This is a genomic window from Candidatus Schekmanbacteria bacterium (assembly GCA_016219965.1).
Taxonomy (GTDB): domain Bacteria; phylum Schekmanbacteria; class GWA2-38-11; order GWA2-38-11; family J061; genus JACRJM01.
Genome location: JACRJM010000003.1, coordinates 230179 through 460864 on the forward strand (window position 1 = coordinate 230179; position 230686 = coordinate 460864).

Consider the following 230686-nt stretch of genomic DNA (forward strand, 5'->3'; position numbering starts at 1 on the left):
AAAATCAGATGCCCAGAGATTGCTCACATCAATGTTTAGATGGTAATATTTTGAGCATTGCTGCTTATATAAATCATCTTTCTCTTCAATGCGTTTACCATTTGAAGATATTACGCAAATTACGACAAAGTATGCTTTAAATAAAAAAATATAAATTGTCAATAATTGGTAAAAACCTGTGGATTTTCTTGATTGTCTTTTAATAGCTGCAATCTGAATTGAAAAATGGAATAATATAGATATGAACCGTCAACAACACTGGAATAAAGTTTACGAATCCAAGGGCACGCAGGATGTGAGTTGGTATCAGAACCGACCCGACCTTTCGCTGGAGCTTATTGACACATCCGGGCTGAACAAGAACGGAGGAATAATTGATATTGGCGGCGGAGCATCCACGCTCGTTGATTATCTCCTGGATGCTGGTTACACGAAGCTCGGCGTGCTAGACCTGTCCGGGGTTGCACTTAGCTGCAGCCGCGCACGCCTCGGTACAAGAGCCAATGCAGTAGATTGGTTCGAGGCAGACGTAACCTCATTTACACCACCACATCATTTTGGACTTTGGCATGACAGGGCTGTATTTCACTTTCTTACAGATGCCGGTGATCGTCGTGGATATATTGATACGCTACGGCGCACTTTGGAACCTGGCGGCACAGTCATCATAGCCACTTTTGCACTGGACGGACCTGAACAGTGCAGCGGGCTTGATGTCGTACGCTACGACGAGCAGTCTATTCTTACCGAGTTAGGCGCAGAGTTCACTCTTTGCGAGTCCCGCCGCGAGACACACATCACACCCTGGGAGTCCGAGCAGCGTTTCATTTACTTTCGCCTTAAGTGGCAGCATGGCAAATGAATGGTGAGACACAGGACATATTTTTCCGGTTGATACATCCCTTGACACCCTGTTTTAGCAGGTGCTAATATTCAAAGCATTACTCATTATAAATAACAAACAAATTAAGGTGAACTATGGCAAAAAAAGTCCTCGTAACCGGCGGAGCAGGATTCATTGGCTCATTCATAACAGACCGGCTTGTAGAAAAAGGGTACAATGTCAGGATATTCGACTGTCTTGATCCGCAGGTTCATCCCGGAGGAAAGAAGCCTTCTCATTTAAACAAAGAGGCTGAGTTCATTCAGGGAGATGTGAGAAACAGTGATGAACTTGCCAAGGCTTTAAAAGGCGTAGAGATCGTATCCCATCATGCAGCCGCAGTCGGTGTTGGGCAATCACAGTATAAGATAAACTACTATGCGGGCACAAATGTCGGAGGCACAGCAACGCTATTGGAACTCATAGTAAACGGCAAATACAATGTCGAGAAGATTACCGTTGCCGCTTCCATGAGCAGTTACGGCGAGGGAAGATACAAATGCAAAGCATGCGGATCTGTGAATCCTCCTTTAAGAATAGAAGAAAAAATGGACGGAAAATCATGGGAACTTTTCTGTCCTAAATGCGGTTTGCCAATTTCCCCAATACCCACTGATGAAAACAAAGAGCAGCACTGCAACTCCATCTATGCATTCACAAAGAAGATGCAGGAGGACATGGTTTTAAACATAGGCAAGACTTATAATATCCCGGTAGTTGCGCTTAGATACTTTAATGTTTACGGACCACGCCAGTCCCTTTCAAATCCATATACCGGAGTCACAGCCATATTCATGAGCAGACTGAAGAACAACCAGCCTCCTGTGATTTATGAAGACGGTCTTCAGACCAGAGATTTCATTTCTGTCCGCGATATTGCTGAAGCTAATCTCACGGCAATTGAAAGCGACAAGGCAAATTATGATTTCTTTAATGTTGGTTCCGGAAACCCCATTACAATAAAGGGAGTAGCGGAGAAACTTGCAGCCATCTACGGAAAGGATATAAAACCGACTATCCTGAACAAGTTCCGCAAAGGGGATGTAAGACACTGCTACAGCGATACGTCAAAAATCAAAAACACTATTTCCTTCACACCAAAGGTTTCTTTTGAAGAGGGGATGAAAGAGCTTATAAACTGGGCTGAAACCGCATACTTTGAAGACAGATTTGAAGAGGCTGCAAAGGAGTTAAAAGAAAAGGGGTTGGTTTGACAGAAAAGCATCTTCGAACATGTTAAGCAATCTTGCAAAGCTATATTCTTATAAAGAACTCCTCTATAATCTCGCCTTAAGAGAGATTAAATCAAAATACAAGCAGACCATGATAGGAATCGGCTGGGTAGTCTTTCAACCTCTTGTGATGATGTTTGTATTCACTGCCGTTTTTTCATATTTTGCAAAAGTAAGAACCGGTGATGTCCCTTATCCGCTCTTTTCTTATTGCGGTCTTGTTGTGTGGGCTTTTTTCTCAAATTCTGTTTTAAAAGGGATGAGCAGCATAATATCCAATATCAACCTTGTGACGAAAACATATTTTCCAAGAGAGATACTTCCCCTTTCTGCCATAATTTCAAGTTTCGTTGATTTTCTTGTAGCGTGCCTTCTCTTTCTTTTGCTGGTCATATTTTATGGGATTCCATTTACCGGCTATATATTAATGGTCCCTCTTATTCTTATCATCCAGATTATTCTCGTAACCGGTTTTTCCCTTTTCCTTTCTGCCTTCAATGTATTTAAAAGGGATGCTGGTTATGTGGTCCCCATAGCCCTTCAGGTATGGATGTTCTTAAGTCCCATAGTATATCCGGTAAATCTTGTTCCGGAAAACTACAGAGCGCTTTATATGTTAAATCCCGTTGCCTGTATCGTTGAAGGATACAGAAGCAGCATATTATATGGACAAATGCCTTCTTTAAGGGAATTGGGGTGGGCTGCTGTTGTTTCACTTGTAATACTTGTGGCTGCATATATTTATTTTAAAAAAGCTGAAATGAAGTTTGCTGATATTATCTGAGAGTTCATATGTCTGATATAGCCATAAGATTTAACAGTGTTTCAAAGAAATATGAAAAACATGCATCTTCCATGAGGGAGTCTTTTGTAAATCTTTTCAGGAAGGCCGAATCCCGGAATGGCTCTAACTCCTTCTGGGCATTAAAGGATGTGAGCTTTGATGTAAGGAGAGGGGAAACTATTGGAATAATAGGTCCTAACGGGGCAGGGAAAAGCACAATACTTAAACTTCTCGCAGGCATTACATCCCCTACATCCGGAACTGTTTCCATTAATGGAAGAATCGGAGCCCTCCTTGAGCTTGGGGCGGGATTCCATCCGGAATTTACCGGACGCGAGAACATCTATCTAAACGGCGCCATACTCGGGATGAAGAGAAGCGAGATCGATGAGAAATTTAACTCAATAGTCGATTTTGCAGAGATCCGAGAATTTATTGATTCGCCTGTCAAACATTACAGCTCAGGTATGTACGTAAGACTTGGCTTTGCCATAGCAGCCCACAGTAACCCGGATATATTGCTGGTAGATGAAGTGCTTGCAGTGGGCGATGCAAGATTTGTTCAGAAATGCATCAGGAAGTTTGAAGAGTTTCAAAAGTATGGGACTACCATTGTTTTTGTATCCCATGACATGAATTCAATCAAAAGAAACTGCCATAAGGTTATGCTCCTTGACCATGGAGAGATTAAAGAAATTGGAGACCCCAAGGAGATAGTTGATGCCTATAATGCCATTATTTTTAAATCGCCTTCAGCCGGTAAAAGTCAGGAAGAGCAAAGAGCAGGCAGAAGTCAGCAATATGGCTCAGGACAGGCTGAGATTACAAATGTAGCTCTTCTTAATAATGATAGAACAATGTGCAATGTAATAAAATCAATGGAAAACACTGAAATAAAAATCGAGGCGCTTTTTCATGAAGATATTGCAGAAGTACTGGTAGGAATGACTATCCGCAACAGGATAGGCGTTGATGTATATATGACAAACACTGAATGGAAAGGGTTTGATATCCCCAAGGTTTTAAAAAATACCTCCCTTGAAGTCTCCTTTGCGCAGAAGATGCATCTTGCCCCGGGAGAATATACGGTAAATGTTGCTGTAAGTCAGAAGACAACAGAGGGTATCAAACGGCTTGACTGGATTTCAGATTATCTTACCTTTGAAGTCGTGGCTTCTGAAAAAATGGGAGGAATCTGTAATTTCGATTCCTCAGTAAGCATAAAGCAAAAAACATGCAAGTCCTTTTGATAAATCCTCCGCTTAATACTTCTCTTCCTGCCGCGGGTGTATATCCGATGGGGCTCGGATATATAGGAGCCATGCTCAGGAAAGCTGACTGCGAAATAGATGTCCTGGACATAAGGCTTAATAAATATGAGAGCTCTGCAGTAAGCGATTTCCTAAAAAAAAATCAGGGGAAATACTCTCTTGTTGGTATTGGAGCTATGGTTACTGCATATAATTACTGTAAATGGCTCTCCGGTGAAATCAGAAAATACAACCCGTCATCAGTCATAATAGCCGGAGGCTCTATATGCACAGAAGGAGGACTGTTATTAAATAAATCTGATATAGATGCTGTCTGCATTGGGGAGGGAGAAAAAGTTGTTACTGCTTTGGCCAATGCAATCCGTTCTGGGAAAGATTTTTCTACAGTACCCAATATTATGGTAAAAAATAATGGAAAAATTATTACTACTCCCATTGAACCTCCTATGGATATTGATTCAATACCTTCCCCTGCATGGGACCTTTTTGATATGGAGAATTATACCAGAACCCCTTATTTTGTGAACACCGGAAAACCAAGCATCACTATGATAACTGAGAGGGGTTGTCCCTTTGAATGTACTTTCTGTTACCGTAACTTCGGCAGGAGAACGCGTTACCGCAGCTCGGATAAAGTGATAGAGGAGATAAAGACTGTAGTTGACCGCTTTGCTGTGGGGCATATCGATTTCCTCGACGAAATATTCAATATAGATGCAAAGTATGTCAGGGAACTTTGCAGCAAGATAATCAGAGAAAAAATAAATATCACTTGGAGATGCATAGGAAGGACTGACCTCGCCGACAGCGAGACTCTTGAGATTATGTATGAAGCGGGATGCAGATGGATTGGATACGGCATAGAGTCAGGAAGCCAGGAAATGCTGGACAGGATGCAAAAGCGCCAGAAAGTGGAAAACATAGAAAAATCTATTAAGCTCAGCCGCGATGCAGGTATAATAGTGACAGGTACTTTCATTATTGGAATGCCCGGGGAAACAGAGCAAACAGTCAATGAAACAAAAGATTTTTGCAGGAGAAACAGGATATTCAATATTCCTTTTTTCCCTGTCCCCTATCCTGGCACTCTTTTATATGATGAATGCAAAGAGAAAGGCTTGATTGGAGATGAGGAAGAGTACGTGGCAGGGCTCGAAAAGGATGTAACGGAGCTTATCATTAATCTTACAGAGATTCCTGATGAAAGATTGATAAAGATTAAAGATGATATGATAAGTGAATTTAAGGAATTAATCCCTTCCATGGAGCTTGATGAAAAGAAGAAAAAAGGCATTTTAGACCATGCATGGGACAGTATTGCGAAGAACTTCAGAAATACATAAGCAAAATAATTTTAAGGGGTAAGGTTAATAAACATTGGGAATTTATACAGTTTTAACCAACAAAGAAGTTGATGACCATGTTAATAAGGACCTGCAACATATAGTAGAGAGGATAAGGCAGGTTTCTTCTGCGCGCGAGATAATATTAGGAGGAGGATTCGGACGCGGAGAAGGAAGTGTAATCATAGAGCAGAATGAAATCAAACCTGTTAATGACTACGATCTTTTTGTAATTGTCCCTGACGATGACAATAATGATTTTCGTTCCCTGGGGAAAATTATTGCCCCTGAGATAAAGATCAGGCTTCTTGATATCATACCTGTAAAAGATTCTACCTTATCAACTCTGCCTCCCACGCAGTTTTACTATGACATGAAATACGGGGGAAGACATCTCTGGGGAGAAAACCTCCTTGAAATGGTCCCCATGTACAAGGAAGGCCATATTGACCATGATGCAGGGAGGACGATCCTGATCAACAGGCTTATTTGCGCCATAGAGGCCTTTTCAGAGGACTTTGAGTCACGATCAATTTTGGAGGAGGAGGAGTTTTTCCTCATTAATCAGACCGGGAAAGTTGTATCATCATGCATCGAGGCGCAACTTATATTTAAGAACAGATATCATCACAGCATAAGGGAAAGGCAGAAAATTTTTGAATCACTCTTCCCCGGAAACGAAAGGCTTATAAAACTTAACAGAAGAGCGACTGAATTTAAACTCAGGCCTTCGAGGTCTCCCGGATTTGACGGAGTCGTATACTGGAAAGAAGCCGTCTCCGAATATATAAAAGTAATTTCAGACTCCCTTGCACCCGGATTTATGTCTCCTGTAAGAAGGCTATGGAGAAAGCTAAAGAAAAAAAACTGGGAAAATAAAATCACCAATACAGATGTTGAAAGGGTAGAGCTTATGCTTCTGCTTTACAGGGAAGCTCCTTCACTCATAAAGAAAGATATATTGATTAAGGCAAAAAATGAACTCGAGAAGGTATCAAAGACCTCAATAGAAAATGACGGGTGGGAAAATCTTAGAAAAACTACAACCGATTTGTGGCACAGTTTTTATCATTAAAGGGATATGAATAAAAAACTCGTACTTCTAATATTAGTTGATGGATTCAGACATGATTACATCAACCCTGTTGACTCCCCTTTCCTTTATTCGCTTGGAGAATTAAATATTGAAGGGAGAGTGCGCGAAACATTTGCCTTTGAGCTCAGGCCTGCTTTCTTCGCCGGACTTCAGCCGGATGAGTGCCAAGTTGCAAATATGTTTTACTATGACCCGGAAGGTTCACCGTTTCGCTCAATAGATACAAGCGATGGAGACAGGGGGAGGATTTCCAGCGAACTCAGGAAAGAAGCTGAAAGGCTCGGGTATTCGCTGGTTAAACATAATGGCGGATGCGCTGAGATACCGTTACAGCTTCTAAAGTATTTTAATTTTTCTGAGAAATACCATACAGCCGAGTCTTCAGCGCTTCCCGGACATAATACATTATTCGATTACTTAAAAAATGACGGGAAAAAATGGATATGGATAGGCTATCCTGATGGCCCTGGGACTACTAAAGAAGTGATGGAAATTTTCAGAAAAAGAGCATCTGAAGATGCAGATTTTATTTACCTCCATTTTTCAGAACTTGACTGGGCAGGACATGAATGCGGACCGCATTCGCAAAAACAAAAAGATGTATTAAAGGAAATAGATGAAGCCATAGGAGAAGTTTACCGCATACTTAACCAGAAAATTATTTCGCTTAGAGGAATTATCTTTGGCGACCATGGTCAGGTTGAAATCAGAAAGCATATTGATATTGAGAAAATGCTTACAGAAACCGGGCTCATTCTTGAAAAAGATTACATATATTTTCTTGATTCTACCCAGGCACGTTTCTGGTTTTTCAATGATAAGGCAAGAGAAATGGTTTCAGAGATGCTGAGCAAAATTCCTGAAGGGAGAATACTGACAGAGTCTGATTATAAGCAGCTTCACTTTTCTTTTCCTGATAACAGGTTCGGAGAGCTGATATTTGTCATGAATGAAGGGATCGGGATATTCCCCAACTTTTTCCAAAGCACAAACCGATGCAAAGGACTTCATGGATATCTGCCTGAGGTTGAGGGGAACTGGGCAAAGATCATAGTGACAGGATGCACAGTTAAAAAACGAATAGAAAAAATAATCGAGATGGTGGATATTTTTCCAACACTGCTTTATCTGCTGGGTTATAATATACTGGCAGATGTCAAGAGCCAGTCAGTTTTAAAAATATCGGGCGAATCACCTTTGCCTGAAAGATACCGGGTTTCAATAGTAATGCCGACCTATAACAGGGCTGAGATATTAAAGCAAAGTATCACGGCAATTGAGAGCCAGACATATCCGGCAGGTGATTTTGAGCTCATTATCGTTGATGACGGTTCTAATGACGGAACCAATGATTTTCTTTTAGACTATAAAAAAAGGACAAACCTTAATTTTAACCACATAAGGCAGGAAAACTCCGGACCTGCAGCTGCGCGAAACAGGGGGATAACGAGCTCTGAAGGTAACATAGTCATCCTTGTAGGGGATGATACGATATCAAAGCCTGATTTTATTGAAAACCATATGAAGTTCCATAATGATTGGCCGCAACTGAGCCATGCATGCCTTGGAATGGTTGAATGGCCAAAGGATTTTGATGTAGATCCGCTAATGGATTTTATAACCGGCGAAGGAGGACAGCAGTTCGGTTATGAAAAAGCTTTTAGCCGCGATCCTGATAATTTAGGTTTTGAATTTTTCTGGAGCAGCAATATATCGTTTAAAAGAGATTTTGTTTTAACGCACGGTCTTTTTAACAGCCATGTTTTCAAGCATGCCATGTGGGAAGACATAGAGCTTGGATTCCGTCTTCACAGTGCAGGGCTTATAATACATCTTCGCAAAGAATGTATGGAATTTCATAATCATAAAGTGAGTTTCAGGGAATTTTCTGAAAGGCAGAGAATGGTAGGCTGGTATAGCCATGAGGTAAACAAGCTCGGACTTCCACTTGGATATTCATGCGATACCTATGAAAAAGCTAAATGGTATTCAAGAGAAGCGCTGAGAGATATTGAAAATTCAATTGAAGAATACAATAAGAATGCTGACGCCAAAAAGCTTCCTGAACTTAAAATGATTTATAACACAGCTCTCTATTATGCCGCCATGGTTGGCTATAATGAGCGGTGCAATAATGTGCAGAAAAAAACAGGAGGAATAGTTGCACTGTTGTATAACCTTTCTCTTGCAGAAAAAAAGCTCGCAGAAAATGCGGAGAAATTAGAACAAAAAGATATGCAGCTTGAAGCAAAAAAGCGTGAGCTTAATGCTGTTTTAAACTCATACAGGTGGAAAATAACTTCTCCGATGGGATGGCTGCTGGATAATCTGGAAAAGTGGAAAATTATAAAATAAAATTTTTATCATGGTTCAAAGGTGTTTGATACTATCAGGGAAAAAATAAAGGATGCTGGGATAGATGACAGTAGTAATATCTACAAGTTTCTTCGCCTGTTAGCCAGAGCATTACGTTACTCCTATAAAATCTTCATATGGTTGATCAGGGGATTTATCTTCATGATAATGCTGATATTTGTTGGAGTTTTCTGGCTGGTTTTCCTGGCACTAATGTTTTTGTAGGGAAAGTTATAGGGGAATTAAATGAGCGGGAACAGAAGTGACGTTTCTCTAACGATTGTCAACTGGAACAGCATGAAATATATAGACCAGTGCCTTAGCTCGATTGAGCGGCAGACTCATAGGCCTTTGGAGATAATCATAGTAGATAACTGTTCAACTGACGGTTCCCGGGAACATATAAAAAAAGTTTATCCCCATATACGTTTAATAGAAAATAAAGATAACTCAGGGTTCAGCAGGGCCCATAACCAGGCTTTCAGGATAGCACGTGGTGATTTTATAATCCCGCTTAATTACGACATTGTTCTCGAACCCACATTCATAGAAGAGATGGTGAATGCTGCAAATGGGAGTGATGATATAGGCATGGTCTCTGGAAAGCTTTTCAAGAAAATTGAAGAAGACAAGACTTCAATACTGGATTCTACAGGAATAACCATGAACAATATGTTCTCCGCAGACCGGGGAGAAAACGAAAACGACAATGGGCGCTTTAACAAATGCGAATTCTTATTTGGCGCTTCAGGGGCGGCTCCATTATTAAAAAAAGAAATGCTTGAAGACATAAGAATAGGGGATGAATATTTTGACGAGGATATGTTCATATATGTAGAGGATGTTGACCTTTGCTGGCGAGCACAGCTCTCTGGATGGAAATGCATATTTACCCCTTATGCGGTAGCATACCATGAAAGAGGCGCCACGAGAAAAGACAGCGAAAAGATAAAGAGGGAGTATCTTACCATTGGCTACAGGAACAGATATCTTGCTATCTTTAAGAACAGTTTTGCGGGGACAATTATCAGGTATTTTCCCAGAATCCTTTTTCGTGAGACATATTTTTTTACAGCGCATTTATTGAATGGAAACTTTTTTATATTCAATGTTCCTTTTTCTACTCTTGCAATGATTCCAAAAATGGTAAAAAAGAGAAGGGAAATCAGGAAGAAAAGAAAAGTCACGGCAGACTATATGGAAAAGTTCTTTTTTCAGTAATACCAGCAATAAAGGAGAGCCATAAACTTGAAAGTCACTTTTGTATTCCCGGCAATTTCCGGAGTCGGTTTTGACAGCTACGGAAAAGGGATGGAGGAGTCCTGGATAAGCCATGGATTGTGCCTGATAAGCGCTTGCGTAAAGAAGGCCGGCTTCGATGTAAGCTTCATAGATTTAAGAAGACTCAAAGGATGGGATAATTTCGAAGACGAAATTAAAAAGAGCAAACCCGATGTTGTTGGCATAACAATGATGAGCGTTGATTATAACCCTGCCTTGAAGTGCATTGATATTATCAAGAAGATAAATCCGGCTGTCAAAATAATAGTCGGAGGCGCACACCCCTCGATTGCACCTGATGAAATGTCTGCAATTGATAAGATAGATCACGTGATCAAAGGAGAAGGAGAAATCAGCTTTGTAAAACTTCTTCAGAAGATTGAAAAAAATGAAACCCAGGAACGGCTGATAGAAGGTGAAAAGCCTGACATTGACGAGATGCCTTTTGCAGACAGGGAGCTCTTCGGGAATCTTGAATATCCTCTGCCGGTTGAAGGATTCTCTCCTCCCTTTGTAACTATAATAGCCGGGAGAGGATGTCTTTACAATTGCAGTTTCTGTCAGCCTGCTGAAAGGGCGATTTTCGGGAAAAAAGTCAGGAGGCGCAGTGTTGACAATGTGATAAAGGAGCTTATTGAGCTTAGAGAAAAATATAACTTTAAAAGCATGATGATACACGATGACTGCATTACCGAGGACAGGGACTGGGTTTACGATTTTTGCAAAAAATACCGCGCAGAGTTCAATATCCCCTTTGCATGTCAGAGCCGGGCAGACATAGTGTGCAGGAATGAAGATATGATAAAGGAGATGGTGCAGTCAGGATTAAAGCTCTTCTTCATAGGGTTTGAAAGCGGCAATCAGAGGATACTTAATTTCCTTAGAAAAGGGACAAAGGTTGAGCATAACTATAAAGCAGCTGAGATGTGCAGGAAATACGGGATACAGATATGGGCAAATTATATGATGGGTGTGCCGACTGAAACAAAGGAAGAGGTAATGGATACTGTCCGCATGATACAGAAGATAAAACCAGACCATTACAGCCCTGCATTTTTTACCCCTCATCCCGGAAGCGATCTTTTCACTTATTGCGAGGAACACGGGCTTTCCCTCATTAAAAATCACGACAGCTTCAGGAGAAACGCGACAGAGTGCAAGATAAAAGGAATAGATTACGAGTTTCTGTTCAATGCATTGAACGAATCTATGGGAATACATGTACCGTTAATCAAAGCCAGCACTGTGAGCAAGATAAAGGCGAAGGTAAGGCCATTTTTTAATGAACATCCCAAGCTTAAAAGCATTATAAAAACTATGTTAGGTCAGGGCTAAACGCACCTGATCATGCCAATGGCTCAAATCATTTACTTTTCCAAAACAGATGCAACAGGCCCCAGCAGCCGTTACCGCATCTATCAGTTCCTGCCCTTACTTGAAAAAAAAGGGATAAGCGTAAAGGTAAGCCCTCTGTTCGGAGAGACATACTTTAAAATACTGGCCGTAAAAAACAGCGCATTAAGGTTCTTTCTTAAATCTTTATATACCGGCTTCAGATTCTTTTTAAGGCTTATTGAGCTTTTTAATATCAGCAATTACGGGGGCGTCATAGTTGAGCACCAGATATTCCCTTATCTCCCAGCTTTTATGGAGTCTTTCTTTCTAAAAGGGAAAAAAAATATTTATCTTGAGTTTGATGATGCCATATATCTTACACCCTTTCATGGCAGGAAGATGATGAAACTTCTGCCGCTTTACAGTGGTATCATTACGGGAAACAGTAATCTGGCAGAATATGCAAATCAATACAACAAGCGTGTCCTTGTGCATCCCACATTAATTGATCTGTCGAAATACAGACTGAAGGAAGATTACAGCGCTAAAGATAAAATAGTCATCGGATGGATCGGGCTTGATTGGAATCTCAAATATCTAAAATCCATAGAACCTGCATTGAGGAATATTGCATTAAAACATAATGTCTTGTTGCGGATTATTGCGGCTAAGAGAATCAAAATAGAGGGAGTAGAAATTGATTTTAAAACATGGGATTTAGAGAATGAGACAGATGACATAAGGGCGTTTGATATAGGAATAATGCCTCTTAATGATGATGAGTGGTGCAGGGGAAAGTGCGGGCTAAAACTTCTCCAGTACATGGCTGCAGGAGTACCATCTGTCTGCTCACCCGTTGGTGTAAACACTGAAATAGTGATTGATGGCGAAAACGGTTATCTTGCCCACGGCAATTCTGAATGGGAAGATAAAATTTCGGCTTTGATAGTTTCTGAGGTACTAAGAGAAAAGATCGGGAGAAATGGACGCAAAACTGTTGAAGCGGATTATTCATTGGATAAACGCGGCACAGAGGTTTTGTCTTTCTATGATTCAGTCTCTTCCGGTAAAGTCATCTTCCCTTCTATTTGAAATCCCTTTTCCCAAATATAAGAAGTGTCAATGTCGTTATAACCGCTGAGTAGAGTATGGAATAAACAGTCACCCACCATATATATGAAGGTTCTATGGGTTTTGAGTAAACAACCTGAAGCTTTATATCAAAATTGTCCAGATTAGGGAGGATGTAATAAAGTAAATCCGTTAACAGCTTTGCAGCAGGAGATGCTTTCAGACCGAGGTTCCTTATGTCAGTTGTTGCCGTACCTATGATAAATATGGCAAGGCTGAATAGCGTACTCAAGAAAGGGGTTGAAAAGCTTGAAAACAATATAGCTATGGAAGTAATAATTACCATTTCAAGGAATATCAGGAATGAAGCCATTAACAGCCCCAGATGAATATCTCCGGAGATTATCCACGACATTAAAAGAAGTACTATGCTCATAATCGCGATGTTTGTAAAAACTATCAGAATAAGTCCTGTAAGTTTTCCAAGGATAAACTCATGCCGCGAAACAGGCTTTGAAATTATCGTATAAATGGTTTTTTTGTCTATTTCCTTGTGTACCAGAGATATTCCGACAAAAATCGAGATAAGGACTCCGAAAAGTTCAATGGCGCTTAACCCCATATCTTCCACTATCTTAAGATGTTCCCCTATTGAGAGTTTCCCGAGGAGTACGGTACTGCAAATTATTATTACTGCAAATATGAGGATGTTATAAAGTATCCTGTCCCTTATAATTTCCCTGAAAGTATTTGATGCTATAACAGTTATCTTCATCAGGAGTCATTACCTATTTTGCTGAAAAATATCTGTTCAAGCGATTTCCTTACAGGAGTTATTGATATGATCTTCCCTCCCTTTGTCACAATGTTCCTGATTATTTCATCTCTATCTTTCTCGCCTGCGGAAAAGTAAACACAGTTACCTCTTATTGAGATTGTTTCTGAGATATTTCTTATTGCGTTTAATGTTTCGCTTGATGGAGATTCTACACATATGTCATATTTTGGATCTTCTGTTCCGGTAAGCGAGCTTATATCTCCAGTTTCTATGAGCTTTCCCCTGTTTATTATGGCAACCCTGTCACAGATCATTTCCAGGTCTGTCAATATATGAGTGCTGAAGAATATTGTTTTCCCCTTTTTTTTGAGCCCAGTGATTATCTCTCTTATTTCCCTCCTTCCTATAGGGTCTATGCCGGACATCGGCTCATCAAGGATTACAAAATCAGGATCATTTATGAGAGCCTGTGCAATGCCTATTCTCTGAAGCATTCCTTTTGAGTATTTCCTTAATTGGGTGTTCCCGGCTCTTTCCAGTCCAACTTCTTCAAGAAGAGAATTTACATTCTTTTTCAAATTTCCTCTTTCAATACCAAAGAGCTTCCCATAAAAATTAAGAAACTCAATTCCTGTAAGGTAGTCATAGAAATAAGGCTGCTCAGGAAGAAACCCTATCTTAGCTTTCGCTCTGATATCTTGAGGTGAGTTCCCGTAGATAGTGATATTGCCTGACGTGGGGGTAATAATGCCGAGGATTGCTTTTATTGTAGTTGTTTTCCCGGCGCCATTAGGCCCCAGGAATCCCAGTATCTCATTTTCCTCAATGCTGAGATTAAGGCCGTTTACTGCAACAGTTTTTTTGAGCAGAAACCCTACCCTGTACTCTTTTGTGAAATTTTTTATTTCGACGAGGCTCATTTTCTATAAAAAAAATAATGAATTTAATAATTATATTATATTGGGTTCAATCTTATAATGGAAGACAGATTGTGGCTGGGAATAAGCTTATTAATAATCAAGCAGCTTTTTTGCCGAATTCTTTAAGATTGTTTATGTAATAATCTATATCAATATTGTGATCTGAAGGCTCAAGAACCTTTTCCACCATACACTCTTCTTCTTTGCGGAAAATCTCCGAGGGTTTATCTACTTCGCTTTCTTCAAATATCTCTTCTATTGTCCATTCATTGGATTCAATTCTTTGAGGAGGATTAATATTAGCAATGCCGGGTTCCGGAAGCATATTATTTTTGTCGTCTGCTATGATCAATACCCGCGGATAAAGCAAATTCCTTCTGTTAACAGAAATAACTATTCCCATCTGTTGGTTTTTCAGGCGCACAATACTGCCTATCGGGAAAAGACCCATTGCAAGTATGAAGTGCTCAACTATATTTGGATGAAAATGTTGCCCTCTTCCTATATATATCATTTTCAACCCTTTAAATGGTGTTAATGCTTTTTTATAAACCCTTTCACTTGTCAGAGCGTCATAAACATCTGCAATAGTTGTCATCATTCCAAATGTACTTATTCTATTTCCAGGAAGTCCCGTAGGGTATCCACCTCCAGAATATTTTTCATGGTGCTGTAAGACCATAAGTATGGATTTACGATCCAACGTTCCATATGGCTCAAGCATTTCCGCACCATACGAAGGATGATTTTTCATTATTTCAAATTCATCTTCAGTGAGTCTTCCCTCTTTATTAAGTATTTTATTTGGAATTTTCATTTTTCCGCAGTCGTGAAGGATTCCACCGGTACCAAGAACATGAAGTTCCTTTTTAGGGTAATTTAAATATTTCCCTAACGCTATTGTAAGAATCGCAACATTTATAGAATGTTTGAATGTATATTCGTCGAACTTTTTTACCCTAGCCAGAGTTATCATGGTGTCAGTATGGGTTAAAACATTTTCAACAAGTGAATTTGAAAGATCCTGCACTTTATCAATATTAATTGCCTTACCATTTCTTACATCATTTAAAACATCAGTTACTATTGATACTTTTTCTTCATAAACAACTCTTGTTTTTTCGGTTCCTTCAATGAATGATTTTTTTTCATGGGTATCATTATAATTATTTACAGAAGATGGGGTTTTAGCTTCCGGTTCAGCTGTTATAGAGCTATTGGAAATTTCTGAAGAAGTACTTTCATCTATTTCATTTATTGCTTCATTAGATTTGATATCTTCAGTTTTTATTACTTTTTTCATATTAAATTAAAGAGGTTATTGAAGTAGTATTATTGTCGTAATGAAAGTAGAAATAATTAATATATAAATAACATTTAGTGCTAATTACTTATAATAGATGTTTAAAATTATTTAAGATAGCAAATTGGATATTTGAAAATCTTATTGATAAATAAAATAAATTAAACGTGAAATGCGGACTATGAGGGTATTAGTTATTTTTGCTTAGATATCTTTATTTAATTTCGTGACTGGATTTTATTGTATATGACATTGTTTGCAAAGATCTCGTATGCTTGATCCATCCCCACTTTCTGTTGGCGAAGACGAGCCAGTCATATAAATTAGTGGTGGTCTAATATAATATTTGCCACAACATTTCCGCTATGCATTGCTGTTGCATAACCTCCAATGATAAGCTGTGAGAATGCCTGGTATCCGGCCATATATAGATTGGGAACCGGTGTTCTGATCAAGCTTTTAAAAGCAGTACCCATTTCATCGCTTCTGTCCCATGACCAACCTGCGCAAGCGCCCTCGCTTCCTCCTCCCCAGGTCTGATAAGTAAGAGGAGTTGATGCATCCATGACCTCTACTGCGGAAGAAAGGCCAGGTAGAAGATTTTCTGCTGCCTGGATAAAATACTTTGAAACCCTGTTCTTGTACTCATAATAACCTTTTGTTCTTCCTCCGTCCGGAGCTCTCCATTTTTCAAAAAAATTATATGGAGCATTAGCTCTGAGCAGTAAAGCGTCTTTCTCATGCGGCGCATTATGAATATCTTTTCCGGACCACAAACAGATTTCATATTCCCTGTCAGAAAAGAAATATTTCGAAGAGATATTTTCATGCCAGGGTTGTGCTTCACCCATTGAATCACGATAAAAAATATGATCAGCTTTAAACGCCTTTAAATTGACATTTGAAGTATTGATTCCAAGGTATACGCAGAAAATAGAGCCGCTGTCCTGGAGGCTCTTTACCCATTTAGCAAAATCATTGGGGACAAACTCTTCTCCAATCATATTGAAAAATGTCAGTTTATGGTCAACAGTTGACACAATCGTATCTGCAGCAATATGCTCTCCGGATTTAAGAATTATTCCGTTGGCAAGTCCATTACTCATTCTGATTTTAGAAACAGGAGAAGAAAAGCGCAATTCTCCGCCTGCATCAATGATAGTTTTCACAAGCAGATTATTAATCCCGTCAAAACCAATGTCCGGATACCAAATTCCAGTTTTCGCGATCATATCCCACATCCTTGCTGCAAGCAGTGCAGACATATTACTTTCCTCGAAACTCTGGCTTGACAGGAGCACTCTCAGAAGATCATTTTTTATAAGCTTCTCTGCCAGTTCTTTTGCAGAAATTGTCCGGTATTTTTTTAAAATCCTGCTTCTTTCTTCTTTTGTAAAATCTGTATTTAAACTTTCTTGGCTTTGAATTTTTTGAAATTCCCTGCTTTCTGCAAGTATTTCCATTTGTGCTTTTGAGAGATCCAGCATTATTTCAAAAAAAGCGCTTATACCAGATTCATCCTCAGGGAAAAATTGACCAAGTTCTTTTGTTAGTTCCTTGAACGGAAGGGATATAATTACATCTATGTTTTTTGATTTAAACTGAAAATGAGATCTTTTGAAATTAATTTTTTCCTTGATACCCAATTCTTTCAATGTATTTCCAACATATGACGGGAAACTAAAGGAAAGTGGACCAGTCGGGAATTTATACCCATTCCGGTGAAAAACTGAAGCTGTGCCGCCTGCATGGCTGAATTTTTCGCATAGAAGAACCTTTATCCCTTTTCTTGCAAGACCGGCAGCACATGTTAATCCTCCTATGCCAGCGCCAATTATAATACAGTCATATTTCATTCTGTTAATCTTAATAAAGTTGTACAATATTGGTAATTGATATTGACATTCTGAGTCAAGATAATAGAGAAAGAAGACATGCTTGTAAAACAAAAGAATGGATTTACCTTTTTAGAGATAATGGTCGTCGTTGCGATTGTGGGAATAGTCGCCGGATTGGGGATATACAATCTCTTGAGTATGCTCCCTCAGATCAGGGCTAACAGCGCGGCAAGACAGGTGTCATCTGACATGCAGTGGGCACGGTTAAAGTCTGTGTCTGAAAACAATGATGTTATAATAACTTTTTATTCGCCTGATGGTACCGGAGCTTACCGGTATGAAATCCATGATGATGATAATAACAACGGGGCAAGAGATTCAGGCGAAGCATTATTTGCCGGAGATAAATATACTTTACCTGCAACCATAAGATTTGGTCGTGCTACTTCAGGGATAGAAAGGACTACCTGCGGAGGAGAAATCGGTTCAACTGGAATCCATTTCACAGGAAATAAAATAACATTTCAGCCTTCAGGAAGACCTAATAAGAATGGTTCAGTATATATCATCCCAATTAAAGAGGATGAGAATAATGAGAAAAAAACGATTAACTGGAGAGCTATAAGCGTTACAACTAACGGACGTATAAAAACCTGGATTTATGATGCTTCGGTTGAAAATTGCGCAAGCGGCCTCGGCCCATGGCGGTAATATTTATTATTCACATTTAGATTCTCCCATAGGAATTATCCACTTAGCTGTTTATGACAAGTGCCTATGCAAGGTCTCGTTAGGTTTTTCGGCTGCTTCAGATTTTAAAAATTATTTTTCATTCCTCCATTCTTTTAAGCTTATTGATTCGCACCCTGGTACCAAACCATTTAAAGAAATGATCCTCAGTTATCTCGAAAAGGGGGTTCCTTTGAATGACGCTGAAGTGGCAATATTGAGAGGAACAGAGTTCCAGAAATCTGTCTGGCGGGCTGCGCTTAATATTCCATACGGGAAAACCCGTTCCTATGGCTGGATAGCAGAGAAAATAAAAATTCCGGATGCAAGCCGTGCAGTTGGCAATGCTCTTGGAGAGAATCCTGTACCTCTTTTTATTCCCTGTCACAGGGTTGTACGTTCTGACGGATCAATGGGAGGGTTTACCGGAGGTTGCAATATAAAAGAGAGGCTTCTTTCAATTGAAGCTCGCGGTATATATTCAGACAATGGCATTTGAAGAGATCAACTTTGTCGCAGCCATTTATACTATCAATCATACAGTTTGGCGTTGCCTTTGCTCTTAGCTCGGTAATTGTCTCGCTCCCATTCTATGTCAGCACCATCAGCACCTACAGCCCGGAAAAAACATTGCTCTGGATAGGTTTAATAGTTGCTTCCTCTAATATCGGAGCTGCCATATTCTCCCCTCTTTGGGGAAAGCTTTCCTCTAAATTCAGCCATAAGATGCTTTACCAGAGAGGGATACTTTCTCATGCAGTACTTCTTTTTGCCATGGGGTTCACCCATAATTTGCCGTTATTGCTGCTCCTTAGGACTCTTCAGGGAGTATTCGGCGGGATATCAACAATAGGTCTTATAATGCTCAAACAAATACTGCCCGAGGAAATGCTTTCATCGGGAATTGGAAAGTTCCAATCATCCATAACTATCGGTCAGTTATGCGGACCGGCAGTAGGTGCTTATGTGGCATCAGTTTATGGTTTCAGGATATTTTTTATTTTTGCATCAACTGTTATTTTTCTTATCTTCATTGTTACTGTTTTTTTCCTTGAGAACACAAAAGCTGAACTCAGTCCTGAAACTTCAGTTCAAAGAAGTAATAAACGTTTTTTCGTCCTTTGGTTTCTTTCTATGTCGGCTACTGTTCAGGCAGTGTTTTTCCCTGCCATACTTCCCGATATCCTGAGATACTTTAGCGTTGAATCGAATGCTGCTGTAATGACGGCAGGATGGATTGTTTTTGGTTATGGTATTTCCTCCGCACTTGGCGCTTATTTCCTGCCTCCATTTTTGTCACGGTTAAACAGCTACTCTGCTATTATGTTCCTTGGTCTGCTATCAGCTTTTTTTCAGCTTATGCATATAGAGGCAGGGTCAATACCATTACTTGTCCTGTTCAGAATCCTACAGACATTTTTCGCTGCTGCTATCATGCCGTTATGCATCAGCGTTGTTGCTTCAAGGGGTTCCGGAACATCCATAGGAATAATAAACACTGCACGGTTTACAGGCAATGCATGCGGTCCTTTGATAGCTACCGGGATTCTTTCGTTAGCAAATGAACAGACTGTTTATTTAACTGTAACCTTGCTTTCAATTATCCCTCTTTTCTTCCTGAAAGACAGGGCACGTCACGAGAAGTCTGTTTGAAGTTTCTTCCGGCAGGAGCCAGAAGATTATCCATATGTAATGTTATTATGATTATTATATCGTGCGTTCCATGGCAGCTACAAAAGGTTTGAGCTCTTCCATAAGCTCCACAAACTGAGATGGCTTTAGCGACTGCTGTCCGTCAGAATATGCCTCTTCAGGTTTTGGATGCACTTCAATTATAAGCCCATCTGCACCTGCGGCGATTGAAGCTTTCGCCATGGGATTCACGTAATCCCTGAACCCCACTCCATGGCTTGGATCAACCAAAATCGGAAGATGGGATTTCTTCTTTATTACCGGGACACAGCTCAAATCAAGTGTGTTGCGGGTTTCTGTTTCAAATGTTCGTATACCTCTTTCACATAAAACAACATTTTTATTCCCTTCAGAGAGAATGTACTCAGCAGACATGAGAAACTCAGTGATAGTTGTCATCATTCCTCTTTTTAGAAGAATTGGTTTGTTGATTTTACCGAGCTTTTTAAGAAGCGCAAAGTTCTGGACATTCCTTGCGCCTACCTGCAGCATGTCGGAATAGTCTGCCACCATATCAACTTCGGTCGTGTCCATTATCTCTGTCACAAAGGGAAGCCCTGTTTTATCTCTGACGTTTGCAAGTATTTTCAGCCCTTCCTCTTCAAGCCCCTGAAAGCTGTACGGAGAAGTGCGGGGTTTAAAAGCACCGCCACGCAGAATCTTTGCACCTGCATTTTTCACTGCAAATGCAGATTCAAGCATCTGTTCCATTGATTCAACGGAGCATGGGCCTGCTATTATGGCTATTTCTTCCCCCCCGATAATTACTCCTCCAACATTAACCTGAGTGTTCACCGGGTTGAATTCCCGGCTTGCGAGTTTATAGGGTTTGAGAATAGGCATTATTTTCTCAACCCCTGCCATAGATTCAAGGGACTGAAGTCTTGCCTTTCCTCTTTCGTCTCCAACTGCCCCTATTACAGTCCTCTCAACTCCCTCGATTACATTAGGTTTATAGCCAAGATCTTTTATTTTATTGATGACATCTTCTATGTCTTTTTTTGCAGCTTTTGTTTGCATTACAATAATCATTATCTTTTCCCTCTATGATAAGAGACTGATAGTGCCGGACTAATAGAACTTGAGGGTAGATTTGTCAAGCCATGAAAATAAATTAAGCATTACGAGTATTTTATATTGATTTTCAATGTACATATTTTTAGTATGCCTGTGCTGAAATAAATTATCATAATCGAAGGGAGCAATTGTGAAGGCATTAGTTACAGGGACAGCAGGATTTGTCGGTTCTCATTTGGCTGAAAAACTCATTGCAGAAAAACATACAGTAATAGGTGTAGACTCATTTCTTGACTATTATCCTAGAACCCAAAAGGAAAATAATATCAAAAAACTCCGTTCCAATCCTTCATTTACTCTTATTGAGAATTGCCTTACGAAGCTTGATTTAAATCCCATTTTAAAAGATGTAGACGTGATTTTTCACCTTGCTGCTCAGGCTGGCGTAAGAAGCAGCTGGGGCGAGCAGTTCGTCATATATACCACAAACAACATCAACGCTACGCAACGTCTTCTTGAGGCTGCAAAGGATTCGAAAATAAAAAGATTTGTCTATGCCTCTTCATCATCTGTTTACGGTGATACTGACAAGCTACCCATGCAGGAGACAGATATTCCCTGTCCTGTTTCTCCATATGGTGTTTCAAAGCTTGCGGGAGAACACCTTTGCAACCTTTATTACAAGAATTACGGTGTCCCGACCGTTTCTTTGAGATACTTTACTGTCTATGGACCAAGACAAAGACCAGATATGGCGTTCCACAAGTTTTTCAGGAATGCTATTAACGGGAAGACCCTTGAAATATACGGAAATGGAGAACAGACAAGAGACTTTACCTTTATTTCTGACATCGTTGCTGCAACTTTTAATGCTGCCTCAGCTCAAAACGCCGTAGGAAAAATTTTTAACCTTGGAGGAGGGAGCAGAACAAGTCTTAAGGCCGTACTTGATACAATCAATGAATTGACTCACGGAACCCTTAAAATAGAATACAAGGAAACACAGAAGGGAGATGTAAGGCATACCTACGCTGATACAGAGCTTGCAAAAAATATCCTGAAATTCAATCCGCAGGTAGGAGTGAAAGAAGGGTTGTCTCGGGAATACCAGTGGATAAAAGATTTTTATAAACAAAGTTAAAACAACTTATACTTTCTCAAGTGCAAGATTTGTGTAATAGACGAGGAACCCGTCAGTGAAAAAAGCGGAGCATACTTTTCCTGTATGTGAGCATTTTTAAGATGGTGGTTGACAAAGTATAGTACCAAATATTGTACTTGAGGCTCAGTCGAATAAGGTATAGCGGATAATACACCAGATGGCCACAAATCCATCTTTCCACGTAATTTTTTTTCCTTCAGTATAATCGCGGCCATAATAAGATATAGGAACTTCATAAATCCTGTATCTTCTCTTTGCTACCTTTGCTGTAAATTCCGGTTCAAACCCGAACCTGTCAGATTTCAGGTTCAAGCCATGAAGCACTTTTGCCCTGAATACTTTATAACAGGTTTCCATGTCGCTTAAATTGAGGTTGGTCATAATGTTGGAGAAAGTAGTTAAACCCTTATTCCCCACATAATGCCAGAAGAGAAGGACCCTATGAGGCCCTGAAAGAAACCTTGATCCGTAAACCACATCAGCTTTGTCGTCAATTATAGGTGCTATAAGTTTGTCGTATTCTCCGGGATCGTATTCAAGGTCTGCATCCTGTATGATTACGATATCCCCTGTTACATGCTCAAATCCTGTCCTCAAGGCAGCACCCTTACCCATGTTCTTCTCATGGTAAAATATTCTGTATTTTTTAGTGTCCAGCTCTTTTAATATTTCCCTTGTGCCATCAGTGGAAAAATCATCAACCAGGATTATTTCCTTGTCGTGTTTCACGGCATTCTCGACCTTTTGTAACAGTTTCAGGACAAGGTCGCACTCATTGTAAACAGGTATTACTATTGAGAGTTTCACGTCTTTCACGGTATTCTTCTCACTTTATTTTAAAAAATATATTATATACACACATGCTGATCCCCACAGCAAAATATTTATGATAAGAGGAACATCCGTGAGAAGTATCATCTCAGGGCTTCCTCCTTTTCCCTTCTGGTGAACGAGATAAAGATATCTGAATATTCCGTACATTACAAATGGAACGGTATATTCAAGATTGCGGCTTATGGCATCCTGGGATAGCGTGTAGATAGTATACGCAATCATCGTCGAAGGGGTTACAACTGATATCATCTGGTCCAGAAAATAAGGGCTGTACTCCTCAAGTATACGCCGATGCGCAGTAGCATTCTCATTAAGAAGCAATAATTCATGCCTTCTTTTTGCAAGTGCAAGAAAGAGAGAAAGAAGAAATGTACAGATAATGAACCATGGAGAATACCTTACATCTATTACTACTGCCCCTGCTATTGCTCTCATAACAAAACCACATGAGATAACGAGAACATCAAGTATAACTATGTGTTTTAGAAACAGGGAGTAGAGTATGAATGTAATAAAATAAATCAGGCATATGTTGAAAAAAGTCTTATGAAGCATATATGACAAAACCAGAACAGAGACAGCGATGCAGACTCCAAATATAGCGGCATTTGTTACAGATATGAGCCCTGCAGGGAGAGGTCTTTCCTTTTTAAGCGGATGATTGCGGTCGTTCTCAAGATCAAGAAGATCATTGAATATATATATGCTTGAAGAGAGAAAACAGAATAATATAAAAGCTAAAATGCTTTTTTCAATAAGCAGAGGGTTAAAGAGATTTTCAGAAAAAACAAGACCTGAAAATATAATAAGGTTTTTTGTCCACTGCTTGACTCTAAGTAATTGAATGTAGTGAGATATCATAAAAAGAGGGATTAGACTCTATCCTTTCATATTGCTATTATTAGGTCGTCACAATCGTCAAGCTCCTGCCAACTCTTTAAAATTGAGAATAAATCATTTTCCCGTTTACCATGGAAAAATTCACTTCCTGTGATTCCATTAGAACATACTCACAGGCATCTTTCAATTTTATAGTGCTATTTACCGGTACGCTTATCATGTCCGCAAGGTAGCCAGGTGCAACCCTGCCAAGTTTTCCGCTTAAGCCAAAACATTGAGCGCCATTCAACGTGGCAATCTTTATTGCCTCATCAGCGCTAATAGAAGGCAATAATTTACGAAGCATCTTAAGTTCATTGAACATATTAATTCCTGAATTGCTCGCACAACTGTCTGTGCCTAAAGCAATATTAACTCCTGCCTCGAGGGCATCTGCAAGCGGACTTTTATCTCTTCCAAACCAATTATTGTTGGAACAGGGGCATATGACGACAGATGACCCTCCTCTTGCCAGGAACTCTATATCAGATGAAGAATAATTGTTTAAATGCACAAAAGAAACATTTTGTCTCAACAGTCCGAGTTTCTTCATATACTCAACAGGACCAACCTCAGGAGGGGACCACTCTTCAGGGATCTGACCGAAAAAAGATAGGAGAGAAAAAAAAGGACCTCTTCCGCTTTTTAAAAATTCAGTTTCATTTTCTGACTCAGCCAGATGAATTTGCATGGAAAGCTTTTTATCGATAGCTGTAGAGTTACAATTTTTAAAAAGAATTTCTGAAACAGAATATGGAGAATGAGGGCTTATTCCCGCCGCTACATTTTCAGAGTTAAATTTTTTATGCTCATCAAGCATTTCTTCTATTCTTCGGCAGACGCTGTCGGTGTTTTTGTCGCCAAATCCTATAGCTTCATAAAAAATAACACCTCTTGCCCCTGACTGTATGAAAGGATTAAGACTCTCAAAGGAATTAGATATGTCTGCAAAGAAAGTGCATCCGCCTTTAATCCCTTCCCGCAATCCTTCGCTTACAGAAGTTCTATAGCTTTCTCTGGAGGTCGCTGCTTTTAAGGATACAATATCCTCTATCCATCTTGGGAAACTACTGCGCTGCCTTATTTTTCCCCTGTATCCTGTAAGTTCAAGATGAGTGTGCGCGTTGATTAAGCCGGGAATAAGGATGGAATTACCTATGTCGATATCAGCAGTTGAACTGGTTCCCTTCATTCGTTCAACACTGGCAATGATATTGCCTTCTATAAGAAGAAGGAAATCTTCTATTAATTCTGTCTCAGGGGAATAAAGGTATTTCCCCTTAATCCGGGTTTGCTTCAAATCAGAACAACTCTTCTGATTATTTTTCCGGTTGCTGTTGTTGTTGACCCTGCGGTTCTATATTTTTCAATACTCCTAAGACTTGGGCAGAGACAGCAGAATATTTGGGATTGTCCGTCTGAAATTCTATTTGTCCTTTGAATTTTCCTTCAGCAACTTTAGACGAGAGAGTTACCGATATTTTTACAGAATCTCCCGGTTTGATTGATAAAGGAAATTTGGCGTCTGTTTCAATGAGATTACTGTCGTATTTGGCTCCCAGTATTTTAAGATCTTTTTCTCCCCTGTTCTCAATAGTGATTATTTTAGCCGGAGTTTCTCCTTTTTTTACCACATTAAAACTCAGATTCTTTGGTTTAAGCTGTACTTCACCAACAATCTGTAAGCTGAATGGGATCAAGACCTTTTCGTTGCTCCCTTTAATCTGTATCGTTATGCTTCCTGCAACTCCCGGCCTTTCAGGTTTGAGAGAAGAAGTGTATGTAACGGGTACTGTAACTTCTAAACCGGGATTAAGGTCTTTATCGTACTTCCCAATAGTAATTTCTTTATTCTCGCAAGTTATGCTATCTAATGTCATAACTTCATTAGTCATATTTTTCAGTTTCACATCCATTGTCTGAGATTTTGATTCTGTTATCCTCCCAAAATTCAGGTAAGCCGGGTTAACCTCAAGAAGCGCCTTAACTAAGGCTTTAATCTTTATCACTGAGGTTTCATTTGCCGGATCATTTGTAACAAGGCTAATCTGCCTTGTTACTTCCCCCTGAAACCTTTTGGAAGAAAAAATCACATTGAGGTCGCCTGTTTCGCCGGGACGGATTATGTTCTTAGAAGCCATTGCCGCAGTGCAGCCGCAGGAGGTTTTAATGTCTTTTATTTCAAGGTCTGCATCACCTGTATTTTTTATCTTGAAAATATGAGTGGATTTGGTCTCCTGATGCATCTCTCCAAAATTAAAAAGTGTTTCTTCTAAAACAATCTTTGGTGCTTTACCCTTTTGTTCAGTCCCTTGGGAAGGAGCGGGAGCAGCTTCCCCGGTTTTTTGAGGTGGTTGCGGCGTTACAGGAACTTCTAATGCTTTTTGAGGTTGCGGTGAAGTAGCAGCAGGTTTTGCTTCTTCAGCACAGGTTTTAAGGGTTGATACAGTTAGTAATGAAAATACAGTAATCAGCAGGATCAATGCGATCAGAGAAAAACGAGGTCTTAACATTTTTATTTCCTCCATTTTATTTTTATTTGCCCGGTGATAGAATATATACAAGTTTTTTAACTATTCAAATGTTATTTTTTCTGTTAATATTTTATATATATAAACATTTTACAGGTCACATCAATGGGAAAAATTGCAGTTGAAATAGTAATGGGAAGCGAATCCGACTTGCAGACAATGCAGGAATGCGGAAATATTCTCGAACAATTCGGTCTTTCATATCGTTATAATATCATATCAGCCCACAGGACCCCTGATGAGGCAGCTCTATTCAGCAAATCTGCGGCAGGAAGAGGAGTAAAAATCATAATAGCAGGGGCAGGGTGTGCAGCACATCTTGCAGGTGTTATCGCATCGCACACAACTCTTCCCGTAATAGGAATTCCTATAAGCAGTCCCCCTTTAAATGGTCTTGATTCACTTTTTTCAACTGTGCAGATGCCAGGAGGCATTCCTGTTGCAACTATGGCAATAGGAAGTGCAGGGGCGAAAAATGCCGCGCTTTTCGCCATAAGGATGCTATCCGTTGATGACGGAAAACTTAGAAAAAAGCTTGAAGGCTACATCAGCAACATGAAGGAAAATGTAAAAAAACAGAATGAAAAGGTTTCTGCCAAGCACGCCTGAGTTTTTTATTCTCTCATCTGTCACTGATTAGTCTTTCCTATACGGGTCCAGTACATCCCTTAGTCCCTCACCAATTAAGTTAAAGGCAGTTATGCTTATGAATATCACCGCCGCAGGAAAAAGTATGAGATGGGGATAAAACCTCAATGATGCCCAGCCTTCATTGGCAAGCGTTCCCCAGCTTGAAAATGGCGGCGGCACTCCAAGCCCCAGAAAACTTAGTGAAGATTCTGCAAGTATTACCTGCGGTATCCTGAATGTAGCGGTTATTATGAGAGATGTTAAGGCACAAGGAAAGATGTGAAGGAATATTATTCGTGTCTTACCTGCGCCTATTGTCTTTGCAGCTTCTACGAAGTCCTGCACTTTAATCCTGATGACCTCGCCGCGCATAACCCTTGCCACAGTTACCCAGCTAACAAGGGAAAGACTCAGTGTGATCCCTGTTATACCCCTGCCAATCATTATTGATATCAGGATTATGATAAGAAGGTCAGGGATACAATATACTACATCAACAAAGCGCATCATGGCACTCTCCGTCTTCCCGGCTATGAATCCTGCGCATGCCCCATAAACTGCGCCGAACAGAACTGCAATGGCCGAAGAAATTATAGCTACAGTAAGCGATATCCTCGCACCATAGATTATGCGGCTTAAGATATCTCTGCCAAGCCTGTCTGTCCCAAAGTAATGTGACGCGGAAGGAGCTTGAAGCAAAGCTTTGGTATCCTGATATTCATAGGGAAAAGGCGCGATAAAATCAGCAAAAAGCGCTGTGAACGAAAGAATGGCTATGAAAAAAACTGCAACAGCCGCGAGCTTATTTTTTTTAAGCATTTTTAACATTCCTTATGCGCGGGTCAAGAAAGGCGTATGAAATATCAACGGCAAAATTCGCAAGTACAAGTATTACAGAGTAAACTATGGTAATTCCCATGATCATCGGATAATCCCTGTCCGTGACCGCCAGGACAAAAAACTTCCCCATACCGGGAATAGAGAATATATGTTCCACGACAAAAGAGCCTGTCACAAGTGCGGCAAAGAGCGGTCCCAAAACAGTTACAACCGGTATAAGGGAGTTAAAAAGAACATGTTTTATGAAGATTCTCTGTCTGCTTAAACCCTTGGCTTGTGCGGAAGAAACGAAGTTAGCATTGAAAGTGTCGAGTATGCTTCCCCGCAGTAACCTTGCAAGATATGCGGCAGGCCCCATGGCAAGCGCAATAGATGGAAGAATTATGTAGCTTGCCCCTTCCCATAATGCCGGAGGAAAAATCCCGAACATGATGGAAAACACTGATATCAGCAATGCAGAAAGCACAAAGCTTGGCAATGATATTCCGCATATTGAAGCAAACTGCACAAAATAATCAGCTGTCTTATCCGCTCTTAAGGCTGAAATTATTCCGCCTGCAAATCCGAGCAAAAGGCAAAATAAAAATGACACCATTCCGAGCAGTGCTGATACAGGGAATGCGTCTCCAATAATATCAGAGACAGATCTTCCTGTGTATTTGTATGACGGACCAAAATCACCGTAACAAATCCCTTCAACATAGTTAATAAACTGCTGTTCTAATGGCAGGTCGAGCTTGAATTTCTTCTCTACGTTTGCCTTAACAAGCTCCGGAAGTTTCTTTTCCCTGTCAAATGGCCCGCCCGGAACGGAGTGCATTATAAGAAACGAGATAAGTATGACTGCGAGGATTACAGCGATATTGAGAATTGTTCTTTTAACAACAAACTGCAGCATGCTGATTTATTCTCCTCTATTTATTTTTTTCTTCTGAACATATTGTAGTAGTAGGTATCAAGGGGGCTAAAGCTTGTTCCGGTTATATACGGCTTTACAAGTATATTCTTACTGCCCACAAAAAGCGGGATTATGGGCACATCCTCCTCGCAGAGAATCTTCTGGGCTTTGTTGTAAATTTCCAATCTTTTCCCGTTATCCCCTGTCTCAGCACCTTCTGTTATCAGCCGGTCATATTCTTCATTTCCCCAGCCTGTGTTGTTGTTGCCGCTTGAGCTTGTAAATATGCGCATGAAATTATCCGGGTCAGGAAAATCTGCGCCCCATCCTAATCTAAATATATCCGGACAGTCATTTTTAAGCTTCGTGAGATAGACCTTCCATTCAAGGTTATCAAGGTTAGCGTGTATTCCAAGGTTTCTTGAAAGCTGTGACTGGATGTTCTCCGCTACAATGCGGTTTTCCTCTGATGAGTTAAAAGCAATCGTTAATTCCGGAAACTTTTTCCCTCCGGCGTAGCCCGCCTCGGCAAGTAATTTCCTGCCTTTCTCCGGGTTAAAACTTATTCCTATGGCATTGTTTTCTGCGAACATCCCCTGCGGTATCCATGATGTCACCGGAATATCGCCGCTGTTTAAGGAGTTCACTATCTCGTTTCTGTCAATTGCGCTGACTAAAGCCCTTCTCACAATGCTGTTGTTGAAAGGAGCTTTTTTTGTGTTAAAGCCATAATAGTATCCGCGAAGTATGGAGTATCTTTTGTATTCAGGGTTTGTCTTAAGCTTTGACACTGCTATGGAAGGAAGTTCAACTATATCCAGCGCGCCTGTTTCATAAAGAAGAAGTGCAGTATTAGGCTCGCTTACCATGAAGATATCCACTTCTTTAAAGTCAGGCTTTGCTCCTTTATAGTGGGGATTTTCGCTTAGCTCTATCTTGTAGTCATGCTCCCATTTCTTAAGATGATAAGGTCCGTTTCCTATCATATTGTCCGGCTCAGTCCAGCGCTCGCCGTATTTTTCCACGATGTCCTGTCTTAACGGGAATGTTACCATAAAAGCCGTTAACGCCGGGAAAAACACAAGCGGCCTCTCAAGTGTCACTTCAAGCACTGTGTCAGAGATGGCTTTCACTCCAACGCTGTCAGAGTTTTTGAGTTTCCCTGCATTATAGAGATAGGCGTTTTTTATATCATAAAGAAAATAAGCATATTCAGCGGCTGTTTCAGGGGCAAGGAGTCTTTTCCACGAATATTCAAAGTCTCTTGCGGTTACAGGCCTGCCATCGCTCCACCGGCTTTTCTCATTTATATAGAATCTGTATCTTGTGAATGAGCTAAAGCTTTCCCATCTTGATGCTACCGATGGAATGACATTCATCTTCTCGTCAAAGCGCGTAAGGCCTTCCATAATATTGTTTATCACAGTGAATGAAACATTGTCTGTCGCAAGGTTCCAGTCAAGGGTTGGAGGCTCAGAGGATATGGCGACGCGAAGTCTCGCCATGTCATTTTTTTCAACATCTGCTTTGCAGCCATAAAGAAAAAGAATGCACAAACATAATACAATTCTTATATGTAATTTATTTTTTTTCATTGTAAGCTATTATAACTTTTCTCTTAACAACTGAACAGCGGAAGGATAATTTATGTTTTTCAATCTTCCCCGCGACGGTAGACTTTTATTCGTTACCCGTGCCGCAAGACTTTTTTCCTATGGATTCATCTCTGTTATACTTGTCCTCTATCTCGTTGAACTTCATTTCAGCCAGGCAGAGATTGGGCTTCTCCTCACGCTGACTTTAATAGGCGACACTGTCATCTCGCTCTGGCTTACAACAAGGGCTGACCGTATTGGGAGGAAGAAGATTCTGATAGCAGGTGCATTTCTTATGATTTTCGGCGGTGTCATGTTCGCATTGACGGACAACATCCTGCTCCTTCTGATTGCCGCAACAATCGGGGTTATAAGCCCAAGCGGAAATGAGGTGGGACCATTTCTTTCGGTTGAGCAGGCAGCGCTTTCACAGGTAGTTTCCAATGAAGAGAGAACTAAGACCTTTGCATGGTACTCCCTCGCAGGCTCATTTGCGACTGCCACCGGGGCATTGAGTGTGGGTGCACTTGTTAATTTTTTAGTTCAGTCAGGTGTAAGCGCAGTTTCAAGCTACCGTATTGTTGTTATCTGCTATGCTTGCGGAGGTGCGATTCTTGCTATTATTTTCAGTCGTCTTACTTCGTCTGTTGAAGTAGAGGTTGATCATGAAAAATCATCTAATTCCCCCGGCATATTGCAAAACATTACCGGGTTAAGCAGTTCAAGAAAAATGGTGTTAAAGCTTTCAGCTCTTTTTACCATAGACTCATTTGCCGGCGGCTTTGTAATACAGAGTCTCATGGCTTACTGGCTTCATCTTCGTTTCGGAGCTGAACCTGTAGCACTTGGAGGGATCTTCTTTGGTGCCAATGTTCTTGCAGGACTTTCAGCCCTGCTCGCAGCACGCATTGCTGAACGGATAGGGCTTATTAACACCATGGTGTTTACACACCTTCCGTCTAACATACTTCTCATACTTGTACCGCTTATGCCAAATCTTGAGCTTGCAGTAGTCATGCTGTTCTTACGGTTCAGCATATCGCAGATGGATGTTCCAACACGGCAGTCCTATACAATGGCTGTAGTTAAACCCGAGGAACGTTCCGCAGCAGCAGGTGTTACTGGTGTGGCGAGAACAACAGGTGCAGCTATCTCGCCATCAATTGCTTCAATAATGCTGGGGAGCACCGCTCTTCTGAGCATGCCGTTTTTCATAGCAGGGGGGTTAAAGATTATCTATGATCTGATGTTGTACTATAGTTTCATAACTCAGAAGCCGCCGGAAGAGGTGTAACTGTAGCGAATTCAATTTTTGGCGTGATACTTCGTCAGTGACCAGCTCGCAAATCCTCATGTACAGAAAAGTACACTCCGGTATTGCTCGCTACCCACTTCCTCGTCTTCCATCCAAAACTTGAATCCGCAGGAAAAAATCATTCCTTGCTTGATTGAAGATGATTTTTTTATTGTCATAGCGAACGCCGATCAGGAGTGCGGCAATCTCATTAATTCAATTAACTAATTATTTTTCACACCAGAGGTTTTGTAAATAATGAAGATCTGACCCTTTTTACTTTTTAAATTATGAAACGTAGCGTAATTGTCACATCTGAGTTGATGTGGTTGTTAGGGTGCCTTTACTGTTCCCTTCTTCACCTGATCCTTATGCTCTGCAACCTCCTTGATTCGCAGAAGGCGTGACTTCCGTTCTTCACGGACAACGTACCAATCACGAATCAGAGTTTCGATTAGACCAATAAGAAGCTCTGCTTCATTCGGATCTACATCGATAATCATATTAATGTCTTTCTCCATGTGAGCACCGATGTTGCCTACCTTACGAACAGAGTCAATAGCCTCCCAAGTCAGGGGATCTGTCTTGTCCTTAATCTGTTTAATTTCATCAACGAGCAGACTAGGTTTGACCTTCCAGAAGTCTCGGATAATCCCTTGGAGGCAACGTCGAGAAAGTGTAGCCGAAGCTTTGGGACTCGTGTCACGGATGAGGCAAGCCTCGTTATAATCGTTGATGATAGACTGTGGAACATAGTCAGGAAACGCTAAGGCGAGAGATGCAGGGATGAGATTCCATTGATTCAAGCATTTATCGGCGAAGGGTTTGTTCCATTGATCTTTTGACAGGATGTGTAAAGAAACAGAGAGCGTAATTTTTTTACATTTCGGATTAGGGCAAATAATGAACAGCAGCTGCAACCGCCTTGATCCATCAGCATTTGGAATAATAAGATCTGTAAAGTCAGAATGGAAGCTTTCTTTCGTAATGGTAGTATCGCGGTTGCAGAAAGAACACGTCCAATGAAATACCTCACTCACTTAGTCTCTCACCTTTCCTTAATATACATTTTTATATTGTTTCTATGCTTTAATGTCTTGTACTGTCCCAGAAAGTAGTTGTCAATAATATCTTATGTAAATGTAGAATTATGCTTGAAATGTCTTCTTCAAATAGAAATGTAGGTTTTGAATAATGTAAATAGAAGGGTATTAAGCTTTTCCGCAGACGCAAGATTTGAGTATCAGGCGAGGAAGCGGAGGATTAGCATACCGGAGCATACTTTTCTGTATGTGAGGATTGCTAACCGGACGCTGACGAAGCATCATGCCAAATATTGAGTCTGCTACTTTCTCCCCCCTATCAAAGCGGCTTCACATCACAAAAGAAACATACTTCCTGTCTTCCTCGAGAATGTGATTGAGGAACCAGTCCCTTAGAAATGATAGAACACCATTAAACTTTTCAGCGTGTTGCTGAACCTGCGCATCCTCTAACTCCAAAATACGCGACTCAAAATATTTGTGCTGTTTCTGGTGTGGTTCCAATTCCTTGTAACTAATAAGCTGGAGCATGCTCTCTTCATATTTGAAGTGTGTTGCAACATATGTTTTAAGTTTCCCAATCAGTTCCTCGTTGACAATAGCTTTCTTGTCTTTAGATATAAGGTTGTAGTACGCGTTTAAAGTTTCCAGGAATGACCTGTGCTGTTGGTCTATCTCATCGATGCCAGTATTGAAGCTGTCTTTCCATATAAAAAATCCCATTGTTTTCTCCTTGGTTAAGGATTTTATTTTATACCGATTTTTCAGCAGACGCAAGATTTGTGTATCAGGCAAGGAAGCGGTTTTTTTATTGGCGAATTCAAGTTTTAGATGTTAGACAAGGAAGTGGATGACAAGCAATACCGGAGCATACTTTTCTGTATGTGAGCATTTGCGAGCTGGCAGATGACGCAGTATAACTCTAAAAATTGCATTCGCCCTATAGTGTTCCTTCTATTCCAATACTGATCATGGGCCTTAAGGTTAAACACCCCTTGGGTTTCTCCCACTGGTAAATCTCTATGGATTTTAAAAGCAGGTATTTTTTCTTTCCCCCTTCAAAATCTTCTTCTCTTGTCCCAATAACTTCGCCAAAGACAGAGATTGGGGTACCTCCTGAATATTCAGAACCTGTATCAATGAGAAAGTAGCCGTTTCCTGGCAAATAAGTCTGCGGTTTTCCAGTTATGTCCAAAGGCTTTTCAGACACTATAAGCAGTTTATCAGAAGATGCCCCTCCGGCAAGACCACCGAGAAGTATTCTCTTCCCTGTAAATCTATCAACATCCTTCATTACTGTAGAAAGGTTCTGTATCTGCATGATATTGCCTGCCGGTATTTTTGTGGCTGCACAGGAAAGTAGAATAACTGAAGATATAGAGATTAAAAAATATGGAATATAATTTTTTTTGCGCATGAGAGGCATTGCCCCTGCAATCACTGCTATTGGTTTTTTGGCTGTGGTGAAGCTTCGCCGCCGACTACTATGCTTTTTATCCTGAGAGTCGGCTGTGCGTCTGAAACAGGAACTCCCTGGCTGTCTTTGCCGCATGTTCCTATTCCAAAGCCAAGGTCATTTCCAACCATATCTATTTCAAGGAGAACTTTCGGCCCGTTTCCGGCAAGCGTTGCACCTCTCACAGGTGTGGTGATTTTTCCGCCTGATATAAGATATCCTTCGCTTACCTCGAATATGAAATCTCCGTTTACCGGGTTCACCTGTCCTCCCCCCATTTTTCTTACGAACAGCCCTGAGTCTGTTGAAGATAAAATTTCCTTTGGATCGTGAGTGCCGGACTTGATAAACGTGTTGCTCATGCGGGGAATTGGTTTGCACTTGTATGATTCTCTTCTGCCGTTTCCTGTTGAATGTACATTATCTTTCCATGATGAGAGCCTGTCGTAGAGATAGTTCTTTAGAACTCCCTTTTCAATGAGGACATTATGCCCCGGCTTTGTCCCCTCGTCGTCTACCCTGTAAGTTCCTCTTTTACCGGGGAGTGTCGGGTCATCTGCAACTGTGACTAACGGTGATGCTATTAGCTCCCCTTTTTTATGCGAATAAACTGAAAGCCCCTCCTGTGCATAATCAGCCTCGAATCCATGCCCCACTGCTTCGTGTATCATCGTGCCTCCCGCCTCGCTTGAAAGCACAACAGGCATTGTTCCTCCCGGAGCTTTGGGAGCTTTAAGTATGAGCATTGCCCTTTCATAGGCTTTCCCTACAACATCGCGAAGGCTGATAGAGCTAAACATCGCGAACCCTTCGCTTCCGCCCACCGGTTCATAGCCTGTCTGGATAAGCTCGCCGTCAGATACGACAAGGTGAACGAGAAAAATCGAGTTGATCCTTTTATCTGTTGCTTCCCCGTCAAGAGAGTTTATTATTGCCACGTCCTGAACTGAATCTGAAAATACGAGCCTGTAATGGCGCAGAGACTTGTCTCCCAGAGGCAGGAATGATTCAGCTTCTTTTAATTTTTCCACCTTCGCATCAAGGGATGCCTTTATAAAATCAGGCATAAGGGATTTGGCATGTTCCTCTTTTTTGATTGCATAAAGCTCTGTAAGGTCCCTGCCATAGCGGTCGCTTGAGATAGCACTGGAAATCCCTGAAGCAAGTTCTATAAGATTTTTATTTTCAAATGAGTTGGTATGGGCAAAGAAGGTCTTGCCATCGTTTATAACACGCAAGCCTATGCCGCGGTCAATCCCTCCGACTATTTCCTCGATTTTACCATCCTCAAGGACCACTGATGAGAATGACTTATTTTCAAAGAAAAGCTCTGAGAACTGCCCGCCCCCGGAAAGAGATAGTTTCAGGATTTCATCTATCTCTATATTCCCAAGGAGATCTTTAATGTCTTTTATTTCAGCCATGACTTATCGCATTGTCAATGAATTCGATTTCCTCGCCAAGGGAGGTAATCACTTCGAAAAATTCCTTTTCAAAAAATGGAGACACCATGAATTCTACCAGTCCGCTCTTAGCATCGATAGTCCTCATTATTCCCATTCCCTCATGAGATTCTATTATCCAGCTGAACAAAACAATATTTTCTTTTTTGATTCTGGCTTTTACTATTAGTGTCTGAAGCTGCAAGTCGGCTGTCTAGTTATCTCTGTTTACAATGAACTGAGAAAGATTACTAAGGGCATTTTTTTCCGGACTGTCAGGCAGGGATTTAAGGTTTTCCCTTCCCATGGCAGCATATTTGCCTGCCGTCGCGATGGTGTGTTCTATGGAGTCATGCTTTGATACAAGTCCCATGATGAAACCGACCTCATCCTGATCAAGCTCATGTTTCCGGAGTATATCTTCTATCTTGCCGCGGGCTCCGTTCTTTTCAGCTTCAAGGACATGGAGAAGCGGCATGGTGATCTTCCCTTCCCGTATGTCGTTGCAGATCGGTTTGCCGAGTTTCTTCCTGTCGGCAATGAAATCAAGTGTGTCGTCTATAAGCTGGAATGCAATTCCTATATTCTTTCCGTAAGAGTGCATTGCCTTTATCTGTTCCTCGGAAGCGCCCCCTATTATGGCACCTACTTCACAGCAGGATGCGATTAGCTCTGCGGTTTTCTTGGTGACAATGTCTATGTAGCTCTCATTGCTCAGGTTGATGTCATACCTGCTCATCAACTGCTGGACTTCTCCTTCTGCCATCTTCATGGAAGCATTGGCAAGGGATGCCATAATGCGGTTGTCATTTTCGTTTACCATTATGGAAAAAGATTTTGAAAACAGATAATCCCCGACAAGTATGCTTGCCTCATTTCCCCATCTGCAGTTTGCTGACGGCGACCCCCGCCTCATGTCGGCTCCGTCTATCACATCATCATGAAGAAGTGTCGCGATGTGAATGAATTCAACTGCACATGCAAGATTTATGCTTTTTTCACCTGTATATCCGAAAGCCCTGGAAGTGAGCAATACAAGGGCAGGTCTCAATCTTTTCCCGCCGTTCTTGGCAATATACGAACCTATACTGGTAACGAGTGCTGCATCGCTTACAAGATTGTTAATTGCGGCATTTTCAACATGTTCAAGTTCTTTTTGAATTGGCTCAAACAAATCAAGCATCTTTTAGTTCCTATTTTCAACATCCTGTTTCAGTTAGTTATCTTCTAATCATCATCGGGCACTTAGCCAAGCTTAAGCTTAGAAGGAGGAATCTATTTAAAAGATACACCTCTGTCAAGGGAATTTATCCCCGACCTTTCTTCTCCAGTAATTAAGTATATCGAGCAGGGTTTGCTTCAAAGGGATTTCCGGTTTCCATCCGGTGGCTTTGCAGAACTTTGAGTTATCTCCGCAAAGCACAGGAAGGTCTGACGGTCTTAGCCTTTGTGGGTCTGTCTTTATGGAAACTTTGATGTCTGTATAAGAAAGAAGGATTTCAAGTATCTCTCTTATACTGTAATCAGCACCTGTGCAGATGTTATACACCTCGCCCGGCTCGCACTTTTCAAGGGCTACCCAGTAGGCACGCACCATATCCCTTACATCAGTAAAGTCCCTGCGTGCATCAAGATTTCCGGTATATATCACAGGAGGGTTTTTACCTCTCTCTATTTCTGCGATCTGTTTTGCAAAATTGGATGATACGAAGACATCGCCCCGCCTTGGCCCGGTGTGGTTAAAAGCCCGTGTCCTTACTACATTAATCCCGTAGCTCTTAAAATACTGGTAGCTTAGCATATCCTGCCCGACCTTGCTTACTGCATAGGGGCTTAAAGGTCTTAGAGGATTTTCTTCTTTCACGGGGATTTCGCCTGCGTTTACAATACCATATTCCTCACTCGAACATGCTGTGAGAATAAATGGATTTATTCCAAGAGTCTTTACAGATTCTAAGATGTTGAGGTTGCCAATAATGTTTGTTGATAAAGTCTCCTCAGGCATATTCCATGAGGTAGGGACAAAACTTTGCGCTGCAAGATGGAATATCCTGTCCGGTTTGATAGAGCCTATGGCATTTGTGACTGAGTAAGAATCTCTGATATCGCATTCTACAAGATGGATTTCCGACGCAGTATGATGTTCGATGTTTTCCATCCTGCTGCGCCATCTGTAGAAGCCGTAAAGCTCTGAATCTTTTTTATTGGCAAGGATGAAATCTGCAAGATGGCTTCCGGCAAAACCGGTTATTCCTGTAATTAATATTTTCATCTTAACCCTTTTGTACATCAATAATATTGAAAAGGCTTGGCAGTCCCTGCAGAAGGCACCTGCTGTTTAGTGTCATCTTGTAACATTAAACAGAGCAGGACTGGCAAGCCTTTAAAACACTCTTTGCACGCATCGTGTTTTACCTGTTCTTCAGGCTCCAGTCATACGGAATGTCAGGCGATGAAATATCAATTCTGTGTTCATCAGGTGATGTGTAGTTATAAAGCTCTGTAGGGCAGTTCACCACCAGGGCTTCCGATTCGCTTATGCATTTAAATCCATGAATTACCATTGCAGGTATCTGAAGGAGAATTGGATTATGCTCCCCCATGAAAAACTCGTTTATCTCCCCCTTTGTTGGTGAACCTTCCCTGCTGTCGTAAAGAACTACCTTCATCATCCCTCTGACCACAACAAAATTATCAATCTGTTTCTTGTGGTAATGCCATCCTTTCACTACTCCGGGATAGGCTGTTGTAAGGTAAGACTGACCGAATTTGATAAACATCTCATCATCGTTCCGTATCATTTCCATTAGCCTGCCGCGCTCATCAGGGATAACACGAAGTTTCTTTGTCTTTACATCAGCTATCATCTTATTTCCTCCAGCATTTCAAATGCGATTTGTTTGTATTATACTTTGTCATCTATCAGTTCGCAAATACTCATATAGAAAAAATTATTAGTGCATCACCTTCGGGACAAACTCTTCAAATATGAATTTCGGGTCCTTGTCGGTTGTGTGGCAGACGACACAGACGTTTTCAGTTATTTCTGCTTCAGAGCTTTTGCTTTGAGGATGGTTATCTGTGACTTTGTGGCAAGCAGTGCAGCCTACGTTAATCATCTCCGGGGTTTTTGTGAAATTGATATAACCTCCTTTTCTTCCGTAGCCTATAGTGTGACAATAGAGGCATTCAGGGTCAAAATCGCGTCCATCTTTTATGAGAGTTTGAAAGGCTTCTGCATGTTTTGTGTTTGACCACTGATCATATTGTTCGCTGTGGCACTCTGCGCATTTTTCATTGGGCATATAAATATTTCCCATCCCTGCCCTGTACGCCTCATACTCCGGTATCGTTTCCCCCTCTGAGGAAGTTTTTTTGACTTCATCAAGATATTGGAGAAAAAGCTTTTCTACTTTTTTATCCGCAGGGAGAACTTTTGAAAGGGGAATGAATTCATCGTCTATTTTTTCAATCCTGTTTTTATCATCGAGACTGATTTTGAGCTTGCCAAGATATTCCCCGTCTTTTCTGGCATTAAAAATCGGCACTGACTTATGAACCGTTTTATGAGGATAATCTTTGTCCCAGTGTCCTTCTATTATAAGAGAAACTTGCGGATATTTTTCAATTAAGATTTTGTCTGTAGCCAAGTCCGCGTGCGAGACAATTATGATAATATCAGTTTTTGATTTTAAATAATCGAGATAAGCTTTTATGCGGCTTGTTTGCGAGCTAACTGTGACAGATTCAATATTTCTATCTGTCCCATCTGTCAATGAAAGGACTCCAATCTTTACTCCATCAATATCTTTTATTGTGTAGGGAGAGAAAAGGAGTGAAGTGCTTTCATGTGAGAAGAGCGATGCTGATATAAAAGGAAGTAAGTTCTGCCCGGTTTCATCCATAAGATACTTAAGCCCCAAGTTAAAATCCATCTCTCCGGGAGCAATGGCATCGTAGTGCATTACGGAATAGGCTTTAAGGATATACTGGAGTTTCCTTTTCTCAAAATCTGATTTACCGGCCGGAAATATATCTCCCCCGTCAAGGAGAAGTAAATCTTTGCTCTGGTTTCTCAAAGTTTCTATCATGTAAGCCCTCTGCGATATCCCGCCAAATGGATTTCCCGGACATCCGCAGGCAAGAAAAACATTGCGCGTGCTTCCCGTAAATAGGATTGTGAAGTCTTTTGCGTCTATGACAAAGGGGAACAGAAACAGAATTATAATAATTAATGCCGGGCTTTTTTTCATATTTTTATAATAATTCATTTAAAAAATAAAAACTACTAAACAGGTTACCTGATTTAGCAAATTTTAAAACCATATTCTTCAGGGCTAAAGCTTTTGAACAGGCAGACATTGAAAAAAATGAATTTATTGAGCATACTTTAATTAAGAAGGATTTAAGCAATTGAGGTGAAAAATATGTTTACCTTGCATCCTGAATTTATGACAAAAGAGGGGAACAAAAAGTTTGTTGTCCTCCCTTATGAAGAATTTACCGCCCTACAGGAATTGATAAGAAAATATGAGGCTGAGAGTGAGTTTACTGTTCAGCCTTCGTTGATATTTGACAATGTAGAACGGGATCTTGGCCTTTAAATGAGTAATTGAGTCCAACCTGTATAGAAATGACGGAGAAAAATTGCATTTTTAGCTTGATAAAAATGCTTTTTAGCGGTTACTTGTTGCTGATAAAATGCAAAATGTATCCGTTTATACTGTCTCCGATATTACAAGGCTCATCAAGGGTAAGCTTGAAAGAGAATTTCCTGAACTCTGGATAGAGGGGGAAATATCCAATCTCAGCAAGCCTGTCTCAGGCCACATCTATTTTACCTTAAAAGATGATAAAGCCCAGTTGCAGGTTGCCATGTTCCGTCCAAAACCTTCTTTCATTAAGTTCAACCTTGAAGACGGGATGAAAGTCCTTGTAAACGGAAGGATCACAGTCTATGAGGCAAGGGGAAATTACCAGCTCATAGCAAACCAGATTGAACCCCGCGGCATAGGCGCCCTCCAGCTTGCCTTTGAGAAACTCAAAAAAAAACTTGCAGCCGAAGGACTTTTCTCAGAAGAACATAAAAAAGAGCTCCCATCATTCCCTGAGACAATCGGCGTGATAACATCTTCTACAGGTGCTGCAATAAGGGATATTTTGAACATCCTCAAAAGACGTGCTCCGCGGATCCGCGTAATAATATATCCTGTGCGGGTGCAAGGGGAGGAATCAGCCGGCGAGATAGAGGCAGGGCTTAAAACTTTAAACACTATCGATGAGATAGATGTCATAATCCTTGCCAGAGGCGGAGGTTCCCTCGAAGACCTCTGGTCATTTAATGAAGAGATTGTCGCAAGGGCAATCTTTGCATCCGAAAAACCGGTCATCTCAGCAGTCGGACATGAAATAGACTACACTATCTCAGATTTTGTAGCTGATCTTCGCGCTCCCACGCCATCTGCGGCGGCAGAGCTTGTGATCCCGTCAAAGGATGAGCTTAAAAACAGACTTATTTCAAACTGCAAACACATTGTAAACGCGATGCGTTCATGTATCTCACAGCAAAAGCAGGAGCTTGAAAGCGCTTCTTCAAAGTTAGCACATCTTTCTCCTCAAAACAAAATTGAGTCCCTTCAGCAGCTTGTTGATGACATGCTTCACAGGATAGAGGTAAGAGCAAGGGAAATGATTTCAAAGGGAAGGTTAAGGACAAATCATAATTATATTGAAATCCTGCGCCATGATCCCAAACATCTCCTTTCAGAGAAAAAAGGAGAACTTTCATCCCTGCTTCTTAAAATGAGAAGGATAATTGAGATAAAACTCTTTAGAATAAACACATCTCTTAAGGAGAAGGAAGGGGTGCTCGGCATATTGTCCCCTTATTCACAGATTGAGAGGGGTTACATGATAGCAAGGAAAATGCCCGGAATGTCACTTGTTAAAAGCATAACAGATGTAACAGCGGGTGAACGGCTAAGCCTCCTTGCCAGGGGAGGAGAGATAAACTGCACTATTAATGAAATAACAGAAAAAATATGGAGTAAATAAAATGAAAAAAAACAGCTTTGAAGAATCATTCAGTAAACTTGAAGAAATAGTAAAAAAGCTTGAAGAAGGAAACATCTCTCTTGAAGAATCTGTCGCACTCTTCCAGGAAGGGATAAAACTTAACAAGATTTGCAATGCCAAGCTTGAGGAAGCAGAGAAAAAAATAGAAATCCTGCTAAAAGATGCTGATGGGAATATCACCTATGCGCCTTTTGAGGTTAAGGAAGATGATAAAGAAGAAGACGAATAAATAAAATGGAAACAAAAGAATATCTGAAATCCAGACAAAAAATACTGGATGTTGAGCTTAAACGCCTTCTTCCAAAAACAACTGTTTATCCTCAGACAATCAGAAAATCCATGAGATACAGTACATTTGCCGGAGGTAAAAGACTTCGTCCCATGCTCTGTATGGCAGCATGCGAGTCTTTTGGCGGAAGCTATAAAAAAGCACTCCCTTTTGCCTGTGCGCTTGAAATAATACATACTTATTCTCTCATCCATGACGACCTTCCGGCCATTGACAATGATGACTTGCGCCGGGGAATGCCAACTAACCATAAGATATTCGGCGAGGCAATGGCAATTCTTGCCGGAGATGCCCTTCTTACGCTGGCTTTCAAAATATCTTCTGGAAAAGAGGCTGTAAAGGCCGTGGGGACAGAGAGCGCATTGCGGATAACCCATGAGATTGCCAATTATGCAGGGGTAGACGGAATGGTTGGCGGACAGGTTGCAGACATTGAATCGGAGCATAGGAAGGTACCGGCAAATAGGGTGACTTTCATACATATGAACAAAACAGCAGCCCTTATCACCGCCTCTGTAAGGGCAGGCGCCATTGCCGCAGGCTGCCAGGAGAAGATTATTCAAAAATTAACTGTTTTCAGTGAAAAAATTGGTTTGGCTTTTCAGATTACTGATGATATTTTAAATGTTGAGGGTGATGAGCAGATTATAGGCAAGAGTGTTGGCAGCGATGCTAAGCTCGGAAAAGCAACTTATCCTGCTGTATTTGGACTTGAAAAATCAAGGCAAATAGCATTAAAGCTTGTACGGGATTCTATGGATATGATTGATTCAGTTAAACCAAAAACCTTTTATCTGAAAGAGATAGCAGGTCTCATTGTTGCCCGCAGAAGATAACTGATGGTCTTACAAGAAAGTTAAATGGCTAAAATACTTGATAAAATAAATTTTCCCTCTGATATAAAATCCCTTCCTCTTGAGGAACTTGATGAGCTTGCAGGGGATGTAAGGGAACTGATAATAGATGTAATATCGAGAAACGGTGGACATCTTGCATCTAGCCTCGGAGTCGTTGAACTGACGATTGCGCTACATTATGTCTTTGATACCCCGGTGGACAAGATAATCTGGGATGTGGGTCACCAGGCATATGCCCATAAGATACTGACTGGAAGAAAAGACAGGTTCAATACGATCCGGAAATACGGTGGATTGAGCGGCTTTCCCCATCCGGAGGAAAGCGAGTATGATTCCTTTGTGGCAGGACATGCAAGCACTGCCATCTCAGTTGCACTCGGGATACTCGAGGGGATCGAAAAGAACGAAAAACCGGGCAAGGTTGTGGCGGTTGTCGGAGACGGTTCCCTTACAGGGGGAATGGCTTTTGAAGGCCTTAATCAGGCAGGTCATATAAAGAATAATTTTACTGTCATACTCAATGACAACAAGATGTCTATCTCGCCTAATGTGGGTGCTCTTGCTGCTTATTTGTCTAAGGTCACGACAGGCACAAAATACATGAAATTCAGAAAAGATGTTGAAGCGCTTCTTGCAAGCTTTCCTAAAATCGGCTCTCAGTTAGTAAAGAAAGTAAAACAGGTTGAAGAGGCTTTAAAAAGCCTCATAGTCCCCGGGATACTTTTTGAAGAACTTGGATTTAAATATGTGGGACCCATAGATGGACATAATATCAACCATCTCATTGAAACGCTGAAGAATGTAAAAAAACTTGAAGGTCCTGTTCTTGTCCATGTAATCACTATGAAGGGAAAGGGGTACCATCATGCGGAAGATGATCCGTCCACATTTCACGGCGTAGCGCCCTTTGACATAGTGAGCGGTGAGTTTGACGGTAACGGAGGAGCAGTTTCCTATACCCAGATATTCTCAGAAACACTTATAAAGATTGCGGAAAAAGATAAAAGAATTGTGGCAGTTACTGCTGCCATGGCCGAGGGAACGGGGCTTTGTATCTTCAGGGAAAAATTCCCTGAACGTTTTTATGATGTTGGAATTGCGGAACAACATGCTGTGACATTTTCTGCCGGCCTTGCATCGCAGGGAATGAAGCCGGTTGTTGCTATATATTCAACATTTTTACAAAGAGCCTATGACCAGATCATACACGATACATGCATCCCGCATCTTCCGGTTGTCTTCGCTGTTGACAGGGCAGGCATAGTCGGGGCTGACGGCGTCACGCATCAGGGGACACTCGATATTTCGTACCTCAGGCTTATACCCGGCATTACCTTAATGGCCCCGAAGGATGAGAATGAGCTCCAGCATATGCTGTTTACTGCTTTTACAATCAACGGACCTGTGGTCTTACGATATCCGCGCAGTGTTTGCGAAGGTGTGGTTATGGATGAGGAGTTAAAGCTCATTCCTGTCGGGAAAGCGGAGATAATGACTGAAGGAAATGACATACTTATCATCGCCTCCGGTAATATGGTGCATCCTGCTTTGTGTGCAGGAGAAAAACTTAAAAAAGAAGGGATAAGCTCGACGGTTTTGAATTTAAGATTCATAAAGCCCTTGGACAGCGAAACAATTTTGAAATTAGCCGGAAAAATTACTACTATTTTAACAGTAGAAGAAAACACTATCCCGGGAGGAATGGGAAGCGCTATTATAGAAATGCTCGCAGAGAAGGGAATAACAAACCTTAATATAAAGCTGATGGGGATACCGGACGAATTTGTCCCGCACGGTTCTCAAAAACAGCTCCGTGAGAGATACGGTCTTACCATAGAAGGAATTGTATCAGCAGCAAAGAGCATGATAGAAAATAAAAAAGTTTCAGAACTCTCAATTAAGAGAAAAATAAAGGAGGTTGGCATAATTGGCAAAAACTAAAGTAGCTGTAATAAAAACCAAACCTGAATCCGCAGTGGAAGACTATGGCAAACTTCTTGAGATGGCAGAGTTCGAAAAATTTCTCACTAAGGGGAAACCTGTCATTCTTAAGGAGAATATCTCATGGCATTTCCCTTATCCTGGGGCCAATACTACGCCGTGGCAGCTTGAAGGAACAATCAAGAAACTTAGAGAAAAAGGATACGGCGATCTTGTGGCTGTTTCGAATGAGACAGTTGTCACAAATGCATTTAAAGGTGAGAAGCTTAACAAGTTCACCCCTGTCTTTGAAAAATACAACATCCCAGTGAAATATAATTTCCTCCCAAAAGATATAAAATGGGTTCGCTATGAGCCAAAGGCAAAGATGATGGTGCTTGATAAGATTTTCCCGGATGGCATCTATCTGCCGGACTTCTTCTTCGACAAAAATATAGTTCATCTGCCGACTGTGAAATGCCATATATATACTACGACTACGGGAGCTATGAAAAATGCCTTCGGCGGACTGCTCAACACACGCAGGCATTATACGCATAGCGACATCCACAGAACATTGGTTGACCTCCTGAAGATCCAGAAAGAGATTCACTCAGGGATTTTTGCGGTAATGGACGGCACTACCTGCGGCAACGGCCCGGGACCCCGCACTATGATTCCTGTAGAAAAAGATTACATCCTTGCAAGCGGTGATTGTGTTGCGATCGATGCTGTGGCAAGCAAGATGATGGGGTTTGATCCGATGAAGCTCGACTATATCAGGGTTGCACACGAAGAAGGCCTGGGAACAGGAAGATTGGACGAAATAGAAATAGTAGGGGAAGATATATCAAAGGTGGATTTCAAATTCTATGTAGGCGACAACCTGGCGAGCCATGTGGGCGACCTTCTCTGGTTCAGCCCGCTAAAGATTATGCAAAAGCTGTTTTTCCATACGCCGCTTGTTTATCTCTTTGTTTTCGGTTCCTTCTTCTACCATGACTATCTCTGGTATCCGGTCTTTGGAAGGAAAGCTGTAAACAATTTCCTGAAAACCAAGTGGGGAAAGCTTTTCGCCAGCTATTGATTAGTTAAAGAAAATTCAACCACAGAGGTCACAGATTACAAAACAATCTGCAGCTTCTGTGGTTTTTTATATTCCAGCCCATAGTCAAAAGTAGACCGAGGCGACAAGGAGGAAGCGACGCAGGCGTACTGTTTTGTACGTCGAGGAGCTGACGACGCAGGCAACGAAGGGATACAAATGAATATTGGCTGGAATTGCGAATGCAAGATTTGTGCGTCAGGCGAGGAAGCGGAGGATTAGCATACCGGAGCATATTTCTGGATATGTGAGGATTGCTAACCGGACGCTGACAAAGCATCACGCCAAAGCTTGCGTTCGCCCTTAGTCACGCGGGATTTCGAGCATGCGTTTGAGAGATAAATACGCCCTCCCCCTCACCGGCTCCTCAACCTTAATGACAGGCTCAAGGCGTTCAAGGGCAAGGACAATATCCACAAGCCTTGTGAGCTTCATGTTAGGGCAGATCATCCGTGTCCTTGATGGATGAATAAATTCCTTTTCCGGGTTATCTTTTTTAAGCCTGTAAAAAATCCCCTCCTCGGTACCTATTATAAATTTTTTTGCAGGACTCTCTTTTACATACGTTAGCATTCCTGATGTGCTGCATATGTGGTCTGCAAACTCAAGGACTTCAGGCGGACATTCCGGATGAGCTACAAAAAGCGCGTCAGGATTTTCTTTTTTTACCCTTTCAACATCATTAACGCGCAGGAGATGATGCGTGGGGCAGAACCCCTCCCAGGGGATGACTTTTTTTGCTGTATGTTTTGCAGTATAAAGGGCAAGATTTTTATCAGGCACCATGAGCACAGTGTCTTCTTTAACGGAATTTACCACGTTTACCGCATTGGCAGATGTACAGCAGATATCACTTATGGATTTTACAAGAGCTGAAGAATTTACATAGCAGACTGTTGGCACGCCCGGAAGTTCAGCCTGTTTTTTTTTAAGTTCTTCTTCTGTTACCATGTCAGCCATCGGGCATCCGGCATCGATTCTGGGAAGTATTACTTTTTTTCCGGGTGAAAGTATACTTGCGCTTTCAGCCATGAAATGCACGCCGCAGAATATTATTATCTCTGCACTGCTCTTTGATGCCTCGATGCTTAAGCCAAGGGAGTCTCCGCAAATATCTGCGATTTCCTGAACCTCATCGCGCTGGTAGTTATGGGCAAGGATTATTGCATTTTTAGATTTTCTGAGTTTATTAATACGATCGGCAAGAATTGTATCGCTCAGGGTGTTCAGCATTCCCTCTATATTGCCATCAGCTTTGTTATTTATAGCCAATTAATAAACCTTAATCAAAATCTGCATTATTATATTTGAATAAATACCCGCAACAACATCATCAAGCATAACCCCTGTGCCGCCGCTCAGCTTTTCCATCCTTCTTCCGGGAAAAGGTTTTATAATGTCCATAATCCTGAAAATCACGAAGGCCGCTATCATATATTTCCACTTAAATGGAATAAGAAAGAGGCTTATCAGCATTCCCGCCACTTCATCTATGACTATTTCCGAGCTGTCTTTCGTGCCGAAATACTTTTCGCTGTATGAGGCTGCGAATATTCCGGCAATGGTTATGAAAACTATGGAAGCCGCAACAGAGTAGTTAGAAAGCCCTTCCGGAGAAAATCTTTCTATAAAATAATAAATTATTAAACCGCCAAGGCTTCCTGCAGTTCCCGGGACAATAGGAGAATAGCCGAGATAGCATGCCGTGGAAAAAAATATTATTAATTTTTTCATCTTGTGGAATATATTAGATATCAATGACTGTTGTCAAATTCAGGGATTCAAAAAAATGTAGATTCCTTACGCCTTTATAAGGAATCTACAATCAAGCGTGCAATTTATTCATCTTAACTACTTATTCTTTTTCCCTTTCTGAATAATCACTACAGGGGAACGATAATAGTCATAACCCCAATATGGATATCCTCCCCAATAAGGATAATACCATGATGGATACATCGGAGTTGCGTAATTTGTGTTTTCAACCTTCTCTTCCCAGGCATATATCTCTTCTATTGAGAAAACAGGATAACTGTATTCCATCTCTTCTATTTTGTTTTTTCTCACTTCAATGAATCTTCCCGCAAGAGTTACCTCTTTCCCCTGACGGTATATGAGAGGATCAATCAACCCTTTGTCTTTGGAAAGTACCGCAAGGAACCTGGTATTAGTAGGTTTTGAGCTTGAAAAATTACCCCTCTCATCTACAGGAACATAGGCAGCTTCTATTACTGATCCTTCCTCTGAAAATTTTGTGTTGGCTACTATACCGCCTAGAATAAAGAGCTTCCCTTTGTAAAAGTCAGGATTTTCTTTTATGGCTTGAAGAGGCAATTCTCTTGTGCCCGCCAGCATAAGCTCTTTTTTCAGGACTGAAGTGCAAGACAAAAGAACCAGAGGAATGATAAGGAAAATAAGTGTCTTTTTCATCTTCTATTCCCCCTTTCATCACTACCCCACGCTTTATTAATATGCTCTATTTTATTAATTGTCAATGCTTCCGGCAGTTCATTATTATTTAGACATAGCGCAGAAAATACTTTTTACTTTTGCTTATTTTTTCATATGTAATATAAGAATTTTAATATGTATAAAAAGGTAAATGACAAGCTTTTAGACAGGCTTGAAAAAGAAACAGGGAATGATGTTGTCTTTTCTTCGGAAGAATCATTAGAGCCTTATTCGCGTGATCAGACCAAAGGATTGGAGTTTTACCCTGATATCGTAGTAAAGGCGAGAACTGTTGCTCATATCCGGTCAGCCCTTCAGCTTGCAAATGAATATAAGATTCCTGTTACCCCCAGAGGCCTTGGCTATGGATTGAGCGGAGGTTGTGTCCCGGTTTACGGCGGGATAGTTATTTCCATGGAAAGAATGGACAAGTTCCTTGAGCTTGACGAGGATAATCTCATGGCAGTTGTTGAGCCCGGGATAATCACTGGAAATTTTCACAGAGAAATAGAATCCGCAGGGCTTTTCTATCCGCCTGATCCTGCAAGCCTTGACAGCTGCAGCCTCGGAGGGAATATTGCCGAGGGTGCCGGAGGTCCCCAGGCTGTAAAATACGGGACCACAAAGGATTATGTCTGCGGACTCGAGGTTGTACTTGCCGGCGGCGAACTGATAAAAACCGGAGGTAAGGTAGTAAAAGACGCGACCGGATATAACTTCACACAGCTTTTTGTCGGCTCTGAAGGGACTCTTGGAATTCTTACAAAAGCAATTCTAAGACTGCTCCCGCTACCACCTGCAAGGGCTGACCTTTTAGTTGCATATTCATCTGTTGATAATGCCTCAAAGACTGTTTCAGCTTTAATAAAGAAAAGGATAATCCCCTCTGCCCTTGAACTTATGGATGCAGCCGCTTTGAAGCTTGGCGAGAATTTCTTGGGACAGGAACCTCCATTCCCTGACGCAAAGGCACATCTTCTTATCACGCTTCATGGAATGGAGAAAAGTGAACTTGACAGGGACATTGCAGTCATAGGAGAAGTGTGCGACGAAAACGGTGCAGTAGATGTTCTGCTGTCTCAGGGGAGCGAAAGCAGGGAAAGGCTCTGGAAATTCAGGCGCTGTTTATTTGAGGCTGCCGGAGCAAAAAGCCTGCTTTGCAGGAGTCTTGATCCTGTAGTGCCGCGTTCTTCAATACCTGAACTGATATCATATATGAAAGGATTATCAGAAAGAGAAGGTTTCGAGGCTTCATGCTTTGGCCATGCAGGGGACGGGAATATCCATGTGACATTATTTCCCGGAAAATATGAGGAAGCGCTATGGCTAAAAAAATATCCTGATTTCTGCAGGCAGATATATGAAAAGACCATAAGCCTTGGCGGAAAGATAGCCGCCGAACATGGCATAGGGATGATAAGAAAAGCCTATCTCCCCATGGCAATAGAACCTGCCCAGATGGACCTTCTTAAGAATACCAAGAGAGCATTCGACCCTCTGTGCATAATGAATCCCGGAAAGATTTTTGACTTGTAGGATATTGTTAATAAATACCGCACCTGATTTTATCAATCCCGTATTCTCATTGACATTCATGTTATTACCGATAAAAGTCATACAATTTTTTGAAAAATAAAGAGGCGAAATATGGTAATAACCGGTGTAAAGAAGTTATTGTTCTTTTTTTCAGCTCTTATTTTTTTAGTATATCCATTGCATTCACGTGCTGAAAGACCCCATGTAACAGAAGACCTTGGAACTACCGAGCCGGGGAAGTTTGAACTCGAGATAGGAACACAATTTGAAAACCTTGGCGGCAGCGAAGAAAAAGCTGTAATAAACGAATATGCCCTGATTACAGGAATCTACAATCGGGTAGAATTGAATGTGATAGTGCCTTTTCAGCTACATAACTCTGAGAATGATCATGAGGGATTAGGTGATATGCATTTTCTTCTTAAAAGCAGGTTTTTGGATGAGGGAGATTATACTCCGGCCATAGGTGCGCTTTTTGAAGTTTTTGTCCCGTCGGGAGATGAAGAGAAGGATTTAGGCTCAGGGCATACTGATTACGTGGCTAAAGTTCTTTTTGAAAAAAATATTGGGAAGCTTATGCTTGATATAAATGGCGGATATTCTTTCATCAAGGAAGGCGTTGATAAATTCTTCTATGCTGCATCTGCTCACTATGCGCTTTTTGACAGATTTCACATTGTTTCTGAGCTTGTAGGCGAAGCAGACCACAAGGCTAAAAACGAAGACCCTCTTTTCATAATGGGTGGATTTCAGGCTCATTTTACATGTGAAACATTTATGGATATAGGAATGAGGTTTGGACTGACAAAGGACTCCCCAGATTATACTCTGGCTATTGGTATCACGATTCCTCTGAATTAAATCCAACTGCAACTCTAAGACGAATAGTTTTTTTAACAAACCATTTAGGAAAAAAGAAAAAGATTTGGAGTCAGGATATACAAGCTATGAGGCAAAGCTTCTTCTTGAGAAACACATCGGGAAACTGAGGCTATATTTTTCTCTCAATTTTTTTTGATAAAAAACCTCGCAACAGCGCTTAATAAAAGTGTGATACCGAAGGCTGAAACCAGGGCTGCCCCTGTCGGAAAATCATACTTTCCTGATAAACCAAGCCCGATAGCGGACGCAACAATGGCTATCCCCCATGCGATTATCATTCCCTTAACAAATTTGTTCACAAAAAAAAGCGAGCAGACGGCAGGGATGACAAGGAAACTGAATACAAGAAGAACTCCTGCAACTCTCACTGACCTTGTTACCATAACTCCGAAGATGCAATAAAAAATAAAATCCCAGAGCCTTCTTCCTTTGTCTGTTTTTACAATCTTTCCGGAAAGAGTTGATATATCCCAGAACTTTTTATGAAAAATCAGACAGAAGACCCCGAGAACAACATATAGGGCAAGAAGTTCAAATACATCCTGCCAGTTGACAAAGAGGATGTTTCCGACAAGCATTGTCTTCATCTCATCAAGTCCATGAGGAGACTTATCGAGTACAAGGACAGTAAGCGCCGTAGATACCACATAAACTATCCCGATAATCGCCTCATGCGGTACAGCCTCATCTTTAAAACGCCCGATAGCAAAAAGGGCAGCTCCAAAAAAAGTAAATGCCAGAGAAAGAGCATAGGCGCTTAAACTTTCTTCATCATATCCTTTGAGAAGACCTATACTTGCTCCAAGAGCTGCACATTGAGCAAGGGCAATGTCAACGAAAATTACCCCTCTCCTGACAATGTGCATCCCCATGTAACAGTGAATTGCCGCAATCAAAAGACATGCAAAAAAAGGTATTATCAGCAACTGAATATTTTCCATTATTCATCTCCGCCAGATTGTAATAAGTTAATTCTTCATAGCCGCAACAATACTTTGCAGGATAGCATCAATAAGAGAAACGTAATCCTTCGCTTTGTCGCTTCCTCCCACCGAGTTTGGCGCCACGACAATTTTTGCACCCGTCTTTTCAGCGACAAGTTTTGCCGGTTTATCAGCATAAAAAGGCTCCATAAGTATCACCTTTACATTCCCGGATTTCATCTGTTCAATGACTTCATTTATATGTGTTGGACCCGGAGGTATTCCCGGTTTGGGCTCGAGCTGATCTATGATATGTAACCCAAACCTTGAAGCGAAATATGGCCAGGAATTGTGATAGGTAACGATCTTTGCATTCTGGAATGGCATCACCTCGGCCATCCAGCCGCCAAGTTCTCCCTGAAGATTATTTGACTTGATAAACTCATAGAATTTTCCCCCTGCAAGAAGATCTGACAATTTTTCACCACCAACCTTATCAGTTAGTTTTTTCCCAAAAAGAGCTTCATCAATACGACTGTTAAAAAGCGAAAGATTCTTCTGAAAGTATGGTGCGTCAGAAGGATAAATAGAGCACAGACGGTTCGTTATATTCTTTGCAATGATTTTACCGTTAAGCGGATCAGTCCAGTAATGAGGATTCCCGCAAGGATGGATATCTCCCATTGAGCGGTCAATCTTGCCAGTCGGCACTTGTAGCCTCATAACTCCCTCAGACACGTCAAGATTGCCCTGAGCCCCCGGCTGTATCTTAGGATTCCTTGAACCTTCAATAATCAGTGACTCCCAGCCAATCTCAAGCTCAAGACCTACCTTGATAAACAAATCAGCGCGCTTTGCCTTGATCATATAGCTTGGCTTTGCATCAATGAAATGAGGGTCCTGGTAACCTGTGGAAATGCTCGTTACACTAACTTTATCACCGCCGATATATTCTGTTATAGACTTAAGATCAGGCGTAGTTGTCACAACCTCAATAGAGGCTGAATGTGCAGGTTGAAAAGACATCAAAAAAATAACAGCGCTTGAAAGCAAAACAATTATCATTAATCTTATTTTCATTTTTTATCTCCTAATATTTATGAGCCCTGTGAGGACCCATACCGAAATCGAGCTGCAGCCAGACTTCATCAGAGTCATTGTCAAAATTCCTGTCTGTATGTTTGTATTCAAGCCTCCAGAAGGCAAACTCACTCTGCGCAAAAGTAAGATTTGCCGTATAACCATTGTCATATTTTGAGCTGTCGTGCGGATATTCTGAGTAATCATAACGCACGCCGGCAGTCCATCTTCTCTCGAACTGATATTGCAGTGACGAATACATCCCGAAACTGTTTTCTTCAATCCTGTCATGTTTATTGTTCTGGGATGCGAGAAACTCAGTCTGCCATGTAAAAGATTTATAAAGCCCTTCCCTTTCCGGCCTCCATTTATAGGTAAGGTCGATTCCTTCAAGGTTAGTCCTTTGCCTGCCGTGCCCATTGTCATTAGGTCCTGTGGCTCCGCTCAAACCCAGCTCAAGAGTGGAACTTTGAGACAGATCAAAGAAATTTTTAAGGTGCCCCAGATAAACTAGATCATTGGATTTTTTCCCGCCGAAACTTTTCTCATTGCCGTTATTGAAGGCTTCAACAGTAAGCTCGATATATTTATCCCAGGGGTTAGGAATAAGATAGTTTGCCGACACTCCGGCTTCTGCCATCTGGTCAGGTCCGAAATAGTGATTTATGAAATCAGGGTTTGTAACCCATGGTCTCCGATGGGTATGATATGTATTTGCCTTGCCAAAGGCTGCCTTGAATTTTCCGAGCCTTGCCTGCAAATCTGCAGGAAGATTGAGAAATGTTACATAACCTTCTTCAACATCAATTTCATAGCTTCCTCTATCCTCTTCGATGGCAAGAAATATATCTCCCCTTGCATATGGGTCGATGGCAGCGGAAAAGGCAACCTCTACCTCTCTAAGTGAAAACCTGTCTTCATTTTGCTCTCTAAATCCTTTGTTGCTGATATGACCTGTAAGGTCGCCTATGACAGACATGTCCGGATTAAAACTCTGCACAGCCCTTACCAAATCTGTAGTGACTGCCGGAGTCTGCATAGACTGAGCAGTTTCAGCAATTGCAGGAGATTTTTCCTCTTTAACCTTCTGCTCTTCAGCAACAATATCTTTCCTCTGTTCCTGAACAGGTTCTGTCGTAGTTAATTTTTCATCATTTTGTTTTTGAAGTTTCAGAAGGACAGCCTGCTGGTTCTCTATTATCTCCTGCATTTTTTTCATTGTTTCCTTCAACTGCGACATCTCATCTTTTAACGTCTTTATCTCTTCATCGCGATTTTTCATCTCTCCAGCTCCTGCCGCGCCGGTCATCAGTATGAGATTGAAAAATACTAAAACAATAGTACAAATAAAAAGTTTATATTTCATGCCCTCCCTCCATAAAAAAACAAGTTCTTTCGCTGATAATAAATTGCCACAGCGCACAGAAGAAATATATTAACCCTGAAATCAAAAAATATGAGTAAGTACTGGCCTATCAGAAAGTGTATGCTTGGACAGGAGGGGAGCGAAGCTTTGGCAAGAAAAAGAGATTACTGAGGCATGTTATCCTGCTGATCATAATTTGAATAAAATCGCAGGCAAAATGGCAGTAGAGGACTGGAGAAATTAGAATCACTCCAATTAGAACCTGAATCAATTTGCAGTTCATACAATCTGTGTGGAAAATGTCTGATTCAATATAATGGATGTGCGTGGTTGCAATAAAAAGAGCTGTAACAAAAAATATTAGGCACAGAACCAGCAGGAAAGGATAATATTTGGAGATGATTTTTGCTCTTGGTTCTTTCATAGATTTAGTTAATAATAAATAAAAAATTTGTGCAAGAATTTTTAAACACAGACTTTTAGGAGAAACAAAAATGGTTGAAGAAGTAAGAACTAATGACCTTTGGATGGTATTTAAGATAATGGGAGAGTTTGTTGAAGGATTTGAAACTCTTTCTAAAATCGGCCCTGCTGTTTCAGTCTTCGGAGGTGCGCGCATAAAAAAGGGAACGAAATATTACAAGCTTGCTGTTGCAGTTTCTGAGGCGATATCAAAGACAGGATTTTCCGTAATTTCCGGCGGCGGCGGCGGCATCATGGAAGCGTGCAATCTTGGTGCAAAAAAGGGAAACGGAAAATCAATAGGATTAAATATAAAGCTCCCCTTTGAGCAAAAACCAAATAAATATTCAGAAGTTAAAATGAATTTTGATTACTTTTTTGTCCGTAAGGTGATGTTTGTAAAGTATGCAACCGGGTATGTAATTTTCCCCGGAGGATTCGGGACATTAGATGAAGCCTTTGAGGCTCTTACGTTAATACAGACAGGGAAAATATCAAATTTCCCTGTTATATTCGTTGGGAAAAAATATTGGAGCGGGCTTATAAGATGGATAAAAAATAATATGATAAGAGAAGGCACTATCTCTGAGTCTGACCTTGATCTTATTCACATGACTGATGACCCGGAAGAGGTAGTGCAAATTATAGGCAATTATTTCTATGAGAAAAACGGCAAAGCGGTAGAAAGTCGCCGCACCGTAATGATAATCTGATTTAGCTGCTAACCCACAAATTTAAAAGAGACATCCTCTCCTTGTTACAAGAAGAGGATGTCTCTCATTATCTCAATTGGCTTCTTACACTAACCCGTGGGCAACCATTGCCTTTGCAACTTTTGTGAACCCGGCAATGTTGGCTCCATTGACATAATTTCCGGGAGTCCCATATTCATCTGATGCCTCATAGCAGATTTTGTGGATATTGGTCATGATGTCATTAAGCTTTCTTTCGGCTTTTTCAAATGTCCAGAAATCGCGTGACGCATTCTGCTGCATTTCGAGAGCTGATGTAGCAACACCGCCTGCATTTGCAGCTTTGCCGGGCCCATATGCAATCTTGGAATCGAGAAATACTTTTACTCCTTCCGGTGTGGTAGGCATATTGGCGCCTTCTCCTACTGCAATACATCCGTTCTTGACGAGAATCTTGGCATCTTTCCCATTGATTTCGTTTTGAGTGGCTGAGGGCATTGCGACCTGACATGGGATTTCCCATATATTGCCCCCTTCTTTGTAAATCGCGTCTTTGTGGTACTGCTTATAGTCTTTGATCCTGCGCCTATCAACTTCTTTCAATTGTTTAACAAGCTCTACATCAATTCCTTTTTTATGGACTATAACTCCATTAGAATCTGAGCAGGCTATAACCTTTCCTCCAAGCTGATGGATCTTTTCAATTGTATATATTGCAACATTCCCGGAGCCTGAAACAAGACAGGTTTTTCCTTCGAGAGAATTCTTGCGGACTTTTAACATTTCATGGACAAAGAAGGTTGCACCGTAACCTGTTGCCTCTGTGCGCACCATTGAACCGCCCCAGTCAAGCCCCTTCCCCGTAAGGACGCCTGATTCGTGGCGGTTAGTAATGCGTTTGTATTGCCCGAACATATATCCTATTTCCCTGCCGCCGACACCTATATCTCCGGCAGGCACATCTGTATATTCTCCAAGGAATCTGTAGAGTTCCGTAATAAAGCTCTGGCAAAAACGCATTATTTCATTATCAGACTTCCCCTTTGGATCAAAATCCGAGCCGCCCTTTCCTCCGCCGATTGGCATTCCGGTCAGTGCGTTCTTAAATATCTGTTCAAAGCCAAGAAACTTGATTATCCCGAGATACACTGAAGGATGGAAGCGCAAGCCGCCCTTGTATGGTCCAAGAGCGCTGTTAAACTCTACACGGAAACCGCGGTTAATATGAATTTGTCCCTTATCATCCTGCCAGGGAACCCTGAATATTATCTGTCTTTCCGGCTCGCATATCCTTTGAATAATCTTTTGATCTGCATATTCAGGATGTTTAACTACCACCGGACCAAGAGATCCAAGAACCTCCTGAACAGCCTGGTGAAACTCAGTTTCTCCCGGATTTCGTGCTATTACTTTTTGATAAATCGCTTCAATCTTCTCTTCCATCACAACCATAAATTTCCCCTCACACATTAGGTTTTATAATTACATTCCCTGAAGAAGAATATAAACAAAAGTATCTCTTAAAAGTTTGAAAAAATTGTCTCGTTATCTGTCTATTTGTAAGGAGATCTTTACATATTACGCAGGATGCAAAAGGGGTTTTATTATGAAGATAAAAATGATATTCACATCAATAGAAATTTGCTCTCCACCAGTCATAGGGAGCCTTAGTCCTGGCTTCTTCTTTGAAGGCATCATATTTTTGCTTTGCCATTTCATATTGCTGTTTTGCTATTTCAACTTTCTTTGCCGCAGCGTCACGGTCTGCATTGGTATATGTTTTCCTTGAATAGGAATTTACCGTTCTTGCTTTGAAAGCTTCAGCATCATCAAGTGCGCTTTTGGCAGCAGAGAGTTCTCCTTCCACTTTAGACTTAGTTTCTTCCCATTTTTTCAGCTCTTCACCCTTTTTCTCTTCTTCTGTTTTCCCTCCTGCCTCTCCTTCCGCAGCTTTAGGGGCAGTTGCTTTTTCAATAAGCTCTTTATATTCAGGCTGGGGTTCCTTAGCTTCACCTGTCTCTATCCTCTGCTCAATTTTCTCCTTGTATTCCTGCGGGATCTTGTCTGGAGTATCAACGAGGTGAATCACTCCATCCTTGTCTTTGTAGCGGAAAATAGTCTCAGGATTAACAATATCTAAAGTAAATGTAAAAAGAAAAACCGGAAATAAAAATATCATTATCCGCCATTTCATAACGCTATTCCCTCCCTGCGTATTTTAATATGGCTTCTGTATATGCTTTAAAATTATTTTCCATTTCCATCAAGCTGTCTCCGCCTAACTTTTCCATAAAGGCATTTGCCACTTCAAATGCCACAACAGCCTCTGCAACAACAGCGGCTGCCGGGACTGCGCAAACATCAGACCTTTCAATAGCTGCTTTAAAAGGCTTTCTTGTCTTAATATCAACTGACCGGAGCGGCTTCATAAGGGTAGGAATAGGTTTCATTACTGCTCTTATTATTATATTTTCTCCATTGGTTATTCCTCCCTCTATACCGCCTGCATTATTTGTCATCCGGTAAAAACCTCCTCCCCATGGGTTTCTTCCCTTGTGAGGCTGGTTAGGTTTTCTTAAGAATATCTCATCATGGTAAGCTGAACCTAACATATCAGCAGAGTTAAACCCTGCACCAATCTCGACCCCCTTTATTGCCTGAATGCTCATAACCGCATAGGCAAGCTTTGCATCAAGTTTTCTGTCCCAATGGAAAGTATTACCAAGCCCTGCCAGCGGGTTTTTTACTATTATTTCGAAAATCCCTCCAAGGGAATCACCATTCTCTTTTGCCTTGTCTATGGCAGCTTTCATTTTCTCGGAAGATTTCCTGTCTGCACAGCGCACTTCTGAATGTTCAGCCCTGCGGAAAAGCTCAACCGGATTACGGGACAGGTCCTTTGCCTCTACTCCGCCGATATTGGTGACGTGACTTATGACCATAACTCCAAAATGATTAAGCAGGCTTTTGGCTACTGCTCCTACTGCAACGCGGCATGCAGTCTCCCTCGCGCTTGAACGCTCAAGGATATTTCTTAAATCATGCTCAAGATATTTCAAGCCGCCTGCAAGATCAGCATGCCCGGGACGCGGATGGACAAGAAGCTGTACCTCCTCGTTGCGCGGCATAATAGACATCTTGGTTCGCCAGTTTTCCCAGTCCCGGTTTCTTATGAGAAGCGAGACCGGTGCTCCTGTTGTTTTCCCGAAACGCACGCCCGAGGTTATTTCAACTTCATCCCTCTCTATCTTCATACGGCCGCCTCTGCCATAGCCCATCTGGCGGCGGCGCAGTTCCAGGTTAATTTCCTCCCCTGTAATTGGAAGTCCCGAAGGAGCACCTTCGATTATTGCGTTTATAAGTTTCCCGTGCGATTCACCTGCAGTCAAGTATCTCAACATGATTGATCAGCTTCCTTCTCTTCTAAAAATTTATTTATATTATACATATAAAAGAGAGGGCTCTCAACATATTGAGAGCCCTCCATACTGCAAAGATTATGTGTAGCATTACGGCCATGTAATAAAAGTACTCTGATTGGTTATATTCTTTCCTTCATCAGAATCTCTTCGCGGAAGAACAAGATACTGACCATCGCTGTCGATAACTCCTCCGCTTTCGGCAGTAAGCCTTACCTGGAACCTTTCAACAAAGTTTACCCCATAACGAAGGTCGCCAACTGCCACTCCGTCAACTGTCTCGGATGATGTTGTAACTATCGAGGAAGCAGATATATTGACATCCAAACGTCCATTGCCGTTTATATCCTCATCAATGTCAAGGATACCATTTCCATTTACATCTTCTCCCGGATCAAGGACACCATTACTATTTGTGTCTTCATTAACATCGAGAACACCATTACCGTTAATATCTTCTATTGTATCTATCACCCTGTTGCCATTAAGGTCTTCGCCGGAGTTAAGTATTCCATTTGTGTTGACATCTTCAGAAGAAAGCAAAATCTTATCTAATTTATCGAGATCACCATTGATATCAACATCTATGTCAGCTTCGTTTGCCACAATCTGTGTTGTAGCAACTCCAAATGATACAAGCGTGCCGTCGGCCACCGGGTTTCCATGCACATCACTTACAAGTGCAGCCATGGGACAGGATAATGTACCGTCGCCATTTTCAGTAAGAGGTGTCCCAAAATCGTTAAAAACCAATGCCACATGGAAAGGCTCCCCTGAGATTGTAAGGAATGTAGAAGAAGTAACAGATGTATTTTTAGCAACATAAGCATTAATTTTAATCCCGTTAAAAAGCGGTGTAGTTAATTCTCCTGCTATAAAATTAACCGAAGCAATTCCATTGGCATCTGTAACTGCCATTGATGTGTCGAGGGTTTCTGTTCCGCCGGGTTTATTGTCGAGAGTGAAACCAACCTCAGTCCCGGCAACCGGATTGCCATCAGCATCCTTGACCAATGCTGTTATAACCGCCTGCCCTGAACCTGCACGTACATTATCAGGGGTTGCACTGACAGTAATTGATGCAGGTGTGTCTGAAGTTATTGTTACATTAATGCTTCCCTCAATCCTGCTATTTGTTATAGCATCGTAGTATGAGACTTTCACTACTGCAATGCCTGTAAGTTTTCCTGCTATGAGAGTTACAGAGGCTGTCCCGTCCGGGGCAATTGCAACATCATTTACCGAGACGTTGCCCAGCGATGTCGTGAATATGGCATTCCCTGATGTAATGTTTGAAAATGTAGCGGTAATTGCTGTAGAGCCGCCATTAACCAGAATGGAACTGCTGCCGGACACAAGTCCTACATTTTTTACCTCGCCGGCTGCAACTGCATTTACAGTAGTATTATTTATTGTCCCGCTGCTAGACGCCTCGACCACTATTGTACCGGTCACAATTGATGTCAGTGTCGTAGTAATCACTCCATCTTTGTCTGTAGTACCTGTAGTTGGAGACAGGCTTCCATAATCAAGAGTGTCACCTGCAGAAATTGTCCCGTCACCGTCATTGTCCAGAGCATTGCGGAAATCAACAGTTTCTCCGGCAACAGGGTTTCCGTTTGCATCAGTAATCGTAACGGTAATTGTTGAAGCATCAGCCCCATCTGCGGTTATATTGCCGGGAACCGCTGTCATTACAAGATTAATTACTCCTGCTGATACGAACTCTATCGTTACAGTTGCCGTTGTATCAATATATGTCGCTGTCACTACAACATTGCCGTTAAAGTTCTCGCTTATTAAATTCACCGAAGCCATTCCATTCGAATCTGTTGTCGCTGAAGCCGGTATTATTCCCTTTTCCGTTGCAAATTCTACGGTAGCATCAATTATTGGATTGTTTTTTTCATTTCTTAGAAGTGCGGTGATTTTTGCTGTGCTTGTACCATCAGCAGACAGTTTTGTCTTATCTGACGAAAGGACCAGGTTCGATGTCTGGACTGCCGTTACTGATATAGCTAATAATTTTTTCTTCTTTGGCAGAATATTTTTTGTTTTGACAAGCACCAGAACAGTCCCTTCGGTTGAGCTCGTAAGCTCAATTGTAGCCCTGCCGTTATTGTCGGTAGTTGCCGTATTGGCAGAAAGCGTTCCTTCTCCTGATGCTATGGTAAATCCTAATTTTATACCTTTGAGCGGTTTTCCTTTCTTGTTTTCCATGAGCACTGTAAGAGTTGCAGCTGTTTCACCATCGGCAGGGATGGAGTCACTGTCAGACACGAAATAGATTACAGAAGATATCCTTTTGCTTTTTTTAAAAAGTTCCTTGCTGTCATTTGACTTTGCTGTTTCTGCAAAAACTATTCCTGCAAAGAACATCAAGGAGAGGAACAAACCTATACAAAATAACCATGAGCGCGAAATTTTGAACTGTATGCTTTTTTTCTTTTTATTCATGCCTTATCTCCAGCATTTTTTATTGAGCTTAACCACATGTCCCAAATAGGGATTATTGTGTAATTTAATTCATAAACTTTTAAGATGAACAGTTATCAACATCTGCAAGAGTCACAGGAAGCTCTACCTCTGTATCGACTTTATTCCCATAAGGGATTTCTTTCCCTTTTACCTTTATTTTAATCTTGTACCTGAGGTAAGGACTGGGTACGGAAGTAGAGCCAAATTTTGAAAAATATTTTTGAGCATACCTGTTATAGATGATTTCTTTCTGTGATTTTGAAAAAATAGTTAAAGTAAGATCAAGCGACCCGTCCTGTGGAATTATTCCGCCGCTTGATATTTTGCTGAATTTTATTTTTGGGGTAAGGCTTTTCTTTGCAGCGCCGCCCATTTTTTTGGCTGTAACCTCAACACTCGTGATCTGCACATCATGGTTTGTTGGATCCGGATAATTGGGATGCCCTTGGTTTTTGATGGTCATGGTAACCTTAAAATCAGCGAATTGTTCTTTATCCGTAGTAGTGGTACTCCCGTCGCCGGTGCAGTCCAGGTTCCTTACAATATCAATACTTCCGGCACCATTGTCTCCCTGGTCTGTTGAGGTCATGTCGCTGACAATAAGATAAGTTAAAACTCCCTTATTACTGCGTTCAGACTGGGAATTGCTGTCTCCTGCAAATACAGGCTGAAAAAAACCAAACACAACTGCTGCAAGTATTATAGAAAATAAAAAGGGGATTTTTTTTAACTTCATCTTTTATCTCCAGTTAATTATGTGAAGATCGCGCTGTACTGTTTTATTGCATATACGCCTCAACTATGCGCGGTGTGAGGAATATAAGTATTTCAGAACTTGACTGCGATGTTGTCCTGTTTTTAAAGAAATTCCCTATAAGAGGAACCTTTGAGAGAAAAGGTGTCCTGCTGCTTGACGTATCATCTGTCTTTTCTGTGAGTCCGCCTATAACTGCTGTTTCACCGCTCTTTATTAAAACCTTTGTCTGCGATTCTGTCTTTACTATTGAATAATGCTGCCCGGTCTGTATCTGTACATTCGAACCCTGTCGGGACTTCTCAAGGCTTACATCCATGAATATAGAGCCGTCGGCAGTAATCTGCGGCGTTACCTCCAGGATTATTCCTATATCCTTCCACTCTATGCTCTGCTTTCCCTGTTCATCGATTATTACCGACGGGAGTTGGTTACCTACCTGAATTTTTGCTTTTTCATTATCAACAACAAGAAGCTTCGGGTTATTAAGAAGTTTTACCTTGTTCTGGCTTTCAAGGGCAGACAACTGAACCTCAAGGTTAAATGTGTTGTTCACATTGCCGAGTATGAGCCCAAGGCCGCTTGTCTTGTCCGCGATAGGCAGATTAACAAGAAAATCCTTGCCTGATTGGGAAGGATTATTCTCGTCGCCCACTATTCCGGAAAGATTGATGCTGTTCGGGAATTCATGTCCTGTAGCATTGCCGGTAGCCGGGCTCTTTACAAGATTTGCTCCCCACTGGATTCCAAGAGCTCTGTCAAAACCTTCATCTATTTCAACGATCTTAGCTAAGATCTCAACCTCAGGTGTGGGTCTGTCAAGCTGGCGAATTACATTTTCTATCTGCTCCACACTTGGAATTATATCCTTTATTATGAGGGAATTGGTCCTCTCGTCTGTTGTCAAAAGCGCATCAGTTTTAACCCTGCTGGACATGAAGTTTTTAACGACCGGCTCTATTGTTTTAGCCTTGGCATAGCTCAGCCTTATAGTCTTTGTAATAAGAGGCTGAACAGCTTCCTCAGCTTCCTTTTCCTCTTTGCGCACAACAGCTTCTTCAGCTTTCTCCTTCCTTATCCTTTTGCTTTTATCCAAAGTCATTACCCTGTAGATTCCCTCATCTTTAACGAGGACAAGCTGCGGTGTATTTATCTTAAGAACCAGATCAAGCGCCTGGTCCCAGGGTGTGTTGTCGAGCTTGATATTTATTTTTCCCCTTACTCCTTCTTCTATTACAAAATTCATACCGCTTATTTCCGCAATTAGCCTTATTACATCTTCAACATCTGCATTCTGCAGATCAAGCGATATCTTATCCCCTGAAAAACCGGCTGGTTTAGCTCTGGCATATTCTTTTTCACGGCTTATTTCAGTTGTAAGGGATTTTTTCCCCTCTTCATTTCCCATTAGAGCTTCTTTGATTTTCTTTACATCTGATTCAGATCCCGAAGCTTCAGCTTCCACTGCCTCATTTTCATCTCCCTGGGGATTTTTTATCGTTATGGTTATAAAGTTTCCGTTTGATTCTATTTTTCTTTCCGCATTCTTTAAAAGTTCTATTTCAGCCTTCACTATTTTTGTCATACCTTCTTCTTCTTTAAGCGTAACACCTGTAACAACCGCGCCATTTACAGATGTCATTTCAGGTACGCCCGGAGAAAGGCGTGAATCTGTAACTTCAAGAACTATACGGACAGGATCAGAAAGAAGATAGGAACTATACTCCACAGGTTTTGAAACTTTTAACGTTATAATTGTATCAGCTGTAGTGTTGATAAAATTAATACCTTCCACAAGAGTTTCTGACCTCAGTGGTTCAGCGGAAACACCGGGTTCCTGTTTGTTTATTTCATTTTTTGTCCCGGTACTACAACCAGATAAAACAATACAACCTATGAAAACAAATAAGAACAACCTTAAACATTTTATTTTTTTTAATCCCATTTATACAAACCCCCAAATAGTGTCAGGAATAACTCAGGATTTGCTTTCCCTTATAGTTAAATCAAACAAGATTTCTTTATGTGTTATGCAACGACATTACAATTTCCTTTTTCTCCTTTCTGGTTGTTACATTTCCGAAGTCATCACTCGCTTTCAATGTATATTCTTCCTCAATAATTACTTTTGACTTAAGTATTTTTTTTACAATCCCAGCAGGGCCAACCTTTGATTTCTCTCTCAATATATATATTCTCCCATCCGGCGCTTTAACCATAGCAACATGCTCTTTTCCTTTAATTATAATACCCGTCAACTGAAGTGCATTTGCCTTGAACTGCTGCAACCCTTCAAGTGTTATCTTTTCCTCTTCGCTTACAAGCTGAGTAGTTGTTTTTTCCTCCATATAAGGCGACCTGAAAGGGTCCCTTTTCCCGCGCGGGTCATAAAAATATGCTGCCTTTGATTTTTCAATTTGTTTTAAAGCCTCTTTACTTTGCTGTGCGATGTTGTCGGCAGACGAAGGAGACTGAGGCAAAGATGGATTAGAAGATTGGGCTGCTGCAGATTGAGCCGGTGATGCCGCTGCCGGCTCAGGCTTTGCCGGAGAAGGAGCCTTTGATGGTTCTGCGGCGCCAAGAATAAGAGGGAAAACAATAACTAATAGAAAACTACTCACTCCCCAAAGAGGCATACCAATGCTATCAGGATTTTTATTAAACATATCTTTTATTTTTGTGGTCATGACCTTGAAAATATCCTCAGGCTCATGGCTCCTTTTAATACAATAGTCCCTTCTTTTTGAACTGGCTCGGTAAGAGACAGATTCTCTATATTAACTATTCTCTTCATCTTCCTTATGGAATCAACAAAAAGGGAAATATCCTTATAAGCCCCTTCAACGTTAATAGCTATCTTCATCTCATTATAATACTGCCCCTGGGTAAGAGCCGCCGGAGTAAACGATTTAATCTTGATATTAAACTGTTTGGAGATATCAACAATAGAATTCAGAAGATTAGGCAGTTCTTCGGAAGGAGGCAATATCTCGGTCTGCGCCAAGTATTGCACCTGAAGCTGTGCATTTTCTTTTTTGAACTTCTCTATTTCACCTTTCATCCTGTCCAAGGTTGCAACCTTTGAAGAAAGGACATCTTTTTCTTTTGATGCTTTGTCAATGGCTTCACTTAATGGGAAATAAAACCACCATAAGTATGATATAAGAATAAGCAGTGCCGTTACTCCCAAAATGGTATATTTTTGCCATTTGGGAAGTGTAAACATGAAATCAAGTTTAAGCTCCAGAGCCATTATTTCTAACCTTTCTTCTGTTGAGTCTCATTCCCGGGAACCTGCTGGGGTACGCTTTGGGAAGGAGCTCCCTGCGGCTGAGCATTTACTTCCGCTTGTGTTCTATGAATTTTCAGATCCTTTGTTGTGCCGCTAATTTTGAATTTATAAGTAGGCCTTCCAGCCTCTGTTCCGGCCTCGGCTATAGAGGGAAAAGGTCCTATGGTAAAGAGACTTGACTCTTTCACTTTGTTGTAAAACTGTGACACATCGTAATATGACGCTGCATTGCAGCCAAAAGAGTACGATGTACCGGTAAAATCCAAAGTATCCAGCCATATCCCGCCAGGAATCAGCAAAGACAACTCATCGAGATGTTTTATAAATGTCGTTTCTGACTCAGTCACCATCAAAACAGAGTCAAGTTTTGTGGTAAGCTTTGCCTTTTCATCCTGTATGCTCGTATGAAGAGCCTCTACATCCTTCATTGAATTAACCTTCTGGGTAAGATTTTCTACCTCAGCGGTTAAGGAAGAAAGAGTCGATTGCCTTACTACATTTAGAATAAAGAGAAGAATCACCAACACAAAAACTGTGGCTAAATATATTGATAATTCAATTGTCGCCCGAGCCTGCTTTATCTCCCTCTCTATAGGGAGAAGATTTATTTTTATCACTTAACTGTCTCCCACTCTTCTCATCGCAAGTCCGATACCAACAGCGGCAAGAGGTGCAATATCAGTAAGCTTAGCTATATCTATAGCTTTGCTTATTTTTATGTTTTTGAAAGGATTAAGTATAGTGACATCAACACTTGCCCTTTCTTTTATTAACTCATCAAGACCCTTTACTTTTGCACATCCGCCGCTTAGATAGATCTTGTCAATCTGGCCTTCTCTGGCAGTATTACGGAAAAAATCCATAGACCTTATCACTTCCTGGCACAACTCCTCGGAAACAGAACTTATTATTGTCTTGATATCTTCGTAACTATAACCGTCAACAGCTTCACCTTTTTTAAGCCTTTCAGCTTCTTCAAAGTTTATCTGGAGATCTTTTTGGATTGCTTCGGTATAATTTTTCCCGCCCAGGTTTATATCGCGTACAAAGACAGGTATTTTATCCTTCATGATATTTATATTTATGCGTGACGAACCTATGTTCACCATGGCTATTATCTTGTTAGGTTCATCCTCGTAGTTTAAGAGGTAGCAGTTCTCAAGGGCAAAAGAATCAATATCAACCATTACAGGATTCAATCCTGAATTTCTAAGGATATTTGCATACTCATCTACCTGCTCTTTCTTTGCTGCTACCAGAAGAACATTCATGAGTGTCTCATCTTTTGGATCAGGACCTATTATATGGAAGTCTATATAGACTTCTTCAACATCGAAGGGGATATACTGCTCAGCTTCAACCATTATGGTTTCTTTAAGTTCCTCTTTAGTCATCATATTCGTAGTTATGGTCTTCACTATGACAGAGTGGCCGGAGATGGAGGTTGCTACATTGTTCCCTTTTATCTTCATCTCTGCCACAACTTCCTTTATCGCCTCCTGCACTGAAAGCGAATCCATTATGGAACCGTCAACAATGGAATCAGGAACTACGGGCTTTAAAGTGAACTTTTCAAGGATGAAGCCTTTGGAACTATCCTTGAGCATAAAAGCCTTTATCGAACTTGAACCAAGATCAAGACCGACAAGCGATTTAGAGAGACTAATCATGTATTCGAATTACACCCCCTTCTTTTATGTTAATAGTGAGATTATATTTCCTGCAATAAATCAGTGTCAAGCCTTTTGACATTTTAAGTGATATTTTAAATGTTGTAACAAAACTCACACGCTTAATTATTTTTGAACTTTATCGGGTTGACTCATCGTTAATAGTCAGATAGGAAATGAGCAAAGGAGATTTTATATTAATGGCTCAAAGCTATAAAGAAATAATGGCATATCTTAAGAGCTTCAAGCCTAAGGGTATGGTTCTTGGGCTTGACAGGATAAGAAGGCTGGCATCTGATTTAGGCAATCCTCAGAATGATTATCCGTCAATAATAGTGGGAGGAACAAACGGGAAAGGGTCTACCTCGGCTATGATTGCTTCCATTCTCAAAGAGGCGGGATTCACTGCCGGCCTATACACATCACCTCACCTTATAGATATAAGGGAAAGAATAAGAATAAGCGGCAAAATGGTAAAAAAGGAAGATTTCTGTAAGGCAGTCTCTGATGTTAAAAGAGCCGGAACTGATGAGATCACTTTTTTTGAACTCCTAACGGTTGTCGCATTTCTCATTTTTAAAAGAGCAAAAGCAGATGCCTCTGTTCTGGAAGTAGGACTTGGTGGAAGGCTTGATGCCACCATCATTGCCCCTTCAAAGACATCCGTAATCACCAACATAGGATTTGATCATGTTGAAATCCTGGGCAACACTCTTGAAAAAATAGCCTTTGAGAAAGCAGGAATAATATCAGATAACAGCGCTGTTTTTACCTGTGAAAGAAAGCCTTCTGCATTCAATGTAATAAAAGATAAATGTAAAAATACAGGTTCCAGACTTTTTGGTTATGGAAAGGACTTTTCAGCCTCAAACATATCTCCCGTGAGAGGAGGTATCAATTTTGACTTCGAATCTGAAAATTTCCATATAAAAAATATTCATGTCCCCCTTGAAGGAGAGTTCCAGATATACAACGCATCCATAGCCATAGCAGCAACCCTTGAATTTGCAAAAGACAAAAAAACCATCTCTGAAGATATTTTAAGAAAGGGACTGGCAAATGTCAGATGGCGGGGAAGGATGGAACATATCAACATTGGCAGAGAAGTCCTTTTTGACTGTGCACACAACAGTCATGCGGCCAGGTATCTCGCAGACTATCTCAACAAAGAGTGCCATAAAAGGGAAATAGTGCTGGTTTATGGTACTGTTGAAGAGAAAGATTACAGGGAAACACTTTCGATGCTTGCCACTAAAGGGAGAAAAATAATACTGACACGTCCCGTAAATCCCCGTGCAAAGAATCCGGAATCTATAAAAAATGAACTTTTCAGAGATGAAAAAGACATTGAAGTAGAAGATGACCCGCTTGCTGCATTAAAGCTTGCCTGCCAAAAATGCCCTACGGATGGCATTATCTGTGTTACAGGGTCGATATTTCTGGTTGCTCCGTTAATTGAATACGCAGATAAAGTGCTTGAACATGCAGATAAGCAACAAAAGAAAAAAATTGATATTATTTGATCTTCCATATAAAACTTTCCTTCCTATGAAAAATTGTTCAGCCTTTATAATTGTAATGATTGCTCTATGCTTTCTGCTTTCCATGCCAGAATTATGTCATTCGGCAGACAAGGGAATGGATAGCGGAGAACGTTTTGAAGAAAGATTTAAAAGCATAGAAATCGAAAAAGGGGAAAACGTCAATTTCTACGGAGAAACGCTTGATTATCTCCGCGACGACAACCTGCTCATAGGCCGCGGGGCTGTTGACATAGAATATGAAGGAATGAACCTGCAGGCAGATTATGTTGAGTACAATCTTGAAACCGCAGACGTTAAGGCAAGAGGGAATGTTGTAGTTGAAGATGGCTCAAGCGTGCTTTTCTGTGAAGAGATAAACTTCAATATCAAAACAAAAATAGGGGTGATCTACAATGGTGAAGTTTTTCTCGAACCAACCTATTACCTCACAGGCGTTGAGATAAGAAGGCTTGGCCTTGAACGCTACAAGGTGATCAAAGGTTACTATACGGCTTGCCAGGCAGAGGTCCCTGCATGGTCAATAAAAACCAGCGAAGCAGATGCCAAAGTTAACGGACTCTTAAAAGCAAAAGACTCCTCCTTCCAGATAAAACATATACCCGTGCTTTATTCCCCTCTGCTTTATTTTCCTCTGAAAAAAGACCGTTCTTCTGGATTTCTTCTTCCCAAGGTCGGTTACAGCCAGAGAAAAGGAGCGAGATGGAAACAGCCATTTTTCTGGGCCTTTAATGATTATTCTGATGCCACTTTCACAGCCGACCTGCAAGGAAAAAATGGCTTGGCCGGAGAATTGAATTTTAATTACCTGATAGATAAAGACAGCTCAGGTGCAGCCAATGCTTATTATATATCCCAAAAGAATTCATCTAACAATAACAACGGAGGAAATAGCGGAGGAAGAGAAGACAGATGGAATATCTTTCTTTTCCACAAGCAGGAGCTTGGCAATGGCATGCGGATTGTAGGGAAGATAGATGCAAAGAGCGACCAAAACTTTAATCAGGATTTTGGCGAAAGTGAGGAAGACAGGTCCCGAGGTTCTGATACAAAGCTTGACACTTATGTAACTTTGAGCAAGTCGTGGGACAGGTATTTCTATGAATTTGGTGCGGCAAGGCACGATGAAAGAATAAAATCATTCCCCGGATTATGGGATAATAAGAAAAATGATATCAGCTTTCATGATGTAATCACAAAAAAAACATACCAGTATCTCCCCAATGTTCAATTCATAGCTCTTGAACAGCCGGTTTTTGGCAGCGACGGTTTGATAAAAGGTCTTGATAAGCTAAACGATTATTTGCCCTTAAAATTCAGGCTCGACTCATCATTCGCTTCAATGAGAAGCAAGATTAAGAGCAAAGACTATACCTCTGATACAAGGGGCGTTGAAAATTTCGACCAGATGAGACTTGATTTTCATCCGCAGGTAATATTGCCTGTAAACATAAAGGATATTCTCACAGTTACCACCAAGCTTGGCATAAGGGAAACATTCTATACAAATAGGGACACAGGGAACAGCAAAGACAAAGCTTTTTCTAATGATGGCACATTGAAGAAAGTCAACCTTTCAGACAACTCCGATGCTACGAGGGAACTTTTTGACATAAACATAAGGGCAGACGGCCCGGCAGCCTATGCTGTCATGAAAACCGGAACAGGGGACCTGCAGAAAATAAAGCATGTCATACAACCCTCAATTGAATATTCGTATATCCCCAATGTAAGACAGAGAAATAAAATACTTCAGGGGGATGACCTCGACTTTATCAGGGGGAGAGAGTATCTCAAGTGGATCCTTTCCAACACCTTTTACGGAAATTTTGCCGGCACCTCGGGAGGAGAAGACACGAACCGAGAAATAGCAAGACTTTCGCTAAGCCAGTTTTATGACTTTGAAAAGGACAATGGGAAATACAGAAGATTGATTGAAAGCAAACAACGTTTCAGAAGACAGGTAAACAATACGCGTGCACTCTCAGATATGAATATTGATTTAGATCTCTTCCCCTATCAGGGGACGCAATTCTCATTTTCAGGATATGTAGACCCTGTTAACAGTGACCTTGACAGGGCAATTGCATCCATGCGCGTTTCAAGAGACATGCTTGGAGCCAAAACAACCTTCTCCCTCTCCACAAGATGGACATCACCTCTTGTTAACCAGGCATTGGACTGGGATGAACCGGATTTCAATCCTCTGTTTGATTTCGAAAAGCCCTATGAAAATGTTTTCACCACATTCAAACTTGATGTGGCATTCCCTGCAGGATGGGAGTTTGGATATTTAGCGAGGTTCTACAATACCCAGAAGGGAACGAACAATTTCTTAGATACAGACCTTTTTGATCTGAAACAGAGAGAATATAACCTTAGGGTAAAATATATTGCCCAGTGCTGGAGTGTAGAAGGGACCTATGGGGTGAGGGAATATTTCAGAGAAGGACATACCCTTCTTTCAAAAGATAACAGCATGAGAGATGACCAGTTCTTCTGGCTTCTTGTAGAGCTTAAAACCCTCGGAGAAATTTCTTCACTCGGAATGTAGCAAAGCGCTCTACTTTCCTGCTTTACAAAAAAAAAATTGTCCTATAGAGAATCCATAATTTATTTACAAAAAAAAATTAGCCTTTCATACTAATGAAAGAGATAATGTAATTTATAAATAAGCGGAGGTGCAGTTTATGAAAAAAAGATTCAACATAATCCGGATAAAAAAATGGACATATTTGGCATTAGTTTTGATCGCGATTATATCTGTCTCCTTTGAATATACCGCAAGAGCTGAAGGCGAGGAAAAACCTGCTGGAAATTCCAAAGTTGAAATGACCATTAAGCAGGCAATAGAGATGGCAATTTCCAAAAACCTTGATATAAAAGTGGAAAAATTAAATCCTCTCTGGAAGCAGGAAGATGTAATAAACGAAAAGGCTCAGTTTGATCCGTCATATTATCTGAATTCAAGCTTTGACAAAAGCATAAAACCTACCGGGTCATCTCTTGCCGGTGCTCCGACAGTCGTTAATAAGAATTACAAATGGGATACGGGATTTAGAACTGATGCTGTTACAGGTGCAAACATGAGCCTTGATTTTACAAACACCCGCGCAAAAACCAATTCAACATTTTCAACACTGAATCCCAGCTACACATCGGAGTTAAAACTTAATGTTACCCAGCCAATCCTGAAAAACTTCGGCATAGGAGTAAACAAAACAAAAATAAGACTGGCTATAAATAACGAGAAGGTCTCAATTCAAAATCTTAAACAGAATGTCATTGATACTGTAACCAATGTTAAAAAATATTATTGGGATCTTGTTTTTTCCATAGACGACAAAAAGGTAAAGGATCTCTCCCTTAAAAGGGCCATTGATTTTCTTGAAAGGACCAGAAAACAGGTTGAAGTAGGGACCCTGGCCCCGATAGATATAGTCCAGTCTGAAGCCGAAGTAGCATCAAGACAGGAGGGAGTTATAGTAGCGGAAAACAATATAAAAAATGCTGATGACAAATTAAAACAGATAATAAACATCGTTGACGATCAGGGGTGGGATGTAGAGATAACACCGACTGACAAGCCGGATTACAATCCTGTGCCAATAGATGCAACATCAACAATCAGTGTTGCAATGGCAAAACGGCCTGACATAAACCAGGCAAAGCTTAGTTTTGACAACAGCGCCATATCGTTACAGTATGCAAAAAACCAGCTTCTTCCAAAACTCGATTTCGTAAGTTCTTTTGGCATCAATGGTTTGAGTGGACGGAAAAGGCCGTCTGCTTTCGGAAGCTCTTCCTCAAGCGCTCCATTCGAACGCCATGATAATCCTCTCGGAGAAAGCTACGAAGAAACCCTGAAGAGAATCGGCACAGGGAATTACTATTCATGGTCTGTTGGAATACAGCTCGAAATTCCGCTCGGAAACAGAGCTGCAAAAAGCAGTTTATCAAAGAGCACCATAGAAAACGAGCAGGCACAGCTTACCCTCAACAGCACAAAACAGAAAGCAATGGTTGATGTAAGGACAGCCATAAGAAATGTTGAGACAAATATAAAAAGAATAGATACCACAAAAAAGGCACGCCAGCTGGCAAAAGAAAAGCTCGATGCTGAAGAGAAGAAATATGAAGTCGGAATGTCAACAACTCATGACGTCCTCCAGTTTCAGGAAGACCTTGCAACTGCAGAAGCAAATGAACTCAATGCTATAATCGATTACAACAAATCTCTTGTTGATCTTGAAAAATCAACTGGTACAACACTAGAAAGCGAAAGTATAGAATTGCCTGAAGAAAAGATGCTGTAATTGTGAAAAAACTAATAACCGCTTTCTGCACCCAGGTCATCAAAGCTGTACAGGGCACCAGTGCTGCAACAGCCGGCGCAATATCTGCACTCTGGACATTCCCTTCCATACTTGCAGGTTCATTTGTAATTGCCTGGGCTGCTGAGGCAGGGCAGTTTCTTGTTTCTCAGGGAATGGCTCTGGCAATTCTTGCATGGCTCCAGACACTCCCTGAATTTGCAGTCGAAGCCGTCATTGCCTGGGAAGCTGGCAAAGACCCTGAAAAGATACACCTTGTCACGGCAAACTTTACCGGCTCGCTAAGATTACTCACCGGCCTCGGATGGCCAATGATTTACTTTGTCGCAGCCTTGTTCAACAGGAGAAAAAATGGCGGTATAAAACTAAAGAAGATTCGCCTCGAAGATGAACATTCAGTGGAGGTTGTAAGCCTCATCATTCCCATCCTCTATTTCTTTTACATCTATTATAAGGCAACCCTTACCATAGTTGACTCAATAATCCTCACTTGCCTGTATATTGCCTACATCTGGCTTTTAAACAAGATACCTCCTAAAGACGCGGAGTCGGAAGAGGAAATGGGATATATCCCGAGGAAGATCCTCGCTTTACCTGAAAAACAAAAGAAACTGTCTGTTGCAGGGCTTTTTATTTTAGGGGGTGTTATAATTTACCTTGTTGCCGAACCGTTTTTTCACAGCATGCTTGCGCTTTCAGTAACTTTGGGAATATCGAATTTCATTTTTATTCAGTGGGTAGCTCCTTTTCTGTCAGAGTTTCCGGAAAAGTTAAGCGCCTTTTACTGGGCCAAGAGGATCGTTCATGCCCCAATGGCCCTTATGAACATGGTATCTTCAAATATAAACCAGTGGACAGTTCTTGTTGCCATGATTCCCATTGTTTTTGGAATGAGCAGCGGATGGGAAGAGTCAATCCGTTTTGATCAGCATCAGCAGGCCGAGATTCTGCTTACAATCTCCCAGTCTCTTATGGGTTTTTGCTTTCTAGTAAATATGGTTTTCCACTGGTACGAAGCAGTGACAATATTTATATTGTGGTTAGCTCAATTTTTAATTCCAAATCTTCGGGAAGAGATAACAATAATAAATTTTGTAGCTTCTGTAGCTGCTTTGTTAATCGCCGGCAAAAGGGGGAATATGTTTAGTGCATTCTCTATTTTCCGTAAAGTTGCCAGAAAACATTTTAGAAAAAAGAGCACTGCTCATTAATTGAACAATTCACAGGTACTTTGATAAGAAAAAGAGCACTTCATGCATATTCAAAACAACTACTATCTTATTAATTTCAATGAGTTAGCGCAAACAGACAGATGGCATGAATATTGCGATAGCTGACAGGACACAGAACTAATTATTTATTTACCGGAGGATATTGTGATGAAGCCAAAAGAGGTTGTTGAGTTTGCTAAAAAAAATAATGTAAAAATGGTGGATCTGAGATTTATGGATTTCCCTGGCATGTGGCAGCATTTTTCAGTGCCGCTTGTCGAGCTCACAGAAGCTAGCTTTGAAGAAGGTTTCGGTTTTGATGGATCAAGCATCAGGGGATGGCAGCCCATTAATGCAAGCGATATGCTTGTAATTCCTGACCCTGAAACAGCAATCATGGATCCCATGCTTAAATACCCTACTCTGGCCATGATATGCAGCATAGTCGACCCCATCACAAAAGAAAAATATTCAAGGGATCCGCGCAACATCGCACAAAAAGCGGAAAGCTATGTGAAGGCCACAAAACTTGCAGACACTGCTTATTTTGGACCTGAGGCTGAGTTTTTTATTTTTGATGATGTCAGATTCGACCAGAACGAGCATCAGGGATTCTATTTTCTTGATTCATCTGAAGGAAGATGGAACTCCGGAAGAGATGAAAAACCAAACCTTGGCTATAAGCCGCGATACAAGGAAGGATATTTCCCTGTGCCGCCAACAGACAGCCAGCAGGATTTAAGGGCTGAAATGGTTCTCTACATGCAGCAGGTAGGAATTGAAATAGAATGTCAGCACCATGAAGTTGCAACAGCAGGGCAGGCTGAAATAGACATGAAGTATAATACTCTTGTAAAGTCTGCAGACAATCTTATGTGGTACAAGTATATCTGCAAGAATGTTGCAAGGGCAAACAACAAGACCGTAACTTTCATGCCAAAGCCTGTCTTCAGGGATAATGGCTCTGGTATGCACACCCATATGTCGCTCTGGAAAAATGGACAGCCGTTGTTCGCTGGAAATGAATATGGCGGAATAAGCGAAATGGCAATGTACTATATCGGCGGAGTCTTAAAACATGCTTCGTCTCTTTGTGCATTCGTTGCACCTACAACCAACTCATATAAACGCCTTGTCCCCGGATATGAAGCACCGGTTAACCTTGCATACTCAAGCAGGAACAGGAGCGCGAGCATAAGAATACCAATGTACTCGGTAAGCCCGAAATCAAAGAGAATCGAAGTGAGATTCCCTGATCCATCATGCAACGGCTACCTTGCTTTCTCGGCACTTCTTATGGCAGGTCTTGACGGCATTGAAAACAAGATCCACCCCGGCGACCCGCTTGACAAGGATATCTATGAGCTCGGACCAGAAGAACTTGCAGGTGTGCCTTCAGTTCCGGGCTCCCTTGAAGATGCACTTACCGCTCTTGAAGAAGACCATGACTATCTTCTAAAAGGTGATGTCTTCACGCAGGATGCAATAGATATGTGGATCGAGTACAAACGCAAGAACGAAGTAGATCCCATGAGACTGAGACCGCATCCATACGAGTTTGCACTTTACTTTGACATATAACTGAAAAAGTTCAAAGCCGCCGGAATGCAGAATATTTCCGGCGGTTTTTTTATTTGTTTTAATTGTTTGTCACTTGAATGCGACATGGGCTTGCCAGTCCCGCTCTGGCACTGAACAGCAGGTGCCTGCCGCGGGAGCAGTCAAGCCCATTGTTGATGGCAGTTTGTATGGAATTTTTAGGTAACAGTCAATTAATTATGAATTTGCTGGCAGGGCTTTATCTATGGCCTCGAGAAGGCTTGCCATTTTTACAGGTTTGCTGAAATACTGAAAAGCTCCGGCCCTGAGAGATTCCTCTTTAAACTTTTTATCTCCGAATGCAGTTGTAATTATAACAGGGATCTTGGGATAAGTTTCTTTGATCTTCAATATAACATCAACACCCCCAAGGCCGGGCATATTCTTATCTGTAATAACAAGGTTAACATTCTCTTTTTCGAGGAGTTTTATAGCATCGCTTCCGCTAAAAGATTTGCATACAACATACCCCTTCAGCCCCAGCACATCTTCCAGCATGGAACAGAATTCCCGGTCATCATCAACTATCAGTATCTTTATTTCTGCCATAGGAAGCCTGTAAATTGCATGTATCTCTACCATTTAATACTTTGAAAAGCAGGATTCATGCCAAAGGAAATAAAAAATGCAGAAATGGGATAGAATGCTGAATTTTAATGAATTTATTTATATCTAATTAGGGAGAGAATCTTAAATAAAGATGCCAAGTAGTCGTGGGCGATGACAATTTGTCTTTTTTTATTTACTCTTCTTCATCATCTTCTTCTGAAAACAATCTCTTCTCTTTCCTGTAAAGAGTTCTTGAGCTGATGCCAAGTATCTCCGCTGCCTTTTGTTTATTGCCGCCTACATCATTCAATATAGCGTTTATGTAATCCCTTTCAAAATCTTCAAGCGTTAGCTTCTTTTTAATCGCATCTGAAATATCCCGGGACGTAGTCTGATCATGCAAAGGCAGGTCAGGTATTTCAATTATATCTTTCTTGCAGAGCATTACAGTCCGTTCTATGAAATTCTCAAGTTCTCTCACATTCCCTTTCCATTCAAGGTTTGACAGCACCTCAACAGCTTCCTGTGTAATGGTTTTCTTTACTCCCTGCTCTTTAGAAATCTTATCAAGGAAATGTTCTATGAGCACCGGAATATCCTCTTTTCTCTCGCTTAAAGGAGGGATAGTAATTGGAATAACATTGAGTCTGTAAAAAAGATCTTCCCTGAAATTCTTATTTTCAATTTCTTCATGGAGATTTTTGTTGGTTGCTGCAATTATCCTGACATCTATAGTGATTGTTTCGACACTTCCTACGGGGCGTATCACCCTGTCCTGAAGCACGCGCAGAAGTTTTCCCTGAAGACCAAGACCCATATCTCCGATTTCGTCGAGGAAAAGAGTGCCTCCATTGGCTTTGACGAAGAGCCCCTGCTTTGCACCTACAGCACCTGTAAAAGCTCCCTTTACATGTCCGAAAAGCTCACTCTCAAGCAGTCCCTCAGGTATGGCAGTGCAGTTTATCGGGACAAATGGCTTGTTCCTTCGTTTGCCGTTATAGTGTATAGCCTTTGCAACAAGTTCTTTTCCTGTTCCGCTCTGGCCGTAAATAACAACATTGCTTGCATTCTCAGAAACAAGCTGTATGAGGTCAAAGACATTCTGTATCGCACTGCTTTTGCCAATGATGTTATGAAAATTATATTTTCTCTCTATTTCATTTCTGAGATAGGCATTCTCAAGCTGGAGTTTCTGTTTTTCGAGAGCTTTCCTGACAACCAGAAGGATTTCCTTAATCTTGAAAGGCTTTGTAATATAGTGATAGGCCCCTTTTTTTACGGCTTCAACTGCGGTTTCAATGGAGCCAAAGGCCGTAATCATTATGACTTCCACCTCAGGTTTTTCGCTCTTGATCTTCTTAAGGAGCTGCATTCCATTCATCTCCGGCATCTTCATGTCTGTAATTGCCAGAGCAAAATCCTCGTTTTCTATCAGTTCAATGGCTTCTTTCCCGTTTTTGGCTATAGCCACATCGAATCCTTCGGTCACAAGAAAATCCTTAAGGACTTCCGCCATCTCTATGTCATCATCAACAACAAGTACTCTGTCTTTTCTTTCATTGTTCATATGGCAACACTTTCTTTTTTCTCTTTCCTGCAGGGGAATGTAATATAAAAACTTGTTCCCGTATTTACTTTGCTTATAACATCAATTGTACCGCCATGGTCTTTAATAATTCCATATGTCACTGCAAGCCCCAGTCCTGTTCCCTTTCCAATCTCTTTTGTAGTAAAAAAAGGATCAAATATGCGTGAAATATTTTTTTCTTCTATCCCTGCTCCCGTATCAGAAACAACGATCTCTATGGTGCCTGATTTTCCGGATTCATTGTTCCACTTTGTTTTAATTTCAAGCTCGCCGCCTTCCGGCATTGCATGCAGAGCGTTTAAAAATAGATTTATAAAAACCTGTTGTATCTGGTTTTCATCGCCTTCCATAAGCGGGATATCTTCAGAAAAGATTTTGTTTACCATTACGCCTGACTTGTCAAGTTTAGTTTCAAGGAGCAAAAGCGTATCCTTGATCACCCGGTTTATATCCAGCTCCCTGCTTTCCCTTTTTTCCGAGCGGGTAAATTTAAGAAGCTGCTGGATGAGAAGCGTTATCCTGTCAATCTGCCTGATTATTGATTTAAGTCCGGAAGTTATCTTGGGTTCATCCTTTACAAGAGAGAGAAGATACTCTGCTCTTCCAGATATTATGTTTAACGGAGTACCTATCTCATGAGCAAGCCCTGCAGTAAGCTCCCCGACGGCAGAAAGTTTTTCAGACTGAATGAGCTGTTTTTCAAGGTTCTTCTTCTCCGTAATGTCCCTGACTATCGAAGAACAGCCTATTATATTTCCATCGCTGTCGCGAAGGACTGTTCTTGTCACTGCGACTTGTATTCTCTGCCCTGATTTTGTTATGCGCTCTGTCTCGTAGTTTTTTATAACTCCCTTTTTTTCAGTTTCCTTTACAAGCCATTCGAGTTCCCGCTTCTCGAGAAGGTCTGGTGGAATAAGGAATTCAAAATGTCTCCCCAGCACTTCATCCTTCCCGTATCCGAACATCTCTTCAGCGCCCCTGTTCCATGTGGTTATATAATTATTGTTATCCAGGCTTATTATGGCATCAACGGAGCTCTCGGTAATGTTGGTTATAAAACGTTCCCGGCTCAGCACCTTTTCTTCAAGCCTGTCCGCCATGATATTAAAAGCAAGGGCTGTGTCCCCTATCTCATCTCCGGGTTTAAATTTTACTCTTCTCGAAAAATCACCTTTCCCGATCTCGCGCGCAGCAACTGCAAGCTCCTGTATAGGTTTTGTTATCCCCTTTGTAATGTAATAGGCAACTCCAATAAGGATAAAGAACAGGAACACACCGAACGCGATTGCCTGGTTTCTTAGTATGATAAGTGGTTTAAAAGCTTCATCCTCATCAACCTCGCATGCCAAAACCCATCCAAGCCTTGATATCAGACGATACGCTGCGGCAACACGCTTTTCTTTGCTGGTTTCAAAATTTCCGGTCACACTCTTCTTCTGAAAAGCCTCATAGACTCCCTCAGATTTGACCGTATCCTCATTGCCTCCATCATATTCCTTAAGAACTGAAAACTCGGAATTTATAAAATAAAGACGGCTGCTCTGCCCCAGCCTTTCTCCTTCCTTTAAGAGCTCAAAGAGCTTTGAGATGTTCACCTTTTTTACAAGCACTCCGAGGAACTCTCCTTTTTCACTCTGGACCGGGGCGCATATACTTATTGTAGGAACAGATTTGCTATAAGAAATAGATGTGGAAAGTGATATGGAACCTTTCTTGAAATAATCTGATTTTGATCTGTCCATTCCCATTACAGCCGGATTAAGAGAGGCTAAAATCTTACCATCCTTTCCCAACACAATAATGTCATAGCTGTTCTCATCTTCCATTTCTTTTTTTGCAAGATGGTCTATAAGTCCTGTTGTTGCCTTTTCTTTCTGTTTTTGTGATGAAAGGGGATTTTCAATCGTCTTAACACAATCAATCATATATTCGTTGCCTGCAAGGATGGAGCTTAAGTTGAGTTCCCGCTCCTGTACGAAATAAGTTATGCTATTCTCTATATAACGGGAAACCGTTTCTATCTGGAGGAGTATGCGCTCCCTCATGGCATTTCGGCTGTTCGTATAGCCCTGATATATGGAAAGAGTAAGCGGCAGGAGCGAAAAAAGAAGGAACGCGGCAAAAAGCTTTCTTCCAATTCCGCTAAGTATCAGAAACCTTTCTGTTCTTCTGCTCATGTTTTTTTTATACAATAACTATGTCAAAATGTCATTTAGAGAGATGGTTAACCAACTTTTTAGTGACCATATTAATAGTTCTTTTTTCTTATTTTTTATACTTTACTCTTATCTTACTTGTCATCACCGCGAAAGCGGGGAGCCAGAAATCAACAGAGCAGTTCATTTTTTATGGTAACCGGATTCTTGACAAATAAATATGTTATATTTACAATGTAAATACAATGCATGTCACTATTGAATGGGATGAGAATAAAAACTCCATTAACAAAAGGAAACATGGAATTTCATTTGAGGAAGCCCAAACGGTCTTTGTTGATGAAAAAGCTTTATTGATACATGATCCGGATCATTCGGATAAAGAAGATCGGTTTATTCTTATGGGAGTAAGCGCAAAGCTAAGAATTTTAGTGGTTTGCCACTGTTATAGAACAACTAACGAAACAATAAGAATTATTTCTGCTCGTAAGGCAAACCGAACAGAGCAGAAGAAGTATTGGAAGGAGTGGAAAACATGAGAAAAGAATACGATTTTTCAAAGGCACAAAAAAACCCGTATGCTGCCAAACTAAAGCGTCAAGTTACTATCCGTATGGATGAGAATACAGTCAAATATTTCAAGGAACTGGCTCAAGATATTGGCATACCTTATCAGACGCTTATCAATCTGTATCTTCGAGATTGTGCTGCTGCGCATAAAAAACTATCCTTGCAGTGGAAGCACGCTTGATGATGGAACTACTATAACGGCTTAACCTTTATTCTTCTTTTTAAGAAACCCTATGAGCCCTAAGAATCCAACTGTAATCAGAAGAAACGTCGAAGGTTCCGGAACGGGATTTGTACTTCCGGAATCGTCCGGAGGTGGTGGTGGTGGCAGAATTTGTGAATCACCAAAATATGCATCTGAACCAAATTCAAAAATTGCTCCATTTTCTTTTAAATATGAGAGCAAGGAAGTTGTATCGCAGTTGTTAGTCAAGTCTATGCCAGAGATTGTAAGATAAGAAGTTATCGAATTGTATATTGCTCCAATCCCTTCTACAGGAAGAACTCCATTTGTCAATCCTCCCTCAGGTCCGCCAAGATTTACAGATTTGTCGAGATTTGTCCCCGGAGGAATACTGAGAAAAGGTGTAGTATGTGAAGTCATGGAAGAAATAAAATTCAAATGACTCTCAAAACCGGTATTTCCCAAGTTCCCATATCCCCATTCTGTAGACACATCAGCTCCGCTTCCAAGCTGAACCTGAACTTCGCTGAAGTTAACTGAATAACTCTCTTTACCTATGACGACTGATCCTCCTGATATCGCAGTTCCTGCCGGCAGTGAAAAAGCAAATGAGGTAAGAAGCTGGTCTGAATTACTGAACCCTGATGGTACTCCAAGCGATGTATTCATCAATTCAATAACAATCTGGTCATTTCCAACAGATACTTTTGCAGAAGCACCAAGGCCGGATGAATCTTTAAATGTGAATGTTACCGGAGAGGGCTTAGGGCAACATTGAGATGAGTCATCGTCTCCTTCATCATCATTTGAATCTCCATCATGGAGGTTGCCGGAATCACCTTCATGATTATCAGAATCATTATCTGAATTGCCGTTGCCACCCGAATGACTGTCGTCGCTGTCGCCTGAGTTATCATGGTCACTATTGCCGGAACTGCCATCATGACTATTTGAATCGCCCGAATGACTGTCATCATCGTTGTCCGAATTATCCTTGTACGTCTGTCCAGTTTCATCTGAAGAGTTACTTTTAGCATAGGCACAAAAACCCCAACCTAATATCAGAAGAACTGATAAACATGATATTACTTTTGTAATCTTTTTAGACATGGTCAAAGCTCTCTCTATAAGTTTTTTCCTTATTGATTTCGTCTCATTAGCTTGAACAACATAGCAATTTTAATACCAAGTGATTTGCCATTGAAAAAAATCTTTTTTTTCAATGAGATACACTTAAAAATAATTTAATTGATAAACTTGCATTTTGCGGTAGTGTCCAAAATATCGACTATAATCTTCTGTATTTTTTGCAACACATCAATTAAATCAAAATGTTACAATGTCCAAAAAACAGACATTATTCTTGTAATTCGTTAAATGTTAAACGGACAACTGTTTAACTGTTATTTAATGAAAAGATCTAAATGTTCATTTTTATAAATATTTTGAATTGATTTTGTAAGCTATTGTGCTATGTCTGGTATTGTTGTAATTTCTCATTCTAATTGTTGAGTGCTTATGCGGATGAAAAGATATTTTAAGACCTACAGAGGAGAACTAAAGACATGGCAAAGGAAAATGACTCTGAAAAAAAGGGCTCGTGGTTGACCTACCGTCCTGACATTAAGGTTATGGATTGCACAATCCGTGACGGCGGACTTATGACTAATTCGCGTTTTGATGATGAGTTTGTCCGCGCTGTCTATCAGACATGCGTTGATGCCGGCATCGATTACATGGAATTAGGCTACAAAGGAGACAAAAAGATTTATTCACCGCAGGAATATGGCTCCTGGAAGTTTTGCTCTGAAGAAGATATCCGCCGCATAGTCGAGGATAACCCGACATCACTTAAACTTGCAGCAATGGCAGATGTTGACCGTACAGATTATCATAATGATATCCTGCCGAAATCTCAGAGCATCCTCGACATGATCCGGGTCGCCGCATATATCCACCAGATACCGGCAGCCATGGATATGATAAAAGATGCGCATGATAAAGGATTTGAAACCACGATAAATCTTATGGCTACTTCAGTTGTAGCAGAATCAGAGCTTGACGAGGCATTGGGTCTCCTTTGTAAAACCGAGGTGGAGGTAATCTACCTTGTTGACAGCTACGGCTCACTTTATTCAGAGGAGATTCAGGCATTAACAAAAAAATATCTGAAATATGCAGAAGCGGCCGGAAAGAAAATTGGAATTCACACACACAACAACCAGCAGCTTGCCTATGCCAATACTATTGAATCCCTTATCTTAGGGGCAAGTTATCTTGATTCCACTATGGGCGGATTAGGACGCGGTGCAGGGAATTGCCCCACAGAACTGCTGCTGGGTTTCCTCAAAAATCCCAAGTTCCATCTGCGTCCTGTAGTGCAATGCCTTCAGGACTATATAGTACCGCTGAAACAGAAAGTGGAGTGGGGCTACGATATTCCATATATGCTTACCGGTCAGATGAATATGCACCCTCGCTCAGCCATGGCTTTTCTGGATAAACAGCGGAAAGACTACGTCGCATTCTATGATTCGCTGTCAGATGAAGAGTAAAAGTTAGAAGAAGAGTTTTTATTGAAAAGTTTAAAAAGTTTCTCCTTGAGAAGATTTTTTCCCTTCTCAATTATAGTCTTATTGACAGCTTTGCTTGAAAACCCGACGTTTGGCGAATCGGTAGTGCCTTTAAGCTTAAGCGGGACCGCTACCCATCCGGAATCATCCTGAAGAAGAGAAACAAAATCATTGTTTTTCAGAATCTTTGATGAAAGGGCAGGGGAAACTTTTAGCTCAATGCGACAGTCCAGCGATTTGTCGAAACCTACATCGCCGTCTGATTTGACTTTAATTGAATCCCCGGTAAGCTTAAGCTCATCATATTTTACTTCACCATCATCTATCTTAAATTTCACATCTCCGTCTTTAAATTGGATTTTCTTCAGTTCATCGAGTTTGAGAAAATCCGCTACCTTGTCAATCGCCTTTATGTTGCTTACCGTAATATTGCCAAATATAATTTTCCCCTCTCCCTGAAGCTTATCTTTTATCTTTTCCCACTTTGCCCCTGATCCGGAAACAGCTGCATTTCCTGTAATGGTTCCTTCAATACTTCCCTTGAAATCAGGAGAAAGAATCTTGATTATGTCCGCAACGCCTCCCTTTTCTATATCTGCCTTGCCTGTATAGGAAGGTTCATCATTCGAAAGGTCAACATCGGCACTCCCAGAAACAGTTCCATCGTTAAGCCTAAACTGCAACGCATCAACTAAAAGCCTGCCGCCTGTGTATTTCATATTAGATTTGAGGTCATTGAATTTAACATTATTATACTGGACCGAGCTTGCTTTCAAATTCGCCTCTATATTTAAAGGCTCTTTTCCTCCGGCAGAATCTTTCTTCCCTGCAGATTTTCCTTTATTCCCATTATGTTGCTTTCCCTTGTCTTTCCTCTTAACATCATTCTTAGCCATGCCTTTAATAATATTATCAATGTTCAGAAAAGGGGATTTAATATCTAAAATAATGTTTTGCATTCCTTTGTCTTGAGAAACAGAAGTTCCTTTAATCTCAAAATCCGAGCCCGCAAGCTTTAATGGGTTCGCAATAAATGTTATCCCTTTGCTGTTTATTAAAGCAGATCCCTCAATATCCAAAGGCAATCCGGGATAATCTGAAATAAGACCCTTAACTGCGCGAAGCTTAACATCACCATTATAAGATACTTTTGATTCTTCCTCGGATGAACCATTTACATTGAACACACCGTCAATGGTTCCTGATTTTATTTCAACGCCATCAAGCTTTTTTCTGGAATCTGCTGAAAGAAATGAAATCAATAAAGGGAGAGATGTATTCTTTACTGAAATATCCATCAGATAACGCGGCGTATTTTTAATATCCTTTAATGTTGCGGTGACGGAAGGAGTGAACGTACCTGAAGAGCCGGAAATCTTAGGAGCTGATGAAATTTTTATCTCTTTTTCATAATCGTCTGCCAGAGCTGTAAATGGAAAATCTGCGCTAATATCCTTAACCGAAATAAAATCAGTTAGAGAAGTGCCCACGTAATCGCTGAATGATGCAGGCTTTATCCCTTTAAGTTCTCCATCAAGGTGAAATCCCCTTGCTTTAAAATCAACATTCCCCTTTAGAGCTATGGGAATACCTTTCCCTCCGCCCTTTACATCTTCCAGCATACCCTGCATTAAAACATCAACTGGTTCAGAAAATGACTTTCCTCTAAGTGTTAGATTGATGTCTGCAAGTTCAGACTTCAGGCTACCGTCAGGTTTTGTTTTTTTATCAATAAATCTTACGAACCCGCCTTTAAAGATTATCTTGTTTATACTGAAATTGATGTTTTTGTTTTTTTCTCCTTCAGGCCCTTTTCCCTTACCTTTTGTTGATTTATCAGACTCTCCCTTCTTATCAATGCGCTCAATGATATCAGAGAAATTATAAGTTCCGTCGCTATTCCTGATTATATTTATCTTTGGTTGAGAAAAATATATGCTTTGAAGTACAAGCTCCCTTTTTAAGAGCTTCCACAGATTATATCTTATATCCACAGTGCCAAAGGTTATGAACTTCTCTCCCCCCGCGCTATTTTTCTCTCCAGCCTTCTCTGCAACAGAAACACCCTTTACAGTTATTCCCGAAAATATACTTATTTTTATATCCTCAACATTGATCTTTCTCCCAATGTATTCCTCGGCAACAGGGAGAAGATATTGCTTGATGGCATCAGAGCTAATAAGGCTTCTTAGCAGATAGGCAAAAACACCCATAGTGATTATGACTATTATAAGAACTGCGCCAATAATTTTGATGAGTTTATTAACTTTCATTTCCCTATGCAGAAACTCTCGAATATCCTGTCGAGAACCTCATCCGTAAAGGTTTTCCCGGTTATTTCTTCCAAAGCTCTTAAAGACGCCTTCAAATCATCTGCCGCAAATTCTTCAGAACCTCCGCCTTCAATAAGGTTTATGGCAGAACCGACCGCCTCAGAAACCCGCTGAAGGCAGTCCCTGTGCCTCATGTTTACGGTTATCTCCATATCGATTCCGGAAAGCTCATCTTCAATGGCTCTCGCAATCTCTTCTGTTAGCTTATCTATCCCTGTCCCATCTTTAGCTGAAACCCCGACAGTCCCAAGACTTTTAAACTCTTTGACAGCTCCATCAAAGTTTACCTTTTTCTCAAGATCAGTCTTGTTAAGCACAGTTATCATTCTTACTTCTTCAGACTCTTTCACAATCTCACTGTATATTTCGCGGTCTTCAATTGAAATACCTTCTGATGCATCAATTACAAAAAGCACAAGGTCTGCATTTTTCAGGATATCAAAGCTTCGCCTTATGCTTTCCTCCTCTGCCTTGTCTTTCCCTTCCATTATTCCGGCAGTATCAGCAAGCTTTACCGGGTAACCGTTAAGCTCAATCCCTTCAACAATAAAATCCCTTGTAGTGCCGGGAATCTCAGTCACTATGGCCCGCTCATAATCAAGTATCCTGTTAAAGAGACTTGATTTGCCGACATTAGCTCTTCCTGCTATGACGCATAAATACCCCTCTCTTAATATCCTTCCTGCGAGGGCTCCTTTTATGAGTCCTGCTATCTCTTTATTTATAACATCCAGTGCGCTTATTTTTTCCTTAAGACGGGGAAGCTCAATCTCTTCTTCCGGAAAATCAATTGAGGCCTCAAGTTCGCTTAGAATGTCTACAATTTTTAGCCTTATCCCTTCTATCTTTTCGTGCAATCCTCCTGAAAGCTGCCGCAGAGCGCACTCTCCGCTCTTCCTTGTCCCTGCGTTAATCAGTGATTGAACGGCTTCAGCCTCTGTTAGGTCCATTTTGCCGTTTAAAAAGGCGCGCTTTGTGAACTCACCGGGCTCAGCAATCCTTGCGCCGGATTTAATAACAGAAGAAAGAATCTCCCGTAAAACAAAGGGGGAGCCGTGGCATTGTATCTCAACCATCTCCTCTCCCGTGTAGCTTGAATGTTCATTCATATGGACTGCAAAAGCCTCGTCTATTACAGCGCCTGTGAGGCTGTTGCGGACAACTGAGAGATGCAATGTGCGTGTTGTAAGCTCTGAAAGTGGTTTGCCCTTTTTGGGGGCTATGAATTTTTCTGCAAGGCTAACACTCCCCGGACCGCTGAGCCTTATTATCCCGATGCCGCCTTTGCCCGGTGGTGTTGAAATTGCCGCGATTATATCATCCATTATCATCTAACATTTTAATGGAAGAGCTATTCGATATCTGATTCGAAGCCTGATATGAGAAACGTATCTGCACCCGTAAGATTAATGAGTTTTAAACTGCATTATCCCCGTTAAACAGTCTTTCCGTTCTCTGCCTTGTCTTCCCCGGCAGGTTTGATCAATATTTTTTTTATTTTCCCGTTCCCCCTGCTGTGGGCTGAAACTCCGGGATCACTTTTCAAATATCTGTAAACAAGCATCCTTCCGTGGGAATCCATCTGCGGCAGGAACATTGGTTTACCTGTTTTTTTAACCTTCTCGCAAGTATCTTTCACCATCTGTTTAAGGGAATTCTCCCTTTTCTTCTTGTAGGAATCTATATCAATCTCAACCCTGATAGCTCTTTCTTCATCCTTTGCCAGAGAAACACTGATAATATGTTCAAGCGCCATAAGGGTCTGCCCTCTTTTTCCTATAAGGAGGGAGGATTTTTCTGATGAAACTTTAAGCAGCACCCTTTGTCCGGTTTTTTCTACCGTAACTTCTGCAGAAAAACCCATTCTTTTTATTATTTCTTCAAAAAGTTGTTTTACTTTTTTCTCTACCGGCTGCTTTAATACCTCTATCTCAACCTTTGCCGGTTTTGCCCCTATTCCTAAAAAACCTTTTCTCCCCGCATCAATAACAGTTACTTTAACATCATCACGGGAAACATTATGCTTCTTAAGTGCGCTTTCTATTGCTTCCGGAGCAGTCTTTCCTTCTTCAACATATTTCATTTCTGGGTACCATCCTCCAACTTTTTCGTTTTACGCCTTTTTCTGCTGGACCTGCTTGCCCCTTCATCTTCTTTTGGCGTATCTTTTCTGTCGGTCATGAAGTACTGCTGTCCAATGGTAAGAAGGTTATTAACTGTCCAGTAAATAACAAGCCCTACCGGGAATGACATGAACATGAAGGTAAATATGACAGGCATTATCATCATAATCTGCTGCTGTCTCGGGTCTCCCGCTGACGGAGTCATCTTCTGCTGAACAAGCATGGTAACTCCCATTATTATTGGCGTAATATAGTATGGGTCTTTGTCAGAAAGATCCTTTATCCAGAGGAAGAATGTTGCGCCTCTTAGCTCTATGGCATTTAAAAGAACATTGTAAAAAGCAATGAACACAGGTATCTGCAGGAGCATGGGAAGACAGCCTCCAAGAGGATTTACGCCATGCTGTTTATAAAGGAGCATCATCTCCTGATTCATTTTCTGTGCATCTGATTTATATCTTTCCCTTATGGCCTTCATCTGGGGCTGTATGGTCTTCATCTTCTGCATCGAATTGAAGCTCTTCTGCGTGAGAGGTAGAAAAAGTATCTTTATGAAGATGGTTATAATAATTATGGAAAGTCCGTAGTTGCCAAGATATGTGTATATCCAGTTCAAAGCCACAAGAAGCGGTTTTCCCAGAACCCCGAACCACCCGAAATCAACAGCCTTTTCAAAACCCATTTTTTCAAGTGTCTTATATTCTTTTGGCCCAAGATAGAATGAGTACTTAATTGAGCGGGTCTCAAGGGGTTTCAATTTTATTGAGCCGCTGTCAATGCTTATGACAAAATCATCTATACCAGTTGGATATATGCCTACTGTCGCATTCCTGTCCGGAAGCTTGATACAGCCAAGGAAATACTTTGTCTCAAAGCCGCCCCACTCAACATCTGATGTATATATCTTCGGAGATTTAAGCTTGGCTGCTTCTTCAAGAACTACACCATCTTTTTTGGCAATGATTGGTCCTGAATGGCCGCTTGTCCTTCCAGCTGCAAGTCCATCTTTATAAAATCCCGGGCCTGTTAAAATCTGGGGATATATTTCCGCCCCTGCTTCAGAGCGGTTCCTGTATGTAAGAATCATGTCAACAGAGTAGCCTGCACCACTCACTATAAATTTCTTCTCTATATCCACTCCGCCAGCAGTCCCTTTAAAAAGAACTTCTCCGGTCCCGCCTTCTGCAATAACAGTATCAGGCCTTCCGATAAACTCGTATTTTTCAGGTACATTGATTGTACCAGTTTCTGCGTCAGCTTTTGCTCCAGAAAATATTAATGCTCCAAATTTAGATCCGCTTATCAGGGCAAGATCATTTCCGTCATCCCCTTTGAACTTTTTAAGCTTTGCTGAGGTTATATAGCCCTCGCTCTTAGAGAATTCGATATCAACTAGCTCTGTTCTTACTCTGCATTTGTCTTTACCTTCAGACTTATTAAGGTAGCTTATAGAATCTGCTATACTTCCCGAGGAAGGAGGAAGCGATGGCGTTACCCTTTCCGGTGATTGTTCTCCGGCTTTATTTCCAGCAGTACCCGGCAAAGGTGCTGTCTTGCCGCCTTCAACTACCTGTCCGGAAGCATCAGGTGCCGGAGGCTGGGGCATATAATAATACTGATACCCCAAAACCATCAGTGCGCTTAGAACTATGAAAAAAACCAATCTTAACTGCGTATTCATTTGTCTTCCTTAGAATATCCCGGAATACTCTTCCCTATGGCCCTATGGGAAAATTCATTCCACAGGATCATAGCCTTTTCCCCCGAAGGGATTGCATCTCAATAGCCTTTTTACTGCAAGAAAAGTCCCTTTAAAAATCCCGTACTTCATATAAGCCTCTTCTGCATAGCAGGAACAACTTGGCTCAAATCTGCAGGCTGGCAAAAAAAAGGGGGACAGTAATAGCTTGTATATTTTTATAAAAAAGACCGGCACTTTCCGTAATGCAAAAATCACTTGCTATCCTTTTATCCTTTCAGCAGATCTTTCTTTTTAAGGACATCCATAAACTCAGCTTCAAGAGATTGAAATCTGCTTTCTCCAATTTCATCCTTGCCTATTATAAGAAAATCTCTGCCGTCTTTGATTTTTTCCCTGTTTAACCTGAATATTTCCCTCATCAACCTTTTTGCCCTGTTTCTCGCAGGGGAGGAACCGATCTTCCGGCTGACTGAAATACATATACGGGTTACCTCAAGACCATTGTCCGCAAATTTCAGTTTGAAATGGGGAGCATCGACAGACTTGCCTGTTGCGATTATCCTTCTGATTTCTTTGGTTTTACTGAGCCTGAATTCACGTCCAAACCCGAATCGATTGGTCATAGCTCATGGAATAGTAAAGAGCTTCTCTGACGTCAGGCTGAGAGTACTGCCCGCCCTTTAGCTCTCCTTCTTTTTAAAACCCTTCTGCCGGCAGATGTACTCATTCTTGCGCGGAAGCCATGCACCCTCTTCCGTTTAAGATTGCTCGGTTTGCTATGTGTTATTGACATAAGCTTTCAATCCTCCTTCCTACAGCCAATGCTATGCTAGTTGCGCTGTCATATATATATGAAACGTAGTTACATAGCAAACATTCATTTTTTATGCAACTTTAAACTTAAAACAAATAAACGATTGAAAACTTTACAATCCTTCTATATAAATTTTTACTACATTAAACATCTTCCTTAAAGCGATTATGGATAACAATAAACTATTACATATCCTCACAGTTTTTATTGTAATCACCTTCCTCTCCTTCGGTAATACATCAGCCTTTGAGATTACGCTTGGGCCTTATCTTCAGAGCATACAGGAGAACTCGGCGATAATTGCCTTTGAAACGGACAGGGCAAAAAAGCTTACGTTAGACTATGGCGAGAACCCCGGCGCTTTTGAAAGTGTAACTGAAAAGACCAAAGCCAAGAAACACAAGATTGTAATAAAGAACCTCACGTCTTTTACAAAATATTATTACGAAATCCGAGCTGGGAACAAAGACTTAGCGCAGGGAGACTCCTATCATTTTTTTACGAGCAAATCCTCTGATGCAGAAGATATCACTTTTGCAGTTATTGGAGATTCAGGCGACAGGACATCAGGACAGAAGGATGTAATAAGGGAAATCAAAAGCGCAAACCCGGATTTTATTTTGCACACAGGAGACATAGCCTATCCTTCCGGATCTAACGATGATTTTAGAGATAATTACTTTGCTCCTTTCAGTACTCTTTTAAGGAACACCTGCATCTGGACTTCGCCGGGAAACCATGAATATAAGTCTAATGACGGCAGCCCATATTTTAAGTTCTTTTATCTTCCAAGAAATAACCCCGCAAAATCAGAAAGCTATTATTCTTTTGACAACAGCGACTCACACTTTGTTTCTATTGATACGACACTTTTTGAGGAAGACGCTGCATTTAGAAAGAAAATCATAAAATGGCTTAAAGAAGATCTTGCCTCAACTGATAAAATGTGGAAGTTCGTTTTCTTTCATTATCCCCCTTACAACTGCGGCTACCACAGTGCAAGTGATTTAGTTAAAGACAGGCTTGTCCCAATATTCGAAAAATACAATGTTGATATTGTTTTTTCCGGACATGACCATGATTACCAGAGAACCTATCCATTAATTAATGACAACAAGAAAAATGCTGGCGACAACCCGGACTATGTTGACCCGGCAGGACCCATTTACATAATCACAGGGGGCGGGGGAAGCGACAGGATAGATGATGTTGGCAATGACTGTAGTTTTTTAGCCTACGGGAAAGGGGCATATCATTTTGTGAAAGTAACAATCTCAGGGAATTTCCTTACACTCAAGGCAGTTGGAGCTAATGGAAATGCATTTGACACAATGACAATAACTAAAAACTAAATCCTGTAACCAATAGTCGCTTCTATTGCGTTCCTTCCTACAAGACCTTCCCTAAGTATTTTGAATCTCTCGCCTGTGCAGTCAACGATTGTTGATATTCCCGAAGGCTCACATTCCCCACCGTCAACTATTAAGTCAAGCCCTTCGGGAAGCCAGAGTTTCACTTCAGCAGCATTCCTTGCCTCGGCGCCCCCTGCTTGATTTGCGCTTGTTGAAGTTATAGGACATCCCGCAGAAAGAGAAATACCTGCCGCTATTTTGCAAGATGAAACCCTTATCCCCACTGATCCCCCGGCAGATGCTATGCCGGAAGCTAATCCCTTGCCGGCCTTTAACACAAGAGTCAGCGGGCCGGGCCAGAATTTTTGAATTAACATAATTGCAGCAGGTGTTACATCTTTTACATACTTCATCGCCATTTCAACTGAACCCGCAATCACAGACACAGGCTTCCCCTTATCCCTTTGCTTGATTTTTAAGAGCTTTTCCAAAGCGTCAGGATTTCCCGCATCTGAGCCCAGACCGTAGCAGGTCTCAGTTGGATAAGCTATGACCGAGCCTCGTTTTATATATTCTGCAGCCTCGTTTAGAAGTTCAGTCTCGGGGTGTTCAAAATTTATTTTCATTGTTTTCATTGTTTTTTCTTGAGATTTATCAAAATGAGTCTTTATCATCTTCTCTACTTATAGTAAAAAACAAAAGATATGGAAGAACATCTTTTAAAAGTTGAAAAGGTAAAAACATATTTCCCGGTGAGAGGCAACATTTTCTCGCGGAAGAACGGCACCGTCTATGCTGTAGATGATGTATCCTTCAGCCTTAAAAATGGCGAGATACTGGGGCTTGTCGGGGAAAGCGGATGCGGGAAGACCACTCTCGGAAGGACTATCCTGCGCCTGATTGAGCCTACAGGAGGGAAAATTAGTTTCAGGGACACCGATATTACAAAGCTCTCCAACAGGGCGATGAAGCCTGTACGCCGCAACATGCAGATGATATTTCAAGACCCTTACTCATCGTTAAATCCCAGAATGAAAGTGGGAAAGATAATCTCCGAGCCGCTCATAATACATAAGCTTGTGCCGGGAGATAAACTTAAAGAGAAATCTCTGGAACTTCTTGAGACAGTGGGACTTGCGCCAGAGCACTACGACAGATACCCTCATGAGTTCAGCGGCGGCCAGCGTCAGAGGATAGGGATTGCAAGGGCGCTCGCCCTTCAGCCTGAGCTTATAATTGCAGATGAGCCGGTCTCAGCCCTTGATGTTTCGATTCAGGCGCAGATAGTAAATCTTCTAATGGACCTGAAAGACAAGTTCAATCTCACCTACATATTTATTTCACATGACCTAAACCTTGTGCGTTTTATAAGCGACACTATGGCTGTGATGTACCTTGGAAAAATCGTGGAATATGGAAAAAGCAAAGACATCTACAACAATCCGAAACATCCATACACTAAAATACTTTTAAATTCCGTCCCGGTGGCAGACCCAAAGACAAAGAGAAAACGGATAATCATTGCAGGAGATATCCCAAGCCCCATCGACAGGCCGACAGGATGCCATTTCCATCCGCGCTGTCCGGAGAGGATGATGCCGAGGTGTCAGAATGAGGAGCCGAAGCTGCTGCCGTCAGGAGAGGTTCTGGTTTCCTGCCTTCTCTACCAATGACGATGCATTATTTTGTAGCATACTTCGTCATCTGCCAGCTTTAAAATACTCACATACAGGAAAAGTATGCTCCGTTTTTCTCGCTGTCAGCTTCCTCGTCTTCCGCAAAATACTGCATCATCAAAACAAAGATTTTAGCTTTATTTGTTCTTGAACCTTCTATATTTTTTTACTTTACTTCAAGTTCCTTAAGCACCACCTGATAATCTTTCAATCCAAGTTTTTCTGAAGCTTCAGCGGGTATGAGTCTTTCAATAAGTCTTATCTTAAAATTGTCTGCATCCGGGCCTGGCTCGAAAGCAAAAATCTTGGTTGTTCCTGTCGGGAGCCTTGAATCTCTCGCCACACTTTTCGCATCCCAGAAAAAATAGGTTTCCTTTCCATTGCCATCCAATAAGGTAATACCCATTTCCTCTGTCTTTTCAAATACGGTTTTGCCGCTTTTATCAAGGCCTTTAACTTCAAGAACAAGCCTTCTTAATCCATGGGCTGCACCCGGCAATTTATGTCCCACGCCATTGTTGGTTATACTGACCAGAATTCTTTTAAGCTCTTTATTTGCTTCAAGCTTCATACCTGAAGCAAGAAGTTTCATTGCAGTACCGTCGGTATCCATTCCAAACGCTACTTTTTCCGGTCCATCAAAAGTATTCCTGAAATAAACTACTACTTTCCCCTCGTCTTTGATTGCATAGGGGCGCATGTGGCACTCCTGGCACTGCTTTGCCTCAGATGGAAACCTGAGATTCGTCCATTCCTCATATGTATTATCCACATCAATAATATCGTTGAATTTGTACTGATGGCATCCGGAACAAAACTCGCTTATAGTGTGAAACTCAGAATATCTCCCCTCGTGAACATTTGTCTCCGGATCTTTTAGGTTTCCAAGCTTGCCAAATCCCGCTTCATGTGCATAGGTTGAAAAATTCTTTCCGGGAATAAGCTTAGTCGCCGTATGACAGAAGTCGCAGGGGATCTGCTCCTTCGATGTTTCAAGGTCAAAGTTCATGTCCTTTTCAAGCACTGCGGCAGGCGCATGGCAGTATAGGCATTCGGTTTTAAGAATTGCAGGTGCATTGTCATAGAACTTCTTGAAAACAACATCGTTTATTCCAAGTATCATAGCGGATGTGCTCCATTCATTATACCTGTTGGAATGACACGAACTGCACGCAACTGATGGCTGGAAACCGGTCTCAGAGAAAACAGGAGTTACAACAATAAAAATCTGCAGGGCAAACAGGAACATCATCAGAAAACTATATCTCTTCTTCATCATCCCCTCCAATTTTTCTTATGTCGCGTTTATTTCAATAACCTTAGCCTTTAATCTTTCATTGGATATCAATTGATTTGCCGTCATCTGGGCTTCTTCCGCGCTTCCATACAGCCCCACCCGAACAGAGAGATGTTTTTTTCTTTCAATCTTCACTTCATCAATCCTTGAGGCATATCCCTTGCGGATTAACATCTCCTTCTGGGTAAGAGCAAACTTCTCATTTTTAAATAGCCCGGTCTCTACTGAATATTTCACGGTAAATGTCCTCTTTATTTTTTAATCTATTTCAAATCTATTTTGGCTGAACATTGTTTTTCTGGATGATTGAAGGGAAACTTGTTAATTCTTTAAACAAAGCCTTTACCGTGTCGCCGATAAGAATCCCGAAAATCATCCCTGCGACAAATATCAATATACACCATCTGGCAGTGGAGCCGTCAAATTTTGATTCTGAAAACCTGCTTTCTTTTATGCGGTCTTCATCGATTATATTTGCCATTTACATTCTCTCAGGTGCAAGCACATTAAGAAGCTTAAGACCTCTGGCAATCACCATTTTGACTATAGTTACAAACAAAAGTCTTGCCCTCGTAAGTTCCCTGTCTTCGCCAACGATCGGATTGTCATAGTAATAAGAATGGAAAAGACTTACCAGCTCCTTTAAATAGAATGTCAGATGATGGGGCTCAAAAGATGAAGCCATAAGCTCTACAACATCCCGGAACGCGTTAATCTTCTTTAATATCTCAAGCTCTGCTCCGTTTTTAAGAAGCGAAAGGTCTGCGCTTTTCAAATCATTGAGATCAATCCCTGCCTCCTCCGCTTTTCTCAGCACGCTTGCAATCCTCGCATGTGCATACTGGACATAATAAACAGGGTTCTTGTTTGACTGCTCTCTTGCAAGGTCAAGATCGAAGTTAAGATGTGCATCGCTTTTCCGCTCAAGGAAAAAATACCTGCATGCATCTACGCCGACTTCATCTAAAACTTCCCGCATTGTCACGAACTCTCCCTCTCTTTTCCCCATAGCAACAGGTTTTCCCTGCCGCATGAGGTTCACCATCTGGATGAGGAGCACCCTGAATGTTGATGGATCATAGCCCATTGCTTCAATCACCGACTTCATCCTCGGTATATAGCCGTGGTGGTCTGCTCCCCAGATATCTATGACAAGATCATATTTGCGCTCATACTTGTCACGGTGATAGGATATATCAGAAGCAAGATAGGTAGGCAGGCCGTTCTGCCTTATGACTACGCGGTCTTTCTCATCTCCGTAATCAGTGGATTTTAACCAGAGCGCCCCGTCATTTTCATAAATTATCCCTTTGTTGCGAAGGAATGCGACGCACTCTGCGACCTCTCCGCCTTCATGAAGTTTAGTTTCGCTTGACCAAATATCAAATCCGACCCTGAATGTTTTAAGGTCATCTTGTATAATCTTAAGTATCCTGACTGAGGCAGTCTTTGAGAAAAAGGCATCATCTGAGGCCAGAAGGCTTTTCCCATTTTGAGCTTTGAGCTCCTCAGCGATTTCTTTTAAATAATCTCCCGGATAACCTCCTTCCGGAAACTCGCATTCCATACCGAGGGCTTCAAGGTAGCGGAATTTAAGGGACTTGCCGAGCTTATCCATCTGATTCCCGAAATCATTGACATAGTATTCGCGCGTTACATCAAAGCCGGCAAACTCCAGCACATTGGCAAGCACATCGCCCACAACTGCACCCCTGCCATGTCCTATGTGGAGAGGACCGGTGGGGTTTGCGCTCACAAACTCTATGTTGCAGCGCTTTCCTGCCCCAAGGTCAGAGCTTCCGAATTTTTCCCCTTCGCTTATTACATCTTTAATGACTGTGTGCCACGCAGCAGGGGTTAAAAAGAAATTTATAAAACCTGGGCCTGCAATCTCTGTTTTTTCAACAAGGTCACATTTAAATGTTTCAGTTATGGCGGCTGCAATCTCGCGGGGTTTCTTCTTTAATTTTCCGGCAAGAACCATCGCCGCATTCGACGCAAAATCCCCATGCCCTTTATCTTTTGGGTTTTCAAGGATTATGGCGGGCATCTCAAAATCGCCGTAAGTCCCGGAAAGTTTTTTTATTGCTTCAGAAAGCTTTTCCGCAAGCTCGTTTTTCAGTCCTTTACCTGCCATCTTTTAGCCTTTCTCCCTGTACATGTTTTTAATTCAGGCACAGCATAACAGGAGCATTTCAATATTTCAAGGGATGGCTATCAGATGTTTTCATCATGGAAAACATCTTGCCCTTAAGACTTAAATGAAATATTTAGTTCTTCATCTTATATTAAAAATATATTATTGGCATGGAAGACAAAGCAAAAACTTTATTATCAAAATCTTCATTAAAAACAAATTACATTTATATTTTAATAATCATAACTGCCTTTGCTGTTTATATAAACACCCTTTTCAATGAATTTGTCTTCGATGATGTTTCTTTAGTTGTAACAAATCCATGGATAAGAGATATCAAATACACTCCGGAAATTTTTTCTTCCGGGGCATGGTCTTTTGAAGGTAGAGATTCAAATTACTATCGCCCAATGATTCATGTCATTTATATGCTGATTTATTACACTGCAGGACTTAAATCATCAGCATTCCATCTCGCAAATATAATCTTCCATACAGCCGCATCTCTTCTTGTGTTTCTCATAGCTGCGAAGCTCTCAGGAAATAATCTACCCTTCAGATATCTGTCACTTCCGCTGGCAACCGCCATGATGTTCGCAACTCATCCGGTCCATACAGAAGCGGTCGCATGGGTAGTTGGCATGTTTGATCTGTCATTTACGTTTTTTTATCTTCTGTCTTTCTACCTTTATATACAATCCGAACAAAAATTTAACATGGCTTATATCATTTCCGTTGCATCATTCTTTCTTTCAGCCCTCTGCAAGGAGCCTGCATTGACACTTCCGGTAATTCTTGCCGCTTATGACTACTCAATGAGCGGGAAATCCTGGAAAACACGGAATATATGGGCAAGATATATTCCTTATGCTGCGGTAGTGGTGGTCTATCTTGTGCTGAGATACAATGCCCTCGGTGGCTTTTTTCCAATAGAAGCCTTAAGAGGAATGGGGCTTTATGATCGCCTTATAAATATAGTGGTTCTTTTCAGCGATTATATGGGAAAACTTTTTATCCCTATTAATCTTAATGCCTGGCATGTTTTTACCCGGGAAACATCTATGGCAACGGCAAGGGGGATAATATCCATTTCTATACTGGGAGCGTTTCTGTTTTTGTTGTGGTTGTCGGCAAAAAAAAACCGTCTGATTTTTCTTTCTCTGTTAATGATTGCTGTCCCTCTTTTGCCTGCGCTCTATATCTCTGCCCTGACACAGGGGAATGAAAATGTCTTTGCGGAAAGATATCTCTATCTTCCTTCTTTTGGTTTTACTCTTCTTGCCGGAATAATTATTGAGGCACTCGCTGAAAAGAAACAGAACCGCTTTACTCTCACAGCGACAATTCTTTCAGTCATAACTATTTTTTATTCAGCTGGTACCATAAGCAGGAATTTCGCATGGAAAGACAACTATACGCTTTGGTCAGATTCTGTCAAAAAATCGCCTAACAGCGCTAAAGCGCATGAACTTCTCGGATTCGCATTGCTTAAAAACGGAAAAACCGAAGACGGGAAACAGCATCTGCAAAGGGCATTGGAATTAAATCCTGACCTTCTGAACGAAACCATCAGCAAAGGAACCGGATATGCAAAGAAAGGATTTCTTAATAAAGCCGTCTTTGAATTTGTCGCTGCAATTGCTATAAAACCAGATTCAGCAGAGGCGCATTTCAATCTTGCCATTGCCTATGATTCGCTCGGGTGGAGTCAAATGGCAATAGACGAGTATAAAAAAACTTTAATTCTGTCACCCAAATTTGCTGAAGCACATAACAACTTAGGAATCCTGTATTCCATCGCAGGATCTCTTGATGAGGCGTTGAGCCATTTTCAGGAAGCGGTCAGGTTAGATCCCTATGATCCTTCCTTCCATTACAATCTTGCAAGGGCATACGATATGAAAGGGTTTTCAGACCTCGCAGATTCGGAGAGAAAACTGGCACAAAAACTTGAGAGGAAATAAAGACAGGTTTTTAGATTTTTCCGTTGCCTTAACTTTCTAATTTATAGGATAACGCTTACTGTCGCCTGCTGTTGCTTTGTTGGCCAAGTTTATCACCTTGTTCTGTTCCAGCAGATTTTCTTTTATGAAAACGAATTCATAGTACTTAAGGCCGGTAGTGTTGTTGTATTTTTTGACAAGTTTGAACTCTTTAAACCGTGGATCAGAAATAATGGCATTTGCTTCCGGTCCATGATTGACTTGATCCCATTCATATGTTGTAAACACCACAGCGCCCGGTTTCTTAGAAAAGAAGTAGTTCACGCGATCCTCAATTGATGCCTTTTTATTGTGTGCCAAGAACTCATCGTTCAGACCGCCAAAGTCAATGGTCTTAAGCTCCGAGTAATATGGAATCACTCCTGCATCATTATGAACAATCAGCCACTCTGAATCGGGTAATTGCTTTTTGATATACCGTCCCACTACATGATGCATCTCTGCCAAGCGTGTTTTGTAATTTAATGCAAAGGGCATTTCCTTACTGAACAACCAATTCATATGGAAAGCAACCTGTATTAATAACGTTACACAAAGTCCGAGTATAATAGCAATATGCAGCAATGGCTTGCTTTGGCGGGTCAGTCGTGCAGTTTCATAAGATGCTGATAAGATCCAACCAAAAAGCACAAGTGCAATCGGATAGAGAGGTGCATAGAAGCGATAGGAGTAGTCCATACCCAAGTTTGAACGCAAATATTGTACAACAATGATTATACCAAATAATATAAGAGAACCAAGCGTTAGAAGATCATCTGTTTTCAGGAACTGCTGTTTCTGTTGGTGCTTAGCTATTGTCTTATCACGGTAAACCATGCATGTAGAGACTACAAAGACCGCTGGAAGAAACAGATACTCTTTACAGAAAAACTTGAGGTCAGAAAAACTTCTGTAAACGAATGAAGCATCTTGTTTGGCATAGAAAGTGTTCGGCAATAGATAACCGTAGTATTGCCATCGCCATACAAAATAAAAGATTCCAGGAAGTATCAGAAGAAATAAGCTGGAAATAACAAATTTTCGCCGTGATGTGATACGAAGCAATGCTGTACCACTTAGAATGCACATTACAATAACAGTATATATTGCGCCCTCGGGACGACAAAGGGATAATGCAAACAATGATAATGCAATAGCTGAATAATGGACGAAGGAAGACGAGCGCAAACTAACTATAGTATGTAATTGAAGTGAAGATACTAAAAGTAAAGCGATAAAAGGTAATGTTTCTAGACCGCTAAAGACATGTGTGTAGATAAAAGGTGCTGTAACAAAAAGAAGAAGCATAGAAAGGTAAATGAAAAATCTTGAGCAAAAACGAGTCAGGATATTGTGGAGAGTGATAAGCACAACTAAGAAGGATAGAATACCTATTAAGTGGGACATCAGTTTCGGGGTAATGCCTAAATTCAGACCTAGTGCAATTCCCAGAGGCATGAGTATGCCGGTATATCCTTCAACCGGATTTTCTCCAATATTGTAGGTGAATTCTCCATAATTGATAAAATTGTATGCGTATCGAAAGGAGATAAAGGCATCATCAACTACCCACTTAGGGAATATCGACAGTATCAGTAGGACAATAATGGCGACAGTAACGTATACAACATGATGCTTCTTCATAAAGTACTCTTCCCCTATTTATTAAGCTACATTTAAAGAAGTGCGTTACTAATGGGTAAGCTGGAATTTATAATCTGCAACCCCTTCATGCATACCAGTTAGTTATTTCCATTCTGTAATCGTAAAGCCCCATAGGTACTTTCTGCTTAATAACCATTTGAAGTAAAAGCAAATCGTATGCCATATTTTTTAATATATGATTAACTTATTGATATTTAATTTCTTTTAATGATTTTCTTATATTGAAAGAAAATTTGGATCAGCAATAGTGTCTAATTTTTCGACATATTTATCTAATTGTTTTTATAACATATTGAAATATATAGATATAGGTATGTACATAAATCCGACATTGATTTATTTTGTTATTATTGGCTCTTTATATATTATTTTAGATAATAAAAATCTTAACTCTTTATTTAGTATTGCCATTACTGCTGGAGAGAAAACGATAATATAAATTTTCATAACATTAAAAATTTAAATCAATTCTAGAGACTGCTATTATTTTTGTTGAATTTTAACTTCATTTCAGGTTTATCATAGGAACATGAAATCTGATGAAAAAAAGGAAGAGTTTAAACTCATAGGAATAGTTTCAAAGCCCCTTAAAGATAAAAACATCTCTGTCTTAAATGCCCTGATAAAATGGCTTGAAGAAAAGGGGAAAAAAGTTTTCCTCGACAAGGACACCGCATCGTTTGCTGAGAATTTCAAGGGGACTGTATGCCGCAAGTCAGACCTGCCAAATCAAGTTGACTTAATCATCGTGCTTGGAGGTGACGGGACATTTCTCAGCGTTGCCCGCATAGTCATAAAAAAGAACATCCCGATTCTTGGAGTAAATCTCGGCAGTCTCGGATTCCTTACAGAGACTCCTCTTGAGAACATGTACAATTCCCTTGATGCGGTGTTTACCGGACAATACAAGACAGACCAGAGGTTGATGCTGCGCGCCCATGTCCACAGGCAGGGAGAGAGGATTGCAGAATATACAGCATTAAATGACATAGTCATCAACAAGGGAGCCATAGCCCGAATAATCACCATGTCAACCTATGTTGACCATAAATTCGTTACCACATACAGGGCTGACGGCCTGATAATATCAAGCCCCACAGGTTCAACCGCTTATTCCCTTGCCGCAGGCGGACCCATAATCTATCCTGACCTTGATGTTATAGTCGTATCACCAATATGTCCTCATTCACTGGGGAACCGAAGCATAGTCATTCCTGCTTCATGCTCGATTGAAGTAACCCTTGAATCACAGACTGAGGACGTATTTCTCACGCTTGACGGGCAGGTGGGCTTTACATTAAGGGCAAACGATGTGGTAGAAATAAAGAAGGCTGATACTACCATAAAGCTGATACAGAACCTTGACAGGAATTATTTTGAAATTTTAAGAACCAAACTCGGCTGGGGAGACTCATAAGAGCAGAGAGGGACTCATGCTTGCCGAACTCGCAATAAAGAATTTTGCCATAATCGAAGACCTTACTATTTCGTTTAAATCCGGTCTTAATATCCTTACAGGGGAAACAGGGGCCGGAAAATCCATAATAATTGATGCCCTCATGTTTGTTCTTGGGAGCCGCGCCTCGCAGGACTTCATCAGGACAGGAGCTGATTGCCTTACAGTGGAAGCCGCATTTGATATTGGCAGTGCGCATCCGTTGCTCTCAGTACTTTCTGAATCAGGCATTGAAAGCTCTCCGGCGGAACCGCTTTTTATAAAAAGGGATTTCTCGTCCAACGGGAAAAGCTCAATATTCATCAACAACCAGCGCTGTACTCTCTCTGTCCTCACAAAGATAGGGGAGTTGCTCGTTGACATACACGGCCAGAACACGCACCAGCAGATATTAAGGCAGGACCGCCAGCTTGAAGTGATTGATTCCTACGGTGCACTTCAAAATGAGCGGAGCGAAGTGGAAAAAACATACAGGGAACTTGCAAAAATTAAAAAAGAAATGGAAGAGCTGAAGACTGATCTTGCAGTAAGGAAAGAGAAGGAAGAGCTCTTAAGGTTTCAGGTTGACGAGATAGCAAAATCTGATTTAAAGCCCGGCGAAGAAGCGGAGCTTGAAGCTGAAAGGCTTATCCTCAAGAATGCTCTTTCCATAGTTGACGCTGCCTCAAAATCAGCGGCAGTCCTTTACGAAGTTGACGGCTCTGCATTCTCAAACATCGGGGAGTGCATAGCGATTTTAAAACAGCAGGCAGGATTTGACCAGAGGCTTTCCCCACTCATATCAAGGCTTTCCGGAGCTTCGGCTGAGATAGATGACATCGCCCGCGAGCTTAAAGGTTATGCCGAGTCAATAAACTTTGATGAAGCGCGGCTTGAAGAAATAGATGAAAGGATTGCAGCTCTCCAGAAGCTTAAAAGAAAATATAATGCCGGGATAGACGAGATACTTGCGATGAAGGATGCAAAGGAAAGTGAAATAGGGAAACTTGCATTTGATACTACGAAGCTTCACGAGCTTGTTGATGCTGAAAAAATTGCTGAGAAAAAGCTGAGAGAGCTTTCGCTTTCGCTTTCTAAAAAAAGGAAATCAGTCGCCTCAGGGATTGAAAAGAAGATATGTGAAGAGCTTTCCTTTCTCAAGATGAACAAGGCGCAGTTTAAGATTGCCTTTAACGGTGATGAAAGCTCATTTTCAGGGAAGGGGATTGATTCTGTAAATTTCCTCATCTCGCCAAATCAGGGGGAGGAATTAAAATCTCTCGCGAGCATTGCATCAGGAGGAGAGATTTCAAGGTTCATGCTTGCCGTGCGCTCCATACTTGCCAAATCCTATGACATACCTGTAGTCGTCTTTGACGAGATAGATGCAGGGATAGGCGGGGCAGTTGCAGAAAAAGTCGGGGAGAAATTAAAGAGTGTTGCAAAAGAGAGGCAGGTTCTCTGTATTACGCACTTTCCGCAGATTGCACGGTTTGCCGCAACACACTTCCACATCGAAAAGGTCGCAAAAAAAGGGAGGACTGCAACTACAGTTTCCGAACTCTCGCATAAAGAGCGCGTTGAAGAACTGGCAAAGATGCTTGGCGGCGAGAAAGTATCAGAGATTTCCCGAAAACATGCTGAAGAAATGCTGAGAGGGTAGGTTCGCAGGAATTGATTCTATGAGAAGCTGTTCACCTGTAGGGTTTGCTCCCCGAGCAAACCACTTATCTATTTAATTATCAGTTCGTTCGGGGAACGAACCCTACAAAAAGCACGCAAAAGAAGGAACAGATAAACCTTATCCCTTGTATATAACCGTCCCTACATTCTCACCTTCAAGTGCTCTGGTGATATTCCCCTTCTCAAGGCCGTTTATTACCTGAATTTTATTTATCACTTCGCTGTTATTTAATATTTCAAGACAGGGGCGCTCGACTATGAGGTCATCAAGATCTTTTGCCATAAGCTCAGACACTGTTATCTCGGAAATGAATTTCAACTTTTTATTCCCGGATTTTTTCTTAGGGTCATCAGTATAAAGACCTTTTTCATCCTTAACGTATATGCAGCTTTTGGCCCCGATAAGGTCGGCTATTATGATGGCACCCACGTCTGTGCGGTGTAAAGGTATTCTGCCTTTTGCGGGAGGTATGGCAAAGTAATCATAAGGGGGCATGGCATGCATGACAGGAATGCAGTCCTGTGTGAAATAATTAGGGAGCTTTACCACTTCATCATGATGAATCTTTATCCCGCCCCATGGAGAGAGAAGCGTTGCAAGTAGAAGTGCATTCTGCTCTGAAATGGAACTGCCAAACTTCGCAATTATGCCGGTCGGCATTCCAAGCTCAAGCCCAATGGAATAGATGTGACGGCTTCGGGTTCCCCCTCCTGTCATCAAAAGCATCCTGTGGTCATTCTTATTTGCGACAATCTCCCTTACAATTTGTGGAAGCGCCTGTGCGCCACGGTCACAAATAGACTGGCCGCCAATCTTTATGACATTAACATCAGGAAAGAATCTCTGCCGGGGTGCCATCTTAAGCCCATCAATTAATGATTTGCTTACAAGACTTTCTCCCATGAGCCTGCTTTTTACATGCAGCCTTTTGCCGTTCCTTTCACGTATCAGCGCCATCAAATCCCCTCATTTTGCTTTCTTTTTTGCCTTCTTCCCTGAAACTACGCTTTTAAGATAAACTACTTTCGCCCCAACTGTATCCGCAATCTGTTCAAGCTCCTGTTTGCGAAGATGTTCAGCATGAATTTTAAGATCAACACCTGAGACAGCAATGAGTTTGTATCGCGGATGTTTTTCTTTTTCGCCAACCTTAGTTCTTTCCCGGCAAAATATATTACCAGCCATGATCTGCCTCCTTTAAAAAAAAGCCTTCCTTCAGTTTCCACCTTTTATTTTTTGTGCTTCGATTTCTTTATATTATTTTACCCAATTACATTTGAAGTTTCCACATGAGCACTTCACTATATTTTCAACTACATCATAATGCTTCTTGGAGATAAACTTGTTACATTGCGGACATTTGAAAAGCCCCTCTAACTCAATAACATCATCATAAAACATCTTTAAATCCTCAATATGTTCAGAAAATGTACTGTCATGAGATGTTTTATTTGCAACAAACAGCGAGTCATTAAGCTTGTTAAAAACTGGGCGTTCTTTCAATTCACATTTTCTGTCCTTCAATTTGCATTTTAATTCAGACAGCAATTCATTGACCATTCTGTTTTCATTAAGCTCGTTGAAAAGAAACCTTACCTTGACCTCAAGATTAACACAGATATCCTTTAAAAGACGTTCAAGATATTTACGTATCATATTCCCTAATTCCGACGGTTCGGAGTTTTTAATTTTGATTTCAATCCTTGCTTTAATATCAGTTAAAGGCTCTTCAATACTTGCACCATCGATATGATCCCATTTCACTTTTTTAATCAGCCAGCTTTTTCCTTTGACCATATTTGAGACAAGCTCAAACCAATCTTTTTCATGAGTAAGCAAAAATATCTGGTAATCGCTGAATTTTTCCACCAAAAGACGTGCAAAACGAGCGCGATGGTTTGTATCAAAGCTGGAGATTACATCATCAAGAATGATAAATTTGTTGAGCTTATTAAATGTCTTTACAGATGCTAAAAACAAACAGATACCAAGACAATTTAAATGAGATTCACTCAGATATTTGTGTGGTGGCGATTCCTGTTTACCGTGAAATTTAAATTGAAGGGTTATTCCAGCAAACTCATCATCTTCATCCAGAGGAATAAGCTCTATTTCACTAACATTTTCAGAGTCATTCATAAACAGGTATAGATCGTTTATGTCTCTAGATATTGACTCTAAAAACGAGCAAAGACCTTCTCTTTGTTTTTTTGTAAATTCGTCATAAATAACTTCCATAGAGGTTTGTTGCTTAGTAAGAATCTCTGACTCTTTTTTCAGAAGTTTGATTTCATTATACGATTGCCGGACAGCGAATATTTTGCTATAGGCCGTAAATGAGAGATCATCTTTTTTTCCAGTAATTATCTTTGCCTTTTTATCTCCAAGTGCGGAAATTATGCTTTGAAGAGTAATGGCATCTAAGTTAATAAAACTCTCAGGACTGCTGATTTGATCAATTTCTAACAGGTCAGTCTTTCTAATTTTCTCTGAAGCAGTTGAAATTATTTTTTTTATCTGCTCAACTTTTTTTCGTAAATCAGAATTTTCCTCTAAATACAAACTCTTTTCTTTTAAAGCATTTTCTATCTCTGTTAAGGCTCCTTGAAATAATCTTTGCGTAGTATTTTTTTCATCTAATGCAGCATCTTTCTCTCTTTTTACAAGAGCTAATTCTTCAAGTCTCTTTCTTAACTCATCAATTAATTCTTCTCTACTTTTATCCTGCAAGCAAAGCGGGCAACTATCATTCTCATACAATCTCTTTTCAAGGATTGAAATTCCTTGTGTTAATAATGGCTCCAGATTTATTTTTTTAAGTTTATCTTGATCCTTTATAATCTGCTGACATTTTTCATAGAAAAATTTATAAGCCGAATAAATATTGTCAAAAAATGCCTTGAAATTAATTAAATTCTCAATAGCTTTCCCATATGAAAGTTGCAGTTCAAGCGCCTCTTTATCTTCTGGCTTCTCTAAAAGTGCCAATAGCTTATCTATGCTTACATCGTCTTTAATTTCAACTGACAGATTCAAAGGCGCAATTAAATTTTTTATTGCATTCAGGTATTGTTTGTCATCAATAATATTCTGTCCAATTTGTTCCAATATTTGAGCTTGTTTGATACTTATATGATTATAGTAATTTTTTATTTTTAGTTCTTTCTTCAAATCATTGACAGCTTTTCTTAAGACACCTTTTACCTTTGACACCTCTGAAAACCCTATTATTTGAGATATCTCTTCGAGTTTCTGTGCTTTGGTAGATAAAATAAAACTTAATAAATCTTTATATCTAAGGATAAGGTTTTCTTTTAATGACGCGTTCAGATAATCTTTAACATCCTGAGAACTATTAGATTGCTCGCTGGCTAGTTTTGATTTTTTATAAAATAAATTTTTCTTACAATCGTAACGCGAATCTGAGTAATTTAATGTAACACTGGCCTCTTCATTATCAGACAAAAATATATTCCTGAGAGCAGGCACTCCTTTTTGACCAATTTCTTCAGATGATAGATGTTCAATTTTGTCATTATAGAACCATTCAAAAGCATCAGCAACAGAGCTTTTCCCACAGCCATTATCACCATAAAGGAGAACTGACGAGTATGAACTCAAATCAATCCTAATGTTTTTTCTTATGCCTCTAAACCCGCTTATTTCAAAGCTTTTAATCTTCATTTTCTTTCCCTTAAACTGCTTAACTCATTAGACAGATTTATGTTTGTAAGCTTGCCTTCGTGATACAGCTTCAAAATAACTGAGGCAACTTCCTTATCCACACCATCGATACTTTCAAGCTGAGAAAAGAACTCATCAAGTATCGCTTGCCCACTTTTTATGTCGTTTGTCATAGTGAACCCCACCTTTCAAAATACTTCCAGTCAATTTCAAGACTTACCAACACATCATGCTTTTTAATCTCAAATCCGCTCTTGTTGTTGCAGATTGGGTAAACGCCGTATTTATCTAAAAAATCAAGAATAAAATAACTTTCTAAGTCTTCTACTCTGCGTTTCCATATCTGCTTCAGCATTTCAAAATTAAGATATGTAAAATAAAGTCCTTCTGTATTCTTATAATTAACAATACCTTCATTTCCAGATATACCCTCAAAGTGGTCAGAAAGTCTCTTCCCTATGCTATTTGTCTTTTTTTCGCTCATACCTATATAAATCAACCGTGATTTCTTGAAAGGATATGGAATTTCAGTCTCTCTCAAACAAATAAAATAAAGTCCGCATATCCCCATCAACGGCTTGATATTTCTCAATTCAAAATCTTGTTGCTTGTCAAAGTTGATTTTAAAAGTCTGCATACTATCTGATTTTTTTAAAACTATAACCACCCTTTTTAATATAACCATCAAAGTATTTACCGTGAGATTCTGCGCCCATTAATCCATTGAACTCGGATTCTGGAACATTGAAATATTGGTAAATGCCTCCATTATGAAACTCAATTTCTAAAATAAAGTTGACCGGATCATAACCTACGGATGCAAGATTTGAAGATGAAACTGGTGTTCTATTCATTTTTTACCTCCTCTGAAGCGATTCTTCCAATTTATGTATAACCATCCACTTTTTTTCTTCACGATAAAGTTTCTATCATCAGGAACTCATACAATGATGTATAAGCTTTTTCGCTATAGTTGATTTTATCTTCAACAGCTTTGATTTTCCAACATTATCAGAGTAGAAGAGTTAAAAAGCAATTTGTATAGTATAAGATATAAAACACAATACATAAACACTTATATCAATAAAATACTATTTTACTAGCCATGATAACAAATTGTTTAAAGTATATAATTGATTAAGCTACGTCTGTTTGCACGAAACTATATTTAGAATAATTTTTAAAGAGGTCTGTTTCGCTTTAATTCAAAGCACTAAAGACTTTTAAGTGGCCTTTATTTGATCAGCCGGTTTGCCTTTAATCTCTTAATGATCGGAGGGACAAGGGCAGAGCCTATGCCGCCGAAGAGTGCATGGGAAAATGCCATAATGGCGGCCTTCTGAAGCACTATCTCAGTTTCCATACCAACGGCATATTCAATACCGGTTGTTGTAAGGGAACGGCCTGCTGATAAAAGAAGCCCTACTATGATGCTTGCAAGATAGCTCGTAGGGAACTGTGGATAGATCATCCCGGCTATGTCAACTATGATGGCAGGAAACAGGAATTTCACCATTGTCAAAGGCCCGCTTTTCCCCATACCTATCAACACACTGACAATGCCTGATATTAATCCCACAAGCGTGGGTGCTCCGATTTTTGGAACGCATCCGCGTGCAAGTATCATGAAAAAAGCCATAAAAAGCATCACATGGCCGGGGATCTTTAAATTGAGCATCAGCCCTGCACGAGTAATAACAATAAAAGTGGCACAAAAGGCGAGGAGTATCCCTTCGCGGAGTGTAAACCTCTGCCAGAGTAAAAGCTTTTCTTCATTTGCCATATCACACCCTTGTCTTGTCAGGGCGCCATGTCTCCCCGTCGCGTATGACATAGAACACTATCTCACCGCCGTATAGTGATGGACGCACCCATCCGTCTGTTTCTATTATCTCATCATGGGGAAGAGACTTGCCATCAAGCGTAACAACCTTTTTTACATCGCTAGCACTGATTATATCTTTGACCGTTGCAGTACCTTCAATATCGCGTATGCCGTGAAGGTCTATGAAGCGGCCATCATCTCCTGTGCTTCTAAGTCCAACGCCTGCTATTGCCCCGATGCATCCCTGTCCTGTTTCCCCATACCACCAGAGATTAAGCCTCAGCTTCTCTGCAAGTGCCCTTGCCTCTTTAATGGTAAGCACCTCGCGCTTTGCACGGTAACCGAATGTGCGCAGTTCATCAGGAACAATCTTGTCCTCAATTACACATAAGCCGGGGTTTGCAGATTCATGGAAATTATTCACGAGAAACTCCTGTGATGTCTTGAAGATATCATCAAGGTTTGAATCTGTAAAAGCCGCAATGCAGGAACAGCTGTTATGCGAGGTATATGGTATGTCAGGGTGAACAAGAAACTGGTGCCGTGTCACACTCATATTCTTTATCATCCCGAGGCGTGAAAGCTCTTTGCCGAGGTTGCGCGAGAGTCTTCCCGTACCTATACTCTCAGTGTTGTCAGTGTCGTCAATGGCAATAAAAACGTTCATTGGTTGTTCTCCTTAATATAAAGTGCTGTATCAAAATAGGTTCTTTCTTTTTTCAGGCCAAAAGCCCTTGCCTCGGCGGAAAGCGCCGCCTCTTCTGCTGTTTTAAAGGCGCGGACCATGAGCGGTATCATAAGGCAATGGAATAAATCACTCCAGTTTCCGGGGTTAGTGAGGTCGCGGGCTGAGAGCTTTGCCCCCCTAAGCCTCTGCGCCATGGATATCTCGCGAAGCTCCTTTGCGAATAATGGAAGGAACCTCATGCTCGTAAAGATAAGAAATGAAAGCCGGTAAGGCATTACCTTCCGCAAAGACTGCATCATCTCTGAAACCCGCGTAGTCCTTAGGAAAACTATTGCTGGGATGAACATCAAGATTACAGTAAGCGAAGACCTCAGGGCAGGCCAGAGAGCTGCCGGCATTTCAAAACGCAAGCTGTAAAGCCAGACAACAATAATGACCTGTATGAAAAAATACTTGATATCCCTCCAAAGGTCATAGAGCGTAAGGCTTGCCAGGAAATAATAGAGCATGTTCAGCGCAAGCACAGCGGCAAATTGCCACGGCTCACGCGAGGAAATAGTAATTATGGATATAAGTGTGCCTATTAACAGTTTCCATCCTGCTCCGAGTCTGTGGATCGGGGAGTTTGCCTCCTTGTACTGGCATGCATAGTCGCTTGTCGTTTTTTTTCTATACAATTTTACCGTTCTCCACTTTAAGTATCCTCTGCGCCCACCCTTGCTGGGGCAACGGGTCATGGGATGCGATCACTATTGTCGTATTGTAAAGCGAAGATACTTCTGAAAGCACCCCTAAAAAGCGATGTCTCTGGCTAATGTCAAGCCCTGAAAAGGGTTCATCGAGCAATAGGACCTTTGGTTTGGGTGCAAGCACCGATGCAAGGGCAACCCTGTGCTGTTCACCGAAGCTCAGCATGAGAGGTGGCTTTTTAGCAAGATGGTCAACCTCGCAAACCGAGAGCACTTCTTCAACGCGTCTTTTAAGTTCTTCACCTGTCACCTTGAGTCTTTTGAGCGAAAAGGCAACCTCATCAAAAACAGTATTTTCAAAAAGCTGTCGTGTAGGATTCTGGAATAGAAAAGCGACTTTCCCGGGCAAATCCCTTGGTCTTGGATTATCAATGCCGGCAATGCTTATGCGGCCTGAATCGGGTTTTGCTATTCCTGCAAGACATTTCAGAAACGTTGATTTTCCTGCTCCGTTTCTTCCATAAAGATGCACACGTTTCCCTTCGTTTATTACCAGATTTACTCCATTAAGCACTTCATTCATACCCGGGTAAGAGAGAGATATGTCTTCCGCGACAATGCTATGAGATTGAACATCAGAATTCTTTGTCGCTGGATGTTTTTCAACATTATCCTTTGCTATCGCTATATGAGCCATACTGTGAATCCGGTCTGCAACTTCTTTAAGCGGTGCAAGGTCATGCTCGGTTATGAGAAGGGCATGTCCGTTTTTCTTAAGGTTTTTTATAATTTCAACAAGTTCCTTTTTTCCCTCTCCATCAAGCTGGGAAGTCGGTTCATCAAGAAGGAGAAGAGTGGGTTCCATTGCAAGCACTGATGCAATAGCAAGGCGCTGTTTCTGTCCTGCCGACATACGCTCCACGTTTCGCGATACAAATCCGGAAAGTCCTACAGAGCTAAGGGAAGAGTCAATCCTTCTTCCTATCTCATCAGAGGGAATGCAGAGATTCTCCGGTCCGAAGGCAACTTCTTCTGCAACCGTAGTGCAGAGTATCTGGGATTCTACATTCTGGAAGACAAGCCCTACAGAGCTATGAGATGTTCCATTATCGCACCCTTCGGCATTCACCCTTATGGTTCCTTTAGAAGTGCCGCCCCGAAGGAGTCCTTTAATGGCAAGGAGTAATGTAGTTTTACCGCATCCTGAAGGACCTGTAAGACATACACATTCGCCGCTCTTTACAGACAAAGACACGCCGTTGCATGCCCTGGTATTTTCCCCATCATATGAAAACTCGAAACAGTTTATATCAAGCATAGCTGATCCATTAAATGCTCACCTTTATTCCCCCATAGACAAATCTCCCTGCCTGAGGAATTCCATAACTCTCTACATAATTTTTGTCAAAGAGGTTGTCTGCACCAACATATATTGCCATTTTGCCGCCAAATACTTTTTGTGTGAGCTTCACATTTACCAAAGTGTAGTCGCTGATCTTCTTTTTCTTTACCGGAATGATGTTGGCCTTTGTAAGTGCGTGCTGGTTGGCAACATATAACAAAGAAACATAAGGTGTAAGTCCTATGGCCGAGCTATAGTTTCCTTCAAGTGTGAATTTATCCCTTGGACGATATTGAATCCTGTGCATTCCCAGCGGTTGTGGATGGGCAATATTTTCTGCGTTTAAATATGAGTATGTCCCTCTTAAGATGAGGCTCTCTACAGGCCGGGACTGTGCCACAAGCTCATATCCCATGAAACGGTATTTTTCCTTGTTTTCGAATCTCTGCGTGAACACCTTATCCTTTTCAATAAAACCTTTTGTGTCAGTGAGAAACCCTGTAATGCTTGCTGAGCTGTTTAAAGGAAGTTTCTGCTCTACACCGACTTCATACTGGTAAGCCCTCTCTGCCGTAAGTCCAAGGTTGCCTTTTGATGAATCGAAAAACTGACTTACCGAGGGAAAACGGATTTTTCTTGAGAATGATGCCTTAAGACGTGTCCCGCTGACCATATCATAATGAACTCCGGCAAGCATGCTGTAGTCATTGTCATTATCATCTCTTTTTACAGGCGGAATGTTTCTTCCAAATGAAAAGTCATACTTTGATTTAAACGATTTTCCATCCTTATTGAGCCAGTGACGTCCGTAACTTAACACAAAACCAAGATTTTCAAGCGGAGAGAATTCATATTCAAGAACTGCTGTATAGAGGTTTATGCCTCCTGTAAGCTCACCGGGCAAACCTCCTCCCCCTTCATCACCGCCACCCCCGAGAAGAAGTGTAGAATTAGCATGGGCTTTGTCTCTTTCAAAAGAAAGCCCAAGAGTTATAAGCCCTGCTTTTTCAAGGTCGTATTGTGTTTGAAGAGCTGCCCCCCATGACTTCATTCTGTTTACCGCATGATTTTCAGCTGGCGTGACAGACCTTGGATTAAGGTTGATACTTGTCCTTTTTTCATCAGCCTTGTTAAAGAAAACCCAGGACCTGAACTTAAGCGGTCCCGGGACATCATAATCTCCTGCCAGCTGAACAGAATAATCCCTTAAATTATTAACACGGTCTTTTTTAGGGCTTTCTGCAAAAGGGTCTGTTAGATTTAAATAATCTAAAATAGCGATGCCTGGGATGCCGTATCTGTTTTCAGTAAATGCGAAATTCAACCCAATGTTTAGTTCATTTGTTGGAGAGTAACCAATATTGGCGAAGAAATTATCAGTTTTCTTATCGCTATTTTCCCTTAACCCCCCATTTTCAATAGGTGATTCTTCAAAATCATCAGAAAGGGGGAAACCCCGTCTTTTATATGTACTCCCGCTGATAAAATAATAAAACTTGTCGCTCGCTCCTGATATGCTTCCGCGGGCAAGGTACATTCTTTCACTTCCCCGCTCTACCACAGCATCAGCATGGACTCCATGGGTTCCCTTTTTTGTAATAATGTTTATAGCTCCTCCTATTCCCCCCTGACCATAAAGCAAGGAACTGTTGCCTACTGAAACCTTTATCTTCGCAATGTTCTCAACCGGTATCGCGGAGGGGTCAAACATCTGGTCATAGGTTGAGTTAAAAGGGACACCATCAACGAGAAGCAGAACATGTCTTGTCCTGAATCCTCTTATATCTAAGCGCGGAACACCTTCTCCCCGGGTGCCAAGCATAATACCCGGAACAAGGTCTATTGCTTCGTCAAGTGACCTTGCATTGGACTGCTCTATCTCCTGTGCTGTAATTTCGTAGACTGTTCCTGTTGCCTCAACACCATGTCCTTCTCCAGTTACTATAACTTCACCGAGTTCGTAAATCTGTTCCGGTTCTTCAGCAAAGGAAGGAGCTGACAGCGCCTGAAAAAAAATAATCAGGAAAAATGATACTGCCAGTATAAAAAAATTTTTTAAATTCATATAAACACTTTCAGATTTATTTTTTTTATTTTTCATTGATCACCGAGGCAGATCACACCATAATTTCCGATGGCATTATTTTTAACAGCAAGATATATGGCTGTTATCTGTTTCTTCGTAAGATATCCCTTATAGGAAGGCATATCTATTCCATCCTGACCTTTTTTTCCTTTTAAAGTGCCTTTAATAAACTCGCTCTTTGTCAAATCATAGATAGGAATCCTGTTTCCACGTCCACCATGGCAGTCAAAACATACATACTGCTCACACTCATTCCCCGGCACTTTAAAAGACACATAATCTCTCCATCCCTGAGTGATTTTGCTGCTGCACCCTGTTGCAGCCTCTATTTTAGACGCACGCTTGGCAGCGAGCCTTCCGCCTCCGCCGCCTCCACCATTGCCGTCAGGAGGACCAATGCCGCAGATCTTTTCAGGATAGTGAAGAGCAAGGTAGATGTTTGTTATCTGTGTTTTGGTCAATGTCTTTTTGAACTTCGGCGAGGTGCCGTAACTGTCACTTTTCCCATTAACAGTGTATTTAACGAAGTCTTTTTTTGAAACTGAGATAAGCGCGGGGAATATCTTGTTTCCTGAACCGCCGTGGCAGGGAGTACAGTTAATCAGATAATTTTCCCAACCTTCTGTTATTGCCTTGCTGGTGCCTGCCTCAACGATATTCATGGCAACCACTTCACTAATCACACATACCAAACCAATCAATAAAAAGAACCGGATTGCTGATAATCTTTTCATTTCACTTTTCCTTTTAGTGTCTTAATGTTGCTCTTGCCGTATATGGTGCTGACTCTTAATGTAATCTTTTTCTTCTTCACCTTATCAAGGCTCAAAATAATGGTATCATCAGTCCAGACAACTATGCTCATCTTTGCGCCGGTCACTATAATATCCCCTTCAACCGGTCCAAAACTGCGGCCATAGAGAAGGATCTCACTTCCTTTTTTAACTGTTGATTTTGAAACTTTATTTATCTTTGACTTTAATGGTTTGTTATAGGTAAACGCAGCGCCATTTTCGGACTTGTCACCATCTGAAGTTGCAACATATATGAACACTGCACCCGGTGTAACTCCCCATGGAATTGCTATCTTTATTTCCGTATCGCTCCATGATGAAACATCGCATTCAGTTTCAACCTCACCAGACAATATTGTCACTTTCCCTATAACGCCTCCAAAACCGCTCCCGCTTATTGTAAGCTCATCCGCATATGTACCGGCATCACTGCTTAAAGACGTTATCTCAGGCAAGGCCCCTGTCTGTTCAACAACATAATCTTCCCCTGCAATGGTTATATGTCCTGTCCTCGGGTTCCTGTCTATATTGGCTGACAGCGAATAGCTTACTGTTCCGAAGCCGCTTCCATTTCCTCCAGACGTAATAGTTATCCATGAGGATGAGCTTTGCTCTACTTCAGTATTCCATGCGCAGCTTTCTTCTGCGGTTATATCAACTGAACCATCGCCGCCATGGGAGTCAAACTCATCTGCATCTTTTGAGAGAATAAAAATACATGCACTCCCTTCCTGCGTTACCGTAAAGACCTGACCAGCTATGGTCATAGTCCCAATACGCTGGTCAAAACTAATATTTGGAGATACCGTGAAACTCACAACCCCTTCGCCTGTGCCATTGTTCCCTGAGGCGATTGTTATCCAGCCAGCACCTTCTTCATCCACAGAAGAAGACCATGCGCACTCGCTGTAAGATGTAACAGTTACTGCTCCTTCTCCGCCGTTATAACTGAAAGATTCTTCATCTTGTGAAATGGTATAGGTACAGACAACCTGTCCGCTCTGAGTTACGGAATAGCTATGTCCTGCTATGGTTATAGTCCCGCTTCGCAGATTTGTTGTTTCATTTGCAAAAACTGTGTAGGTCACTACGCCATTACCTATTCCGCTCACTCCGGAACTTATGGTTATCCAGCCGATGCTGCCCTCATCTACCGCTGCCGTCCAGTCGCATTCGCTGTCAGCGGTGACATTGATCGAACCTGTGCCTCCGCTGTCATCAAAAGATTTGCCTTCAGGTAATATTGAATAGTTACATTCAAGTGTTGAAGTTAATGGTATCCCCCAGTCTGACACGAAATAATTGAAACCGTCATTCTTGGGGCTGATGGTCACTCTCCCTGAACCATCCGACACGCTTGAGAACATCTTTTTCTGGGTGTTATTTTTCCCGCTTCTTGTGAATGCAACCATTGATGTGTCCGGAGACCATTTTGGAAGTTCATTCTGCTGGGAAGGAAAATCGCCGTCAATCGATAAAGAATAAGTAATAGTGGTTTCCGGATCTATAGTTACTATATTGTGTCCTGAGCTGAATATTATAGTCTGCGAAGGAGCCCAGTCCGGCGCAGTCTTGTTGGTAGCCTCACTACAGCACGAGTCGGTAAGCTTAATATTTCCCGAACCATCAGCATTGATTATATAGAGCTCATTTGAATAGACTTCCTCTGTTTCCCTGTGACAGTAAACAATCTTTGCTCCGTCAGGCGAGAAGCTTGGATCATAGTTATATCCGCCGGTAGTAAGTTTGGTAAGAGTGCTTCCATTCAAATCCACTGTGTAAATGTCATATTGATTTGCTGTCCCCATGCTGAAAGCAAGCTTTGTCCCGTTGGGAGACCATGCCAAACCTCCCGGAGATGTATATCCCTCGGAAAAAGCATATATACTCCTCACATCGCTGCCGTCAGACTTCATGAGTTTCAGTGCATTAGCTACGTTGTCAATAAAAGCGATCTTAGCTCCCTTTGGAGAAAGAACCGGGGCGCTGTTGCTTGTACTGTTCGTGTTGTCATTTAGACTTATAAGCTCGGTACCGTCTTCGTTCATTTCCCATATCTCACCCCACTTGTCCTCAGGGTAAGAGAGAGTCTTGGGAGTTACGAGATCATCTATGTTGCGGACGTAAATGACTTTGCCTGCTGCATCTGAAGTTTCAGGATTTCCTGAAACCAGAAGAATCAGGATAAGCCATGTAAAGCATAACCCTAATGCCCGCCGCATGTTGATAGTTTTCATAATCATAGTTGCAGGTTTCTTTTTAGTCTGTCACCCAGAGCTCAGCCGGCGGAAGTGATATGCTGGTTACATTTTCACCTACACCCCAGTTTGATGCAGTTGTCCCAAGCGCTCCCCTTGAAAGTCCGCTAAAGCCCGGCTTGTCAATATTGTCGCCTGAAGAATGAGATGCGGATGAAGTCTTGTTATATCCTCTGAGCGGAGTCCTAAGCTCACTACCATTGACAATGGAATCATACATTATCTCCTCGTCGCCTATGAGGATTACATTTGGACCGGTTGTCTTTGACGAAGACAACTGGGATGTATCACCGGTAAGTACAATGCTGTATGTCACACCGCTTGAACCGTCTGCCGCAGCAGCCGGACGTGTTGTCCTGTAAATAGGAGTTCCTATATTATGGTTAATGGCTCCTACCCAGTCCGGAGAGCTCCCTGCTTTTCCCCTGAGCAGAGGTGTTAAAGTGCTTCCGCTGGACATGGTGTATTCAATTACCTCCCCGTCCATTACAATTGCTCCCGAGATAGGGTCAAGCCCGAGGTTGGCGGGCTCGTCACTTAAAACAAGATTGGATGCATTGGCAAAAAATGTCTTCCCAAGATAGCCGTTATTTGCAGGAAGACTTCCCCCAAGAGTAGCGCCTGTGTCTGTTACCCTGTTGTTAGTGTAACTGACTTTTTCATAATATATATCGCCTGCATTTACAGGATTTGAATGAGTGTTTGCTTCAAGGAGCAATGTTCCCGACTGCGGAAAAACAACAGACGGGACTGTAAATGTATTGGTGACCGGAGTATCGTAAAAAGCTGTGTCCGATGTGGCAATTCCCACCTTCTCTGTTGGTCTTGATTCAACAGCATCTGAAAATACCATCCTGCTTCCGCCGGCATATAACTTTCCCCCTGAGGAAACAAAGGTCCTGACAAAAAGATTATTGTCTCCAAAACCATCAGTAGTCACAGTCATCCAGTTTACGCCATCCGCAGTCCTGTAGATTCTGCATCCAGTATTAACCATACTTGAAGGGGCTGCTGCCACATAGAGCCAGCCATCATGTTGTCCGGGAAAAAGCGTAAGCTCATCTTTACCGTTGACATCAAGGGGATTTGCCGGGTCAATCCCTGTATCAAATCCTGCATAGGAAGGATTGGGCAATAAAATGGTCCCGCCTCTGTTCAGCCCGCCCGCTGATGTTGGAAAAGGAAAGCTTGTTCCTGCGCCACCTGCCTGATTGTAGGTAAAGCTGTCCATACGGCGGACCCAATCGCTGTCGCTTGTCTTGTTTGCTACTCCCTTGTCATTGGAAATATTTATCAGAGAAAGTATTTCTCCTCCTTCTCCCGGATACTGGGCAACTCCCGGAACCTTATTCGCTGCAAAGACCCAAAGCTGCTGTTGACTGCCAGCCGCGCCTTCGCTGGAAGGAGAAAAAACTGAAAAAGTAGCCGTAGAATTTCCGCTTTCACCAAGCCCTCTTTCGTTTGCGCCGCTTACGAGATAAACCTGGTCTGAAGTTGATGGAGTAAAGGCAGGCCCGCCATGAAATACTGTGACCAGGTCATTTGAAGCATTGCTGTCTATGATGCTGACATTTGTATATATTGCACTGCCATGCTTTATCTGCATATACCTATGGGCATACTGATGGGGAAGGAATGCGGTCCCGCTTCCGCGGATCTTGTAGCAATTGTCGCCATATGCTGAAACAGTTGTGACACTGCGCAGTGTGTCATCGCCAAATGCCGTTGTATCAACACTTCCTGCCGCAAGAACCCAGTCGCTTTCCAAGCGTCCACCGCCGCCGCCGACTTTTGTATCAGCTATGTAAAACGTTAATCCCAGTTTTACAGCATCGCCTATCTTTCCAACAAATCCATGAGTGGCGCTACCGATAACAAGACTTCCTCCGCCAAGGATCGTTGAACCAACTGGTTTTGAAACAGCGCTTGCATCGTTTATACCTGTATCCTTGAAGGCATCGGTCATAACCCAGGACCATGAACCTGAATCTCCGGTTATTGAATAAGCGAGATTACCGTCAGCTTTGCTCCCTGCATATGCTCTTCCGGCGCCGGACTCAAGGCTTCCTGCAAAAAGGCTTCCGTCAAATTCGAAAAGGTTGTTTATACCGTCTGAATCAGTGTCCTGAAATACGCTTGTCCATGAAGAGCCGTTATATCTCCATATCTCGCCGCCGCTGTTTATCGGTGTTTCAAGACCTGCAGCATTGTTGGATTTGCCTGTGCCAACATAAAGTTTGCTGTCATAAACAAACTGCTGGCCGCCCATGTTATTGAATATCTTATTATATGCTGCCTCCGAGCCGCCCCATCCGTCACTGTTTATCTGTGTGAATGAACCTGATGTCGGGTCATACTCCCAGTGCTCGGCGCCTTTTCTTGCATTAGAATTTTCATTGCGGTCTGTGTGGTCATTCTTTCCCAATACTGCGTAGATCTTTCCATTGAACGATGCCAGAGACGGGAAGAAAATATTATCAGCGTTGTCTGTGTTGTCCTCTCCATTGCTGTCCCAGTTGAATCCGGTTGGCGCCCCGGGGCCTGCTATCTGGTGCCAGTTGTCAGCATAAATAGAACCTCTGAAATTAAAACTTGTTGCATTGGGATCAGCAAACTGCCACTGTATTGGCGAACCTGTAGCGCCCGGGGCTATTTTTTCTCCGCCCGGGGCATGGTCAAAATATGCCAACCCAGAAGGATCGTAACCATACTCATTATAAACTGAAACATCAGACGGTGTAATAGTTTCTATCACAGCGTATGCTGCATACAAAGTATCTGTAGTATGGTTTGTTATGGTAACATTTCCTGAAAATATTAAATTAAGGCTGTCCCAGGTTGCCCCGGTGCTTGCTACTGTTACATGAGGGATCGAGTTATTTTCCGGGTATATTTTTGCATTGCGTCTTCTTGGGCGGGAATTATCATCTACTTTAAAAGTAATTGTTCCGGAAGACGGATCAACACTTCCTGTGAAAGTGGCAATAGGCGTTTGTTTGGTTGATTTGCCGGAGCTACTGGAAATCTTTGGAGTTCCAGAGGAATCACTGCTTCCGCTTCCACCGCCGCCGCATCCGGCAATTATAAAGGCAAACATGAAACAGAAAAAAAGCACATTCAGCTTAAATATTATTTTCCATTTATCCATTTACATCTCCTATTTATACTTAACTTTAAGCCCTGCATGTTTATAATGACAGCAGGCTAAAAGAAGGTTCCGCCAGTAACATTTGTTGTTGAAGAAAATAAGGTTATGTTGACGAATGAGTCATAAACATAAAGCTCAGGTTCAGAAAATTTTCTTTTTCTTTCCTGCTTAGATGGTAATTGTTGTCCTTCCTTATTTTCTTTATTCGCACTGTCATATTTCATAATCTGTTTTTATTATTTCTTACCCTTTATTCTCTCAATCCCCATGCCGCTAAAAGTTCCTGGCAGATCCGGTTCTGCAGGCGAAAAGCATTTTTTTGACGCTGTTAGCCACTCGAAGGGGGATGCAGAACCGGATACCAGCCAGAACTTATTATAAACAAAACGCTATCCTTGCTTTAAAAGCTGTTCACCGGAAAAGAGAATGTTTTTTTAAACAAACTCTTTGAAATTTTTATTATTTAACTATTAATTTCCTCACACCCGCGACGGCAAACCCTGCCAGTAAAAGAAGAAACGTTGAAGGTTCAGGAACCGCCGGAGCCTCAACGCCAGCAAATCTTGGATCAGTAATATTTATTCCATATTGAAAATATACATTGGATATAGAACTTAAATTGAATCCACCCGACAGACTGCCCAGGGTGAATATCGCTGAATTCTGTATTAGTGCATTGGCTCCTTTAACGTCTGTAGATCCGGTAAGAGGGTTGTCCAATAACGATGTTATACCATATTGCAATTTGCCAGGACCAGCTTCACCCTGCAAGTTGCCTGGAGTAAATAATGATGAAGTCCCACCGCCTGGCCATGTGCTAAACACTCCACCGTAGGCGGCGCTTAAAATAGCTTCATTTACAGTTGAAGTTGGACTTAGATATCCGGCAAGGCCATTTCTGTATCCCCATTCCTCGCCCACAGATCCAACCGGAGTTGGACCTGTTCCTGAGGGATTACCTGCCGGCGGGAACATAACAGTTGATCCCGGAGCAATGACGGCAGATGTTTTTGAAAAGAGCGGGTCTCCTGCAACTTCGAAAAACAACCCTGTTAACACACCAGCCTGTGATAAGACATCAGAGCTGGAAGTATTGGTCAGAGTCACCAGCAGATTTCCACCCGATATATTAAATGTCGCACTTGCACCAAGAGATCCTGAAGATCCATTGTAAATTAACGGGTTTGCTTCTGCCGGAATTGTAATCATGGCAAGCATGATTAACAGTCCGCATATTCCTGCAACTAATGATCCTCTAATCTTCATCTCATTCCTCCTGTCAAAGTTATATTTTTAAAATATTTAAATATAGTTGTTATTTTTTAATTTCAGGTTTTGCTCAGGTCCTCAAAGAAACGACATCCACGTTGATGCCATTAAAGCCTTCGAAGGGGGCTATGAGGACCGTGAGCTTACCTGAATTAAAATTTCAAAAGAAACCCGGGGGAATATAAAAAAGAAAAGCCGGTTCCCTTTCTAAGGTACCGGCTAAATTGATATGTCCATTTACTTTCTCCTTTCCGAGCACGGGAGGAAAAGCCGTTTCCAGCATCACCTATCGATTCTGCTCCATCGCGCTTTCACGCATTAGGCCGCAGAATTCGGAGTTTTAGTTAAATATTTTTTTGCAACAGGATTTTTAATAATGAATCTTACTATGGATGTCAAATATTTTTTTAGGAAGCTATAAACGGGAACCAAAGAGGGAAGAATTTTTTACTTTGTCCAACTCGCAAAATTCCTGTGCGCCGAATTTCATGTCTTTCAGGGTAAAACCGTTCTTCTTTTCTTCATCTCCTCCTACATAAACTACAAACTTTGCACCTGTGCTGTCGGCTCTCTTTGTGGCCTTAGAGCTGTGTCTGCCGGAAAAATCTATTTCAACTTTTGCGCCTTCATTTCTCAAGATGCCTGCAACCTTGATGGCATAAGGAAAATCAGATTCTGACATTGGAATTACATAGGCATCAAGATGGCCTTTTTCAAGGTTGCAGTCGCTTTGCGTTTTAGCATTTCTTTCACGCTCTGCAGCAAGGATCAGCCTTTCAAAACCAAAGGCAAAACCCACTGATTTCGCCTCCCCGTGTCCGCCGAGAATATTTAAGAGTTCGTCGTAGCGACCGCCTCCGCACACCTGATTGGCAGCGCCGAGAAGCGGGCTGTATATCTCAAAAACCGTGCCCGTGTAATATGCAAGCCCTCTTCCGAAGCCGAAATCAACGCGCGCCTTGTTCCAGTTGATTCCAAATGAAGTCAGGATGTCGCAGACCTTTTTAAGGGATGAAGTGTCGGGGAGAGGTTTTCCTGTATCTATAAAATGAGACATTGTAACTTGAAGTCGTTCGAATACCTCCGGCGGAGTGCCCCGCAGGTTAGAAAGTTGAAGTATGAGTTTTACAACCTTGCCATAAGGACCATGTTCTGCATTGATTTCAGACTCTGAGACTCCGCTCTCGGCGAGCCCTTTTTTTATTATGGGGATAAAATCATTCTTGTCAGGCACCTTGTTTAAATCCTCAAGGTAGCCAATGATGAGGCTCTTTTTTTCCTGCGGAAGCCCTATCGCGTCAAGGAGGGCAAAGAGTATGCTCACATCGCTTATCGCTATCTCGTAATTTTGAATGCCAAGGCTTTCCATGCACTCTGACGTCATCATTATCATCTCTGCATCGTATTCCAGCGCAGATGTTCCAATCACTTCAACACCTGTCTGTGTGAACTGGCGGTAACGGCCCTCCTGCGGTTTGTCGTAGCGGAACACTGCTCCGTGGTAATAAAGTTTTACAGGCCTTTTCTCGTTTGCAAGCCCTTCATTGAAAGCGCGGACAACAGATGCTGTTATCTCAGGGCGAAGACAGATGTCCCGGTCGCCGTAATCCTTGAAGTGATACATCCCTTTTAATATTTTATCGCCGGATTTCCTGAGATGAAGTTCTACCGGCTCAATAAGAGGCACATCGATGCCCTGATAGCCGTAACGCTCAAAAACATTGCGCAGCTTTTCAAAAGCTTCGAGTCTGCGGTAATATTGCTCAGGATATATATCCTGAGTACCGCGGACAGATTTTACCGGTGTATATTTTTTTTCCATATCTGAATATGCACACTAATTATCATTAGTTGTCAATAAGCCATGTTCAAACCTTTTTTTAAAAAGGTTGTCTGTATGAGAAAATTAATAATTTAGAAATTAAGTAAAGCGGCATCGAAATTCTCACAAAGATTTCTGAATAACTCTCTTGCTGGTTATCATAAATGATATAAAGGAGACCAAATAAAATACAAAGCCTAACCAGAAGGATATAGTTATCCCCAAGGTTAAAGAAATAATAACTGCCAAAACTGAAGCACAGACAGAGGTTGCTCCATTTATTCCCCAGAGCCATGGCATAAGCTTTGGAGATTCTGTCGATGAAAGTTTCATGCCAATTGGGAATGCCATTCCCATGAATACCCCTATTGGACAAAGCATTAAGATGGCAATAAATATCCTAACCGGTGTAGTTGAGCTGGAAAAGTTTCTTATAGCAAATGGTGTCAGTCCGCCAAAAATAACAAGTGCACAAAGTAAAAAAAGTATAAGGGTTTTAGCTTTTTTTACCATGTCAGGATTCCCTAATTTCCATGTAAAATAGCTTCCAATACCACTTGAGAGAAGCAGAGAGAAAAGAACTACGGAAAGGCTGTAGGCAGGATGGCCAAGAAAAATAATTAGCCTCTGCATCTGAGATATTTCAATATGCATAAACCCAAATCCTATGCTTCCAAAGTAGAAAAAAAGAGCGTGTGTACCTTTTAGGTTTTCTTTTTTTGACGTCAGGAAAAGAGGAACTATGATACATAAAGCAGATAAAATCAGAACTGCAATGAACAAGGTGCAGATGACAAATATAGGCCTATTCGTCTTCATACGCTTTAATACATTTTCAGGATTCCAGAATTTCATTGAAAATAAATCTTTGACTTTCATAACCTGAAAGAAAAAAGGGTTGTCATCAGTAGTAGCTGATATATTTTCCGGGAATTGGTTAATAAATGACTTATCTGCTGATGCAACTGCTGCAAAGTTTTGATTTAAAGAGAAAACAGGGCTTAGCACAACACCAAATTTCATACGAGCAGCTACATCTTCAATAATACTAATATCTTTTTTTGAAAATGGGGCTTTGCTCAAAATTAAAGTACCTATGCCAATACTATCATTAGTTCCGGATTCTATACCCTTGGATTTTATGATAATGATGTGATTTCTCGGATCATTAATTCCAAAATTTGTCAGTGCAGCAGAAGCAAGAGAAGTAAGCCTTAACATCTCAACAGGGTTTGACTGACGGTACCACCTTGAAAATGACAAAACACCATCAGGCGTAAGGTGTTCAAGGAAAACCTTCCATGCTTCAACAGTATAGAGAGAATTTTCTGTAAGAACAAATGCTCCGGCTCCTGTCGCTGCCCATGTGTCTATAAGAGAAACCTGTATAATATCAAATTTCTTATCCTGCCTCGTGATATAGCTTCTGGCTTCATCATTGATAAATGTAACTTTCGGGTTTCTGTCCAAATGACCGGTAAAATCTCCAAATTTCTGATTTACTGCCTTGATGATATCTCCGTTAATTTCGACACCAGTGACAGACTTCTGGTTAAATGCAAGCGCTGACAGTATATCTCTTCCTCCTCCTGTTCCAACAACGAGTATATTTGCATCGTTTTTCAAATAGTGAGCAATGTTTGTGACATCGTATTTAAGGTACTCAACGCTGTTGATGTCGTTATTATATTTGGTCAAAATCGTCGCAGCATTGGCATCAATATTAAGAAACAGCTGGTTTGCAGTACGAGTATTCGGATATACAGAGCTCAATCCCCAACCAAAAGGTTTTACCAATTCATCAGGCACGCCGGTTATCTTGATACGTGAAAATGAATTCCATTTCTCATAAATTGGAGTTTCTTCAATTGAGCCTTTTACATATTTTAATCTGATTAACTGACGCTGATCATTTACCATGACAGTATTTACGACAATAAATATAGCAAGCAACGCAATCAATATAGAAATTGAAAGTGATATTTTATAAGAACCTGAATCAGTAGCAAATAATAAGGCTCCAATGCTTGCCATAAGGGCTATCACAAAAATTGTAGTAGGTCCGTCAGTAAGTCCCAGTACGTATATAAGCAATAGGCATCCTATCGCTGCACCCGCAAGATCAGCGGCATAAAGCTTGCTTATCTGTCCAGGAAATTTTGTTAGAGCAAGACAGACACATATTCCGCTGAATATGAAGGATACAGTTATTGCAATACAGGTTAATGAAAGCGAGAGTATGTTAATAACAGACAGACTGAACTCAAAAGGAACACTGATATGAGTCATAAAACTTAGTATTATTGAAATTGAAAAAAGAAGAGCGCTTATAGCAAGATGTTTTTTTGAATTCTCCACAGTAAAGAACAATGGAAAAAGGTAGACGATTATAGCTCCTGTTGTCATTCCAAGCATAGCAATGGATATAGCCATGAAAGCAAAATGATACCATAGGGTAACACTGAAGATTCGTGTAAGTATTATTTCATACATAAGTGTAGCAAGAGTAACCATGAACAAACCTGCATAGGTTCGTTTGCTGACTATTGTTTTTCCATTCATCATTACATTATTCTTCCGCACAAAAACATTAAACTCCTATCCGGTGATAAAGTGGCTGTTCTAAGGACAAAAAGAAGCTTATATTTAAAGAATCCTCCAGTTCCTGTTGGGTAAGTTTTATTTGAATTTATCATATCAACAAAACCAAAAACAACAAAATAAAAAACAAGGGATTAGCATGTAGTAAGTTACACACATGCTTGTTGAATATGGACGCTTTTAAAAAATTCTTGCAGTTTTATTATTAGGACGTTTAACCACTTTTCTGATAAACTTTTTTTAAATATTATCTAAAACAAAACTCTATGTCAGAAAAAATGAATTTTAAAGTATTTCTTCTCTTACTGCTTTCTGCGGTGATCTTTTTTTCACCTGTGCTTTTCTCCAGCCAGACATTCTTTTATTCTGATACGACTTATCTTTTCCGCCCCTTCAAGTCATTCATTGCGGAAGAGCTGAAACATTTTTCTATACCTCAGTGGAATCCTTTCTTCGAGGGAGGTTTACCGCTTCTCTCGGACCCTGTGCAGCAGGTCTTCTATCCATTAAATTTGATTCTAATGGCTGGGCCTCTCTGGTTCACCTACAAGATTTTCATAATATTCCATTATGTCCTTGCCGGATTCTTCATGTATCTTCTTGCATCAAAGTTAGGATTAAAACAGGCATCTGCTCTCTTTTCAGCAGCAGCTTACATGTTTAGCGGTTATCTGATTTTCATCCATTACAATCTACCTTTCCTTGCAGGGGCAACATTCCTCCCGCTCTTTTTTTATTCTCTTATCACCGCAACTGAGAGCCTCCCGCTCATTATTCCCTGTTCAATACTTGCGTTCTCAATGTCCATGCAGTTGTTTGGAGGAGACGTTGAGATTGTTTATGTCGAGCTGATTATTGCCTTCCTTTATATGCTGATTACAGGCCTTAGAAGCAAAGGGAAAAGTTCAGTCGCTTCAACTTCATGGAATCTTTCAAAGTTTTTTATAGCTGCCCTGCTCCTTATCTGTTTTTCAGCAATAATTATTTTTCCGTTATTCTATCTTTATCCTCACACAAACCGCGCTACCGGAATGACGTTTGATGACATATACCTTTTTTCATTCCATCCATTACAGGTATGTGAACTCTTAATTCCATATTTCTATGGCAATATCACCGAAGGAACAAGATTCATTGGAGATTTCTTCCCTCTTGTCCTGTCAAAAGATAAGGCTGAGTGGGCTCCATACATTTACTGCGGAACAATCACTTTATTTTTCCTCTTCTTTGGACTCCTTACAGGTAAAAAGAAAAAGGAGGAATGGTTTTTCCTTTCTCTTTTTATTTTCTTTCTTGCCGCGTCATTCGGAAAAGATTTCATACTATATCCACTGCTTGTCCGCGTACTTCCTTTTTTTGCAGTCTTCAGGTATCCTGCAAAACTAATGGTCTTTGTAGTTTGCAGCGCGGCAGCCCTTGGAGGTATTGGATTTGATAAATGGGCGCAGCAAGGAGACTCTCCCGATAAAAATTTGCCTGACAAAAAATCTTTAAGCACCTCTGCTATCATCCTGCTACTAATCCCCATCCCTTTCATACTCAAAGTTGCATTCTCTTCTCTTGGCACCTTTGGCGGGGAAAGAATTAATTTGATCATCAATTCTTCTGTTATTTTCCTTTTCATGCTGGCCCTGACTTTTATTACAGGCAGTCTGGTCTTGCAGGGAAGGATAGAAAGAGAAAGGGCATCTTTTATATTCATCCTTATTCTCCTCATAGACCTCTGGATACCCGGACTAAAAAGCTTTTTTACAATAGATGAGGATTTTTACAGGCTTAAACCTCTGGCGCTAAGTAAAATAGAACTTCTCAGCAATAATGCAGATAAAAGCTCATACAGGATATTAAGGCCGGATACTTTCGTTGCGGGGATCAATTACACAGAGCTTAAAGATCTCACAATTGAAGAAAAAAGCATTATCTTTAAACGCAACACCTTAAAACCTGCCTGCGGGGTTGAATTCGGCGTTCAGTTTGCCGGAGCATACAGCTCATACTCTCTATCTGATATGTCAAGACTTGAAAAAGAACTAAGCGGCACTGACACAGGGATGAACCTTCTAAACATACGATATATCATTGCCCCGTCATCGAGTGTTGAAAAAAGCCCTTATCCATTAAGATACAGACATCCCTTCGGGGAGTTTGTTATTTTCGAGAACCCTGAATTTCTCCCGAGAGCTTTCCTTGCAAACCGCGCACATTATTTTGATGACAGGGAAAAGATGCTTGTCTATATGAAAAGCAGCGGGTTTTCTCCGCAAGATGAAGTTCTGCTGGAAGGAAAAGAAGAAGAACTTAAAGTCCTCTCTCAGAACTTGCACCAATCAGAGACAAGCGTAACTATAAACAAATATATGACGGACAGAATAGATATGATAACTACATCTGAAAATGCATCATTTCTTATGTTGAGCGACACATGGTTTCCCGGATGGTCTGCCGTAATTGATGGGAAAGAGGCTGAAATACTGCGCGCTGATTATTGTTTCAGAGCTCTGTCTCTTCCGGCAGGCAGACATGAAGTGACAATGAAATTTTCACATCCGGGTTTTAAATGGGGCGCAGTAATTACAGGAATATCTTTTTTGATATTTGTATTTTTTTTCATAATAAACCGGAAAGCTCTTAATTAAAAACCATGGCATCAAAACAAAAGAAAATAAGGCTCGATGAACTCCTGGTCCAAAAGGAGCTTGCCGAGTCAAGAAATGCTGCAAAATCACTTATCATGGCAGGCATGATATCTGTTGACGGAAAAAAAACAGATAAAGCCGGTACACAGGTAAGCATTGAATCAATCATAGAAATAAAAGGAAAAGCATGTCCCTACGTAAGCAGGGGCGGACTCAAACTTGAAGGCGCACTCGATTATTGCGGTGTGGCTCTGACCGGAGCTACTGCGCTCGACATCGGCGCCTCAACGGGTGGGTTTACCGACTGCCTTCTTCAGCATGGCGCAAAGCTTGTCTATGCGGTTGATGTCGGGCACGGACAGTTACACTGGAAGCTAAGAAACGACCCGCGCGTAATAAACATTGAAAGAGTCAATGCAAGAAACATCGGGGCTGATATTATCCCAGTAATGGTTGATGTCATCACTATAGATGTGTCGTTTATTTCAATTAAAAAAATAATTCCGCAGGCTATTAATCTGCTTAAGCAGGATGGAGTGATTATTGCGCTTATAAAACCGCAATTTGAAGTCGGGAAAGGAGAAGTTGGGAAGGGTGGAATAGTAAAATCTCCGGAAAAGCATCGTGCCTTGCTTTTCGATATGGCTGATTTTCTTTTAAAATCAGGGCTTCACATAAAGACGATTATTGCTTCTCCAATAAAGGGGCAGGATGGGAATATTGAGTTTTTCGGAGTTGCAGCAAAGGAAAAACCATTAACAGAAGCAGACATCAGTGAGATGATTGAAAAGGCAGCAGGTCTATGAGGAAAACCGGTAATTTCAGTTGATTCCTTCTTTTCTCATTTTTTCAAGAAGAGTAGTTCTGTTAAGGTGGAGTAAATCGGCAGCCCTGCTTCGTACTCCGTTGGATTTTTCCAATGCCTGTTTTATAAGGCTTTGCTCTATATTTTTAACGACCTTGTTAAGATCAATTCCCTGGTCTGGAAGCTCAACCGGGACATTGAGCCTTTTGGGTTCCTGTTCCAGAATACTTGGCGGCAGGTGCCTTGACGTTATAAGTTTACCATCTGCAAGTGCCACGGCTCTTTCAATTGCATTTTCAAGCTCTCTTACATTTCCGGTCCAGTTATAGGAGCAAAGAAGTTCCATTGCTTTTCTCGTAATTCGTTTTTCATCCTTCCCCATCTCCTTGCAAATCCTTTTCAGGAAAAAGCTGACAAGCAGAGGGATGTCGTCTCTCCTTTCGCGTAAAGGGGGAAGTGATATAGATATGACATTAAGCCTGTAATAAAGGTCTTCTCTGAAAAGCCCCTGCTTTACCCTCTCTTCAAGATTAGCATTGGTTGCAGAAATTACACGCACGTCTACCTTTATCTTTTTTGTATCACCAAGTTTCTCTATTTCTCTTTCCTGCAGCACCCGCAATATCTTTACCTGCAGGTCAAGATCCATACTGCCTATTTCGTCAAGGAATATAGTCCCTTTGTTTGCAAGCTCAAATTTTCCCATCCTGTCTGATGACGCCCCCGTGAAAGCCCCCCTTGTATGACCGAAAAATTCATTTTCGAGGAGTTCCCTTGGGATGGCTCCGCAGTTTACGGTTATAAAAGGAAATTCACGGCGCGAGCTGTTGAAATGTATTGCCCTTGCGACAAGTTCCTTGCCTGTCCCGCTGTCGCCGTTTATAAGCACTGTACTGTCTATGTCTGTTACTTTTTCTATCATCTTGTATATTAGCTGCATCTCCTGCGATGTCCCGATAAGTTCGTCAAACTTCATCTTCCCTCTCAACTGCCTTTTGAGTTCCCTGTTTTCATTCATCAGATTTTTTTCTCTGAGCGCCTTCTTTATTACAAGACGGACTTCATCGAGATTCAAAGGTTTAGAAAGGTAATCAAATGCTCCGGCTTTCATAGCCTGTATCGCTGACTCAACCGTGGCAAAGGCTGTGAGAAATATAACTATCACATCAGGGTAGAGTAATTTGGCTTTTTTCATAACTGCCAGTCCGTCAACATCAGGCATCTTAAGGTCAGTAAGTATGAGCGGGAACTTCTGTTCTTTAAGGATCTTTATAGCTTTTCTGCCGTTTTCTACGGCAGTAATCTGGTAGCCTTCATACTCGAGTATGGCAGAAAGCGAAATCCTGGATTCATCATCATCTTCTACAAGAAGGATTTTTTCTGCAACCATAGACCTGTTGTTATTTGGTATGTCCTGTTTCATCTGCAAGCTATTTGAATGGTGCATTATAAGAGAGAACAAAATTTAATCAACAGGAAATCCTTCCCCAACAATCTGAAGATGGAAAAATAGAGTTAGAAAAACAATAATTTCTTTATAATTTTATTATAATCTTATATAATGGTTGAAATTATATGATATCAGTTAAACTATTTTTAATAGATTAATTTAACTGGAGCTGAACCTGTGAAAAACCCAACCCGTGATACCTTTAAGAGAGAGACGAGAAAAATAGGCGAACTGCTTTGCGATGCCGGGCTTATTACAAAAGAACAGCTTGAAGCATCGCTTAGCAAACAGAAAGAAACCAAAAAAAAGCTGGGAGAAGTTTTTGTTTCATTGGGTTTTATAAAAGAAATAGATATAGCTCAGGTGTTATCTGTACAGTTAGGAATTAGTTATGTAGATTTTTCATCTGCAGTTGTTGAGCCGGAAGCTATTCAGCTCGTCACTGAAAAAATCTGCACCAAACATACTCTGATCCCCATAAGTGTTGAAAATAAAATAATTAAAGCTGCATTTGCTGACCCTCTGGATCTTACAGCTATCGATGAACTCAGGTTCATAACAGGAAAAACTGTACAACCCGCAGTTTCAACCGCCTCTCAGATAAAAGAAGCAATTAGTCATCATTTTCACCTTAGTGCCCCGCTCCAGGAACTTGTAAAAGATATAAGTGCTGACGGGCATATTGAGGTTATTTACGACGCCGATTCAGAAACTGAACTTTCAGAGATAGTTAAAAAAAGTGAAACGGCTCCGGTAATCTCAATGGTTAACGGAATATTTCAAAATGCCATAGAACATAAGGCAAGCGACATACATATCACACCGCAGCAAAAATCGCTTAAATTAAAGGAAAGGATTGACGGACTGCTAAGAGATGTAATGACTTTGCCAAAGTGGGTCCAGGGACTTGTAATCTCAAGGATAAAAATAATGGCTAAAATGGACATTGCTGAAAAGAGAATCCCCCAGGATGGAAGAATAAAGATAATGGTCAAAAAAAAGGAACTGGATCTCAGGGTTTCTACACTTCCCACACAATACGGAGAGAATGTTGTAATAAGAGTGCTCGATTCAAGGGCAAATATTTTTAACCTTGAGGAAATGGGATTTGTTGAGGAAGACTTAAACCTTATAAAATCGATGATTGAAAAACCGCAGGGTTTTATACTTGTAACAGGCCCCACAGGGAGCGGAAAGTCGTCAACTCTCTATGCAATGATCAATCACATCAAAAGAGAATCAATTAATGTTGTCACACTTGAAGACCCAATTGAATATGAACTCACAGGTTTAAGCCAGGTTGGAGTTAATGAAAAAGTCGGGCTCACATTTTCTTTCTGCCTGAGGTCTATTCTCCGTCAGGACCCTGATGTCATAATGATAGGAGAGATCAGGGACGGAGAAACAGCTGCAATAGCCACACAGGCTTCAGTAACAGGACATATTGTCTTAAGCTCCATACATACTAATAATGCAGTAGCCACTATCAGCCGCCTCAAGAACATGGGAATACCTGGTTATCTGATTGCATCATCCTTAAACGGCGTAATTTCTCAAAGGCTTGTAAGGCTTATATGCGAAAACTGCAAAACATCCTATAAACCTTCTCACGATGAATTCATAAAGATCGGGCTTAAGTCTGAAGATTTTTCAGATATGAGCTTTTTTAAAGGTACAGGATGCAGCAAGTGCGGAAATACGGGATACAAGGGAAGAATAGGGTTGTTTGAAGTACTTGCAGTTAACAGCCGTATCAGGGAACTAATATCCTCCGGCGCTTCTGAAGATGTTATCACTAAAGCCGCAATTACTTCAGGAATGAGTTTTATTGTCCAGGACGGATTAAGAAAAGTCGGCAAGGGCTTGACTACTCTGGCAGAGTTAAACAGGGTTATTGTATTTGAAGAAGAAACAAAAGGCACAATGATTTGTCCTATATGCAAAGCATCTATAAAGGATGAATTTGTGAATTGCCCCTATTGCGGTTATTCCATCAGCGATCAATGTGCCTCCTGCGGAAAGCAGAAACAACCGGACTGGCATTACTGTCCATATTGTAAGACTGAACTTCCTGTTCTAACTGAGGGTTAACCGGAACAAGAATGAAAGCAGACAAGGAACTGATAATAGTTTTCCTGCTGGTTTTAATAGTTGGAATAATTTACTTCTTTGTTGAAAACCAGATAGCTTTTCTCAATTTTTTCTACCTTCCCGTTGTTCTTGGGGCATTTTTTTCCGGGAAAAAACATGGGACCTACTCAGCTCTCCTCTCTGTGCTGATGATAGTCTGTCTCGCCTATTTCATACCAAATACTTTGTCATATGACAGCAAAACAGATAGCTCTGTTAATAAATGGCTTGATATTACTATATGGGGAAGTTTCCTTATAGTTACCGGCTATTCTATGGGTTATCTCTATGAAAAAAAAGAGTTATACAACAAGGAGCTTAATACGACTTACCACGGGATTATTACAATGCTCTCAATAGTGATAGACTCTGTTGATAAATACACTCAAAATCATGCTTACCGCGTTTCAATGTATGCAGAAAAAATTGCCAGGGCGGCAGGGCTTACCAACTCGGAAGTGCAGGACATTAAAACAGCATCATTGCTTCACGATATTGGTAAAATAGGTGTAAGCGCTGAAATCCTCAACAAGATCGGAAAACTCACTGAAGACGAAAAAAAAGAAATGATGAAACACACAGGAAAAGCTTCAGAATTCTTAGAGCCGGTAGGAGGTAGAATACTTAAGATTCTCCCCTTGATACTTGGTCATCATGAACGGTATGACGGAAAAGGTTACCAGGCACTTATAGGCGATTCCATACCGATAGGTGCAAGGATCATTGCTGTTGCAGATGTATATGATGCACTTACAACGGACCGGCCTTACAGAAAAGCGCTTTCTCCTTTAGATGGTAAAAATGAGATATTAAAAGGCTCTGGTTCTCATTTTGACCCTGAAATAGTGAAATACTTCGATAAAGTCTTTACATCTATTGATGAGTTTGAAACAAACCCTGCCTGAGAAGAGGCTTTCGTTTTTATTTGACAAACCATTCCTTACTGCTATAGATAAAAACCTTTTTATTTTAGAAACATGGACACTTACCTGTAAACAACCATGACTGAAAAAATTGCTTTGCTTTTTCCCGGTCAGGCTTCCCAGTATGTTGGGATGGGAAAAGAGCTGTATGAGAGTTTTAGCTCAGCGCGGGACATCTTTAAGCGTGCTGATGAAGCTTTAGGATTTGACATATCAAAGCTTTGCTTTGAAGGCCCTGAAGAAAAATTAAAACAAACAGAGTTTACCCAGCCTTCCATATTGCTTGTAAGCATTGCTGTGTGGGCTGTTGCCGCAGAGCATGGTGTGAAGCCATCAATGGCTGCCGGACATAGTCTTGGCGAATATTCAGCACTTGCTGCGGCAGGAGCGATACAGTTTGAAGATGCTATAAAACTTGTTAAGACACGCGGAAGATTTATGCAGGAAGCTGTCCCTGAAGGAGTCGGAGCAATGGCGGCAATACTTGGAATGGAAAAGGAAAAGATAGAGGAGGCTCTTTCTACAATAAGCGATGGTCTCGTATCTGTTGCAAATTACAATTCCTCGAAACAGATTGTCATATCAGGAAAAAAGGAGTCTGTTGAAAAAGCCGTTGAAACTTTAAAAAATGCAGGATTGAGAAAGGCTGTAATGCTCCCTGTAAGCGCTCCTTTTCACTGTGCCATGATGAAACCGGCAGAAGAAAGGCTTTCTCCGCTTCTTGATTCCACCAAATTTGCAGACCCTGCTTTTCCGGTATTTGCAAATGTTGATACATCAGAGATCAGAGCCGGGGCAGAGGCAAGAGAGAAACTCAAGTTGCAGGTTTCAAGACCGGTCATGTGGGAGCAATCAATATTAAAGATGCAGGATGCGGGAGTTCAGCTTTTTATAGAGGTAGGACCAGGCCGTGTTCTTTCAGGTCTTGTAAGGCAAATCCTCCCTGACGCAAAGATTTTTAACATCGAAGACAAAAAAAGTCTTGAAAAAACGCTCTCATCCCTTTAAAACAATTGAATATTTAATAAAGGACACTTTATCCAGAAAGATAATTAACAAATGGGACTTGAAAATAAGACAGCACTTATAACAGGGGCAGGAAGAGGTATCGGAAGGACCATTGCTCTTGAGCTTGCTTCTTCAGGATGTGATATACTGGCAGCAGATGTGATGGAAGCACCCCTGAATGAAACAGCAGGACTTATAAAGGAAAAAGGAAGAAAATGCATTATTTCCCTTTGCGATGTGAGCTCCGCAGAAAATGTAGCATCGACTGTCCAGAAAGCAATTGACGAATTCGGAAAGATTGATATCCTTGTAAACAACGCCGGCATAACAAGGGACAACCTGATAATGAGAATGACCGACGATGAATGGAACAAGGTATTAGATATAAACCTTAAAGGAACATTCAATTGCATCCGGGCTGCATCAAGACACATGATGAAAGCAAGGAGCGGATGCATTGTTAATATATCTTCCGTAGTAGGGGTGATGGGAAACGCCGGACAGGCTAATTATGTTGCGTCCAAAGCTGCGGTGATAGGTCTTACAAAGACTGTTGCCAGGGAGCTTGCTCCACGCAATGTAACAGTAAATGCCATAGCTCCGGGTTTTATAGACACTGATATGACCAAAGCGCTGCCTGATAAGGTTAAGGAAGAAATGCTGAAATCCATACCGATGAACCGTTTTGGTTCTCCTCAAGATATAGCGGGTGTAGTAAGTTTTCTGGCGTCAGAAAAAGCCGCGTATATTACAGGACAGGTTTTTCATGTAAATGGCGGCATGTACATGTAAAGTTTTTCATGATTTTCAAACGACAACAATAAAAGGAGGTTATAGTTTGATGACTGTAGAAGAAAGAGTAAAGAAAATAATAGCAGACAGCCTGCAAATCGGAGAAGATAAGATATCAGCGGAAAAATCATTCTTCGATGACTTAGGCGCTGATTCCCTCGACGTAGTAGAGCTTGTTATGGCTCTCGAGGAAGAATTCGACATGGAAATTTCAGACGAAGACGCGGAAAAGATAACTACCGTTAAAGACGCTATTAGTTACATATCAGAACGCATGCATTAAGAAGTGCTCCATTATCATTAAAATGGACATAGAAAATGCTATATTTTCTATGTCCATTTTGTTATTAAAAAAAGTGAATGGACTATTCTGCTTTTGAAAAAAGGATATCGTACAAATTCTCAAAGCCTGCTCTCCTTAAAAAGGCACTGACACACCTTTCCGGCAGAGTGAAGGCATCCAACAGGAAAAGCGCAATCCGGGAAAACCAGAAGCTTGAATTCATTGGGGATGCGGTTCTTGAGCTTACAATCAGAGAGCATGCTACAAAAAAACACAGGAATGCAACCCTTGGGGAAATATCCCGTTACAAAACACAGCTTGTTTCAGACCATACCCTTGCAAAGCTGGCACGCAGAATAAGGCTCGATGAATACATTACTGCAGGAAATGGAGCCGACCATCAATCAATAAAGAAAAGCGACACCATACTTGCCGCTTCCCTTGAGGCACTTATCGGAGGGATTTTTCTTGATTCAGGAATTCCTGAAGCAAAGAAATTCATAATATATAAAGTGATAATCCCGTTCGGTAAGCTCAGACATTCCCTCAATGAAGACTATAAATCAATTTTTCAGGAAAAATATCAGAAAATATACAAGAAACCCCCGGTTTATAAAATCATAAAGGAATCCGGACCTGCCCATGACAAAACCTTTGTCGCTGAGGTCAGATCGCCACATAGAATTTTGGGGAGGGGAAAAGGTAAAAACAAGAAAGAGGCACATCAGATGGCTGCAAAGGAAGCACTTGCCGCATTAAATGAAAAATGAAACCTCTTGTAATACCTCTCTTTATACCTAATGCCGGTTGTTCCAATACCTGTATTTTCTGCAACCAGAAAGTGATAGCCGGAAAATCAGAAATTCCTGACGAAGCTGAAGTTGACAGAGCAGTTGTCTCCCATCTGGAGACTAAAGCAAAAAAGAAAAAAACAAATAATAACTCTCCTCTTCCCTCTACTTGCAATTCTATTGCAAAAGACATTTCACAAATCAGGCTATCCCTTGGAATCCCCCAACATGATGATGACATAAGGGAAATTGCCTTTTATGGCGGAAGCTTTACAGGAATGGATTTGTCTATCCAGAAAAATCTCTTGAAAAGCGCCGGGAAATGGATTGAGAGAAAAGTCGTCAATGGAATAAGGATATCCACAAGACCGGACCTGATAAGCGAAGATATTTTAGGAATGCTTAAATCCTATGGTGTTACCACCATAGAACTTGGCACCCAATCTTTCTCTCCGTCAGTACTTGATGCATCGGGAAGAGGACATGGCCCGGAAAAAATCATAGAGGCGGCAAAACTCATAAAAAAAAATTGCTTCAAGCTTGGGATCCAGCTCATGATGGGGCTGCCGGGAGATACCCGGGAAACATTTCTTGAAAGCATAATAACTGCAATAAGCCTTGATCCTGATTTCGCAAGAATATATCCTGTCGTTATTCTTCCCAAAACGAAACTAATAGAACTCTATGAAAGAGGTGAATACATCCCTCTTTCTCTTGAAAAGACAATAGAATTAGGAACCCATGCCCTTCGGCGATTTTACAGTTCCGGGATCCCGGTAATTAGGTTTGGATTGCCGGAAGAACAGGGAAACAAGAACAATGGACTTTCTCGCATAGGGCCACAACATCCGGCTCTTAAACATCTGGTTGACTCAAGGCTTGCTTATGTTAGGATGTGCGCTGAAATTTCAAAGCTTGGAACAGAAGTAAAAGATGTTTTATTCATTGTTCCTCATCGCGAGTTATCGGTTTTCAGGGGATTAAAAAACGAAAACATAAGAAAAATAAAAACAGAATTCAGTTTAGAGTGCAAAATTATTCCGGAAGAATTTCATGACAGAAAAGATTGAGCGGGGGTTAGTACAGGTCTACACAGGCAACGGTAAGGGGAAAACCACGGCATCTCTTGGACTTGCCCTAAGGGCTGCAGGACATGGCCTAAAGACAATTATTATCCAGTTCATGAAGGGAGATGAAAGCTACGGAGAGATAAAAGCTCTAAAGACTCATCTTTCCAAATTTATAACTATAAAACAGACCGGACAATGTTCTTTTGTTGAAAAGGGAAATCCTTCGCTCGATGACATAAGACTTGCACGGGAAGGGATTGAGCTTGCACGGCAGGCCATATCCGGCAAAGATTATGACCTTGTAATACTGGATGAGATAAACTGCGCACTTGATTTCAGTCTAGTTAAACTTTCCGATGTTCTCGGACTTATCAGAAAGAAACCGGCTAATATGGAGCTTATCCTTACAGGAAGGGACGCCTGCAAGGAGATTATTGATGCGGCAGATCTTGTGACAGAGATGAAAGAAGTAAAACATTATTATACAAAACAAAAAATCCCTGCAAGAAAAGGGATAGAATGGTAAGCGGAGGAAAATAAAGAAAATGGATTACAAAGAGACATTGAACCTTCCAAAAACAACATTCCCGATGAAAGCAAGCCTTGCCCAGAAAGAGCCCCACGTAATCGCCGAGTGGGAAAAAAACGATCTTTACGGGAAGATAAGGGAAACATGCAAAGGAAGGAAGAAATATATACTTCATGACGGACCGCCCTATGCAAACGGACATATACACATGGGAACGGCTTTAAACAAGATACTGAAGGACATCATCGTAAAATCAAAAACAATGGCAGGCTTTGACGCCCCCTATGTGCCCGGATGGGACTGCCATGGACTTCCAATTGAACACGAAGTTGACAAAAGGCTAGGAAGCAAGAAAAAGGGAATGGCCATAAAGGAAATAAGAAGCCAATGCCTTGAATATGCAAACACATTCGTAGATATCCAGCGCTCCGAGTTCAAGCGCCTTGGTGTGCTAGGCGACTGGGACAGACCGTATCTTACCGTTAATCACAGTTATGAGGCAGCCATAGTCCGGGAATTGTCCAATTTTTTCCTTTCAGGAAGCGCATATAAGAGCAAAAAACCTATTTACTGGTGCTCAAGCTGCCGGACAGCACTTGCCGAAGCAGAAGTTGAATACGAAAACCACTCTTCTCTTTCAGTTTATGTCCGTTTCCCGCTGCTTGAAGGTCAGGAAAAAACAGAGAAAGCTCTCAACGGGAAAAAAGCATCGGTCCTCATCTGGACAACTACTCCATGGACCCTGCCGGCAAACCTCGCCATTGCACTGCATCCTGACCTGGTTTACAGCCTCATAGATATAGATGGCGATATCATGCTCATGGCAAAAGAGCTCATCCCCTCTGTACTTAAAAAGATGAACAAAATGTCTTTCAACACACTTGCCACATGGAAGGGAAGTGAACTCACAGGACTTAAATGTAAACATCCTCTTTATGACAGGGAATCTGTAATCATAAACGGAGACCATGTCACGCTTGAACAGGGAACTGGCTGCGTCCATACTGCTCCGGGACATGGAATTGAAGACTATGAGATGGGGCTCCGTTATGGTCTGGATGTATACAGCCCTGTCGATGACCAGGGAAAGTTCACCCCAGAAATACCCGATTTTGCAGGAATGAAAGTTTTTGAGGCAAACCCTCTGATACGTGACACTTTGAAGGAAATAAACGCTCTGCTATTTGAAGAAAAAATAACCCACTCATATCCGCACTGCTGGAGGTGCAAGAATCCGGTAATATTCAGGGCCACAGAGCAGTGGTTTATCTCCATGGAGAAAAATAATCTGAGGAAGAAAGCTCTTACAGAGATTAAAAATGTAAAATGGATACCGGCATGGGGAGAAAACAGGATTGGAGGAATGCTGGAACAGCGTCCTGACTGGTGCATATCAAGACAGCGCTGCTGGGGTGTCCCGATAACAGTGATATATTGTTCAAAATGCACTGAGCCAGTAAATGACAAAGGAATATTTGAAAAGATATCAAACCTCATAGAAGAAAAAGGCGCTGATATATGGTTCGAGCTTTCACCTTCTGACATTTTGCCTGCAGGGACTAAGTGTACCAAGTGCGGCTCAGAGGAATTCAGGAAAGAGACCGATATCCTTGATGTCTGGTTCGAATCAGGGGTAAGCCATGAAGCAGTACTTAACACTCGTTCTGAGCTTTCATGGCCTGCCGATCTTTACCTTGAAGGGAGCGACCAGCACAGAGGATGGTTCAACTCAAGCCTCATGGTTTCCCTTGAACACAGGGAAAAGGCACCTTACAGAAGCGTTCTTACGCACGGCTATGTTGTAGACGGTTCGGGAAAAAAGATGTCGAAGTCCCTTGGGAATGTCATAGCTCCCGAAGAAATAATAAAAAAACATGGCGCAGAGCTCCTTCGTCTCTGGGCTTCATCAGTGGATTACAGGGAAGACATAAGGATATCAAATGAGATAATCGAACGTCTTTCAGAAGCATACAGAAAAGTACGGAATACCTGCAAATATATACTTGGGAACATCTATGACTTTAACCCATCTAAAGATTCAATTTCCTTTGAAGAAATGGAAGAGATAGACAGATGGGCTCTTCAGAGATTGTCAAAACTCACAACAAGACTTAAAAAGGCTTACGAGGATTTTGATTTTCATATTTTTTATCACAGCTTTCACAACTTCTGCACAGTTGACATGAGCGCCTTTTACCTTGATGTACTAAAAGACCGGCTCTACACTTCACGGCCTGATTCCAAAGAACGCCGCTCAGCCCAGACTGTCCTCTATAAAATAATAGACTCCCTCGTCAGGCTCATGGCGCCCATACTTTCATTCACGGCAGAAGAGGCCTGGGATCATCTAAAAACCATAGACCCCAACCGGGAGGAGAGTGTACACACTGCACTTTTCCCTAAAGGAGATGAATTCAGGATAGATGAGAAACTTGAGGAAAGCTGGGGGAAAATAATGGATCTTCGCAGCGAGGTCACAAAATCCCTTGAAATTGCGCGAAGAGACAAGCTGATAGGTCATTCTCTTGATGCCGAGGTTACAATAAAGGGAACAGGAAGTGACTTCGAATTTTTCAAGCGATATGAAAAGGATTTGACTCAGATATTCATAGTTTCGCAGGTAAAAATAACAGAAGACAAATCTGTAATAACAGAAAAATCCGGAGAGAGAAAATTCTCAGGTATCGAAATACTCGTTTCCGAAGCAAAAGGGGAAAAGTGCGAGCGATGCTGGATGATTTCAACTGATATAGGCAAAAACAGCGAGCATCCTGCTATCTGCGGACGCTGCGAACAAAACTTATAGCAAACGCAATATAAAATGGCTTGGCAGTTAACTCATACAGAACTGCCAAGCCATTTTATTTATTTCTATTTGTTATTTTCTGGTTGCTGCATCAAATCTTTTTGATACTGAAACCCAGTCAATGGCTTTCCAGAATGCTTCGATATAATCAGCACGCTTAAGGCCGTAATCGATCATGAAGGCATGCTCAAACACATCCATTATCAATAAAGGTGCTGCCCCGGCGAAATGCCCTACGTCATGCTCATTTACCCAGACATTTTGAAGCCTCGAAGCTTCAGCATCATAATAAGCTATAGCCCAGCCTATTCCGCGCATAGTACCGACCGCTTTTAGATTCTTCTCGAAGTTATCAAACGACCCATAGCTCTTTACTGTCTGTTTATAAAACTCTGAGTTAGTATCAATTGCTGAGCCGCCTTTTTTCATATTGCCAAAATAATATTCATGAAGACGCATCCCGTTAAACTCCCATCCCAACCTGCGCGTAAGTTCTGCATATTCCGGAGTCGCCGCCTTTCCTTCTTTTGCAAGTGCAGCAAGAGAGTCAATAACCTTGTTGGTGTTGGTTACATAACCTTGATAGAGTGTGAAATGATTTTTTAACAACTGGTCGCTAAATCCGGCTGTGCCTATTAGACTGTCGAAATTTTTCGCTTCATATGCCATAGTCTCGTCCTCCTTCTTAAGAATTAAGTTCTGCTTTTTTACCAGTTCTCATTTAATATCATATTTCAATTTAAAAAAATGCTTTTCTGAGTCAAACAAATACTTTTCAAACTGTTTAATCTTTTTAAGAGTTTGCAAATATTATACCAATTATCAATACTAAATAAAATTCAACCAATACAATAGGTTAATCTGATAAAAAAAGAAATAAGAACTGAGAGATGTTTCAATTTTTAAAAAATGTAATAAAATTGAAACCTAAAGCCAGGATATTTATTTCGAAAGTCACACATCAATAAAAGAAGTCCAATCCATTATCAATGTATTCTTCGTACTTTCCTACACCATAAAGGATAACAGATATTATGAGACTGGTAAGGCCGAAGTGCCTCAAAAACATGGTAAGAACATTTTCATTAGTAAGAATGAAGTAACCTATAGCTGTAAAAATAACTGCTACAGGAAAACAGATTTTACTTATAGTAAGTTTCCAATACCATCTTTTGTTAAAAAACCCGCTTAGTAATTTATTTTTCAGTTTGTTCATAATCAATTTTCCCTTATCATTCTCTTGCATGCTCTTTGTTTTATAAAAAAAATATTTAATACAAAGTATAATCTTTTTTAAATCATTTTTTTTAAAAACAATTGCAAGTTTTTTTTGCATACCATCGGAAATCTTTCTTGATGTCTGAAAATAGGTTTCATAAGATTAAGTGAACATTAAAAAATAATGAATTAAAATAAAATGACAGGGGGATTTAATATAATGGCTCAACAAAAAAGAAGCATGCAGTCCAAAGTGTTACGGGGAATTTTTTTTACACTATTGGGATTAACAATTGTTATAACATTTCTAAGCGCGGCAGGCACGATTTGCGCGGCCTTTAATACTGAAAAATACAAAGAGATGGCACCGCTAATTCCCTACAAGCCGCTCTATCAGGCATTTGTCGTTATAGGCTTTGCGACAGGAGCATGGGGAATCAGTGCAATGGTATCTTTAGTACGCGGCAATCCAACTGCATACCGAAACACTTTGTGGATGCTTCTGGTTGGCGCATTATCAGCAGGGGTACATATGGCAGTATCACAGGCAGTCCGAGGTAAAGCTGTTCCCATTAATATACGCTTCTATGTGACAGCAATTACTCTTCTTGCATTTCTTCTGCTCCGCATCCCTCCATTAAGGGAGAAAACAAACTTTTTAGATTCTTCCGGTAGTGCCGGATCGGGGGGTCCATCAGCGGGGATTGCCCTTATAATCTGCAGCATAATAACATTCACAACTAAATTCTGGGTTGGGACAACTCACTTTTCTTTAGATGGAGAAAACTGGGTGAGTGCTTTCAGCCTTCCTTTATACATTGCAGGAACCGGAATGCTGATTGCAGGGATCGCTTTGTTAATTCCTTTTAGGAAGCCATTTATAAAAGCAATTAAGATACAAATAGCAGATCATCTTTTACGGAAAGAAGCAGAAGTTAAGACTATTCTCTAATAGTCATCTGCAATTACCGGAGTATCTTTATTTCAGGTTTCTGGTGACGAGTCTGAATTATTTTAGCTCGTTAAATGTTAAAACTGTCCTGTGGAAAGATTGTCTTCTGGGCATGAAGCTTACTTGCAACTATAAAATATCTTATGGGCTTTACCCTTTCGAGAAATTCATTTGTATCACAGCCATTTTTTCTGACAATCTCTTTCATATCATTAAGAAGACTATGGTCATTGCTTAAAATAGTAAAAACTTCGTCAATGTTGAGATTAAGCTGCTTTAAAATCTCCATCAGTTCATAAATAGTTATTTCTGATGAAATGTTCTGGTCAGGGTTTCCCCATATTCCATATTGATGTGTTCCATCGACTGTTTCGAAAGGAGGTCTTGTTATATTGAAAAGAAGATAAGCTATTTTGGAAAAATGCATCTTATTGGGAAGGCTTATTACTATTTTTCCGTCATCTTTCAAATACTCTATATGTCTAAGGAGTAAAGATTTTACGTTTTTTTCTTTGCCCAACCGGTCATTATAGATTATGCAATCAAATTTATTTTCTGCTGACTGGGTACTCAGAAGACTTTTTTCATCAGTTAAAACCGCGTCTAAGCGTCTTGTAGCATCGATTACACTTTCACTATCCGGGTTCAATCCAATTATTTCAGTATGAGAATCTGATTTAATCGCTGCACCCAAAGTTCCATTTTCACACCACACATCAAGAACTCTTTTATTTTTTTCATCTTTGCTCTTTAATATCTGAACTGTTTTTTCCCTTAGATTTCTTAAACGAACTCTTCTGTCAATGAGGGAGCTGTCAAGGTCTATTATCATCTTATAAAGAGCAATGAATATGTCTTTATCAACAGGAGAAAGAATTTTTTTCTCTGCAATTGTTTGAGGGGTTACCGTCTTCATACAGTACAAGCTATCATCCCATTTATCCCCATCTATATACCCGGCTTTAACAGAATCATCCCACAACCTTGTTTCAGGATAGGGAGTTGCAATATTTACTCCGATTTCAGTAAGCCCAACATTTTTTATGAAATTATATGTCATAAGAATATCGTCTTTGCTCTCGCAGGGAACTCCTAAAACAAAAGAGCCTAACACCTCAAATCCTTTATCAATCCCAAGTTTTACTGCTTTTATTATTTTCTCATGGGTAACCTTCCCGCATTTGAGATAATTTAACACCTCCGGAGACCCTGATTCCATACCAAAACTTATCCTAAAAACATTCATCTTTCTTAAAGCATCAGCTATATCAGAAGTGAATAGATTTACATTTGCAAGGCACTCGAAGCGGACCTTCTTATTCAGTCCTTCAGCACATATCCGCTCGCTTATTTCTATAGTCCTCTTCTTGTCAGCAATAAACAAATCATCATATATGAGCATATAATCTCTATTGTATGTTTCAACTATATGTTTTATCTCGCTTACCACTCTTTCGGGAGAAAAAAATCGAGGATATTTCCAGAGCGCCGACGGAGAACAAAAAACACATTTGTAAGGACAGCCCCTTGATGTCATTATATGGCCGGGGCCCTCAGCGTTAATTGAAAGTAAATCCCAGTCAGGAAACGGGATTTTATCCATAGGTTCTATCAGATCACGTTCTTTTGTTGTAATCGGTTTGCCATCTTTCCAGAAGACGATTCCATTTATTCCTTCATCTGCAAGCTTTCCTTTTGTTATGAAATTGCTGATAAGCTCTAAAATTGTTTCCTCACCTTCGCCTATTACACCAATATCTATCCATTCAGGAAGTTCCTGCGGAAGAAGTGTTATATGGTTGCCTCCAATTATGAGCGGTTTATTGAATTTATCTTTTATAAACTTTGCTTTTTTCACAACCTTGTTAAAGGTTTCTGTGGTAGAGGTGAAACCTATAATATCAGGATCTAATCTTGTGATATCATCAACAATTCCATCTCCCCAAAAAGACAAGCTTATTTCTATTCCAGGAAGGTATTTTTTTAGAAAAGAAGAGATATATCCAAGCCCGAGCTTTGGTCTCGAATTATTCATTTTTTCATCATTAACCAAATGTAGCCTCATATATGCTCCCCTGATAATTAAAAATTAGTTATAATTAAATTAATGTGGAAAATGTCGTAATTTTGGACACTTTACTTTATATATTCTCACATTTTATTTTATAACCTTTGAAAAAGTCCATTACTATCAAAAATAGTTAAAATATTTCAGATAAATAGACGCCAGCAGAATGACAAAGAGCTTGAGGGTTCTTGTAACTTAATTTTTATTCTAAGATGCTATCTTGAGATTGATTATGGCCAAAAAGTCCCATAATGTCGGATTTTAAGACATTTTTTATTTTTATAATTCAAAGAGTTAGCAACAACTGACAAAAGTGTCGGAAATTTGAACGCTTTATAAGCTTTAATTTAAAAAATAGACGAGAACAACAATATTTATAAAATAAATTTATATCTTTAATATCAATTAGTTATATGCTTAAAATTCTTTTATTAAATACTTGGCATCTATCTTGCTATTTAGACAAATGGAATATAATAAAAGTTGAGTAATTGAGTTATCTATCTGATGAAGGGAGAACAAAATGAAGATAAAGAAATGGGTAAGATTAATGGTATTAGGTTTATGTGTAATGACTTTGTCAACATTTGGAGTCATTTCAGGAGCAAATGCAACCCTGTGGACACTTACCGATACTAATTCAACAGTTACAATTGATTCCCAATCACAAACTGGAATGTCTAATTGGGTTGTTGATGGTATAGACAATCTATTTCAGCAGTGGTTCTGGTATGGAATAGGGACAGGACCTGAATTTTCAATAGATACTTTGACACTAACAAGCGAAACACTTTATTCTCCAAGCATTTTAGATTTGGTATATCAGAATAATTTGATTTCTGTAGATGTCATCTATTTTCTTACAGGCGGCTCTATCGGAAGCGGGAACTCTGATGTTGGAGAAACAATTGTAATAAAAAATTTAACTGAAACATCCCTCAATCTTCGTTTCTTTCAATATACAGATTTTGATTTAGGCGGCACTCCAAATGATGATACTGCGTACAGGTCAAATGCCAACACCATGCACCAGACAGATGGAAGTGGCTATACTTTTAGTGAAGTAGTAGGCGCACCAGCTGCTTCACATTATCAGGTTGACATATTTCCAACAACTCTGAATGCGTTGAATGATTTATTGCCAACAACCCTTTTAGATAATCCAGGTCCTGTTACCGGTGATGTAACATTTGCATGGCAATGGAACACGGTTATAAATCCAAGGGGATCTTTCATAATAAGCAAAGACAAACTAATAGACGTAAACCCTGTACCTGAACCAGCAACAATATTGCTTATTGGCGCAGGCTTGATGGGAGTTTATGCAGTATCAAGAAAAAGAGGGTAAGTAGTTCAATTTTTTGATATCTTATAATTTTTTTGAACAGGTGGGTGGGGATAATGAAGAGGGTTTTATATAAAGGTCAATTAGGTTTTGTGATATTAGCACTATTGGTGATTCTTACCATCACTTCAACGTCTAATGCAACAGTATGGACATTAATGAACAACAATTCTACGGTTCAGATTGACTCACAATCACAAAGCGGGATGTTCAATTGGAATGTAGATGGCGTAGACCATATGTTCCAGCAATGGTTCTGGTACAGGATAGGAACAAATCCAGAGAGCTCTATTGACACATTGACGCTTGGTAGCCAGACATTAATAGCTCCTAATATTCTCAAACTTTCATACAGCAATGCTAAGGTAGCTATCGATGTAACATATGTATTATCAGGCGGAACAACTGGAAGCAAAACATCAGATGTTGGAGAATCAATAAGAATTAAAAATAAAACCACATCTGCTCTGGATATGCACTTTTTCCAGTATACTGATTTTGATTTAGGTGGCACTCCAAATGATGATACGGCAGTTCGCAGTAACGCTAATACTATTCTGCAAACTGATGCAAATGGAACTTACTTTAGTGAAGTTGTTGCTACCCCCCAGGCAAATCACTATGAGATTGCCGAGTATCCGACAATTAAGAACTTGTTGAATGACACATATCCTTCCACCCTTAGTGACAATGGTGGTCCTGTTACAGGAAATGTATCATTTGCATGGGAATGGGATAGAGTGCTGTCAGCAGGTGGAACTCTATTAATAAGCAAAGATAAAATTATAGATGTAAATCCTGTTCCTGAGCCAGCAACAATTTTATTGATTGGCATCGGTTTAGTAGGCACATTTGCAATATCAAGACGCAAGCATTAATAAATCAAAAGATTAATTTCAAAAGACAGTTTGGAAATTTCAGACTGTCTTTTTTTTAATGTTCTGATATGAGTTTCGCTGACAAATTATTATGACAACAATAAGTTATTATTAAATATTCATAAGAAAAAAATTATGCCTCTTCCAAAATGCACTGAGAGCTGCAGCAATAAGAGCCTGAATCAAATATGTTATAGGGGAACTAAAAACTTTCCACAAGATTGCCCTACTTGTCAGGAACCTGAAATAATGGAAGCAGCGCTCACCAAGTATAAAAATGACGCCAAAGTGGAAAAGATCTTTCAGGCTGCTGCAAAAGTTGAAAGCCAGGGGTATTGCAAGTGGACAAGAGTGCAAGAGTCATTGGAGTTTGCAAAACTATATGGAGCCAGAAAAATTGGGATAGCTTCATGCGTTGGACTTATGACTGAAACATCTCTGCTTGCAGGACTATTTGAAAAGAACGGTTTTGAAGTCTTAAGTGCCTGTTGTAAAACCGGTTCCTTCGACAAGACAGAAGCGGGAATAGCAGAAAAAGATAAAATCAGGCCTTCACAATTCGAAGCAACCTGCAATCCAATTGCTCAGGCAGAACTCTGTAATAAATTCGAGACCGATTTTAACTTTCTTATGGGGCTATGCATAGGACATGATTCCCTCTTCATAATGCATTCAAAAGCTCCTGTATCCTACATAGTCGTAAAAGACAGGGTAACAGGTCATAATCCGGCGGCAGTTTTTCTCACAGCCGGAACCTATTACAGAAAACTCTTTGAAGGAAAGTAATTTCCAACCATAAAAATACGGACTATCAGGAATTTTCAGAATTGAGAATCCAAGGAAATAATGTTCTTTTTTCTTTTATCATCGCAATAAAAACATCAATTACTTTTTCTGAGCAGTTTTCGCGGTAAATTTCATATTGAAAACGTTTATCTGATTTCTTGATAAACCTAATCCCAAAAATTTTCCGTTTTTTGAAAAAAAGATTTAAGAAGAAAACACCTACTTCATATTCATTCAATTTTTTTTCAGAGAAAAGATAAGGCCTATTAACCTCAGGATTAATTGCAGAAACTATTTTTTTTATATCAGTATTTTCTAAAAGCTTACTGAAATTCAATAACCTCGCAAGATAAAAGAGCGTAAAAATATCTTTTCTCGAAAATTCCTCAGTTTCAATTGGGAATGCCGGACTTCTAAGCCTTAATAAGTCGGTTGATGAGTCAAATAACCCTTTTTTTGAATATTCATTAAAAAGAGGAGTTCCTATTACCGGATAAAAGATACTGGCACCAATAAGACATGGTATCTCTGCAAGAAATAAAAGATCATCAATCATCCCTTTAATAGTCTGCCCGGGAACTCCAAGGAAAACATATGCAGTCACTTTTAAGTTTGATTTGTATGCAAGATTTAATGCATTTAAAAAATCTTTTACCTTATCAATCCTTCCAAGCTTGGTTCTTATTGTTTCATCCTTGCTTGCAAATGTTAGATTTATATTTTCAAATCCTGCACGTTTCATTTTTTTCAGAATTGGCTCGCTCAAGACAGATGGAAAAATTCCATTCATGGCATATAGTCTTAATTTTCTTTCACCAACATTCTCTGTTATGAGGTCAAGCACCTCTTCAAAAACTTCCTGGTCATAACCCAAATTATCATCTTCAAAATCAAAAGCCTCTATTCCAAGTTCTTTTCTACAGTACATGATCTCATCTATTATTTTTTGAGGAGACCTTGTCCTTAAACTGCATCCCATAGCAATTTTTACAGAGCAAAAAGTGCAGGGAAAGGGACATCCTCTGCTCGTAAAAATCTTAGTTGAACGAGTTCTCCCGATTTTATAAGATTCTGTGTGCAAAATTTCCCTGTCTGGAAAGGGAAGCAGGTCCAGGTTATCAATCCAATTTACCTTGGGATTTATTTTTATTTGCCCATCAACCTTGTACCCTATACCGTCAATATTAGATATGCTGGATGGTTTTTCATTTTTTATAGCCTCCAACAACAAAGGAAGACTTTCTTCACCTTCACCTATTATCACATAATCAACATAAGGGTTTTTGAGCAGTTCAAAAGGCATAGAGCTTGCGTGAACTCCCCCCATTATGACGATATTTTTTTTGTCAGCCTTCTTAATTATTCCGGCAACCTTTAACGCTTCACCATGATAGGTTGAAAACATCGTTGAAATTCCAAAGATATGTGCCCCGCATTTCTTTATTTCATTTTCTATCTCTTCAAAAGAACGGCCAAAATGATAAAAATGCCCGAATAGTTTGAAGGGACTTAAATTGCCAGGGATGTAAAATTCTTTAAGGTATTGGAGCGATGATGGCAGTTCTATAGCATATTTTTTTGAACCAGCCTGGCAGTCAAGAATCTTCGCAGAAAAACCATTTTCTTTAAGGCTTGCAGCAAGGTATGCAAGACCGATTGGCTCAGTTCGCTGACAGGTCTGATAAAAGTCTTCAACTGGAGGTTGAATCAAAAGAATTTCCAATATATTTACCTTCCCTTACTTTGCAAAAAAAATATCCAATATAAAAACTGTCCTGCAAAGTTATAACCAAAGGAATATTAAAATGGTGTAGCAGAAAAAACCAACAGAGCAATTTTATTGCCGGGCAACCCGGAATCCTATTAGGTATAGCCTGAAAGCGGGAGCAAATCTGTAACGGTAAGAACACCGGAGATACCATGCTCTACTTGACCAGGATCCTCCGCGAAGAACTTTAACGCTTCCTGAAGATGGTCCATTAGGTTTTTCTTTGATATCGTTCTTATAATAATCGCCATCATACCAGTCTGAACACCACTCCCACACATTACCGTTCATATCATATAATCCCAGACTATTGGGCGGATAAGACTTGGCCGGAGCAGTATTGATGTACCTATCATTATGATTCTTGTCTGCCCATGTAAAACTTGTATTCGAATCTGCATAGTTGCAATTAGAGCCATCAGGCTCGCTATTGCCCCATGAGTACTTAATTTTCTTCCCGCCTTCCCTTGCCGCAAACTCCCATTCAGCCTCTGAAGGCAATCGATATTTTAACCCGCTCCTCTTTGAAAGCCATTCAGTAAAAGCCACTGCATCATTCCAGGATACTCCCACAACAGGATAATCATCGGATTGAGAAAAACCGGGTTTGTCCCAATATAACCCTATTTGCGAAATCCATAGTGAGCCGTTCCAGGCATACATGCCTTCTCCATTTTCTGCTTCTGTCATATAGCCAGTGGCTTTCACAAACTCCCTGAACTGACCCACTGTAACTTCTGATTCAGATAAATAGAAATCATCAACGCTGACTCTATGCACAGGTTTCTCATCTTCATCACCTTCATCAAAGGTATCTCCAATATCAAATTTTCCTCCTTTGATGAATATCATCTTCATCCCTGCAGATAATGTTTTGTCCTCCATTATCTCAGTTGGTTGCAGAGATACACTTTCTTTTCCATTTTTTTGTGTGAACATAGAACATCCAGCTTGTACTGACATAATACTAATAATCAAAAGGAATAAAAAAATGTTATTTTTTAAAAAGTGTTTCATGGAAAAATCCCTTATTTAAAAAAATCTATTTTGTATTATTTAATATTAACCTTCTTTGATACTCCTATGTTGTTGGACTCGTTTGACTCAATCACCGTATAATCTTTATCGCAAAATACTTTAAAATAGTATTTCCCCGGAGCCTTATTTGCATTCCATTTATATGTCACGGTCTGGCTTCCATTCTTATTTAATTTATTGATTTTTTTTGCTCCGAGAATTTCGTCTCCATCTACAGAAGCGTTCTTATTCACTGATAAATAGAAATTTATTTTTGAAGCATTACTCTTCGCTTTACCTTTATTTTGAACAGCTGCCTTAACACTTATCATCATTCCTTTTTTTATATTAAGTGGAGTCGAGCTAACTGATTTAACTATAAGGTCTGGCAGTTTCTTTACAACAGTTCCTGTCTGTGTAACATTTTTGGTAATTCCTTCTACTGTAATAATAGCGCTTCGTGGATTCGTGTCTGAATTTGCTGCGACTGTATAACTAATTACTGCGCTGCCGCTGCCGCTCACAGTTGGGGTTATTACAAGCCAATCTGAGTCGCTTAGGGCTGTCCAGTCGCATCCATCAGATGTTGTTATGCTTATAGTTCCGCTACCTCCAGAAGAATCAAAAGAGCTGTTTGGCAATAAAACAGAATAATTGCACACATTCCCTGAATACACGAAATTGGCGACCGTGCTTTTTGTGTTATTTATCGTGAGCGCATTGTATGCTGAATCCGGTTCATTTACATCTTTTCCTATTGGATAGCTTTCGTAGGTTACGAGCGGAGTGGAAAAATATGATATTGTCGGACCATCATAACTCATGATGGTTCCAAATACTTCGGCAACATCATAACCATAAGAATAATCATAAGCTCCCTGCCCATTTGCATGGTTCCTGTCATGATTGCACCCCATATTGTGACCAAGCTCGTGTGCTAATGTAATATCCTGACAATAATGCAAATCCGGTAAACTTCCTACTTCAACAACGGAGAAAGCACTATCTGCAAAGGTGTTATCAACTGTCTGCATCTGCCAGGCTAGACCGCAATAATCGTCATTGACGGTAAAAACCCTCAACAGTGACACCATATCAGCTTTATAATTGTTCCGTAACTCTCCTATCTGAGCATCATTAGTTATGTAAGACAATGCATTGTTAATTAGTATGTTTTCATCTACATTGAGATTATCGTAAAGTTCGGTATGCACAAGCCGCAGTTGTGTGTTTACACCGCTGTTTGTGTATGCTGTATTTGCAATATCAACTAAGTTCTGGATTAATGCATCAAGCCCTGAGCCATATGTGGTCTGCATCTGGGAAGTATAAAGGATAAGAACATCAATTAATGAACCGTCATCCTGATTTCCAGATGCTGAATTTTTTAATTTTCCGTTTTTTATATCCGGAATCTTAGCATGGTCATCAAATGGCATCATCTTTTCTGTATCATGTCTGACTACCAGATAGTCATTATTGTCCGGCAATATTGAATAGTAAATTCCATCAATATTTATATTTCCACACATTTTACCTTTTACAACTGTAACAACCACAGTGCTCAGTTCTTTTCCTTCAACATTGCCAGACCATGTATAATTATCACTACCTCTTACATCAATTTTATTTCTTTTCAATATAACTTTCTTATCAGGAAGTGTTGCATATAATCTCATGGTTGCTAGTTTTAAAGCGTTTGACGGGTCGATCAGTGAAAAATCCACAGTAATTTTTATTCTATCTATCAAGGGTGCGTTAAGTTTTCCTGCGGATTCAGCAACTATATTTTTCTGCAGAAAAAGTGAAGGCAGAGGTTCTTCTTTTTCTATCCCTGACCAGCTTATTTTTGAAGTAAATATTGAAATGAGAGCAATAAAAAATATTAGTCGTTTCATAACAAACTTTTTATATTCTTTTTAACGTTTATTTTATTAGATTTAACACCTTTTTACCAACTTTAAAAAGGTATAATTTTTTTAGTCAGAATAAAGATGTATCGCTGAGATAATCATTTCTTAAGGAAGTTCATTTTAACGCATATTATGTAGCAGAAAATTGTAACAGCTTATGGATTAGTTTAACAAATAAAAAGCATCGGTTAAAAGTCTATTATCTTTCATACATAAAACATGGACTAATGAACCGATGCTAATCTGAATTAACATTGTTCTTAGAAATATTATTTTATTTTCCTCCTTCCAATTGCTAAAAGCCCCAATAGTCCAGCACCCAAAAGCATCATTGTTGAAGGCTCCGGAACAGGCGGAGCAACTGTAAGACTAGTCCAATAGTTCCAGGGTTTAATTCCTCCAATAATTGGAACAGGCGGAAAATTATTCCAATTATTAAATCCTACTGCCAGTTCATCTGCCTGCAGAGATACAGCAATTGCCGGGTTAAAACCTGCAAAGGCAAAAGAAGTTGAACCCGACTGCGGAGCAAAAACTGCCGGGTTGATTACAACATTGTAGGGTACGCCAGGAGTAACCGGTCCGGCGCCTCCCACATTCCAATCCCAGGAAATCCAGCCGCCTAAGCCATCGTTTATGGTTAACGAAACACTTTGAACCCCAGCCGGAGCAATAACTGTTGTTGAAATGAGAGACCCGATCAGATTTGGATCTTCTGGGAAAGTGTACTGCCATGTAGCTACCTGTGAAAGCTCGCTCTCACTATTTCCCCAATACATTAAGAGACCATCTCCCAAACCGGATTCACTTCCAGCCGCTAAAAGTTCTGGCGGTACCTGAATAAAATCTTCACCTATAACACCATAATGAGCACCAAGTGCATCATAGTAAGTTGTTACAGATGCAATCCTGCCGTCAGCTAGTGCATTTTGCCAATCGCTTTGTGTTTTAAGTGAAACGAAAGAATCACTTGGATTGGCTTGTAGATATTGGGGGAATATTAATAGAAACGTTGATAACGCAACGAGTAAAACTACTACTGCAAGAGGTTTTCTATCTACCATCTTTCTCACCTCCTCTCGTGCATATATTTCGCATTGTAGAATATGCAATTTATATACCATAACATACCAATGTAATTATCTTACTGATATTTATACTTATACAAGTTGCGTTAATTTTTTAACGACATTTATAAGTCTATTTAATTTTTAACAAAGTGTTCGATTCTCCGACAAGTTGTCAGATGTGACAGTGGTTGAATGATAATTATTTTCAACAGATGTTTTTCGTTAAAATAAAGATGTTTAAAAATAGTGAACTAAAGTGGAATTTTTATCTGGCAACGCGGAATCCTATGTTGCTGTATCCTATGCCAGGCCTGTGCATGCCTCGGTATATACAACGGATTAACTCCGGCTTATTGAACCATGACCCCCCTCGAAGTACTCGCGATTTCCCGGATAGCGGCCCCTTCGGGTTGTCTTTAGTGCTGTTTTTATAATATTGTCTGCCATACCAATCAGAACACCACTCCCATAAATTACCGCTCATTTCATAGAGACCAAGACTGTTTGGCTTGTACGATTTAACAGGAGCTGTTATTTTATACCTGTCATTATGCTTCTTGTCGCTCCAGTCAAAATCAGTATTCGAATCAGCATAGTTGCAATTAGTACCATCAGGTTCACTATTACCCCACGAATATTTTATCTTCTTTCCGCCTTCTCTTGCTGCATATTCCCATTCAGCCTCTGTAGGCAGCCGGTATTTTTTCCCGGTTTTCTTTGTCAGCCAATCAACATAGGCAACCGCATCATTCCATGATATTCCAGCAACAGGATGACTTTCCGACTGTGAAAATCCGAGATTGTCCCAGTATGTCCCGTTTTTTTGTTCCCATACTGAACCGCCCCAAAATAACACTCCTCCGGTCTTCTCTGCTTCTGTTTTGTATCCTGTAGCCTTAGCAAACTCCCTGTACTGTCCCACGGTAACTTCTGTCTCTGATAAATAGAATGAATCAACCTTGATTGTATGTGCAGGTTTCTCATCTTCCCCGCCATTACCAAAAGTATCCCCCATATCAAATGTTCCTCCCTTGATGAGAACCATCTTCATCCCTGAAGGGAGTTGCCTTTCATCTGTGGACTTTGTTGTAACCTTGGGCTGCACTTTATCTTTTACCGTTGGTTGCACTTCAGGCTCAGGGACTTTTTCCTGCTCTTTAACCGTTGGTTGCGCTTCAGGTTCAGGTATTTTTTTTGGAGTAAACAAGGAACATCCACTTTGTACCAGAAGGATTGTAAAGATTAAAAGGCTGATGGTAAAACGATATCTAAATAAGTATTTCATGAGAACCTCTCTGAACTTAACTTATTTAGTCCTATATTATAGAAAAAATGTAAATGAAAAAATTTTTTGTAGTAAATATCTTAAGATATAGCTGTTGAAATGACGCAGATGGTAGCTGCCCTCTATCATCCGGCGGGATTCCCCCGCCGGTTTTATATAGATTCGGTTTTCAACTGGTAGTAACAGGAATTTATTTTACGGTTATTTTCTTTGATACAGCTATATTATTATCTTCATTGATTTCTGTAACTGTATTTTCATTGTCACAGAACGCCTTTATATAATACTTACCGGCTTTACTTTTTACCTTCCATTTAAATGAAATAATGGATTGATCCTCTTCATTTATGTCATTAACATTTTTTGTACCAATTTCAGTATCTCCCTCAACTGACTTATTCTTGTTTTTTGAAACATAGTACTTAATATTTGAATTGCTGATTATTCCTTCGCCAACATTACTGACGGTAGCGCTTACCTTTATTTTTTCCCCTCGTTTTATTTTGCTTGGAAGGTTAACCTTTGTAGCTTCCGCATCATAATCAGTGCCATCCTGGCTGACAGTAATAGTATTGGTCATCGCGGTTATGTTGCCTTCGCGCGATTCCACGCTAACATTCGGCATAACTTTAAAAACAAATTTTCCTTCTCCGATGCCACTGCTTCCGGATTTAATTGTTATCCAATCCACTGTACTTGTAACCATCCATTCACAAGTAGGATCAGTTATAATTGTATTGTTGCCTTTGCCTCCGCTATAGGGGAAAGAGTAAGTCGCTGCCTTCGAAAGCTCATATGTGCATTCTGGGGTGTAATCAGTAAGAGAATACGATGTAGGAAGGTTCATCATCTTTTTTTCAGAAACAAAACTTTTTACTGAATCAGATTCAGAACCGGAATTATTGCTACTAACTCGCTTGGCATTTGAATGATTAGTTCTGCCAGTTTTTAGCGCACTGAAAGATGCCATGGAAAAAAGGGCAATTAGAAAGAATGTACAAATGGTGAATATTATTTTATTTTTCCTGTAATTCATTATTTGATCCTTTGTAAAAGGGTAGTCTGTTGTCAATATCTATCGGTGTTTATTATTTATATTTTAAACTTAACATTTAAATCAATGCAACAAATTTTGTTGCAGAAGAATTTGAAAAAAATATAAAGTTCTTTTACTCCTCAATTCGCGATATCTTTTTTAAAGATTTTAGTGTCTGCTATTTATTTGCGGCTTATCTCAAACAGCGGCCAGCTGTATATTACAGCTATCGTTTAATGCAATAATTATGTAATGGGCAGTTAAATAAAGACGGAGACGACTCTTGGATTTAATAATAAGCAATTTGCGAATACCCGTTGAAAAAGACAGGGTGGATGAATATGTAAAAGCCGCTTCGCAAAAGCTGAACATCAGCAATGATAATATTCAATTGACCAAAATACTGAGCAAGTCACTTGATGTGAGCAGCAAAGAACAATTCTACTACGAAATCACAATAGTTGTAAGTATAGCCGGCAACTTCGACAACACGGAAAACTTCCCTGTATACACTGAAAAACCAAAGGAAGACAAAAAATCAAAAAACATCAAGGAGAGACCTCTCATTATAGGTTTCGGTCCTGCCGGCATGTTCGCTGCCCTTGAGCTTATTGATCATGGGATCAAGCCTATAATATTTGAAAGAGGCAAAAAGATAGAAGAACGTTCCATTGATATCCAAAGATTTATTCAGGCAAGAACGCTGGACACTGAATCAAATATCCAATTTGGTGAAGGCGGTGCCGGTTCATACTCCGACGGAAAGCTGTTTTCCAGGATAAATAATTCGCAATATGCAGAGAGAGTGCTGGATACTTTCATTACATTTGGTGCACCTCATGAAATAGGGTACATCAGCAAACCCCATCTGGGAACGGACGTGTTGTGCAGTATAGTCAAAAATATAAGGGGCTATATCCTCGAAAGAGGAGGAGAGATACATTACAGTTCAAAAATGACGGATGTGCTTATATCAGACGGCAAGGCCGCAGGAGTAATAATAAATGGGAATATAGAATATCGTTCTTCAATTATCTATCTTGCGCCGGGAAATTCTGCGCGTGATACATTTGAGATGATCCGCAATAAAGGTATTGCTGTTGAGCAAAAATCGATCTTTGTCGGTGTGAGAATAGAGCATCCTGCCAAAACAATTAATCTTATTAGATATGGAGATAAATATAAGGACTTCCCAGGCATAGGGGCTGCCAATTATTCTCTCACCTATACTGATCGAAAAATAAGAAGGGGAGTCTATACCTTCTGCATGTGCCCCGGAGGTGAGGTAATAAATGCTTCATCTGAAGAAGGCCTGCTGGTTGTAAACGGCATGAGCTATTCGGGCAGGTCATCAGCATTCTCAAATTCAGCGATCGTCGTAACCTGCCATACGGATGATTATGGATCACCTGATCCATTGGCCGGCATTGAGTTCCAAAAGAAGATAGAGCGAAAGGCCTTTGATGGCGGTGGTGGAAGATGGAATGTCCCTGCGCAGAATCTGGTGGATTTTTTATCCGGGAGTGTCTCAATTGACTTAAACGAAAATTCTTACAAGATGGGAACCACATCTGTTAATATGTATGAGATTTTTCCACCATTTGTTTACAGGATGCTTTTGTCCGCGTTCAATAAATGGAAAGAGGATTATCCATTGTTTGTTTCAGATCATGCGATATTGTTAGGCGCAGAAACAAGAACTTCCTCTCCTGTAAGAATTATTCGCAATGAAAAATATGAGTCGGTAAATATTAAAAACCTGTATCCCATAGGCGAAGGTTCAGGCTATGCAGGCGGTATAACGAGTTCGGCCGCCGATGCAATAAAGGCTGTGGAGTGCAGTCTAAAATAAAATGAAGACATCTACGTTATTTGGTATTAAACTTAAATTTCATATTTAACTTAAAGGAGGAAAATCATGGCTAAAGGTCAAAATGCAAGAAAAGATGTAAAAAAGAAACCTGTAAAAACATTGAAAGAAAAACGGCTTGCCAAAAAAGCTAAAAAAGGAAGCAAATAATTTCATTTAACAATTCGGTCAGGCAAACCAGCTTTTGAGTCAACAGCACATGTCCCTGCCTCAGGAGCTTTATCTATTGCGCATGTACCTCCCGAGGATGGAATTTCCATTGCACAGGTACCTCCATCTGTCTGGGGAGATATGTCAAACCTGTTGTATGGGAGTTTTAATAAAAGTGCTGCCATACCGCATTTGTTTGTAATGCCTGCAAAGATAAGTCCGCCGCCGACAAAAAGGCTTCCAAGGGCCAACCATTGGTTGACGAACAAGGCTAACAAAGAAAAAATAAAAACCAGAGTCCCTGCAACAAAACGGACCTGTCTTTCAACTGACCATTTTACCTTGCTTTTGATTAGTGGATAGCCTGACTTTTCAAGTGCAGTGATTCCCCCCTCTATGAGAGAGACATTGCTGAAGCCTGCCTGTAAAAGGGCTTGTGCTGCTATTGTGGCACGGTTTCCTGTCTTGCAAAGCGTGGTTATTTCACCATCAATATTTTTTAATTCTGAAATGCGTGAAGGTAATTCATTCAGGGGAATGTGTACTGCGTTCGCAGTTTTCACCTCGCCAAGCTCCGAGTCACTGCGTACATCGAGTATGGTAATCTTCTCTTTGCCTTTTATTCTGTCTGTCAAATCTTTGGAAGTGATTTTTTTTAAAGGGCCGGCTGTGCCATCCTGATTGGCTTTAACAATGTAATCCATGTTTGCAGGCTTTGGAATATTCATGGCACGCATATCTGCTGTAAACTTGTTGCGGTCAGCATAATTCAGGAAAGAATTATTTTGTTTTTCAAAACCGATTGTGGATTTAAAGTTTCCCTTATAATCATGTCCAGGGTAAATCTCTGTTTCTTCAGAAAACGAAGCAAGTCTTTTAAGGCTGTCAAAAGCTAATCCCGGGTCGCCGTTCTGAAAATCCGTTCTGCCAATACTGTTTATAAGCAAAGTGTCAGCGGTCATGAGTTTTTTCTCATAAAGAAGACAGATTATTTCATCTGTATGCCCGGGAGTATATAATACCTTAACTATCACATCATCAAATCTAATCTCTGAGCCGTCCTTTAGACGTTCAGTTGCAACATCTGATACTGATTTTTCATGCATGAGAACAGGAATATTGAATCTCTTTTTTAATATTGCTGCAGCAGAGAGATGGTCAGCGTGAGTATGTGTATCGATGATATTCGAAAGCGATATATTGTTCTTTTTAAGATAATCGAGATAGGTGTCAACAAGTCCAAAATGTGGATCAATTAAAAGAGCTTTTCTTTCTTTAGAAATGATCAAATATGAAAAGCAACTTCCATGCTTAAATTGTTTAAAATTTTCCATAACCCTTTCTCCCTTCTTCTCTCAATTTATTTAAAAAAAACATAATTTCAACAAATAGCAGGAGTCTTGTCTTGAATTATCAGGTTTCCCACCATTAACAAAAACAAAAAAGCCGGCGAGCGGATTAAATAATCAATCTATTCCATTCATGGGAAGGCTGTATTCTTTTCCCAATTGATAATGCCATAAGAAAAAATAGTATTCACCACCGGGCCGGCTTCCTACTCGCCAGATTACCTTTATTTCGGACCTGCCAACACTATCTCTTTCCCAGTTCCGGTTTCATATTGTTTGAAATTATCTTTGAAGAGTTTGGCTAACTCTTGTGCCTTGGCATCGTAGTCGGATTTCTCTTTCCATGTATTGCGGGAATTCAAAATCTCTTTTGGAACTTCCGGGCACTCCGCAGGGACTTGCAGACCGAAGACGGGCTCACAGGAGTATGGGACATCATCAAGTTTCCCTTCAAGGGCAGCGTTTATCATGGCGCGGGTATAGGCAATTTGCATCCGTGAGCCAACACCGTAGGGTCCTCCTGTCCAACCTGTATTGACCAGCCAGACCTTTACCTTGTGCTTATTAATCTTCTCACCTAACAGTTCACTATAAACAGTGGGAGGCAAAGCCATAAAGGGCGCACCAAAGCACGCGCTGAAAGTGGCTTTGGGCTCTGTCCCCATTCCTGCTTCAGTACCGGCAATTTTAGCGGTATAACCGGAAATGAAGTGGTATCTTGCCTGTTCGGGAGTGAGACGGGAAATAGGGGGCATAACTCCGAAGGCATCGGCTGTGAGCATAATAATGTTTTCCGGGTGTCCTCCTGTTCCCTCTCGAATAATATTTGGAATATGAGTTACAGGGTAGGCAGCACGGGTATTTTCAGTGAGACTGTCATCGTCCAAATCAATTTTTCTGGAGTTTATATCAATGGCAACATTCTCAAGCACAGTGCCAAAACGGCGGGTTGTTTCGTAAATTTCAGGTTCTGACTTTGCTGAGAGACGAATGACTTTGGCGTAGCAACCGCCTTCGAAATTGAAGACTCCGTTATCAGACCAGCCGTGTTCATCGTCGCCTATAAGAGAGCGTTTAGGATCAGCAGAAAGCGTAGTTTTCCCGGTTCCTGAAAGACCAAAAAAGATGGCAACATCATCTGCAGGACCAACATTGGCACTGCAATGCATTGTCAGGACACGGTGCTGGGGGAGAAGGTAGTTCATGACTGTGAAAATGGATTTTTTGATTTCCCCTGCATAACTGGTGCCGCCGATCAGGACAAATTTTTTAGCAAAATTAACAATGATAAAGGCTTCGCTGTTAGTTCCATCCACTTCGGGAATAGCCTTAAAATGCGGCATATCTAGGACTGTAAATTGCGGGATATGTTCTCTCCGTTCGCCTGGGTCGTGAAGCTGACGAAACATATTGCGTGCAAAAAGAGAATGCCAGGCTGTTTCAGTAATAACGCGGATTGGCATACGAAAATCTTTGTCAGCGCCAGCATGGCAATCCTGGACAAAGACATCCCTTCCCTGCATATAGGCTTGCAGACGATGCAGGATACCTTCAAATCTGACCGCATCAAATGATTGGTTAGCTTTCCCCCACCAAACCTTGTCCTGGCTTGAAGGTTCTCTGACAATGAATTTGTCATTGGGGCTGCGCCCTGTGTGAGAACCGGTTCTAACTACAATAGGACCCAAATGGGCAAGGTAGCCTTCGCGGCGGCGAATAACCTCCTCGTAAAGCATCGGGGTATTAAGATTCCAATAAATATTGCAAAGGTTCGTTAAACCCTGAGCATCCAATCCGATTTTTGGTTTATTATTTTCATTCATAATCCCCTCCTTTATTTATATAAAATCTAATTTGAGATTACACTAGTTCAACAATGAAGCGCAACATTTCGAAAAGCGGGTGGGAAGGATATTGTAAAAACTTTAAAATTCTTGTGCCCCTCCACTCACTATATCTTCAAGAACATTGCACTCTAAAGCTGTGTCGGTTTTTCAGACATAGCATGTCTCAATATTTCAATGAGTTAGTTTAAACACAGATAAAATGTGTTGGATAATTTAGACACTTTTATCATATTAAGGTTACTGCAATAAAATAAAATCATTTAAATAACTCAATATATCAATAAGATAAGCAATATATTGGCAAAGTGGTATGTATATTGCTTGCGTTGTTTTACTTAACTTTTTGTTTATCAACATTTTTCAGTATAAGGGGAAAATATGCTGTCCAAGAACTACGTTACCAGACTATCAACAATCTTATTAGCTCTATTGCTAATTCCATTAGTTTCATGCTCAATTCAGAAACCACAGCAATCGCTTAATACCCCAACTAATCCTGACAAGAAGGCAATTACTGCAAAGATGGCAAAGCTTCAGATTCCCTTCATTGAGAACAGAGGGCAGTTGCCGGATGAGGTAAAGTATTATGCAAACACCTTTGCAGGAACTGTCTATGTCAAAAAGAATGGCGAGATTGTTTATAGCCTCAGCAGAAATCACGGAGTAGCCTCTAAACTTGCTAACAGGAAAGTAACAGTCCTCAGTGAGAACCTTGTTGGTGGAAAATCAATATCACCAGTTGGAATGGATAGCTCTCAAACTAAGGTCAACTATTTTACAGGCAATGACAAAAGCAAATGGCAAACCGGCATATCAACATTCAACGAGGTGAACCTCGGTGAGATTTATAATAATATAGAGCTTAAACTTAAAGCTTATGGGAATAATATTGAGAAGCTCTTTGTTATTAATGGGAATGGCAAAGTTGAGGATATAAAGCTCAATATAGAGGGCTCTAATGGATTAAAAATAAATGATAAGGGCGAGCTTGAAGTTGAAACAGAACTTGGTAATGTCGCATTCACAAAACCCTTTGCATATCAAGAGATAGATGGAAAAAGATTTGAGGTTAAGACTGAGTTTATAATTGATTCGTCACTCTCCTATGGTTTCCATGTTGCCTCATACAACCCAAACTATCCGCTCATCATTGACCCTCTTCTTGCCTCAACCTTTATTGGAGGAAGTGATGCTGATGGAGGCAATGCCATAGCCATAGACTACTCAGGCAATGTCTATATCACAGGACGGACTGCTTCATCCAACTTTCCCACAACAGGGACTTCTTATGATAGCTCCTTTAATGGTTCTCATATTGTTTATGGTGTCGGGGATGTCTTTGTCTCAAAGCTAAATAATTCATTAACCACACTTCTTGCCTCAACATTTATTGGAGGAAGCAGTGATGAAGAGAGCAATTCCATAGCCATAGACTCCTCAGGCAATGTCTTTGTCACAGGATACACTATGTCATCCAACTTTCCCACAACAGGGACTCCTTATGATAGCTCCTTTAATAGTGGACTAGATGTCTTTGTCTCAAAGCTAAATAATTCATTAACTACTCTTTCTGCCTCAACATTTATTGGAGGAAGCAGTAATGAATTCGGCAATTCCATAGTTATAGACTCCACAAGCAATATCTTTGTCACAGGGGAGACCAGTTCATCCAATTTTCCCACAGCGGGGGCTCCATATCTTTATGATAGTTCACTAAATGGTGGTTCTGATGTCTTTGTCTCAAAGCTAAATAATTCATTAACTACTCTTTCAGCTTCAACCTTTATTGGAGGAAGCGGTAATGATACCGGCAATTCCATAGCAAGAGACTCCTCAGGCAATATTTATGTCACAGGGGAGACTTACTCATCCAACTTTCCCACAACAGGGACTCCTTATGATAGCTCCCATAATGGCAATACTGATGTCTTTGTCTCAAAACTAAATAATATATTATCTACTCTTCCAGCCTCAACTTTTATTGGAGGAAGCGGCTATGATATTGGCAGAGCCATAGCCATAGACTCCTCTACGGGCAATGTTTATGTGGCAGGGGAGACTGGCTCATCCAACTTCCCCACAGCAGGGAGCCCTTATGATAGCTCCTATAATGGCAATACTGATGTCTTTGTCTCAAAGCTTAACAGTTCATTAAATACTCTTTCAGCTTCAACCTTTATTGGAGGAAGTGGTTCTGATTCAATGGGCGATTCCATAGCAAGAGACTCCTCAGGCAATATTTATGTCGCAGGTTCCACTGATTCATCCAATTTTCCCACAGCAGGGACTCCTTATGATAGCTCCCATAATGGCAATACTGATGTCTTTGTCTCAAAGCTTAACAGTTCATTAACTACTCTTTCAGCCTCAACCTTTATTGGAGGAAGTGATGTTGATGGAGGCACTTCCATAGCAAGAGACTCCTTAGGCAATATCTTTGCCACAGGGTGGACCGCTTCATCCAATTATCCCACAACAGCAGGGGCTTATGATACATCCAATAATGGAGGTAATTGGGCGGGTAGTTCTTTTGGAGATGTCTTTGTTTCAAAGCTTGATAATAATTTAAGCTCCGATGACCCTGATGGAGACGGGATTAGTTATCTAGTTGACAACTGTCCTAACACCTATAATCCTGACCAGACAGATACAGACGGTGACGGCATAGGTGATGCCTGCGATATGGACATAGATGGCGATGGAATATTAAATGGCTCTGACAACTGCCTAAATACATATAACCCTACTCAGGTTGATTCTGATAATGATGGAATCGGTGATGCCTGTGATACTGATAATGATAACGATGGAATATTAAATGGCTCTGACAACTGCCCAAATACTTATAACCCCACTCAGGCAGATTCTGATCATGATGGAATCGGTGATGCCTGCGATTCTGACAATGATGGCGATGGAATACCAGATGCCTCCGACAACTGTCCTTCTGTTTCAAACCCGGATCAGGCAGATGCTGACAATGATGGTACAGGTGATATCTGCGATACCTGTACAGATATAGACGGAGATGGTTACGGCAATCCTGGATTTTCAGCAAACACTTGTCCTGCGGATAACTGTCCTGATATTTCAAATCCAGATCAGGCAGATACGGACAATGATGGTATAGGTGATATCTGCGATGCTGACATAGATGATGATGGAATATTAAATGCCTCAGACAACTGTCCTTCTGTTTCAAATTCGGATCAGTCAGATATAGACAATGATGGCATAGGTGATGCCTGTGATACCTGTATAGATACAGATGGAGATGGATACGGCAATCCAGGATTTGTAAACACTTGTCCTATTGACAACTGCCCTAATGTTTCAAATCCAGATCAGGCAGATTACAACAATAATGGACAAGGTGATGCCTGTGACCCTATCCCGACACTAATCACTCTTTCCTCCTTTGAAGTAAAACAAACCGGCAGGAAAGTTGCGCTCAAATGGAAAACCGGAACTGAAATTGACAACATTGGATTCAACATCCTCCGCAGCGAATCAGAAGATGGCCAATATAAGAAGATAAACCAGAAGCTCATCAAGGCCAAAGGCACTGCGATAAAAGGGGCAAGCTATCAATTCAAAGACAATAACATTGAGGCAGGCAAGACATATTGGTATAAGCTTGAGGATATAGACAGCAACACAGGAGCTACTCAGCATGATGCGGTGAAGGTTGATGTTGCTGCAAAGAAATCCAAGACAAAGAAAAATTAAACAGGGAGTCAATTATGAATAATCCAAAAAAAGCTTACAGAAAACCAACTATCAAGCAAGTGAAACTTGTTCCGGAAGAAGCGGTCCTCGGCGTGTGCAAGAGTGATACCGGGGCAGGCCCTAATCAGTCAATATGCATAATCCCCCAGTGCTTTAATCCGGGGAGCTGAGGGGTAAATAAAATAGGGACAGCGCCCGTTTTTTCCGAAGCAGCGCTCGCTGTAGGATTTATGAACTTCACATTTACTACACAAAAATAGGCTCAGGTAAAAACTACATGCAGCCTAACTTTTTGATTTATTGAAAGCCGGCGAGCGGAATTGAACCGCTGACCTGCTGATTACGAATCAGCTGCTCTACCAACTGAGCTACGCCGGCCTGTTAAGCGTTCTTCTAACACCACTTTATTGCACTGTCAACCTCATGAAATTCTTATCAGTCAAATAAAAAATCCTTATGAAAATATTAATGGATTAATTCATTTTATATTATTAACCATAACAACAATATTATTAGGTGTGCCAAGAATTTTTTAAATTTTAGTTTTGGGGGGCAGTGATGAATGAACAATCAAATGGGGTTTTTCCTCAATTGACAGCATCTAACCTTGAAGGAAGACAATTCAACCTACCCGGCGATTTTGAAGGTGAAATCAATTTGCTATTCATAGCTTTTGTCCGTGAACAGCAGGATATTGTTGACAGATGGGTTAACGAAGCAAAAACATTGGCAAACTCCCATCCGAAGCTCTGCTATTATGAATTGCCAACCATATGCAAGGTCAATGTGGTTTACCGCAAATTCATAAACGGTGGAATACGGACAGAAATCCAAGATCTAAAAGCCCGTGAAAGCACCATAACATTATATCTGGACAAAATGGACTTCCGCTCCTCACTTGAAATTCCAGATGAGGAAACAATTTACGTCATGCTTGTTGACCGAAAGGGGAGTGTCCTGTGGAGGACTGAAGGTAAATTCACTGAAGAAAAATTAGAAGAGCTTAACAAAGCCTTAAGCCAGTAAATAATAATTCGCTATACGAGCGTATTAACCCGGACTACACTTATTTAATCTCCCCTGAGAATGTAACACCATCGAAAAAAATATTTGACATTTTTTTAAAAGAATCTATATACCCTACCAGGGTATAGCTTGGATATAGCTGGAGGTATGAATGTTAGACGATGTATCAAAAGAAAAGGCGTTGTCGCGGCTTAAGAAAATCGAAGGACAGATAAGAGGGATAAGCCGCATGGTTGATGACAAGCAGTACTGCATAGACATTCTTACGCAGATTTCGGCAGCAAGTGCCGCGCTTTCCAATGTGGCAAAACTTATATTGAAAGAACATGTTGAAACCTGCGTCACAGATGCTTTGAGAAGCGGCAAGGAAAAAAGAAAAATAGATGAACTCATGGACGTTATTTTCAAGTTCAAGAATACAACCTGAAACATAAGCAACAAACATCAAACCATATTATTTAAGGAGAATTAAAATGGCTGAAGCAAAACTTACAGTTGATGGTATGTCGTGTCAGATGTGCGTAAAGCATGTAAAAAAGGCTATCGAGGAATTCAAGAGCGCAAGGAACGTCAATGTTGACCTTGACAAGAAGGAAGCTACATTTGCATTTGATCCTTCAATTGACAATTTAACTGCAATAATAGGCGCCATAACTGAAGCTGGTTACGAAGCGGCACAGAAGTAATTTTTTTTGGGGAAAGTCCATGGAGAAAAGAACGGAAATACCTGTATTTGGAATGACCTGCAACCACTGCGTGCGCGCCGTAACAAAAGCGCTTAAGAAGCTCGACGGTGTCGGAGAATTAGAGGTATCCCTTGAAAAACAGCTTGCAACTGTGTCCTTTGACGACACTAAAGTCAGCGAAGGCACCTTAAAAGATGCCATAGTAAAAGAGGGGTATTTTTTAGATGCAGACAAGGCTGCTCTTGCGGCAGCTGCGGAGGCTTCTCCTGCACCTATAGAAGCAGAAAAACCTGCTTTAAAAACTATAACGTCGAACTTCAAAATAACCGGCATGTCATGTGTAAACTGTGCAAGGACAATTGAAAAGGGACTTTCCAAAGTTGAAGAGATAAAAGAAGCGGTAGTTAATTTTCCCATGGAATCTCTTAAGGTCGAGCATCTTGAAGCTTTAACATCTCAAGCAATTGCTTTAAAGGTTAAAGACCTGGGCTACGGAGCTATCCAGGCTGATGGAAACGGAGCAGGGAAGCTCAGCTTCACCATAGAAGGAATGAGCTGTGTTAACTGCTCAAAGACCATAGAAAAAGTTTTAGGGAAAGCAGAGGGGATAAAAAGCGTATCTGTAAATTTTTCAATCGAGCAGGGGACAGTGGAATATGACAACTCCATAATCACTGCCGAAGGGATTTATGAGCTTGTAAAACAGGCAGGCTACAAGGCAGTCCCAAGGGAAGATGATGGAGATAAAGAAAAGATCGCCCACAAGGAAAAAAGATCCTTTCTCCTTACTGTCTTCTTAACCATTCCCATAGCCCTGCTGGTACATCTTCCCCAGTTCGGAGTAAATTTTCATCCTTTTGGAACATATCAGGACTATGCTGTTTTCGGGCTTGCAACCATTATCCAGATAATCGGAGGCTTTCCATTTTACAGGGGCGCTTATTATTCGCTTAAAAACAAATCAACAAACATGGATGTCCTCGTATCTCTGGGAATTACAGCCGCATATTTTTACAGCACATTCATGCTCTTTTTCGGAAGCAGCATGGAAGGCATGGCGGCGTCTTCCGGAGCAGGCATTGACACTTCAGCCCTGAATGCAAATGACTCGATGGATATGAGCTCATTAAACATGGAAGGTGTTCCGCAGGCAGCCGGGCATATGATGCATCACCTGATGTTTGAAGTTGCTCCGGAGCTTTTAAGCTTTATTTTGCTTGGCAAACTGATGGAAGCACGCGCCAAAGGTAAAGCAGGACAGGCGCTCAAAAAACTCCTTGAACTCCAGGCTGACAAGGCAAGGCTCATCGTTGACGGAGTTGAAAAGGAAGTGCCGGCATCACAGATTTCAGTGGGCGATATCGTGCTGGTAAAGCCCGGAGAGAAAATACCTGTAGATGGAGAAATAATAGAAGGAAGCGCAAGCATTGACGAAGCTATGATATCCGGAGAATCCATTCCGGTTGAAAAGAAGCCGGGCGACAGTGTGACAGGCGCAACTATAAACAAGTCAGGTCTTTTAAAAATAAGGACCATGCGGATAGGAAAAGACACTGTGCTCTCTCAGATCATAAAGATGGTGCAGGAAGCGCAGGCTGACAAAGCACCAATACAGCGTTTTGCCGACACTGTTTCCAATTATTTTGTTCCCGCAGTTGTTTCGATCGCCCTTATAAGTTTTGCAGTATGGTTTTTCATGATAGGGGAGACATTCCTTTTTGCATTTACAATAATGATATCAGTCCTCGTTATAGCCTGTCCATGCGCACTTGGCCTTGCAACTCCCACTGCCATAATGGTTGGGAGCGGCATAGGATTGAACAGGGGAATCCTGTTTAAGAAAGCGAGCGTACTAGAAAACATATCAAGACTCAATATTGTGCTCTTTGATAAAACCGGGACAATCACAAAAGGCGAGCCCAAAGTTGTTGGTACTTCGTTTGCACCGGGTATCACGGACAACGAAGCATTAATGATAGCAGCAAGCGCTGAAGCGTCATCCACTCATCCTCTTGCTGAGGCTGTTGTAGATTACGCAAAAGAAAAAGGGATTACCCTCTCCGCTACAGACAACTTCCATGAAGAGAGCGGCATGGGGATAACATGCACAATTTCAGGAAGCCGGGTTATTGTCGGAAAAAGAGCCCTCCTTGAGAAAAATGGAACTGATATGTCGGGAATCAAAAGCGCAGCGGAACGGCTTGAATCAGAAGGCAACACGCTGGTCTTTGCGGCAAAGGATGGAAAGGCAATAGGCGTATTCGGGATTGCTGACGTAATAAAAGACAATGCGCCTCAGGCAATAAAGAGGCTTCATGCTCTGGGAATAAAAACATGCATGATTTCCGGAGACAATAAAAAAATTGCCTCGATTGTAGCAGGAAAAGTAGGGATAGACACATTTGAGGCTGAAGTCCTGCCTCAGGATAAAATAAATGCCGTAAGAAAATATCAGGATCAGGGGCTCAAGGTTGGAATGGTAGGGGACGGCATCAATGATGCACCTGCCCTTGCACAGGCAAACATAGGGATAGCCATTGGCTCGGGTACTGATGTGGCAAAAGAAACAGGTGATGTCGTTCTTGTTAAAAACGACCTGCTAGATGTGGACCGCGCAATACAGCTTGGAAGAAAAACACTCACCAAGATAAAACAGAATTTTTTCTGGGCACTTTTTTATAATGCAATAGGAATACCTATAGCTGCCGGGGTGTTTTATCCGTTTACTCTGCCGCCCCAGTGGTGTGCGCTTGCAATGGCATTCTCATCGGTATCGGTGGTGAGCAATTCGCTGCTACTACTAAGGTTTTCTAAGAAGTTATAATCCGGTCAGGACTTTTCGCCGCTAAGGGTTATTCCTTCGACTTTGATGCTTAGATTCGAAATAGGTCCGCTCAATTCTACAGGGACATTTTTCTTCCCCTTGATTCCCATTAAAGATATGGCTTTTCCTACTTCATGAGAGGTATCGTATTCACCAAAGAGTTTCATCTTGATATTTGTTTTATCCAGCGACTCTCCTACCTTAAATGTTCCGCCGCCGTTTATTTTTACTCCGCTTCCCTCAATAATAAAATTCTTCACATTGCCTCTGCCTCTTGTAGCTTCAAAAACAAAGCCTGCTTTATCAAGCTTGAGACTTTTTAGAAAAGGTGAAATATTTTCCAGCTGTCCACCGGCAATCTCAATCTGGCCGTTACCGGAAACCGTTCTTGCGCTGTCCTTCTGCATGACAATGTTAAAGTTGAACTTTGCAGGCCCCTTAAGCCTCATCTTCTTTTTATCGTTTCCGGACAGCAGCTTGCTGATTTCAACTTCTTTAGAGGTGTCAACTTTTAAACTTATGCGGTCTGTATCCAGGCGGATACTTCCATCCAGCTTGCCTTCAAAACCATCTGCACTGAAGTTAACCTCTTTTTTAAGGAAAAATATAGAGGATAAAGGAAGCGTAATTTTAAGCTTCTCAAGCTGATATGGTTTAGAATCAACCGCCGTATTTTGTATCTCTACTTCGGAGAAACTTACTCCAATCGGAAAAGTATAACCTGATTTCTGTTTTGTAATTTTATACTGGTAATCGGCCTCTATACCAGAAATAGCATTATCTACAACCTTGTCAAAAGGAAACTTGATAAGCAGAAAAACAATAAAGCAGCTTATCCCGTAGAGAGTGTAAAGAAATACTCTCAAAAAATTCTTCTTTATGTCACTTAGTATATTCATATAATTCTTCCATAACTTTCATTGATTTATAAGAAGTGAAGCTTATATTTGCAACAATTATCTTTATCTCTCCTTTTCAATCTGTTTTATGAGCGCTATTGCATTTTTATTCCCGGGATCAATGGCTATTGCTTTTTTGAGTTCAGCAGCAGCCTTTTCTTTCTCACCGGTACTGATATAGACTAACCCAAGATTGATATATGCCGGCACATAAGATGGATTTATCTTAAGGGCTAAATTAAACTCCCTTAAAGCCTGAGCTGTATCTCCTTTTTTCTGATAAATGGTACCAAGATTATTGTGAGCTTCAACATCATCAGGATCAGTTTTTATAACCGCTCTTGTTTCGTCCATTGCTTCATCCAGTCTTCCAAGACCAATATAAACTGCCCCCAAATTACTTTTTGCACTTAACAGACCGGGATTAATCCTAAGTGCTGCCTTGTAATTTTTCTCAGCATTCTCATAATCTCCGTCCATATGATAAAGAAGTCCTTTTAGATAAAGGGCATAGGAATCACTCCCATCCTGGGAAAGAAGCATATCGAGTATTTCAAGTGACTTTTTCTTTTCTCCTGTCATCATGTAGCTTTCTGCCAGATTAAGATAAATTTTCATGTAACCAGGCTCAAATTTTAGAGCACTCTGATACTGCTCAATCGCTTTCGCATAAAAACCACTTTTTTGATAAACACTCCCAATACCATAAAGCGCTTTAACGGAGGGATGATTTATAGGCGATTTTTTGAGGGCATTGGTCCACAAACTTATTGGATTTTCCCATGACAATGTAGCTTTTTTAGCAAGCGCACTATAAAGAAAGAGAATCATTGCAATAATTAAAATAAAACTTCTTTTGATTTTCTGCCTTTTATTGATGCTGCAGAAACCGGCAGATGAGGAAAGAAGTAAGGCAAACCCCATCACCGGCAGATATAGCCATCTCTCGGCCAAAACATCCTGTACCGGAAACACCAATGTTGGAAGCTGTGTTAACAATATCCACAATAAAGAAAAGAAAATAATTGGGGCTCTTCTTCTTGCAAAAAATCCAAACAAAATGACAAGCACTATCACTGCCGCAGAGCCTATGACTCTTAGATTAAAAAAAGAATCTGCAAAGGGTAAATAGTGGTCAACAGTCAAATTAAAAGGAAGAAAAAGAAGCTTCATCCCATAAACAAAAGAGCAGACCTGCGTTAATAACTGCACATGAATCGGTCTGGAAAAATCTTGGTTCCCTGCGGTTCCAAAAATAAAAATCCTCAAAAAGAAAATAATGACTGCTGCGATCCAATAGGCAAAATGGAAGGGGAAATATCTTTTTTTTATCCAATCTCTGAAGCCGTATTTTACCTCGTCCCTGCATCCGTTGGGATTTATAGATTCATTTATATATTCAATGGCAAGGAGAATTAGCGGGAGTGTAATTCCGTTTTCCTTGCTAAAACAGGACATAATAAAAAAAATGAGAGAAAACATTCTGAATGAAAAATCCGAACGACCTTTTGGTTTATTGTCAGCTTTCAGAAAAAAGAGAAGAGCCAGAAGGTAGAAAAAAGCGCAAAGCAATCCGGACCGGCTTGAAATATAAGTTACAGACTCAACATTAACCGGATGAGAAACAAAAAGGCTTGAGGCAAGCAGTGCAGTCAACACACATTCAGGATCTTTAGCAGGACCTTTAGTCAGGCGCTTGACCAGGAAAAAAAGAATTATCCCATTCAGCAAGTGCAATGCAATGTTAACAATATGATACCCGTAAGTGTTAAGTTTTCCAAAATAGTAATTTACGGCAAATGAATAATTAAGCAGGGCCCTCTGGGGGTTTGATGAAACTATGGACGTGAAATCAGAAATATTTTTTATTTTATAGTTATTCTGAATGACATCTGCATCATCATAATTAAATGGAAAATGCAATGTCCCGCTGTAAATAAAAAATACAATGAGTACGGGAGCAAGAATTAAAAGAAGGGTTTGCCGTTTTTCTTTATTCATTACGACTAAAAGATACTCCAAAAAAAATTCAGGATAAATGAAAACTCATACTTTGTACTTTATTCTCATTTATCCTGAACTATATTCTAACTGCTAACCGTTGTAACTTTAATCGTACCATTGAAGCTGTTCATATTCACTTGTCGTCGGGACCCACAAAATCAAGATACTCGCTTCCAAGGAAAACGTCAGGTGCTACATACCAGTCTCCTGTTACTGACTGTTTTGCTATCCTGGATGCACTGCTTGTGGCTTCACCTGCTGTAAATCCGAGAACCAGACCGCTTGTTACAGACCCAAGAGTAGCATAGACAAGCTTAAGCGGCGAATAGATTACAGATGACACTACGCTGGCAGTGACTAGTCCTGTCTTCCCCCATGGACCAAAATCTGAGAAGGTCTTAGCCTCTGCAGAAATGCCGGTTCCCAAAGCCAATAGAGTAAAAAGAGTTCCAACAGAAATAAGTTTTTTGTTTTTTTTCATATGTCATGCCTCCTTCTCAACAATTTCCAAGTTTTTTTACTTCTCTTCCTACATAGTCTTATATAAAAATTATAACCTCTAAAAAGCGTGACGTCAATTATTCCGGATCAAATTGAAATCTTTCACAGATATTTTGTTCTGTATTTCTCTTAACTTCAAAAAAATGATTTTGAGTATTTTTGATTTCAGAATAAAATCATAAAAAAATTTTTTCCTTAAAGGCAAAGTGAAGATATCCATACTTGCAAGCGGAAGCAGCGGAAACTGTATTTATATAGAAAATGGGGAAAGCTCAATTCTCGTTGATGCAGGGTTAAGCGGCAAAGAAACCGAAAAAAGGTTGTGCTCAATAGGCAGAAATATTAAAGACATCTCTGCCATAATCATAACCCACGACCATCAGGATCATGTAAAAGGAGCGGGTATAATAAGCCGCAGATTTCGCATACCTGTGATGATTGACGAGTCGGCTTATAATGCAGCCAGAGAAACAATCGGCGATATAGAGGATATAGCCTTTTTCGAGGCAGGTTCTACCATAGCTCTAGGGGGACTTAAAATAACCACAATCCCATCGCCCCATGATGCCGCAAGCCACGTTTGCCTTTTCATAGAAAATGGAGAAAGCTGTCTTGGCATATTTACCGACATAGGGTTTGTCACTGAAAAAATAGAAAGCATTTTTTCTTCGCTTGATGCAGCCGTGCTTGAATTCAACCACGACACAGATATGCTCGAAAATGGTCCATACCCTCCGCATCTGAAAAAAAGGATCCGCGGTGATCTGGGTCATCTTTCAAATCTTCAGGCGACAAATCTTGTACTTAACAAAATGAGCGACCGCTTACACACTCTTTTTCTGGCACATCTGAGCGAACACAACAATACACCTTCAATTGCGCAAAAAACTCTCAAATATGAAGCCCGGAGCCACTGCCGTTTCAGCAAAGTAAACCTCGTGATGACATCGCGCTTTATCCCCACACCTTTGACAGATGTTTAGGGTTGTCATCTAATCCCTCAATTTTCAGAAACAAAGGAGAATAATTTTTTTCGCAATTAAATGAATTTTTATATTGAAGAATTATAAGCGTTATATATATATCTACCCCATGCAATACACAAAACAATCTGAGAGATATGCCGGAACTGTTCTTAGAACAGTCATTCTTCTTTGCCTATTCCTGTTTATTTTGGCTTGTGACAGACCGCCTGAAGACAGAATATTCAAAGATTTTAATTCCATAGTGAAAATCCACCCTGTAACCAATCAACCCCGGCCTGAATGGGAAGTTAGCAAATCCGCCGGTTATAATCTCATCAGAATATACAGTGAAAAAAGCAGAACAGTAGTTGAGCTTGAGCTTAAAAAGCCCTATTACGGGAAAAAACAGATCAATATGTACTATAGTAAGTCCCCTGACGGAAAATGGGAATGGATGGGTTGGAGTTTTGTATCAAAATAACTAAAAGAGAAATCAAGGCTCCTGGTCGTCTTAATAGATGGAGACTGTTTCATGGGATTACATTTTCACGATTCAGATGCCAATATTGAATGCACGCGATGCGGCAACACCCTGATAATAAGAGATGGCAAGGGGAGGGATTCATCTCTGTACTGTTTCAGGTGCGGCTACAGGCTTTATTATTACACCTTAGTCAGGGAAATGGAAAAAAGAGGGATAAAGATCCTTACATGTATTAAATGCAACATAGATTTTGTCGCAACCGATGTCTCGGCTTACTATTGTCCTGCTTGTGAAAAAGAAGCCAAGAGTGCTCAAAAATAAACATTCTCTGCTCCTGTGCCTATCCGAAAAAACATGGATAAAATAAATATCTGCGGGCTTGATTTTTCAAACATTACATTCAAAGATGCAGTTTCTTTTGCATCAAAGCTCACGAAAACGGGAAAGAAAGAAGTCATATTCCCTGCAAATGTTGAATCAATAATGCTTGCCAGAAATGATATTTATCTGCAGAAAATATACAATGAAGCTTCAATCCTCCTCCCTGACGGTATGCCTGTAGTATGGGCTTCACATTTTCTTGGCACACCTTTGAAAGAAAAGATCTCAGGACCTGATTTCCTTCCACGCTACCTTGAAAGCATATCAGCCGGAGAGTACAGCGTGTTCATCCTGGGAGGAGAAAAAGGTGTTGCAGAGCGCACCGCATCAAACCTGTCCGGAACGATAAAGGGGCTCAAAATAGCGGGAACCATGCACGGTTATTTTAACAAATCAGGAGATGAAAATTTTTTTGTAATTGAAAGGATTAATTCCTCAGGCGCTTCGGTCCTGATAGTCGCAATGGGAACGCCGTTGCAGGAAAAATGGATTTATGAGAATATTGAACACCTGACTGTAAGGATTGCCATCGGTGTTGGAGCTGCCATAGATTTTCTTTCCGGAAATAAAAGCAGGGCTCCGGAATGGATGTGTAGCAGCGGACTTGAATGGGTTTTCAGGCTGTTCCAGGAACCGGCAAGATTATGGAAGAGATATCTTGTAAGAGATATTCAGTTTCCTTTTCTGGTTCTGAAAAATAGATATAGAAAGGATTGAGCATTTGTTAAAAGAACAAAACTGGGTAGTAACGCGGGCAATGCAGATAGCTGAGATTATACTTGTCGCCGGAAGTTTTCTTGCTGCCTATTATGTCAGGAATTATCTCATGTCTTTCTCATATGGGGAAATCCTTCCAATAAATGAATACATATGGATTATATTTATAATAATACCTATTTGGGCGGGATTGCTGAAATTCCATGGAGTCTTTGGCACTTTCAGGTTAGATTCTTTCATCTCTGATGCTGGGAGAATACTGATTTCTCATTTCTGGGGGGTAATGACCCTTGGTTTCACGGTATTTCTTTTCCAGAAAAAGTATTTCAGCCGCTCGCTTATCATCATATTTGCCATAATCTCTTTTATTTCTATACTGCTCGCAAAAATCATAGTCTATTTCACATTGTCACGCATAAAATCACTGGGGTTTTCCGTAAGAAACATAATTATAGTCGGAACCGGTGAAGACGCCATTGAGACTGCCGAACTTATTGAAAAACATAAAAAATGGGGTCTAAACATACTTGGTTTTGCAACAACTGAGAAAAGTAACACCAAGCAAGTTAAAGACTGGGAAATATTGTGTTCCATAGAAGAATTGCCTGAAATTGTCCACAACACGGTAGTTGATGAAATAATAATTTGCCTTTCCAAAGGAAGAATGATCGATATTGAAAAGCTTCTTTCATTTTGCGAAGAAGAAGGGATAAGAAGCCGGATTGTGCTTGGCTTCTATCCAATGGTTATAGCAAAGCCATCTTTTGAATATTTCCACGGTAAACCGCTGCTTACGTTTAATACCACTCCTGAAAAGAATTTCGAACTTTTTTTAAAGCGCGCTATTGACCTGTTTTTTTCCGTCATAGGATTAGTTTTGCTCTCACCGTTAATATGTGTTGTCTCGCTTGCCGTAAAAACTACAAGCAAGGGCCCTGTATTCTTTAGACAGACCCGCGTGGGACTTGCCGGCCGCAGGTTCGTAATGTACAAGTTCCGTTCTATGTATATCGATGCTGAGGACAGGCTTCGCGAACTTATTTCGTTAAATGAAAGAGACGGACCCGCATTCAAATTGAGCAGTGATCCTCGCGTCACACCTCTTGGAAAAATAATAAGGGCTACAAATTTAGACGAATTACCGCAGCTTTTCAATGTCCTTTGCGGAGACATGAGCCTTGTTGGACCAAGGCCGCCTCTCCCTTCAGAGGTAATCCAATATGAAAGATGGCAAAGACGCAGGCTTTCAATGAAGCCCGGGATGACATGTTTCTGGCAGATTTCAGGTGAAAAAAACATGCCTTTTCAGGAATGGATGAAACTTGATTTAAAATATATAGACAACTGGTCGCTTATAACGGATATAAAAATTATTCTAAAAACTATACCCAAAATTTTTTATGGACTTATATTTAAAAACATGCCTTAATTTTAAAAAATAGGATACCTTGTTTAGCAGTATGTTATCCTATTTAATGAAATAAAAAAATTAATTGAAACACCAGATATCTTGAAATTTGAGCATTTGCTCGAAAAAATCTTGACAATGATAATACTAAACGATAAATATGCTTAATATATAAAGAGTTATCCGACCTGAATAGATTTGACACATAAATTAAGGAGCCCGTTTATGAAAACAGTGTTTAAAGGAAAATTGTATTTTTGCACTTTGCTGTTTTTACTATCAATAATAGCATTACCAATTGCAAATGCAAAAACTACAGAAGCAACCGGACTGGACTTAACAAATGATGGAGAGGCTTCATTAAGAATCGGCGCTCTGGGTGGCACTTTAAAAGTTGAGGACCCGCTTTCTCCGCTATACGGCTCTTCGTTAAATATACCCTTACATGCTTACCGCTCTGATGATGGAAAATATGGATTTGTCCATTTTCAGGCTCAAGGTTCTACTGTCTCTGATACAGCGGGAGTAGTTTCAGATGACGGAACAACTCTCACAGTAAGCAACGATGCGAGTACAACAGGAAGCCTGCTCTCGACAAGACCCGGTAATGTGATGGTTCTCTATTACGATGCTGACAGCGATGGTGCGATAGACCAATTCCCGGCATATTTAATAGGGCCTGCAAATATTTCAGGTAATAAAATAGTTGTTGCGGGCTCACTGCCAACAGCCGGGATTATTCAGATTATCCAGATTGTCGAGACTCCGGAATTTGCTATACAGACTTTGGTTAGTCCATTCAAATGGCCAACAAAAATTGATGGAGTTAAAAGAAATGTTATGAGCGTAGGGGTACCTGCAGCGGTTTCAATAAATGATTCTGCAAATGCCGGATTCGTTAAAGTCGGAAAGAAAAAGGTCAATGTTTTTGATGAAAAAGTAGATCTGACTATTCCTTACAATAAGGATCTTATTACAGCTCTTGGAATTGACCCAGCGACCCTAACAGACACTCTTAAGGTTTATTCTCTTAGTGGAAATGACTTCAGTAGTGTTAAGGTGGGCAGCGTTGATACTTCTGCTGGAACTGTGACAGCAAAGATCAAACATCTTTCCATCTATCAGGTTGTAATGCAATCCAGTGATAGGAATTCTATTTCCTATATCCAGAATGTATCAGCAAAAGCTAAGGGTTCAAAAGCAGCAATAAAATACAGACTTGCAGATGCATCGGGCAAGTCCTCAGATGTTAAAATAGAATACAGGAAACTTTCAGATCCGGGTTCCGGATGGGTTGAGATAAAAACTGAAAGTGGAGTAAAGCCAGGTAACAGGAAAGTTAAGTGGGATGTAAGTGGTCTTGATACAGGACACTATCAGGTAAAAGTAACTCCCACAAAGAATATAGATGGTACCGATGTTGCCATGACATCAACAGCATCACCGACATTCTATGTTAAAAATGGAGGGGCTGGAGCATCTTCACCTTCAATTACTGAAGCAACAGTAGACAATTCATCTCTTCTCCCGCAGGTAACTTTAAGCTGGGATCCGGAAAGCAGCGCATCGAGTTATAACATATACAGACAAGTCCGTTTTAGCACAGGCGGTTTTGATAAAACATTGACTTCAATTGATAATACTACTGGAACAATTTTCACTGACACTACTCTTTCCTCATCATTCTATGAGGCTGTTTATCAGGTGACCTCAGTAGATGCTGGCGGACGTGAAAGCCTTTTCACTTCCTTAAAGAAACAGCTTAAACTTGCAAGCGAGGTCCTTTCAGGATACGGCGGTTATTATTACGGAGGTTAATATCTCAAAAGAAGCTCTATTATTTAGAGAGCTTTTCGAGAGACTGTAAAGCATAGTAGTGTTCAGGATTGTATTGAATAGCCCGGCGGTAATCCTGCCGGGCTTTCTCTTTTTGTGACATTGTAAGGTAAGCATTCCCGCGATTATAGTAGGCATTTGCAATTTCATTATCCAAAGCTCCAAGTTCATGGGAACGCAGTTTAATTTTCTTTCTTTCTTCGCAAAGTTCAACAACCCTGGTATATTCTTTGAGGGCCGGGTCATAGTCCTTGCCTGAAAAATAAATATTCCCCATCTCATTGTAGGCATAACAGAGTAAACGGTTAACATCCGAAACATAAGGTGTAAGGCGATATGCAATGTTTCCCTGTTCAATAGCCCCTTCGAAATTTCCTGTCTTATAATAACTCAGGCCCAAAGCATATCTGAGTTTGGCGTTATGGGGAGAGTAATTTATAGCCTTTACCAGAAGAGGTATGGACTCACTCCATTTTTTCTGAACCGAAGCTCTCTCGGAATATGAAAAATAATATTCTCCAATTAGCTCCCCCGCAAAGGAATAACCGCAAAATAACACCAACGCAGAGGCAACAGTTATTATTGATATTTTTATCCCCAGAGATTTCGGAATAGAAAAGCTAATTTTTCGTTCTTCTTTGTTTGAAAGAAATCCGGCGGCCAGCCAGAAATACATAAAAGGAACTGTCTTATAAAAATTGAAGCTTACCATTGAATGCATTATGGTCGCAGCAATCCCGCAAATAAGCGCTGCTGATATTGTTTTAGAAGTTCCTTCGAGACGCCTGAACTGTTTAAAACCATTTCTAAATATTGAAAAAATAAGGAAAATAAAAGCTGCAAGTCCAACAAATCCGGTTTCAGCTCCAATCTGCAGGAAATCGTTGTGAGCCCATTGGAGTATATCCAGGTCAATACTTCTTTCCTCTGCCGTCCTGTATTTCTGGGAAACTATCCAGTAATTGCCAAGCCCGATTCCGAGCACAGGATTCTCTTTAATCATCTGCCAGGTCCCCTTCCACATCTCAAGACGCACAAGAACGGTCGCTGCTTTATATTTAATTTCTGCCTCATCGGGACTTGCTTCCTTATAGCTGTCTTTGGAAGAAAAAACTGAAGTAATGATATGGGGCTTTTCTATTGCAGCAGCGCCAATCAGAAGAGCTAACAGTATAGCGGCTATTACAAGCCTTCTTATGGTAAATACCTTTTTCTCAGGGAAAAATTTCCAAATTATGACTCCGAAAACAAAAAGACCCCCTGCACAAGCAAGCCAGCCTCCACGGGTAAATGTAACTGCAAGAGCAGCTATCTCGACAATAAATGATATAAAGAAGAAGACCGCATGTGTTATTTTCTCTGCTGAAAGCACAAGCGCCAGCGTCAATGGTATTATGATTACCAGGTAATGAGAAAGAAAATTACTGTGTCCAAGTGTCGACTTTACCGTGGTGGCAAGATTTACCGAGGTTGCGGTAAAATATTGGTATATAGCTATTCCTGAAACAATCAGCCCTACAACGGAAGAAACAATCGCTAACGGCACCAGCCATTCATCCTCTTTAACCTGTACGAGAAGAAAAGAAAACAGGACAGCTAAAAACCATTTAATAAAATCATCTGTAAAAACATATATATTGGTAGCCATAATTCCGGACAGAAGTCCCATGGTAAGAAAAATGATAGAAGGTAGAAGAAGCGAGGTTTTGTGAAGAACTGTTTCTCCTGAAACAACAGATCTTATGATAAACAATAATATGAAGAGCAGAAAAAATGATTTGAAAAGAAGGTCCTTTATGGCTGTAAATGGGTCAAGTGTAAGTTGTGTGCGTGCAAATGTCACTGTTGCTACCATCAAAAGAATCGCGATGAGCATTATTACAGGAAACCGATTGTCTCTGTCTGATATATAGCTTGTTGTTTTCAAAGCTTATGTCACCTTGACTATATAGACTTTTTAAAATATAGTTTGCCCGCGAAAGCAGAAGTAGCTGCTTTTTTTATCCGGAAAAAATTGTTAATCATATGTTAAAAAAACATAACCAGCTGTTTTTATCAATCGTATTTTTATTTGATATAATAGTTGTTTCCGTATCCTGGATCGCGGCATACTTTCTAAGGTTTTTTTATATCAAGGTAATTCCTGTAACAAAAGGGGTCCCGTCTTTTGAAGGATATCTTCTCCTGCTCCTTTTTATCCTCATAATATCAGGAGGCATATTCCGTTATTTCAAGCTTTATATTCCGCGGCGGCACAGTCTTGATTTTGATGAATTCATCTGCATAGTCAAATCAACTGCAACCATAATAGTACTCACAAGCTTCATTACTTTCTTTTACAGGAACTATGAATATTCCCGTGTTGTAATGTTATACTTTTTCTTTGTTAATGTCACAACCATGACCATAATCCGTGGGATAATCAGGAAGAGCCTCAAATATTTCAGGAAGAAAGGATACAACATAAGGCGGATTGTAATCATTGGCACAGGAGATGCAGCTGAAGATTTTTTCAGGAAAATTGAAGAACATCCTGAAATGGGATTCAAAGTTGCTGGTTTCGTTGATAATACCATAAGGAATGACTCCGGACAGTTAAGAGACAGATATCTTGGCAAAATTGATGACTTAATTACTATTATAGGCACACATCATATAGACCAGGTTTTTATAGCCTTGCCTCTTAGCGATTACAGCACTCTTACAAATACAATGGACATCCTGAAAGATGAGATGATCGACATCAAGATATTGCCTGATATCTACCAATTCATAACTTTAAATGCCGGAGTTGAGGACTTTCTTGGTCTTCCAATCATAAGCATCTCGGAAAGCCCACTATACGGATGGAACCAGATATTAAAAAGAATGATGGATTTCGGTTTCTCCTTTGCCGCCCTGTTAGTGTTTCATACCATATTACCTATAATGCCTTTGATATATTTAATCACATGGCTCACTTCAGGAAGGCCTGTTTTCTACAAACAGGAAAGGATGAGTCTCGACGGGAAAAGGTTCATGGTCTATAAAATCAGGACCATGCCGTTAGATGCAGAAAAGGATACCGGGGCTGTCTGGGCAAGCCCTGATGATCCAAGGCCAACAAAGTTCGGGTCTGTATTGAGAAAAACAAGCCTTGATGAGCTACCGCAGCTTTTTAATGTTTTGATGGGAGACATGAGTCTTGTCGGTCCAAGGCCGGAGCGCCCTGTATTCGTAGACAAATTTAAAAATACTATACCAAAATATATGCTTAGGCACAGGATTAAAGCAGGCTGCACAGGATGGGCGCAGATAAATGGTTTGAGAGGTAACACATCACTTGAAAAACGAATTGAATATGACATTTTTTACCTTGAAAACTGGTCGCTTTCCTTTGATCTCAAAATAATATGGCTCACTTTCTGGAAAGGACTAATCAATAAAAACGCCTATTGATTTTATGAATCTTTTCGATTAAGAATAGGCAATTCAACAGAATTAAAATAACATTAGCTATTTAGGTACAACCTGCGGAGGAAACAATGAATATCTGCGTTATCGGAACAGGATATGTAGGGCTTGTTACAGGAGCTGTGTTTGCAGACCTCGGAAATGACGTTACCTGTGTAGACAATGTGGCAGAGAAAATAGAAAATCTGAAAAAGGGAATAATGCCCATTTATGAACCTGGCCTTGAGGAAATGGTAATCCGCAATTTTAAGGAGAAAAGGCTTTCCTTTACAACAAGCATTGAAGAAGGTGTAAAAAAATCTGATGTTGTTTTCATCGCTGTCGGAACCCCACCAAAAGAAACGGGAGAAACTAATCTTTCATTTGTCGAAGAGGCAGCTTTTGAAATATCTCAGCATCTCAATGGATATAAGGTAATAGTCAATAAATCCACAGTTCCCGTAGGAACAGGAGACCTGGTAAAAAGAATAATAGAAAAAAACAAAAAAAATCATGAAAAATTCGACGTAGTTTCCAACCCCGAATTCCTGCGGGAAGGAACTGCAATAACAGACACGCTGTATCCTGACAGGATAGTTATCGGCGCCCCTTCAAAGCAGGTTGCAATGATACTCCTTGAACTCTATGCAACTCTCGAAAGACCAATGATAATAACTGATGTTTACAGTGCAGAAATGATTAAATACGCATCTAACTCTTTTCTTGCCCTGAAGATATCCTATATCAATTCTATCGCAGACCTCTGCGAAAAAACAGGCGCCAATGTTGTAGATGTGGCAAAGGGCATGGGACTTGATTCCAGGATAGGAAGGAACTTTCTTGACCCGGGACTCGGATATGGCGGCTCCTGCTTTCCAAAGGATGTTGACTCCTTCATTAACATTGCACAAAAATACGGGTCAAGCTTCGATATCCTGAAAGCGGCAGTCAAAGTGAACAAGGAGCGGGTCAATACTTTTGCAAATAAAATCAGAAAAACGCTCGGGACCTTTGAGGGAAAAACTATCGGATTGCTGGGGCTTGCCTTTAAACCCGACACTGACGACATAAGGGAAGCAAAATCCATTGAGCTTCTCGATATCTTTCTCAAAGAGAAGGCCGTGGTAAGGGCTTACGACCCTGTGGCAATGGAAAATACAAAAAAGTTATTCCCGCAGGTTACATATTGCGAAAGCTCTTATGAAGTTGCAGAAGGGTGCGACTGCCTTGTAATTGTAACGGAATGGAGGGAGTTCAAACAACTGAACCTGGAAAAAATAAAGCATACCATGAAAAGTCCAATTATATTCGACGGCAGGAACATCTATGATCCTGAGCGAAAGAAAAAGATGGGGTTCCAGTACTACAGCATAGGAAGACAGAATGCCATTTAGCATGACCGGATACAGCGAGGCTGCTATTCGCAAAAACAATGTAAAAATAGATGTTACTATAAAATCTTTAAATCACAGATTCCTTGAAATTGCCTCTCTCAAAATTCCTGAGTTGTTAAAACCCATAGAAAAAGAAATATCACGAATCCTCAAAAGCTATTTCTCCAGAGGAAGATTTGAACTTTCATTTAATGTCGACCTGGCAGACAAAACAACAGAAAAAAATGTGGAAGTGGACTGGAACGCTGCCAAAGCTTATTTCGGAGCTTTGAAACAAATAAAAGATAATCTTAAAATAAACGGGGATATTTCCCTCTCTGACATTGCGTCAAATCCTGCTCTCTTCATTTACAGCGAGAGAAAACCGGAATATAACAACATTGACAGACTTGGCATAGAGGCTCTCCATAAAGCTGCAAAAAAACTAAAAACATCAAGACAAAAAGAAGGCGCTTCCCTTGTTTCAGACATCAACAAAAGAATGACGCTGGTGACAGCAAAAGTTGAGGGAATAAAGAAACTCGCAGCGCATATGCCTAAGGGATATTCAGAGAGGATGAAGAAAAGATTAAAAAATTTAAATGATCACAGAGATGTACCTGAAGAAAAGATAGCTGAACTCATAGCAATTGCAGCAGACCGGTCTGATATATCTGAGGAGCTTTCAAGGTTAAAAATCCACATAGACCACTTCCGGGAGATTCTTAAATCAAAAGTGGATGTGGGGAAAAAACTTGATTTTTACATTCAGGAAATAAACAGGGAAGTAAATACAATCGGATCAAAGGCAATAAATGCCTTGATTACAGAGAATGTCGTATCAATAAAGGGAGAGCTTGAAAAGATAAGGGAGCAGGTTCAAAACATTGAGTAAACCTGGAATAAATGGATACCTATCTAATAAACGTCGGCTTCAACAATATGGTGGTTTCATCGAGAATAATCGCCATAGTGTCACCGGCATCAAGCCCCATTAAAAGACTTAAAGAAGATTCTAAGAACAGCGGCAAACTGGTTGATATAACACAGGGCAGAAAGACCCGCTCCATAATAATAATGGACAGCGGACATGTAATACTTTGCGCCCTCCATCCCGAGACCATATCGCAGAGAATAAATGACATCGATAAAAAAGAAAAAGATTAACATCAAGAAACTTTATTCCCATGAAAAAGGCCTGCTGATAATAGTGTCTGCACCATCAGGTTCAGGGAAAACCACGATATTAAACCATATCATAAGCAAGATACCCCAAACAAAATATTCAATATCCTATACAACAAGAACTAAAAGACCCGGGGAAAAGGAAGGGAAACACTATCATTTCATAGACAACGATGCTTTTTCAAAAAAAATAACCCAAGGGGTTTTCCTTGAATGGGCAAGAGTTTATGACAATTGCTATGGAACTTCAAAAAAAGACATCTCGAAACTCATATCAAAGGGATATGATGTAATAATGGATCTTGATACAAAAGGCGCATGTAACGTAAAAAAACTTTTTGGGAACGCAGTGCTTATATTTCTTCTTCCACCTTCAATAAATGAACTTAATAAAAGGCTTAAATCCCGCAACAGTGACAGCCCCGATGAAATTAAGAAACGGATCGGGATGGCAATGAATGAGATTTCTCATATACCTGAATACGATTATGTTGTCATAAACGACAGCCTTACCCATGCAGTATCAGCTATAAAATCCATAATAATCTCAGAAAAGAAAAAGGTCTCACGCATCCTGAAATGAGAGAAGAAGCGAACAAAAAGAAAATAATACTTGCCTCTTCTTCTCCAAGGAGAATTTCTCTTTTAAAAAACCTTATTCCTGAATACCACAATATAAGTGTTGATATTAACGAAGAACCACGCAAAGCAGAACTTCCGCGAAATTTCGTAAAAAGAATGTCCCTTGAAAAGGCCCGTGCAGCTGCAAAAAGCTTTAAAAACGAAATAATTATCGCTGCTGACACTGCTGTAGTAATAGATGGATTAATTCTGGGAAAACCGGCAACTCAGAAAAGAGCCGGGGAAATGCTGAGGCTTCTTTCAGGAAAAACGCACAAAGTAATGACAGGGATATCAGTCGTTGATTCAGAAACCGGAAAGAGCTACTCCGCATGCGTTGTTACTAAAGTAATTATGGCAAAGCTTACAGACAATGAAATAAAATGGTATATTAAGAGCGGAGAACCTTTCGACAAAGCAGGAGGATACGGGATACAGGGAATCGCTTCTCTCTTTATTGAAAGAATCGACGGTGATTACTTTAATGTTGTAGGACTTCCTGTTTTTACATTAAGAAAATTGCTTGAAAAGTTTGGCATTGACCTTATAAAGATAGCAGCGGAAAAGAAGCAGCAATGAACCAGAGAAAAAAGAGAGGGCAAAGAGAAAAAAAATCTGATAGCGGAAATAGCTCAAATAGCCGGATTATATTGGAGGTAAAAGTAATCCCCCGTTCTTCGAGAAGAGAAGTCATAATTGAAGGTGAAAACAGGATAAAGGTAAAAGTCAATGCACCGCCCGTTGAAGGAGAGGCAAATGATGAGTGCATAAAAGCAATATATGATTATTTCCATCTTAGACATAAAAATCAGATTGAGATAATGAGCGGTAAAAGCAGCAGGAACAAGGTAATCAGGATCTCAGAATTAAGCAGCAGTGAAGCAGAAGAAATTAATAACCTACTTAAAGGATGAATGAAAAAATGATACGTCCGGTTTTTTGGGAAAAAGGGAAAGTAAAATTGCTTGACCAGACAAAGCTTCCTCTAAAGGAATGCTATGTAAATTGCTCGACAGTAGAAGAGGTGGCAAAAGCAATAGAAACAATGATAGTGAGAGGAGCTCCCGCCATAGGAGTAACTGCGGCAATGGGTGTAGCGATTGCTGCAAAGAATGCAAAAGGGAAAACACGCTCTGCTTTTCAAAAAGAGATTGGCATTGCCATAAAAAGGCTTGCAAAGACTCGGCCCACAGCAGTCAATCTTTTCTGGGCTCTTAAAAAAATGAAAATGATACTTGAAGAAAGTCATTCAGGGGAAACGGTGGAAGGGCTGCGCAATAAGCTCATCGCTGAAGCAATAAAAATATGCGATGAGGATATTGAAATCAACATGACAATGGGAAATAAGGGACAGCACCTTTTCAAAAGCGGAGACACTGTCCTTACTCACTGTAATGCCGGCGCCCTTGCTACAGCAGGATTCGGGACTGCCCTCGGAGTTATAAGGGCTGCTATAAAGGAAGGTAAAAAAATAAGCGTCTATGCGGATGAGACGAGGCCCTTCCTTCAGGGCTCAAGGCTTACGGCGTGGGAACTTAAAAAAGACGGCATACCTGTTACGCTTATCACCGACAACATGGCAGGATATATGTTTAGTCTCGGATTAATAAACAAGGTAATAGTAGGCGCAGACAGGATTGCGGCAAATGGAGATGTCGCAAATAAGATAGGAACCTATTCTGTAGCCCTCCTTGCACATCATCACCATGTTCCTTTCTATGTTGCCGCACCTATATCAACTATAGATATCACAAAAAAGAGCGGCGCTGAAATTCCAATCGAGGAAAGAAACAGCGAAGAGGTTACATCAATTCAGGGGTGCGTAATGGCTCCTAAGGGAATAAATGTAAAAAACCCTGCCTTTGATATTACACCGTCAAAATATGTAAAAGCCATAATAACAGAGCGTGGAGTACTAAAAGCACCATATAAGGAAAGCATAAGACGTGCATTTAAAAAAGGTAAATAAATGAACACATTTTTTCAGAAAATGATAAGGGCATCAAAACTTGACCGGACGCTTTTTCAGGAGGTTGAAGGCGATGAGGGTTCAACTATGCAGGCCGTGCTTATAATGCTTTTTAGCAGCATATGCGCAGGGGCCGGGCTTGCTTTATCCGGCATTTTATCAAATGAAGAACTATATGCCATTCTTTCAATAGGGATGTTTGCATCAATCGCAGGGTGGTTCATGTGGTCATTTATAGTCTATATACTTGGGACAACGCTGTTTAAGAGCCCAAAAACCTCAGCAACTTACCTGAAGCTCATGAGGACAGTAGGTTTTTCTGCATCTCCCGGGGTATTGCGGCTATTGATATTTATTCCCGGAATCGGAATTTTCATAGATATAGGAGTACAGATCTGGTCGCTTGCAGCTTCAGTGATTGCTTTGCAGCAGTCTCTTGATCTTTCAGTTGCAAAAGCAACCGGGCTTTGCATATCCGGCTGGATAATCTATGCTGTTTTCCTCATAGGCATCTTCCAGACGCTTGGAATACCTTTACTTCCCCAAATGCCCGGGGCACCAATTCCAGCCGTAAAATAATTAATTTGATTAATCATCATATCTTGACGCGCAGTTGACATTTTACTAAAAACATATTTATGAAAATACCATTAATACTTTCTCCGCTTGATTCTGAGGATGAAGTGGCTGAGCTTGCAAAGCTCGGTGCAAAAGAATTTTACTGCGGGATAATCCCGGAAGAGTGGGAAATAAAATACTCCCCTTCATCTATAGACAGAAGACCAAAGGGAAAAGCCCATTTCCCTACATGGGAGTCCCTCCAAAAGGCCGTGGCGACAGCCCATGACAACGGAGCTAAAATTAATCTTACGATAAATGAACATTACTACTCTCTTGAGCAGTACCCTATCATCGAAAATTTCATAGAAAATTCCTTAACTGCCAAAGTCGATGCACTGATTATTTCTGATCCTGCACTTTTGCTTTTTATAGCGGAAAAGAATTTTCCCGTAGAAACACATTTAAGTACAGGAGGTGTATGTCTTAACATAAACACAGCTCTCTTTTTCAAGGATCTTGGTGTAAAAAGAATAATCCTGCCGCGCCATTTGAACATAGATGAGATAAAAAAGATTACATCTGCTTCGACAGGTATTGAATTTGAAACTTTCATCTTCAATTCACGCTGTGTCAACGTTGACGGACTATGTACATTCCAGCATGGTCTGTCTGGAAAGAAAGTCGAATATTTTTATAAAAATGCATGCATGCTCCCTTTTAATGTCCAGGCTTTTACAAAAAGAGAAGTTGAACCTGATAAAAAACAAAATGCCATAAAGAAACAACGCATCTGGGAAAGGGTTCATATAGATGATCTTCCCTGCGGCGCCTGCTCAATCTACGATTTTTCAGAAATCGGAATAAAGGCTTTAAAAATAGTTGGCAGGGGAAACGAAAGCGAACGGAAAAAGAATGATGTCAAATTCCTTTCTACATTGCTTTCCATGCTTTCAAACGAAACAGATAAAAAAACCTTCCGCATAGAAGCAAAAAAACTCTACAACAAAACTTATGACAGAGAATGCCGTTATCACATGTGCTATTATCCTGAAGTGATGGAAAGTTAACATGGAGTTTTGCTTTTATATATCAAAGACTGATCTGCTCTCAAAGTTTGATGAAAGCTGTAACCGTATCTATTTCGGCGCTGAGTTCTGCGAAAGGCTTATTCCCGAGGTACAGGACATTGAAAAAGTAAAAGAGTTTACCCTCTTAAGAGGGCTTGAATTTTCCCTTATGACTCCTTACTGCACTGACAATGGAATTGAAAAACTAAAAAAATTATTCACATTTATTGCTGCCAATTTTGACAGGGCTGAAGTCATTGTCAATGACTGGGGAGTATTGAGGGTTCTTAAGGAAAGCTTCCCTGCTCTTACGCCTGTGCTTGGCAGGCTTATGACAAAAATGAAAAGGGATCCGCGGCTTATCCCGCTGCTTCCTGTAATAAATCAGGGAAGCAGGGATTACTATTCGTCAACTAATCTCAATCTTCCATGGTACAGGAAGTTTCTTCATGTACAGGGAATAAGAAGGGTTGAGCTAGATAATCCGTACCAGAAAATAATATCAGAAAACCTGCCAAAGGATTTAAACATATCTCTTTATATGCCTTTTGCCTATATTTCTACTACCAGGTTTTGTCTTGCTGCCGGGTGCGAGAAAGAGGAAAATGAGTTCAAAGCCGGCATAATCCCATGCAGCAGGGAATGCAACAATTATACATTTCTTCTTCAAAGCCCGGGAATGCCTGTGCCTTTAATCAGAAGAGGCAACACCATCTTCATGAAAAAGGACTCTGTTCCCGACAATCTCTCAGAATGTTCGATTGACCGCATAGTATTGCAGCCCGAAATCCCTCTCTAAGTTTTTCAAAGAATTTCATATCGAGCATCACTAGTTCCTGCGGGTGGAGCTTCAAACAGAAAAATCAGAAAAAATAAATGGCGATTAAATTGAGAGGGGCGGAGATCTGCACTTCGCTTAAAACTTCATGCGCTCTTGTGCAGACCTCCGCCTCTCTCAGAATGCTCCATTAACCGCATAGTATTACAGCACGAAATCCCACCTCCGTTTTTTTCTCGCAATCTAGGCCGTATACGAACAAAAAAGTATGTGGATAATAAAACACCACACATAATTACTGAAGACATGACAAAACCGGAACCGCTTGAGAAGGTAGAGCCCATATACCCTGATAAGGCACGAAAAGAAGGAATAGAAGGGACAGTAATTCTTCAAATAGTGATTGGGCCAACAGGAAATGTTGAAAAAGCAAATTTATTAACAGTTATTCCGCCTAAAGCAAGAGGATTCGGTTTTGAAGACACAGCCATACAGGCAATTTTAAAATGGAAGTTTTCACCTGCCAAAGATGCCAACTGGGAAAACGTACGAGTTTATTATAATGCTCCCATAGTATTTAAACTAAAGCCAGAAAATCAGAAAAAATAAATGGTTGTTAAATAAGAGATGGGGCGGGCTGCACCAGAGCGCATGAAGTTTTAAGCGAAGTGCAGGCCGCTCCATCTCTTTATATTCTCAAAAGCTTCTATAACTACTCCTCTATTTCTTCAATTTCCCCTTCAAGCTCAAGATATATCTGTTTCATCTTCTCTATTTCTTCGTCGCTTGCCTTCCACATGCCGCGCTGGTATGCCTCCATCAAACGCTTCATAGTGTCTTCAACAGACCAGATGTTCTCCTTCATCATTTTTTTTCGCATATCTTCATCGAAAAGATATTTTTCAGCCACCTGGCTGTAAACCCATGTGTCAACAGACTTGGTAGTGGCAGACCATCCCACAAGGTTCTGCAGTCGTTCGTTTATATTAGACACGCCGCGGTAACCGCTCTCCACCATCCCCTTCATCCATTGAGGATTAAGTATTCGCGTCCTTGCCTCAAGCTTCACCTGGCTCTGGATGTCGCGCGTTTCAATTCGCTTCCGCGTTGTATCAGGCACTACTGTGATAACCTGTTTCTTCACAGTTTCAGGCCGTTTTTTCCTTATCGTATCAACAGCCATAGAAAGCCCGCCAAGGAATTCGTAGTAATGATCAAGGTCGGTTATCCCTCTCTCATCGGTGTCGCGCACCTGTGACACTATCTCCACTGTGCTCAATACTTCTTCAAATGCAGCGACACTCGATACTCCCTGGAATGTGTCGCCATAGATGTGGCTCATGTTAGTGAGGTGCATCTTTGAAATCTCATCTTCACTTTCCCACTCAGATGTCTCAATCAGGTTTGTAACATCGGTGGCATATTTTTCGCCCGAGGGCCCGAAGATCCTCGATGCTGCCAATTTTTCTGCATTTTCCGATGGAACTCCTTTTTTGATAAGCGCCTCTTTAATCATCTGGCAGTGCTTCCTTATGAAATTCTTCTCAGGCGGCTCCGGAAGTCTTGTCACTAGACGAAATGCCTGGTCAACAAACCTTAATGTCTCCGGCAGTGTGTCGCGGAATATTCCGGAAATCTCAACCGCTACATCAAGGCGCGGTCTGCCAAGCTCTTCCAAAGGTATAGGTGCTATTGCCACTATCTGACCAATGTATGACCTTATTGGTCTTACCCCAAGGAGTGCAAATATTTCTCCCACTGTTTCACCCTGAGTCCTCATGGTTTCAAGCCCCCAGAGCACCACGCCAACGGTTTCAGGATATCCGTCAGTATCATTCATCTCCTTATATGAGTTTATGACCTGCTGTGCCACTGTTGCCCCTCTTTCACATGCAAGGGCGGTAGGGATAAGCTGAGGATTGAACTGGTACATGTTGCGTCCGGTTGGAATTACATTGGGGTCACGCACAGGATCGCCACCTACTCCTGAACTTACAAACTCCCCGCAGAAATAACGCATAAGCTGGTCGATTTCGCGGTTGTTTCCGAGCATTCCTGCAATTTTTCTTCCATACTCAAGGCTTTCCTCGAGAGATTTCAAATCATCTTTTGAAAGGCTGTTTTTTATAAATTTATTTATCCATTTTTTTAAAGGTTGCGTTGTGCTCAAACTATAACGGATCATCTCCCGTGCCTGTCTATCTATCTCATCTATTGCAGCTCCCATAAGAATGCCGCCCGACAGGACTTTTGCAGGAGTTAGTTGTCCTTCATCCCAGTCAATCCCTTTTGCATGTCCAATGATCTTTGGAACAGAGTTTATATTCCCGCGGTCATACCTTAAAATGCCCGCCACATACTCTTCAAGATCTTCACCCTTTAGCGAACGGCCAAGTATGTGATCTCCCTTTGGCATGAGATTCCCTTTGAGTTCAAAGATTCTCCCATAAAGCTGGTCTATATCAACTGTATCAGCTTCTATCTCTGCAAGATTCTGTTCCTTTGCCATTTCAAGGATGCGTTCAAGCGCCTGCTCTGCCCGCGACGCACTTGTCTGCTTCAGCGAATAGTAGTTCTGGATCTCTCCTTCAAGTTCCAGTGTTCTCTCATATAGTTTTGAATTGATAAGCGGTGGTGTCATATGGCTTAAAAGGGCAGAGCATATCCTCCTTCTTGCTATCATCCCCTCAGCAATCCCGCTTGCAAGATAGACATAAATGTTAACAAGATTGCCAATCAAGATGTCCGGAAAACAGGTTTCAGACATGGCCATCTGCTTGCCTGGCAGAAATTCAAGTGTTCCGTGAGTCCCAAGGTGGACAACTGCATCAGCTCCGTATTCACGCTCTATCCACCTGTAAAAGGCAAGATACTGGTGGTGCGGCGGAAGGGCCTGGTCATGGGTGAGCTTAGAGGTGTCCTCGTGGTAACCGCGGGCAGGTTGAAACCCTACGAAAACATTTCCGAAATGAAGGCCCGGAATGTAAAAATTATTATCATCTGCCATTATTTTCCCCGGCGCTTTTCCCCACTCAGAATTCATTCTATCCCTGCATAGTTGAGGCAGTTCATTAAACCATGGAATATATTTTTCTGCCGGCACCTTTATGCAGTGTTCTTTTACTTTTGTGAGTGTTGCCCAGTTCGCCTGGTTGATAAGATTCTTATTGTTGATAAGCCTTAGGAATTCATGCCGCGTCTTAGGAAATCCATGCACATCGTAACCCTCTTTCTGCATCCGCTCGAGTATGGCTATCAAGCTCTCAGGTGTGCTAAGGCTCGCAGCAATTCCTACACGGTCTTTTCCAGGAGGATAGTTATAAAGGATTATGGCAATTTTTTTATCCTTGTTCTTCTTGTGTCGCAGATTTACCCAGTTTGCTATGCGGGCAGATGCGCGCTCAACTCTTTCTTCTATTGGAATACTGACTCTTACAGGACGCTCTGGTGTTCCTTCCTCTTTACGGGCGGAAATAACCCTCCCCTCAATCAGACCGTCAAGCTCAGGAAGAGAAAGCGACAGTGTTGTTTCTATTGGGGTAAGCCCTGCAGGCGATTCCATCCATTCTTCAAGACTTGAAAGAGTGAGCGGCAATGACTTTATGAGCGGCACATTCATTTTTTCGCAGAAGGCAAGGCATTTTTCATAATCCCCGCCTAAAGGCCCTCCTTCAAGCCTGAAATTTAGCGTGCTTACCATGATATCTATTGTGTTTTTATCTCCCTCCATAAAAAACTCGCTCATCGCTCTGAACGCATTTGAAGCCCCGCATGCTGCAGGAAGCACTCCTACTCCTTTTTTTTCAAGATGCTCTATCAGCATTCCCACGTCAGCATTATCATTGACAATGACAGTGTCGTTGTTAGTGAGAAGCCCGACAAGGCTGAGCCTCCCCTTTCCATCCTTAAAACCCTTTTCATTAACGTAGCCGCGGTACCATTTGAGATAATCCGCAGTCGAATAAAACCGTGCAGGAGCCTTAGGGTGATAAATGAATTCCGTTGGCTCAATGCGCGGCTCGCCGAAGGTTACATCATAGTCAAAGTACTCCTTCAGGACGAAAAGGAACATGTTCATAAAATTCTCGTCCCCACCGCTGTTGCAGTATTTGTAGATCCTGACATAGTTGCCGGCATCTCTCCATTTTCCGAAGCGGAGAACTTTGAGAAGCACGTCCATCCGGTCAAAAAGAGTGCGGAATTCCCGCCTTGTCTCTCCTGAAGAAACAAGCCGCTGGAGGAAACCCAGAGCCTTTGATATTTTTGAATCCTTGGCAGAGCCCAGGTAATCTTTAAAATTAAATTTCCCCAGCGTTGTAAGGGCCATTGCCTGTGGAGTACCGGAAAGGATAATGATACTTTTTCCCATACCAAACTTCTTTATCATTTCCAATGGTTCACCTTCAAAGATCATGGAAGTAAGGATTACATCCGCTTTCTTTATGCTCTCCTCCATACGTTTCAACTGCTGAGGCGACATCCTCATCCGTCTGAAATGTAGAAAATATTCGAGTTTGACCTCCCCCTTAAAGCGCTCATCCAGTTTTTTTGCCGAATAGGCAAGGGAATGGGCAAAGGCATGGTTTCCTACGATGAAGGTAAATTGCATATATGGCATCTCCTCTTTAATTATGAGATCTCAAGAATTTGAAGAATATTATTTTACATTACACTTTGAGTCAATCAGTCTTATTTTTTATTCTCCTTCCTTATTGCAATATTTCCAGTAAATTGATGTTATGGGCTCCTGCGATTAAATTTCAAATTAAATGCTTAAATGATTGTTATATTTTTTAAATATGCTATAAGGTACTCTTAATAAATAGTAATCTGTGTGGATAGGCCTGATAAACGGATTGAAAGAGAAGGATAATTCCTATCAAATTTCATCTTCATAATGGATCTTCCATTCAGTATTCTGCTAAAGGACTTGCTTCTGGCAGAAGTTCCTTTGATTTATAAAGGGATTCTGATAAAATAGCTGCAAAGAGGCAAAAAAAAGGAAATGCGTCATGACAACAGACATTTTTGAAAAATTTAAAATAGGGGATATTGTAGCAGATATCCCAATAATTCAGGGTGGAATGGGAATAGGAGTATCCCTTTCCAAGCTTTCATCTGCGGTGGCAAATGAGGGAGGAATCGGGGTTATTGCTGCGGCAGGGATAGGAATGAATGAACCTGATTTCGCAACCAACTTCTTAGAAGCAAATATCAGGGCGCTTAGAAATGAAATAAGAAAAGCCCGTGAGTTAACAAAAGGAATTTTAAGCGTAAACATTATGGTTGCCCTTTCAAACTTCGCAGATATGGCGAGAACAGCCATTGAAGAGGGAATAGACATTATCTTTTCGGGTGCAGGACTTCCGTTGAACCTGCCAAGCTTTCTTAAAGACGGGTGCAAAACCAAGCTTGTTCCCATAGTTTCCTCGGCAAGGGCAACAGCTCTTATCGCAAAACGATGGGCGGAAAAACATAACTACATTCCCGATGCTTTTGTCGTTGAAGGACCCCTTGCAGGCGGCCATCTTGGTTTCAAGAATGAACAGATAGATGACCCCCAGTTTGAACTTGAAAAAATTATCCCTGAAGTCATAAAAGAGGTAAGAGCGCTGGAGATAAAGTACAACAAGCGGATCCCGGTAATTGCTGCCGGAGGCATTTATACAGGAGAAGACATTTACAGGTTCATTCAATTGGGAGCTGACGCAGTACAGATGGCAACCCGCTTTGTCACTACTCACGAGTGCGATGCATCTTTAAAATTCAAACAGGCTTACATTGATTCCACAGAAGAGGACATAGTAATAATCAAAAGTCCTGTGGGGCTACCAGCAAGGGCAATAAAGAACAAGTTTATAGAAGAAGTCATTGATGGGAAAAAAATCCCGTATAAATGCCCTTATCACTGCATCATTACCTGTGATTATAAGAACAGTCCATACTGCATCTGCATGGTGCTCATAAATGCACAGAGGGGATATCTCAACCATGGATGTGCATTTGCCGGCCACAACGCTTACAGGACAACTGAAATAGTTTCAGTCAAGGAACTTATCAACTCCCTTAAAAAAGAGTATGAGCAAGCCGGATTAGAAGAGCATCAGCATGCCGCAAAGTAAATCTCCAGTGCGGCACCATTCCTTAGAAGAAGCAAAACCCGTCATGAAAATTTTAGGATTCAATGACATCACTCTTTCGCGGGAAATAAGAAAAGCCATTGAAGATATGGGGTTTGAAGAGGCTACACCAATCCAGGCGCAATCAATCCCAATTCTTCTTCAAGGAAAAGATGTCATAGGCCAGGCGCAGACCGGCACCGGCAAGACCGCTGCCTTCGGAATACCGATATTGGAGATGGTTGAATCTGAATCAAAAAAAACACAGGCTATCATACTCTGTCCGACCAGGGAATTGGCAGTCCAGGTTGCGGAAGAAATGAAAAAGATAGCACGTTATAAAAAAGGGATCGAGATTCTTCCTATCTATGGCGGCCAGCCTATAGACCGCCAGATAAAGGGATTAAAGAGAGGCGTGCAGATAATTATCGGGACTCCGGGGCGAGTCATGGACCATATGGAGCGCCGCACCCTCAAAATGGAGAACGTTAAGATAGTCGTCCTTGATGAAGCTGATGAGATGCTCGACATGGGATTCAGGGAAGACATAGAAACAATACTTAAAAAAGTGCCTACTGAAAGACAGACGGTTCTTTTCTCTGCAACCATGCCAAAGTCTATCCTCGATTTAACACACAGATTTCAAAAGAACCCGCAGTTCATCAAGGTTGTGCACAAAGAACTGACTGTACCGAGCATAGAGCAGTTCTACCTTGAGGTAAAAGAGCATTCAAAGGCTGAAATACTTGCACGTCTCATTGATGCCTATAATCTCAAGCTTTCTCTCGTATTCTGCAACACCAAGAGAAAGGTGGATGAACTAGCAGGAAGTCTCCAGGCAAGGGGTTATTCGGCAGAGGGTCTCCACGGTGACATGAACCAGTCTCAAAGGGACAGGGTTATGGCCAAATTCAGAAAAGGGATTGTTGAAATCCTCGTTGCAACTGACGTGGCAGCACGCGGGATTGATGTGGAAGACATAGAAGCGGTCTTCAACTACGATGTGCCGCAGGATGAAGAATATTATGTACACAGGATAGGGAGAACAGGACGCGCAGGAAAAACAGGGCGCGCATTCACATTGGCTGTGGGGAGAGACACTTATAAGATAAGAGACATACAGAAGTACGCAAACACCAAGATAAAGTCCTTAAAGGTCCCGTCAGTGACCGATGTGGAAGAAAGAAAAACCGGCAAATTGCTTGAGCAGGTAAAAAATACAATCAACGAAGGTCATCTTGGGAAATATGTCCATTTAGTAGAAGGGCTTCTGGAGGAGGACTACACTTCTCTTGATGTTGCAGCAGGCCTGCTTAAAGTTCTTATGGGTGAAGAAAACAAAGAAAAACCACGTCCATCATCGCGGGAAGAAAAATTTGGTGATACAGGAGCTTCTCATGGAATGGTTAGGCTCTTTATAAATGCAGGCAAAAACCAGAAGGTACGGCCAGGTGATATTTTAGGAAGCATTGCAGGCGAAACAGGAATCCCCGGAGAAGAAGTGGGTGCAATTGATATCTACGATAAATTTTCCTTTGTCGAAGTTCCTGAAGAATACGCAAATGATGTAATCTCAGGCATGAAAGGGAAACAGATAAAGGGTATAAAAATCAGCATTGAACCAGCGGGAAAAAAATAGGCATCACCTGAATACGTATTCAACATTATTCCAGCAATTAACTTACTATTCACCTTCCTTTGAATAAAAAACCCTTCAGCCTAATAAAAACTGAAGGGTTGTATTGAAACTATATTGGCAGACTAACTTGTCCGTTTTTTAGACTAATGTTAAGCATTGTCATCTGCTAGGGCATCGGGCCATAAGGGATGACATTGTTGGTATCATCTGCGTCAGGTAGTTTGTCATCAGCATCAACAACTCCTATGACATACATACCGGAAGCATTTACTCCTTTCGGCAGATTAATTTTTATACTTTGATTCATGCTTTTGCCTGCCTTCAGACTTTTGATTTTGTAAGTTTTAAGCAATTTATCAACCCCTTCATCAACTGTGGCGTCACTTGAAAGATATATGGCAAGCCCAGTTTTAGGAATTGTTATATTGCTCTCATTTTTCACTATAAAAATTCCATTCAATCTGTATCTTGCCGGTTTGATCGATATGCGGGTCTGCTTCAGTTTCTTCCATTCACCAGTTGCATCAACCTGCGTGCCGGCCTGTGTTATAGTAAACGTGTAACCGGCGATAGTCATTGTACCGCTTCGGCCATTGTTACTGCTATTTGTATCCACGGTATATTTGACTGTCCCATTCCCTGTCCCGCTTGAACCTGATGTTATAGTGATCCAGCTATCATTACTGATTGCCGTCCAGGCGCAACCGTTTCCTGCTGTAACCTTAACGTTTCCGGAGCTGCTAAGTGCTGAAAGCGAAATGCTTGCCGGATCTATGGAGTATGTGCACCCGCCGTCTGATGCGACATTGATGGAAACTGTACCCAGATTGGAATCTGTCTGGCCGTCATTGGCTGCGAATGTGAAAAAGTCGCCCCCAGTATAACCGTCTTCAGGATAATATGTTGCAGCTGTACCTGATAATCCTACTGAGCCATGACCTGCCTGAGAAACAATACGAAGAGTTAATGAATCTCCGTCTTTATCAGTTGCATTCAAAGGAATTGCCAGCGGCACTCCTGAAGTTGAGGTTGTGACATCGCTTACAACCGGTGCACGGTTGGAGTTAGCGTTTTCACTTCCGGGGCCTTTGTGACATGTGTAACATCCGATCTGAAAACCTCTCCAGAATAAATTAGTTTTGTTAAAAGCATTAATTGAGCGGTCAGCCTGTGAACGGGACAATACTGTTCCGCGATAATCCAATCCGTGACAGTCACGGCATTGGGCAGCACCGCTTCCCTCAACTTTATCAGGATGACTATTTACCCATGATTTGCCGACAGGATGCATTCCATGAGGTCCGCCGCTTACTGTATTAGGCACTGTAGCATGACATGAGTCGCACTCTATCAGCATTCCAACATGTCCCTGGTGCTGGGTACTGGCAATATTGTCGTTATTATGTGAACTTGGAAATTCAGCATGAGTTGAACCATGACAGGCTTCACACTTTAGACCGCCGTGTCCGCTTGAATAACGATATAAAGACAGTCCTGTAGCTGGCGTATCCTGATTGGTTGCAAATGTCTGGTTAACAGCATCACGCATATTCCCCGGAGTGTCAAACACTGATGTATAGCGGATCTCACCATTATTTTGCACCGCTGTACCGGTGTGACAATTCTGGCAGTTAGGTTCGTTTAACCAGCCTGTGCGCGTTGAAGCGCCGACATCACTCATAGAACCATGGCAATTCTGGCACTGCATAAGCATAGAGCCGTCAGATGCTACGGCCTTTCCCATCGCTCCGCGCAGACAACGAGTGGTAGATCCTGGGTGGCACCTGTAACAGGCAGAGCGGTCGTCGCTGGAATTAAGTGATATGCTGTTTGTAGGATCAATAACATGCGCATGAAAATAGTGAACATCTTCCGTTAAAGGGTTGATTCCAGTAATACCGGAACCCGGTAATGCTTCCGACTTGTGGCAGGCAGCGCAAAGAATAGGAATGCTATCCGTTACAACCGTAGCATAAAGGCCTGAGGCATTATAACCTTTAGTTGTAAGGGCATTCTGAAAATCTGTGTTTGCAGCCTGGCGCTCATCATGGAGCCTTAAGATGTTAAGCCTGTAATCGCGGGTTGGGTCAGGGTCATTTACCCAGCCGGCTGCTGGTTGGGCATCAGGACCCGACAAGGAACTGTGGCATGCACTGCAATCCATCTCGTCTGAAACTGGCAAAACTATATCACTTGTGGCAAGGGTCGTACTTCCCTGTTTTGCTGTTATGCGCATCATTGGATATGCATTTTTATTCATAGCATCATCATATGGAGTAATCGGAATCCCATATGCTGCAAACCAATTTTCACTGCTTTCAAAAGCCATGGACTGCGGAGTGTTTCCTGTCCCCGGCATAGAATACGAAGCAGGACCCGGCACAGGAAGTCCAACATCAGCAGACAGCGAAACCCCAAACAGCGGCAATACATAGTCCCAGAAATTGGTTTTGCCGACCGATGTTTTGTTAATAGATCCATCCGGATCTGCAACAGCTTCATAGGTAACTGTAATCCCTGTGTCGCTTGTTACTAACTTCCCGCTCGAATCAATGAGCTGTGCGTTTATCACATTATAGGGAGGTAAAATCGAAAATACCGAAAAGTCACTGTCCATGCAGTGCATGCCAAGATTGTTCCAGCCTACAATTGTCCAGTTTGTAACTGCAAGCTCCTGAGCAGATAGGACGTTAATCAGGGTCAATAGGATGACAAAACTGATCGTAAGAGTAAAAAACACTTTCCACAGTTTTTTTCTTTTCATGGTCGGTCTCCTTCTCAAGAAATGTCATCATATGAAAATCAGCAATCAGGTTTGAATAAGTTCAATGATGATTAATATAGGTATAAACAAAAGTAATTCAAGAGTAGGAACCAAAAATCATTTATATCAATGCATCCTACTTTAGAACTTCATACATATATCTTCTTGACAACATCTGCTTTCTTTTTATTTTAACTGATATCAAACACAACATATACAACCTACACATTTATCTTACGCAAATTAAAGAACCGGTAAAATTTTAATAAAGAATCCCACATGATTAATATTCTTTATTTACTACCTACCTTTAGTAGTCACCTGACCAGAGTTAAACTGATGATGCCGCACGTTAACGGTCTGAGTAATAATCTTAAAGATGGGGGGACTGATCATGAAGATATCCAAGTTGTTAAAAAAAAGACCAATGCTTTTTTCTGGACTACTCCTGTTATATCTTATTTTGCCAATCTTCTTTGCAGTTAAACCTGCAAGTGCAGCAGTTGATAAAGTCATATGCGTGCCCTGGCAGGGGAATATTGCAAAATACCATACAACGTGGAACGGACTTAACGTAACTCTAAAAGGAGTAATCAAAACAACCACTACGTCAACAATATGGTATAGATGGAACTATGGAGATGGAAGTCCCACCACAGCAGTTTCTTCTCTCTCCGGCAAAATAAGGTACACTGTTGAAACCCAACATACTTACTCTGGCACTGAAGGAACACCATTTACAGCCCAGTTGCTGGTTGACGATGTTGACAACTCAATGACCCATGCTGTTTCTGACAATTATCTTGTCAAAATAGAGACTCAAAATCTTGACTCCAAGATCAACGTAGCCATTGACAACGGGCTTTGGTATCTCTACAAGTCCGGAGGTGAAAGTTCCTATTACCATTCTTATGACGGATCTCCTGTTATGGTATGGTCCTACAGCAGTTATTATGCATCACCGACCGCCTCAGCTGTGCAAGCCTTTGAAATCAATGGTCACAAGGAGACCGGGGATTTTGATGAGGATCCTTATGCCGAGTACGTTCAACTGGGACTTAACTGGCTCTTCAACGGTTACTATTACAGCACCAGCTATCCAATGCTCCAGTCTGTAGGTATTGGACTGCAACATGGTGAAAATCCTGACAGCAGGCCAAACGGAAAAGGCATAGAATGCCGTGATTATGGATACCGTCCGATTTATCAGGGGGGAATGGTAATGGATGCCATCATCTCCTCTGGCACACCGGATGCTGATTCGGGACGTGATTTTGATGGTGACGGTAAAACCGAAACTTACCGGGAAATTGTACAGGATATGATAGATATGTACGCGTGGGGCCAGTATGATGACATATCTTATGGCGGCTGGCGTTACAACTGGAATGATTGGCCTGACAACTCTGCCTGTCAGTGGGCTGCAATCGGCATGATACCTGCACAGGAATCCCCATGGAATTGCACTGTGCCAAGCTGGGTAAAGACATATGATGATGGATGGCTCAACTACAGCCACTATCAGTGGAACTGGGACGGAACACAAAATCTATGGGGCGGGTTCGGCTATACCGGACCGACCTGGGGAGATGCACTCACCCCCTCTGGCATGGTCCAGCTTAGTTTTGTAGGGGCAACTACAGACGATCCGAGATGGATCCGCTGCGAACGCTGGTTCGCCGACAACTGGAAAGATGTCAATAGAGACTGGCTTGATCAAAATAATGTCTACGCCTATTACGCTTTCGCAAAAGCGATGAGGCTTGCAAAGCCAAATCCAGTAGTTATCTTCTCTCAGGGCGGCATTTTTAATGGACTTGACTGGTATCGCGGCAGCGGGGCAACGATGGGCCTGGCAGAGAAGATATCCAGCCAGCTGATTGCCAGCAGCTACTGGGATTACTATGGTGCCAACCTTGGAACCGCCTGGTGTGTGATTATTTTGAAACCTGTTCTATTCGCTGAAGCACCAGTCGCGTGCTTTGATGCCGATCCCAATCCGAGCTATCCTGATGCCTCTATCTCCTTTGATCCATCCTGTTCTGGTCACTCCGAATCAGGAAAGGATATTAGCAATCTGGTTTTGTTCGAATGGGACTGGGACAACGACGGCGTGTATGATGCCACGACTACTTCTCCAAATATAATAACACACACTTTTAGCTGTTCGTCAGTACCTTGCGTATACCCTGTAACGCTGCGTGTTACAGATGACAGCGGACCTCCGCGAACAGCTAACTATGTGCAGGATATTCAAATTACCAATCCTCCTCATCCGCCGGTGGCGAGTCTGAAAGGACCTTATATGGTTTCGCTCTGTGAGGGAGATTCGCTAATCCTTGATGGTTCCGACTCCTACGACCCGGATGAAGGTCAGCATGAGGCGGGATGCCCCGATTGTCCTGACGACACGATTATATCCTATGAATGGGACCTGCTTGGAGCTCCGTGGGACTTCGATAATGAGATTACTGTAACCGGTACCTTGGATTTGGGAAGCGGCTTTACTGAATTCATGCCGGAATCAGGAGCCTATGATACAGGCTTGAGAGTGACTGACAATACTGAAAACGCCTACCCGGGAAGCGAAGAGCCTAATCTGACCAACGATGATTTCGCTGTAGTAGATGTTTACAATGCAGGACCATGTGATATTACAGCTACAGCCCTTTGCCAGGCAGTATCGCTCGTGTGGGACGATGTAGGGGCTGACTATTATGTGGTCTACATGAGTACGACCGGTCCGAATCTCGGGTTTGCAGACGTAGAGACAACAACAGCGACCAGCAAAATAATGGGAAGCTTCGTGATGAATGCCAATACCTGGTTCAGGGTGATGGCAGTTACCGGTCAAAACAAAAGTCTGAGCAAAGCTGTGGCAATCTGGGGCGATCCAACTCTTTGCAACCCTACAGCTGATGCCGGCGGTCCTTACGAGGTCTGTCTTGGTGATTCTGTTACTTTAGATGGCTCTGCCTCAACAGCGCTTGTTGGAACAATCGTGGCCTGGGATTGGGATCTTGATGATGATGGTGATTTTGACGATGCCTTTGGTGAAACAGTCAATTGGACTCCATCAATTCAAGGGACATACCCAATAGGTCTAATGGTGACATCATCGGATTCGCTTGAATTGACCAATGCGATAACCACAACAGTTGAAGTTTCCAAGTGCCTGGTAGATTTGGCGCTGGATATCTGCCCAATTGCTTTCCCCAACAAAGTTTCTTTCCGCAAAAACTGGGGACTCTCTGTTGGAGTTTTAGGGAGTCGTGACTTTGACGTAACAACTCTGAATTGGCCTACTGTGAAGTTCGGAAAGACGGGAACAGAAGCCAGTCCTATGCGTGCACCAATTTTCAGGGATTTTAACAGGGACGGAAACCTTGATGCCATTTACATGTTCATAATGAACAAGTGCGGCTTTGCGATGGGCAACACCCAGGGTATTCTGACAGGCAAACTTAACGATGGGACTGAAGCAAGTGGAAGTGATTCGGTTAAGATTATTTATTAGAATATTGAGCAATAAAACAAATCGAACAATTGTTGTAACAGTGATGAGAAATCACTAATCAGTGGCAGGGTCAGCAATGGCCCTGCTTTTTTATATTCCATCCATTTGGTTTAACAAGTCTTACTCAATAAAAAAGCAGACAGGTTTTTCTTAAACTCTGTCTGCTTTAAACGGGAGCGACGGGATTCGAACCCGCGACCTCCGACGTGACAGGCCGGCGTTCTAAACCAGCTGAACTACGCCCCCTGAAAAATAATAATGCGTTTACTTAAACTACATTTAATAAAAAGTCAATTGCAGCCTTATTGCAGATGCAAGATTTACCATCAGACAAGGAAGCAATCGGTGAGCAACCCGGAGTATACAGAATCTAAACGTCGCATGAAACCCGCAACTTAAAGCTGCATACCCAAAAAAATTTTGCTTCTAAACATACTACTGTATTACCAATGGGCAGGACAGGGATCGAACCTGCGACATTCGGCTTGTAAGGCCGACGCTCTCCCAGCTGAGCTACCCGCCCCTAATGAAGAATATATTTTGTAAAGGATTGGGAATAGTTTGTCAAGGCTATAAAAGAAACCTCTAACTTCCAGGAACCCTTGTCTTGTTATCGTCCTGTCAGGCACCTACCGGGCATTCACTTATGCATTTTGAACAGGCACGGCAAAGGCCCAGGTTAACTGTCTTTGTTTGCCGAGGATTCTGTGGACATACCTCCACACATTTGTCGCAGGAGGTACATCCATTTGTCCTGGATGAGTTTCTAGAGAGTAAACCACCGGCCCCGGTAAGTGCAGTTATAAAAAGCCGGGGGCCAAATTCAGGGTGCACAAGAAGGCCAAAGGGGCTTAGCGTTCCAAGCCCTGCGTTTGCTGCGAGCTTTGGAAGGTTGATTCTCGGAGAAAGAGGATATAAGGCTTTGCCATTTATCCCCTCTTTTGCAAGTAGTTTGTTAAGCCTGTAAATGAACATTTTTGTATCTTCAAAGACCACCGGGTCAAAACTGTGTGCTTTCCATTTGTGAAGGAAAACGTATGTTCCGTCAATCTCTCCTATATCATCAACATTTTTCTTAACATATTCACTGATCTTGTCTGAAGGAGTATAAAGCTTCCTCAACGGCCTCATCAGAAACCTACGCGGGTTTCTTCTCAGGAGAATGATTGATGGCATGAGATTGCCGAAAAATTCAATCTTCTTCTCGTCGGTTGATGCTTCAATAAAATTGTAATCAGAGTTTTCCGACATAGTGTCACCTCAATGGGATTTCTTAGCCAGATAGTCTTTTTCCTCAGTAGAGGCTTTTTTCCAGGTTATCAACGCATAAATTGCTACAAGCAGATTTGCAGCTCCATTAAGTACATATGGCATTGAGTGACCCATATGGTCAAAGAGAAATCCACCAGCTTGAAGAAAGAACATTATACCTAAAGCTGCGGCTGTATGATAACCTCCGAGCAATGAGCCTATAAGATTTCTCGGAGCAATGTCAGAAGTCAATGTAGAAGACCCGACACCGGCACCATTAACACCAAGAGCAAATATAATAATACATAGCTTCATCCATATTGAAAAAGGATTATTAACAAAAAATAATAGCATAAAACCTGACCCTGCCAGAGTAAGCCCTAATATGAGGATTTTTAATCTTCCCCATTTTTCTACAAGATAACCCCAGGCAGGATAACAAAGAAGACCTATTATGCTTGCCATGGCAATAGTAAGTCCGCCTTCCGCCATTGCCTGCATAGGTGTCCTTCCGAATTCTTTTGCAACCTTTATAACCCAGACCATTGTGAACATTCCAAGTATAATTACATCAGCTCTTGACGCAAACGCAGCAGAAAATGTTATTCTAAGACAGGGGCTGTTTTTAACTATTCCGAATATTTGTTGCCAGGCAACCTTTTCCTTTTTCTTCACCTCTATAATATCAACAAGACCAAACATAGAAACTATTGACGCGACAATTCCAATAGCAAATGTTAACAAAAATACAGGCTGCAAACCTATGCTCTTGGGAAGACGCACTACAAAAGAATTGATAAATAGCGCTGCCAATACAAACATAAAACCCATAAGCGCCATTGCTTTTCCCCGACCTGTTGTGTATGTATAATCAGTAATAAGAGACTGTACCTGTGGCCAGACAAATAACAGCGAAAAACCTATAAGAGTCCTGAATACATAAACAGGTATAAGCTGCTGTTCTATTCCAAGTTTCTCCGCCACAATATGAGATGAACCAAAGCATACTATAAATATTCCGCCAAAAATCAAACCTGTAACAAGAAGCTTTTTCCTGCCAACTTTATCTGAAAAAACACCTATTGCTCCGACCAGTAAAATAATCATTATTTCCACAATTACTGAAAGGGAGGCATTGATCTTACCAAGATGCTGTCTGCTTATACCAATTACCTCCTGAAGGTAAAGTGGCTGCAACGCTACAGGAAGCATATTCAAGAACATTCCAATGAAAGACATAGCAAAAAGAATAACAACATTTGTCTTTGTCACGTTCTCTCTAAACGGGATTCCCAAGACTACAGTTTGCTTTTCTGAAGACATACTCACTCCTTTTTAAAAAAGCTCCGTTTTATTAAGATGTTTCATTATCATTCAATAATAAAAAGTGTAAAGAACATTTGGAACATGTGTAAAGAAAATAGCTTTCAGAATTTAATGAGGGCTATTTTGCTTGGAGCATTCCACCGTACTTATACTTTTTACTTTGAGATGTACCGTATTTTTTAACAACCTGGCCTGCAATTTGACTATCTTTCCATAAATTGAGATTTTCAGTAAGAATTGTTATTCTCGCATTGGTTTGCACCTCTTCATTGGTCAGGGCGTTGCCGCTATCGGTATCTATAATCATAAGTGGATTCCCCGCTGATTTAGAAGAGGTCAAAAAATATTTTCCATCAAAAATGGCAAAATTTATTTTAGCAACCTGTTTTTTATTATTATCACTGAAAAAGCAATGCCACGAATACACTGTTTTTGAAATAGATCCGCTGTTTATTAACAAATTGATGTCGCTCGCGGTTAGCACATTAAATATACTGGAAACACTGAAAGGGAAATCCTCAAAAATCCTGCCAGTTTTCCCTAGTTCAAATAAAACAAAAGGCACATTAACATACGAGTATGTAAGCTCCCCTGTTTTATCCGGAAGATCTCCATCAAGAGAAGTAAATGCCACTCTTATTTTTGAAGAATTTGTATTGGACTGCTTCAGACTTTCGAGGAGATAAATTATTTCGTTTTCTAAAGCTTTTGTATATTCTTTATTATTTTCAGCAAAATCTCCTTTTTTGTTATAAAGTAGAGGCGGATAATGGACCCACACAAAAATATTACTGCTGTGGTTCTTGTTAATCCCATCAATTACGAGATTTGAAAGATACCTAAATGAATCTTTGAACCCTTCCGTAGGAACAACACCACGTTTAAATGGAGGAAGCAGTGATAAATCAAAAAAGGTTGTCAGCTCATCCGAAGGTTCAATCATATCGCGAAATGAAATAAAAAGTATTTCATAGCCATTTCTTTTTAATGCAGAAATATTTGTTGCGTCTGATCTGACAGCATATTTCGCACTCATAATGGAGTTTATGTTGTCTGTCAGATTTGTTGACGGAGTTATCGCTTCTCTAAAAACATAAGTCCCCCACCCTCGTAGATCTTGTTTCTGATTTTCATAAAAAATCATTTTCTTAGGTGAAATATTTTCACCTGTTATAAGCAAAATTATTTTTTTGTCCTTATTTTCCGGTGCATTAAACGAGACATTTTCTATAATGCCATAACCGGCAAAATATAATATTATTGCTGAAAAAATAGTTGCAGGTATAAAAAATCGCCTTTGTCTACTTTGGCTAACTGAGAAAGCCTCATAAAATATCAATAATAAGATTGAGACCATAAGAAAAAAGAAAATTAACATATCACTTATACTTAAGGAGGTGTATAGATAACGCGCCCGGATAATCATAAAGAACTTGCGTGGCAAAAAAACCAGCAGAGCTGACAATAAAGCGATTATATCAATTTCTATCTGAAAATTTTTGTTAAATCTTTCAGAAGTCTTTTGTGAGTTAATAAAATTTCTGATGAGATATAGAAAACAAGCTATAATAAGTGAACACACCGAATAAAAAAGAGTAAATTTTAGTAAAATAAAAAGTTTAGTGAAAGACACTTCCCTGAATGGAGAAAATACAAAACAGCTGTTCTTTTCTTTTTCCAGAAAAAAATTTAATACCCCAAAAATAAGAAAAAAAATCCCCCATGCAAATAAAGAAGCTAAAAAGCGTATTTTCTTATAAGATGCTTTATCTCTTAATTCCGGAGACAGCAGTTCTTTTATTTTTGAAATAATTATAGATGCAACAGAAAATTTTTCATGTGTAACTATATGCTTGATGAGGCTTGCAACTGTAAGCAAAACTAATATAGTTTTTGCAAATAACATTAAATTCATGTTTCCAGCTCATTGTAATGGACGACATCAAAAAAAAGCTGAGGCAAAAAAAAATAGTTACTTATAATCAGCTATCTGGCTGGCTAGTTATCATAATGTTTCTATTTTTACCTTTCCTTTTTTTCCCTAATACACTGGAGCTTCATTTTGTCGCAAAAAAAGCCTTGTTTTACATAATAGTTTTTAATCTTTTAATAATTTCAGTTATACAGATTCTGAAAGGGAAAAGGGATTTTTTCAGAACACCGCTTGACATATGGTTTGCCATATTTTTTCTGTTATCCATTATTTCTGGTATCAATGCAATTAACAAAACTGAGTTTTTAAGCTCAGTTCAATATATTTTTTTCCTAATCGCCCTATATTATGTAACAATATATTTCTTCCCCAAAGAAAAACTCAACACCATAATTACAGTATTAATACATTCAGCCTCTATTATTTCAATTATAGCCATCTTCCAGGCGTTGAATGCAGATGATTTTACTTTACAGGAAACAGTTACTGCAACTTTTGGCCATTCTAATCTTCTAGCTCAGTATCTTATAGCAATTTTTCCTTTATCGCTATGCAGGAGCATAGAAGCTCGTAAAAAATATTCTACAATTTACCTTATTGAAACACCTGTTATATTTTCAGCCATAATGCTCACATATTGCAGAGGAGCATGGATAGGCACATTAAGTTCTATTGTGCTTGTATGTGTATTGCTTTTGACTTCTACAGAAACAAAAAAATACTTTTCAATTGGATCATTTCTCTTAATAGTGACAGGACTTTTTCTAATAAGCATACCTATAATTCTTCAAAATACAGGTGTAATACAATCTTTGGTGATTAACAATTCAGACCTTAAAGAAAATAACCCAGACGAATCATACGCAGTAAAGTCTAAAGTAAAAACTTTGGAACAAAGAAAAGAAATATGGGAAACAACTATAAAAATGATTTCAGATAGTCCACTGGTTGGAGTCGGATCTGGTAATTTCCAAATAGTTATCCCTAAATATCGTGAGCCACATGATGTAAATAAGGAATCCGTTATAAAATGGGCTCACAATGATTTGCTTGAAATCGCTGCTGAATCTGGAATTCCTTCTGCAATTATATTTGTATTTATATTCATAACCGCCCTATGGGTATTTTTAAAAAACCGCCATTTATATGGGGAATATTCGGTACCATTTATATCTCTCGGAGCTTCTTTTGTCGCAACTTTTGTTCATTCGCAGACAAGTTTCAATCTTTATCAGGCAACATCTGCAACTATCTTTTTTTTCTCATTGGCAATAATTTGTAACTTCAAGAGAATTGATTCCAGAAATGCCGAACCTTCAATTGTTATTAAAAAAAATGATTTTCTTATTGCCTTAGTCTTTTTTTTAATCAGCCTGCTTTTCTTTGTAAAGCCAGTCTTAGCTGAATTATACTACGTCAAAGCTGCAAAAGCGTCTAAAGAGGGAAACTGGCAAAATTGCATGCAAAATATTAATGAGAGTATTCGCTATAATAACAGTGAGGCAAAGTACTTTTATACTGCAGCACTCGGTTCATTCCGACTTGCAAACTATAGTAATGCTGTCATTTTTTCAAAAAAAGCCAGTAATCTTACCCCATACATTCCTGAAACTTATAAGATTTTGATATTTTCTCTTAATGAAATGGGTAATAAAAATTATAAAGAAGGAAATCTTGATAAGGCAATTGTTTACTATAGGAATTCAATTGAATTTTTTGAAAAGGTATTTCTACTACCGTTATCGAAAAGGAATATAAAAGTTTACTCTAAGCTCACAGGAATTACCTATTACAATCTCGGAAACTGCCTATTAAAAAAGGGAGATTTTAAAGGGGCTCTCGCCTCCTATAAAACCTCCCTTAAATTTTCTCCTACTTACCAACCTTCAATACTTAAATTGCAAGAAGTTATGTCATAGCCAGGATGATATTTCTTACTTCAATTTGCTGCCATAATTACTCTTGTAAGGATTAACCTTTGCAAATGCCTTTGCAAAGTTCCCAACGAGCGCTACATCACTTGAAGGTTCCATATTTCCATTATTACGCTCTCGTGTAACCTTTATAGTGTCAATAGCAGAGAGGTTGTGCGCATTAGAGTTCCCTTTATCATCTTCCAGATTATTTGGCTTGAAGGTTACAAAGCTTCTTCCTTTGTCACTCCAATCTGTATTGAATGCTCCGGTGCTGAAAACATAATCATCTTTTGTAAAAAACCATCCTTCATAAAAATGAGGATCAGTATATGATGCAGCAGGAAAGATTGTTGGAAGTCTTTTTACGTTCAATTTCATGTTTGCCTTGTTTTTCTTTGCATCATAGATTATTTTTGCTTCTCCTGATGCTTTTTTATCATGGGCGCCTTTCGCTGAAACGAGTTTGACAGAAACATGACCTTTTGCTTTTCCTTTATTCCCTTTATTTGAGTTTAAAGCACTAAAGGATGCAATTGAGAAAAGTCCGATAAGAAAAAAAACAAAGAAACTAAATATAACATTATTCTTCTTGTAATTCATTTTTTACTCCTCCTTTTATATATTATAAGACTAATGACTTAGACTTTTACTGTCAATTGATTTTGTTTAGGCGGTGTTTTTCGGCCTACATCCTCCTTATTATTAATAATACTATAACACCAGAAAAATTATGTGAGATTTAGCACATGCCATATATTTCTCTTATTTCTTTTGTATAGACTTTCTCTTTCTCATAAACAAAGAGTGGTTTTAATATTTTAACTCCGGTATTCCCCATTTTTTTTGCAGATATCATTACCATAGTAGCTTCAGATGTAATGTTGGAATGCACAAAGCGCATAATTTTGGGCTCAAATCTCCAGGCCCTCATTTTTTCTATAAGGAAACTTAATCTCCTTGGGTCATAAATTAAAAATAATGAACCACCTGGTTTTACTAGAAAAAAAGCTGCTGTTAAAACATCAGATATATTGCAGCTGATTTCATGTCGTGCAATAGCTTTTTCAATATCTTCATTGAGTCTTCCACTGCTAGGCTCCCTGAACGGAGGGTTTGTTATCACAGCCTGACAACTTTCAGTCAGGAAATATTTTTTTACCTTCTTAAGGTCGCAATTTTTAATCTCAATCTGTTTTTCCATTCCGTTAAGAATGACATTCCTCTCTGCCATTTTGGCAAGGGATTTTTGCAGTTCTATGCCTTTAATTATGATTTCTTTTTTTTTTGAACAGAGAAGAATCGGTATTATGCCTGATCCTGTGCCAAGATCTATTATTTCATGTGCTTTAAATCCGGTAGAAATATAGAAATCAACAAGAAGCACAGGGTCAAGTGAAAATCTATAACCCTTTTTTTTCTGCAGTATACTTACCGGAGGTTTTGATATTGTATCGAGTGTCTCGTCCGGCTCTGCAATAATCAATTTGTTCTGCAAGATATTTTACTTCTTGTCCTTTGTTATTTTATTTTACTAATATAGAAAAAAATTTTATAAATATTATCAGACCGAATCTAAAAGGGGAAGAAAATGAAAAAAAACTTTGTATTTTTAGTAGCCCTGTTTGTTATCGTGGGCATAACACTTTCATGTAATAAGGAAAAAGCTGGTGTAACAACTCAAACTTCCCAGGCTCCTGCAGCAAGCAAGCAAAAAGCCCCTGATTTTACTTTAAAGGACCTTAATGGAAATGATTTCAGACTCTTTAATCACCTAGGGAAAGTAATAATAGTTGATTTCTGGGCAACATGGTGTCCTCCATGCAGAATGGAAATTCCGGATTTTCAAAGTTTATATAGCAGATATTCAAACAAAGGATTCCTTCTTGTAGGCGTTTCTCTTGATGACAGCAGTGAACCTGTTAAAGAGTTTGTAAAAAAATACAATATATCCTATCCCGTTGTCATGGGAAATGAACAGGTAACAAATTCTTACGGTGGAATAAGAGGAATACCAACCACATTTGTAATAGATGGCGAAGGGAATATTTACAAAAAATATATAGGGTACACAGAAGGACAGGTTTTTGAACAAGACATACTTGCTCTTCTAAAAAAGTAGCTCTGAAATAAATTGTTGTTTAGCTTTCTGCGTTGGAAACATCAATTTGTTTTCAATAAACAAATTGCCTATTTAGTCGTCTGGTTATTATTCTCAGTTTTTTCAGGCTCTAAAATCGTTATAACATAGTGCTCAGGATCAATATATTTCTTAGCTGTTTTAATAATATCATCTTTTGTAACTGCGAGAATTTTTCCAGCATAGCGAGTATAATTGTCATACCCCAATCCAAGCGCCTCATCGCTGCCGCTAACTGAAGCCCTTGCTTTTCTTTTCTGAAGACCTATCTCAAAGTTCCCAATAAGAGCCTTTTTAGATCGTTCTATTTCTTCCTCTGTTATATCTCCGCTTAAAACTCTTTTTAATTCCTCAAGGATGCCGGAGACAGCCTTTTCTCTGTTATCAGGTTTTGTTGCAATATATACACCAAAAACACCGCTGTAGCGGTAGGGTCTGAAAAAAGATGTTACAGAATATGCAAGGCTTTGTTTATCGCGAAGCTCTATAAAGAGTCTTCCTCCCTGGCCTGCTAAAATTGAATCAAGGACCTCCATGTCATATGCATCATCTTCCAGAACTGATGGCCCGTAAAATCCCAAAATAATGTGAGCTTGTTCCCTGTTTTTATTGATAATGCTTTTTTTTATTTCGCTTAGCCTTGGAAAAGAAACTACCTTCTCGATTTTTTCTGTTTTTCCGGTTTTCCAGGAACTTAATCTTTGTTCCATTATCTTCACTATATCTTCTGATTTTACATCACCTACCACTGATATAATAAGGTTGTCTGCTTTAACTGTTTCATTGTAATAATTTATCAGACCTTCTCTCGAAAATTTCTCTACGGTTTCTTTTGTGCCTAGTATGTCATGACCATAAGGGTTATCGCCAAAGAGACTTTTGCTGAATAATGTAAAAACATAGCGGGTCAGATTATCTTCTTTATTCTTTATATGGGAAAGAATTTCCGTCCGTTTTTTCTCAATGGAATCGCCTGGAAAATCAGGATGCTCTAATACATTAAAAAATATATCCACCCCATTGTCTAAATACTTGGATAAAAAGTTCAGAGAAATACCTGACAGGTCACGCCCTGAGAAATCAGACAGATTCCCTGCAATATTATCTACCTCTTCAGCTATTTGAATTGAGGATTTCCCTCCGGCGCCCATTGGAAGCATTTCAAACGTGAAATTCATTATGCCTTCATCTCCTGTTTTTTCCACATTTGTGCCTCCCGCAAAAGTGGCCTGAATGGCTACAACAGGAACTTCGTGGTCTTCTTCAATTATAAGAACAGTGCCATTTGACAATACATTCTCTGTAAGATGACGTCCTTTTATATCTGTTTTTTCCTCATGATTGATAGTTACCGCAGACGTTTCTTGAACTGTAGACTTATGAGCATTATTGTAAAGCGCCTTGATTTTTTCCTCATTGAAATCAATTTTTGAGTCTGTTGGCAGAAGCATTATGAGGCTCATATTGTTTAGTGTGAGATATTTTTCAGCAGCTTTTCTGATATCCTCAGGAAGCGATCTTCTTATTTTTTCAAGATATTTTTCTTCGAAATTCACATCTCCTGTAAGCGTAACGTAGTTGCCAAGATTCTGCGCCATACCATCAACAGTTTCAAGCGTATAAATAGTGCTGCTCTCAATTGAGAGTTTTGCGCGAGACATCTCTTCTCCGGTGGCATTCTGTGCAACCAAATTCTTGATTTCAGAAAACACAATATTTAATGCCTCTTCAACTTTATCAGGCTCCGCAGACAAACTTACGAGAAAAAGCCCGGGGTCCTGCGGCGTCATGGAGTAGGAATAGACAGAATTGACAATCTGGTTTTCAAGTTTAAGTTTCTTATAAAGCCGTGAGCTGTCTCCATCACCCAAAATTGATGCCAGAAGATCGATATCAGGAACATCCGATGATTTGACTCCTGGTATATGAAATCCGATTTTGACCTGCGCCTGTTTTACATCTTTTCTCAGGAGTTTAAATCTCATATTTTCCTGCTCAGGCTCTGAAAAGGATTCTGTTGCTGGAAGCGGGTTTGGATTAAAATTATTAAATGCTTTTTCTATTTCAGCCATTGCCTTATTGCTGTCGATATCTCCGACAACTATTAAGGTCATATTCTCAGGAACATACCATTTTTTATAATACCCCATGAGAGTTTCGCGCGATACTGATTCAACAGTCTTCTGGTAACCTATCACAGGATTCCTGTATGTGTGTTTGCTGTAAGCAGTCATGAAAAGATCATCATATGTGCTTCTTTCAGGCTCATCATCTCCCATTCTTATTTCTTCAAGAATCACTTTCTTCTCCTTTTCCAGCTCTGAAGAATCGAGACTTGAATTCATGATTGTATCTGAGATTATATCAAGACCGCTGCTAAAAAAACGGCTTGCAATAGTAAGGTAATAAACTGTCACATCTTTCGATGTAAAAGCATTTATTGTTCCGCCTGCACTGTCTATTTCTTTGGCAATTTCACCCACTTTTCTCTTTTCAGTTCCCTTAAAGAGCATATGCTCAAGCATATGGGAAAGCCCCAGGGTTTTTTCATCCTCATTTCTGCTACCTGTTTTTACCCACATATTAAAAGCAATTACAGGTGCTGAATGCGATTCCCTGATTATTACTTTTAACCCGTTATCCAAAGTCTTTTCTTCCATCTTCATCCCGTCTTTATAAGGTAAATTACTGCAAGCACTGAGCAAAGTAATTATACTAACCATAAAATAAATTAATTTCCCATGTTTTTTCATTTTTTTTCCCTCTTTGTTCATTTTGTGAATTTTAATACATTAAGGCTTTGGCCTTTGTCAAGAATCAAGACTTTGAATATGCCTGGCTAACACTATTAAAAGATTGACATCAAGAAGTTCATCTTTTAGAGATATATCATAATTGTTAAAGGAGGATGGTTAATTGGCAAAGTTTACTCATTTCGATGAAAAAGGAGCATCCCGGATGGTTGACGTTTCTTTGAAAGAGCCAACCCTGAGGACAGCAAAGGCTCGTGGAAAAATCATTCTTGGTTCAATTGCTTACGAGATGGTAAAAAACAAAAAAATTGCAAAGGGAGATGTCCTGGAAGTGGCAAGGCTTGCCGGGATTATGGGAGCAAAAAAAACATCTGATTTAATTCCTCTTTGCCATCCAATTAAAATTACATCTGTAACAATAGATTATGAATTTAATGATAAAGAGAGGGGGCTTTATATTAAATCTACCGTTAAAGCAAAAGATTATACAGGGGTTGAAATGGAAGCGCTTGCTGCTGTATCGATTGCAGCTCTGACTGTTTATGATATGTGTAAAGCTGCAGATAAGGCAATGGAGATTCGCGAAATTATGCTTGTTGAAAAAACCGGAGGGAAAAGCGGAACATTTAAAAGAACTTTCTGATGAAAAAGATACTATCTGACACTAGCAAATATCTGTGTTGAAAAATTTGTTTTCGCATTGTAGTTTCTCATAATTGTCTACTTTAAATTTTAATCTTCCCTATTGTCTTGACAGACAGAATAAAACAACTATTACAAACTTTGTTTATGTCAATAAATAATAAAATCAAAGGATGCCGGAAACGCCCATGATTGATGTGACAAACGGAAATCTTACCAAGCCTCTTCTTAAACTTGCAATTCCATTTATTATGGCCATGCTCGTTGAAACAGTAATGAATCTGACAAATATGTTTTTTGTAAGCAGGCTTGGTTCCGAGGCAATTGCTGCCGTAGCATTCTGCGGAACATTGCTAATGCTTACAGCGACTATTATAGAAGGGATGTCAAGCGCAGTACTTGCTATTGTTTCAAGAAGAGTAGGAGAAGGGGATCGCAATGGCGCAAACGAGGTCACAATACATACCATAATTATCTGTATTGTAACGTCTTTAGTTATAAGTATCGCAGGCTATTATGCAGCAGCGCCTCTTATGAGAGTTCTTGGAGCTACACCTTCAGTATTTCAATTCGGGATTCATTATACGCAGATATCTTTTTTAGGGATATTCTCCATGTTCTTTCTTTTTACTATCCAAGCCATAATGAGAGGTGCCGGCGAGCCAATATATCCTGTAGCCATATTGGCAAGCTCGGCGCTTTTGAATATAATTTTTGATCCGCTGTTAATATTCGGAATAGGGCCTTTCCCGAAGCTTGGTGTAAGCGGTGCTGCAATAGCAACTGTATTGGCGAGAACTCTCGCTTCATCTGCCGGTTTATTTATCCTTTTTAAAGGAAAAACCTATATAAAGCCCACGTTTACAAATCTTAAATTAAAAAATGACATTTTTATCAATATTATTAGAATTGCCTTTCCTGCAATGGGGAGGATGAGCCTTACTTCTATCTCAAGAATTGCCCTTATGAAGATAGTTTCAATTTTCGGGACTTCAGCCATAGCGGCTTATGGCATAAGCCTCCGGTTTGATATGGTTGCATTCCTTCCTGGCTTGGGTTTTGCCGCAGCAACTTCCACTGTTGTAGGGCAAAATTTGGGAGCAAAAAAACCTGAAAGAGCAGAAAAAGTTACTAAAATAGCCCTTTATTGCAATTTCATAGTCGCAGGTTTTTTAGCAGCTGTCTTTCTATTATTCGCCGGGGAAATAGTCTCCGTATTTGACAAGAGTACCGAAGTTTTAAGCATGGGAAAGATGTATATTTACATAGTGGCGCCAACGTATCTCTTCATGTCTGCAAGACTTGTATTCAACGGATCACTCCGTGGCGCAGGTGACACTTTTTCATCAATGATAATTTCCCTTATTTCCCTTTTTGTAATTCAGATACCGATAGCATATATCCTCGCAAATTATACTCCGCTAAGTATGAATGGTGTTTGGATATCTCTTGCTTCAGTTAATATTTTCGAAGCTATAATGCTTGGTTATTGGTTCCAGAAGGGAAATTGGAAGACTATTATTTTTTAGCCTTCCTGTTTTTTTTCCTTTAATGCCCTGTCAATTGAATCCCAGAAGCGCATAAAAAGAGGGACAAATCTTGGATATGATAAAGGTTCACGGCCTGCTATTTTCCTGATCTTTGAAAGGAGCGAGGTAGGTTCGCTTCTACCTTCGATTTTATCAATTATATCTTCCCGCAATTGCGCAATATCATAGGAGCTGTTTGTAATGTCCTTAAGCATATCGCCGAGTTCTTTTTCTGTAGACAATCTATCCTCCCTTCGCATGTTGATAATTATTCTATATAAAAAATTATAATTCTTCTAATTACAACACCATTCTGATATTTTTTACAAATAACTTCAACCAAACTATTCTCATGAAAATATTTGTCACAGGTGGAACCGGATTCATAGGAAGGCACCTTATTTCGAGGTTTTTAGACGAGGGCTTTTATGTTTCAACAATGGCCAGAAAGGGCTCCGAACATAAACTTGCCCAATCAAAGAGACTAAATATCATTACAGGAGATATTACCGAGTCCCACAGCCTTGAAGGCATTTTATCAGGAGTTAACATTGTTATCCATCTGACAGGAATTCTCCGTGAGTTTGTAAAAGATGGCATAACTTTTGAAAAGGCACATTTTAATTCACTCTTAAACACAGCTTCAGAGGCAAAAAAAAACGGGGTAAGTCGCTTCATATTTGTAAGTGCAGAGGGAGCATCGCCTGGCTCATTTGTAAAATATCTTAGAAGCAAATTCATATGTGAAGAATATTTGAAGACTTTTGGATTTGATTACACCATAATAAGAGCTCCGCTTGTCTACGGCCCTTATGACAGGGCAACTGCTAATTTTATTAATCTGGTGAGAAAGAGCTCTTTTATCCCGCTGATTGGAACTAAAGATGCTAAAATATCACCTCTGTTTGTGGATGATCTTATAACTGCTATAATAGCGCTCGTTAAAGACGGAAATGTTGGATGCGGCACCTTTGATATGAAAGGGAAAGACTTAATCTCGTACAGGGAAATGATTACAATAATTGCAAATATAATGAATAAAAAGATTCATTTTTTCTCTATTCCTTTTGGCGCTGTGAAAATTACAACGAGATTGCTGGAAAATTTCAGAAATTATCCGCTCTGTTATGACCAGATTCTAATGATGGAAGAAAAATTGGAAAAGGGAGAGGATTTTTCAAAATATATTAATATTCAGCCTACGACCTATTGTGATGGAGTAAGGAAAACTATAGAGATTATGGGTATTTTATGAAAAAAAAGAGTTTCCTCATAGGTTTTATTATAAGTGCATTTTTTATATATCTGGCAGTTAACAAAGTTGATTATGGAGCCCTTAAGGAATCTCTGGTAAATTGTAATTATCTTTATCTCATTCCAATGGTTGCTCTTAGTGTTCTCCTTCAGCTCTGCAAGGCTTACAGATGGAAACTTATTATAACACCGGTAAAGAAGATTCGACTTTCATTAATCTATTATCTTCACTGTATAGGGTTTATGGGAATAAACATTCTACCTTTCAGGCTTGGAGAGTTCTTAAGACCTTATCTGCTTTCAAAACAGGGAGACGTTAAGCTTTCTACTTCCGTAGCAACTACGGTGATGGAAAGAATTCTGGATGGCGGGACTTTACTTCTGTTCATGATAGCGGCAGTCCGTTTTGCTCCGGTCCCTGACTGGGTATTAAAAGCAGGCGAATCAGTGTTTGCTGTAATAGCTCTTTCAATTATGTTTCTTTTTTTTCTTGTATGGAAAGGAAGGCGCTATTTATTAAAATTTACTTCTTTTAAGCCATTAGCTCCTTTCCAGGAAAAGACTATCAGGATATTCGATTCTTTTAAACAGGGTTTTGATATAATGCCTGACAAGAAGGCATTTATTTTCGCGATTATTCTCTCTGTTATTTTCTGGGTAATTCCGGTTTTTAATACATATCTTCTCTTTTCCGCGTTTTCAATGGCTCTTCCCTTCAGTGCGGCCCTTACCCTTTTTATTATTGTAAGCATAGGGCTTATGATCCCTTCAGCGCCCGGTTTTATAGGGAATTTTCAATTCTTCTGCATCCTTGCATTAAGCCTTTATGGAGTAAACAAATCCGAGGCACTTGGTTTTTCAATAGTCCTTAACGCCGTGCAGTTTTTTTCCATAATTGCTCAGGGGATTCTATCACTATTCCTGAGCGGAATCAGGTTTAATGAAGTTATGAAAGCCGGAGAATCGCTGAAAACAGAAAATATACAGCCTTAACAATCAGCCAGCTTTGCGACCTGCTATAGTTTCAGTATCAATAATAAAACTCATTGATTTGTCCGGATGCTCTTTAGTAACCGCTATCTGGCGATCCATATATGCTTGTGGTACTCCATATTTATCTGAAGCGAGTTTAAGACTTTCCTCAAGCTCTTTAATATCCCTTATCTGTCTGATTTTTCCTTCAATGAAAACAGAACACCATCCGTTTTCATCTGCATCCCAGACACTAAATGCGGCATGTGCGTTTCTTTTGATACAGGTAAATTTCCTTCCCTGAGGAATAATACCTATTCTTATATTCTCACCATCAAAAATATACCAGCAAACTATGCCATACGGACGCTCTCCATCAACAAGAAGAAGGGTTCCCTCTCTCTTTTTATTGAGGAGCTTTGTTATTTCTGCTTTTGTCATTTCAACGGACATAAACTCTCCTTTGTAAATATCATTTTATAAAATCAGCTTTTTATTATTTGAGCGAGTTTCTTCCCTACATTAAAAACCTTATTCATTCCTTTTTCATCCTGAACCACAACACCTCTTCCATGAGCCGTGCCACGGCAGCCTGATGCTGTGACAGCAGCAACAGGTTCGATATTGCGCAAACTCATAAGCATCAACATTCCTTCCATCTGATCCATGTAAGTATCCGGCTCAAACCAAGCCCACGACATTACTAGGATACCGGGTTTTCTCCCTCCGAACCGTTCCCTGTTATAAGCATTACTCCAGCAGTCGAGCCTGTCCCAGAAAGTCGCGGTCTGGGCTGATTCACGGGCAGTGTATATGGGATATCCTATAACAATTCCATCTGCCTCGCAGAGCTTTTTATAGATTTCAGTCATGTCATCTTTAATTACGCAAAAATCTTCGATTCTTGAACCTTCCTCCCTGCACTTTCTGCAACCAATACAATAGCCGATTTTTTTGTTGTGAAGATAGATTGTTTCACACCTTGCTCCGGCCAGCTCAGCTCCTTCGTTTATTTTTTTAACAAGAAGGTCTGTGTTCCCTCCTTTTCTTGGGCTGCCACATATGGAAAGTATATAGGGCTTTTCTGATCTCCTGGTAATAGTTTTCTTTCCGGCAGTGTTTACCTTTACATTTATTTTTACCCATCTCCTTGCTGCTGCCCTGTAACCTTCTACTCCGCTTTTGGAGAGCTCTTTGAACTTCTCGGGAGACATCATTTTAAGAAAAAGCGGTCCAAAACCTGAAGGCATAACCTCCTTTGCTGATTTTAGAATATCATCCCTGCTAATTGCCTTGCGGCCTTCGAGCGCTGCCTTGCTCTGTGCATGGGTGGATATTCTTTCCTTCCATGTCGCGCGAACAATTGAAGGTGTAACTGCTATTATTGTCTCGAGTACTTCTTCTGCTTCTTCTGAAAATTTAACCGGTTTCATCTTCAGATAACTCCTTCATCTTTAAGCTTTTTTATCTTGGCCTCAGGATAATGAAGAACTTCGTGAAGTATATTTTCATTATGCTCACCAAGCATGGGAGGAGGAGAATATTGTTCTTTTACGCCTTCAATTTTTATAGGCGACCCTATAACTTTAACGTCTCCGCATTTGGGATGTTTTACTGTAACAATCATGTTTCTTGCCTCAACCTGCGGTTCTTCAAGGGCTTCAGCTATGGAGTTAACAGGAGCCCCCGGGATGCCTTCAGCATAGAAAAGCTTAACTATTTCTCTGCCGCTTTTCTTAAGAAAAGCCTGTTGTAAAACAGGTTCGAGTTCCGCCCTGTTTTTGGCTCTTTTTTCGTTTCTGTCAAACCTTGGATCTTTTGCAATTTCCGGAATCCCGAGTAGCCCGCAAAGTTTGACCCAGAAGTTTTCACCAAGTATGGCAACAACTATTTTTATGTCTTTCGTCTGATACATTTTGTAAGGAACTATGTTTGGATGAGCAGTTCCTTCAGGTTTTTTATCCCTTCTTCCTTCAATAAAATACGGAGACTGATGATAGCAGAGCATTGCAAGCTGGGTATCAAAAAGGCCAATGTCAATATGGCGCCCTTTCCCATCTTTCTCCCTGGCATAAAGTGCAGCTAAAATCCCGGCTATGCCAAAGAATGAGCCACCTAAATCTCCCATCGGCACACCCATTTTTGCAAGCGTTCCGTCTGGTTCGCCTGTTATGCTTATCTCGCCGCTTATCGCCTGCATGGTAAGATCATAACCCGGAATATCCTTGTACGGGCCATTGCTTCCAAAAGCTGTTATTGAACAGTAAATTAGATTTGGATTTATTTTTTTAAGATCTGAGTAACCTATTTTAAGCTTGTCTGCTACGCCGGCTCTGTAATTTTCAAGCACAACATCTGAGACCTTTACAAGATCGTGAAATATTTTAAGCCCTTTTTCATCTTTCAGGTTAAGGGTAAGGCTTTTTTTATTGCGGTTAATGCTCATGAAATAACCGCTCTCGCCATCTTTGAAAGGAGGGCCAAGCTGGCGTGATGGGTCGCCTCCATCAGGCTGTTCAATTTTAATTACATCGGCACCAAGATCACCTAGAACCATTGCGCAGTAAGGTCCTGATATTACCCTTGTAAGATCAAGGACCCTTATACCTTTTAGTAACTGTGACATCTCTGTTTAAACCTCAATTTCTGCTGTTATTTGTTAGCAATACCATTGAATACGAAATCCACAAAAATCTCTGCTATCTTCTCGCTTGAAAGCCTGCCGTCCTGCCTGTACCACTTATACATCCAATGACACATTCCTGTTATTCCCTTTACGACAATTTTTACATCCATTCCTTTTCTGAATTCCCCTTTTTCTATTCCTTCTTCAAGGATTTTTATCCAGAGATTCTCGTCCTCAAGCTGTCCGTCTCTCAATATTTCTCTTTCACTTTCAGGAAGTTCTTCAAATTTTTCCTGAAAGAAAACAGATATCTCTGGGAAGAAATTATCAAAAGCCTTTAGCCTCTCTGCAACCGCTTTTTTTAGTTTTTGAGAAGGAGAAATATCTTCTCCCGCTATTTCCCTCAGCTTTTTTGTCGTTGCTTCAAGGGGTGCAATTCCTATTTTGAAGAGAAGCTCATTCTTATTCTTGATATGATAATAGAGGCTTCCTTTTAGCATACCAACTTCTTTTGCAACATCTTCTATGGTTGCCCTGTGGTATCCTTTTTCCCTGAATATTTTAGCTGCTGCGCTTAATATTTCCTGTTCTCTGTCTGACATATCTCCGGTACCGCAATGTGGCAGGTTGTTAGCACTAAACTATTTAAAATCCGGACGCACCTTTAACCCTTTATCCTATTGATTGTCAAGATAAATTATGACCGCTGCACAATGGCATATCTGCTTATCCAGCAGGATAAGCTTGACATGCGCACTGAGAGCCTTTGAAAAAATAAACAGGCGTGGAAAAAGTCAGATCAGCGTTTTTGCTTTTTTATAAAGCTTAATATACTCTTTGGCTGACTTATCCCATGAAAAATCGCAGGCCATGCTGTTCTTGGTAATTTTCTGCCAGGCTGAAGATTTGTATAAAGTGCAGGCTGCTTTTATTTTTTGCAAAAGATTTGCTTCATTGAGTTCTGCAAATTTAAAACCATTACCTTTTTTCTTGTCAGTTTCGAAATCAACAATAGTATCATCAAGTCCTCCGGTCGCACGCACAACAGGTATGGTTCCATATTTAAGGCTATACATCTGATTAAGTCCGCATGGTTCATACCTTGATGGCATCAAAAACATATCCGAACCGGCTTCAATTAGATGAGCAAGTCTGTTATCAAAGCCTATTCTAACTGAAGCACTGTCTGGATATTTTGCTGCAATTTCCTGAAGACGTGTTTCGTATTCTTTTTCACCTGTTCCAAGAACAACAATCTGAGCACCTCCGTCGAGAATCTTGGAAGCTATGTTTGCCAGAACATCCACGCCTTTTTGAACCGCAAGTCGCGTGACAACTCCCAGAAGAGGTTTGTCGGGTGCCTTTTCAAGTCCGGATTCCTTCTGGAGTTCTTCTTTACATTTTTGTTTACCTGTAAGATCTGAAATTGAAAACTTATAAGGTATGAATTTATCCGTTTCAGGACTCCATTCATTGTAATCTACGCCGTTTAAAATACCAAAAAGTCTGTCAGTCCTCCATTTTAAAATATTCTGCATTCCGCAGCCGAATTCTTCCGTCTGGATTTCTTCACTGTATTTTTTGCTAACTGTGTTAATCACCGTTGAATAAATCAATCCGGCTTTCAGGAAACTTTGAACATCGTAGAATTTCATCCCATTATCAGAAAAGCACTCTTCAGGAATTCCGAGAGGTGGAAGTTCTTCTCTTTTAAAATTTCCCTGGTATGCAAGATTGTGAACGGTTATACACGTTGCTGTCTTTGAAAAATATTTATCTTCTGCATAAGTAGTCTTTAGCAGCAATGGTGTAAGGCCGCTTTGCCAGTCGTTGCAATGAATTATGTCAGCTTTGAAATCTATCTTTTTCAGTAATTCAATAGAAGCCGTACAGAAAAAGGCAAATCTCCATGCGTTATCCGGATAGTCCCCTGTCGGACTTACATACAACCCTTCACGGTCGTAATATTCATCTTTATCAATCAGGTAAACGTGGATATTTTCTTCAATGGTGCTCCTGAGTATCCCGGCTGTTACATCCTTTCCTGCAAAACGAAATTTCAACTCACCGAAATGAGTAAGCTGCTGCCCGCTCTTTTTTGCGTGCCTGTAAGCAGGTAAAATAACTATTACCTCTTTAACTCCTGCCCTCTTTATTGCACCTGGCAGAGCACCACTTACATCTGCAAGACCTCCTGTCTTTGCGAATGGAACAACTTCAGACGATAAAAGCGCGACTTTCATTGATTGATCTCCTTCATTAGGGGCTTTGTTTATTATCCATAGCTTTTAATTTAAATGCAAATATAAAATACCTGAATACTGCAGGTTGATTAAGTTTGACTCATCAATCGCTTTGCCATTAAAATGCACCTTCATGAACGCAAGTAAAAAAGCAGCAGGGGCAATTCTTTTTATTTCATTACTTACATTTCTCTCGCGCATATTGGGATTCGGCAGAGAAATAGTACTTGCAAAGTACTTTGGCCTCAGTGATATGCGTGGCGCTTTTACTGTTGCTTTTAAGATACCAAACCTTATAAGAACCCTTTTAACAGATACTGCCATAAGTGCAGCCTTTCTGCCTGTTTTTACTGATCTCGTGGTTCAAAACAGAAAAGATGAAGCTTACCATGTTTCTTCCTCTATAATAAATATCTCGGTAATCATATTGACAACCATAGTTGTTGTTTGTTCATTATTTATGCCATATGTCGTAACGCTGTGTGCTCCAGGATTTACAGACGATCCGATTCTATTTAAAGAAACATCCAGCCTCTCGGTTATAATTTTTCCTACTTTAATCCTCTTTGCGGTAAGCGGAGTTCTTGTAGGTATGCTTAATTCTTATAGCCATTTTACTGCACCTTCTGTGGGACCACTCCTCTGGAACATAATTATTATAATTGTTGTAATGTCTTTCTGGAAAGAAATCGGAATAGAATCAGCTGCGTGGGGAATTCTTATAGGAACTTTTGCGCAGTTTGTAATATTAATAAAACCATTAAAAGATCTCGGGGTTAAATATTACTTTACAATTGATTTTAAGAACCCTTCTGTCAGAAGAGTATTTAAACTTATTCTTCCTGTAACGCTAAGTCTTGGAATAATAAATTTTAATGTTTTTGTTGATACAATGTTCGCCTCTTTTCTTGGACCGAGGAGTGTCGCTGCAATAGATTCTGCGTTCAGGATATTTCATATGCCTATGGGAATTTTTGCAGTGGCGATAGGTACTGTTCTATTTCCTGTGCTTTCAAAGTTTTCATCAGAAAAGGAAAATACTAAATTCAGCAATACACTTGAAACAGGTATTGGGCAAATATTTTACTTGACCGTACCATGTGCCTGTATCTTCTTTGTTCTAGCAAATCCTGTGGTTGGGCTTGTGTTTGAAAGAGGGAATTTTACATCGGATGATACTGTATTTGTGGCAAAAGCCTTGATCTTCTTTTCTATAGGTCTCCCTTTTTCAAGCGCAAATACACTTCTAAACCGGGGCTTTTACAGTCTTAAAAATAATTGGACTCCACTTTATGTTGGAGTGATAAATATTTTTTTAAATGCATTGCTTGATTGGATTTTAATGCAAAAATATGGTCATGCCGGAATTTGTTTCTCAACATCTCTTGTTTCAACATTCAATTTTTTAGCATTGTTACTGTTAATAAAGAAGAAAACCAGTATAAACATTAAAAATATTTTATTCTCATTTAGTAAAATATTTAGTCTTTCAATGTTTGTAACTTTAACAGCCTATGTAATGTTTAATTGGTTAAATGGCATGATCAGTGGAAAAATAAATAATGCACTGCTTCTTCTGACAATAATATTCTTTTCATCTGCTCTATATATAATTATAACTTCTGTCTTAAAAATAAGAGAATCAGAAATTGCAGTAGAACTTTTCAATAAAGTTCGAAGGAAAACTTCAAAAAATGGCAATATATAACGCAAATATTATTAAAAAACAGTATGTTAAATAACAATACAATATATATTACTGGATGTTATGATAACAAACTTATACTTGATTACAATGGTCAAACATGGTAATTATAATTAAAAATCAGGTTGTTACAATAAAACTTATCCACAGATGTTAATAACTTGTTAATTACTTTCTGTTTTACAGGTATAATAAAACATTTAAAATCGTTCCAATGTTGATAAAAAAAGTTTTCACAGTCATTGATATATGTTACAAACATGTTTCTTATGACATTTCACCATATATTAATATTGTAAGATTTTGATTTATTAAATAAAATGTAGCTTTACCACAAATCAACAACTGTTATTGTTACTATTACTACTATTCTTTAAGGAGCTATTATGAAGATAATAGTTAAAAAGTCTGACATCCTTGTCGGATTATCAAGAGTTCAAAATATAGCTTCAAAGACAACAACAATGCCGATTTTGGCAAATGTATTATTTCACGCTGATAATAATATGTTGAGTATATTTGGTACTGACCTTTCCATTGGTATCAAAGGGGAGTATCCATGCGATGTAGTTAAAGGCGGAAAGATAGCACTTCCTTCAAAAAGACTTTATGACATTATTAGAGAACTTCCTGATTTTCCGGTTACTATAGAGCTTCTTGATAACTATTGGGTTAATGTGTTGTGTGGAAATATTAGCTTTAGAGTTTCAGGGATAAATCCTGATGAATTTCCGAAGGTCCCTGAAACCAAAGAGGAAGCACATGTAGTTTTAGACGGTAATTTGTTGCTGAAGCTATTAAGGAAAACAATTCACGCAATTTCGGTTGATGACAGCAGAATAAATATTTCTGGAATGCTTTGGAATCTATCAGAAAATGGGCTTGAACTAGTGTCAACTGATGGTCACAGACTTAGTAAAGTCACAACATCCATAAAATCCGGTGATACACGATTTAAGGTAACAGTTCCAAGAAAGGGTATACAGGAGATAAAGAAGATACTTGAAGAAAGTGACGGAGATGTATCTTTAGGAGTAAGTAAAAATTATATAGTTTTAAAGAAAGATGGTCTCATAATAGTGATCAGGCTTATAGATAGCGAGTTTCCTGATTACAAGAGGATAATAAGCGATAAAAATGAGTATAGTATCATGGTAAATAAAGAAGCTCTAAAGCAGGGTGTAAAAAGAGTAAGCCTTATGAGTAATGAGAGGACAAAAGCAATAAAGCTTTCTGCATCAAAAAATAAAATTGAATTAAATTCAAGTGACCCTGAGGTTGGTGAAGCAAAAGAAGTAATAGATTCAGGATATGACGGAGAACCGGTTGTAATAGGATTTAACTCCCGCTACCTTGCTGATGGAATAGATGTTATTGACGGTGATTCAATTTGTATAGAATTTAATGATCCGCTTAGCCCCTGTATACTCAAGGGACCTGGAGATGCTGAGTTTCTTGGTGTAATAATGCCAATGAGAGTATAAACTTGTGGGTAGATAGTTTAAGTGTTAGTAATTTTAGAAATATAAGTGAAATAGATCTTCCTATAGGAAAAAAGAGTTTACTTGTAATAGGAGAAAACTCTCAGGGGAAGACATCTTTAATTGAAGCTATCTACTTCATATCCTTTCTAAAATCTTTTAGATCATCACACCGCGAAGATGTAATTACTATCGGGAAAAACTCAATGTTTATCATGACGGGAATTGGCAAGAAAAATGATATATTCAAATACAATCTCCTTTTTGAAAAAGGGAAAAGAATTGCTGTTAAGGGAGAAGGGGAAACAGTAAAAAATCAGGAGATGTTTTCAATTATAAAGGTTGTAATGTTCTATCCTGGGTTCACTGATATAGTTTCAGGATTGCCGGAAAAACGCAGGTCTTTCATTGATTCAGTAATATCAAAATGTGAGCCGGCATATTTGCCTGTCTTGAGAAAGTACCGGCAGTCGCTCCACGAGAGAAACATAATACTTAACCAGCGGGATAAATCTTCTTTCAACGAACTTTGTGAAATCTGGGAAGATAGACTTGTAAAATATGGTTCTGTGATAACAGAAAAACGTATGAATTACATAGAAAAAATCGGTGAACATCTGTCTGATAAGTATTCTAAAATATTTGGAAAAGACACAGATATAAATGTGAAATACCACGGATTATGCGGCACGGAGGGGAAAAAACAAAGGGAAGAAATACAGGAGATTTTTAAGAAAGAGCTTTTAAACAGAAGGAAAAGCGATACTTCTTATGGATTCACAAGCTACGGCCCTCATAGGGACGAGATATCATTTATGACCAGAGATAAAGATCTTCGATACTTTGCTTCAAGAGGAGAGCAGAGAGCTCTGGTATTTTCACTTTTAGAGATAGAGATAGATCTTATTAAAGAACATACCGGCGAATATCCGGTTTTCCTTGTTGATGATATTTTTTCAGAGTTTGATCACAAAAGAGAGAAAAACTTTCTGTTGTCAACTGCAGGAAAGGAAGTGCAAATAATAGCAACAGCAACATCCCTTTCTGATGAAAATAAAAATCTTTTTAAAGGATCAATAGTTCAAATTACTGGTGGAAGATGTACATTCATGTAGGTTATAATAAGGTATTAAATGTAGATAAAATTATCGGGGTATTTGACTCTGATATGGTTTGGACATCAAAGGAAATAGGTTTTATTCCTGAAAACAAGAGAGAAGAATTTCTTCTGCACAAGAGCATAATTTTACTTGAGAATGGAGATATTGAATTTTCAAATATAAAGGTAAAGTATCTTTTAAACAGATTTAGAAAAAGCATAAGGGGAATTTGGAATGGCTGAAAAAGAATACACTGGTGAAAGTATAAAAATATTAGAGGGTCTTGATCCGGTAAGGAAAAGGCCTGCCATGTACATCGGAAATACCGGAGAAGGAGGGCTCCATCACTTAGTCTATGAAGTTGTTGATAATAGCATTGATGAAGCTATGGCAGGGTATTGCAATAAGATATCTGTTATCATAAACGTTAATGGAAGCGTGACAGTAAAAGATAACGGACGCGGTATACCAACCGAAATTCATCAGGAAGCAGGCGTCTCTGCAGCAGAGGTTGTTATGACAAGGCTTCATGCAGGAGGGAAATTCGACAGGGATAGTTACAAAGTTTCTGGGGGGCTTCATGGTGTGGGTATTTCAGTAGTAAATGCCCTCTCTGAATGGCTGGAAATGGAAACGCGTTATAAGGGAATGATATACAAACAGAAATATATGCGAGGCGAACCAGTTGCACCGCTTCAGAACATAGGAAAAACAAAGGAAAGCGGCACTACCGTTACCTTTAAACCTGATACAGAAATATTCAGGGAAACGACAGAATACAGCTTTGATACTATTTCTCACCGCTTAAGGGAACTGGCATTTTTAAACCGCGGCATAGAGATAGAAATCAGGGATGAGCGTAATGACAAAGAACATAAATTTGTTTACAAGGGTGGTATTGTTTCTTTCATTGAGAGTATCAACAAGAATAAGAACGCTATTCATAATCCGATATATTTTGAAAAAAAAGAGAAAGACTTCGAGATCGAAGTTGTCATGCAATACAATGATGGATACAACGAAACCATATATACGTATGCGAACAACATAAATACCATCGAAGGAGGCACGCATCTTATAGGTTTTAAAAGTGCTTTAACAAAATCAATAAATAGATATGCCGGTCAAAACAACCTCCTCAAGGATTTAAAATCAGGGTTACAAGGTGAAGATGCGAGAGAAGGACTTTCCTGTGTTATCAGCGTTAAAGTTGCAGAGCCGCAGTTTGAAGGACAGACAAAAACAAAGCTCGGAAACAGTGAAATAAAGGGATATGTGGAATCAATAGTAAATGACAACCTTAATTTGTTTTTCGAGGAAAATCCTTCAGTCGCAAAAAAAATAATATTAAAAGCTGTGAATGCTGCACAAGCAAGGGAAGCGGCAAGAAAAGCGCGGGAACTCACGAGGAGAAAGGGGGCTCTTGATGAATCATCTTTGCCGGGAAAACTTGCAGACTGCCAGGAGAGAGATCCTGCCATGTCTGAGATATTTATTGTCGAGGGAGACTCTGCGGGAGGTTCTGCAAAACAAGGTCGCGACAGGAGATGCCAGGCCATCCTGCCACTGAAGGGAAAAATACTTAATGTTGAAAAGGCACGTTTTGACAAAATGCTAAGCAGTGAAGAAATAAAAACGCTTATTGCAGCTTTGGGTACAGGGATAGGGCCTGATGATTTTTCAGCGGAAAAAGCACGCTATCACAAAATTATAATAATGACTGATGCAGATGTTGACGGAGCCCATATAAGGACATTGCTTATGACATTTTTCTTCAGACAGATGTACCAGCTGCTGGAGAAAGGGTTCATATATATTGCACAACCGCCTCTTTACAGCATTAAGAGAGGCAATGAAATACTTCAATATATGAAAGACGATAAAGAGATGAATGATTTCCTTCTTTCAAAGGGATGCGAAAAAATAAAAGTATTGTCGAGCAGCGATAATCAGCAGATTACCACTAAAAAACTTGTTGCAGCCCTTAAGGATGTAAAGGATTTCTATTTTCTTCTTGATAAACTTTCAAAAAAAGGAACAGAGCCAATCCTGTTAAAAAAACTG

The 230686-nt window shown here is 40.5% G+C and carries 193 protein-coding genes, 3 tRNA genes and 1 riboswitch (1 of these 197 cut by a window edge); of the genes, 92 read left to right on the top strand and 104 right to left on the bottom strand.

Annotation, left to right across the window (positions count from 1 at the left end; all coding sequences use genetic code 11):
• Positions 1 to 241: 241 nt before the first annotated feature.
• The 10 genes from HZA77_03315 (at position 242) to HZA77_03360 (ending at position 12672) form a co-directional block, all read left to right on the top strand.
• The gene (locus HZA77_03315) at positions 242 to 862 is read left to right on the top strand and encodes a class I SAM-dependent methyltransferase (GenBank protein ID MBI5374437.1); all 621 of its coding nucleotides are present in this window, start codon (positions 242 to 244) and stop codon (positions 860 to 862) included.
• A gap of 116 nt (positions 863 to 978) precedes the next feature.
• The gene (locus HZA77_03320; GenBank protein MBI5374438.1) at positions 979 to 2097 is read left to right on the top strand and encodes an SDR family NAD(P)-dependent oxidoreductase; all 1119 of its coding nucleotides are present in this window, start codon (positions 979 to 981) and stop codon (positions 2095 to 2097) included.
• A 19-nt stretch (positions 2098 to 2116) separates the two neighbouring features.
• Complete coding sequence (locus HZA77_03325; GenBank protein ID MBI5374439.1) at positions 2117 to 2899, top strand: ABC transporter permease; 783 nt, start codon at positions 2117 to 2119, stop codon at positions 2897 to 2899.
• An 8-nt stretch (positions 2900 to 2907) separates the two neighbouring features.
• The gene (locus HZA77_03330; protein MBI5374440.1) at positions 2908 to 4149 is read left to right on the top strand and encodes an ABC transporter ATP-binding protein; all 1242 of its coding nucleotides are present in this window, start codon (positions 2908 to 2910) and stop codon (positions 4147 to 4149) included.
• Positions 4134 to 5513, top strand: coding sequence for a radical SAM protein (locus HZA77_03335; GenBank protein ID MBI5374441.1), 1380 nt, complete (start codon positions 4134 to 4136; stop codon positions 5511 to 5513). The genes HZA77_03330 and HZA77_03335 overlap by 16 nt, the downstream gene beginning before the upstream one ends.
• 34 nt (positions 5514 to 5547) lie before the next feature.
• Entirely contained in the window at positions 5548 to 6588 is a 1041-nt protein-coding gene (locus HZA77_03340) for a hypothetical protein (GenBank protein MBI5374442.1), read from the top strand.
• Between the two features lie 6 nt (positions 6589 to 6594).
• Positions 6595 to 8964: a glycosyltransferase gene (locus HZA77_03345; GenBank protein MBI5374443.1), complete on the top strand. Its 2370-nt coding sequence runs from the start codon at positions 6595 to 6597 to the stop codon at positions 8962 to 8964.
• Positions 8965 to 9210: 246 nt separating this feature from the next.
• Positions 9211 to 10185, top strand: a complete 975-nt coding sequence (locus tag HZA77_03350) for a glycosyltransferase family 2 protein (protein MBI5374444.1) — start codon at positions 9211 to 9213, stop codon at positions 10183 to 10185.
• Between the two features lie 27 nt (positions 10186 to 10212).
• The gene (locus HZA77_03355; protein ID MBI5374445.1) at positions 10213 to 11580 is read left to right on the top strand and encodes a B12-binding domain-containing radical SAM protein; all 1368 of its coding nucleotides are present in this window, start codon (positions 10213 to 10215) and stop codon (positions 11578 to 11580) included.
• Positions 11581 to 11598: 18 nt separating this feature from the next.
• Positions 11599 to 12672: a glycosyltransferase family 4 protein gene (locus HZA77_03360; protein ID MBI5374446.1), complete on the top strand. Its 1074-nt coding sequence runs from the start codon at positions 11599 to 11601 to the stop codon at positions 12670 to 12672.
• Here the strand turns inward: HZA77_03360 and HZA77_03365 are convergent.
• The 4 genes from HZA77_03365 to HZA77_03380 all read right to left on the bottom strand — a co-directional run bounded on the left by HZA77_03365 (position 12665) and on the right by HZA77_03380 (position 17508).
• On the bottom strand, positions 12665 to 13426 hold the full coding sequence (locus HZA77_03365) for an ABC transporter permease subunit (protein ID MBI5374447.1): 762 nt from the start codon (positions 13424 to 13426) through the stop codon (positions 12665 to 12667). The genes HZA77_03360 and HZA77_03365 overlap by 8 nt on opposite strands.
• Positions 13426 to 14349, bottom strand: a complete 924-nt coding sequence (locus HZA77_03370; protein MBI5374448.1) for an ABC transporter ATP-binding protein — start codon at positions 14347 to 14349, stop codon at positions 13426 to 13428. The genes HZA77_03365 and HZA77_03370 overlap by 1 nt, the downstream gene beginning before the upstream one ends.
• Positions 14350 to 14446: 97 nt before the next feature.
• Entirely contained in the window at positions 14447 to 15652 is a 1206-nt protein-coding gene (locus tag HZA77_03375; protein MBI5374449.1) for an HD-GYP domain-containing protein, read from the bottom strand.
• Between the two features lie 323 nt (positions 15653 to 15975).
• Entirely contained in the window at positions 15976 to 17508 is a 1533-nt protein-coding gene (locus tag HZA77_03380) for an NAD(P)/FAD-dependent oxidoreductase (GenBank protein ID MBI5374450.1), read from the bottom strand.
• A 78-nt stretch (positions 17509 to 17586) separates the two neighbouring features.
• Between HZA77_03380 and HZA77_03385 the strand changes: the two genes are divergently transcribed.
• The 3 genes from HZA77_03385 (at position 17587) to HZA77_03395 (ending at position 19872) form a co-directional block, all read left to right on the top strand.
• The gene (locus tag HZA77_03385) at positions 17587 to 18201 is read left to right on the top strand and encodes a GspH/FimT family protein (protein MBI5374451.1); all 615 of its coding nucleotides are present in this window, start codon (positions 17587 to 17589) and stop codon (positions 18199 to 18201) included.
• Positions 18202 to 18412: 211 nt separating this feature from the next.
• The gene (locus tag HZA77_03390) at positions 18413 to 18718 is read left to right on the top strand and encodes a methylated-DNA--[protein]-cysteine S-methyltransferase (protein ID MBI5374452.1); all 306 of its coding nucleotides are present in this window, start codon (positions 18413 to 18415) and stop codon (positions 18716 to 18718) included.
• An 11-nt stretch (positions 18719 to 18729) separates the two neighbouring features.
• Entirely contained in the window at positions 18730 to 19872 is a 1143-nt protein-coding gene (locus HZA77_03395) for an MFS transporter (protein MBI5374453.1), read from the top strand.
• 54 nt (positions 19873 to 19926) lie between these two features.
• Here the strand turns inward: HZA77_03395 and aroF are convergent, their stop codons facing one another.
• Positions 19927 to 20943: a 3-deoxy-7-phosphoheptulonate synthase gene (gene aroF, locus HZA77_03400; GenBank protein MBI5374454.1), complete on the bottom strand. Its 1017-nt coding sequence runs from the start codon at positions 20941 to 20943 to the stop codon at positions 19927 to 19929.
• A gap of 172 nt (positions 20944 to 21115) precedes the next feature.
• Here aroF and HZA77_03405 point away from each other — a divergent pair, with 172 nt between their 5' ends.
• Complete coding sequence (locus HZA77_03405; GenBank protein ID MBI5374455.1) at positions 21116 to 22069, top strand: GDP-mannose 4,6-dehydratase; 954 nt, start codon at positions 21116 to 21118, stop codon at positions 22067 to 22069.
• Positions 22070 to 22213: 144 nt separating this feature from the next.
• On the opposite strand, the gene HZA77_03410 is transcribed toward HZA77_03405, so the two are convergent.
• The 4 genes from HZA77_03410 to HZA77_03425 all read right to left on the bottom strand — a co-directional run bounded on the left by HZA77_03410 (position 22214) and on the right by HZA77_03425 (position 26316).
• Complete coding sequence (locus HZA77_03410) at positions 22214 to 22897, bottom strand: glycosyltransferase family 2 protein (GenBank protein MBI5374456.1); 684 nt, start codon at positions 22895 to 22897, stop codon at positions 22214 to 22216.
• Positions 22898 to 22921: 24 nt separating this feature from the next.
• The gene (locus HZA77_03415) at positions 22922 to 23785 is read right to left on the bottom strand and encodes a decaprenyl-phosphate phosphoribosyltransferase (GenBank protein ID MBI5374457.1); all 864 of its coding nucleotides are present in this window, start codon (positions 23783 to 23785) and stop codon (positions 22922 to 22924) included.
• Positions 23786 to 23861: 76 nt separating this feature from the next.
• Positions 23862 to 25103, bottom strand: a complete 1242-nt coding sequence (locus HZA77_03420) for an amidohydrolase family protein (protein MBI5374458.1) — start codon at positions 25101 to 25103, stop codon at positions 23862 to 23864.
• Between the two features lie 19 nt (positions 25104 to 25122).
• Positions 25123 to 26316, bottom strand: a complete 1194-nt coding sequence (locus tag HZA77_03425) for a DUF1573 domain-containing protein (GenBank protein MBI5374459.1) — start codon at positions 26314 to 26316, stop codon at positions 25123 to 25125.
• 123 nt (positions 26317 to 26439) lie between these two features.
• Between HZA77_03425 and purE the strand changes: the two genes are divergently transcribed.
• Positions 26440 to 26943 carry a 5-(carboxyamino)imidazole ribonucleotide mutase gene (purE, locus tag HZA77_03430; protein ID MBI5374460.1) on the top strand — a complete coding sequence of 168 codons (504 nt, stop codon included), beginning with the start codon at positions 26440 to 26442 and terminating at the stop codon, positions 26941 to 26943.
• Between the two features lie 27 nt (positions 26944 to 26970).
• Here the strand turns inward: purE and HZA77_03435 are convergent, their stop codons facing one another.
• Genes HZA77_03435 through HZA77_03445 form a run of 3 tightly spaced genes read right to left on the bottom strand, consistent with a single transcriptional unit; the run spans position 26971 to position 30297 of the window.
• On the bottom strand, positions 26971 to 27783 hold the full coding sequence (locus tag HZA77_03435) for an ABC transporter permease (GenBank protein MBI5374461.1): 813 nt from the start codon (positions 27781 to 27783) through the stop codon (positions 26971 to 26973).
• Positions 27776 to 28702 (bottom strand): ABC transporter permease, encoded by a 927-nt coding sequence (locus tag HZA77_03440; protein MBI5374462.1) that lies wholly within the window; start codon positions 28700 to 28702, stop codon positions 27776 to 27778. The genes HZA77_03435 and HZA77_03440 overlap by 8 nt, the downstream gene beginning before the upstream one ends.
• A gap of 20 nt (positions 28703 to 28722) precedes the next feature.
• A complete protein-coding gene (locus HZA77_03445) occupies positions 28723 to 30297 on the bottom strand; it encodes a peptide ABC transporter substrate-binding protein (GenBank protein ID MBI5374463.1) in 1575 nt (524 codons plus the stop codon).
• Positions 30298 to 30349: 52 nt separating this feature from the next.
• Between HZA77_03445 and HZA77_03450 the strand changes: the two genes are divergently transcribed.
• Entirely contained in the window at positions 30350 to 31591 is a 1242-nt protein-coding gene (locus HZA77_03450) for an MFS transporter (GenBank protein ID MBI5374464.1), read from the top strand.
• Positions 31592 to 31923: 332 nt separating this feature from the next.
• Here the strand turns inward: HZA77_03450 and HZA77_03455 are convergent, their stop codons facing one another.
• From HZA77_03455 to HZA77_03495, 9 genes are all read right to left on the bottom strand, one after another.
• On the bottom strand, positions 31924 to 32631 hold the full coding sequence (locus HZA77_03455; GenBank protein ID MBI5374465.1) for a DUF4145 domain-containing protein: 708 nt from the start codon (positions 32629 to 32631) through the stop codon (positions 31924 to 31926).
• Positions 32632 to 32964: 333 nt separating this feature from the next.
• Positions 32965 to 33357 (bottom strand): hemerythrin family protein, encoded by a 393-nt coding sequence (locus HZA77_03460; GenBank protein ID MBI5374466.1) that lies wholly within the window; start codon positions 33355 to 33357, stop codon positions 32965 to 32967.
• A 217-nt stretch (positions 33358 to 33574) separates the two neighbouring features.
• A complete protein-coding gene (locus tag HZA77_03465; protein MBI5374467.1) occupies positions 33575 to 34051 on the bottom strand; it encodes a Slp family lipoprotein in 477 nt (158 codons plus the stop codon).
• 26 nt (positions 34052 to 34077) lie between these two features.
• Complete coding sequence (locus tag HZA77_03470; protein MBI5374468.1) at positions 34078 to 35514, bottom strand: TldD/PmbA family protein; 1437 nt, start codon at positions 35512 to 35514, stop codon at positions 34078 to 34080.
• The gene (locus HZA77_03475) at positions 35507 to 35737 is read right to left on the bottom strand and encodes a DUF4911 domain-containing protein (protein ID MBI5374469.1); all 231 of its coding nucleotides are present in this window, start codon (positions 35735 to 35737) and stop codon (positions 35507 to 35509) included. The genes HZA77_03470 and HZA77_03475 overlap by 8 nt, the downstream gene beginning before the upstream one ends.
• A 9-nt stretch (positions 35738 to 35746) precedes the next feature.
• The gene (locus HZA77_03480) at positions 35747 to 36715 is read right to left on the bottom strand and encodes a polyprenyl synthetase family protein (GenBank protein ID MBI5374470.1); all 969 of its coding nucleotides are present in this window, start codon (positions 36713 to 36715) and stop codon (positions 35747 to 35749) included.
• Positions 36716 to 36829: 114 nt separating this feature from the next.
• Entirely contained in the window at positions 36830 to 37804 is a 975-nt protein-coding gene (locus HZA77_03485; GenBank protein ID MBI5374471.1) for a GDP-mannose 4,6-dehydratase, read from the bottom strand.
• A gap of 139 nt (positions 37805 to 37943) precedes the next feature.
• Positions 37944 to 38399: a dTDP-4-dehydrorhamnose 3,5-epimerase family protein gene (locus tag HZA77_03490; protein ID MBI5374472.1), complete on the bottom strand. Its 456-nt coding sequence runs from the start codon at positions 38397 to 38399 to the stop codon at positions 37944 to 37946.
• Positions 38400 to 38486: 87 nt separating this feature from the next.
• Complete coding sequence (locus tag HZA77_03495) at positions 38487 to 39803, bottom strand: hypothetical protein (GenBank protein ID MBI5374473.1); 1317 nt, start codon at positions 39801 to 39803, stop codon at positions 38487 to 38489.
• A gap of 156 nt (positions 39804 to 39959) precedes the next feature.
• Between HZA77_03495 and HZA77_03500 the strand changes: the two genes are divergently transcribed.
• From HZA77_03500 to HZA77_03525, 6 genes are all read left to right on the top strand, one after another.
• Positions 39960 to 40136: a type II toxin-antitoxin system Phd/YefM family antitoxin gene (locus HZA77_03500; protein ID MBI5374474.1), complete on the top strand. Its 177-nt coding sequence runs from the start codon at positions 39960 to 39962 to the stop codon at positions 40134 to 40136.
• Positions 40137 to 40233: 97 nt separating this feature from the next.
• Positions 40234 to 41586, top strand: a complete 1353-nt coding sequence (locus tag HZA77_03505; GenBank protein ID MBI5374475.1) for an exodeoxyribonuclease VII large subunit — start codon at positions 40234 to 40236, stop codon at positions 41584 to 41586.
• 1 nt (position 41587) lies between these two features.
• On the top strand, positions 41588 to 41836 hold the full coding sequence (gene xseB / locus HZA77_03510; GenBank protein ID MBI5374476.1) for an exodeoxyribonuclease VII small subunit: 249 nt from the start codon (positions 41588 to 41590) through the stop codon (positions 41834 to 41836).
• A gap of 5 nt (positions 41837 to 41841) precedes the next feature.
• Complete coding sequence (locus HZA77_03515; GenBank protein MBI5374477.1) at positions 41842 to 42732, top strand: polyprenyl synthetase family protein; 891 nt, start codon at positions 41842 to 41844, stop codon at positions 42730 to 42732.
• 24 nt (positions 42733 to 42756) lie between these two features.
• Positions 42757 to 44694 carry a 1-deoxy-D-xylulose-5-phosphate synthase gene (locus tag HZA77_03520; GenBank protein ID MBI5374478.1) on the top strand — a complete coding sequence of 646 codons (1938 nt, stop codon included), beginning with the start codon at positions 42757 to 42759 and terminating at the stop codon, positions 44692 to 44694.
• A gap of 61 nt (positions 44695 to 44755) precedes the next feature.
• Positions 44756 to 45760, top strand: coding sequence for a DUF362 domain-containing protein (locus HZA77_03525; protein MBI5374479.1), 1005 nt, complete (start codon positions 44756 to 44758; stop codon positions 45758 to 45760).
• A 321-nt stretch (positions 45761 to 46081) separates the two neighbouring features.
• Here the strand turns inward: HZA77_03525 and nadA are convergent, their stop codons facing one another.
• The 3 genes from nadA to HZA77_03540 all read right to left on the bottom strand — a co-directional run bounded on the left by nadA (position 46082) and on the right by HZA77_03540 (position 48208).
• The gene (gene nadA / locus HZA77_03530; GenBank protein MBI5374480.1) at positions 46082 to 47011 is read right to left on the bottom strand and encodes a quinolinate synthase NadA; all 930 of its coding nucleotides are present in this window, start codon (positions 47009 to 47011) and stop codon (positions 46082 to 46084) included.
• 39 nt (positions 47012 to 47050) lie between these two features.
• Positions 47051 to 47512 carry a phosphatidylglycerophosphatase A gene (locus tag HZA77_03535; protein MBI5374481.1) on the bottom strand — a complete coding sequence of 154 codons (462 nt, stop codon included), beginning with the start codon at positions 47510 to 47512 and terminating at the stop codon, positions 47051 to 47053.
• 117 nt (positions 47513 to 47629) lie between these two features.
• Positions 47630 to 48208, bottom strand: a complete 579-nt coding sequence (locus HZA77_03540) for a Slp family lipoprotein (GenBank protein ID MBI5374482.1) — start codon at positions 48206 to 48208, stop codon at positions 47630 to 47632.
• 156 nt (positions 48209 to 48364) lie between these two features.
• Here HZA77_03540 and HZA77_03545 point away from each other — a divergent pair, with 156 nt between their 5' ends.
• Positions 48365 to 49765 carry an FAD-binding protein gene (locus HZA77_03545; GenBank protein ID MBI5374483.1) on the top strand — a complete coding sequence of 467 codons (1401 nt, stop codon included), beginning with the start codon at positions 48365 to 48367 and terminating at the stop codon, positions 49763 to 49765.
• Between the two features lie 111 nt (positions 49766 to 49876).
• Positions 49877 to 50626: a transporter gene (locus HZA77_03550; protein ID MBI5374484.1), complete on the top strand. Its 750-nt coding sequence runs from the start codon at positions 49877 to 49879 to the stop codon at positions 50624 to 50626.
• Positions 50627 to 50769: 143 nt separating this feature from the next.
• On the opposite strand, the gene HZA77_03555 is transcribed toward HZA77_03550, so the two are convergent.
• The 3 genes from HZA77_03555 to HZA77_03565 are packed head-to-tail and all read right to left on the bottom strand — an operon-like array spanning position 50770 to position 54016.
• Positions 50770 to 51588, bottom strand: a complete 819-nt coding sequence (locus tag HZA77_03555; protein MBI5374485.1) for a metal ABC transporter permease — start codon at positions 51586 to 51588, stop codon at positions 50770 to 50772.
• A 27-nt stretch (positions 51589 to 51615) separates the two neighbouring features.
• Complete coding sequence (locus tag HZA77_03560; GenBank protein MBI5374486.1) at positions 51616 to 52650, bottom strand: zinc ABC transporter substrate-binding protein; 1035 nt, start codon at positions 52648 to 52650, stop codon at positions 51616 to 51618.
• A gap of 10 nt (positions 52651 to 52660) precedes the next feature.
• Positions 52661 to 54016 (bottom strand): hypothetical protein, encoded by a 1356-nt coding sequence (locus HZA77_03565; GenBank protein MBI5374487.1) that lies wholly within the window; start codon positions 54014 to 54016, stop codon positions 52661 to 52663.
• A 494-nt stretch (positions 54017 to 54510) separates the two neighbouring features.
• Between HZA77_03565 and HZA77_03570 the strand changes: the two genes are divergently transcribed.
• On the top strand, positions 54511 to 55191 hold the full coding sequence (locus HZA77_03570; GenBank protein ID MBI5374488.1) for a TIGR00730 family Rossman fold protein: 681 nt from the start codon (positions 54511 to 54513) through the stop codon (positions 55189 to 55191).
• Between the two features lie 84 nt (positions 55192 to 55275).
• Here the strand turns inward: HZA77_03570 and gdhA are convergent, their stop codons facing one another.
• The 10 genes from gdhA to pilM form a co-directional block, all read right to left on the bottom strand.
• Positions 55276 to 56622 carry an NADP-specific glutamate dehydrogenase gene (gene gdhA / locus HZA77_03575; protein MBI5374489.1) on the bottom strand — a complete coding sequence of 449 codons (1347 nt, stop codon included), beginning with the start codon at positions 56620 to 56622 and terminating at the stop codon, positions 55276 to 55278.
• Positions 56623 to 56800: 178 nt separating this feature from the next.
• The gene (locus HZA77_03580; GenBank protein ID MBI5374490.1) at positions 56801 to 57364 is read right to left on the bottom strand and encodes a hypothetical protein; all 564 of its coding nucleotides are present in this window, start codon (positions 57362 to 57364) and stop codon (positions 56801 to 56803) included.
• A gap of 4 nt (positions 57365 to 57368) precedes the next feature.
• On the bottom strand, positions 57369 to 58571 hold the full coding sequence (aroC, locus tag HZA77_03585) for a chorismate synthase (GenBank protein MBI5374491.1): 1203 nt from the start codon (positions 58569 to 58571) through the stop codon (positions 57369 to 57371).
• Positions 58572 to 58679: 108 nt separating this feature from the next.
• Positions 58680 to 61046: an Ig-like domain-containing protein gene (locus HZA77_03590; GenBank protein ID MBI5374492.1), complete on the bottom strand. Its 2367-nt coding sequence runs from the start codon at positions 61044 to 61046 to the stop codon at positions 58680 to 58682.
• 79 nt (positions 61047 to 61125) lie between these two features.
• The gene (locus HZA77_03595) at positions 61126 to 61803 is read right to left on the bottom strand and encodes a hypothetical protein (protein MBI5374493.1); all 678 of its coding nucleotides are present in this window, start codon (positions 61801 to 61803) and stop codon (positions 61126 to 61128) included.
• 43 nt (positions 61804 to 61846) lie between these two features.
• On the bottom strand, positions 61847 to 63766 hold the full coding sequence (gene pilQ / locus HZA77_03600) for a type IV pilus secretin PilQ (GenBank protein MBI5374494.1): 1920 nt from the start codon (positions 63764 to 63766) through the stop codon (positions 61847 to 61849).
• Between the two features lie 76 nt (positions 63767 to 63842).
• The gene (locus tag HZA77_03605) at positions 63843 to 64508 is read right to left on the bottom strand and encodes a pilus assembly protein PilP (protein MBI5374495.1); all 666 of its coding nucleotides are present in this window, start codon (positions 64506 to 64508) and stop codon (positions 63843 to 63845) included.
• A complete protein-coding gene (gene pilO / locus HZA77_03610) occupies positions 64505 to 65074 on the bottom strand; it encodes a type 4a pilus biogenesis protein PilO (GenBank protein MBI5374496.1) in 570 nt (189 codons plus the stop codon). The genes HZA77_03605 and pilO overlap by 4 nt, the downstream gene beginning before the upstream one ends.
• 5 nt (positions 65075 to 65079) lie before the next feature.
• Positions 65080 to 65730, bottom strand: coding sequence for a PilN domain-containing protein (locus tag HZA77_03615; GenBank protein ID MBI5374497.1), 651 nt, complete (start codon positions 65728 to 65730; stop codon positions 65080 to 65082).
• Positions 65731 to 66783: a type IV pilus assembly protein PilM gene (pilM, locus tag HZA77_03620; protein ID MBI5374498.1), complete on the bottom strand. Its 1053-nt coding sequence runs from the start codon at positions 66781 to 66783 to the stop codon at positions 65731 to 65733.
• 200 nt (positions 66784 to 66983) lie between these two features.
• On the opposite strand from pilM, the gene HZA77_03625 reads away from it, so the two are divergent.
• The 5 genes from HZA77_03625 (at position 66984) to glnA (ending at position 75450) form a co-directional block, all read left to right on the top strand.
• A complete protein-coding gene (locus tag HZA77_03625; GenBank protein ID MBI5374499.1) occupies positions 66984 to 68306 on the top strand; it encodes a bifunctional folylpolyglutamate synthase/dihydrofolate synthase in 1323 nt (440 codons plus the stop codon).
• 115 nt (positions 68307 to 68421) lie between these two features.
• Complete coding sequence (locus HZA77_03630; GenBank protein MBI5374500.1) at positions 68422 to 70878, top strand: LPS-assembly protein LptD; 2457 nt, start codon at positions 68422 to 68424, stop codon at positions 70876 to 70878.
• Positions 70879 to 71014: 136 nt separating this feature from the next.
• The gene (locus HZA77_03635; protein ID MBI5374501.1) at positions 71015 to 72640 is read left to right on the top strand and encodes a TolC family protein; all 1626 of its coding nucleotides are present in this window, start codon (positions 71015 to 71017) and stop codon (positions 72638 to 72640) included.
• A 2-nt stretch (positions 72641 to 72642) separates the two neighbouring features.
• A complete protein-coding gene (locus HZA77_03640; protein ID MBI5374502.1) occupies positions 72643 to 73869 on the top strand; it encodes a hypothetical protein in 1227 nt (408 codons plus the stop codon).
• A 168-nt stretch (positions 73870 to 74037) separates the two neighbouring features.
• Positions 74038 to 75450, top strand: a complete 1413-nt coding sequence (gene glnA, locus HZA77_03645) for a type I glutamate--ammonia ligase (protein ID MBI5374503.1) — start codon at positions 74038 to 74040, stop codon at positions 75448 to 75450.
• Positions 75451 to 75645: 195 nt separating this feature from the next.
• Here the strand turns inward: glnA and HZA77_03650 are convergent, their stop codons facing one another.
• From HZA77_03650 to HZA77_03660, 3 genes are all read right to left on the bottom strand, one after another.
• A complete protein-coding gene (locus HZA77_03650) occupies positions 75646 to 76050 on the bottom strand; it encodes a response regulator (GenBank protein ID MBI5374504.1) in 405 nt (134 codons plus the stop codon).
• Positions 76051 to 76210: 160 nt separating this feature from the next.
• The gene (locus tag HZA77_03655) at positions 76211 to 77584 is read right to left on the bottom strand and encodes a sigma-54-dependent Fis family transcriptional regulator (protein ID MBI5374505.1); all 1374 of its coding nucleotides are present in this window, start codon (positions 77582 to 77584) and stop codon (positions 76211 to 76213) included.
• Positions 77581 to 79782, bottom strand: coding sequence for a PAS domain S-box protein (locus HZA77_03660; protein MBI5374506.1), 2202 nt, complete (start codon positions 79780 to 79782; stop codon positions 77581 to 77583). Before HZA77_03660 ends, HZA77_03655 begins: the two co-directional genes overlap by 4 nt.
• A 224-nt stretch (positions 79783 to 80006) precedes the next feature.
• On the opposite strand from HZA77_03660, the gene HZA77_03665 reads away from it, so the two are divergent.
• Together HZA77_03665 and HZA77_03670 are read left to right on the top strand one after the other, a co-directional pair.
• Positions 80007 to 80300 carry a BrnT family toxin gene (locus HZA77_03665; GenBank protein MBI5374507.1) on the top strand — a complete coding sequence of 98 codons (294 nt, stop codon included), beginning with the start codon at positions 80007 to 80009 and terminating at the stop codon, positions 80298 to 80300.
• Positions 80297 to 80512, top strand: a complete 216-nt coding sequence (locus HZA77_03670) for a BrnA antitoxin family protein (protein MBI5374508.1) — start codon at positions 80297 to 80299, stop codon at positions 80510 to 80512. Before HZA77_03665 ends, HZA77_03670 begins: the two co-directional genes overlap by 4 nt.
• A gap of 21 nt (positions 80513 to 80533) precedes the next feature.
• Here the strand turns inward: HZA77_03670 and HZA77_03675 are convergent, their stop codons facing one another.
• On the bottom strand, positions 80534 to 81625 hold the full coding sequence (locus tag HZA77_03675) for a PEP-CTERM sorting domain-containing protein (GenBank protein ID MBI5374509.1): 1092 nt from the start codon (positions 81623 to 81625) through the stop codon (positions 80534 to 80536).
• A 455-nt stretch (positions 81626 to 82080) separates the two neighbouring features.
• Between HZA77_03675 and HZA77_03680 the strand changes: the two genes are divergently transcribed.
• Positions 82081 to 83070, top strand: a complete 990-nt coding sequence (locus tag HZA77_03680; protein ID MBI5374510.1) for an aldolase catalytic domain-containing protein — start codon at positions 82081 to 82083, stop codon at positions 83068 to 83070.
• Here HZA77_03680 and HZA77_03685 read toward each other — a convergent pair.
• The 7 genes from HZA77_03685 to rpmH form a co-directional block, all read right to left on the bottom strand.
• Entirely contained in the window at positions 83043 to 85361 is a 2319-nt protein-coding gene (locus HZA77_03685; protein ID MBI5374511.1) for an AsmA-like C-terminal domain-containing protein, read from the bottom strand. The two genes, HZA77_03680 and HZA77_03685, sit on opposite strands and share 28 nt — an antisense overlap.
• Entirely contained in the window at positions 85358 to 86746 is a 1389-nt protein-coding gene (gene mnmE / locus HZA77_03690) for a tRNA uridine-5-carboxymethylaminomethyl(34) synthesis GTPase MnmE (GenBank protein MBI5374512.1), read from the bottom strand. Before mnmE ends, HZA77_03685 begins: the two co-directional genes overlap by 4 nt.
• Positions 86747 to 86856: 110 nt before the next feature.
• The gene (locus HZA77_03695; protein ID MBI5374513.1) at positions 86857 to 87504 is read right to left on the bottom strand and encodes a protein jag; all 648 of its coding nucleotides are present in this window, start codon (positions 87502 to 87504) and stop codon (positions 86857 to 86859) included.
• Positions 87501 to 89225: a membrane protein insertase YidC gene (gene yidC, locus HZA77_03700; protein MBI5374514.1), complete on the bottom strand. Its 1725-nt coding sequence runs from the start codon at positions 89223 to 89225 to the stop codon at positions 87501 to 87503. Before yidC ends, HZA77_03695 begins: the two co-directional genes overlap by 4 nt.
• Before the next feature lie 54 nt (positions 89226 to 89279).
• Positions 89280 to 89498, bottom strand: a complete 219-nt coding sequence (gene yidD, locus HZA77_03705) for a membrane protein insertion efficiency factor YidD (GenBank protein ID MBI5374515.1) — start codon at positions 89496 to 89498, stop codon at positions 89280 to 89282.
• A 14-nt stretch (positions 89499 to 89512) separates the two neighbouring features.
• Positions 89513 to 89869, bottom strand: coding sequence for a ribonuclease P protein component (gene rnpA / locus HZA77_03710; GenBank protein MBI5374516.1), 357 nt, complete (start codon positions 89867 to 89869; stop codon positions 89513 to 89515).
• A gap of 32 nt (positions 89870 to 89901) precedes the next feature.
• Positions 89902 to 90039, bottom strand: coding sequence for a 50S ribosomal protein L34 (gene rpmH / locus HZA77_03715; protein ID MBI5374517.1), 138 nt, complete (start codon positions 90037 to 90039; stop codon positions 89902 to 89904).
• Positions 90040 to 90227: 188 nt separating this feature from the next.
• On the opposite strand from rpmH, the gene HZA77_03720 reads away from it, so the two are divergent.
• Positions 90228 to 91412 (top strand): purple acid phosphatase, encoded by a 1185-nt coding sequence (locus HZA77_03720; GenBank protein MBI5374518.1) that lies wholly within the window; start codon positions 90228 to 90230, stop codon positions 91410 to 91412.
• Here HZA77_03720 and HZA77_03725 read toward each other — a convergent pair.
• Entirely contained in the window at positions 91409 to 92047 is a 639-nt protein-coding gene (locus HZA77_03725; GenBank protein ID MBI5374519.1) for a threonylcarbamoyl-AMP synthase, read from the bottom strand. The genes HZA77_03720 and HZA77_03725 overlap by 4 nt on opposite strands.
• Positions 92048 to 92116: 69 nt before the next feature.
• Between HZA77_03725 and HZA77_03730 the strand changes: the two genes are divergently transcribed.
• Positions 92117 to 93085: a dipeptide ABC transporter ATP-binding protein gene (locus tag HZA77_03730; GenBank protein MBI5374520.1), complete on the top strand. Its 969-nt coding sequence runs from the start codon at positions 92117 to 92119 to the stop codon at positions 93083 to 93085.
• A 169-nt stretch (positions 93086 to 93254) separates the two neighbouring features.
• Here HZA77_03730 and HZA77_03735 read toward each other — a convergent pair whose 3' ends face one another.
• Genes HZA77_03735 through HZA77_03750 form a run of 4 tightly spaced genes read right to left on the bottom strand, consistent with a single transcriptional unit; the run spans position 93255 to position 96522 of the window.
• Positions 93255 to 94367: a hypothetical protein gene (locus HZA77_03735; GenBank protein ID MBI5374521.1), complete on the bottom strand. Its 1113-nt coding sequence runs from the start codon at positions 94365 to 94367 to the stop codon at positions 93255 to 93257.
• Between the two features lie 15 nt (positions 94368 to 94382).
• The gene (locus tag HZA77_03740) at positions 94383 to 94622 is read right to left on the bottom strand and encodes an SPOR domain-containing protein (protein ID MBI5374522.1); all 240 of its coding nucleotides are present in this window, start codon (positions 94620 to 94622) and stop codon (positions 94383 to 94385) included.
• Positions 94623 to 94659: 37 nt separating this feature from the next.
• Positions 94660 to 94866: a hypothetical protein gene (locus HZA77_03745; protein MBI5374523.1), complete on the bottom strand. Its 207-nt coding sequence runs from the start codon at positions 94864 to 94866 to the stop codon at positions 94660 to 94662.
• A complete protein-coding gene (locus HZA77_03750) occupies positions 94867 to 96522 on the bottom strand; it encodes an arginine--tRNA ligase (GenBank protein MBI5374524.1) in 1656 nt (551 codons plus the stop codon).
• 170 nt (positions 96523 to 96692) lie between these two features.
• Between HZA77_03750 and HZA77_03755 the strand changes: the two genes are divergently transcribed.
• Positions 96693 to 98486 carry a tetratricopeptide repeat protein gene (locus HZA77_03755; GenBank protein ID MBI5374525.1) on the top strand — a complete coding sequence of 598 codons (1794 nt, stop codon included), beginning with the start codon at positions 96693 to 96695 and terminating at the stop codon, positions 98484 to 98486.
• Between the two features lie 36 nt (positions 98487 to 98522).
• Here the strand turns inward: HZA77_03755 and HZA77_03760 are convergent, their stop codons facing one another.
• Positions 98523 to 100148, bottom strand: a complete 1626-nt coding sequence (locus HZA77_03760) for a hypothetical protein (GenBank protein MBI5374526.1) — start codon at positions 100146 to 100148, stop codon at positions 98523 to 98525.
• A 550-nt stretch (positions 100149 to 100698) separates the two neighbouring features.
• Here HZA77_03760 and HZA77_03765 point away from each other — a divergent pair.
• Positions 100699 to 101586 (top strand): NAD(+)/NADH kinase, encoded by an 888-nt coding sequence (locus HZA77_03765; GenBank protein MBI5374527.1) that lies wholly within the window; start codon positions 100699 to 100701, stop codon positions 101584 to 101586.
• 16 nt (positions 101587 to 101602) lie between these two features.
• Positions 101603 to 103267, top strand: coding sequence for a DNA repair protein RecN (gene recN, locus HZA77_03770; GenBank protein ID MBI5374528.1), 1665 nt, complete (start codon positions 101603 to 101605; stop codon positions 103265 to 103267).
• A 138-nt stretch (positions 103268 to 103405) separates the two neighbouring features.
• Here the strand turns inward: recN and HZA77_03775 are convergent, their stop codons facing one another.
• From HZA77_03775 to HZA77_03855, 17 genes are all read right to left on the bottom strand, one after another.
• Positions 103406 to 104245 (bottom strand): uridine kinase, encoded by an 840-nt coding sequence (locus tag HZA77_03775; GenBank protein MBI5374529.1) that lies wholly within the window; start codon positions 104243 to 104245, stop codon positions 103406 to 103408.
• A gap of 9 nt (positions 104246 to 104254) precedes the next feature.
• Positions 104255 to 104473 (bottom strand): hypothetical protein, encoded by a 219-nt coding sequence (locus HZA77_03780; GenBank protein MBI5374530.1) that lies wholly within the window; start codon positions 104471 to 104473, stop codon positions 104255 to 104257.
• 72 nt (positions 104474 to 104545) lie between these two features.
• Positions 104546 to 106972 carry an AAA family ATPase gene (locus HZA77_03785; protein MBI5374531.1) on the bottom strand — a complete coding sequence of 809 codons (2427 nt, stop codon included), beginning with the start codon at positions 106970 to 106972 and terminating at the stop codon, positions 104546 to 104548.
• On the bottom strand, positions 106969 to 107145 hold the full coding sequence (locus HZA77_03790; protein MBI5374532.1) for a hypothetical protein: 177 nt from the start codon (positions 107143 to 107145) through the stop codon (positions 106969 to 106971). The genes HZA77_03785 and HZA77_03790 overlap by 4 nt, the downstream gene beginning before the upstream one ends.
• A complete protein-coding gene (locus tag HZA77_03795; GenBank protein MBI5374533.1) occupies positions 107142 to 107609 on the bottom strand; it encodes a hypothetical protein in 468 nt (155 codons plus the stop codon). Before HZA77_03795 ends, HZA77_03790 begins: the two co-directional genes overlap by 4 nt.
• Position 107610: 1 nt before the next feature.
• Positions 107611 to 107826 carry a KTSC domain-containing protein gene (locus HZA77_03800; protein ID MBI5374534.1) on the bottom strand — a complete coding sequence of 72 codons (216 nt, stop codon included), beginning with the start codon at positions 107824 to 107826 and terminating at the stop codon, positions 107611 to 107613.
• Positions 107827 to 108206: 380 nt separating this feature from the next.
• The gene (locus HZA77_03805; GenBank protein MBI5374535.1) at positions 108207 to 108755 is read right to left on the bottom strand and encodes a hypothetical protein; all 549 of its coding nucleotides are present in this window, start codon (positions 108753 to 108755) and stop codon (positions 108207 to 108209) included.
• 1 nt (position 108756) lies between these two features.
• Positions 108757 to 109464, bottom strand: coding sequence for an ABC transporter substrate-binding protein (locus HZA77_03810; GenBank protein ID MBI5374536.1), 708 nt, complete (start codon positions 109462 to 109464; stop codon positions 108757 to 108759).
• Positions 109461 to 110222: an energy-coupling factor transporter transmembrane protein EcfT gene (locus HZA77_03815; protein MBI5374537.1), complete on the bottom strand. Its 762-nt coding sequence runs from the start codon at positions 110220 to 110222 to the stop codon at positions 109461 to 109463. Before HZA77_03815 ends, HZA77_03810 begins: the two co-directional genes overlap by 4 nt.
• Positions 110155 to 111492: an ABC transporter ATP-binding protein gene (locus tag HZA77_03820; GenBank protein ID MBI5374538.1), complete on the bottom strand. Its 1338-nt coding sequence runs from the start codon at positions 111490 to 111492 to the stop codon at positions 110155 to 110157. Before HZA77_03820 ends, HZA77_03815 begins: the two co-directional genes overlap by 68 nt.
• Before the next feature lie 10 nt (positions 111493 to 111502).
• Positions 111503 to 113581 (bottom strand): TonB-dependent receptor, encoded by a 2079-nt coding sequence (locus HZA77_03825; GenBank protein MBI5374539.1) that lies wholly within the window; start codon positions 113579 to 113581, stop codon positions 111503 to 111505.
• A gap of 32 nt (positions 113582 to 113613) precedes the next feature.
• Positions 113614 to 114336, bottom strand: coding sequence for a cytochrome c (locus HZA77_03830; protein MBI5374540.1), 723 nt, complete (start codon positions 114334 to 114336; stop codon positions 113614 to 113616).
• Complete coding sequence (locus HZA77_03835) at positions 114333 to 116639, bottom strand: PD40 domain-containing protein (protein ID MBI5374541.1); 2307 nt, start codon at positions 116637 to 116639, stop codon at positions 114333 to 114335. Before HZA77_03835 ends, HZA77_03830 begins: the two co-directional genes overlap by 4 nt.
• A 16-nt stretch (positions 116640 to 116655) precedes the next feature.
• On the bottom strand, positions 116656 to 119802 hold the full coding sequence (locus HZA77_03840; GenBank protein MBI5374542.1) for a hypothetical protein: 3147 nt from the start codon (positions 119800 to 119802) through the stop codon (positions 116656 to 116658).
• 459 nt (positions 119803 to 120261) lie between these two features.
• Positions 120262 to 121068, bottom strand: a complete 807-nt coding sequence (locus HZA77_03845) for a PEP-CTERM sorting domain-containing protein (protein MBI5374543.1) — start codon at positions 121066 to 121068, stop codon at positions 120262 to 120264.
• Positions 121069 to 121301: 233 nt separating this feature from the next.
• A riboswitch (molybdenum cofactor riboswitch) is annotated at positions 121302 to 121421 on the bottom strand.
• 65 nt (positions 121422 to 121486) lie between these two features.
• On the bottom strand, positions 121487 to 122893 hold the full coding sequence (gene hisS, locus HZA77_03850) for a histidine--tRNA ligase (GenBank protein ID MBI5374544.1): 1407 nt from the start codon (positions 122891 to 122893) through the stop codon (positions 121487 to 121489).
• A 123-nt stretch (positions 122894 to 123016) separates the two neighbouring features.
• Complete coding sequence (locus HZA77_03855; protein ID MBI5374545.1) at positions 123017 to 125458, bottom strand: hypothetical protein; 2442 nt, start codon at positions 125456 to 125458, stop codon at positions 123017 to 123019.
• Positions 125459 to 125772: 314 nt separating this feature from the next.
• Here HZA77_03855 and HZA77_03860 point away from each other — a divergent pair, with 314 nt between their 5' ends.
• On the top strand, positions 125773 to 128130 hold the full coding sequence (locus HZA77_03860) for a YfhO family protein (GenBank protein ID MBI5374546.1): 2358 nt from the start codon (positions 125773 to 125775) through the stop codon (positions 128128 to 128130).
• 5 nt (positions 128131 to 128135) lie between these two features.
• Positions 128136 to 128936 carry a TlyA family RNA methyltransferase gene (locus tag HZA77_03865; protein ID MBI5374547.1) on the top strand — a complete coding sequence of 267 codons (801 nt, stop codon included), beginning with the start codon at positions 128136 to 128138 and terminating at the stop codon, positions 128934 to 128936.
• Positions 128937 to 128951: 15 nt separating this feature from the next.
• Here HZA77_03865 and HZA77_03870 read toward each other — a convergent pair whose 3' ends face one another.
• On the bottom strand, positions 128952 to 130325 hold the full coding sequence (locus tag HZA77_03870) for a sigma-54-dependent Fis family transcriptional regulator (protein ID MBI5374548.1): 1374 nt from the start codon (positions 130323 to 130325) through the stop codon (positions 128952 to 128954).
• A 237-nt stretch (positions 130326 to 130562) separates the two neighbouring features.
• Between HZA77_03870 and tadA the strand changes: the two genes are divergently transcribed.
• The 9 genes from tadA to ileS all read left to right on the top strand — a co-directional run bounded on the left by tadA (position 130563) and on the right by ileS (position 140717).
• Positions 130563 to 132476 (top strand): Flp pilus assembly complex ATPase component TadA, encoded by a 1914-nt coding sequence (gene tadA, locus HZA77_03875; GenBank protein ID MBI5374549.1) that lies wholly within the window; start codon positions 130563 to 130565, stop codon positions 132474 to 132476.
• Between the two features lie 11 nt (positions 132477 to 132487).
• Positions 132488 to 133420: an HD-GYP domain-containing protein gene (locus HZA77_03880; GenBank protein MBI5374550.1), complete on the top strand. Its 933-nt coding sequence runs from the start codon at positions 132488 to 132490 to the stop codon at positions 133418 to 133420.
• Between the two features lie 96 nt (positions 133421 to 133516).
• The gene (gene fabD, locus HZA77_03885) at positions 133517 to 134446 is read left to right on the top strand and encodes an ACP S-malonyltransferase (GenBank protein MBI5374551.1); all 930 of its coding nucleotides are present in this window, start codon (positions 133517 to 133519) and stop codon (positions 134444 to 134446) included.
• A 51-nt stretch (positions 134447 to 134497) separates the two neighbouring features.
• The gene (gene fabG, locus HZA77_03890) at positions 134498 to 135238 is read left to right on the top strand and encodes a 3-oxoacyl-[acyl-carrier-protein] reductase (GenBank protein MBI5374552.1); all 741 of its coding nucleotides are present in this window, start codon (positions 134498 to 134500) and stop codon (positions 135236 to 135238) included.
• A 46-nt stretch (positions 135239 to 135284) separates the two neighbouring features.
• Positions 135285 to 135521 (top strand): acyl carrier protein, encoded by a 237-nt coding sequence (gene acpP / locus HZA77_03895; protein ID MBI5374553.1) that lies wholly within the window; start codon positions 135285 to 135287, stop codon positions 135519 to 135521.
• 77 nt (positions 135522 to 135598) lie between these two features.
• Positions 135599 to 136291 carry a ribonuclease III gene (gene rnc / locus HZA77_03900; protein MBI5374554.1) on the top strand — a complete coding sequence of 231 codons (693 nt, stop codon included), beginning with the start codon at positions 135599 to 135601 and terminating at the stop codon, positions 136289 to 136291.
• A complete protein-coding gene (locus HZA77_03905) occupies positions 136288 to 137382 on the top strand; it encodes a radical SAM protein (GenBank protein MBI5374555.1) in 1095 nt (364 codons plus the stop codon). Before rnc ends, HZA77_03905 begins: the two co-directional genes overlap by 4 nt.
• Positions 137366 to 137908, top strand: a complete 543-nt coding sequence (cobO, locus tag HZA77_03910) for a cob(I)yrinic acid a,c-diamide adenosyltransferase (GenBank protein ID MBI5374556.1) — start codon at positions 137366 to 137368, stop codon at positions 137906 to 137908. The genes HZA77_03905 and cobO overlap by 17 nt, the downstream gene beginning before the upstream one ends.
• Positions 137909 to 137927: 19 nt before the next feature.
• The gene (ileS, locus tag HZA77_03915; GenBank protein ID MBI5374557.1) at positions 137928 to 140717 is read left to right on the top strand and encodes an isoleucine--tRNA ligase; all 2790 of its coding nucleotides are present in this window, start codon (positions 137928 to 137930) and stop codon (positions 140715 to 140717) included.
• Between the two features lie 72 nt (positions 140718 to 140789).
• On the opposite strand, the gene HZA77_03920 is transcribed toward ileS, so the two are convergent.
• Positions 140790 to 141386, bottom strand: coding sequence for a superoxide dismutase (locus HZA77_03920; protein MBI5374558.1), 597 nt, complete (start codon positions 141384 to 141386; stop codon positions 140790 to 140792).
• Positions 141387 to 141678: 292 nt separating this feature from the next.
• Entirely contained in the window at positions 141679 to 141933 is a 255-nt protein-coding gene (locus tag HZA77_03925) for a hypothetical protein (GenBank protein ID MBI5374559.1), read from the bottom strand.
• Positions 141934 to 142155: 222 nt separating this feature from the next.
• On the opposite strand from HZA77_03925, the gene HZA77_03930 reads away from it, so the two are divergent.
• The gene (locus HZA77_03930; GenBank protein MBI5374560.1) at positions 142156 to 142887 is read left to right on the top strand and encodes a hypothetical protein; all 732 of its coding nucleotides are present in this window, start codon (positions 142156 to 142158) and stop codon (positions 142885 to 142887) included.
• Between the two features lie 70 nt (positions 142888 to 142957).
• Here HZA77_03930 and HZA77_03935 read toward each other — a convergent pair whose 3' ends face one another.
• Positions 142958 to 144922 carry a radical SAM protein gene (locus tag HZA77_03935; protein ID MBI5374561.1) on the bottom strand — a complete coding sequence of 655 codons (1965 nt, stop codon included), beginning with the start codon at positions 144920 to 144922 and terminating at the stop codon, positions 142958 to 142960.
• A 556-nt stretch (positions 144923 to 145478) separates the two neighbouring features.
• Here HZA77_03935 and HZA77_03940 point away from each other — a divergent pair.
• The 3 genes from HZA77_03940 (at position 145479) to HZA77_03950 (ending at position 147964) form a co-directional block, all read left to right on the top strand.
• Complete coding sequence (locus tag HZA77_03940) at positions 145479 to 146303, top strand: PEP-CTERM sorting domain-containing protein (GenBank protein MBI5374562.1); 825 nt, start codon at positions 145479 to 145481, stop codon at positions 146301 to 146303.
• An 89-nt stretch (positions 146304 to 146392) separates the two neighbouring features.
• A complete protein-coding gene (locus HZA77_03945; protein ID MBI5374563.1) occupies positions 146393 to 147178 on the top strand; it encodes a PEP-CTERM sorting domain-containing protein in 786 nt (261 codons plus the stop codon).
• Between the two features lie 135 nt (positions 147179 to 147313).
• A complete protein-coding gene (locus tag HZA77_03950; GenBank protein MBI5374564.1) occupies positions 147314 to 147964 on the top strand; it encodes a DUF1847 domain-containing protein in 651 nt (216 codons plus the stop codon).
• Positions 147965 to 147989: 25 nt separating this feature from the next.
• On the opposite strand, the gene HZA77_03955 is transcribed toward HZA77_03950, so the two are convergent.
• From HZA77_03955 to HZA77_03980, 6 genes are all read right to left on the bottom strand, one after another.
• The gene (locus HZA77_03955; protein MBI5374565.1) at positions 147990 to 149687 is read right to left on the bottom strand and encodes a cobalamin B12-binding domain-containing protein; all 1698 of its coding nucleotides are present in this window, start codon (positions 149685 to 149687) and stop codon (positions 147990 to 147992) included.
• Between the two features lie 114 nt (positions 149688 to 149801).
• Positions 149802 to 150671: a formylglycine-generating enzyme family protein gene (locus HZA77_03960; protein ID MBI5374566.1), complete on the bottom strand. Its 870-nt coding sequence runs from the start codon at positions 150669 to 150671 to the stop codon at positions 149802 to 149804.
• 113 nt (positions 150672 to 150784) lie between these two features.
• Positions 150785 to 152647, bottom strand: coding sequence for a hypothetical protein (locus HZA77_03965; protein MBI5374567.1), 1863 nt, complete (start codon positions 152645 to 152647; stop codon positions 150785 to 150787).
• A 284-nt stretch (positions 152648 to 152931) separates the two neighbouring features.
• A complete protein-coding gene (locus HZA77_03970) occupies positions 152932 to 153726 on the bottom strand; it encodes a PEP-CTERM sorting domain-containing protein (protein ID MBI5374568.1) in 795 nt (264 codons plus the stop codon).
• Between the two features lie 271 nt (positions 153727 to 153997).
• The gene (locus HZA77_03975; GenBank protein ID MBI5374569.1) at positions 153998 to 155017 is read right to left on the bottom strand and encodes an SUMF1/EgtB/PvdO family nonheme iron enzyme; all 1020 of its coding nucleotides are present in this window, start codon (positions 155015 to 155017) and stop codon (positions 153998 to 154000) included.
• A 190-nt stretch (positions 155018 to 155207) separates the two neighbouring features.
• Positions 155208 to 156053, bottom strand: coding sequence for a hypothetical protein (locus HZA77_03980; GenBank protein ID MBI5374570.1), 846 nt, complete (start codon positions 156051 to 156053; stop codon positions 155208 to 155210).
• A gap of 283 nt (positions 156054 to 156336) precedes the next feature.
• Here HZA77_03980 and HZA77_03985 point away from each other — a divergent pair, with 283 nt between their 5' ends.
• Positions 156337 to 157905, top strand: a complete 1569-nt coding sequence (locus HZA77_03985) for a dehydrogenase (GenBank protein MBI5374571.1) — start codon at positions 156337 to 156339, stop codon at positions 157903 to 157905.
• Positions 157906 to 158075: 170 nt separating this feature from the next.
• Here the strand turns inward: HZA77_03985 and HZA77_03990 are convergent, their stop codons facing one another.
• Entirely contained in the window at positions 158076 to 159407 is a 1332-nt protein-coding gene (locus tag HZA77_03990; GenBank protein ID MBI5374572.1) for an MBL fold metallo-hydrolase, read from the bottom strand.
• 239 nt (positions 159408 to 159646) lie between these two features.
• On the bottom strand, positions 159647 to 161245 hold the full coding sequence (gene pckA / locus HZA77_03995) for a phosphoenolpyruvate carboxykinase (ATP) (protein ID MBI5374573.1): 1599 nt from the start codon (positions 161243 to 161245) through the stop codon (positions 159647 to 159649).
• 402 nt (positions 161246 to 161647) lie between these two features.
• Here pckA and HZA77_04000 point away from each other — a divergent pair, with 402 nt between their 5' ends.
• Positions 161648 to 164998, top strand: a complete 3351-nt coding sequence (locus tag HZA77_04000) for a thrombospondin type 3 repeat-containing protein (GenBank protein ID MBI5374574.1) — start codon at positions 161648 to 161650, stop codon at positions 164996 to 164998.
• Positions 164999 to 165012: 14 nt separating this feature from the next.
• The gene (locus tag HZA77_04005) at positions 165013 to 165168 is read left to right on the top strand and encodes a hypothetical protein (GenBank protein MBI5374575.1); all 156 of its coding nucleotides are present in this window, start codon (positions 165013 to 165015) and stop codon (positions 165166 to 165168) included.
• Positions 165169 to 165303: 135 nt separating this feature from the next.
• Here the strand turns inward: HZA77_04005 and HZA77_04010 are convergent.
• A tRNA-Thr gene (locus tag HZA77_04010) sits at positions 165304 to 165376 on the bottom strand.
• Between the two features lie 180 nt (positions 165377 to 165556).
• On the opposite strand from HZA77_04010, the gene HZA77_04015 reads away from it, so the two are divergent.
• The 4 genes from HZA77_04015 (at position 165557) to HZA77_04030 (ending at position 169534) form a co-directional block, all read left to right on the top strand.
• Positions 165557 to 166024, top strand: coding sequence for a hypothetical protein (locus HZA77_04015; GenBank protein ID MBI5374576.1), 468 nt, complete (start codon positions 165557 to 165559; stop codon positions 166022 to 166024).
• A gap of 151 nt (positions 166025 to 166175) precedes the next feature.
• The gene (locus HZA77_04020) at positions 166176 to 166451 is read left to right on the top strand and encodes a metal-sensitive transcriptional regulator (protein MBI5374577.1); all 276 of its coding nucleotides are present in this window, start codon (positions 166176 to 166178) and stop codon (positions 166449 to 166451) included.
• Between the two features lie 46 nt (positions 166452 to 166497).
• Positions 166498 to 166710 carry a heavy-metal-associated domain-containing protein gene (locus HZA77_04025; GenBank protein ID MBI5374578.1) on the top strand — a complete coding sequence of 71 codons (213 nt, stop codon included), beginning with the start codon at positions 166498 to 166500 and terminating at the stop codon, positions 166708 to 166710.
• Positions 166711 to 166729: 19 nt separating this feature from the next.
• Complete coding sequence (locus HZA77_04030) at positions 166730 to 169534, top strand: heavy metal translocating P-type ATPase (protein MBI5374579.1); 2805 nt, start codon at positions 166730 to 166732, stop codon at positions 169532 to 169534.
• A 5-nt stretch (positions 169535 to 169539) separates the two neighbouring features.
• Here the strand turns inward: HZA77_04030 and gspN are convergent, their stop codons facing one another.
• The 3 genes from gspN to HZA77_04045 all read right to left on the bottom strand — a co-directional run bounded on the left by gspN (position 169540) and on the right by HZA77_04045 (position 172918).
• Positions 169540 to 170433, bottom strand: coding sequence for a type II secretion system protein GspN (gene gspN, locus HZA77_04035; GenBank protein MBI5374580.1), 894 nt, complete (start codon positions 170431 to 170433; stop codon positions 169540 to 169542).
• 63 nt (positions 170434 to 170496) lie between these two features.
• On the bottom strand, positions 170497 to 172434 hold the full coding sequence (locus HZA77_04040; protein MBI5374581.1) for a tetratricopeptide repeat protein: 1938 nt from the start codon (positions 172432 to 172434) through the stop codon (positions 170497 to 170499).
• Between the two features lie 136 nt (positions 172435 to 172570).
• A complete protein-coding gene (locus tag HZA77_04045) occupies positions 172571 to 172918 on the bottom strand; it encodes a hypothetical protein (GenBank protein ID MBI5374582.1) in 348 nt (115 codons plus the stop codon).
• A 226-nt stretch (positions 172919 to 173144) separates the two neighbouring features.
• Between HZA77_04045 and HZA77_04050 the strand changes: the two genes are divergently transcribed.
• The 6 genes from HZA77_04050 (at position 173145) to HZA77_04075 (ending at position 178711) form a co-directional block, all read left to right on the top strand.
• Positions 173145 to 173921, top strand: a complete 777-nt coding sequence (locus HZA77_04050; protein MBI5374583.1) for an MBL fold metallo-hydrolase — start codon at positions 173145 to 173147, stop codon at positions 173919 to 173921.
• A gap of 73 nt (positions 173922 to 173994) precedes the next feature.
• Positions 173995 to 174384, top strand: coding sequence for a hypothetical protein (locus HZA77_04055; protein MBI5374584.1), 390 nt, complete (start codon positions 173995 to 173997; stop codon positions 174382 to 174384).
• A gap of 51 nt (positions 174385 to 174435) precedes the next feature.
• Positions 174436 to 174708, top strand: coding sequence for a hypothetical protein (locus HZA77_04060; GenBank protein ID MBI5374585.1), 273 nt, complete (start codon positions 174436 to 174438; stop codon positions 174706 to 174708).
• Between the two features lie 33 nt (positions 174709 to 174741).
• Positions 174742 to 175485 carry a WecB/TagA/CpsF family glycosyltransferase gene (locus tag HZA77_04065; protein ID MBI5374586.1) on the top strand — a complete coding sequence of 248 codons (744 nt, stop codon included), beginning with the start codon at positions 174742 to 174744 and terminating at the stop codon, positions 175483 to 175485.
• Between the two features lie 4 nt (positions 175486 to 175489).
• Positions 175490 to 176914, top strand: a complete 1425-nt coding sequence (locus tag HZA77_04070) for a sugar transferase (protein ID MBI5374587.1) — start codon at positions 175490 to 175492, stop codon at positions 176912 to 176914.
• 204 nt (positions 176915 to 177118) lie between these two features.
• Complete coding sequence (locus HZA77_04075; protein MBI5374588.1) at positions 177119 to 178711, top strand: hypothetical protein; 1593 nt, start codon at positions 177119 to 177121, stop codon at positions 178709 to 178711.
• Between the two features lie 19 nt (positions 178712 to 178730).
• On the opposite strand, the gene HZA77_04080 is transcribed toward HZA77_04075, so the two are convergent.
• The gene (locus tag HZA77_04080; protein MBI5374589.1) at positions 178731 to 180656 is read right to left on the bottom strand and encodes an O-antigen ligase family protein; all 1926 of its coding nucleotides are present in this window, start codon (positions 180654 to 180656) and stop codon (positions 178731 to 178733) included.
• A gap of 98 nt (positions 180657 to 180754) precedes the next feature.
• On the opposite strand from HZA77_04080, the gene HZA77_04085 reads away from it, so the two are divergent.
• The 12 genes from HZA77_04085 to HZA77_04140 all read left to right on the top strand — a co-directional run bounded on the left by HZA77_04085 (position 180755) and on the right by HZA77_04140 (position 190324).
• Positions 180755 to 182167: an undecaprenyl-phosphate glucose phosphotransferase gene (locus HZA77_04085; GenBank protein MBI5374590.1), complete on the top strand. Its 1413-nt coding sequence runs from the start codon at positions 180755 to 180757 to the stop codon at positions 182165 to 182167.
• Positions 182168 to 182253: 86 nt separating this feature from the next.
• Entirely contained in the window at positions 182254 to 183555 is a 1302-nt protein-coding gene (locus HZA77_04090; GenBank protein ID MBI5374591.1) for a UDP-glucose/GDP-mannose dehydrogenase family protein, read from the top strand.
• On the top strand, positions 183545 to 184429 hold the full coding sequence (locus HZA77_04095; GenBank protein ID MBI5374592.1) for a YicC family protein: 885 nt from the start codon (positions 183545 to 183547) through the stop codon (positions 184427 to 184429). The genes HZA77_04090 and HZA77_04095 overlap by 11 nt, the downstream gene beginning before the upstream one ends.
• Before the next feature lie 11 nt (positions 184430 to 184440).
• On the top strand, positions 184441 to 184701 hold the full coding sequence (locus HZA77_04100; GenBank protein MBI5374593.1) for a DUF370 domain-containing protein: 261 nt from the start codon (positions 184441 to 184443) through the stop codon (positions 184699 to 184701).
• Positions 184673 to 185302 carry a guanylate kinase gene (gene gmk, locus HZA77_04105; protein ID MBI5374594.1) on the top strand — a complete coding sequence of 210 codons (630 nt, stop codon included), beginning with the start codon at positions 184673 to 184675 and terminating at the stop codon, positions 185300 to 185302. Before HZA77_04100 ends, gmk begins: the two co-directional genes overlap by 29 nt.
• Positions 185299 to 185919 (top strand): septum formation inhibitor Maf, encoded by a 621-nt coding sequence (gene maf / locus HZA77_04110; GenBank protein MBI5374595.1) that lies wholly within the window; start codon positions 185299 to 185301, stop codon positions 185917 to 185919. The genes gmk and maf overlap by 4 nt, the downstream gene beginning before the upstream one ends.
• Positions 185916 to 186254 (top strand): YggU family protein, encoded by a 339-nt coding sequence (locus HZA77_04115; GenBank protein ID MBI5374596.1) that lies wholly within the window; start codon positions 185916 to 185918, stop codon positions 186252 to 186254. Before maf ends, HZA77_04115 begins: the two co-directional genes overlap by 4 nt.
• A gap of 8 nt (positions 186255 to 186262) precedes the next feature.
• The gene (gene mtnA / locus HZA77_04120) at positions 186263 to 187309 is read left to right on the top strand and encodes an S-methyl-5-thioribose-1-phosphate isomerase (protein MBI5374597.1); all 1047 of its coding nucleotides are present in this window, start codon (positions 186263 to 186265) and stop codon (positions 187307 to 187309) included.
• Positions 187310 to 187888, top strand: a complete 579-nt coding sequence (locus tag HZA77_04125) for a YIP1 family protein (protein MBI5374598.1) — start codon at positions 187310 to 187312, stop codon at positions 187886 to 187888.
• 59 nt (positions 187889 to 187947) lie between these two features.
• Entirely contained in the window at positions 187948 to 188937 is a 990-nt protein-coding gene (locus HZA77_04130; protein MBI5374599.1) for a U32 family peptidase, read from the top strand.
• A 1-nt stretch (position 188938) separates the two neighbouring features.
• Complete coding sequence (locus HZA77_04135; GenBank protein ID MBI5374600.1) at positions 188939 to 189736, top strand: hypothetical protein; 798 nt, start codon at positions 188939 to 188941, stop codon at positions 189734 to 189736.
• Positions 189737 to 189985: 249 nt separating this feature from the next.
• Positions 189986 to 190324 carry an energy transducer TonB gene (locus HZA77_04140; protein MBI5374601.1) on the top strand — a complete coding sequence of 113 codons (339 nt, stop codon included), beginning with the start codon at positions 189986 to 189988 and terminating at the stop codon, positions 190322 to 190324.
• Between the two features lie 103 nt (positions 190325 to 190427).
• On the opposite strand, the gene bchH is transcribed toward HZA77_04140, so the two are convergent.
• A complete protein-coding gene (bchH, locus tag HZA77_04145; GenBank protein MBI5374602.1) occupies positions 190428 to 194324 on the bottom strand; it encodes a magnesium chelatase subunit H in 3897 nt (1298 codons plus the stop codon).
• A 403-nt stretch (positions 194325 to 194727) separates the two neighbouring features.
• Between bchH and HZA77_04150 the strand changes: the two genes are divergently transcribed.
• Both HZA77_04150 and HZA77_04155 read left to right on the top strand, forming a co-directional pair.
• Positions 194728 to 195837, top strand: a complete 1110-nt coding sequence (locus tag HZA77_04150) for a nitronate monooxygenase (protein ID MBI5374603.1) — start codon at positions 194728 to 194730, stop codon at positions 195835 to 195837.
• 43 nt (positions 195838 to 195880) lie between these two features.
• Positions 195881 to 197473: a DEAD/DEAH box helicase gene (locus HZA77_04155; GenBank protein MBI5374604.1), complete on the top strand. Its 1593-nt coding sequence runs from the start codon at positions 195881 to 195883 to the stop codon at positions 197471 to 197473.
• Between the two features lie 166 nt (positions 197474 to 197639).
• Here HZA77_04155 and HZA77_04160 read toward each other — a convergent pair whose 3' ends face one another.
• A complete protein-coding gene (locus tag HZA77_04160; protein ID MBI5374605.1) occupies positions 197640 to 200237 on the bottom strand; it encodes a hypothetical protein in 2598 nt (865 codons plus the stop codon).
• 394 nt (positions 200238 to 200631) lie between these two features.
• Between HZA77_04160 and HZA77_04165 the strand changes: the two genes are divergently transcribed.
• Positions 200632 to 203754, top strand: coding sequence for a hypothetical protein (locus tag HZA77_04165; protein MBI5374606.1), 3123 nt, complete (start codon positions 200632 to 200634; stop codon positions 203752 to 203754).
• A 171-nt stretch (positions 203755 to 203925) separates the two neighbouring features.
• Here the strand turns inward: HZA77_04165 and HZA77_04170 are convergent.
• From HZA77_04170 to HZA77_04190, 5 genes are all read right to left on the bottom strand, one after another.
• Positions 203926 to 204000, bottom strand: a tRNA-Asp gene (locus HZA77_04170).
• Between the two features lie 204 nt (positions 204001 to 204204).
• Positions 204205 to 204277, bottom strand: a tRNA-Val gene (locus HZA77_04175).
• Positions 204278 to 204375: 98 nt separating this feature from the next.
• Complete coding sequence (locus tag HZA77_04180; protein ID MBI5374607.1) at positions 204376 to 205005, bottom strand: hypothetical protein; 630 nt, start codon at positions 205003 to 205005, stop codon at positions 204376 to 204378.
• A gap of 9 nt (positions 205006 to 205014) precedes the next feature.
• On the bottom strand, positions 205015 to 206328 hold the full coding sequence (locus HZA77_04185; GenBank protein MBI5374608.1) for an MFS transporter: 1314 nt from the start codon (positions 206326 to 206328) through the stop codon (positions 205015 to 205017).
• Between the two features lie 121 nt (positions 206329 to 206449).
• Positions 206450 to 207757, bottom strand: a complete 1308-nt coding sequence (locus HZA77_04190) for a hypothetical protein (GenBank protein MBI5374609.1) — start codon at positions 207755 to 207757, stop codon at positions 206450 to 206452.
• Between the two features lie 506 nt (positions 207758 to 208263).
• Here HZA77_04190 and HZA77_04195 point away from each other — a divergent pair.
• The gene (locus HZA77_04195; GenBank protein MBI5374610.1) at positions 208264 to 210183 is read left to right on the top strand and encodes an O-antigen ligase family protein; all 1920 of its coding nucleotides are present in this window, start codon (positions 208264 to 208266) and stop codon (positions 210181 to 210183) included.
• Between the two features lie 15 nt (positions 210184 to 210198).
• Here the strand turns inward: HZA77_04195 and HZA77_04200 are convergent, their stop codons facing one another.
• Both HZA77_04200 and HZA77_04205 read right to left on the bottom strand, forming a co-directional pair.
• Positions 210199 to 210780 (bottom strand): hypothetical protein, encoded by a 582-nt coding sequence (locus HZA77_04200; GenBank protein ID MBI5374611.1) that lies wholly within the window; start codon positions 210778 to 210780, stop codon positions 210199 to 210201.
• A 139-nt stretch (positions 210781 to 210919) separates the two neighbouring features.
• Positions 210920 to 211675: a methyltransferase gene (locus HZA77_04205; protein MBI5374612.1), complete on the bottom strand. Its 756-nt coding sequence runs from the start codon at positions 211673 to 211675 to the stop codon at positions 210920 to 210922.
• A 93-nt stretch (positions 211676 to 211768) separates the two neighbouring features.
• Here HZA77_04205 and HZA77_04210 point away from each other — a divergent pair, with 93 nt between their 5' ends.
• The gene (locus tag HZA77_04210; GenBank protein ID MBI5374613.1) at positions 211769 to 212299 is read left to right on the top strand and encodes a TlpA family protein disulfide reductase; all 531 of its coding nucleotides are present in this window, start codon (positions 211769 to 211771) and stop codon (positions 212297 to 212299) included.
• Between the two features lie 68 nt (positions 212300 to 212367).
• On the opposite strand, the gene HZA77_04215 is transcribed toward HZA77_04210, so the two are convergent.
• The gene (locus HZA77_04215; protein ID MBI5374614.1) at positions 212368 to 215070 is read right to left on the bottom strand and encodes an insulinase family protein; all 2703 of its coding nucleotides are present in this window, start codon (positions 215068 to 215070) and stop codon (positions 212368 to 212370) included.
• Between the two features lie 163 nt (positions 215071 to 215233).
• On the opposite strand from HZA77_04215, the gene moaC reads away from it, so the two are divergent.
• Positions 215234 to 215713 carry a cyclic pyranopterin monophosphate synthase MoaC gene (moaC, locus tag HZA77_04220; protein ID MBI5374615.1) on the top strand — a complete coding sequence of 160 codons (480 nt, stop codon included), beginning with the start codon at positions 215234 to 215236 and terminating at the stop codon, positions 215711 to 215713.
• Between the two features lie 187 nt (positions 215714 to 215900).
• On the top strand, positions 215901 to 217241 hold the full coding sequence (locus tag HZA77_04225) for an MATE family efflux transporter (protein ID MBI5374616.1): 1341 nt from the start codon (positions 215901 to 215903) through the stop codon (positions 217239 to 217241).
• Here the strand turns inward: HZA77_04225 and HZA77_04230 are convergent.
• Complete coding sequence (locus tag HZA77_04230; GenBank protein ID MBI5374617.1) at positions 217238 to 217483, bottom strand: hypothetical protein; 246 nt, start codon at positions 217481 to 217483, stop codon at positions 217238 to 217240. The two genes, HZA77_04225 and HZA77_04230, sit on opposite strands and share 4 nt — an antisense overlap.
• Before the next feature lie 110 nt (positions 217484 to 217593).
• On the opposite strand from HZA77_04230, the gene HZA77_04235 reads away from it, so the two are divergent.
• Positions 217594 to 218496 carry an NAD-dependent epimerase/dehydratase family protein gene (locus tag HZA77_04235; protein ID MBI5374618.1) on the top strand — a complete coding sequence of 301 codons (903 nt, stop codon included), beginning with the start codon at positions 217594 to 217596 and terminating at the stop codon, positions 218494 to 218496.
• Positions 218493 to 219488, top strand: a complete 996-nt coding sequence (locus HZA77_04240) for a flippase-like domain-containing protein (protein ID MBI5374619.1) — start codon at positions 218493 to 218495, stop codon at positions 219486 to 219488. Before HZA77_04235 ends, HZA77_04240 begins: the two co-directional genes overlap by 4 nt.
• 3 nt (positions 219489 to 219491) lie before the next feature.
• Here the strand turns inward: HZA77_04240 and HZA77_04245 are convergent, their stop codons facing one another.
• The 5 genes from HZA77_04245 to glgA all read right to left on the bottom strand — a co-directional run bounded on the left by HZA77_04245 (position 219492) and on the right by glgA (position 224336).
• The gene (locus HZA77_04245) at positions 219492 to 219920 is read right to left on the bottom strand and encodes a pyridoxamine 5'-phosphate oxidase family protein (protein MBI5374620.1); all 429 of its coding nucleotides are present in this window, start codon (positions 219918 to 219920) and stop codon (positions 219492 to 219494) included.
• Positions 219921 to 219952: 32 nt separating this feature from the next.
• Positions 219953 to 220900 carry a flavodoxin family protein gene (locus HZA77_04250; protein MBI5374621.1) on the bottom strand — a complete coding sequence of 316 codons (948 nt, stop codon included), beginning with the start codon at positions 220898 to 220900 and terminating at the stop codon, positions 219953 to 219955.
• A 2-nt stretch (positions 220901 to 220902) separates the two neighbouring features.
• The gene (locus tag HZA77_04255) at positions 220903 to 222093 is read right to left on the bottom strand and encodes a CoA transferase (GenBank protein MBI5374622.1); all 1191 of its coding nucleotides are present in this window, start codon (positions 222091 to 222093) and stop codon (positions 220903 to 220905) included.
• Positions 222094 to 222119: 26 nt separating this feature from the next.
• A complete protein-coding gene (locus HZA77_04260; protein MBI5374623.1) occupies positions 222120 to 222695 on the bottom strand; it encodes a TetR/AcrR family transcriptional regulator in 576 nt (191 codons plus the stop codon).
• Between the two features lie 192 nt (positions 222696 to 222887).
• On the bottom strand, positions 222888 to 224336 hold the full coding sequence (gene glgA / locus HZA77_04265) for a glycogen synthase GlgA (protein ID MBI5374624.1): 1449 nt from the start codon (positions 224334 to 224336) through the stop codon (positions 222888 to 222890).
• A 133-nt stretch (positions 224337 to 224469) separates the two neighbouring features.
• On the opposite strand from glgA, the gene murJ reads away from it, so the two are divergent.
• The 5 genes from murJ to gyrB form a co-directional block, all read left to right on the top strand.
• Positions 224470 to 226044: a murein biosynthesis integral membrane protein MurJ gene (gene murJ / locus HZA77_04270; protein MBI5374625.1), complete on the top strand. Its 1575-nt coding sequence runs from the start codon at positions 224470 to 224472 to the stop codon at positions 226042 to 226044.
• A gap of 383 nt (positions 226045 to 226427) precedes the next feature.
• Complete coding sequence (gene dnaN / locus HZA77_04275) at positions 226428 to 227525, top strand: DNA polymerase III subunit beta (protein MBI5374626.1); 1098 nt, start codon at positions 226428 to 226430, stop codon at positions 227523 to 227525.
• A gap of 2 nt (positions 227526 to 227527) precedes the next feature.
• Entirely contained in the window at positions 227528 to 228637 is a 1110-nt protein-coding gene (locus tag HZA77_04280; protein ID MBI5374627.1) for a DNA replication/repair protein RecF, read from the top strand.
• The gene (locus HZA77_04285) at positions 228622 to 228864 is read left to right on the top strand and encodes a hypothetical protein (GenBank protein MBI5374628.1); all 243 of its coding nucleotides are present in this window, start codon (positions 228622 to 228624) and stop codon (positions 228862 to 228864) included. The genes HZA77_04280 and HZA77_04285 overlap by 16 nt, the downstream gene beginning before the upstream one ends.
• Positions 228857 to 230686, top strand: partial view of a DNA topoisomerase (ATP-hydrolyzing) subunit B gene (gene gyrB / locus HZA77_04290; protein ID MBI5374629.1) — the 5' portion only. The gene runs 594 nt beyond the window's last position; only the first 1830 of its 2424 coding nucleotides appear in the window; it begins with the start codon at positions 228857 to 228859; the stop codon falls past the right edge of the window. The genes HZA77_04285 and gyrB overlap by 8 nt, the downstream gene beginning before the upstream one ends.

Coding starts and splice junctions, on each gene's coding strand:
- HZA77_03460 (MBI5374466.1), bottom strand. CDS start 33,357: ATGGGATTTTTTATATGGAAAGACAGCTTCAATACTGGCATCGATGAG.
- HZA77_03495 (MBI5374473.1), bottom strand. CDS start 39,803: ATGAATTATTATAAAAATATGAAAAAAAGCCCGGCATTAATTATTATA.
- HZA77_04215 (MBI5374614.1), bottom strand. CDS start 215,070: ATGAAAAAACATGGGAAATTAATTTATTTTATGGTTAGTATAATTACT.
- HZA77_03625 (MBI5374499.1), top strand. CDS start 66,984: ATGGCTCAAAGCTATAAAGAAATAATGGCATATCTTAAGAGCTTCAAG.
- HZA77_03940 (MBI5374562.1), top strand. CDS start 145,479: ATGAAGATAAAGAAATGGGTAAGATTAATGGTATTAGGTTTATGTGTA.
- HZA77_03545 (MBI5374483.1), top strand. CDS start 48,365: ATGTATAAAAAGGTAAATGACAAGCTTTTAGACAGGCTTGAAAAAGAA.
- HZA77_04025 (MBI5374578.1), top strand. CDS start 166,498: ATGGCTGAAGCAAAACTTACAGTTGATGGTATGTCGTGTCAGATGTGC.
- HZA77_03765 (MBI5374527.1), top strand. CDS start 100,699: ATGAAATCTGATGAAAAAAAGGAAGAGTTTAAACTCATAGGAATAGTT.
- HZA77_04040 (MBI5374581.1), bottom strand. CDS start 172,434: ATGAATAAAGAAAAACGGCAAACCCTTCTTTTAATTCTTGCTCCCGTA.
- aroF (MBI5374454.1), bottom strand. CDS start 20,943: ATGATTATTGTAATGCAAACAAAAGCTGCAAAAAAAGACATAGAAGAT.
- HZA77_03320 (MBI5374438.1), top strand. CDS start 979: ATGGCAAAAAAAGTCCTCGTAACCGGCGGAGCAGGATTCATTGGCTCA.
- HZA77_03975 (MBI5374569.1), bottom strand. CDS start 155,017: ATGAAATACTTATTTAGATATCGTTTTACCATCAGCCTTTTAATCTTT.
- HZA77_03980 (MBI5374570.1), bottom strand. CDS start 156,053: ATGAATTACAGGAAAAATAAAATAATATTCACCATTTGTACATTCTTT.
- HZA77_03785 (MBI5374531.1), bottom strand. CDS start 106,972: ATGAAGATTAAAAGCTTTGAAATAAGCGGGTTTAGAGGCATAAGAAAA.
- HZA77_03855 (MBI5374545.1), bottom strand. CDS start 125,458: ATGATGAATGGAAAAACAATAGTCAGCAAACGAACCTATGCAGGTTTG.
- HZA77_04165 (MBI5374606.1), top strand. CDS start 200,632: ATGAAGATATCCAAGTTGTTAAAAAAAAGACCAATGCTTTTTTCTGGA.
- HZA77_03755 (MBI5374525.1), top strand. CDS start 96,693: ATGGAAGACAAAGCAAAAACTTTATTATCAAAATCTTCATTAAAAACA.
- HZA77_04245 (MBI5374620.1), bottom strand. CDS start 219,920: ATGTCCGTTGAAATGACAAAAGCAGAAATAACAAAGCTCCTCAATAAA.
- HZA77_03840 (MBI5374542.1), bottom strand. CDS start 119,802: ATGGATAAATGGAAAATAATATTTAAGCTGAATGTGCTTTTTTTCTGT.
- HZA77_03330 (MBI5374440.1), top strand. CDS start 2,908: ATGTCTGATATAGCCATAAGATTTAACAGTGTTTCAAAGAAATATGAA.
- HZA77_03735 (MBI5374521.1), bottom strand. CDS start 94,367: ATGATGAAGAAGAGATATAGTTTTCTGATGATGTTCCTGTTTGCCCTG.
- HZA77_04155 (MBI5374604.1), top strand. CDS start 195,881: ATGAAAATTTTAGGATTCAATGACATCACTCTTTCGCGGGAAATAAGA.
- cobO (MBI5374556.1), top strand. CDS start 137,366: ATGACAGAAAAGATTGAGCGGGGGTTAGTACAGGTCTACACAGGCAAC.
- HZA77_04030 (MBI5374579.1), top strand. CDS start 166,730: ATGGAGAAAAGAACGGAAATACCTGTATTTGGAATGACCTGCAACCAC.
- HZA77_04150 (MBI5374603.1), top strand. CDS start 194,728: ATGACAACAGACATTTTTGAAAAATTTAAAATAGGGGATATTGTAGCA.
- HZA77_03540 (MBI5374482.1), bottom strand. CDS start 48,208: ATGAAAAAGACACTTATTTTCCTTATCATTCCTCTGGTTCTTTTGTCT.
- mnmE (MBI5374512.1), bottom strand. CDS start 86,746: ATGGATGATATAATCGCGGCAATTTCAACACCACCGGGCAAAGGCGGC.
- HZA77_03385 (MBI5374451.1), top strand. CDS start 17,587: ATGCTTGTAAAACAAAAGAATGGATTTACCTTTTTAGAGATAATGGTC.
- HZA77_03565 (MBI5374487.1), bottom strand. CDS start 54,016: ATGAAATATAAACTTTTTATTTGTACTATTGTTTTAGTATTTTTCAAT.
- HZA77_03555 (MBI5374485.1), bottom strand. CDS start 51,588: ATGGAAAATATTCAGTTGCTGATAATACCTTTTTTTGCATGTCTTTTG.
- HZA77_03775 (MBI5374529.1), bottom strand. CDS start 104,245: ATGGCGCTGATACGTGAAAGGAACGGCAAAAGGCTGCATGTAAAAAGC.
- HZA77_03580 (MBI5374490.1), bottom strand. CDS start 57,364: ATGAAATGGCGGATAATGATATTTTTATTTCCGGTTTTTCTTTTTACA.
- purE (MBI5374460.1), top strand. CDS start 26,440: ATGGGAAAAATTGCAGTTGAAATAGTAATGGGAAGCGAATCCGACTTG.
- murJ (MBI5374625.1), top strand. CDS start 224,470: ATGAACGCAAGTAAAAAAGCAGCAGGGGCAATTCTTTTTATTTCATTA.
- HZA77_04045 (MBI5374582.1), bottom strand. CDS start 172,918: ATGAAAAAAAACAAAAAACTTATTTCTGTTGGAACTCTTTTTACTCTA.
- HZA77_03415 (MBI5374457.1), bottom strand. CDS start 23,785: ATGATATCTCACTACATTCAATTACTTAGAGTCAAGCAGTGGACAAAA.
- HZA77_03630 (MBI5374500.1), top strand. CDS start 68,422: ATGGATAGCGGAGAACGTTTTGAAGAAAGATTTAAAAGCATAGAAATC.
- HZA77_03470 (MBI5374468.1), bottom strand. CDS start 35,514: ATGGCTGAAATAAAAGACATTAAAGATCTCCTTGGGAATATAGAGATA.
- rnc (MBI5374554.1), top strand. CDS start 135,599: ATGGACTATTCTGCTTTTGAAAAAAGGATATCGTACAAATTCTCAAAG.
- gmk (MBI5374594.1), top strand. CDS start 184,673: ATGACATCGATAAAAAAGAAAAAGATTAACATCAAGAAACTTTATTCC.
- HZA77_03465 (MBI5374467.1), bottom strand. CDS start 34,051: ATGCGCAAAAAAAATTATATTCCATATTTTTTAATCTCTATATCTTCA.
- HZA77_03490 (MBI5374472.1), bottom strand. CDS start 38,399: ATGATAGCTGATGTAAAGACAAAGAAACTTCGTGTTATCCCTGATGAG.
- mtnA (MBI5374597.1), top strand. CDS start 186,263: ATGATACGTCCGGTTTTTTGGGAAAAAGGGAAAGTAAAATTGCTTGAC.
- recN (MBI5374528.1), top strand. CDS start 101,603: ATGCTTGCCGAACTCGCAATAAAGAATTTTGCCATAATCGAAGACCTT.
- aroC (MBI5374491.1), bottom strand. CDS start 58,571: ATGTTGAGATACTTGACTGCAGGTGAATCGCACGGGAAACTTATAAAC.
- HZA77_03965 (MBI5374567.1), bottom strand. CDS start 152,647: ATGAAACGACTAATATTTTTTATTGCTCTCATTTCAATATTTACTTCA.
- pckA (MBI5374573.1), bottom strand. CDS start 161,245: ATGAATGAAAATAATAAACCAAAAATCGGATTGGATGCTCAGGGTTTA.
- HZA77_04210 (MBI5374613.1), top strand. CDS start 211,769: ATGAAAAAAAACTTTGTATTTTTAGTAGCCCTGTTTGTTATCGTGGGC.
- HZA77_03680 (MBI5374510.1), top strand. CDS start 82,081: ATGGCAAAGGAAAATGACTCTGAAAAAAAGGGCTCGTGGTTGACCTAC.
- HZA77_03365 (MBI5374447.1), bottom strand. CDS start 13,426: ATGAAGATAACTGTTATAGCATCAAATACTTTCAGGGAAATTATAAGG.
- HZA77_03655 (MBI5374505.1), bottom strand. CDS start 77,584: ATGAACAATGAAAGAAAAGACAGAGTACTTGTTGTTGATGATGACATA.
- HZA77_03860 (MBI5374546.1), top strand. CDS start 125,773: ATGAATTTTAAAGTATTTCTTCTCTTACTGCTTTCTGCGGTGATCTTT.
- HZA77_03930 (MBI5374560.1), top strand. CDS start 142,156: ATGGCTCAACAAAAAAGAAGCATGCAGTCCAAAGTGTTACGGGGAATT.
- HZA77_03335 (MBI5374441.1), top strand. CDS start 4,134: ATGCAAGTCCTTTTGATAAATCCTCCGCTTAATACTTCTCTTCCTGCC.
- HZA77_03590 (MBI5374492.1), bottom strand. CDS start 61,046: ATGAATAAAAAGAAAAAAAGCATACAGTTCAAAATTTCGCGCTCATGG.
- HZA77_03325 (MBI5374439.1), top strand. CDS start 2,117: ATGTTAAGCAATCTTGCAAAGCTATATTCTTATAAAGAACTCCTCTAT.
- HZA77_04015 (MBI5374576.1), top strand. CDS start 165,557: ATGAATGAACAATCAAATGGGGTTTTTCCTCAATTGACAGCATCTAAC.
- gdhA (MBI5374489.1), bottom strand. CDS start 56,622: ATGGTTGTGATGGAAGAGAAGATTGAAGCGATTTATCAAAAAGTAATA.
- HZA77_03480 (MBI5374470.1), bottom strand. CDS start 36,715: ATGCTTGATTTGTTTGAGCCAATTCAAAAAGAACTTGAACATGTTGAA.
- HZA77_03825 (MBI5374539.1), bottom strand. CDS start 113,581: ATGAATTTAAAAAATTTTTTTATACTGGCAGTATCATTTTTCCTGATT.
- HZA77_03925 (MBI5374559.1), bottom strand. CDS start 141,933: ATGAACAAACTGAAAAATAAATTACTAAGCGGGTTTTTTAACAAAAGA.
- HZA77_03550 (MBI5374484.1), top strand. CDS start 49,877: ATGGTAATAACCGGTGTAAAGAAGTTATTGTTCTTTTTTTCAGCTCTT.
- HZA77_04240 (MBI5374619.1), top strand. CDS start 218,493: ATGAAAAAAAAGAGTTTCCTCATAGGTTTTATTATAAGTGCATTTTTT.
- HZA77_03570 (MBI5374488.1), top strand. CDS start 54,511: ATGGTTGAAGAAGTAAGAACTAATGACCTTTGGATGGTATTTAAGATA.
- HZA77_03835 (MBI5374541.1), bottom strand. CDS start 116,639: ATGATTATGAAAACTATCAACATGCGGCGGGCATTAGGGTTATGCTTT.
- HZA77_03830 (MBI5374540.1), bottom strand. CDS start 114,336: ATGAAAAGATTATCAGCAATCCGGTTCTTTTTATTGATTGGTTTGGTA.
- HZA77_03535 (MBI5374481.1), bottom strand. CDS start 47,512: ATGAAAAAATTAATAATATTTTTTTCCACGGCATGCTATCTCGGCTAT.
- HZA77_04190 (MBI5374609.1), bottom strand. CDS start 207,757: ATGATTATCCGGGCGCGTTATCTATACACCTCCTTAAGTATAAGTGAT.
- HZA77_03795 (MBI5374533.1), bottom strand. CDS start 107,609: ATGCAGACTTTTAAAATCAACTTTGACAAGCAACAAGATTTTGAATTG.
- HZA77_03920 (MBI5374558.1), bottom strand. CDS start 141,386: ATGGCATATGAAGCGAAAAATTTCGACAGTCTAATAGGCACAGCCGGA.
- hisS (MBI5374544.1), bottom strand. CDS start 122,893: ATGGAAAAAAAATATACACCGGTAAAATCTGTCCGCGGTACTCAGGAT.
- HZA77_03760 (MBI5374526.1), bottom strand. CDS start 100,148: ATGAAGAAGCATCATGTTGTATACGTTACTGTCGCCATTATTGTCCTA.
- HZA77_04085 (MBI5374590.1), top strand. CDS start 180,755: ATGTTAAAAAAACATAACCAGCTGTTTTTATCAATCGTATTTTTATTT.
- HZA77_03820 (MBI5374538.1), bottom strand. CDS start 111,492: ATGCTTGATATAAACTGTTTCGAGTTTTCATATGATGGGGAAAATACC.
- HZA77_03815 (MBI5374537.1), bottom strand. CDS start 110,222: ATGACCCGTTGCCCCAGCAAGGGTGGGCGCAGAGGATACTTAAAGTGG.
- HZA77_03635 (MBI5374501.1), top strand. CDS start 71,015: ATGAAAAAAAGATTCAACATAATCCGGATAAAAAAATGGACATATTTG.
- rnpA (MBI5374516.1), bottom strand. CDS start 89,869: ATGACCAATCGATTCGGGTTTGGACGTGAATTCAGGCTCAGTAAAACC.
- HZA77_03880 (MBI5374550.1), top strand. CDS start 132,488: ATGAAAGCAGACAAGGAACTGATAATAGTTTTCCTGCTGGTTTTAATA.
- HZA77_03845 (MBI5374543.1), bottom strand. CDS start 121,068: ATGAAGATTAGAGGATCATTAGTTGCAGGAATATGCGGACTGTTAATC.
- HZA77_03990 (MBI5374572.1), bottom strand. CDS start 159,407: ATGGAAAATTTTAAACAATTTAAGCATGGAAGTTGCTTTTCATATTTG.
- HZA77_03720 (MBI5374518.1), top strand. CDS start 90,228: ATGGATAACAATAAACTATTACATATCCTCACAGTTTTTATTGTAATC.
- HZA77_04260 (MBI5374623.1), bottom strand. CDS start 222,695: ATGTCAGACAGAGAACAGGAAATATTAAGCGCAGCAGCTAAAATATTC.
- HZA77_03950 (MBI5374564.1), top strand. CDS start 147,314: ATGCCTCTTCCAAAATGCACTGAGAGCTGCAGCAATAAGAGCCTGAAT.
- HZA77_03810 (MBI5374536.1), bottom strand. CDS start 109,464: ATGAACGTTTTTATTGCCATTGACGACACTGACAACACTGAGAGTATA.
- HZA77_04195 (MBI5374610.1), top strand. CDS start 208,264: ATGGACGACATCAAAAAAAAGCTGAGGCAAAAAAAAATAGTTACTTAT.
- HZA77_03500 (MBI5374474.1), top strand. CDS start 39,960: ATGTTTACCTTGCATCCTGAATTTATGACAAAAGAGGGGAACAAAAAG.
- ileS (MBI5374557.1), top strand. CDS start 137,928: ATGGATTACAAAGAGACATTGAACCTTCCAAAAACAACATTCCCGATG.
- nadA (MBI5374480.1), bottom strand. CDS start 47,011: ATGCTGAACACCCTGAGCGATACAATTCTTGCCGATCGTATTAATAAA.
- HZA77_04225 (MBI5374616.1), top strand. CDS start 215,901: ATGATTGATGTGACAAACGGAAATCTTACCAAGCCTCTTCTTAAACTT.
- HZA77_04130 (MBI5374599.1), top strand. CDS start 187,948: ATGAAAATACCATTAATACTTTCTCCGCTTGATTCTGAGGATGAAGTG.
- gspN (MBI5374580.1), bottom strand. CDS start 170,433: ATGAATATACTAAGTGACATAAAGAAGAATTTTTTGAGAGTATTTCTT.
- HZA77_03450 (MBI5374464.1), top strand. CDS start 30,350: ATGTTTTTCAATCTTCCCCGCGACGGTAGACTTTTATTCGTTACCCGT.
- HZA77_03515 (MBI5374477.1), top strand. CDS start 41,842: ATGGAAACAAAAGAATATCTGAAATCCAGACAAAAAATACTGGATGTT.
- fabD (MBI5374551.1), top strand. CDS start 133,517: ATGACTGAAAAAATTGCTTTGCTTTTTCCCGGTCAGGCTTCCCAGTAT.
- HZA77_04255 (MBI5374622.1), bottom strand. CDS start 222,093: ATGTCACAGTTACTAAAAGGTATAAGGGTCCTTGATCTTACAAGGGTA.
- HZA77_04065 (MBI5374586.1), top strand. CDS start 174,742: ATGGATAAAATAAATATCTGCGGGCTTGATTTTTCAAACATTACATTC.
- HZA77_03780 (MBI5374530.1), bottom strand. CDS start 104,473: ATGGCTGGTAATATATTTTGCCGGGAAAGAACTAAGGTTGGCGAAAAA.
- HZA77_03370 (MBI5374448.1), bottom strand. CDS start 14,349: ATGAGCCTCGTCGAAATAAAAAATTTCACAAAAGAGTACAGGGTAGGG.
- HZA77_04090 (MBI5374591.1), top strand. CDS start 182,254: ATGAATATCTGCGTTATCGGAACAGGATATGTAGGGCTTGTTACAGGA.
- rpmH (MBI5374517.1), bottom strand. CDS start 90,039: ATGTCAATAACACATAGCAAACCGAGCAATCTTAAACGGAAGAGGGTG.
- HZA77_04135 (MBI5374600.1), top strand. CDS start 188,939: ATGGAGTTTTGCTTTTATATATCAAAGACTGATCTGCTCTCAAAGTTT.
- HZA77_04235 (MBI5374618.1), top strand. CDS start 217,594: ATGAAAATATTTGTCACAGGTGGAACCGGATTCATAGGAAGGCACCTT.
- HZA77_03935 (MBI5374561.1), bottom strand. CDS start 144,922: ATGAATAATTCGAGACCAAAGCTCGGGCTTGGATATATCTCTTCTTTT.
- HZA77_04075 (MBI5374588.1), top strand. CDS start 177,119: ATGAAAACAGTGTTTAAAGGAAAATTGTATTTTTGCACTTTGCTGTTT.
- HZA77_04200 (MBI5374611.1), bottom strand. CDS start 210,780: ATGAATTACAAGAAGAATAATGTTATATTTAGTTTCTTTGTTTTTTTT.
- HZA77_03750 (MBI5374524.1), bottom strand. CDS start 96,522: ATGGCAGGTAAAGGACTGAAAAACGAGCTTGCGGAAAAGCTTTCTGAA.
- HZA77_03805 (MBI5374535.1), bottom strand. CDS start 108,755: ATGGCAAATGAAGAAAAGCTTTTACTCTGGCAGAGGTTTACACTCCGC.
- HZA77_03505 (MBI5374475.1), top strand. CDS start 40,234: ATGCAAAATGTATCCGTTTATACTGTCTCCGATATTACAAGGCTCATC.
- HZA77_03560 (MBI5374486.1), bottom strand. CDS start 52,650: ATGAAAATAAGATTAATGATAATTGTTTTGCTTTCAAGCGCTGTTATT.
- HZA77_03380 (MBI5374450.1), bottom strand. CDS start 17,508: ATGAAATATGACTGTATTATAATTGGCGCTGGCATAGGAGGATTAACA.
- HZA77_03970 (MBI5374568.1), bottom strand. CDS start 153,726: ATGGTAGATAGAAAACCTCTTGCAGTAGTAGTTTTACTCGTTGCGTTA.
- HZA77_04180 (MBI5374607.1), bottom strand. CDS start 205,005: ATGTCGGAAAACTCTGATTACAATTTTATTGAAGCATCAACCGACGAG.
- glgA (MBI5374624.1), bottom strand. CDS start 224,336: ATGAAAGTCGCGCTTTTATCGTCTGAAGTTGTTCCATTCGCAAAGACA.
- HZA77_03345 (MBI5374443.1), top strand. CDS start 6,595: ATGAATAAAAAACTCGTACTTCTAATATTAGTTGATGGATTCAGACAT.
- bchH (MBI5374602.1), bottom strand. CDS start 194,324: ATGCAATTTACCTTCATCGTAGGAAACCATGCCTTTGCCCATTCCCTT.
- glnA (MBI5374503.1), top strand. CDS start 74,038: ATGAAGCCAAAAGAGGTTGTTGAGTTTGCTAAAAAAAATAATGTAAAA.
- HZA77_03425 (MBI5374459.1), bottom strand. CDS start 26,316: ATGTTAAGACCTCGTTTTTCTCTGATCGCATTGATCCTGCTGATTACT.
- HZA77_03315 (MBI5374437.1), top strand. CDS start 242: ATGAACCGTCAACAACACTGGAATAAAGTTTACGAATCCAAGGGCACG.
- HZA77_04125 (MBI5374598.1), top strand. CDS start 187,310: ATGAACACATTTTTTCAGAAAATGATAAGGGCATCAAAACTTGACCGG.
- HZA77_03865 (MBI5374547.1), top strand. CDS start 128,136: ATGGCATCAAAACAAAAGAAAATAAGGCTCGATGAACTCCTGGTCCAA.
- HZA77_03605 (MBI5374495.1), bottom strand. CDS start 64,508: ATGACCACAAAAATAAAAGATATGTTTAATAAAAATCCTGATAGCATT.
- yidC (MBI5374514.1), bottom strand. CDS start 89,225: ATGAATACGCAGTTAAGATTGGTTTTTTTCATAGTTCTAAGCGCACTG.
- HZA77_03745 (MBI5374523.1), bottom strand. CDS start 94,866: ATGGCAAATATAATCGATGAAGACCGCATAAAAGAAAGCAGGTTTTCA.
- HZA77_04160 (MBI5374605.1), bottom strand. CDS start 200,237: ATGAAAAGAAAAAAACTGTGGAAAGTGTTTTTTACTCTTACGATCAGT.
- HZA77_04000 (MBI5374574.1), top strand. CDS start 161,648: ATGCTGTCCAAGAACTACGTTACCAGACTATCAACAATCTTATTAGCT.
- HZA77_04285 (MBI5374628.1), top strand. CDS start 228,622: ATGTACATTCATGTAGGTTATAATAAGGTATTAAATGTAGATAAAATT.
- HZA77_03440 (MBI5374462.1), bottom strand. CDS start 28,702: ATGCTGCAGTTTGTTGTTAAAAGAACAATTCTCAATATCGCTGTAATC.
- HZA77_04185 (MBI5374608.1), bottom strand. CDS start 206,328: ATGTCTTCAGAAAAGCAAACTGTAGTCTTGGGAATCCCGTTTAGAGAG.
- fabG (MBI5374552.1), top strand. CDS start 134,498: ATGGGACTTGAAAATAAGACAGCACTTATAACAGGGGCAGGAAGAGGT.
- HZA77_04115 (MBI5374596.1), top strand. CDS start 185,916: ATGAACCAGAGAAAAAAGAGAGGGCAAAGAGAAAAAAAATCTGATAGC.
- HZA77_03800 (MBI5374534.1), bottom strand. CDS start 107,826: ATGAATAGAACACCAGTTTCATCTTCAAATCTTGCATCCGTAGGTTAT.
- HZA77_03905 (MBI5374555.1), top strand. CDS start 136,288: ATGAAACCTCTTGTAATACCTCTCTTTATACCTAATGCCGGTTGTTCC.
- HZA77_03660 (MBI5374506.1), bottom strand. CDS start 79,782: ATGAGCAGAAGAACAGAAAGGTTTCTGATACTTAGCGGAATTGGAAGA.
- HZA77_03435 (MBI5374461.1), bottom strand. CDS start 27,783: ATGCTTAAAAAAAATAAGCTCGCGGCTGTTGCAGTTTTTTTCATAGCC.
- HZA77_04020 (MBI5374577.1), top strand. CDS start 166,176: ATGTTAGACGATGTATCAAAAGAAAAGGCGTTGTCGCGGCTTAAGAAA.
- HZA77_03670 (MBI5374508.1), top strand. CDS start 80,297: ATGAGAAAAGAATACGATTTTTCAAAGGCACAAAAAAACCCGTATGCT.
- HZA77_04100 (MBI5374593.1), top strand. CDS start 184,441: ATGGATACCTATCTAATAAACGTCGGCTTCAACAATATGGTGGTTTCA.
- HZA77_03790 (MBI5374532.1), bottom strand. CDS start 107,145: ATGACAAACGACATAAAAAGTGGGCAAGCGATACTTGATGAGTTCTTT.
- HZA77_03360 (MBI5374446.1), top strand. CDS start 11,599: ATGGCTCAAATCATTTACTTTTCCAAAACAGATGCAACAGGCCCCAGC.
- HZA77_04060 (MBI5374585.1), top strand. CDS start 174,436: ATGGGATTACATTTTCACGATTCAGATGCCAATATTGAATGCACGCGA.
- pilO (MBI5374496.1), bottom strand. CDS start 65,074: ATGGCTCTGGAGCTTAAACTTGATTTCATGTTTACACTTCCCAAATGG.
- HZA77_03650 (MBI5374504.1), bottom strand. CDS start 76,050: ATGGTAGAGATACATGCAATTTACAGGCTTCCTATGGCAGAAATAAAG.
- HZA77_03595 (MBI5374493.1), bottom strand. CDS start 61,803: ATGAAGTTAAAAAAAATCCCCTTTTTATTTTCTATAATACTTGCAGCA.
- xseB (MBI5374476.1), top strand. CDS start 41,588: ATGAAAAAAAACAGCTTTGAAGAATCATTCAGTAAACTTGAAGAAATA.
- HZA77_03375 (MBI5374449.1), bottom strand. CDS start 15,652: ATGAAAAAAGTAATAAAAACTGAAGATATCAAATCTAATGAAGCAATA.
- HZA77_03960 (MBI5374566.1), bottom strand. CDS start 150,671: ATGTTCACACAAAAAAATGGAAAAGAAAGTGTATCTCTGCAACCAACT.
- HZA77_04005 (MBI5374575.1), top strand. CDS start 165,013: ATGAATAATCCAAAAAAAGCTTACAGAAAACCAACTATCAAGCAAGTG.
- HZA77_03520 (MBI5374478.1), top strand. CDS start 42,757: ATGGCTAAAATACTTGATAAAATAAATTTTCCCTCTGATATAAAATCC.
- HZA77_04095 (MBI5374592.1), top strand. CDS start 183,545: ATGCCATTTAGCATGACCGGATACAGCGAGGCTGCTATTCGCAAAAAC.
- HZA77_03675 (MBI5374509.1), bottom strand. CDS start 81,625: ATGTCTAAAAAGATTACAAAAGTAATATCATGTTTATCAGTTCTTCTG.
- HZA77_03725 (MBI5374519.1), bottom strand. CDS start 92,047: ATGAAAACAATGAAAATAAATTTTGAACACCCCGAGACTGAACTTCTA.
- pilM (MBI5374498.1), bottom strand. CDS start 66,783: ATGATTAGTCTCTCTAAATCGCTTGTCGGTCTTGATCTTGGTTCAAGT.
- HZA77_03685 (MBI5374511.1), bottom strand. CDS start 85,361: ATGAAAGTTAATAAACTCATCAAAATTATTGGCGCAGTTCTTATAATA.
- dnaN (MBI5374626.1), top strand. CDS start 226,428: ATGAAGATAATAGTTAAAAAGTCTGACATCCTTGTCGGATTATCAAGA.
- maf (MBI5374595.1), top strand. CDS start 185,299: ATGAGAGAAGAAGCGAACAAAAAGAAAATAATACTTGCCTCTTCTTCT.
- HZA77_04250 (MBI5374621.1), bottom strand. CDS start 220,900: ATGAAACCGGTTAAATTTTCAGAAGAAGCAGAAGAAGTACTCGAGACA.
- HZA77_03525 (MBI5374479.1), top strand. CDS start 44,756: ATGGCAGAGTTCGAAAAATTTCTCACTAAGGGGAAACCTGTCATTCTT.
- HZA77_03485 (MBI5374471.1), bottom strand. CDS start 37,804: ATGAAAATATTAATTACAGGAATAACCGGTTTTGCCGGAAGCCATCTT.
- pilQ (MBI5374494.1), bottom strand. CDS start 63,766: ATGGGATTAAAAAAAATAAAATGTTTAAGGTTGTTCTTATTTGTTTTC.
- HZA77_03695 (MBI5374513.1), bottom strand. CDS start 87,504: ATGAAATATGTTGAAGAAGGAAAGACTGCTCCGGAAGCAATAGAAAGC.
- HZA77_03445 (MBI5374463.1), bottom strand. CDS start 30,297: ATGAAAAAAAATAAATTACATATAAGAATTGTATTATGTTTGTGCATT.
- HZA77_03730 (MBI5374520.1), top strand. CDS start 92,117: ATGGAAGAACATCTTTTAAAAGTTGAAAAGGTAAAAACATATTTCCCG.
- HZA77_03870 (MBI5374548.1), bottom strand. CDS start 130,325: ATGGTTGCAGAAAAAATCCTTCTTGTAGAAGATGATGATGAATCCAGG.
- HZA77_03350 (MBI5374444.1), top strand. CDS start 9,211: ATGAGCGGGAACAGAAGTGACGTTTCTCTAACGATTGTCAACTGGAAC.
- HZA77_03665 (MBI5374507.1), top strand. CDS start 80,007: ATGCATGTCACTATTGAATGGGATGAGAATAAAAACTCCATTAACAAA.